Annotated in this window: 203 protein-coding genes, 1 other RNA gene and 2 other annotated features (1 of these 206 cut by a window edge); of the genes, 26 read left to right on the top strand and 178 right to left on the bottom strand. The window is 47.5% G+C overall.

Going from position 1 to position 230686, the window contains the following annotated elements:
* The 4 genes from PIL01S_RS12410 to lspA form a co-directional block, all read right to left on the bottom strand.
* A protein-coding gene (locus PIL01S_RS12410; protein ID WP_127537796.1) for a decaprenyl-phosphate phosphoribosyltransferase crosses the window boundary here: on the bottom strand, nt 1-545 show its 5' portion. 370 nt of this gene lie to the left of the window's left edge; the window shows 545 of its 915 coding nt (coding positions 1-545); it begins with the start codon at nt 543-545; its stop codon lies off the left edge, out of view.
* A gap of 182 nt (nt 546-727) precedes the next feature.
* A complete protein-coding gene (locus PIL01S_RS12405; RefSeq protein WP_110821237.1) occupies nt 728-1981 on the bottom strand; it encodes an LL-diaminopimelate aminotransferase in 1254 nt (417 codons plus the stop codon).
* Nucleotides 1982-2090: 109 nt separating this feature from the next.
* Nucleotides 2091-3008, bottom strand: a complete 918-nt coding sequence (locus PIL01S_RS12400; RefSeq protein WP_371859957.1) for an RluA family pseudouridine synthase — start codon at nt 3006-3008, stop codon at nt 2091-2093.
* Nucleotides 3009-3063: 55 nt separating this feature from the next.
* Nucleotides 3064-3558 carry a signal peptidase II gene (gene lspA / locus PIL01S_RS12395; protein WP_127537794.1) on the bottom strand — a complete coding sequence of 165 codons (495 nt, stop codon included), beginning with the start codon at nt 3556-3558 and terminating at the stop codon, nt 3064-3066.
* Nucleotides 3559-3777: 219 nt separating this feature from the next.
* On the opposite strand from lspA, the gene PIL01S_RS12390 reads away from it, so the two are divergent.
* Nucleotides 3778-4521 carry a TraR/DksA C4-type zinc finger protein gene (locus PIL01S_RS12390; RefSeq protein ID WP_127537793.1) on the top strand — a complete coding sequence of 248 codons (744 nt, stop codon included), beginning with the start codon at nt 3778-3780 and terminating at the stop codon, nt 4519-4521.
* 13 nt (nt 4522-4534) lie between these two features.
* Here PIL01S_RS12390 and PIL01S_RS12385 read toward each other — a convergent pair whose 3' ends face one another.
* The 37 genes from PIL01S_RS12385 to PIL01S_RS12205 form a co-directional block, all read right to left on the bottom strand.
* Nucleotides 4535-4885: a DUF5665 domain-containing protein gene (locus PIL01S_RS12385; RefSeq protein ID WP_127537792.1), complete on the bottom strand. Its 351-nt coding sequence runs from the start codon at nt 4883-4885 to the stop codon at nt 4535-4537.
* A gap of 227 nt (nt 4886-5112) precedes the next feature.
* Nucleotides 5113-8211: an isoleucine--tRNA ligase gene (gene ileS, locus PIL01S_RS12380; protein ID WP_127537791.1), complete on the bottom strand. Its 3099-nt coding sequence runs from the start codon at nt 8209-8211 to the stop codon at nt 5113-5115.
* 77 nt (nt 8212-8288) lie between these two features.
* Nucleotides 8289-8578, bottom strand: a binding site (T-box leader).
* 58 nt (nt 8579-8636) lie between these two features.
* Complete coding sequence (locus PIL01S_RS12375) at nt 8637-9146, bottom strand: DivIVA domain-containing protein (RefSeq protein ID WP_056696170.1); 510 nt, start codon at nt 9144-9146, stop codon at nt 8637-8639.
* 245 nt (nt 9147-9391) lie between these two features.
* Complete coding sequence (locus PIL01S_RS12370) at nt 9392-10174, bottom strand: YlmH family RNA-binding protein (protein WP_127537790.1); 783 nt, start codon at nt 10172-10174, stop codon at nt 9392-9394.
* Between the two features lie 19 nt (nt 10175-10193).
* The gene (locus tag PIL01S_RS12365) at nt 10194-10457 is read right to left on the bottom strand and encodes a YggT family protein (protein ID WP_227779725.1); all 264 of its coding nucleotides are present in this window, start codon (nt 10455-10457) and stop codon (nt 10194-10196) included.
* 7 nt (nt 10458-10464) lie between these two features.
* A complete protein-coding gene (locus PIL01S_RS12360; protein WP_095289991.1) occupies nt 10465-10932 on the bottom strand; it encodes a cell division protein SepF in 468 nt (155 codons plus the stop codon).
* Nucleotides 10923-11624, bottom strand: a complete 702-nt coding sequence (locus PIL01S_RS12355; RefSeq protein WP_127537789.1) for a YggS family pyridoxal phosphate-dependent enzyme — start codon at nt 11622-11624, stop codon at nt 10923-10925. Before PIL01S_RS12355 ends, PIL01S_RS12360 begins: the two co-directional genes overlap by 10 nt.
* Before the next feature lie 6 nt (nt 11625-11630).
* Complete coding sequence (gene pgeF / locus PIL01S_RS12350) at nt 11631-12530, bottom strand: peptidoglycan editing factor PgeF (RefSeq protein WP_127537788.1); 900 nt, start codon at nt 12528-12530, stop codon at nt 11631-11633.
* Nucleotides 12531-12581: 51 nt separating this feature from the next.
* Nucleotides 12582-12974: a YlmC/YmxH family sporulation protein gene (locus tag PIL01S_RS12345; protein WP_127537787.1), complete on the bottom strand. Its 393-nt coding sequence runs from the start codon at nt 12972-12974 to the stop codon at nt 12582-12584.
* Nucleotides 12975-13226: 252 nt separating this feature from the next.
* Complete coding sequence (sigG, locus tag PIL01S_RS12340) at nt 13227-14009, bottom strand: RNA polymerase sporulation sigma factor SigG (protein WP_095289985.1); 783 nt, start codon at nt 14007-14009, stop codon at nt 13227-13229.
* 111 nt (nt 14010-14120) lie between these two features.
* Nucleotides 14121-14843 carry an RNA polymerase sporulation sigma factor SigE gene (sigE, locus tag PIL01S_RS12335; protein WP_095289983.1) on the bottom strand — a complete coding sequence of 241 codons (723 nt, stop codon included), beginning with the start codon at nt 14841-14843 and terminating at the stop codon, nt 14121-14123.
* An 11-nt stretch (nt 14844-14854) separates the two neighbouring features.
* Nucleotides 14855-15835 (bottom strand): sigma-E processing peptidase SpoIIGA, encoded by a 981-nt coding sequence (gene spoIIGA / locus PIL01S_RS12330; RefSeq protein ID WP_127537983.1) that lies wholly within the window; start codon nt 15833-15835, stop codon nt 14855-14857.
* A 255-nt stretch (nt 15836-16090) separates the two neighbouring features.
* Nucleotides 16091-17203, bottom strand: coding sequence for a cell division protein FtsZ (gene ftsZ / locus PIL01S_RS12325; RefSeq protein WP_095359452.1), 1113 nt, complete (start codon nt 17201-17203; stop codon nt 16091-16093).
* A 148-nt stretch (nt 17204-17351) separates the two neighbouring features.
* A complete protein-coding gene (ftsA, locus tag PIL01S_RS12320; protein WP_127537786.1) occupies nt 17352-18632 on the bottom strand; it encodes a cell division protein FtsA in 1281 nt (426 codons plus the stop codon).
* 295 nt (nt 18633-18927) lie between these two features.
* Nucleotides 18928-19695, bottom strand: coding sequence for a cell division protein FtsQ/DivIB (locus PIL01S_RS12315; RefSeq protein ID WP_127537785.1), 768 nt, complete (start codon nt 19693-19695; stop codon nt 18928-18930).
* A 66-nt stretch (nt 19696-19761) separates the two neighbouring features.
* Nucleotides 19762-21045 carry a UDP-N-acetylglucosamine 1-carboxyvinyltransferase gene (murA, locus tag PIL01S_RS12310; RefSeq protein WP_095359454.1) on the bottom strand — a complete coding sequence of 428 codons (1284 nt, stop codon included), beginning with the start codon at nt 21043-21045 and terminating at the stop codon, nt 19762-19764.
* A gap of 17 nt (nt 21046-21062) precedes the next feature.
* Nucleotides 21063-21407, bottom strand: coding sequence for a hypothetical protein (locus PIL01S_RS12305; protein ID WP_127537784.1), 345 nt, complete (start codon nt 21405-21407; stop codon nt 21063-21065).
* 376 nt (nt 21408-21783) lie between these two features.
* Entirely contained in the window at nt 21784-22893 is a 1110-nt protein-coding gene (murG, locus tag PIL01S_RS12300; protein ID WP_127537783.1) for an undecaprenyldiphospho-muramoylpentapeptide beta-N-acetylglucosaminyltransferase, read from the bottom strand.
* Nucleotides 22894-22900: 7 nt separating this feature from the next.
* A complete protein-coding gene (spoVE, locus tag PIL01S_RS12295) occupies nt 22901-23998 on the bottom strand; it encodes a stage V sporulation protein E (RefSeq protein WP_127537782.1) in 1098 nt (365 codons plus the stop codon).
* 48 nt (nt 23999-24046) lie between these two features.
* The gene (gene murD / locus PIL01S_RS12290; protein ID WP_127537781.1) at nt 24047-25468 is read right to left on the bottom strand and encodes a UDP-N-acetylmuramoyl-L-alanine--D-glutamate ligase; all 1422 of its coding nucleotides are present in this window, start codon (nt 25466-25468) and stop codon (nt 24047-24049) included.
* Between the two features lie 3 nt (nt 25469-25471).
* Nucleotides 25472-26440, bottom strand: coding sequence for a phospho-N-acetylmuramoyl-pentapeptide-transferase (gene mraY, locus PIL01S_RS12285; RefSeq protein WP_095289967.1), 969 nt, complete (start codon nt 26438-26440; stop codon nt 25472-25474).
* Between the two features lie 21 nt (nt 26441-26461).
* Nucleotides 26462-27868, bottom strand: a complete 1407-nt coding sequence (locus PIL01S_RS12280; RefSeq protein WP_127537982.1) for a UDP-N-acetylmuramoyl-tripeptide--D-alanyl-D-alanine ligase — start codon at nt 27866-27868, stop codon at nt 26462-26464.
* Nucleotides 27868-29355 carry a UDP-N-acetylmuramoyl-L-alanyl-D-glutamate--2,6-diaminopimelate ligase gene (locus tag PIL01S_RS12275; RefSeq protein ID WP_127537780.1) on the bottom strand — a complete coding sequence of 496 codons (1488 nt, stop codon included), beginning with the start codon at nt 29353-29355 and terminating at the stop codon, nt 27868-27870. Before PIL01S_RS12275 ends, PIL01S_RS12280 begins: the two co-directional genes overlap by 1 nt.
* Before the next feature lie 124 nt (nt 29356-29479).
* A complete protein-coding gene (locus PIL01S_RS12270) occupies nt 29480-31444 on the bottom strand; it encodes a stage V sporulation protein D (RefSeq protein WP_127537779.1) in 1965 nt (654 codons plus the stop codon).
* A gap of 94 nt (nt 31445-31538) precedes the next feature.
* Complete coding sequence (locus tag PIL01S_RS12265; protein ID WP_127537778.1) at nt 31539-33851, bottom strand: penicillin-binding transpeptidase domain-containing protein; 2313 nt, start codon at nt 33849-33851, stop codon at nt 31539-31541.
* Between the two features lie 12 nt (nt 33852-33863).
* Nucleotides 33864-34292: a hypothetical protein gene (locus PIL01S_RS12260; protein ID WP_127537777.1), complete on the bottom strand. Its 429-nt coding sequence runs from the start codon at nt 34290-34292 to the stop codon at nt 33864-33866.
* A gap of 27 nt (nt 34293-34319) precedes the next feature.
* The gene (gene rsmH, locus PIL01S_RS12255; RefSeq protein WP_095289960.1) at nt 34320-35270 is read right to left on the bottom strand and encodes a 16S rRNA (cytosine(1402)-N(4))-methyltransferase RsmH; all 951 of its coding nucleotides are present in this window, start codon (nt 35268-35270) and stop codon (nt 34320-34322) included.
* An 18-nt stretch (nt 35271-35288) separates the two neighbouring features.
* The gene (mraZ, locus tag PIL01S_RS12250; RefSeq protein WP_017687291.1) at nt 35289-35726 is read right to left on the bottom strand and encodes a division/cell wall cluster transcriptional repressor MraZ; all 438 of its coding nucleotides are present in this window, start codon (nt 35724-35726) and stop codon (nt 35289-35291) included.
* Between the two features lie 273 nt (nt 35727-35999).
* Nucleotides 36000-37265: an adenosylhomocysteinase gene (locus PIL01S_RS12245; protein ID WP_095289956.1), complete on the bottom strand. Its 1266-nt coding sequence runs from the start codon at nt 37263-37265 to the stop codon at nt 36000-36002.
* A gap of 59 nt (nt 37266-37324) precedes the next feature.
* On the bottom strand, nt 37325-38956 hold the full coding sequence (gene bshC / locus PIL01S_RS12240; protein ID WP_127537776.1) for a bacillithiol biosynthesis cysteine-adding enzyme BshC: 1632 nt from the start codon (nt 38954-38956) through the stop codon (nt 37325-37327).
* A 153-nt stretch (nt 38957-39109) separates the two neighbouring features.
* Complete coding sequence (locus PIL01S_RS12235; protein WP_095289952.1) at nt 39110-40879, bottom strand: ABC transporter ATP-binding protein; 1770 nt, start codon at nt 40877-40879, stop codon at nt 39110-39112.
* A 17-nt stretch (nt 40880-40896) separates the two neighbouring features.
* Nucleotides 40897-41778: an ABC transporter permease gene (locus PIL01S_RS12230; protein ID WP_371859956.1), complete on the bottom strand. Its 882-nt coding sequence runs from the start codon at nt 41776-41778 to the stop codon at nt 40897-40899.
* 47 nt (nt 41779-41825) lie between these two features.
* Nucleotides 41826-42758, bottom strand: a complete 933-nt coding sequence (locus tag PIL01S_RS12225) for an ABC transporter permease (protein WP_095289949.1) — start codon at nt 42756-42758, stop codon at nt 41826-41828.
* A gap of 189 nt (nt 42759-42947) precedes the next feature.
* On the bottom strand, nt 42948-44648 hold the full coding sequence (locus PIL01S_RS12220; protein ID WP_127537775.1) for a peptide ABC transporter substrate-binding protein: 1701 nt from the start codon (nt 44646-44648) through the stop codon (nt 42948-42950).
* Between the two features lie 151 nt (nt 44649-44799).
* Nucleotides 44800-45174: a DUF3397 domain-containing protein gene (locus PIL01S_RS12215; RefSeq protein ID WP_127537774.1), complete on the bottom strand. Its 375-nt coding sequence runs from the start codon at nt 45172-45174 to the stop codon at nt 44800-44802.
* A complete protein-coding gene (locus PIL01S_RS12210) occupies nt 45174-46136 on the bottom strand; it encodes a ketopantoate reductase family protein (RefSeq protein ID WP_127537773.1) in 963 nt (320 codons plus the stop codon). Before PIL01S_RS12210 ends, PIL01S_RS12215 begins: the two co-directional genes overlap by 1 nt.
* 142 nt (nt 46137-46278) lie before the next feature.
* On the bottom strand, nt 46279-46929 hold the full coding sequence (locus tag PIL01S_RS12205) for an RsfA family transcriptional regulator (RefSeq protein ID WP_095359469.1): 651 nt from the start codon (nt 46927-46929) through the stop codon (nt 46279-46281).
* Between the two features lie 313 nt (nt 46930-47242).
* Between PIL01S_RS12205 and PIL01S_RS12200 the strand changes: the two genes are divergently transcribed.
* Both PIL01S_RS12200 and PIL01S_RS12195 read left to right on the top strand, forming a co-directional pair.
* Nucleotides 47243-47479, top strand: a complete 237-nt coding sequence (locus PIL01S_RS12200) for a DUF2626 domain-containing protein (protein ID WP_095289941.1) — start codon at nt 47243-47245, stop codon at nt 47477-47479.
* A 196-nt stretch (nt 47480-47675) separates the two neighbouring features.
* Nucleotides 47676-48755 carry a coiled-coil domain-containing protein gene (locus PIL01S_RS12195; protein ID WP_246058215.1) on the top strand — a complete coding sequence of 360 codons (1080 nt, stop codon included), beginning with the start codon at nt 47676-47678 and terminating at the stop codon, nt 48753-48755.
* Here the strand turns inward: PIL01S_RS12195 and PIL01S_RS12190 are convergent.
* The gene (locus PIL01S_RS12190) at nt 48747-50030 is read right to left on the bottom strand and encodes an extracellular solute-binding protein (protein WP_127537771.1); all 1284 of its coding nucleotides are present in this window, start codon (nt 50028-50030) and stop codon (nt 48747-48749) included. The genes PIL01S_RS12195 and PIL01S_RS12190 overlap by 9 nt on opposite strands.
* A gap of 224 nt (nt 50031-50254) precedes the next feature.
* Nucleotides 50255-51589: a PhoH family protein gene (locus PIL01S_RS12185; protein ID WP_095289936.1), complete on the bottom strand. Its 1335-nt coding sequence runs from the start codon at nt 51587-51589 to the stop codon at nt 50255-50257.
* A 240-nt stretch (nt 51590-51829) separates the two neighbouring features.
* Here PIL01S_RS12185 and PIL01S_RS12180 point away from each other — a divergent pair, with 240 nt between their 5' ends.
* Entirely contained in the window at nt 51830-52525 is a 696-nt protein-coding gene (locus PIL01S_RS12180; protein WP_127537770.1) for a YhcN/YlaJ family sporulation lipoprotein, read from the top strand.
* Between the two features lie 7 nt (nt 52526-52532).
* On the opposite strand, the gene PIL01S_RS12175 is transcribed toward PIL01S_RS12180, so the two are convergent.
* From PIL01S_RS12175 to PIL01S_RS12150, 6 genes are all read right to left on the bottom strand, one after another.
* Complete coding sequence (locus tag PIL01S_RS12175; protein WP_127537769.1) at nt 52533-52985, bottom strand: pyridoxamine 5'-phosphate oxidase family protein; 453 nt, start codon at nt 52983-52985, stop codon at nt 52533-52535.
* A gap of 93 nt (nt 52986-53078) precedes the next feature.
* Nucleotides 53079-54140: an LCP family protein gene (locus tag PIL01S_RS12170; protein ID WP_127537768.1), complete on the bottom strand. Its 1062-nt coding sequence runs from the start codon at nt 54138-54140 to the stop codon at nt 53079-53081.
* 91 nt (nt 54141-54231) lie between these two features.
* Nucleotides 54232-54528: a YlaH-like family protein gene (locus tag PIL01S_RS12165; protein WP_095289928.1), complete on the bottom strand. Its 297-nt coding sequence runs from the start codon at nt 54526-54528 to the stop codon at nt 54232-54234.
* 299 nt (nt 54529-54827) lie between these two features.
* Nucleotides 54828-56675, bottom strand: coding sequence for a translational GTPase TypA (gene typA / locus PIL01S_RS12160; protein WP_095289927.1), 1848 nt, complete (start codon nt 56673-56675; stop codon nt 54828-54830).
* A 178-nt stretch (nt 56676-56853) separates the two neighbouring features.
* Complete coding sequence (locus PIL01S_RS12155; RefSeq protein WP_127537767.1) at nt 56854-57348, bottom strand: hypothetical protein; 495 nt, start codon at nt 57346-57348, stop codon at nt 56854-56856.
* Nucleotides 57349-57644: 296 nt separating this feature from the next.
* Entirely contained in the window at nt 57645-58304 is a 660-nt protein-coding gene (locus PIL01S_RS12150; RefSeq protein WP_127537766.1) for a TerC family protein, read from the bottom strand.
* Nucleotides 58305-58409: 105 nt separating this feature from the next.
* Between PIL01S_RS12150 and PIL01S_RS12145 the strand changes: the two genes are divergently transcribed.
* The gene (locus tag PIL01S_RS12145; protein ID WP_095289922.1) at nt 58410-59108 is read left to right on the top strand and encodes a TerC family protein; all 699 of its coding nucleotides are present in this window, start codon (nt 58410-58412) and stop codon (nt 59106-59108) included.
* Nucleotides 59109-59219: 111 nt separating this feature from the next.
* On the opposite strand, the gene thiI is transcribed toward PIL01S_RS12145, so the two are convergent.
* From thiI to PIL01S_RS12115, 6 genes are all read right to left on the bottom strand, one after another.
* Entirely contained in the window at nt 59220-60461 is a 1242-nt protein-coding gene (gene thiI, locus PIL01S_RS12140; RefSeq protein WP_127537765.1) for a tRNA uracil 4-sulfurtransferase ThiI, read from the bottom strand.
* A gap of 6 nt (nt 60462-60467) precedes the next feature.
* Nucleotides 60468-61616 carry a cysteine desulfurase family protein gene (locus PIL01S_RS12135; RefSeq protein ID WP_127537764.1) on the bottom strand — a complete coding sequence of 383 codons (1149 nt, stop codon included), beginning with the start codon at nt 61614-61616 and terminating at the stop codon, nt 60468-60470.
* Nucleotides 61617-61776: 160 nt separating this feature from the next.
* The gene (locus PIL01S_RS12130) at nt 61777-62532 is read right to left on the bottom strand and encodes a lytic transglycosylase domain-containing protein (RefSeq protein ID WP_127537763.1); all 756 of its coding nucleotides are present in this window, start codon (nt 62530-62532) and stop codon (nt 61777-61779) included.
* A 225-nt stretch (nt 62533-62757) separates the two neighbouring features.
* On the bottom strand, nt 62758-63111 hold the full coding sequence (locus tag PIL01S_RS12125; RefSeq protein ID WP_127537981.1) for a hypothetical protein: 354 nt from the start codon (nt 63109-63111) through the stop codon (nt 62758-62760).
* A gap of 98 nt (nt 63112-63209) precedes the next feature.
* Complete coding sequence (locus PIL01S_RS12120; protein WP_095289916.1) at nt 63210-63428, bottom strand: DUF1540 domain-containing protein; 219 nt, start codon at nt 63426-63428, stop codon at nt 63210-63212.
* 165 nt (nt 63429-63593) lie between these two features.
* A complete protein-coding gene (locus tag PIL01S_RS12115; protein WP_095289915.1) occupies nt 63594-64100 on the bottom strand; it encodes a YpuI family protein in 507 nt (168 codons plus the stop codon).
* Between the two features lie 287 nt (nt 64101-64387).
* Here PIL01S_RS12115 and PIL01S_RS12110 point away from each other — a divergent pair, with 287 nt between their 5' ends.
* A complete protein-coding gene (locus tag PIL01S_RS12110) occupies nt 64388-66268 on the top strand; it encodes a S8 family peptidase (protein WP_127537762.1) in 1881 nt (626 codons plus the stop codon).
* A 115-nt stretch (nt 66269-66383) separates the two neighbouring features.
* Here PIL01S_RS12110 and PIL01S_RS12105 read toward each other — a convergent pair whose 3' ends face one another.
* Together PIL01S_RS12105 and pdxR are read right to left on the bottom strand one after the other, a co-directional pair.
* Nucleotides 66384-66641 carry a hypothetical protein gene (locus tag PIL01S_RS12105; RefSeq protein ID WP_127537761.1) on the bottom strand — a complete coding sequence of 86 codons (258 nt, stop codon included), beginning with the start codon at nt 66639-66641 and terminating at the stop codon, nt 66384-66386.
* Between the two features lie 85 nt (nt 66642-66726).
* Entirely contained in the window at nt 66727-68247 is a 1521-nt protein-coding gene (gene pdxR / locus PIL01S_RS12100) for a MocR-like pyridoxine biosynthesis transcription factor PdxR (RefSeq protein ID WP_127537760.1), read from the bottom strand.
* Nucleotides 68248-68356: 109 nt separating this feature from the next.
* Between pdxR and PIL01S_RS12095 the strand changes: the two genes are divergently transcribed.
* A complete protein-coding gene (locus PIL01S_RS12095) occupies nt 68357-69586 on the top strand; it encodes an aminotransferase-like domain-containing protein (protein WP_127537759.1) in 1230 nt (409 codons plus the stop codon).
* Between the two features lie 172 nt (nt 69587-69758).
* On the opposite strand, the gene rnpB is transcribed toward PIL01S_RS12095, so the two are convergent.
* From rnpB to PIL01S_RS11945, 31 genes are all read right to left on the bottom strand, one after another.
* Nucleotides 69759-70167: RNase P RNA component class A (gene rnpB, locus PIL01S_RS12090), an RNA gene on the bottom strand.
* Nucleotides 70168-70248: 81 nt separating this feature from the next.
* The gene (locus PIL01S_RS12085; RefSeq protein WP_127537758.1) at nt 70249-71364 is read right to left on the bottom strand and encodes a Nif3-like dinuclear metal center hexameric protein; all 1116 of its coding nucleotides are present in this window, start codon (nt 71362-71364) and stop codon (nt 70249-70251) included.
* Nucleotides 71340-72098 carry a tRNA (adenine(22)-N(1))-methyltransferase gene (locus PIL01S_RS12080; RefSeq protein WP_127537757.1) on the bottom strand — a complete coding sequence of 253 codons (759 nt, stop codon included), beginning with the start codon at nt 72096-72098 and terminating at the stop codon, nt 71340-71342. The genes PIL01S_RS12085 and PIL01S_RS12080 overlap by 25 nt, the downstream gene beginning before the upstream one ends.
* Nucleotides 72099-72281: 183 nt before the next feature.
* On the bottom strand, nt 72282-73421 hold the full coding sequence (gene rpoD / locus PIL01S_RS12075; RefSeq protein WP_095289908.1) for an RNA polymerase sigma factor RpoD: 1140 nt from the start codon (nt 73419-73421) through the stop codon (nt 72282-72284).
* Nucleotides 73422-73464: 43 nt separating this feature from the next.
* Complete coding sequence (gene dnaG / locus PIL01S_RS12070) at nt 73465-75285, bottom strand: DNA primase (protein ID WP_127537756.1); 1821 nt, start codon at nt 75283-75285, stop codon at nt 73465-73467.
* Between the two features lie 48 nt (nt 75286-75333).
* The gene (locus PIL01S_RS12065) at nt 75334-75801 is read right to left on the bottom strand and encodes a YaiI/YqxD family protein (protein WP_371859954.1); all 468 of its coding nucleotides are present in this window, start codon (nt 75799-75801) and stop codon (nt 75334-75336) included.
* Nucleotides 75802-76019: 218 nt separating this feature from the next.
* Complete coding sequence (gene glyS, locus PIL01S_RS12060; RefSeq protein ID WP_127537755.1) at nt 76020-78098, bottom strand: glycine--tRNA ligase subunit beta; 2079 nt, start codon at nt 78096-78098, stop codon at nt 76020-76022.
* Nucleotides 78091-78978 (bottom strand): glycine--tRNA ligase subunit alpha, encoded by an 888-nt coding sequence (glyQ, locus tag PIL01S_RS12055; protein ID WP_095289904.1) that lies wholly within the window; start codon nt 78976-78978, stop codon nt 78091-78093. Before glyQ ends, glyS begins: the two co-directional genes overlap by 8 nt.
* Before the next feature lie 223 nt (nt 78979-79201).
* The gene (locus PIL01S_RS29485; protein WP_164764225.1) at nt 79202-79342 is read right to left on the bottom strand and encodes a hypothetical protein; all 141 of its coding nucleotides are present in this window, start codon (nt 79340-79342) and stop codon (nt 79202-79204) included.
* Nucleotides 79343-79487: 145 nt separating this feature from the next.
* Nucleotides 79488-80240, bottom strand: coding sequence for a DNA repair protein RecO (gene recO / locus PIL01S_RS12050; protein WP_095359490.1), 753 nt, complete (start codon nt 80238-80240; stop codon nt 79488-79490).
* A gap of 33 nt (nt 80241-80273) precedes the next feature.
* Complete coding sequence (locus PIL01S_RS12045) at nt 80274-80414, bottom strand: YqzL family protein (protein WP_095359491.1); 141 nt, start codon at nt 80412-80414, stop codon at nt 80274-80276.
* A gap of 101 nt (nt 80415-80515) precedes the next feature.
* Entirely contained in the window at nt 80516-81418 is a 903-nt protein-coding gene (gene era / locus PIL01S_RS12040; RefSeq protein WP_095289897.1) for a GTPase Era, read from the bottom strand.
* Nucleotides 81419-81452: 34 nt separating this feature from the next.
* Entirely contained in the window at nt 81453-81866 is a 414-nt protein-coding gene (locus tag PIL01S_RS12035) for a cytidine deaminase (RefSeq protein ID WP_095359493.1), read from the bottom strand.
* Between the two features lie 58 nt (nt 81867-81924).
* Nucleotides 81925-82293 carry a diacylglycerol kinase family protein gene (locus tag PIL01S_RS12030; protein ID WP_095289893.1) on the bottom strand — a complete coding sequence of 123 codons (369 nt, stop codon included), beginning with the start codon at nt 82291-82293 and terminating at the stop codon, nt 81925-81927.
* Nucleotides 82293-82790, bottom strand: a complete 498-nt coding sequence (gene ybeY, locus PIL01S_RS12025; RefSeq protein ID WP_095289891.1) for an rRNA maturation RNase YbeY — start codon at nt 82788-82790, stop codon at nt 82293-82295. Before ybeY ends, PIL01S_RS12030 begins: the two co-directional genes overlap by 1 nt.
* Nucleotides 82791-82824: 34 nt before the next feature.
* Entirely contained in the window at nt 82825-85074 is a 2250-nt protein-coding gene (locus PIL01S_RS12020; protein WP_127537754.1) for an HD family phosphohydrolase, read from the bottom strand.
* A 15-nt stretch (nt 85075-85089) separates the two neighbouring features.
* Nucleotides 85090-86061: a PhoH family protein gene (locus PIL01S_RS12015; protein WP_095289887.1), complete on the bottom strand. Its 972-nt coding sequence runs from the start codon at nt 86059-86061 to the stop codon at nt 85090-85092.
* A 6-nt stretch (nt 86062-86067) separates the two neighbouring features.
* Nucleotides 86068-87261 carry a sporulation protein YqfD gene (gene yqfD / locus PIL01S_RS12010; RefSeq protein ID WP_127537753.1) on the bottom strand — a complete coding sequence of 398 codons (1194 nt, stop codon included), beginning with the start codon at nt 87259-87261 and terminating at the stop codon, nt 86068-86070.
* A complete protein-coding gene (gene yqfC / locus PIL01S_RS12005; protein WP_095289883.1) occupies nt 87258-87551 on the bottom strand; it encodes a sporulation protein YqfC in 294 nt (97 codons plus the stop codon). The genes yqfD and yqfC overlap by 4 nt, the downstream gene beginning before the upstream one ends.
* Before the next feature lie 174 nt (nt 87552-87725).
* Nucleotides 87726-88325 (bottom strand): hypothetical protein, encoded by a 600-nt coding sequence (locus PIL01S_RS12000; protein WP_127537752.1) that lies wholly within the window; start codon nt 88323-88325, stop codon nt 87726-87728.
* A gap of 13 nt (nt 88326-88338) precedes the next feature.
* Nucleotides 88339-89349 (bottom strand): flotillin-like protein FloA, encoded by a 1011-nt coding sequence (floA, locus tag PIL01S_RS11995; RefSeq protein WP_095359498.1) that lies wholly within the window; start codon nt 89347-89349, stop codon nt 88339-88341.
* Between the two features lie 161 nt (nt 89350-89510).
* Nucleotides 89511-90827 (bottom strand): NfeD family protein, encoded by a 1317-nt coding sequence (locus tag PIL01S_RS11990; protein WP_127537980.1) that lies wholly within the window; start codon nt 90825-90827, stop codon nt 89511-89513.
* Nucleotides 90828-91184: 357 nt separating this feature from the next.
* A complete protein-coding gene (locus tag PIL01S_RS11985) occupies nt 91185-91628 on the bottom strand; it encodes a GatB/YqeY domain-containing protein (protein WP_095289878.1) in 444 nt (147 codons plus the stop codon).
* A 15-nt stretch (nt 91629-91643) separates the two neighbouring features.
* Entirely contained in the window at nt 91644-91817 is a 174-nt protein-coding gene (gene rpsU, locus PIL01S_RS11980) for a 30S ribosomal protein S21 (protein ID WP_005547957.1), read from the bottom strand.
* A 174-nt stretch (nt 91818-91991) separates the two neighbouring features.
* A complete protein-coding gene (locus PIL01S_RS11975; RefSeq protein ID WP_095289876.1) occupies nt 91992-92354 on the bottom strand; it encodes a histidine triad nucleotide-binding protein in 363 nt (120 codons plus the stop codon).
* 277 nt (nt 92355-92631) lie between these two features.
* Nucleotides 92632-92985 carry a hypothetical protein gene (locus PIL01S_RS11970; protein WP_127537751.1) on the bottom strand — a complete coding sequence of 118 codons (354 nt, stop codon included), beginning with the start codon at nt 92983-92985 and terminating at the stop codon, nt 92632-92634.
* Between the two features lie 375 nt (nt 92986-93360).
* Entirely contained in the window at nt 93361-96780 is a 3420-nt protein-coding gene (locus PIL01S_RS11965) for an AAA family ATPase (RefSeq protein WP_127537750.1), read from the bottom strand.
* On the bottom strand, nt 96777-97961 hold the full coding sequence (locus PIL01S_RS11960; RefSeq protein WP_127537749.1) for an exonuclease SbcCD subunit D: 1185 nt from the start codon (nt 97959-97961) through the stop codon (nt 96777-96779). Before PIL01S_RS11960 ends, PIL01S_RS11965 begins: the two co-directional genes overlap by 4 nt.
* Nucleotides 97962-98167: 206 nt before the next feature.
* Complete coding sequence (gene addA, locus PIL01S_RS11955) at nt 98168-102430, bottom strand: helicase-exonuclease AddAB subunit AddA (protein ID WP_127537748.1); 4263 nt, start codon at nt 102428-102430, stop codon at nt 98168-98170.
* Nucleotides 102427-105930 (bottom strand): helicase-exonuclease AddAB subunit AddB, encoded by a 3504-nt coding sequence (addB, locus tag PIL01S_RS11950; RefSeq protein WP_127537747.1) that lies wholly within the window; start codon nt 105928-105930, stop codon nt 102427-102429. The genes addA and addB overlap by 4 nt, the downstream gene beginning before the upstream one ends.
* A 185-nt stretch (nt 105931-106115) precedes the next feature.
* Nucleotides 106116-107495: a class I SAM-dependent rRNA methyltransferase gene (locus PIL01S_RS11945; RefSeq protein WP_127537746.1), complete on the bottom strand. Its 1380-nt coding sequence runs from the start codon at nt 107493-107495 to the stop codon at nt 106116-106118.
* A gap of 493 nt (nt 107496-107988) precedes the next feature.
* Between PIL01S_RS11945 and PIL01S_RS11940 the strand changes: the two genes are divergently transcribed.
* A complete protein-coding gene (locus PIL01S_RS11940) occupies nt 107989-108990 on the top strand; it encodes a Na/Pi cotransporter family protein (RefSeq protein ID WP_127537745.1) in 1002 nt (333 codons plus the stop codon).
* 52 nt (nt 108991-109042) lie between these two features.
* Here the strand turns inward: PIL01S_RS11940 and PIL01S_RS11935 are convergent, their stop codons facing one another.
* The 18 genes from PIL01S_RS11935 to gpr all read right to left on the bottom strand — a co-directional run bounded on the left by PIL01S_RS11935 (nt 109043) and on the right by gpr (nt 126738).
* Nucleotides 109043-109477 (bottom strand): NUDIX hydrolase, encoded by a 435-nt coding sequence (locus PIL01S_RS11935; protein WP_127537744.1) that lies wholly within the window; start codon nt 109475-109477, stop codon nt 109043-109045.
* Between the two features lie 112 nt (nt 109478-109589).
* Nucleotides 109590-110936: a tRNA (N(6)-L-threonylcarbamoyladenosine(37)-C(2))-methylthiotransferase MtaB gene (gene mtaB, locus PIL01S_RS11930; protein ID WP_127537743.1), complete on the bottom strand. Its 1347-nt coding sequence runs from the start codon at nt 110934-110936 to the stop codon at nt 109590-109592.
* A 2-nt stretch (nt 110937-110938) separates the two neighbouring features.
* Nucleotides 110939-111703: an RsmE family RNA methyltransferase gene (locus tag PIL01S_RS11925; RefSeq protein ID WP_127537742.1), complete on the bottom strand. Its 765-nt coding sequence runs from the start codon at nt 111701-111703 to the stop codon at nt 110939-110941.
* 145 nt (nt 111704-111848) lie between these two features.
* Entirely contained in the window at nt 111849-112526 is a 678-nt protein-coding gene (locus PIL01S_RS11920) for a site-2 protease family protein (protein WP_127537741.1), read from the bottom strand.
* A gap of 3 nt (nt 112527-112529) precedes the next feature.
* Nucleotides 112530-113495, bottom strand: a complete 966-nt coding sequence (gene prmA, locus PIL01S_RS11915) for a 50S ribosomal protein L11 methyltransferase (protein ID WP_127537740.1) — start codon at nt 113493-113495, stop codon at nt 112530-112532.
* Nucleotides 113496-113657: 162 nt separating this feature from the next.
* Entirely contained in the window at nt 113658-114050 is a 393-nt protein-coding gene (locus PIL01S_RS11910; RefSeq protein ID WP_127537739.1) for a hypothetical protein, read from the bottom strand.
* Nucleotides 114043-114222, bottom strand: coding sequence for a YfhD family protein (locus PIL01S_RS11905; RefSeq protein WP_095289850.1), 180 nt, complete (start codon nt 114220-114222; stop codon nt 114043-114045). The genes PIL01S_RS11910 and PIL01S_RS11905 overlap by 8 nt, the downstream gene beginning before the upstream one ends.
* A 44-nt stretch (nt 114223-114266) precedes the next feature.
* Entirely contained in the window at nt 114267-114635 is a 369-nt protein-coding gene (locus PIL01S_RS11900; protein ID WP_127537738.1) for a hypothetical protein, read from the bottom strand.
* A 234-nt stretch (nt 114636-114869) separates the two neighbouring features.
* A complete protein-coding gene (dnaJ, locus tag PIL01S_RS11895; protein ID WP_095359516.1) occupies nt 114870-115991 on the bottom strand; it encodes a molecular chaperone DnaJ in 1122 nt (373 codons plus the stop codon).
* Between the two features lie 135 nt (nt 115992-116126).
* Nucleotides 116127-117965: a molecular chaperone DnaK gene (dnaK, locus tag PIL01S_RS11890; protein ID WP_095289845.1), complete on the bottom strand. Its 1839-nt coding sequence runs from the start codon at nt 117963-117965 to the stop codon at nt 116127-116129.
* 153 nt (nt 117966-118118) lie between these two features.
* Complete coding sequence (grpE, locus tag PIL01S_RS11885; RefSeq protein ID WP_127537737.1) at nt 118119-118697, bottom strand: nucleotide exchange factor GrpE; 579 nt, start codon at nt 118695-118697, stop codon at nt 118119-118121.
* Nucleotides 118698-118763: 66 nt separating this feature from the next.
* Nucleotides 118764-119795, bottom strand: a complete 1032-nt coding sequence (gene hrcA / locus PIL01S_RS11880) for a heat-inducible transcriptional repressor HrcA (RefSeq protein WP_127537736.1) — start codon at nt 119793-119795, stop codon at nt 118764-118766.
* A gap of 253 nt (nt 119796-120048) precedes the next feature.
* Nucleotides 120049-120519 carry an N-acetyltransferase gene (locus tag PIL01S_RS11875; RefSeq protein ID WP_095289839.1) on the bottom strand — a complete coding sequence of 157 codons (471 nt, stop codon included), beginning with the start codon at nt 120517-120519 and terminating at the stop codon, nt 120049-120051.
* Between the two features lie 117 nt (nt 120520-120636).
* Nucleotides 120637-121821, bottom strand: coding sequence for a radical SAM family heme chaperone HemW (hemW, locus tag PIL01S_RS11870; RefSeq protein WP_095289838.1), 1185 nt, complete (start codon nt 121819-121821; stop codon nt 120637-120639).
* 124 nt (nt 121822-121945) lie between these two features.
* Complete coding sequence (gene lepA, locus PIL01S_RS11865; protein ID WP_095289836.1) at nt 121946-123760, bottom strand: translation elongation factor 4; 1815 nt, start codon at nt 123758-123760, stop codon at nt 121946-121948.
* Between the two features lie 147 nt (nt 123761-123907).
* Nucleotides 123908-124261, bottom strand: a complete 354-nt coding sequence (locus tag PIL01S_RS11860) for a hypothetical protein (RefSeq protein WP_127537735.1) — start codon at nt 124259-124261, stop codon at nt 123908-123910.
* Between the two features lie 45 nt (nt 124262-124306).
* Complete coding sequence (locus PIL01S_RS11855; RefSeq protein ID WP_127537734.1) at nt 124307-125596, bottom strand: stage II sporulation protein P; 1290 nt, start codon at nt 125594-125596, stop codon at nt 124307-124309.
* Nucleotides 125597-125736: 140 nt separating this feature from the next.
* Nucleotides 125737-126738, bottom strand: coding sequence for a GPR endopeptidase (gene gpr, locus PIL01S_RS11850; protein WP_095289832.1), 1002 nt, complete (start codon nt 126736-126738; stop codon nt 125737-125739).
* A gap of 174 nt (nt 126739-126912) precedes the next feature.
* On the opposite strand from gpr, the gene rpsT reads away from it, so the two are divergent.
* Entirely contained in the window at nt 126913-127185 is a 273-nt protein-coding gene (gene rpsT / locus PIL01S_RS11845) for a 30S ribosomal protein S20 (RefSeq protein WP_024628504.1), read from the top strand.
* Nucleotides 127186-127350: 165 nt separating this feature from the next.
* Here the strand turns inward: rpsT and holA are convergent, their stop codons facing one another.
* From holA to PIL01S_RS11830, 3 genes are all read right to left on the bottom strand, one after another.
* Nucleotides 127351-128367 (bottom strand): DNA polymerase III subunit delta, encoded by a 1017-nt coding sequence (gene holA / locus PIL01S_RS11840; RefSeq protein WP_127537733.1) that lies wholly within the window; start codon nt 128365-128367, stop codon nt 127351-127353.
* A gap of 259 nt (nt 128368-128626) precedes the next feature.
* Nucleotides 128627-129898 carry a zf-HC2 domain-containing protein gene (locus PIL01S_RS11835; protein WP_127537732.1) on the bottom strand — a complete coding sequence of 424 codons (1272 nt, stop codon included), beginning with the start codon at nt 129896-129898 and terminating at the stop codon, nt 128627-128629.
* Nucleotides 129895-130443, bottom strand: a complete 549-nt coding sequence (locus tag PIL01S_RS11830) for an RNA polymerase sigma factor (protein ID WP_095289827.1) — start codon at nt 130441-130443, stop codon at nt 129895-129897. Before PIL01S_RS11830 ends, PIL01S_RS11835 begins: the two co-directional genes overlap by 4 nt.
* A 441-nt stretch (nt 130444-130884) precedes the next feature.
* Here PIL01S_RS11830 and PIL01S_RS11825 point away from each other — a divergent pair, with 441 nt between their 5' ends.
* A complete protein-coding gene (locus tag PIL01S_RS11825; RefSeq protein ID WP_127537731.1) occupies nt 130885-131187 on the top strand; it encodes a hypothetical protein in 303 nt (100 codons plus the stop codon).
* A gap of 73 nt (nt 131188-131260) precedes the next feature.
* Here the strand turns inward: PIL01S_RS11825 and PIL01S_RS11820 are convergent, their stop codons facing one another.
* From PIL01S_RS11820 to PIL01S_RS11805, 4 genes are all read right to left on the bottom strand, one after another.
* Nucleotides 131261-133291 (bottom strand): copper amine oxidase N-terminal domain-containing protein, encoded by a 2031-nt coding sequence (locus tag PIL01S_RS11820; RefSeq protein ID WP_127537730.1) that lies wholly within the window; start codon nt 133289-133291, stop codon nt 131261-131263.
* Between the two features lie 109 nt (nt 133292-133400).
* On the bottom strand, nt 133401-136217 hold the full coding sequence (locus PIL01S_RS11815) for a ComEC/Rec2 family competence protein (RefSeq protein WP_246058212.1): 2817 nt from the start codon (nt 136215-136217) through the stop codon (nt 133401-133403).
* 162 nt (nt 136218-136379) lie between these two features.
* Entirely contained in the window at nt 136380-136901 is a 522-nt protein-coding gene (locus tag PIL01S_RS11810) for a deoxycytidylate deaminase (protein WP_095289821.1), read from the bottom strand.
* A gap of 110 nt (nt 136902-137011) precedes the next feature.
* On the bottom strand, nt 137012-137596 hold the full coding sequence (locus PIL01S_RS11805) for a ComEA family DNA-binding protein (RefSeq protein ID WP_127537728.1): 585 nt from the start codon (nt 137594-137596) through the stop codon (nt 137012-137014).
* Between the two features lie 187 nt (nt 137597-137783).
* On the opposite strand from PIL01S_RS11805, the gene comER reads away from it, so the two are divergent.
* On the top strand, nt 137784-138629 hold the full coding sequence (gene comER, locus PIL01S_RS11800) for a late competence protein ComER (protein ID WP_095359528.1): 846 nt from the start codon (nt 137784-137786) through the stop codon (nt 138627-138629).
* Here comER and leuS read toward each other — a convergent pair.
* The 17 genes from leuS to spoVAC form a co-directional block, all read right to left on the bottom strand.
* Complete coding sequence (gene leuS / locus PIL01S_RS11795) at nt 138610-141054, bottom strand: leucine--tRNA ligase (RefSeq protein ID WP_127537727.1); 2445 nt, start codon at nt 141052-141054, stop codon at nt 138610-138612. The genes comER and leuS overlap by 20 nt on opposite strands.
* 71 nt (nt 141055-141125) lie before the next feature.
* Nucleotides 141126-141391: a binding site (T-box leader), on the bottom strand.
* A 95-nt stretch (nt 141392-141486) separates the two neighbouring features.
* Nucleotides 141487-142443 (bottom strand): phosphotransferase family protein, encoded by a 957-nt coding sequence (locus PIL01S_RS11790; protein WP_127537726.1) that lies wholly within the window; start codon nt 142441-142443, stop codon nt 141487-141489.
* Nucleotides 142444-142607: 164 nt separating this feature from the next.
* A complete protein-coding gene (locus PIL01S_RS11785) occupies nt 142608-143378 on the bottom strand; it encodes a class I SAM-dependent DNA methyltransferase (protein WP_127537725.1) in 771 nt (256 codons plus the stop codon).
* A 114-nt stretch (nt 143379-143492) separates the two neighbouring features.
* Nucleotides 143493-144398 (bottom strand): CvfB family protein, encoded by a 906-nt coding sequence (locus tag PIL01S_RS11780; protein WP_127537723.1) that lies wholly within the window; start codon nt 144396-144398, stop codon nt 143493-143495.
* Nucleotides 144395-144742 carry a ribosome silencing factor gene (rsfS, locus tag PIL01S_RS11775; RefSeq protein WP_095289811.1) on the bottom strand — a complete coding sequence of 116 codons (348 nt, stop codon included), beginning with the start codon at nt 144740-144742 and terminating at the stop codon, nt 144395-144397. The genes PIL01S_RS11780 and rsfS overlap by 4 nt, the downstream gene beginning before the upstream one ends.
* Before the next feature lie 17 nt (nt 144743-144759).
* Nucleotides 144760-145326, bottom strand: a complete 567-nt coding sequence (gene yqeK / locus PIL01S_RS11770; RefSeq protein ID WP_127537722.1) for a bis(5'-nucleosyl)-tetraphosphatase (symmetrical) YqeK — start codon at nt 145324-145326, stop codon at nt 144760-144762.
* Nucleotides 145310-145900 (bottom strand): nicotinate-nucleotide adenylyltransferase, encoded by a 591-nt coding sequence (locus PIL01S_RS11765; protein WP_095289808.1) that lies wholly within the window; start codon nt 145898-145900, stop codon nt 145310-145312. Before PIL01S_RS11765 ends, yqeK begins: the two co-directional genes overlap by 17 nt.
* A gap of 13 nt (nt 145901-145913) precedes the next feature.
* Nucleotides 145914-146204, bottom strand: coding sequence for a ribosome assembly RNA-binding protein YhbY (gene yhbY / locus PIL01S_RS11760; RefSeq protein WP_095289806.1), 291 nt, complete (start codon nt 146202-146204; stop codon nt 145914-145916).
* 84 nt (nt 146205-146288) lie between these two features.
* A complete protein-coding gene (gene aroE / locus PIL01S_RS11755) occupies nt 146289-147158 on the bottom strand; it encodes a shikimate dehydrogenase (protein WP_127537721.1) in 870 nt (289 codons plus the stop codon).
* Between the two features lie 41 nt (nt 147159-147199).
* Nucleotides 147200-148327 (bottom strand): ribosome biogenesis GTPase YqeH, encoded by a 1128-nt coding sequence (gene yqeH / locus PIL01S_RS11750; RefSeq protein ID WP_095289803.1) that lies wholly within the window; start codon nt 148325-148327, stop codon nt 147200-147202.
* The gene (locus PIL01S_RS11745; RefSeq protein WP_095359536.1) at nt 148324-148851 is read right to left on the bottom strand and encodes a YqeG family HAD IIIA-type phosphatase; all 528 of its coding nucleotides are present in this window, start codon (nt 148849-148851) and stop codon (nt 148324-148326) included. Before PIL01S_RS11745 ends, yqeH begins: the two co-directional genes overlap by 4 nt.
* 109 nt (nt 148852-148960) lie before the next feature.
* Nucleotides 148961-151174, bottom strand: a complete 2214-nt coding sequence (locus tag PIL01S_RS11740) for a transglutaminase TgpA family protein (protein ID WP_127537720.1) — start codon at nt 151172-151174, stop codon at nt 148961-148963.
* The gene (locus PIL01S_RS11735; protein ID WP_164764224.1) at nt 151171-152418 is read right to left on the bottom strand and encodes a DUF58 domain-containing protein; all 1248 of its coding nucleotides are present in this window, start codon (nt 152416-152418) and stop codon (nt 151171-151173) included. Before PIL01S_RS11735 ends, PIL01S_RS11740 begins: the two co-directional genes overlap by 4 nt.
* 3 nt (nt 152419-152421) lie before the next feature.
* The gene (locus PIL01S_RS11730; RefSeq protein ID WP_127537719.1) at nt 152422-153378 is read right to left on the bottom strand and encodes an AAA family ATPase; all 957 of its coding nucleotides are present in this window, start codon (nt 153376-153378) and stop codon (nt 152422-152424) included.
* Between the two features lie 208 nt (nt 153379-153586).
* Complete coding sequence (spoVAE, locus tag PIL01S_RS11725) at nt 153587-153937, bottom strand: stage V sporulation protein AE (RefSeq protein ID WP_095289795.1); 351 nt, start codon at nt 153935-153937, stop codon at nt 153587-153589.
* 3 nt (nt 153938-153940) lie between these two features.
* Nucleotides 153941-154957 (bottom strand): stage V sporulation protein AD, encoded by a 1017-nt coding sequence (spoVAD, locus tag PIL01S_RS11720; RefSeq protein WP_127537718.1) that lies wholly within the window; start codon nt 154955-154957, stop codon nt 153941-153943.
* A complete protein-coding gene (gene spoVAC / locus PIL01S_RS11715) occupies nt 154954-155460 on the bottom strand; it encodes a stage V sporulation protein AC (protein WP_127537717.1) in 507 nt (168 codons plus the stop codon). Before spoVAC ends, spoVAD begins: the two co-directional genes overlap by 4 nt.
* A 623-nt stretch (nt 155461-156083) precedes the next feature.
* On the opposite strand from spoVAC, the gene PIL01S_RS11710 reads away from it, so the two are divergent.
* Entirely contained in the window at nt 156084-157157 is a 1074-nt protein-coding gene (locus PIL01S_RS11710) for a M42 family metallopeptidase (RefSeq protein WP_127537716.1), read from the top strand.
* 187 nt (nt 157158-157344) lie between these two features.
* Nucleotides 157345-157662 (top strand): hypothetical protein, encoded by a 318-nt coding sequence (locus PIL01S_RS11705; RefSeq protein ID WP_127537715.1) that lies wholly within the window; start codon nt 157345-157347, stop codon nt 157660-157662.
* Nucleotides 157663-157990: 328 nt separating this feature from the next.
* Here the strand turns inward: PIL01S_RS11705 and PIL01S_RS11700 are convergent, their stop codons facing one another.
* The gene (locus PIL01S_RS11700; RefSeq protein ID WP_127537714.1) at nt 157991-158698 is read right to left on the bottom strand and encodes a metal-dependent hydrolase; all 708 of its coding nucleotides are present in this window, start codon (nt 158696-158698) and stop codon (nt 157991-157993) included.
* 312 nt (nt 158699-159010) lie between these two features.
* Between PIL01S_RS11700 and nirB the strand changes: the two genes are divergently transcribed.
* The 4 genes from nirB to PIL01S_RS11680 all read left to right on the top strand — a co-directional run bounded on the left by nirB (nt 159011) and on the right by PIL01S_RS11680 (nt 163583).
* A complete protein-coding gene (nirB, locus tag PIL01S_RS11695) occupies nt 159011-161440 on the top strand; it encodes a nitrite reductase large subunit NirB (RefSeq protein WP_127537713.1) in 2430 nt (809 codons plus the stop codon).
* 90 nt (nt 161441-161530) lie between these two features.
* Entirely contained in the window at nt 161531-161857 is a 327-nt protein-coding gene (nirD, locus tag PIL01S_RS11690; RefSeq protein ID WP_127537711.1) for a nitrite reductase small subunit NirD, read from the top strand.
* Between the two features lie 52 nt (nt 161858-161909).
* Complete coding sequence (locus tag PIL01S_RS11685) at nt 161910-162692, top strand: formate/nitrite transporter family protein (protein WP_127537710.1); 783 nt, start codon at nt 161910-161912, stop codon at nt 162690-162692.
* 261 nt (nt 162693-162953) lie between these two features.
* On the top strand, nt 162954-163583 hold the full coding sequence (locus PIL01S_RS11680; protein WP_127537709.1) for a YfbR-like 5'-deoxynucleotidase: 630 nt from the start codon (nt 162954-162956) through the stop codon (nt 163581-163583).
* 140 nt (nt 163584-163723) lie between these two features.
* On the opposite strand, the gene PIL01S_RS11675 is transcribed toward PIL01S_RS11680, so the two are convergent.
* From PIL01S_RS11675 to PIL01S_RS11660, 4 genes are read right to left on the bottom strand one after another with little or no spacing between them, the layout of a single operon-like run.
* Nucleotides 163724-165052: an MFS transporter gene (locus PIL01S_RS11675; RefSeq protein WP_127537708.1), complete on the bottom strand. Its 1329-nt coding sequence runs from the start codon at nt 165050-165052 to the stop codon at nt 163724-163726.
* 21 nt (nt 165053-165073) lie between these two features.
* Complete coding sequence (locus PIL01S_RS11670; RefSeq protein WP_127537707.1) at nt 165074-165709, bottom strand: TetR/AcrR family transcriptional regulator; 636 nt, start codon at nt 165707-165709, stop codon at nt 165074-165076.
* Nucleotides 165710-165765: 56 nt separating this feature from the next.
* Nucleotides 165766-166533 (bottom strand): ABC transporter ATP-binding protein, encoded by a 768-nt coding sequence (locus tag PIL01S_RS11665; protein WP_127537705.1) that lies wholly within the window; start codon nt 166531-166533, stop codon nt 165766-165768.
* Nucleotides 166534-166546: 13 nt separating this feature from the next.
* On the bottom strand, nt 166547-168880 hold the full coding sequence (locus PIL01S_RS11660; RefSeq protein WP_127537704.1) for an ABC transporter permease: 2334 nt from the start codon (nt 168878-168880) through the stop codon (nt 166547-166549).
* 413 nt (nt 168881-169293) lie between these two features.
* Here PIL01S_RS11660 and PIL01S_RS11655 point away from each other — a divergent pair, with 413 nt between their 5' ends.
* A complete protein-coding gene (locus PIL01S_RS11655) occupies nt 169294-169719 on the top strand; it encodes an Rrf2 family transcriptional regulator (RefSeq protein WP_127537703.1) in 426 nt (141 codons plus the stop codon).
* A 114-nt stretch (nt 169720-169833) separates the two neighbouring features.
* On the top strand, nt 169834-170691 hold the full coding sequence (locus PIL01S_RS11650) for an SDR family oxidoreductase (protein ID WP_127537702.1): 858 nt from the start codon (nt 169834-169836) through the stop codon (nt 170689-170691).
* 191 nt (nt 170692-170882) lie between these two features.
* Here PIL01S_RS11650 and PIL01S_RS11645 read toward each other — a convergent pair whose 3' ends face one another.
* The 24 genes from PIL01S_RS11645 to PIL01S_RS11530 all read right to left on the bottom strand — a co-directional run bounded on the left by PIL01S_RS11645 (nt 170883) and on the right by PIL01S_RS11530 (nt 202290).
* A complete protein-coding gene (locus PIL01S_RS11645) occupies nt 170883-171419 on the bottom strand; it encodes an RNA 2'-phosphotransferase (protein WP_127537701.1) in 537 nt (178 codons plus the stop codon).
* Between the two features lie 32 nt (nt 171420-171451).
* Nucleotides 171452-171892: an Imm48 family immunity protein gene (gene imm48, locus PIL01S_RS11640; protein ID WP_127537700.1), complete on the bottom strand. Its 441-nt coding sequence runs from the start codon at nt 171890-171892 to the stop codon at nt 171452-171454.
* Between the two features lie 129 nt (nt 171893-172021).
* Nucleotides 172022-173263, bottom strand: a complete 1242-nt coding sequence (locus PIL01S_RS11635) for a transcriptional regulator (protein WP_127537699.1) — start codon at nt 173261-173263, stop codon at nt 172022-172024.
* 180 nt (nt 173264-173443) lie between these two features.
* The gene (locus PIL01S_RS11630) at nt 173444-179119 is read right to left on the bottom strand and encodes a S8 family serine peptidase (protein ID WP_127537698.1); all 5676 of its coding nucleotides are present in this window, start codon (nt 179117-179119) and stop codon (nt 173444-173446) included.
* Between the two features lie 396 nt (nt 179120-179515).
* Complete coding sequence (locus PIL01S_RS11625) at nt 179516-180097, bottom strand: hypothetical protein (RefSeq protein WP_127537697.1); 582 nt, start codon at nt 180095-180097, stop codon at nt 179516-179518.
* Nucleotides 180098-180141: 44 nt separating this feature from the next.
* Nucleotides 180142-180459 (bottom strand): hypothetical protein, encoded by a 318-nt coding sequence (locus tag PIL01S_RS11620; protein ID WP_127537696.1) that lies wholly within the window; start codon nt 180457-180459, stop codon nt 180142-180144.
* Nucleotides 180460-181418: 959 nt separating this feature from the next.
* Nucleotides 181419-181907, bottom strand: coding sequence for an immunity protein YezG family protein (locus PIL01S_RS11615; RefSeq protein ID WP_127537978.1), 489 nt, complete (start codon nt 181905-181907; stop codon nt 181419-181421).
* 11 nt (nt 181908-181918) lie between these two features.
* Nucleotides 181919-185305, bottom strand: a complete 3387-nt coding sequence (locus PIL01S_RS11610) for a DNA/RNA non-specific endonuclease (protein ID WP_127537695.1) — start codon at nt 185303-185305, stop codon at nt 181919-181921.
* A gap of 2 nt (nt 185306-185307) precedes the next feature.
* Nucleotides 185308-185742 carry a DUF4280 domain-containing protein gene (locus PIL01S_RS11605; protein ID WP_127537694.1) on the bottom strand — a complete coding sequence of 145 codons (435 nt, stop codon included), beginning with the start codon at nt 185740-185742 and terminating at the stop codon, nt 185308-185310.
* Nucleotides 185743-185757: 15 nt separating this feature from the next.
* Complete coding sequence (locus PIL01S_RS11600; RefSeq protein WP_127537693.1) at nt 185758-186273, bottom strand: hypothetical protein; 516 nt, start codon at nt 186271-186273, stop codon at nt 185758-185760.
* Nucleotides 186273-187379, bottom strand: coding sequence for a pentapeptide repeat-containing protein (locus PIL01S_RS11595; RefSeq protein WP_127537692.1), 1107 nt, complete (start codon nt 187377-187379; stop codon nt 186273-186275). Before PIL01S_RS11595 ends, PIL01S_RS11600 begins: the two co-directional genes overlap by 1 nt.
* A 36-nt stretch (nt 187380-187415) precedes the next feature.
* A complete protein-coding gene (locus PIL01S_RS11590; RefSeq protein WP_127537691.1) occupies nt 187416-188831 on the bottom strand; it encodes a phage baseplate assembly protein V in 1416 nt (471 codons plus the stop codon).
* Nucleotides 188832-188853: 22 nt separating this feature from the next.
* On the bottom strand, nt 188854-189489 hold the full coding sequence (locus PIL01S_RS11585) for a hypothetical protein (RefSeq protein WP_127537690.1): 636 nt from the start codon (nt 189487-189489) through the stop codon (nt 188854-188856).
* Nucleotides 189490-189525: 36 nt separating this feature from the next.
* Entirely contained in the window at nt 189526-190299 is a 774-nt protein-coding gene (locus tag PIL01S_RS11580; protein WP_127537689.1) for a DNA and RNA helicase, read from the bottom strand.
* Between the two features lie 31 nt (nt 190300-190330).
* The gene (locus tag PIL01S_RS11575) at nt 190331-192982 is read right to left on the bottom strand and encodes an Hsp70 family protein (RefSeq protein WP_127537688.1); all 2652 of its coding nucleotides are present in this window, start codon (nt 192980-192982) and stop codon (nt 190331-190333) included.
* 32 nt (nt 192983-193014) lie between these two features.
* Complete coding sequence (locus PIL01S_RS11570; RefSeq protein ID WP_127537687.1) at nt 193015-193704, bottom strand: iron-dependent peroxidase; 690 nt, start codon at nt 193702-193704, stop codon at nt 193015-193017.
* A 7-nt stretch (nt 193705-193711) separates the two neighbouring features.
* Nucleotides 193712-195004: a normocyte-binding protein gene (locus PIL01S_RS11565; RefSeq protein WP_127537977.1), complete on the bottom strand. Its 1293-nt coding sequence runs from the start codon at nt 195002-195004 to the stop codon at nt 193712-193714.
* Nucleotides 195004-196917, bottom strand: coding sequence for a PP2C family protein-serine/threonine phosphatase (locus tag PIL01S_RS11560; protein ID WP_246058210.1), 1914 nt, complete (start codon nt 196915-196917; stop codon nt 195004-195006). The genes PIL01S_RS11565 and PIL01S_RS11560 overlap by 1 nt, the downstream gene beginning before the upstream one ends.
* Nucleotides 196883-197767 carry a PP2C family protein-serine/threonine phosphatase gene (locus PIL01S_RS11555; RefSeq protein WP_246058197.1) on the bottom strand — a complete coding sequence of 295 codons (885 nt, stop codon included), beginning with the start codon at nt 197765-197767 and terminating at the stop codon, nt 196883-196885. Before PIL01S_RS11555 ends, PIL01S_RS11560 begins: the two co-directional genes overlap by 35 nt.
* Nucleotides 197752-198285, bottom strand: coding sequence for an FHA domain-containing protein (locus PIL01S_RS11550; RefSeq protein ID WP_127537686.1), 534 nt, complete (start codon nt 198283-198285; stop codon nt 197752-197754). Before PIL01S_RS11550 ends, PIL01S_RS11555 begins: the two co-directional genes overlap by 16 nt.
* 43 nt (nt 198286-198328) lie before the next feature.
* A complete protein-coding gene (locus PIL01S_RS11545; RefSeq protein WP_127537685.1) occupies nt 198329-198880 on the bottom strand; it encodes an FHA domain-containing protein in 552 nt (183 codons plus the stop codon).
* Between the two features lie 42 nt (nt 198881-198922).
* Nucleotides 198923-199384, bottom strand: coding sequence for a J domain-containing protein (locus tag PIL01S_RS11540; protein ID WP_127537684.1), 462 nt, complete (start codon nt 199382-199384; stop codon nt 198923-198925).
* 126 nt (nt 199385-199510) lie between these two features.
* On the bottom strand, nt 199511-199936 hold the full coding sequence (locus tag PIL01S_RS11535) for a membrane-associated protease 1 (RefSeq protein ID WP_127537683.1): 426 nt from the start codon (nt 199934-199936) through the stop codon (nt 199511-199513).
* 185 nt (nt 199937-200121) lie between these two features.
* A complete protein-coding gene (locus PIL01S_RS11530; protein ID WP_127537682.1) occupies nt 200122-202290 on the bottom strand; it encodes a transcriptional regulator in 2169 nt (722 codons plus the stop codon).
* Nucleotides 202291-202869: 579 nt separating this feature from the next.
* Between PIL01S_RS11530 and PIL01S_RS11525 the strand changes: the two genes are divergently transcribed.
* Complete coding sequence (locus tag PIL01S_RS11525; protein ID WP_246058195.1) at nt 202870-204936, top strand: vWA domain-containing protein; 2067 nt, start codon at nt 202870-202872, stop codon at nt 204934-204936.
* A gap of 148 nt (nt 204937-205084) precedes the next feature.
* On the opposite strand, the gene PIL01S_RS11520 is transcribed toward PIL01S_RS11525, so the two are convergent.
* The 6 genes from PIL01S_RS11520 to PIL01S_RS11495 form a co-directional block, all read right to left on the bottom strand.
* The gene (locus PIL01S_RS11520) at nt 205085-206074 is read right to left on the bottom strand and encodes a serine/threonine protein kinase (protein WP_127537681.1); all 990 of its coding nucleotides are present in this window, start codon (nt 206072-206074) and stop codon (nt 205085-205087) included.
* Nucleotides 206075-206373: 299 nt separating this feature from the next.
* Nucleotides 206374-207243 carry an alpha/beta fold hydrolase gene (locus PIL01S_RS11515; protein ID WP_127537680.1) on the bottom strand — a complete coding sequence of 290 codons (870 nt, stop codon included), beginning with the start codon at nt 207241-207243 and terminating at the stop codon, nt 206374-206376.
* Nucleotides 207244-207444: 201 nt separating this feature from the next.
* Complete coding sequence (gene rnhA, locus PIL01S_RS11510; RefSeq protein ID WP_095289769.1) at nt 207445-208107, bottom strand: ribonuclease H; 663 nt, start codon at nt 208105-208107, stop codon at nt 207445-207447.
* A gap of 103 nt (nt 208108-208210) precedes the next feature.
* A complete protein-coding gene (locus tag PIL01S_RS11505) occupies nt 208211-208576 on the bottom strand; it encodes a hypothetical protein (RefSeq protein ID WP_127537679.1) in 366 nt (121 codons plus the stop codon).
* Nucleotides 208577-208849: 273 nt separating this feature from the next.
* Entirely contained in the window at nt 208850-209617 is a 768-nt protein-coding gene (locus tag PIL01S_RS11500; RefSeq protein WP_127537678.1) for an ABC transporter ATP-binding protein, read from the bottom strand.
* Nucleotides 209618-209620: 3 nt separating this feature from the next.
* Complete coding sequence (locus tag PIL01S_RS11495) at nt 209621-210730, bottom strand: FecCD family ABC transporter permease (protein WP_127537677.1); 1110 nt, start codon at nt 210728-210730, stop codon at nt 209621-209623.
* A 155-nt stretch (nt 210731-210885) separates the two neighbouring features.
* Between PIL01S_RS11495 and PIL01S_RS11490 the strand changes: the two genes are divergently transcribed.
* The gene (locus PIL01S_RS11490; protein WP_127537676.1) at nt 210886-211308 is read left to right on the top strand and encodes a MarR family winged helix-turn-helix transcriptional regulator; all 423 of its coding nucleotides are present in this window, start codon (nt 210886-210888) and stop codon (nt 211306-211308) included.
* Between the two features lie 53 nt (nt 211309-211361).
* Entirely contained in the window at nt 211362-212204 is an 843-nt protein-coding gene (locus PIL01S_RS11485) for an alpha/beta hydrolase (RefSeq protein ID WP_127537675.1), read from the top strand.
* A gap of 32 nt (nt 212205-212236) precedes the next feature.
* Here PIL01S_RS11485 and PIL01S_RS11480 read toward each other — a convergent pair whose 3' ends face one another.
* The 7 genes from PIL01S_RS11480 to PIL01S_RS11450 form a co-directional block, all read right to left on the bottom strand.
* A complete protein-coding gene (locus PIL01S_RS11480) occupies nt 212237-212830 on the bottom strand; it encodes a GNAT family N-acetyltransferase (protein ID WP_246058193.1) in 594 nt (197 codons plus the stop codon).
* Between the two features lie 271 nt (nt 212831-213101).
* Entirely contained in the window at nt 213102-214463 is a 1362-nt protein-coding gene (locus PIL01S_RS11475; protein ID WP_127537674.1) for an amino acid permease, read from the bottom strand.
* A gap of 164 nt (nt 214464-214627) precedes the next feature.
* Entirely contained in the window at nt 214628-215326 is a 699-nt protein-coding gene (gene sigK, locus PIL01S_RS11470) for an RNA polymerase sporulation sigma factor SigK (protein ID WP_095289757.1), read from the bottom strand.
* Between the two features lie 202 nt (nt 215327-215528).
* Nucleotides 215529-215708 (bottom strand): hypothetical protein, encoded by a 180-nt coding sequence (locus PIL01S_RS11465; protein ID WP_127537673.1) that lies wholly within the window; start codon nt 215706-215708, stop codon nt 215529-215531.
* Nucleotides 215709-215893: 185 nt separating this feature from the next.
* Nucleotides 215894-216802 (bottom strand): RCC1 domain-containing protein, encoded by a 909-nt coding sequence (locus PIL01S_RS11460; protein WP_127537672.1) that lies wholly within the window; start codon nt 216800-216802, stop codon nt 215894-215896.
* Nucleotides 216803-217234: 432 nt separating this feature from the next.
* Nucleotides 217235-218470, bottom strand: coding sequence for an MFS transporter (locus PIL01S_RS11455; RefSeq protein ID WP_127537671.1), 1236 nt, complete (start codon nt 218468-218470; stop codon nt 217235-217237).
* Nucleotides 218471-218531: 61 nt separating this feature from the next.
* Nucleotides 218532-219461 carry an ADP-ribosylglycohydrolase family protein gene (locus PIL01S_RS11450; RefSeq protein WP_127537670.1) on the bottom strand — a complete coding sequence of 310 codons (930 nt, stop codon included), beginning with the start codon at nt 219459-219461 and terminating at the stop codon, nt 218532-218534.
* Nucleotides 219462-219987: 526 nt separating this feature from the next.
* Between PIL01S_RS11450 and PIL01S_RS11445 the strand changes: the two genes are divergently transcribed.
* Together PIL01S_RS11445 and PIL01S_RS11440 are read left to right on the top strand one after the other, a co-directional pair.
* Entirely contained in the window at nt 219988-220656 is a 669-nt protein-coding gene (locus tag PIL01S_RS11445; RefSeq protein ID WP_127537669.1) for an HAD family hydrolase, read from the top strand.
* Between the two features lie 46 nt (nt 220657-220702).
* Nucleotides 220703-221875 carry a mannitol-1-phosphate 5-dehydrogenase gene (locus tag PIL01S_RS11440; protein WP_127537668.1) on the top strand — a complete coding sequence of 391 codons (1173 nt, stop codon included), beginning with the start codon at nt 220703-220705 and terminating at the stop codon, nt 221873-221875.
* A gap of 101 nt (nt 221876-221976) precedes the next feature.
* Here PIL01S_RS11440 and PIL01S_RS11435 read toward each other — a convergent pair whose 3' ends face one another.
* The 3 genes from PIL01S_RS11435 to PIL01S_RS11425 form a co-directional block, all read right to left on the bottom strand.
* Entirely contained in the window at nt 221977-222882 is a 906-nt protein-coding gene (locus PIL01S_RS11435; RefSeq protein ID WP_127537667.1) for a hypothetical protein, read from the bottom strand.
* Between the two features lie 131 nt (nt 222883-223013).
* Complete coding sequence (locus PIL01S_RS11430) at nt 223014-223667, bottom strand: YkyA family protein (protein WP_164764223.1); 654 nt, start codon at nt 223665-223667, stop codon at nt 223014-223016.
* Between the two features lie 39 nt (nt 223668-223706).
* Nucleotides 223707-224609 (bottom strand): polysaccharide deacetylase family protein, encoded by a 903-nt coding sequence (locus tag PIL01S_RS11425; protein ID WP_246058178.1) that lies wholly within the window; start codon nt 224607-224609, stop codon nt 223707-223709.
* A gap of 222 nt (nt 224610-224831) precedes the next feature.
* Here PIL01S_RS11425 and PIL01S_RS11420 point away from each other — a divergent pair, with 222 nt between their 5' ends.
* Both PIL01S_RS11420 and PIL01S_RS11415 read left to right on the top strand, forming a co-directional pair.
* A complete protein-coding gene (locus PIL01S_RS11420; protein WP_127537665.1) occupies nt 224832-225776 on the top strand; it encodes a DMT family transporter in 945 nt (314 codons plus the stop codon).
* Between the two features lie 98 nt (nt 225777-225874).
* Nucleotides 225875-226711 (top strand): sulfurtransferase, encoded by an 837-nt coding sequence (locus tag PIL01S_RS11415; RefSeq protein ID WP_127537664.1) that lies wholly within the window; start codon nt 225875-225877, stop codon nt 226709-226711.
* A 1008-nt stretch (nt 226712-227719) separates the two neighbouring features.
* Here PIL01S_RS11415 and PIL01S_RS11410 read toward each other — a convergent pair.
* Genes PIL01S_RS11410 through PIL01S_RS11400 form a run of 3 tightly spaced genes read right to left on the bottom strand, consistent with a single transcriptional unit; the run spans nt 227720 to nt 230585 of the window.
* Nucleotides 227720-228259, bottom strand: a complete 540-nt coding sequence (locus PIL01S_RS11410; RefSeq protein ID WP_246058176.1) for a DJ-1/PfpI family protein — start codon at nt 228257-228259, stop codon at nt 227720-227722.
* Between the two features lie 11 nt (nt 228260-228270).
* On the bottom strand, nt 228271-229455 hold the full coding sequence (locus tag PIL01S_RS11405) for a PqqD family protein (protein WP_127537663.1): 1185 nt from the start codon (nt 229453-229455) through the stop codon (nt 228271-228273).
* Nucleotides 229452-230585: a HesA/MoeB/ThiF family protein gene (locus PIL01S_RS11400; protein WP_127537662.1), complete on the bottom strand. Its 1134-nt coding sequence runs from the start codon at nt 230583-230585 to the stop codon at nt 229452-229454. Before PIL01S_RS11400 ends, PIL01S_RS11405 begins: the two co-directional genes overlap by 4 nt.
* Nucleotides 230586-230686: the final 101 nt, after the last annotated feature.

The following is a 230686-nucleotide window of genomic DNA, read 5'->3' as shown; positions in this document are numbered from 1 at the left end:
GTGCAGATCAGGAACCAGGGTGTAAAAGGTACATGAATCAATACACCTCCCGCTATGGCACGAAGAACGAATCCTGCTGCAATGGTCATCATGTCCACAATAACGAGATGTTTAAGCACTAAAGAGTAAGATACGTTCAACAGGAAATAAACAATGCATAGTCCACCAAAAAGCGGGTTCATCACAAAAGCAATGCCTACAGAAAGAATCAACAGGATTATGCCAAACAGCAGAGCGTAGGCAGGTTGAACCTGTCCAGAGGCAATTGGCCGGAACTGCTTCACCGGATGCTGTCGATCCCTGTCCCGATCCACGTAATCATTTAAAATATACACACAGCCTGCCACGAGGCTAAACAAAATAAAACCAAGCAATGTCGATAAAATGGTCTCTGTGCGAATTTCCTCAAAGGAAAACAATAACGCAGCAAATAACAGTAAATTTTTGGTCCACTGTTTCGGTCTCAGCAGCTTAAACAACCCTGTCATGGTGTTACCCGTTCCTGCTGTATGTGAGGACACCGTATTTGTTCTTGAAGTAAACAATTTCCATAACTCCCTTCCAAACCTACTTATGTATATAAAAATAACGTAAAGACTTAATCATAAGTTTGTTGGTTAATTTTGTAAAGGGATAAAACGGAATTTATTATAAAATTACGGACATAAAAAAAGAGACCGTCTCCGGTCTCTCGATTTATTTCATTCACTTGTATTGGTGAATTCCATTAGAATTCGAATTGTACGTCACTCAGACGACGTTTGATTTCAGCGATAACGCGTTTCTCTTCTTCTTCCCCTTTGGCTTCAAAGGTAACGGAGAAACGAACAAAGTTACCTGCATCATCCCAAGGTACAGAAGAAATCAATTTTTCACGAATCAGGAATTGGGAGAAGTCTTCCCCGGACTCGAAACGACGTCCGCCTACTACACCTTTTGGAGCTTCAACATACAGGAAGAAGGAACCTTTTGGTTTCTCCGCCTGGAAGCCCAGTTCATTCAGTGCAGCAACCAGCAGGTCATGACGACGGGAATATTTCTCTGCGATTTTCTCCGTAATTTCCGGATGGTTCAGACCGTAGGCAGCAGCCTTCTGAATCGCGATGAATTGACCCGAATCGTTGTTGTCCTTCACATCACTGAAAGCTTTAACCACGAGCGGATTCCCTGCAACAAAGCCAATTCTCCATCCTGTCATGTTGTAAGACTTGGACAAGGAGTGCAGCTCAACGCCTACATCCTTCGCTCCAGGTACGGACAGGAAGCTGAATGGTTTATTGCCGTCATACGTCAGTGCAGCATATGGAGCATCGTGAACAACAACTACGCTGTACTTTTTCGCCCATTCAATCACTTTAGTGAAGAATTCAACCGTAGCGCCAGCACCTGTCGGGTTGTTTGGATAGTTCAAATACAGCAATTTTGCGCGTTTTGCAATATCCTCAGGGATGGTTGTCAGATCAGGCAGGAAATTGTTTTCCTTCGTCAGCTGGATGTTGTAGACTTCTCCGCCCAGGTATTTGGTATGTGTACCCATAACCGGATAACCAGGAACCGTCATGATCGTTACATCACCTGGATTAATGAAGCACGAAGGCATCATTGCCAGAGCTGGCTTGGACCCAATGGAGTGCACAATTTCCGTTGCCGGATCAATGCCTTCAACATTGAATACATTTTTCAGGTAAGCGGCTGCCGCTTCCTTGAATTCAGGGATCCCGTTGTCGGCATAACCACGGTTCTCCGGTTTGGAAGCTTCTTGCGCCAGTGCAGCTACGATGCCTGCATCAGCCATCTCATCCGGTTCACCTACGCCAAGGTCGATCAGTTCAACATTTGGAAAATCTTTCTTTGCCGAAGCTTTGGCGCGTTTGATTTTCTCGAATTTATAGATGTTGGTGTCTTTACCATAGTTGGAGCCGCCAATACGGTCGGCAAAATTGGTTTGAATGTATGTTTCTTGATATTTATCGATACTCATACTCATGTTCATCTCCTCATTTGACGCAAATTTCTACAATCTAATATGAAGCATTTGCCCATGTTTAGCCATGGACAAATTATCCGAACATTTGTACTTTCCCGAGGGGTCAGCGGCTGCGCAGTGAAGCAAGGACATCTTCCATGTCTTGTGGAAGCGGAGCTGAGAATTCCATGTACTCGCCTGTTGCCGGATGAACAAAACCAAGAACCGCGGCATGCAATGCCTGTCCATTCATTTTGATCCCCTTGTTACGTCCATAGATTGGATCTCCCACAAGCGGATGACCAATAAACTTCATATGCACACGGATCTGATGCGTTCGACCTGTCTCCAGTTTCAGTTCAAGCAGCGTATAATCGTTAATTCTCTCCGTAACATTAAAATGCGTGACAGCATGTTTGCTGTTACGTTCGGTCACGGTATACATTTTACGATCATTCGTATCACGCCCAATAGGCGCATCGATCGTTCCCTGATCATGACTCAAATGACCATGAACAAGTGCGATATACCGGCGGTTTACACTGTGATCCTTCAACTGGGCAGCTAATGAGGCGTGAGCACGATCGTTTTTGGCAGCCATCAGCAGGCCTGACGTATCCTTATCAATCCGGTGCACGATTCCAGGACGTAGCTCTCCGTTAATGCCTGAAAGATCTTTACAGTGATACATGAGCGCATTCACAAGTGTACCTGATGTATGTCCCGGTGCCGGATGCACTACAAGACCACGTGGTTTGTTAATGACGATGACATCGCTGTCTTCATATACCACTTCAAGTGGAATATCTTCGGCAATGATCTCTACAGCTGTCGGTTCAGGAATCTGAAGTTCAATCCGATCACCCTCAGCCAATTTGGCATTAGACTTTACACCAGCTCCGTTTACGGTAACCAGACCATCTCCGATCCATAGTTGGACCTGAGAGCGGGAGACATTATCCATTGCTTCAGTAATATATTTGTCAACGCGTTCCTTCTTATGTTCAGCAGAAACAGTCCATTCCAATCGTTCATTAGTCATCAGGTCATCATCTTGTACAGACGTATCCCCAGTAGTTTGTTCTTCATTGTGCATTTTACTCATGATGTTCATTCCCTTCAATCTTCGCGGCTGCCTTCTCGCGCCGCCCCTCAAGAAACGTCTCCACAATAATCAGTGCAACACCGATACAGATGGCTGAATCGGCGATATTGAAAATCGGAAACGTATAACTGCCAAAATTAAGCTGCACAAAATCCACGACTTCACCCGTCAAAGCGCGATCCAGGAAATTCCCGATAGCTCCACCAAGCACCAGACTAAGTGCTACTGGCAGCAATTTATGCGGGGAGTTTTTCACTTTTTGCAAGTACCAGACCAAAGCAATCACCACGATCACGGTAACGACGATAAAGAACCAGCGTTGGTCCTGCAAAATACCAAAAGCTGCGCCTGAGTTGCGATGTGAAGTGATGACAAAGAAATTGCCTATAACCGGAATTTCTTCCCGAAGCTCCATTTGAGTCGCAATTAAATACTTTGTTCCCTGATCCACCAAAAATACGATAAAAGCGAGGATATAATACACCACGTTTGTTCGTCACTCCGTTCTTGTCTTTTCCAAACCATACCAGGCTTTACGCCAGACTTGTTCATTGTAGCACAGCTGTTTGGAAGTCGTCCACGACAGGCGTTTTCCCTTTCTTAATGGCAAAATCGATAACATTTCCCTTCTGTAATCAAGGGCTGATTGGCACATCCTAGAGCAGAGACCAAATTCGGATTCCAGACGGACAGAAAGGGGAAAACGATGGCACATCTTACTTCAGAACAAATCCAATCCTTGCGTTCCCAATTGATGGCTGAAAAACGTGGTATTGAACATCGGCTTGAGCAAAATGACCATTACGGCCTCAGCGGGTCCATGAGATTTCAAACGGGTGAATTATCTCCTATCGATAATCATCCCGGTGATGTAGCTACCGAAATGTATGACCGGGAGAAAGATATTTCCCTTTTGGAGCATGATGAATTCCAATTGGAGCGTATCGACTCTGCCCTGCATTCCATCGAAGAAGGCCATTACGGAACTTGCGCAGTTTGTCAGCAGCCCATTCCTTACGAGCGTATGCAAGCCGTTCCTTACACCAAGTATTGCAAAAAACATCAGCCTGAAACTGTAGTATCCGATAACCGCCCGGTGGAAGAAGAGTTCCTGGCTCCGGCCTTTGGACGTACGAGTCTCGATGAGCGCGATGATCAGAACGGCTTCGATGGTGAAGATGCATGGCAGATCGTTGAAAGTTGGGGCACATCGAACACACCAGCCATGGCTGAAGGTCGCGATATTGACAGTTACGATGTGATGGCCATTGAAGCTACAGATGAGGTTGAAGGCTGCGTCGAAGCTTATGAGAGCTTCGTAGCAACCGATATTTATGGTCATGACGTATCCATTGTTCGTAACAGACAATACCGGCAGTATTTGGAGAATCGTGAGGGTGAAGGCTTGCTCGAGATTGACAACGATTCTGATCCATATGACATGTACTAGACATGCTGCACCTCTAATAGGTGTTCAATTCAAGCTGACGCTGTACGATACGGACGATATCTGCAATATAATCTCCTACGATTGGCAGATTGAGGGCTCCCAGCACCTGTAACACATAAATGATGGTGGCCGCAAAAAAAGTAAAACCAATGGCGATCCCTACACCTCGTGCTGCGCCTGATAACAGGTTGAGTCCAATCAGTTTCCACGGCCGATTCAACAATTCCGTATATTGTGCAATACGTGAACGCTCAAGCTCGTTAGCGAGTCGGTTCGTCAGGGTATGGAGTTCCTCAATTTTGTCTTTATCGCTGCGTGGTGGATTGGATGGTGAAGCGGACGATGCCTGCTTGTCTTCATTCATGTGTTCGCTCAGTTCCTTTGGTATCATAGAGTAACTGCACAATAGAAATCATTGCCCATTTGCATAAAAACCAAACGAGCCAAGATACAGGGATTGTTCCCTGTGTCTAAGGCTCGTTTGTCTATACTCTATATCCTTTCCTAAATGGAATAGAGATACTCTACTTCATTGAGGATCCATTTGTAACTTAAGTTCAATCGATTCATCTGTATCGAAAAAGATTGGGGTTACACCTCGATATAAACGCCCATTGCTTTACCGCCAGCTTCAATGCGTTCCATACCTTCATGGGTACCAAATGTGACTTCAGTAACGAGTACATTCTCACGCAGGACCTCATCAAATGCCTCGATTGCAGCCTGGAGCTCAGGATCAACATCCAGTGTCAGGCGTACTCTCTTCTCAATCGGCAGATCCAATTTTTTACGTGTGTCTTGTACGGAACGTACAACTTCACGTACCCAGCCTTCCTGTTCCAATGCAGTTGTGATTTCGGTGTTGAGTGCTACCGTCAGACCGTACCCGGATGCCGAAGCAAAACCGGATTTGGCTTGTTTCTCCACCAGCAGTTCCTCACTTGTCACCTGCAGCTCTTCTCCTTCCGGAGAAACCACATTCAGCACACCTTCTGTCACCACTTTGCGTGTCTCCTCTGCTGACATGCCTTTGAAGAAGTTCTGCAGGAAGCCTACGTTCTTGCCGTATTTTTTCCCCGCTACTTTCAGATTGAGTTTCAATGTGAAATCAACGAATTCGGCATCGTTATGCTCCGTACGGATACCTTTGACATTGATCTCATCCTTGATGATCTCTTCATAGCTCGCCAGATCAAATCCTTTATCAAGCGAAACGATTAATTCGGACAGCGGCTGGCGATTCTTGATACCTGTTTCGTTACGCACGTTACGAGCGAGTTCAACCACTCGGCGAGCTGTCTCCATATCCTGTTCCAGCTCCAGATCGATCAACGCTTCATTTGCTGCCGGGTAGTCTTCCATATGAACACTTTCACCTGCAGTCAAGTTCAGATAGATATCTTCCGCAAGCATCGGTGTGAATGGCGCAACCAGCTTGGCTGTGGTCACAAGCACCTCTGTGAGTGTGCGATAAGCATCCAGTTTATCTTCGGTCAAGCCACTTCCCCAGAAACGGTCACGGGAACGACGGATGTACCAGTTGCTCAGCTCATCGACGAAGGCTTCAATCGCTTTGGATGAATTCAGATAGTCATTGACGGACAGCGCCTTCTCCACAACGATGATCAGACTGTTCAGTCTGGACAAGATCCAGCGATCCAACTTATGCGCTGAAGGCTTAAACGGATGTTCCTGTGGATCAAAACCATCAATGGTCGCATACAACGTCAGGAAGGCATGCGTGTTAACCAATGTATCCACCATTTTGGATTTCGCTTCGCCCACAATGCCTTTGGAGAAACGTTTGCTGTTCCACGGTGCACTGTCAGACAACAGGGCCCAACGGAACGCATCTGTACCATATTCTTCAATGACTTCCCATGGATCAATAACATTACCTTTGGATTTCGACATCTTCTGTCCGTTCTCATCCAATACGTGGCCTGTTGCCATAACCGCCTTGTAAGGTGCTTTGCCTGTCAAAAGAGTAGATACAGCCAGCAAGCTGTAGAACCAGCCACGTGTTTGGTCAATCCCTTCGCAGATCATATCCGCAGGGTATTGCTGTTCAAACGTTTCTTTATTTTCAAACGGATAGTGCTGCTGGGCAAATGGCATGGAACCACTGTCAAACCAGACATCAATCACTTCCGGAGTACGTTTCATTTCATATTTGCCACAGGAGCTGAGTACTTTGACTTCGTCTACGTATGGTTTATGCAGTTCCAGGTTCTCTGGTACATCTCCAACGGCACGTGCACGCAGCTCAGCGATGCTGTGCGGAGCGAACTGTTCGCCAGTTTCTTCACATACCCAGATGTTCAGTGGTGTTCCCCAGTAGCGATCACGGCTGATGTTCCAATCCACCAGATCCTCCAGGAATTTTCCGAAACGTCCTTCACGAACGTGTCCTGGGTACCATTCCACTTCACTGTTGTTTGCAATCAGTTGATCCTTGATCGCTGTGGTTTGGATAAACCAGCTGTCCATTGCATAGTAGAGAAGCGGTGTATCACAACGCCAGCAGAACGGGTAGCTGTGCTCATACTTCTCTTTGCTGAACAGGCGGCCTTTCTCGGACAGACTTCTCACGATGTCAATATCGCAATCCTTAACGAAGCGTCCCGCAAAATCCGTAACCTGTGCCACAAATTTACCTTCAAGGTCCACCATGTTGACAAAGCTGATGCCATTCTCGCGGCATACCCGGTAATCGTCCTCACCATGTGCTGGAGCCATGTGTACAATCCCTGTACCACTTGCATCCGTTACAAAGCTCGCACCCAGAATGACATTCGTTTTTTCAGCCTGCACGTAGTTGAATGGAGGATCATACGTTTTACCAACTAAATCAGAGCCTTTCAGTGCACCGATGACTTCATACTCGCCTTTCGAGTCCTTCATGACTTTTTCCACGAGATTGGTTGCCATGATGTACACTTCTTCGCCCTGGCGTACACGGGAGTAATCCATGTCCGGATTAACCGCGAGTGCAACGTGTGAAGGCAGTGTCCAAGGCGTAGTCGTCCAGGCAAGTACAAATTCGCCGCTGTCATCCAGCTTAAATTTGGCTGTGGCACTTAGGTCTTTGACATCCTTGTACCCTTGGGCCACTTCATGGGAACTCAGGGTAGTCTGACAAGATGGACAGTACGGACTCACACGATGTCCGCGGTAGAGAAGTCCTTTTTCATGAATCGTAGCAAGGATATTCCATACACTCTCAATGTAATTGTTGTCCAGCGTGATGTACGGGTTATCCATATCCGTCCAGTAAGCAATACCTTCTGTCAGATCACGCCATTGCTGTTCATATTCAAATACGCTCGCTTTACATTCATTGATGAATTTTTCCACGCCGTAATCTTCGATCTCCCACTTATGGGAAATGCCGAGCTTCTTCTGTACACCAAGCTCAACAGGCAATCCATGTGTATCCCAGCCAGCTTTACGAACCACACGGTAACCTTTCATCGTATTGTAACGTCCTACAAAGTCCTTAATAACGCGTCCAAGCACGTGACCGATATGCGGCTTGCCGTTTGCCGTCGGCGGTCCTTCATAAAACACGAAATTCGGTTTGCCTTCACGGTTCTCAATTGATTTCTTAAACGTATTTTCCGTTTTCCACTTGTTTAGCATGCGTAGTTCTCTAGCGCGTGCTTTTTCTTTGACATCCACTCTTTGCATCATGATCTTCCTTTCAATAATTGGATTGTGGACCGTCCACAATTCACATTTTTGGACACAAAAAAACCCCATCCCTGGAAAGGGACGAGGTTGTGCTCGCGTTACCACCCTAATTCTGTTCATCACAAACCATATCCAATCACATGGGTATGCTTTGTCATTAACAGCACTTGTGCCCCGCTTCACTACAGCAGGGTGCCGATATAACGTTCGGCTTACGGTTTCGCTTACGCACGGCCATTCATCACCGCTTCAGCGTCACTTCTCCGGGGAGATATTCGGCTATAACCCATCCATTGGCTTGCACCAAACGCCAACTCTCTGAGGGATGAGATCATAACGTACTTGAACCCGTCATGGAATCATTATTCATTATGAATATAGTTATAGCCTCTTTAGAGTCAAAAGTCAACCGGGCAGGCAGACTAATAAATTTCCTTCATTTCCCGTTCACGATCACGGACTTCCTGTTCGCGACTCTCCAGTGCTTCCCATCCATCCTGGGACAGCAGTTCGAGCTGTGCTTCAACAAGCGTACGGAAACGGGCCCGGTAGATCGAAGCCTGCTTTTTCAGTTCTTCCACTTCCAAAGCAATCTTGCGGGATTTCGCCAAGGACTCGTTCACGATCCGGTCAGCATTTTTCTCTGCTTCCTTCACAATGAGCTGTGCTTCCTTCTTCGCATTGTTCTTCACATCGTCGGCTGCTTCCTGCGCTATGATAATCGTTTTGCTGAGCGTCTCTTCAATTGTGGCAAAATGATCCAGTTTCTCCTGAACGGACAGCAACTGATTGCTCAGCTCTTTGTTCTCGCGAATGACGCCTTCGTAATCTTTGATGACTTGATCCAGGAATTCATTGACTTCATCCTCGTCATACCCGCGCAAGCGTCGGGAAAATTCCTTGTTATGTATGTCCAGCGGCGTTAATGGCATGCTGTCCACCTCCTGTTAAAGTTCCTTCCCGTTCCGAGAAGGTTTGCAGCACATGGGTATTACCCAAAGGGTCGTATGCAAGATGTCATATAGCAGCTTGAACGACTTGCACTTGCAGAATCGACGTTCTGATTCCAATACAGTTATATCGACTTTGCACTTCAATGTATATCGGAAACAGCGAATGTTTTTTACACCTTTATCTTAAACATTTCGACAAGAAAACGGGTTTTCCTGCAATGCCGCTAAGCAAATTTGCCGATTTTTACACGACAACGTCCCTTTTTGGTCATCCCATCCTGTTCCAGCACCTTGAAACGGCCAAAACCTTGAATAGAGACCACGTCCCCGGCTTTCAGAGCTTTGGACGGATCTTCCTCGACTTTCCAATTTACCCGGCATCGGCCCGCTTTGATGGGAACTAGCACTTTACTGCGACTCAGTCGGTACACATCCGCACAAATTCCGTCCAGACGCAAGGATGCAACAGTGATATCCATCGTCTCCAGTTTGCTCTCCGACCACTTCATCTGATGCAGAGGAAGAAGCTCTGTAAACACATGAACCCGATGAACCTGGTTCAATTGAAGCGATAAAAAAGCGCCGGTCTCCGCTGCCACCACGGTGTGGCATCCGTCATCCAGCACTTGGATATCTCCGATCTTGCCGCGTTTCAGTCCAAGCCCGAGCAAGGCTCCCATGTAGTCCCCGTGCTCCAGCTCTGTAATTTTCTGATCATCTGACGTGATGCTAAGCACCTGCATACCCATTTCTTCATCATCGAGATACCGATAATCTGGTGCAATCAGCGCACGTTTGCGTTCAGCTGCCTCGTAGCCTCCGTCCAGACGAATCTGGACGTCATTGCGACGATTGACAAGCGTTTGCAATATAAAGGCCTGTCTTGGGTCAAGAAAGTCCGTTAGCTTCATATCATGAAGCTTGCCAGCGCGTTCCACCCAATCCGAGGCTTTATCCACGAAGTCACGCTCATCATGGCTAAAATGTTCGTAAATTTCACCACTCATCTATGTTCACCCTACCCTATCAGAAGTAGCTGATGATCGAGAGCAAACCTGATCTCGCCAGTTGAAGAGTAATTAACGCAACGATTGGTGAGATGTCCAGCATGCCGAACAAAGGCGGAATGAAACGTCTGAAAGGACTCAGATAAGGTTCCACCAATTTGGCAAGCCACTCACCAATGACGCTCTCCCGCGCGTTCGGAAGCCACGACATCAATACATATCCAATAATCATGTAGAAATAAATCTCAAACAGATAAAACACGACGACTTGAAGTTGATACAAAAGCGGCTCACCTCATTCTGTTGTAATCTTGCTCGCTGTCAGCCAGTATTTCCGTAATTGCTCCTTGAATTTCAACGGTATCCGGCGTACAGAGAAAAATGTTGCCGCCAATTTTAGAAATGCCCCCGCCCAGTGCGTAAACTGTACCACTCAAAAAATCAATGACGCGCAGTGCCTGATCTTGGCGCACCCGCTGCAGGTTCACAACCACTGTACGATGTGAACGAAGATGGTCTGCAATTTCTTGAGCTTCGTCATAGGAACGCGGTTCATAAAGGACAACTTTAACATTTTTCTGGGAATGAATGCTCACAACATTATTCCCCCTTTGGTTTCTACGTTTATCTAGACTGGAGGTTTCAGCTTCCTGTTGTTCAGATTCAGCCTCCTCTTGTGCAGCCAAACGTTCGCGTTCCACAATCTCTTCCTCTTCTTGAAGACCAAGGAAATTCATGAATTTATTCATTACGCCCATCGTGAACCCTCCTCTTTTCCTACGAGAATTGATCCCAGCCGTACCCATGTTGCCCCTTCTTCAATCGCCACTTCAAAATCATTGGACATTCCCATCGATAGCTGAGTCAATGGTTCCGATGTCAGGGCTTGTCCATTCAAATGATCTCTCAGCTCACGCAGTCCACGAAATACGGGACGCGTAAGCTCCGGATCCTCTTCGTGGGGAGCCATGGTCATCAGACCGACGACCTTCAGGTTGCTGAAGCTGCTGATCTCACGCAGAAATGAACTCGCCTGTTCGGGTTGCAGCCCATATTTGCTCTCTTCACCCGAAATATTCACCTGCAAAAATGTTTCCACTTGTGTCCCCAGAGCAGCTGCCTTTTTGTCCAGCTCCTTAGCCAGAGACAAACGATCCAGTGAATGTATGTAGCGGAATTTGCCTATGACGTCTTTCACTTTGTTGGTCTGCAAGTGACCGATAAAATGCCATGTTCCTTGCTGACCAAATGCTTCCCACTTGGCTTGTGCATCCTGCCAGCGGTTCTCTCCAATATGCTCAAGGCCACTTTCCAGCACAGCGCCTGTCGTTTCAAGGGAGACGTACTTCGTGACCGCAATCACATTTACGTCCTCACGCTGGCGGCTACTGCGCTGGCATGCAGCTTCGATCTTCTGATTTACCTGTTGAATTCGCTCCTCCAATGACACAGAGGGTCACCTCTCTTCCAGCCCAATCCAGCTCGCCATTCTTCCGGTCGTTCCATTTTCCTTGCGATACGAGAAAAACAGTTCCGGGTGGCAGCTTGTACACCACGTTGTACATTCGATATGATCCGGCAATATTCCTGCTTTCATCATAATGTGTCGATTACATTCTTTCAAGTTTAACATCGTCTTTCCATTTCCAGACGAATGATATGCTCGGCCCTGCACAGAGTTGTTGTATTCATCATTACCCGGAGCAGATTCAAACCAAACCCGTACTTGCTGCATAACTGCCTCATCCACTTCATAACAGCAATCCCCAATGGAAGGGCCTATAGCTGTCCGGATATCCTGTGCCCGGCTACCATATTCCCGTTCCATGGTTTCAACCATTGACTGGGCAATGCCGGCAACAGTCCCTTTCCACCCCGCATGAGCAAGCCCCACGGCTTGGTGCACCGGGTCGTAGAAATATAGCGGAACACAATCCGCATAAAAGGAAGTAAGCAGCACACCAGGTACATTGGTGACCAAACCATCCGTGTCCTGCAGCGCTGACTGTCGATCCATCAGACCTCTACCTTGATCCTCAGCTTGTATAACAGCCACATGTTTGCCATGGACCTGTTCCCCACATGTCCAGGCGCTTACCGAGAAACCAAGCTTTTCGGCCACCAAACGACGATTTGCCAAAACGTCTGAAGGATCATCGCCAACATGATAAGCGCAGTTTAGAGTGGCATAGGGTTCACTGCCCACCCCTCCCTGTCTTGTGGTAAATCCTGCCGTCATTCGGCTGAAATGTTCTCTCCACGGCTCCACATATAATAACAACGGATCTGGGCTTCCATTCACCACTTGATCTTCAGTCCGTTCAAAAAATGGTTTATTCAGAACAAAGGGTTCCATCTTATCACCTCACAGCTTCCAGTGTACCAAATGAGCCACGTTCTGTCTTGATTATATCGTTCGACGCTGGCTTCGGTCCAATCGTTCCAGGCGTTCAACCCGCTCCATACGGCTGCTTTGTTGTTCATCATACATCTTTGCTTCGCGATCTCGCTCATCGTAGCTCGTTTCCCTGACTTCATCCAGTTTAACCAAAATAACATCCGAACCGATCTTAACAATGTTCCTCCAGGGAATAACCAGATCCGTTCCGCCCCCGAACAACCCCATGAACCGGCTGTAACCGGGTACCACGATGGCCTCGATTCGTCCCTGCTTGAGATCCAGTTCCAGATCACTAATCTGCCCCAGACGCTTGCCATCCGTGATGTTAATGACATCCTTTGTCTGAAAATCGGAGATCTTCATCCCTCTTTGTGCCGACTCACTTGCGTTTACTTTCATCTGTCGCTCGCCCCCCGCCTAGTCCGCTTATACCGTTCAACGTTTCTATACAATATATGTTTTATAGGCGAAAAATGTCCTGTTTTTCGGGGTATCCCTGAAATTAGTACAGCTTGATCTGAAACTGATCGTTCTATTTAAAGCCGCTCATTCGATCGCAGTTCTCTCCAGACCTAATCGTATGTCTTTAAAAATAGAAAAAGACGACCAACGGATTTCAACCGTTAGATCGTCCTTGTAAATGAAGTGATGTTACGTCTTCACATGTTTCTGCATCTGCTGTATAGCCGATTTTTCCAGACGGGATACCTGAGCTTGGGAAATTCCAATCTCGTCAGCAACTTCCATCTGTGTTTTGCCTTCAAAAAACCGCATGGACAGAATCATTTTCTCCCGCTGTCCGAGACGATGCATGGCCTCGCGCAGTGCGATTTCCTCAATCCACGACACATCCTTGTTTTTATCATCACTGATCTGATCCATCACATAGATTGGATCTCCACCATCATGATAGATGGGTTCGAATAGTGATACCGGATCTTGAATGGCATCCAGTGCAAAAACAACATCTTCCTTGGGCACATTCAATGCTTCGGAAATTTCGAATATGGTCGGTTCACGAGAATTTTTGTTGGTCAGACTGTCGCGAACCTGAAGCGCCTTATATGCGATGTCCCGTAATGATCGGGATACCCGGATCGGGTTATTGTCACGCAGATAACGACGGATCTCACCGATAATCATCGGTACTGCGTACGTTGAAAATTTGACATTCTGGGATAAATCAAAATTATCAATGGCTTTCATCAGGCCGATACAACCAACCTGGAACAGATCATCGACAAACTCCCCCCGATTGTTAAAGCGCTGAATGACACTGAGTACAAGCCGCAGGTTGCCATTCACTAATTTCTCTCTTGCTGAGCGATCATGGTGCTGCTGTAGGGAATGAAACAATTCCCGCATTTCTGTGTTGGTGAGGACAGGCAATTTTGCGGTGTCCACGCCACAAATCTCGACTTTGTTTCGGGTCATCGTGATTTACCTCCCAAGGAGAAACATTAATGTACATTATCTCCGGGGCAGGCTTTTTTATTCGTCCCTGGCATCCTTGCCATTAATACCCATTATACTAAAAGCACAAGATCAGACCATCTTATTAAACTCCTTGCGGAGTCTTTTAATGATTCTTTTTTCCAGACGAGAGATGTAGGATTGGGAGATTCCAAGCAAATCTGCAACATCTTTTTGTGTCTTTTCCTCCCCGTCCGTCAAGCCAAAGCGAAGCTCCATAATCATCCGCTCACGTTCGGTCAATTTTTCCAAGGCCTTGTGCAGAAGCTTCCGATCTACCTGCTCTTCAATATTTCGATAGATTGTATCGTTCTCGGTACCCAGAACATCCGATAATAATAGCTCGTTTCCATCCCAATCAATGTTGAGTGGTTCATCAAAAGAAACTTCTGTCCGAATTTTGCTGTTACGCCGCAAATACATCAATATTTCATTTTCAATGCATCGCGAGGCATAGGTCGCCAGCTTGATTTTCTTTTCCGGATCAAACGTATTGACAGCCTTGATGAGCCCGATGGCTCCAATGGAAACCAGATCCTCAATGTTAATCCCTGTGTTTTCGAACTTGCGAGCGATGTACACCACCAGGCGAAGGTTTCGTTCAATCAGCATGGCGCGAATTGCAGCATCCCCGGAAGAGAGCTTTTGCAGCAAAAATTCCTCTTCTTCCCGCGTCAATGGAGGCGGCAGGGCTTCACTGCCTCCAATATAATAGATCTCCTCACTCTTCAAACCAAGCAGAAATAACAGACGGTAATACTGCAGCTGCGCCACCAGTTTCCATTTCACAAGCATGTACGTTCCTCCTATACCACATTCAGCGGCTTTTCTGTTGCTCCCGCAGAGAGAGCCGTAGACTGCGCAGAGGCAGCGTCTTGCACAAGCTCAGGGTGAATGACCGCGCGGTACTTTCCTTCTGACGACAATACTCCGCCATCCAGCCCGATTAGTACTTTGGTTGTCTCGAAACTCATTTGATCCAATGTCACTCTCACCAGATCAGGCTTGATTGCCAGCATAAACGCCGTCCCCTTGTTGATCCCACGGTAGGGTACCAGTCTTAGTCGACCCTGCCAACGAAAATCCTCCTGGTCCAGCTCCATAATGAGGTTGTCCGGTGCTTCTTCCTTCAACCGGCCTTTCCAGGAAGCTGGCAGCATGTCTTGCCACAGTGAAACCTCCATCACCATAACCGGCAGACGGGAAAGAGGGTCCGTGAGTTGATTACCTGTATCGACAAGGCCTGTACAAGAAATAGTTACATCATCGATATAAACCTGCACTTGTCCCAGATAGGTTGTCATACGGTCTGATTTTCGCTTGGAACTTTGCACGGCTTTGAATAAAAACAGCACTGCAAAGAATACGATAAAAGTAAACCAGAAGGCGATCTTCAGATCAAAAGACATTCCGCCCGAGGCTGTATACCAAATTCCGTTAAACAGCTCGCCCGAACTCTGAAGCATGTAGTGTATACCTAAAATGCCTCCGGCAGCGACGAAGTTAATGACATAGAAGGTACCCAGATTCCTCATAAACACCTGGAGGCCCTTAAAACCAAAAGCGATAAACAACATCACGAGTGACAAACCAAACTTGATCAAAAAGGTAAACATAAAATCAAACTCCGGCACAAACATCATGACGACATAGAGGGCGCCCACAATGGAAGACAGCAGCCATCTCCACCAAACCAGCTTCGTTTTGCGCATCCAGGCTGTGAGTCCGATGAGTGCACCGTCAATACACAGGTTTGTCAAAAAAATAAGATCAACATAAACGACCAACTCTTCACCTGCCTCGTACCAAATATCGGTATAGCGTTGTTCCGATATTCTATGAGCATACACACAAGTATAAGGAGCTTCCTGTTCAAAGTCTGTCTAATCATGGGGGTGTCGTCTCAACTTTTTTTGTCGTAATTCCTCGTGACCCTTGTTCAGAATTTGTTCATTTCTGTTTGATATGCTGTAGATAGAAAAACAGAAAAACCCGGTTTCTCCATAAGGAGAACCGGGTTTGAAGTTAAATATGAGTGCTGCTTAGTCGTTATTGTTATTGCGTGAACGATTGCGCAAAAATGTCGGAATATCCAGCTGATCACTGCTCGGCTGATTCCCGAACGGGCGAAGATTAGGCGAGCGATTTTCAGCAGGCTCACTCGTTGGTGTCGGTTTGCGTCCTGGTGGTGGTGAGACAGGCTTGTCTTCAAAACCAGTAGCAATAACCGTAACCTTGATTTCTTCTTTCAGATTTTCATCAATGATGGCACCGAAGATCATGTTCACTTCCGGATCGGATGCAGACGTAACGATCTCGGCTGCTTCATTCACTTCATAAAGTGACAGGTTGATGCCACCTGTGATGTTCATGATAACCCCGCGTGCACCTTCGATGGATGTTTCCAGCAATGGGCTCATAATCGCTTTGCGAGCAGCCTCAGCCGCACGATTTTCACCTGTTGCTTCTCCGATTCCCATCAAAGCAGATCCACGTTCAGTCATAATGGTTTTTACGTCTGCAAAGTCAAGGTTGATCAGACCCGGTACAGCGATCAGATCCGAGATACCTTGTACCGCTTGACGCAGTACATTATCTGCTTGACGGAACGCCTCAAGCATCGGCGTCTTTTTATCTACGATTTCAAGCAAGCGGTCGTTCGGAATGACAATCAGCGTATCCACTTTTTCCTTGAGAGCTTCAATCCCTTGCTCTGCATGGCTGGAACGTTTGCGTCCTTCAAAGGTAAATGGACGTGTAACCACACCTACGGTAAGCGCACCGCACTCTTTGGCAATCTCAGCGATGACTGGAGCTGCACCTGTACCTGTACCACCGCCCATACCGGCAGTTACAAATACCATGTCCGCACCTTTCAATGTGTTCATGATCAAATCGCGAGATTCTTCGGCTGCTTTTTTACCTACATCCGGGTTGGCACCTGCGCCAAGACCACGGGTCAGTTTATCACCGATTTGCAATTTATGTTCGGATTTCGCCAGATGCAACGCTTGAGCATCCGTGTTCACCGTTATAAATTCTACACCTTGTACACCATTTTCGATCATACGGTTGACTGCATTGCTTCCGCCGCCGCCTACACCGATGACTTTTATTTGAGCCAAGCTCTCCATCTCGAAATCAAATTCCAACATATTATTCCATCTCCCCCTCAATGTGCATGGATGGCCCGTCCAATTTTTGATTGAACCGAATCAATTTCATATATCGACGAACGAAGGCGTATATATTAATACCAGCGCATTCAGACGGCTTCTAGAAGTATGAAATAGATTCAACCTGTTATATAAATTCGCTGAACATATTTTTCAGCCGTTCGAACAAACCCGGTTTTTGCTCCGATTCCGGAGACGCACTCGGCTTAACACGGTTGGTCGGTTTCTTGTTGTTATTATTATTGTTGCTGCCACCGCCGCTGCTTACCGATGGACGAATGCGCAAACTGCGAATTACACTGTGCAAAATACCGACGCCGCTTGTGTAGCCCGGGTCGCGAACACCGATGTAATCCGGAACGGCAATTCGTACCGATGCAGCAAGCTCATGCTGAGCTACTTGCAGAACACCTGGCATGGAGACGGTCCCTCCCGTTAGTATATAACCTCCGGGAAGCTCCGTGTAACCGAGGCGCTTCACTTCTTGGGAAATCATCTGGAATATTTCCTGAACACGCGGTTCGATAATCGCAGCAAGGTCCTCCTGCGAGAATTCCTTGTCCACATTGCTGCCGATTCGCGTGACTTTGAACATGACGTCAGCCGCAGCATCATCAAGCCATGCGCAGCCATATTTCAGCTTCACCTTTTCGGCTTGATCAGTTAAGGTACGCAATCCATACGCAATATCGTTGGTAACAAATTCTCCACCGATCGGCAGGGTTGACGTTGCAACAAGACTGTCTTCTTCAAAGACAGCGATGGTTGTTGCACCTGCTCCAATATCAACAAGAACAGATCCCATCGTTTTTTCGTCTTTAGATAAAGCAAGCTGACCTGCTCCAAGTGACATGAGCACCAGATCGCTTACCTTCAGACCCGCTTTTTCCACGCAGCGCAAAAGATTATGTATCGCGGTTTTTGCACCCGTTATGATTGTTGCCTCAACTTCCAGTCGAACTCCAATCATACCCCGGGGATCCTGTATGCCCTCCAAGCCGTCTACAACGTACTGCTTGGCGACAACATCAATAATTTCCCGTTCCGGCGGAACCGCAATCACCTCGGCTGCTTTCAACACCCGTTCCATGTCTTCTTCTCCGATTTCACGATCCTCGTTAGACACCGCCACGACGCCGTGACTGCTCATCAGTCCGATATGATTACCTGAGATTCCAACATATACTTCGGATATTTGAATACCTACCATACGTTCAGCATGATCCACTGCATTGCGGATCGACTGCACCGTTTGATCGATATCTACGATTACACCTTTGCGAATTCCCTCCGAGTCGGCAGATCCAACTCCAATAATATTAAAGGTTCCATTATTAATTTCCCCAATAATAGCGCGAATTTTGGATGTACCGATGTCCAAACTAACAATGATGTCATTGTTGCTCAAGTCTGTGGCACCTCCTGACTCCAATAGTAAAATACGTTCGGGTTTAAACACTCTTAAAACATATTCAACACACGTTAGGCTTTCCCTCTTTTTTCTACAATTTTTTTGGGTGCCAAGATCTGGTTGCGAGACATAAAACCTTGAAGAAAAAAGAAGGAGACAACTTATGTGCCATAAGTTCAAGTGTATCATTTTTTCTCCGTCTCAGAAAGAACAACTTTCACGGATGAAACAGGGTCAAACCCCGACCCTGCTTGGACTTTTCATTAACTGTCATACGTGATTGGCAAGAGGATCAGGGCGTTGCACCTGGCTCTTCACCATCTTCAGGGTCATCTGCGATAAAAGGCACGTACGTGTCTGCCTCAAGCATCGTGATTTTCCCTGGCCGCTCCGTCTCAATAACCTGATTCAGGTACTCCACCTTATCCGGCAGCTTGGAGATCGTGGTAATCACTTCAAACTGTGATTTGGTATAAAGCCGGATCTGATCCGGGAACGAAGGCGTAGGGTTAGGAATAATCTCCGATATATCCGTTGTCAATTCGTTTGGAATTTTGGCAAGCGTCTCACTCAATTGTTCTTTGAGCGGATCGTCTGCTTTCCACTGGGTCAGAATGGGCTTCTCCACAGCAACTCCGATATTGGCCGGAACATTCAAGCTTGTCCCACTGGCCAGGATCGCCTGGAGGGTACCATCCGCACCCAGTTCGTAAGCAACCGTCGGATACTCCTGAACCTTGATATGAACGATCCCCGGAAACTGTTTATCCACTGTCACATTCGCTACCGCTTTGAACGTCTTCAAACGCTCAATGACCTCAGCGGAGCTTGTCCCAAAAAACTGATCGCCTTCCTTCAAACCACTTTTCTCCAGCAGTTCGGAAGTTGTCGTGTATACATTACCCGTAATCTCAATGCTCGAAATCCGGCTCATGGAAGAGCGGAAGAACAGCACGGCAAGCAATACAATAAAAAGAAGTAACAGAATAAGAACAAGTTTACGACTTGTGTTTCCTTTAGGCCGATTCTTCTTCAGAACCGGAATTTGACTTTTAGGCATAGGTCGCGCTCCACAAAGCCTTCGGTCCCCTCCCACAGCATTCTAAAGAAGGGGACTCAAAGGACGTTAATTGGCAAAATCCAGCTGTTTCGAAACGGGGGACTGTCGCTCAACCGAAGCTCCAAGGCTCTGGAACAACTTCTCGATGCGGTCGTACCCTCTGTCAATATGATGCACTTGCTCAACAACCGTTTTCCCCTGGGCAGCAAGGCCAGCAATAACCAGAGCTGCACCTGCACGCAGGTCGGTTGCTTCAACTGTAGCTCCGTACAAACGCGGGACTCCTCGGATAAAGGCTGCATTCAGATCGACCGAAATATCTGCACCCATGACGTTAAGCTCATCCACGTGCTTGAAGCGTCCCTCAAATACCGTCTCCTTCATTACACTGAACCCATCAGCCAAACTGAGTAAGACCATGATTTGTGACTGCAGGTCAGTCGGAAACGAAGGGTACGGTGATGTTACAATGCGATCCACGGATTTGGGACGGCTCATACAGCTCACCGTCATTATATCATTGCAGACCGTGATTTGAACACCAGTGCGCTTCAACACATGTATAAGGGAAGTAAGGTGTGCCGGGTTGCAATGTGTCAGGGTAACATTGCCTCTAGTCGCTGCTGCTGCAATCATGACGGTGCCGGCCACGATCCGATCAGGTATGATCTCGTAGGAACAAGGCTTCAGTTTCTCCACACCGTTAATCGTAATTGTATCGGTGCCGGCTCCAATTATACTTGCACCCATCGCGTTGAGAAAATGCTGCAAGTCCTGAATCTCAGGTTCTCTGGCTGCATTGAATATCGTTGTTGTGCCCTCAGCCGTAACGGCTGCCATCATGATATTTTCCGTGGCACCCACACTTGGGAAGTCCAGATGAATATCCGTCCCAACCAGCTTACGGCCCCGGCAGATAATCTGTTGATCAAGCTCTTCAATTGATGCTCCGAGCGCTTCCAGGCCCCGGAGGTGAAGATCAATCTTGCGTTCTCCGATGGCACAACCACCTGGCTGGTATACGGATACTTGCCCAAACTTAGCCAGCAATGGCCCCATCAAGAAAATGGAAGAGCGCATCTGTTTCATCAGATCCTCAGGTACATCATATGACCGGATAGACGATGTATCAATCGTCACTGTTCCCTGTTCATGCCGACACGTGCATCCAAGCCGTTCCAGGATATACAGCATTACTTCAATGTCCAGCAAGTGTGGAACGTTGTGCAGCGTGACTTCTCCATCTGCCAACAAACTTGCAGCCATGATTGGTAAAGCGGCATTTTTTGCTCCATGGATGCGTATGGATCCTGAGAGGGGTTTCCCGCCTTCAATCACCAATTTGTCCAATGTATCACCTCCGGGGTTTACCGCTCACCCACTGGAAAGACTTCCGGTACCAGGTTATACCGTTTTGAGATGATATAGTTGCTCTGAATTTGCTGCATAAGGGTGATAACGTCCTCTGCTGTAGCTTGACTGGACTGACAATCAAATTGGCATGCAAGATGGATACCTGTAGGCCTCCCGTGTTTACCCTTTGGCTCTGCTGTTTGAAACAGCCGGGCCGCTCGGTCACTGGGCGGATTTCGGAATACGCTGCCCTCGTACGCATATGCAGTGGCAAAACGTCTATGATTTTGGGCAAGCACAATCACTTCCGAAACGACTTTGCGCTCATTATGCCAAACTAAATATACAGCTTCTGGCACAACACCTCTCCGTTAATGCAGCACAGAGTGGCCATACGCAAATTCCCTGTCCTCCTTGCTGTAACGTACCCATTCCCCTGTCTCCAGCACAATCTCAGCGGATTGAAATATACGTGACACATCCGATCCATAAGCACCAGCGTTAAATGTACACAACTTCTGCCCGCAGGGCCCACTTCTTTTGGTACTAACCACAATCACCTTTGATAGTATGGATTGCTTCCGCCGTTATGCATATCATGCTGCTCAACATCCATGGAAGTATCCCCTGCTATACGACAAAAACCGTGATGCGGCGCCTTGGAACGATTGTCACAATTTATACGGTATCTTATGTCAGTCCTGCCTTGTGTGTGACAATCGCCCAGAACACACTTTACCTGCGTACAGCAAGCCTTTGAATCTCCTTCACCAGCACCTCGGCTGCATCTGGCTTGCCAAGTTCCCGAGACGCAGCGGCCATGCGTTTGCGGGCCGCTTCATCATTCATGATGCGGGCAATGGCCTCATATAACGCATTTCCCGACAGATCCTTCTCCAGCATCGTGACAGAAGCTCCGCCACCTTCCAGTGTACGCGCATTCGCTTCCTGATGATTATTCGTCACGTTAGGTGACGGTATCAGAATGGACGGAATGCCAAGCGATGTAATTTCGGCGAGGAATGACGCTCCTGCACGATTCACAATCAATGAGGTACAAGCGAGAACCTCCGGCATATTATGCACATAAGGAAGCACATGCAAGTGGTTTGGCATCGTTCCAAGTGAACTGCGTATCGCTTCCCGTGTTTCGTCAAAATACGATTCACCAGTTACATAAACGACGTGTACATCGTCCAGCTTCTCCAGCATGGGAGCCATGTCCACCATCGCTTTATTGATGGCCTTTGCCCCGCGGCTGCCACCAACAACCAGCACAACCCGGCTGTCCATTGGCACGCCCAGTGTGGCAAATCCTCGATCACGGCTGGCCTTGGCAACCGTGGTTGCCCTCGGATTACCCGTGTACACTACTCTTTTGGCTCCCGAGAAGGCCTTCTCGGAACCTTCGAAGCTAACTGCAACGGTATCCACGTAACGAGTAAGGAACTTGTTGGTTAAGCCGGGGATTGCATTTTGTTCATGAATGACACTTGGAATCCCTAGTTTGGCAGCTGCATAAACCACAGGTCCACATACATAGCCGCCTGTCCCGATCACCACATCAGGTTTGAATTCCTTCAGCATTTTCTTCGATTTCCGGACGCCCTGAATAAATCGCATAACCGTCTTCAGATTGTCCACGGACAACTTCCGTCGAAATCCTGTAATATCAATGGATTGAAAAGGAATGTTCTCCTGTGGCACTAACTTGCTCTCCAGTCCACGGGTTCCTCCAATATATAAAAATGTCGAGTCGGGATTCTCCGCCTCACATTGTCTTGCTATGGCAACGGCCGGATAGATATGTCCACCGGTACCGCCGCCGCTTAGTACGACTCGCATCGCATAGTCACCTCGCATAACGTGATAAGTTTAACAGTATCCCTAGTGCCGTCAGCATCAAAGTCAGAGATGATCCGCCATAACTGATCAGCGGTAGGGTTATTCCGGTAACGGGCATGAGCCCGATGACTACGCCGATATTGATGATGACTTGTACAGCCACCATGCCGATAATGCCTACACCCAGCAAACTGCCAAAAGCATCCGGCACTGTCATCGCTACTCGCATACCTCTCCAGACCAGTACCAGGAAGAGTAGAAGTACAATAAGTCCGCCAATAAACCCGAGCTCTTCAGCCAATATGGAAAAAATGAAATCCGTTTGCGGTTCGGGCACATAGCTGTATTTTTGCCGGCTCATCCCAAGGCCCAGACCTGCCAGGCCCCCCGGTCCGATTGCATATAACGATTGGATGATTTGATAGCCGGCACCCAGCGGATCGGACCATGGGTCGAGAAAAGCCGTTATTCGTTTCAACCGGTAAGGAGCCGCCGCAATCAATGCGGCAAACCCAGCAACGCCCCCAAGGGCAAGCAGCAGCAAATGTTTCATTCTTGCGCCTGCCGTAAAAATAATCAGCATGGATGCCCCCATCATGACCGTGCCTGTCCCCAAATCGGGCTGCAGCATAATAATGCCGAAGGCGAGACCTATCAATCCAAGCGGGGGCAACAATCCGGTTGTGAATGTTTTAATTTTCCCCGGTTCTTTGCTCAGCCAGTGGGCCAAAAACAAAATCATGCCCAGCTTCATGAATTCAGAGGGCTGAATGCCAAACGATCCAATGCCGAGCCAGCTTCGTGCTCCGCCGCGGACCACGCCGATCCCGGGAATTAACACCGCAATCAGCATAATAAAACAGGCGATCAATATCGGTTTAGCATATTTCCGCCAGACCCGGTAATCCACATTGGCTGTGACAAACATGGCAGCCAGTCCGAGTCCAGCAAATAACAACTGTCTTTTGACAAAATAAAATGAATCGCCATAGTCATGAAAAGCAAGCACCGAGCCCGCACTATAGACCATAATAATGCCGATGGCAAGCAATGCCACAATACAAATCAGGAGCCAGATATCCGGCGCCGGTCGCGTCTGTTTCATCAGGAGGCCACCCCTTGCATGGAAGTAGGGGCTTTTCCACCCCCCTACTTACAAGTTATGCGCCGCCTCTTTAAAAATGCGTCCCCGCTCCTCATAAGAAGCAAACATGTCCCAACTTGCACACGCCGGTGAGAGCAAGACTATATCACCAGGCGCTGCAAGCCGCGACGCTTCCTGTACTGCAGCGGTTAACGTCTGGGCAGCATCATCCTCATTATCGACGACCTTAATTTGCTTTAATCCCGCCAGTTCCGCGACCTTGGCGATTTTCTCACGTGTTTCGCCGAGAGCCACAACCGCTTTTACCCGTTCCTGGAACAAGGGGAGCAGCTCCATCATGTCTGAACCCCGATCCAGTCCTCCGGCGATCAGCACGACCGGATCCTTGAAGGAGTTCAACGCCATGACGGTTGCCTTCGAATTGGTAGCCTTGGAATTGTTGTAGTACTTGGCGCCATTGTGCTCCAGCACATACTCCAAACGGTGTTCAACCCCTTTGAATTCGGACAGGGGTTCCTCAAGCACAGCCGGATCGGCACCTGCCGCTACTGCAATGGCTACCGCAGCCAGCGCATTCCCAACATTAAATTGTCCTGGTATTCCAATGTTTTCAACGTCTATAACGATGTGATAGTTTCCTTGACCGTCGGCATATACCACCTGGCGTTTCACATCATCCTCTTCTCCATCCACGTAAGGAGGATCGGCGTATACGCCCGCTTCCAGCTTCTCAGTCATGGAGAACGGAAGCAGCCTGCTTTTAATATAAGGAACCAATTCCCGGCATACGGGATCATCCCAGTTCAGCACGGCTACGTCATCCGCAAGCTGATTGGCAAAGATTTTAGCTTTGGAAGCGATATAGTCATCCATATCCCCGTGATAATCCAGATGCGTTTCTGTAACATTAAGCAGACTCGCAATCCGTGGACGGAAATGAACAGTTCCCTTAAGCTGGAAACTACTAAGTTCAACGACCATCCAGTTATCGGCCGTAGCTTGTTCTGCCGCCTCGCTGAGCGGTGTACCGATATTGCCGGCCACAATCGGGTTCAAGCCTGCATGCTCCAGCATGTTGCCAACCCATGTGGTTGTCGTTGTTTTCCCGTTGGAACCTGTAATCCCAATCATCGGTGCTGCACAGAGGTGGTAAGCCACTTCCACTTCCGTTACAACCTCAATTCCGAGGGAAAGAGCCTGCTGTACTGGTGGCGCCTGATAAGGGATGCCCGGGTTTTTAACCACAAGCTTCACACCCTCATGAATCAGATCATCGGGATGGCCCCCGCATACAACAGAAATTCCCAAAGCCTCCAATTCGGATGCTTCGGGACACTGTTCCCTCTCTTTTTTATCATTCACTGTGACTTTCGCTCCCGCACGGTCCAGCACCTTGGCAACTTGCACGCCACTCTTTGCCAGTCCGAGCACAACAACCTGTTGACCGCGATATGATTCAGGATGGTTCATGATTTACAACCCCTTGTTGAGATAAAGTCCGAGCGCAGCCAAAATAGCACCAACTGCCCAAAAAGTAATAACAACCCGCCATTCCGACCATCCGCTTAATTCAAAGTGGTGGTGAATAGGACTCATTTTGAATACACGCTTGCCCCGGGTCTTGAACGATACCACTTGAATAATAACGGATAGAATCTCGATGACGAACACACCACCAATGATTACAAAAAGAAGCTCCGTCTTCGTAACAATGGCAACGGCACCAATGGCACCACCAATACCTAGTGAGCCCGTGTCTCCCATAAACACTTTGGCCGGATGCGCATTGTATACAAGAAAACCAAGCACAGCACCAATCATGGCTGCTGCACATACCGCTGCCGGCATAGACGTCGCCTGCATCGCTACAATTGCAAACGCCCCAAACGCAATAGCGCTGATACCAGACAGTAGACCATCCAGTCCATCCGTAAAGTTAACGGCATTGGTGATCGCGAGCATCATGAACACGACAAACGGATAATAGAACCACCCCGTCCAGTCGAAGGAGACGGATGTTCCAGGGATCGAGATCGCTGTGCTGTGCCCATTTTGAATGAGCAAGAAACACATCACGGCGCTGAAAAACAGCTGTCCCAGCATTTTTTGTCTGGCGGTCAGTCCCAGAGAACGTTTGAATACAATCTTGATGTAGTCATCCAGGAAGCCGATCAGGCCAAAACCGAGCGTAGCCACGAGCAGCACATAGAAATCCGTATTTTTGACTGCTGAAAACTTCAAAAAGGCTAATGTAAATGCAAGCAGGATCACAACCCCGCCCATCGTCGGCGTCCCGCTCTTTTTCAGATGGCTCTGCGGCCCGTCTTCCCGAACCTGCTGTCCGAATTTCATTCGGCGAAGTAATGGAATCAATAGCGGTGCAGCAATCACCGCCAAAATAAATGAAACGCCGATTGTTAACAGTAATACCTGAAAATCCATGGGTTCACCCCTCTAGTCTACTCAATTCTGTAATGATGCTATTTTTAGTGATTCGACCACGTCCTCCAGCTTCATGCCCCGGGAGGCCTTGAACAAAACGACGTCTCTGGGATGCAATTTTTCCAGCAGGTAACGGGTCATCTCTTCCTTGTTTTCAAATGCATGTACGGCTTCTGCCGGCATGTGCAGTTTTGCACCCTCTGCTATATTCACCGATAACGGTCCATAGGTTAGCACCATGTCCATTTTCCCAGGCGTAATATACTCTCCGATACCACGGTGAAGCTCCTCTTCCTGAGGTCCAAGTTCCAACATATCTCCAAGTACGGCTACTCGAGAGCGATAACCTTTGAGTCCATCCAACACATCAATAGCTGCTTTCATCGACGTTGGACTTGCATTGTAGGCATCATTAAGCATCGTTAGTCCGCTGACTCCTTGAATAACCTCAATACGCATGCCCGTCAGTTTCAAGCTGGATAACCCGGAGGCAATCTGTTCGGCTGTTACACCAAAGTGACGTGCAACTGCAAGTGCAGCCAGACAGTTAACGACATTGTGTGTACCCAGCAGAGGAAGCGTAAGTGCTTGTTCCCCCAACTGTTTTGTCGTGAAAACAACACCGTTCTGCGCATTCATGAGTCCTGTCGGGTAATCATCATTGTCTGTCTGAAGTCCAAATGTAAATCGTTTCATTCCCTCGGGCTGCTTCGTTTCCGCTTCAGCCAGAACCTGCTTAATCAACGGCTCGTCTCCGTTATAAATTAACAGGCCACCTGGTTTCATGCCTGCAGCAATTTCGGCTTTTGCTCTGGCAATCTCCAGCCTGGAGCCAAGCTGCAGCAGATGGGATTCACCAATATTCGTAATGATGGCGATATCCGGCTGAGTAATCAAAGACAATACCTCGATTTCTCTGCGGCCGCTCATGCCCATTTCCAGAATCACAATCTCGGTATCTTGTTCCATGCTTAGCACCGTAAGTGGAAGTCCGATATGATTGTTGAAGTTTCCCTGCGTCTTATGCACCTTGAATTTGGTAGAGAGAATGGCATCCACAATGTCCTTGGTTGTTGTTTTGCCATTGCTGCCGGTAATGCCCACCACGGAAGTTTGGCTCTCGGCCAGATAGGCAGATGCAAGCCCCTGCAGGGCTGCCAGCGTGTCTTCAACGACGATGACTGCTCCTCCCTGCGGGGGAACACCATGGTCATTCTGCCATAACGCCCCTGCGGCTCCCTTTTCTAAACAAGCTTGCACAAATTCGTGTCCGTCAAACCTCTCGCCGACAAGCGGGATAAACAAACTGCCTTCTACTGGCTTGCGTGAATCCGTAAATACACCTTCAACGCGGATGTCACCGTAAGCAGTGTAGTCGTTTAGTGTTCCTCCGCACATTTCGGCCAATTGCGCTAATGTTCTTTTTATCAATTGGATTTGCCCCTTATCGCCTCTTTGGCTATGATCCGATCATCGAAATCCGTTTTGGTTGTTCCGATAATTTGATAGGTCTCATGACCCTTGCCCGCAATCAATACTACATCGGCTGGGCTTGCCATTTCAATAGCTTCATGTATTGCCTGACGACGATCTACGACCATGAGATAACGATCAGATGGTACGCCTTCTTCTACCAGACCTACTTCAATATCTTTGAGAATCAGATCCGGATCCTCTGTACGTGGATTGTCAGAAGTTACAAATACAATGTCACTATACTTCGCTGCAATTTTCCCCATTAATGGACGTTTGGTCCGATCCCGGTCTCCCCCACATCCGAATACACAGATGACTCGACCTTCGGCAAACTCTTTTACCGTTCGCAATACGTTTTCCAAGCCGTCTGGTGTATGAGCGTAGTCCACAATAACAGCAAATGACTGACCTTCGTCTACGGCTTCAACACGTCCATCCACACCAGGAACCGTCTCAAGACTGCGTTTAATCTCTTCCAAGGGTACTCCTTCAACAAGTGCAGCAGAGATAGCTGCCATGGCGTTATATACGTTGAATTTCCCTACCATGCGCAAGTTAATGTCTGTACTGCCTGCGAATGTATCCACATGGAATGATGTACCCTGCGATGTAATCGAGATGTTGGATGCCCGTACATCAGCATTATCTTCCATGCCATATGTAATGACTTCAGCTGCAGTCACTGATTTGAAATAATTGGCCGATGGATCGTCAGCGTTAATGACCGCAAATTTGCGACGGGAGGCGTCCTCTGCAAACTCGTTGCCAAGTCTTGCAAAGAACAGGCCTTTTGCTGCGCGGTACTCTTCCATGGAATTATGATAGTCCAGATGATCTTGAGTCAAGTTGGTGAATACCGCAGTACGGAAATTGGTTCCTTTTACACGTCCCTGCTCCAGCGCATGTGAGGAGACCTCCATAACGCAGCAGTCCGTCCCCGCTTGAACCATATCATACAGACTGCGCTGCAGATCGAGTGCTTCTGGTGTAGTTCCCGACATTGGATAGGTCCGCCCGTCGTAACGCATTTGAATGGTACCAATCAAACCTGTCTTCTGTCCATGATCACTCATGATCTTTTCAATCAGATAGGTGGTGGTTGTCTTTCCGTTCGTTCCCGTTACACCAATCATATTCATCTTATGGCTTGGTGAGTCAAAGAAAGAGTCTGCAAGGACTGCCATTGCAAAACGACTGTCTTTGACCAGCAGCTGCGGTACAGGTAGTTCCAGTTGTCGTTCCACGACCAGTGCTACCGCTCCGGCATTCACAGCTTTTTCCGCATAATCATGTCCATCTACCGTATGTCCCGGAAGACAGATAAACAGATCTCCCGGTTGAACCTGGCGGGAATCTGTCTGTAAGTTTTGGCATTCTGTATTAGGCTCGCCAATCAGGCGTGCAGTTGTCAGCTTCGATGCAAATTGTTTTAAAAGCACATGAATAACCTCACTTCTCCAAGTTTACTTCTGCTCAAGGCATTTCTTTTTATTAATATCGTCCATATAGCCATTTAATGAAACGCAACTTTTTGAATTTTGTTGCGCTAGGACCTGGAGCCGGTTAAGGCTCCTGTCCTGCTTCCCCTGTATGATCGTGTGCTTCTTTCAGCACATCACTCATATAGATTCGTATGGTAGAGCCCTGCTCCACCCTTGCTCCTGGCTTCGGAGCCTGGTTAATTACGTACTTCCCACTGCCGGACTTAGCCAGCATAAAGTTCATGTTGAGATCTTCATACAGATCTTCTACCGTTGCACCTGTGAGATCGGGAACCGTAACAATTTTGGTTTCGCCATACTTGTATTCTTTCGCAACCTGATCCTTGCGCACAGGAACATTCATATAGTGCAGCGAGTCTTCAAGAATATTCTGTACAATCGGAGCTGCAACGACACCCCCGAACTGAATCCCTTTTGGATTATCGACAGCCGTGTACACTACGATCTGTGGATCATCTGCCGGAGCAAAGCCAATAAAGGATACAATATGCTCGGTAGAGGAATAACGTCCGTTAATAACCTTCTGGGCTGTACCTGTTTTGCCGCCTACCCGATATCCGTCGATGAACGCCGGTCTTCCTGTGCCTTTTGCAACAACACTTTCCAAAGCCTCACGAACCTGCTTGGATGTGTCTTCCGAAATGACCTGCCGCACAAGTTCTGGCTTGACTTCTTCCATCACTTCACCCGTTTCGGGATGAACCCACGCTTTGGTTACATAAGGTTTGTAGAGCTTGCCTCCATTGATGGCAGCCGAGACGGCCGCCACTTGCTGAATGGGGGTGACCGAAACGCCTTGCCCAAAGGCTGTTGTCGCAAGCTCCACAGGACCCACTCGGGACAGCTTGAACAAAATACCACTTGCCTCGCCGCTAAGATCAATACCTGTTTTGGTTCCAAATCCAAAGTTTTTGATGTAAGAAAACAAGGACTCTTTACCCAGCTTTTGACCTAGAGCGACAAACCCGGGATTGCAGGAGTTTTCCACGACTTGCAGGAAGGTTTGACTCCCATGGCCGCCTTTTTTCCAGCAGCGCAGCCGGGCACCTCCAACCTCAACATATCCTGGATCAAAGAACTGATCCTGCTGCAGATTCACCTTCTTCTCTTCCAATGCTGCCGCCAAAGTAATGATTTTAAAAGTTGAACCCGGTTCGTATGTCATCCATATCGGTAAATTCCGGTTATAGATTTCAGACGGATACTGCTGGTAATCCGCTGGTTCATACCCTGGTCTGCTGGCCATGCCGAGGACTTCACCCGTCTTCGGGTTCATGGCGATAGCCAGAGCGGAGTTCGCCTGGAATTTGACCATGGCCTGATCCAGTTCCCTTTCCATAATGGATTGGATCGATTTGTCGATCGTCAGCTCCAGGTTAAGACCATCTCTTGGTTCCACATACTTCTCAGATGAGCCCGGCATAAGCCTTCCGGCCGCATCGGACAAGTAGGACACACTGCCATTTAAACCGGTCAACTTCTCATCATACCTTTTTTCGACCCCGGTCAATCCTTGGTTATCAATCCCCGTAAAACCAAGAATGTGAGCAGCCAGATCATCATAAGGATAGAATCGTTTATTATCCTCTGCAACAACGATACCCGGAAGCTTCAAATCACGAATGCGCTGAGCTTTCTCCATCGTAATTTTGCGGCCGCCGGGTTGTAGTCGTACAATCAGTTCTCTTTTCTTGATGGTTGCCAGCACTTTCTCTTCAGTCATTCCAAGTAAAGGGGCTAGTGCCTTCGCTGTAGTCTCCGCTTCCTTGACTTGAGCCGGAATCGCCATAATCGTCGGTGTAGTTACATTATAGGCAAGAGAGGTACCATTGCGATCCAAGATCTCTCCCCGTTTGGCTGAGTATGGAATGTTCCGCCGCCAGGACTCTTCCGCTTTCGCAGACAATTCCGGGCCTTTCCCGAGTTGTACATAAGCAAGCCTGATCACCAGGGCCGAAAATAACAATACCAAAATGAGCAAACTCCATAACAGCCTGCGCCGTAAATTTACACTTGAACCCTTCACGAAAAGATCCCCCCACTCGTCCCAAAATCATGACCTCGTTCATTCATGAATATTCGGGACAACCGGGGGTTAGAACAAGCTATAAATTCAATGGTTATGGGAGCACCGGATCAATCGCGGCACCAGAAGACGAGTCCGTCTCATTGGTTGGAGCCTCGGTTCCATCCGAGTTCCCCGTTTCTTCTGTCTTGCTGGACTCTTCTGCTGTCCCCTCTTCCTCCAATGCAGCATCTGAAGACTCAGGATCTTCATCCGCTATGCCGGTTACTGCGGCCTTGGCAGTCTGCAATGTGAGCTGTATGGTCCGCTGTTCCCCGGAGACCTGCTCCTTTTGACTCACGACATAACCCTCACCCTTGACAATTACTCCCACTTTCATGAGTGAAAGAACTTCCATGGCATCCCGAAGCGATTCGCCTGTGAGATCAGGAACTTTCATACTGCTGCTGTCTTCCGTAAGCAGATAGATTCGCTGACCTGGGTTCATTAATTCGCCTGCCGCAGGGTACTGGCGAATAACACTCTCGCCCTTCCCTAGGGTCTCGTAAGCAATTCCTGCGTTTAGAAGCTGGCTTCTAGCCTGTTTGGCTGTTTTCCCAGTCAAGTCAGGAGTCTTCGTCTGAACGACGGTAGCTGCCTTTTTGTCCGTGGTCTTTGTCGTATCTTTCGGAACACCCATGTATTGCAGGGTCTGACTGACAATCTTTTTGAATACAGGAGCTGCTGCAGCACCACCACCAATGTTGGTTCCACTCGGTTGGTCAATGACGACTAGCATCGCAATTTTGGGATTGTTAACAGGGGCAAATCCGATAAACGAAACGACATCTTTGGTTTTACTATATTCCCCGTTCACCCATTTTCTTGCTGTTCCCGTTTTACCAGCAACCCGGTATCCTTCTATATAGGCCTTGCGCCCAGTACCGATCTGCTGGTCTGCTACAACCTGTTCCAAATAGCCACTTACCAGTTTTGCAGATTCCTTGGAGATGACCTGGCGGACCTCTTTTGGCTTGGTCACTTCAGTTGTTCCGTCATTTGGATTGATGATTTCCTTCACCAGATGTGGAACCATCAGTTTTCCGCCGTTGGCAATGGCCGAGATGGCAGCCACCTGCTGAATCGGGGTTACTTGAACCAAACCGTGACCATAGGCTGCTGTTGCAATTTCGGACTTATAAACCAATGGTTTGATCGGTGAGGCCGACTCGCTCGGCAGATCAATTCCCGTTTTTTGGCCGAATCCGAATTCGTCTATGTAATGACGCAAACGTTCGCCGCCAAGCATGTTGTAACCGAGATTAACAAAGGCAACGTTACTTGAACGTTTGACGCCTTCGAGATAGGAAATCGTACCATAAGTGTGGCCATTATCACTGATTGAATATCCGCCAATATTAATTCGTTTTGATTCAAACGTCGCGTTTGGATCAAACAGCTTCTCTTCTACAGCACCAGCCAATGTAACAATCTTAAATGTTGAGCCTGGTTCGTAGATGGACTGTGTTGCATGATTGATGAAATCTTTTTGATCCGGGGTTTCCCAGTACGTATTGGGATTAAAATTCGGCCAGTTCGCCATGCCCAATATTTCCATCGTGTTTGGATCTGCTGCAATGACGGTCATACTGAGCGGATTATACTGAGCAACTGCTTCCTTAATGGCATCTTCAATGTAAAATTGAATGGTATCATCAATCGTCAGCTTCAGGTTATTTCCGTTTTGAGGTGGAAGATAGTTATCCTGAGAATCAGGAAGCTTGATGCCTTTGGCATCCTTTTGGTAGTTCAGGTAACCATCAGTGCCCGTCAGTTCTTCATCATACGAAACTTCAAGCCCGTTTACAGCTTTACCGTCACGACTCATGTAACCCAGAAGATGCGATGCAAGCGTCTCTTCGGGGTAAAACCGCTTCGATTCCTGTGCCATTACGATGGCGTTCTGAGCTTTGTATTCTTCCTTCAGTTCTTCCCTCAGCGCGGTTACTTTAGCTGCCAGTTCCGGGCTGATTTTGTAACCCTCACTTCGCACCTCGCGCTGTTTGTAAAATTTCCCTTTTTTATCTTTGGCAGTCACCAAAGCACGCATTTCACTTTCATTCTTGCCAAGTATTGCTGCGAGCTTGGTCGTAACGACATCTTCAATCCCAAGTTCATTGATCATCTCGGGATTGACCGATACCGTATATGCCGGTGCATCTGTTGCCAGAATGTTGCCGTTCCGATCCGTAATAGACCCCCGGCTTGCCTTAATCGTCTGCTCACGTTCCACCAGCTCGGAGGCATATCCTTGCCAGGTACTGCTGTTTACCACTTGAATAAAAAAGATTCGGGTTATCAGTACAAGAAAAAAGAGGGTAATACATCCCCCTATAAGCAGCGTGCGCATCTTTATTCTTTTTACCATCGGTACACCTCTTTACTTACTTGCTGTATCCGAAGACGACTCTGTATCCAGTGAGCTCGTTACACCTGTTGAACGAGGCACGATTATAACGTCTTTGCCGGACGCTTCTACATAGCCAAGTTTGCGTGCATTTTCAATAACCAAATTGTTCAGTCTTTCCTTTTCAACCTGCAGGTCTGCGATGGTTTTCTCCGCTTTTCTTGTCTCGGACAACGTTGATTGAGCCTGTTTGTTCAGATCATAGATATGAGCATAACGCCACATCAGTGCACCACCGATAACGATACAGACGATCAATGTCATCAGATACAAGAATTTCTCTCGTGCAGGAAGACCCGTACGACGAGTCACCACTTTGGTGGTTTCCTTGTACCTCTGCTGCGTCACACGTTCTTGGGTTGCTTTTTCTTTCACTGCAAGGTTACCACGTGTATATGCCATACAAAGACTCTCTCCTTCGCTCTTGGTTTACAGTTTCTCGGCTACGCGCAGTTTAGCTGAACGTGCACGGGAGTTCTCGGCCAGTTCCGTATCCGTCGGAATCAGCGGTTTTCTGTTGACTAAACGCAGTACACCTTTACCGCCGCACACGCATAACGGAAAGTCAGGCGGGCACGTACACTTCTCCAGATAACTGCTGAATATTTGCTTGCAAATCCGATCCTCAAGCGAGTGAAAGGTAATAACAGATACACGTCCACCTGGTGCAAGACACCGAACCGCCTGATGCAATGCTTCTTCAAACGCACCCAGTTCATCATTAACTGCAATCCGCAAAGCCTGAAAACTGCGCTTCGCCGGATGTCCACCTGTACGGCGAGCAGCAGCCGGGATGCCTTCCTTGATCAATTCCACTAGCTCTCCTGTGGTCTCGATAACAGCCTGGCTTCGTTTTTCCACAATGACGCGGGCAATTCTTCTTGAAAACTTTTCTTCACCATAACGATATAAAATTCGGGCAATCTCCTCTTCAGGCCATTCGTTGACAATCTCTTTGGCTGTCAGAAATGCATCCTGATCCATCCTCATGTCCAGCGGAGCATCGTGATTGTAACTAAATCCACGTTCTCCTTCATCGAATTGAGGTGATGACACACCCAAATCGTACAAAATGCCATCCACCTGCGGCACGCCGTCCTTCATTGGCACATCCAGTTCTTTCAGAACCTGCTCCAGATCACGGAAATTCGTTTTCACAAGCGTGATGCGATCTCCATACGAAGCAAGCTTCTCGCGCGCATTATCCAATGCCCAATCGTCCTGATCCAGTGCGATAAGCCTTCCCCCTGGACCGAGCTTGGAAGCAATGACGGAACTATGTCCTCCTCCACCTAAAGTGCAGTCCACGTATATACCGTCCTGCTTGATGTTTAATCCCTCTGTTGCCTCTTCTTTGAGTACGGTTATGTGGTGAAACAACCTGCACCCCTCCTGACTTTATAGATCAAAATTAAAATCGACTAGCTTTTCGGCAATGTCGTTGAATGCTTCCTCGGATTGATTGAAATAACTCTCCCATATGCCTTTGCTCCAGATCTCCACCCGGTTCGACACGCCAAGAACAACACAATCCTTGTCCAATTTGGCATATTCCCGTAAATTGCCCGGTAAATTTACCCTACCCTGTTTGTCCAATTCACATTCGGTAGCACCCGAGAAAAAAAACCGGGTAAACGCACGTGCATCCGACTTCATCAAAGGCAGTGCTTTGAGCTTCTGTTCCATGACCCCCCACTCCTCCATAGGGTACACGAAAAGACATTGGTCCAAACCCCGTGTGACAACGAAAGACGGTCCCAGAGATTCGCGGAATTTGGCCGGAATAATAACCCGACCTTTGTCATCAATGCTATGTTGGAACTCCCCCATAAACATTGGCCCACTCACTCCTCACCCGTTTCTCCCACTTTGCCCCACTTTCCACCACCTAAGCATAATAGATTCGCACTAAAAAATCAAAACCCTTCTTGCTTACTTGATTTTTTTCAATTTGCTTCATAAGAAAAACGCCTTTGATCCTCTTGCTCAGGATCAAAGGCGTTTCCCCGCTACCGGTTATTCTACTTGCAATCGCTAATGAGCCATATCATCAATACACTATTTTAAACCCTTTGAATCAGTTCATCAGCTTGTAATTATTGGGTGCCCCTAAAACTTCCAGCTGTCCAGATATTTTTCCTGTTCAGCTGACAATGAATCAATAGAGATATTCAGGCTCTCCAGTTTGTAGCTGGCAACTTGCTGGTCAATTTCATAAGGTACGTTAACAACAGTTTTACCCAATGCAGCGTAATTCTCGCTAACATAACGCAATCCCAAAGCCTGCAATGCAAACGTCGTGTCCATAATCTCAGCAGGGTGGCCATCAGCTGCACCCAGATTCACGAGACGTCCTTCTGCAAGAAGATACATTTTACGTCCATCTTTGAAACGATACTCTTCAATATTGCGACGCACAGTGCGGATGGACTCTGAACGTTTGGCAAGCTCGGGTTTATTTACTTCCACATCGAAATGCCCTGCATTGCTCAAAATCGCTCCGTCTTTCATCACGTCATAATGTTCACCTGTGATCACGTCTTTGTTGCCGGTAACAGCGATGAAGAAATCGCCCAATTTGGCTGCTTCCACCATCGTCATGACACGGAAACCGTCCATATGCGCTTCAACCGCTTTGATTGGATCAATTTCAGTTACAATGACATTGGCGCCAAGACCTTTGGCACGCATCGCGACACCTTTACCACACCAGCCGTATCCTGCTACAACCACATTTTTACCAGCTACCACCAGGTTGGTTGTACGGATAATGCCATCAAAGGCTGATTGGCCTGTGCCATAACGGTTGTCGAACAGGTATTTGCAATAAGCGTCATTAACTGCAACCATCGGGAACTGCAGTTGTCCTTCTTTCGCCAAAGCTTTCAGACGGATAATACCTGTTGTCGTTTCCTCTGCGCCCCCACGAATCGTTGCCGCAAGGTCAGGACGTTCGGAAGCGATAATGGTTGCAAAGTCGCCGCCGTCATCAATAATCAGGTCGGGTTTAACTTCCAATGCACGAAGCTGGAGCTGCTTGAACTCTTCTGGCCCCGGATTGTATTTGGCATACACTGTAACACCATCTTCTACAAGAGCCGCACATACATCATCTTGAGTTGACAGCGGGTTACTGTGTGTAATGGTCACTTCTGCGCCGCCAGCTTGAATGACTTTTGCCAGGTAAGCTGTTTTGGCTTCAAGGTGAAGGCAAATGGCAACCTTTAATCCTTTGAAAGGAAGATCCTGTTCAAATTGGCGACGAATGCGGTTCAATACAGGCATATGTGCTTCAACCCAGTCAATTTTCAAGTGTCCTTCTGAAGCGAGTCCCATATCTTTAACAATACTGTTTTGCAGTGCAGGTGTAGTCATGCCCATCCTCCTCGTTTATCTGTGTTTCTTCTATTATAAAGGTCTGCTGAACCACACAGTTAGAGTTCAATCACTTGATGTTGACCCCGGAATTCACGTCCGCTCTCAATGAGCTCCTGAATCCACTTGGTTCCATAACGGTTCAAGTAGTAGAGCGCATTGTGCACTCGTTCCTGTGGTTTGTTCATAGGAAAGAGCGAGTTCTGTATGCCGTTCCAATGTCTGAGGCCAACCTCATGTTTATCAGCGATCGCCTTCTGTGTTTGCTTTTGCAGATATTGCATCTGTTCGTTAATCTTTTTCAGATTCGTATCACCGATCCGATCCAGTCCAGCGTGAATTTGCGCAAGTTGATCAAGCAATGGACGATAAAGCTCAGCAAAGGATTGCTGGACTTGCTCAAATTGCTCCTCGACCTGGAACGTTTCCTGTCCTGCGAGCCACTTCTCTCTTTTTTCTTCCATATGATATTGCACATCTTGGAAAGAGAGCTGGTACTGATTCATGTGCTTGTGATGGACATCCTCCAAAATGGTGAAGGACAACCTCGGCAGCAAGATGGGCATTTGCAGACCAAACTGGCGGAATGCGGTTCTGGTCAGTCCCCAGTAAGCAATCTCACCTTGCCCCAATATCACCGCAGCTACAGGCAGCACGGAATCCTGCATTAACGGGCGGGTGAGTACATTATTACTGAATCGCTCGGGATGTTCCCTCAGCTCCTGAAGCAATCGTTCTTCTGTAAACGACACTAGCCCTTTTCGATCCGTGTACAAACCATCCTTCAGGAACAGGAGCAACCGGGTTTCATCATGAATATAAAACAAATTTGCTCCGTCTTCAGCGACTTCTGCCGGCATTGGGTAGCCCGCTTCCTGTACCTTCGAAGCACCCTGCAAATAAGCTTCACGCAATGAACCATTCTCACGAATCAATCGTTCGAATACAGGGCGTTCCAGTTCTCTTAATCCGGAATCCGCAGCATCCATTAGGACCAGTCCAGTACTGCCAAACAATGCCGACACCATTCTCGCAAAAGCATCACTAAGATTCGAGCTGGACTGATGGATCGAGACGAGCATCTCCATTAATCCTGGTTTATGTACAGTATCCGGCAGAAGATGCTCCACCTGCTCGATTACGTTCATCCATTGTTCCGTCTCAATCGTGACCCCGCTCACCGAATTTCGGCCATCGAACCGCCCATGCAGCTTGACCTTGGTCATTTCGCCCTTGTGACCGGGCAAATAGGTGTGATTCACTTCGTCCCAGTCATGGTCTTCACCAGCGATCCAAAATACGGGAACGACCGGACGCTGGAGCTTGGCTTCAGCTTCACGGGCAGCTGCAACGACACTCGCAGCTTTGTAGATGACAAATAACGGCCCTGTCAACAAGCCGCTCTGCTGCCCACCAGTAACTACAAACGTACCTTTCTCGGCCAAACGTGCAATAGAATGATGTACAGCTTCGTGATCATTCAAACGTTTGTTATATATACGTAAATACTCTACCAGGTTCTCGCGATCCACACGTGTGTTCTCCGATTGATCCAGCCACTCGGCACGCGCATGAAGTCCGGACTCCCAGTGTATGTCATACTCATAAAGGCCCCGCGCAGCATCACGTGAGCAGATATAATCTTCTGCAAGTTGTGTTCCGCTGCGGAGTGCCTCGGTAATACCTTTCATGAGGTCTGCCTCCTATTCTGCTTCAAAGAGCCTTTCTTGATTGTACCGAACTACAGGCCACTTCGTCAAAAGAAAGTCGCCTAAAAAATCAAAAAACCGCCGAACAAGCCGGCGGTTTAATAACATCAATAAGTCCAAACGGAATATAATTCCTTAAACGTATGGTTCGGAAACCCAGTGACCTTTGGAAATCTCAATCAATTGAGCATTCTCCAAGTTATACGGATCGTTTACAGGACCAGTTGCTCCATTTTGGATTGGTCCAGACTGTTCGTCCGGCAGCAAAATGCGGCGTTTGTTTGCTTCCACTTCCGGATCAGGTACAGGAATAGCAGATAGCAATGTTTTGGTGTAAGGGTGAACAGGGTTAGAGTAAAGCTCTTCACTCTCTGCCAGCTCAACCACTTTACCCATATACATAACAGCAACGCGGTCACTGATATGCTTAACCATCGACAAGTCATGCGCAATGAAGAGGTAAGTCAGACCAAGACGCTGTTGAAGCTCTTCGAGCAACTTAACCACTTGAGCTTGGATGGATACATCAAGTGCTGACAAAGGCTCGTCACAGATGATGAATTTAGGATCCACTGCAAGCGCACGGGCAATACCGATACGTTGTCTTTGACCACCGGAGAATTCATGCGGATAACGAAGCGCGTGGCTTGGATTCAAGCCTACGAGATCCAGCAACTCCTCTACACGTTTCTTCCGCTCTTTACCGCTGGAAGCCAGCCCATGGATATCCAGTGATTCTCCGATAATATCCATAACGTTGAAACGTGGATTCAGTGATGCATATGGATCCTGGAAAATCATTTGCATGTCTTTACGCATTTCTTTCATTTTGCGTGGAGACAGCTTATAGATATCCGTTCCGTTAAAGTTTACATTTCCGCCCGTTGGCTCATAAAGGCGAAGAATCGTGCGTCCTGTTGTGGATTTACCACATCCGGATTCACCTACAACCCCAAGGGTTTCGCCTTCAAAAATATCAAAGCTGACATCATTAACCGCTTTGAGAATGTTTCCTTTACCCAAATTGAAGTACTGTTTCAAGTTCTTTACTTCAACTAGCGGCTTGTTGGCACCTTTGATAATACCAACTGGAGTCGGTTTTTCTTTCTTAGGCTCGTCCAAACGAGGCAAGGCGTTCAACAATTTGATCGTATATGGATGCTTAGGATTGCTGAAAATTTCAGCTGTCGTTCCCGTTTCCACAACTTCGCCTTCCTTCATAACGACAACCCGATCACACATACCGGCTACAACACCAAGGTCATGGGTAATAAGCATGATGGAAGTTCCCAGCTTTTGCTGCATATCCTTCATAACGTCCAGGATTTGTGCCTGAATCGTTACGTCGAGTGCAGTTGTCGGCTCATCCGCAATCAGAAGGGATGGACGGCATGCCAGGGCAATAGCGATCATTGCACGCTGACGCATACCACCGGAAAATTGGTGTGGATAGTGATTCATGCGGATTGCCGCATTTTTGATACCCACGAGCTCCAACATTTCCAGAGCGCGTTTCTCCGCTTCTTTTTTGGACATGTTTTGGTGTTTGCGAAGCACTTCGGTAATTTGTTTACCGACTTTAATTGTAGGATTCAATGAAGTCATTGGATCCTGGAAGATCATCCCGATATCTTTACCACGGATAGCTTCCATTTGTTTATCTGTTTTTCCAAGCAGGCTCTGCCCGTGAAAAGTAATCTCTCCACTTTTGACCTTCGAAGGCGGGGAGGGAATCAACTTCATGATGGTTTGGGCGGTAACACTCTTACCACTACCGGATTCACCAACAATCCCCAGCGTCTCTCCTTTGCCAAGTTCAAAACTCACATTTTTAACGGCATCAAATTCACCAGAACGTGTTGTAAATGACACGCTTAGGTCTTTGACTGTTAAGATTGGCTCCATAATCCCACCTCCTATTTCTATTTACGTAATTTCGGATCGAGTGCGTCACGCAGACCGTCTCCGAGCAAGTTAAATGCAAGCATTGTAAGTACCATCAGACCTGCAGGGAACCACATCCGCCAAGGATACAGCGTCCAGCCTGTCAATGCGTCATTGATCATCGAACCCAAGGAAGATTTCGGTGCAGATACACCCAATCCGAGGAAGCTCAAGAACGCTTCAGCAAAGATGGCATTTGGAATGGATAGAGTCAGCGTTACGAGAATTGGTCCTACTGCATTCGGCAGTAAGTGGCGGAACAATTGACGTCCTGTGCTTGCTCCCATGGACCGCGCTGCAAGAATAAAGTCTCTGTTTTTCAATTGCATAATCTCACCACGTACAATCCAGGACATGCTGATCCAGCCTGTGATCGTAAGGGCAATGATGATCGTCGTAAGACTTGGTTCCAAAACAACGAGCAACAAGATTACAACGAGCATGTAAGGCAGGGAATAGAGAATCTCGGAGAACTTGTTCATGATACCATCAACACGTCCACCGTAGAAGCCCATAATCGCTCCGTAGATTACCCCGATGACAAGGTCAATCAAGGCAGCGGCCAGACCTACAGTAAGGGATACACGTGCACCTACCCAGGTTCTTACCCATACGTCACGACCGAGCTCGTCCGTTCCGAACCAGTGCTCCGCACTTGGCGCTGCATTGGCGTTAAGCAAATCATTAGAATAATAATTATAACTTGTGAATAACGAAGTTGGACCAATCAAAGAGAAAATGACAACAAGAACCAGAATGCCCAAACTGATCATCGCGGCCTTGTTGGTTGCAAGTCTGTACATGGCGTCTTTCCATAACGATACACTTTCTTGCGATTTCACCGCTGCCTGACTATCCAGGGCAGTGTTCGCCGTTTCTTTATTGTTATTGTTCGTGCCAGACAACGTTATGCCCCCTTCCGGCTTTCCAGCTTAATTCTAGGATCAATCAGCACATATGCGATATCTGTAAGGAAACGTGCCAACATCAGGAGGATACCATAGAAAATCGTAATCCCCATGATCATTGTATAATCCCGGTTCGTAATACTCTCTACGAATACTTTACCAATTCCCCCGATGTTAAAGATTTGCTCAATAACGACGGAACCCGTGATGATGTTAGCTGTCATCGGACCTACATAAGTTACAACGGGAAGAATACCGTTACGAATAACGTGTTTAAACATGATTGCAGGCCATTTCAGACCTTTGGCTTTTGCTGTCTTAATGTAATCCGCGTGCAGTACTTCGAGCATGCTGGAACGCGTCAAACGTGCGATAAAGGCAATCGGGGATGCAGACAATGCCGCAACCGGAAGTACATAGTCAAGCGGTCCGTCGAATCCCATAACGTTAAACCAACCCAGTTTGAAGGCGAAAACGTATTGAAGCAGGGATGCGAGCAAGAAGCTCGGTACCGCGATACCAATTACCGCGAGGATCATCGTGACATCATCTATCAGCTTACGATGGTAAACCGCAGCGATAAGTCCTAGCAAAACCCCAACAACGACAGAGATCACAATAGCGAAGATCCCCAGTTTCAGAGATGCTGTAAACGTTTGAGTGATCATGTCGGTTACTTCTTGATTCAGATATTTCATCGAAACACCAAAATCACCTTTGAGAATTCCACCCATATACTTCAGGTATTGTTCATACATCGGTTTGTCCAGCCCATACTTCTCTTCCAGTAGTGCCCGAATTTCAGGCGATACTTTTTTCTCGGATGTAAAAGGGTCACCCGGAATGGCCTTCATCAGGAAGAAGGTTGCTGATGCGAGTATGAAAAGCGATAGCAGCATAAATAGCAATTTTTTCAGCACGTACTTAACCAACCCTTGCACACCTCCAAAAACAATATTTTGTATACAAATCGATTGTAGAATTAGACATGAATAAAGTCCAATCCATTTATCGGAAATTTCAAGAATTATAAGGAAAATCGGTGCACATACAAAAAAATCGGGATATATATGGAATTCCACATATATATCCCGAAGTATTCATATAGACTTCAGAACAACTTATTTCTCTTCCAGATATGCACGAGTGAAGTCAATTGCTCCACTGAAATCAAGTTGTACGCCTTTCAGGTAAGGCTTAGTCAAAGATACGTTAGTGTAGTAGTAAATCGGCATTACGCCCATTTCATCTTGAATCAGGATTTTCTCAGCATCAGCAAATGCAGCCATACGTGCAGCTGGATCAGCAGATTTTACAGTGTCTTTAACATCTTTGTCGTACTGTTCGTTGCTGAATTTGGAATCATTGTTTGTGTTTCCAGTAGTCCACATTTCCAAGAAGTTGTACGGATCGTTGTAGTCTGCAGACCAGCCTGCACGAGCTACTTGGAAGTTTTGGTTTTGACGGTTCTCAAGGAATACGCCCCACTCTTGGTTTTCCGTTTTCACGTCAACACCAAGGTTTTTCTTCCACATGTCAGCAACAGCAAGCGCGATTTTCGCGTGAGCATCACTAGTGTTGTAGATCAATGTAACAGCTGGCAAAGTTGTGTAGCCTTCTTCTTTCATACCTTCAGCAAGCAATTTTTTAGCTTCTTCAACATTTTCAGTGAAGTAGTCGTCTTTGTGCTCATCACGGAATTCGCCGTTTTCACCGCGGATACCTGGAGGTACAAAGCCGTAAGCTGGAACTTGTCCACCTTGTGTAACTTTGTCAACGATCAGTTGACGTTCGATCGACATTGCAAAAGCCTTACGGATTTTAGCATTGTTGAATGGAGCTTCATTAACGTTGAACTGGTAGTAGTAAGTACTTGCAATACCAGTTGCTTTGAACTCATCCGGCAATTCCGCTTTTACAGAAGGAATTTGGTCGGTTGGAATTTCACCGTTAGGTGCACCAGTGTAATCCAGTTGTCCGGATTTATAAGCTTGCAGCTCGGAAGCACTGCTGCTTGTCAGGGACATATTGATTTCAGACAATTTGATGTCAGAAGCTGCGTGGTAGCCTTCGTTTTTCTTAACTACGATTTTTTGACCTTTAGCGTATTGATCCATAGTGAATGGTCCGTTAACGATCATGTTTTTGTAGTCTGTGAAGAATTTATCATTTGTGTCAGCAGATTGGTGTACTGGGTAGTACGTGTAGAATGCTGTCAGACCCAAGAAGTAAGGAGTTGGGTTTTCCAACGTTACTTCCAGTGTGTGCTCATCAGTAGCTTTTACACCCACTTGGGAGAAATCTGTGATTTTAGTACCTTTGTATGTTTCGTCTTTGCTGAGGTTGTAACCTTCAGCACCTTTGATGTAGTACAATTGGTAAGCGTACGGGGAAGCCGTTTCCGGTTTCAATGCACGTTCCCAAGAGCGAACGAAGTCTTCTGCAGTGATTGCATCACCGTTGCTCCATTTAGCATCCGGGTTCAGGTTGAACACATATTTCAAACCATCTTCGGAAATTGTCCAGTCTTTTGCAACGCCTGGTGCTTCTTTACCATCAGCATCGATGCGTACAAGACCTTCATACAAGAATTTCAGAACAGTGTTGGTTTGGCTGTCTTTTGCCTGAGCCGGGTCCAACGTAGGAGGTTCAGCTGTCAGGTTAATTTTCAGCACTTGATCTTTTGCGAGACCGCTTTCCTCGCCTGCAGAGCCAGTTCCCGTGTTACTTGTTGTGCCTTCATTTTTCGATCCGCACGCTGCAAGTACGGTACCGAACGCCAGAATCAGCGTCAAAAGGACTAATAGACTTTTCCTTTTCATCTAACACTTTCCCCCTAAATTGATGTGGTTTATGTTTATAGATTATACAACCACCGGTCAAAAAAATCTACATTACTTTTTCAGAAAGTAATGTTTTTTTCAGTTTTCGACAAAATCGACACATTTTTGGGCCGTTTTGCGTTATGTAACCTTACATCTGTTTCATTAAGTATCTAAATAAGCCAAATATAGTAAACAAGACATACCCAAAACTCATCATTACAAAGGCCATGCGCCAAACGGCCCGGAACATTCGACCCCCATCGACCTTTCCTTTCAGCCTATTTTGAGCCCCTCCAATCAATCCAAGTGCAATTAGTATGAGTATCATGGTTAAATAAAATCCAAAATTCGAATCAAATGTTAAGTTGAATAACGCCGAAACCGAGAAAATCAGAAAAACCGTGGTGACATCCATTGCGGTGCGAAGTGAAGCTCGTTTATCCTTTTTCCACCCATACATGGCCCAGTACACAATAAGAAACGGAAAAAACGGTAGTATGCTCAGCACAATAAAAAAACCCATTAACTCACTCCTTCCGGCCTAATTCCTTCGATCAGATGAAGCATTAATTCATGCTGTGGAGCAGTCAATCCACACCGATGCGCCAGTTGTACCATTTGCCCACTGATGGATTCCACTTCGGTACGCCGTCCTTGCATAACATCTGTGAGCATCGAGGATGTATTCGAAGCCGTCGATCGACAAACGGATAGAATTTCCTCCCACATGTCGGTACCCACCATAATATCGCTCGCCTTGTAAATGGCTAAAGCTTCATCATATAAACGGCGCATGACCTTTAAGCGATAATCATTCTGAAGCAATTCTCCATTGGGTATTCTCCATATCGCGGTGAGTGGATTAATGACAGCATTGATCAGAAGCTTCCTGTATATCAGCTTATCGATTTGATTCGACGCTGTACAGTTAAATCCTGCCTGCTGCAATAGTGCCTCCAACCGAACTTCTTCCAGATTCCCTGAGGTGTCTTTCTCTATTTCTTTCGTATGTACATCTCTACCAAACCAGGTTTGTCCCTCACCAGCCCGTATGACCCCATACTGCACCCTCTTGGCACCTTCTGTAGTTACTGCCCGGTATATGCTGGACAGCGGCAGGGCAGCTTGTATCTTCTCTATATGACCCATCCCGTTCTGGAAGCAGACAATGTTAAGGATATAATCTTTCATCGTCTCCATGATATGAATAACATCATCTATACTTGTCTGCTTAACCATGAGGAGAAGCCAATCACCAGGTTGATCATGCCAGTGAGCAGACCATTCGGTTATTGGATAGGCCTGAATATGTTGAGGAAGCAATTTAGTCTTCTTCCCTTGCTCTGTAATCGTTAGTCCGCGTACACGCAGTTCTTCCGCTTGTTCAGGCGTCCTTGTCCAAAACCGCACAGAATAACCTCCAGCCTGAAGCTTTCCTCCATATAAAAGACCAAGTGAGCCAGCTCCTACAATGTCGATCACCATGAGACATCCCTCTTCCACTCTCAATAATTACATCTATATATAATAGAACAAATATTTCAAACAAAAAACCCGTCTTACCTGCCGTTTGTAACGGAGATGTGACGGGCCTGATCAAATATCGTCATTCTTGCAACTTGATCCGTTATTCAATTCGTTCCAGATTGCCGTTGGCATCCATTTTGAAACGAGTTTTTAGTTCCTCATCTTCTTCAGCCAGAAAAGCAAGCCTGCGTGCACGATCCATGATCTGAATCAATGCCTTGTAATCATCATTTACGACACGGTAATCGGTTTGTACTTCATTCACTTGTTTGGATAAACGGTCATTCTCACAACGAAGCTCATGGAGTTCATCTTCTTTTTCACGAAGTTCCTTTTCGAGCATTTTGAGTTGACGCCCATTTTCCTGAACATTACCTTTCCACTGGCGCAAAAAGCGAATTACTGCATCAATGGATAAGGAGTCTTCTGAAACGCCATCGGCCTTGTACAGGTTTTCTTCCGTATCAAGCGTAGATAGAGCTGCGACCTGTGGTCCAAGCAAAGCCGGCTGTTTTCGGAGATAACTTCTCTTTTGACGCTGTGCCTTCGCATTGCTGATGGCAGACTCATACTTTTTACGCACACAGCTGTTCCAGCGAAAACCGCAAGCGGCAGATGTTCTGCCTATTTTTTCGCCCACTTCCTCGAAGGCCGCGAGTTGTGTGCTGCCTTCCCGAATATGCCGCAAAGTCACCTCAGCCAAGATCAAATCGTCCTCTGTACTCCAAGCATCCTGTCTCACTGCAGTCATGCTATAATACCCTCCTAACAACATCCTAAAATAACCGTCCTCATTACCGGTTTCCCGGTTTGTGAATTAGGTATAAAAGCTGCTTCATTCATTCTTATGCCTCTCATAGAGTTCATAGAATTGATTTCATACTAAAATGTATGTCCATATTTGCGAGCACTCATACCTTACATATGGAAAAGGTGACCTATTTGCTCACGGATTCGATAAAAAAGAATTCGCTTTCATATCCAATTCTGTTTACACCTTTTTCCTTTCCCGGTATAATGTTGTGTAGACAATCTATGATCGTACATAGAGAGGAGGACTAACCGTGGCACGCATGTTTCGGGTACTCGGGTTCTTCACGCTAACGATTGGCCTGATGGCTTTTGCGGGAGATTTGGTCGAGATGGCTTTGCTTTTTTTCCTGCAGACTGCGTTTTTCGTCATTTTGGGGTATTTAAAATTCACCGAAAGAACGTACATATTGCTCTTCTGGGGTTATATGATCGTTACTTTCACAGGGTTCAGCTACTGGACTGTGTTCCAAATGGGGTTGCCGCTTTAATCCGCCAACAGCATCAAAGCGATTCGGCCATAAGCCGTTTCGCTTTTTTGTTTTTTCTTTATGCTTGTCTGATTAATGGGTTGTTTTCAGAGTTATGTAACCACTAAGGATATTTCAAGATTTCATTTCATATATTGTCTGGAAGACAGAAGCCTGTACAATGAATATTGTACTTGAAGGAAAGGAGAATGATACGGTGAACCGTCGATATAGCATTTGTGCCCTAATCCTATGCACACTACTATTTGGTCAAGCTACATTGGCATATGCCTATGGAGAACCTTCACCTGAGGAAACACGTGAAATTTTGGAGAAGAGTCTGTCCATCGTGGAAATCGATCACGAAATTGAACGTATTGCCGTAAGGCAGAAGGATCTCAATCAACAGCAGGAAGAATTGAATGTTCAGCTCCAGGAACAGGAAGATCAAATACATATTCAGCAAGATCGGGCAGGTGCTGTGGTAAGGTCGTATTACACCGGAGAACGAGACAGCCTTCTCATGACGGTCCTGGGGGCCAGATCGTTCAAAGACTTGTTTATCTTATTTGACTACTACCAAATTATTATTGGCAGAGATCAGGCAGTGCTAAGCAAATATCAGGACCGTTATCGCAGCATGCAGGAAACTTCAACGAAAATAAGTCAGACCATGGCTGAGTTGGACGAACTAAAGACCAATTTGGTAAGACAGCGAGAGCGTGTGGTTGCATTGCAGAAGGAAGTAGACGGACAAGTTTCGGCAAGTGGAAACCCGGCAGCCATTCAGAAGTTAATGGAGGAATTGACCATTTATTGGGAAAATGTGGGCATTTATGAGGTCAAACGTTATTTCAGAGCACTAGCAACAGCCATGCAAAATCTCCCTCAGTTTATACAAGAACAGAATGGCGGAATTTCCACAACCGGAACAGCCTATACCATTCAAATTGGACAAGACGATCTGAATCAATTCCTGCGTGAACAGAACCCGATCTTCGAGGATTTTGCCTTTCAGTTTGACGAGGACCGAATTACAGCCTCCGGACAGCGTGATCAGTTACAACTCAGTATTGAGGGTCATTATACTGTAGAAAATGAACCTCAGAATTCTATCCGTTTTCATGTAGATAAACTTGTTTTCAACCAATTGGAACTACCCGATACGACAAGACGTATGCTTGAAAAGGAATTTGATCTTGGTTTCTACCCGCAGAAAATTCTGTCCTTCGTGAAAGCTACAGATGTATCGACAAGCAAAGGGGTACTTGAAGTTAAACTCGCCATATCATTTTGATGATTGCTGCATTTTTAAAATGTCATTCACATACTGATTCGCAGAAATCACTCCCTGAAGAAACTGTTGAACTTTCTTATTATATTGTAATACCAGCTCCGGGTTATCCATCACAGGGGTTTCAGATGTTTTGGCCACAAACCATTCCTGACCATTACCACTCATTATTTGCCCTTCGACTGAAAGCTTTTGGGACTCTGTGTTCAATTGCTGCTGTTGACCAGGCAAATAATGAGCTTGCTGGTACCAGTCTGATTGCACGGAATTGGAGGTCATGCCCTCAATCCATCGACTGGCCTGCTCTGCTTCATGTGAACCCGACGTAATCACGAAACTTCTGGATGTTACAGGTGCAAGGGGTTTAAACATGATCCGATTCGGTAGACGTTCTTCAGTTAATGCCAGATCATTGTTCACCAGTTGGGAAAAAGGGGTCACCACCATTAACGCTTCTTCCTGCATGTCTTTATCAGCAAAATCCGGGTTGGTATTTTGGACCTGAATATAAGGCTGAACCCAGTTCAGCACCTGCAGCGCCTGTTCATTTCCCCCAGCTGTATGCGACTCCGTTGCCGTTTTCAACGTACTCGGAGCGACTCCAGACCCAAACTCATTTAACCAAGCATCTGCTGCATAAGCATCATCGATGTTGATCGCAAGTAACTTCTGGCTTTTATTCTCCATTTTATTAATAACCCTAGTCCACTCATCCAGGTTTTGTGGTAACCGTTCCAATCCTGCATTAGCAAGAGATTTGGACCGTGATGCGAGTACGTAAGGGTCGAAATCAAATGGCATTCCCCATTGATAACCATTCCATTCTGTCTTTTCCCGTAATAGAGATACCGAGTCACCAATCGACTTCGACAACGTTGTTGCATTTAAAGGGTACAGATGCCCTCTTTTGGCGTAACCCTGAATTTCCTCACTATTAAGCAGGATTACATCCCCGCTGTCCCCTACAGCAAGCTCGTTATCCAGTACCTTCTTATATGTATCCGAGGGCAGATTCCGTAGATTGATTTTCACCACCCGCGCGGCAGCAACTTGTTTTGCGATTGCCGAGAACACCTGAAACTCACTTTCAGACATCGAAACAACAATTTCAACCGGCGCCTGTTGATTCTCACTACGGGTTACAGCATTGGGAAAGGCATCATTCTCCTGATCTTGATCCTGGTTCTGTTGTACTCCTCTAAAATCAAAGCTTGGAGACAGGATCGTCAATGAAAGCAGCAGCACTGCAAATAAAACAACCTGATGTCTACGCTTCATTAACTCTCCTCCTCGCTCCCTATATTTTTCCTGTAAAATTTATTGTAACAAAAAAGTAGTACTCCTGTCCTATCCTGCCAAAAAACATATTTTTGAGATTTTGCATACTAAGAGAATACATAGGTCTGTGCAATAACTCTTTTTAAATATTTCAGCAAAAAAAAGACCGGCTCCAATGAGCCGATCTTTTTCTATATTTTCCCGGGAAATATATCCGCTTAAACTTATAACAAATCCGCCGCCAATTGAGCCAGTTTGGAACGCTCCCCTTTTTCAAGCATAATATGTCCACTAATGCCCTCTTGTTTGAATCGTTCCACAACATAGGTCAGACCATTGCTCGCGGAATCCAGATACGGATGATCGATTTGCTCAGGGTCACCCATCAGTATTATTTTACTGCCTTCACCTACACGCGAAACGATGGTTTTTACTTCATGACGTGATAGGTTCTGGGCTTCATCCACAATAATAAATTGACCAGGTATGGAACGTCCGCGAATATACGTTAATGCTTCCACCTGTATACTGCCTAGTCCCATCAAAATTTTATCGATATCTCCAGCCTTTTTTGTATCGAACAAAAACTCTAGATTATCATATATAGGCTGCATCCACGGTCTCAGCTTCTCTTCCTTTTCCCCTGGCAGATAACCGATATCCTTCCCCATGGGAACCACTGGCCTCGCAATCAATAACTTTTTATATTTATGGTCATCCTCCACCTTAAGAAGGCCTGCAGCGAGAGCCAGCAAGGTTTTACCTGTGCCTGCTTTGCCCGTAATGGTCACGAGTGGTATATCGTCATTCAGAAGTAATTCCAGCGCCATACGCTGCTGAGCATTTCGAGCACTAATCCCCCATACGTTATCATTGCTTAGGAACAGAGGCTCAAGTTTGGTTCCCTCCGTGTTTACCTTTAGCAGCGCTGATTTGTTGGTACCCATTTCATCCTTAAGAATCACAAATTCATTAGGATACAGCTTATAGGACAACTGCAATGGTTTAATTGGCAGAAAACGATATGTGTAAAACTCATCGATTACCGACGGGTGAACTTTCAAGGCTGTATAGCCTGGATATAGTTCACTGAGCCCTGCAGTCCGATCGGACAAGTAATCTTGAGTGAACAGACCGAGTACATCTGCTTTGATACGTACAAGTACATCTTTGCTTACCAACACAACCTGCCGTTCCACAACCTCTTTCTCATTTTCTTCAATTTGATAATTTAGCGCAACCGCCAAGATTCGGTTATCATTGGTGATTTCACCGAACATTTCTTGTACCCTTACAAAACTACGATGATTCAATTCGACCTTCAGGTTACCTCCATTGGCGAGAGGAACTCCACTGTGCAGGTGACCCAGTTCACGCAGACCATCAAGCAATCTCGAAACATTTCGGGCATTGCGGCCAATCTCATCAGCATTTCTTTTTTTGGAGTCAATTTCCTCCAGTACAACCGCGGGAATGATTACCTCATGTTCCTCGAAGGCAAAAATGGCATTGGGGTCATGCAGAAGCACGTTGGTATCCAATACAAAAATCTTTTTCATTCAATCCCCTCCAAAGCGGCGTCGTTAAAGGCATGGTTTGGAACGTGAACTCGGGAATGGCGGATTAGATCATAGGTTTTCCATGCACTAGCAGTCCTTTTTTTCCCATTCCCGAGTTCATCTGTGATCGTGTGATCTTTCAGCAGCGGCATGGACAATCATGCTCCCATACATAAATGTATTCGTCTCGGACAAAATAATTGCAACATTCTGAAAAACTCCAAGAAAGGATGAACATTTATGAGATATTGGGTTTGTACGCTGCTTCTGATCTTTATACTTACAGGCTGCAACAACACTACACGCAATGCCTCTCAAGAGCAGCAAGGAACTCATGCGAGGGGGTACGGAGGGAATGTTACAACACGGCAAGATCAACAAAACGGATCCCACATGCTCTATACAGAGGATGACCGAATGAATCCTTCACGCCTTGACCGTTTCAATGAGAATACGGGTGAAGTTCATGAACTGAACGTTGCCGATGATAACAAGACAGGCCGCATGACCAATGAAAATCGAATTACCCATCTCAAGGCACTTGCCAAGCAAGTGGAAGGTGTCAAAGACGCCAATTGCGTCATTCTCGGAAATACAGCGGTCGTTGGCATTGATGTCGATGGCGAACTGGAACGTGCTCGTGTTGGAACGATTAAATATTCCGTTGCAGAAGCTTTGCGCAAAGATCCAGAAGGTGTTGATTCGATCGTCACCGCTGATGCGGATGTTACCGAACGGATCAGGGAGATTGGAGAGCATATCCGCCAAGGACATCCCATATCCGGATTTGCTTCTGAACTCGCTGATATGGTGGGACGAATTATTCCACAGCTCCCGAAAGACGTCAAGGTCCGTCAAAACCCAGATGAGCAGGCTCCTGAAGAGCAGCAAATGCAGCAGCATTCTACCGACAAAAAGCAACAAAAAGCCCAGTGATTTCTCACTAGGCTTTTTTCATGGCAGCAAAAACCTGCTCATCTAATTTCTCAGCAGCACGCTGATCGTATATTTTGACATATTGAGGCATAGAAGATAGCTGGGCTCCATAAAACAGGGCATTTCTGACCGCTTCAATGGAGATGTCGAAACAGCACATATTAAAGGGTACATCCTGCAATGGGTCCTGTCGAACAGAAGCACGTCCATTGATCGCATAAACCGTTTCTTCTCCAAATACCGTAACAGTAATCAACGGATTTTGTTTCATATTATTCACAAGACGTGAACGATGATCCAAAGCGACCCGAAGCGTGGACGCATTCTCCGCATAGACCCAGGAGATTGCGGTGGATGTCGGGCCTCCAGATTCAATGTCTACCGTATTCAGGAGTACGAACGTTTCGTTCTTGAATTGCTGCAAAAGAGATTCTGTCAATTGTGTGACGGCTTCGGACATTAAACCAGCCCTCCCTAACCTTCTTTATGCAATTCTTGATACTATGAATGATGTTATTATAACATACCCGGAAACTTGCTTCCAATCCCCCAGCTACTCTGCCGCCGGAGTAGCTGTTACTTTGCCTGAGAGCGTGTCCTGCAAGGCTTGCTTCGCATTGGCCAGCTCCGTCTCATTCACATAAACATAAGGGCTTCTCCAGTCCCCGGTTACAGGCGTATAGTGCACATCCGATTTGGAAATGTTCCAATACGTAGAAATAAAGTTTTTCATCTGTTCGGATTCCACGTCGGTTGTCATATTGTCATCAATCGCACCAATGACTTTGCTAATCTTCGTCACACCACCAAGTGACTTCATCTGATCCAGCATGGAGTTCAGTACCTGGTTTTGACGCTTATTACGGTCAAAGTCATTGGACTCATCCGTTTTGGGATCACAGTTGGATTTGCGGTAGCGCACAAAATCGAGTGCTTGCTTGCCGTCCAGATGCTGATCACCCGCAATCAGATTAATATCTGTATTGTCGACCGTATCCCGGTAACACATATTTTTGTCTACCGTCACATCCACACCACCCACGGCATCAACGGCATCGCGGAATGCCTGGAAGTTAAGCACCGTTGTGTAATTGATATCGACGTCAAAATACTTGCCCATCATTTCTTTCATCTGATCCTCAGCATTCTTACCCGAGGTCTTCTCCTGGGCTTTAAACTTAGGATAGTATGAATTCAGTTTGTTTGCCTTGTACCCTTCAAGTTCAATCCGCGTATCACGCGGCAAGGAAACAATTGTGGCCGTTTTGGTATCCGGGTTCATGGCTGCTACCATGACAACATCGGACAGATACGTTCCGGTTTCAGAACGGTTATCTGTACCCAACAGCAGCATGGTAATGGGCTTAGTCTTGGCCGACATCCCTGGAGGCACTGGTTTATCAATGCCGGTGTCCGCCACCTGATTGTATACCCAGTAGAGATATCCCCCACCTACAATGATGGCAATCACCAAAAGGCTCAAAACGAATTTGGCAAATGTGCGCCCCCGCTTTTTCTTTTTTGGTGGCTTACCTTTACTGTTGCTAGACCCTGAAGCTCCGGATTTGGCTGGTGCCTGTCTACGCGGAGGCAGTCCGTTCGAATTCGAGTTCATATCTTCAACACCTTTATCACATCTGTTTTGGTCCAAATAAAAGACAACCGCTTTCCCGAAGGAAAACGGATGGACTGTACAGAGACAGATTTTATGAATTTCTGGCGGCAGCTTCCGCCTTTTTCTTTTGACGACCTTCGATGAAATAGCGCACTCGCACTAACAGCATCAAACCGACGGCTACCAGCAAACATTGAATAATTGGGAGCTTGTCGATCTGAAAAATAAGAAGCATGAATGTGCCCATCGCCATCAATAGATAAAGAAAGATTTCCTTAACGAGCGGCAATTTCTGACGTACCCGAAACACCTTATTATATACGTAAGTAATCAGCACAAAGATGACGATGTAGGCTACGATCGGGTGTGATGCGAACCATGCTTGCATGCACAGTCAGCTCCTTTCGTGATCATGCTTGTATAAGTTATCTGGTTGATGGAACAACACGTAATTGGGAATTCAAACGAGCATTAGTGACCGTTTTGGGTTCGGATCGTTCTTTCGATCGCTGTTATCTCCAGATTTTTTGAACCATTTTTCAAATGGGAAAATCCGGAGATAAATGCGAACGCTTTGCTTCTTTAGAATCGATTCCGTTCCCTCCACTACTTTAGCTCTACAAGCTCTCATTACTTGCCGGGCCCATCAAACGTTAACTTATACATACTATTTTTTGTTAGTTATGATTAAGCGTTATTTTGAGCCATTTTGCGTTGTTTCTCTGCACGCTCACGCTCGGATTTGTTCAGGATCTTCTTACGAAGACGAATAGATTTCGGTGTAATCTCACAATATTCATCTTCATTCAGATATTCAAGCGCCTGTTCCAACGAGAAGATAATCGGAGTTTTAATTTTAACCGTATCATCTTTACCAGAAGAACGAACGTTAGTCAGTTGTTTTTCTTTGCAGATGTTGACAACGATATCATTGTCACGCGTATGCTCCCCAACGATCATACCTTCGTAAATTTCTGTTCCTGGCTCAAGGAAGAGCGTACCACGATCCTCAACACCCATCATTCCATAGAACGTAGATGTACCCGTTTCAGTTGAGATCAGTACACCTTGGTGACGTCCACCCACTTGACCGGATACGACTGGAGCGTAGCTGTCAAATGCATGGTTCATTACGCCATAACCACGAGTCAATGTCAAGAAGTTGGTGCTGTATCCAATCAGACCACGTGCAGGAATCAGGAACTCCAGACGTACTTGTCCGCTACCCGTGTTGACCATGTTAACCATCTCTGCTTTACGTGCGCCCAGGCTCTCCATGACGGAACCCATGCTTTCTTCAGGGATATCAATCAACAAGCGCTCAAGAGGTTCCATTTTCTTACCGTCAATTTCTTTGACGATAACTTCCGGTTTGGATACTTGAAGCTCATATCCTTCACGACGCATATTTTCAATCAGGATACCGAGGTGAAGCTCACCACGTCCGGATACGATAAATGCATCTGGGCTCTCTGTTTCTTCAACACGCAGGGATACGTCAGTTTCCAATTCCTTCAACAAACGCTCACGCAGTTTACGGGAAGTTACCCATTTACCTTCACGGCCTGCGAATGGACTGTTGTTTACGAGGAATGTCATTTGCAGTGTTGGCTCGTCAATTTTCAGAACTGGCAAAGCTTCAGGGTTGTTCGGGTCAGCAATTGTTTCACCGATGTTGATATCCTTAATACCCGCGATCGCAACGATGTCACCTGCGCCAGCTTCCTCTGTCTCAACACGTTTCAGACCTTGGAAACCAAACAGTTTCTCGATACGAGCTGTTTTGCTTTTGCCATCACGCATAATAACAGTAACGGATTGGCCTTGACGAATCACACCGCGGTTTACACGACCGATAGCGATACGTCCGAGGTATTCATTATAGTCCATCAGCGTAACGAGGAATTGCAGTGGCTCTTCAACGTTCTCTGTTGGATGAGGGATATGACTTACAATGGTATCGTAGATCGCCATCATGTTGTCATCTTGTTTGGCAGGGTCGTCTTCCATGCTGGATGTTCCGTTCAATGCGGAAGCATATACAACAGGGAATTCAAGCTGCTCATCGCTGGCACCCAGTTCGATAAACAGGTCAAGTACTTCATCAATAACCTCAGCCGGACGAGCCGCTGGACGGTCAATTTTGTTTACAATAACGATTGGAGTCAGGTTGTGCTCCAGTGCTTTACGAAGTACGAACTTCGTTTGTGGCATACAGCCCTCATAAGCATCGACAACGAGCAATACGCCGTCAACCATTTTCATGATACGTTCTACTTCACCACCGAAGTCGGCGTGTCCTGGTGTATCTACAATGTTGATCAGGTAATCTTTATAAGTTATAGCCGTGTTTTTGGCCAAAATCGTAATACCGCGTTCACGCTCCAAATCGTTGGAGTCCATTGCGCGCTCCTGTACCGTTTCGTGATCACGGAAAGTACCGGATTGCTGGAGCAACTTGTCGACTAGCGTTGTTTTCCCGTGGTCGACGTGGGCAATAATCGCAATATTGCGAATGTGTTCTCTTGAATGCATGGTTTGTATCCATATCCTTTCCAATTTCAATTCTTATCTACTAAACTTCCCGCATTTCTGCAGGTTACTCACCCAAAATAAGCGTCGGTGATATCCCGACGCATGTCTTTATCCCTTTTATTATAGTTGATCATAGCTAAAAATCAAGATATTTCGCTTGGAGCAAGGTCGGGCAATGTTACCAGCCCTTCCTCCCGCGCCCGCGTCCAAGCAGCAACCAGACTCCGCCCAAAATCAAAAGGATCGCCAGCACATAAACAATTCCGGTATGAAGCAGGGTGAATCCGAATAAGACAATGGACAAAGCACCGATGCCCCATGCTGCAGGAAGCACAAACTCTGGTTTATAGCGTTCAGCAAGTCCGTACTCGAGTAAACCAACGGCAATGCCCAGCAAGAATGCCGGCCAGAGGCTGCTCATCAGCCCTCCGCCCCATGTGTTCGTAATTCCGAACAAAATACCATACACCGTTAATATCCCTGCGGGAACAAGTGACCATGTAGGAGTAACTCTTGCATAGTACAGGGCGTGTAGAGCGATTCCCGGCAGCAATAGAAGCAAAGGCCAGAAATGACGTCCAATAAAGCCAAACACCCCAAGTTTGCCAAGCAAAATAAGGATACCTGCTGCCACGATAAATATGCCGATCGCTTGTTCATTTCTCATCTTCATCTGCAATCACCTCTTAATATCAATTAGGCTATGTAGGTTATAAGCTTCAACGAATTCGCTGTTTCATGATGACCAGCTTTGGTAGACCTGCCTCTAGTGTAGCCCATGTTTTTGCAAAAAACTATACTTGATGTCGCATTTCGTCACTGCTCTTTTTATGTATTACCCTAAAGGTATTGATCCGTCGCTTGTTCCTCAATGTTCACTACATGAGACGATTTCATTCAACAAAAAAACCGCCCTCGGCAGACGGTTGTCTCTCCACTCTATTTTTCTGCTGCATACCCAGAACGAAATTACGCATTTCGTCTGACAAATTTGTGTGCTCCCCCAACCGCTATGACCAGACCAGCCATCGCCACAGGTAACAGGGTGTGGGCTTCCGCTGTCAAGCTGCCAAGCCACTGACCCAGCTTCGGGTCACTCATCACCATTTCACCTGCCGTAAATGCCAGGATGCCTGATCCCGCGAATACCAGAATCGGGAATCGTTTCAACAAACCGACAATTAAGCCGCTTCCCCACACCACAATGGGAATGCTGATGGCTATTCCGATGACGATAAGTGCCAAGTCTCCATCGGCCAATGCCGCTATGGCAAGCACATTGTCCAGACTCATTACAAAATCGGCAATCAAAATGGTCTGAACTGCTTTCCAAGTCGTGGAAGCCTCCCGAATATGTACTTCGTCTTCGTTTTGAAGCAGCAGCTTCACGGCAATCCAGAACAGTAATATCCCGCCCGCAGCCTGTATAAAAGGAATTCCTAGCATTAACACCGCTGCAAAAGTTAGCACACACCTTAGTATAACTGCACCAAAAGCCCCCCACCATACCGCTTGCTTACGCTGCTTCTCCGGCAAATCCTTACTCGCAAGCGCGATGACTACCGCATTATCTCCACTCAAAACCAGATTGATCATTAGGATTTCAGTCACCAGCCACAATGTATCCATGTTTCTCCTCCCCCCACTCTTACTTGTATGTCAAAGTTGTCCATGCTATTCTTAACGATTGAACAAGCTTTTTTAGGTTCGGACATATAGAGGGAGTGACAGCATATGGAGCTTTTTAGCGCTGTTTTTTGGCTTGCTTTGGTGAAAATTGTATTTATTGATCTCATGCTGGCTGGCGATAACGCAATCGTTATCGGCCTTGCTGCACGTAATTTGCACCCTTCAGTGCAGAAAAAAGCGATTCTCTACGGGACAGCGGGTGCGCTAGTGATTCGGATTGTAGCCACAGTGGTTGTACTCTGGCTGCTTAAGGTGCCTTGGCTGCTGCTTGTAGGTGGCGTTTTGCTGATCTGGATTGCTTATAAACTATTGGCTGACCAAGGTGAAGAACATAGTGATATTAAGGCAGGCAGCTCCTTATGGGTTGCCGTTCGCACCATCGTCATTGCAGATGCTGCCATGGGACTGGACAATGTCATTGCAGTGGCTGGCGCGGCTGAACAGCATCTGGTACTGGTTATCATCGGATTGTTGATCAGTGTACCGATCATCGTATGGGGAAGCACCCTGTTCATCAAGTTAATCAATCACTTCCCATGGATTATATATCTGGGGGCCATTGTACTCGGTTATACCGCATCCCACATGATTACAGAGGAACGCCGGCTTGTGCCGTTTTTCACCGAGCATCCTGCCCTTCGCATTCTGTTTATCGTGCTGGTCGTTGCAGGCGTGGTATTCGCAGGATACCGCAAACGCTCCAGCAGTAGACAAGGTGGAGAGCACCAGCGATCCTATTCGTAAAATAAAGATACACAAAAAAAGGACCAGCCGATTTCCCATCGGCTGGTCCTTTTTTCCATCTCAGGTAACATAGTCCTTATTATGTAATTCCACCAGTTCAATGGAATAGAATCAGAACCAGTCTTCCTTGATTTCATTCCCCGTGTTCTCACTCGTTGCAGGAGCTGCTTCCCCAGCATGCAGAACGATGGTTTCCGTCTGAGCGACAGCTTCATCTATCCATTCCGGCAGATGGCTCATTGTTGCTTCAATTTTGTCCACAATGCGAAGATTCGGATTCGTTGTAGGTGATTTGGGCACGAACAGCGTGCAACAATCCTCGTAAGGCAGAATCGATATATCATATGTTCCAATCTGTTTGGACAATGTAATAATTTCCTGCTTGTCCATCATGACGAGGGGACGCAAAAGCGGAAGTTCTGTTGCACGTCCGATGACATTCATACTTGGCAGCGTCTGGCTTGCAACTTGACCAAGGCTATCCCCGGTAATTAATGCAAGTGCCCGCTCACGTTCAGCGAGCTTGGTTGCAATTCGCAGCATGGAACGGCGCATCAGGGTGATGATCAGATTATCCTGGCCCAGCTGAGTGAATGCCGTTTGGATCTCCGTAAAAGGAACCAGGTGCAGTTTGATGGTACCTGCATGATCAGCCAAAGCACGAGCCAGATCGATCACCTTTTCCTTGGCACGCTGGCTGGTGAACGGATAACTGTAAAAGTGTACACATTCCACTTCCAGTCCACGACGCATGGAAGACCATGCCGCAACAGGGCTATCAATTCCACCGGACAGCAGTGCCATCGCTTTGCCGTTGGTACCCAGAGGGAACCCGCCGACAGCAGGAATCACTTCATTGAAGATATAGGTCCCCTGATCCCGAATCTCCACTCGCAGTTCAATGTCCGGATGACGTACATCCACACGAAGCTGTTGGAACTTTCTCAATATCGGGGAACCCACCATGTGGTTCATTTCGTGTGAAGAATGAGGATACTCTTTCCACACCCTGCGGGTATTCACTTTGAACGTCGTACCTTCCTTGAACTCGTTTTCTCTCTCATCCATGAAAGCTACAGCCGTTTCCACGATATCCTCAAGCACAGAAGGAGTTACTTTAACCGGACTGATGGACATTACCCCAAAAACCCGTTTCAGTACGGCAATCAGTTCGGTATGGGAATGCCCCCCGAGATCCACATACAACCGACCAAATTCCTTGCGCAAGCTTGCGCCTGGATATGGCTTGAGCAGGGCCCTCACCTGAGTAATAATGGTTTTTTCGAAACGTGAACGATTTTTGCCTTTTAACATAAACTCTCCAAAACGGAGAAGCAGCATATCATATTTCATTTGACTTTACATCCGCCTTTCCAACGGGCGCAGCTGCGCCACCATCTGATGCAGCGCTTGTTCCAGCAAGGCCACATCCTCTTCTGTATGTTCGTTACCTAGACTAATCCGCAATCCTCCTGATGCGCTCGCGGCATCTCTTCCCATCGCAAGAAGGACTCTGCTGGGCTCTGCAGAGCGGGAAGAGCATGCTGATTGTGTAGAAACGATGATCCCAAGCTGCTCCAGCGTATGGAGCGCAACTTCAGCCTTCATCCCCGGATAGGAAAAGTGGATAATATGGGGAGCTCCATCCTGTCGGCTGTTCAGTTTAAGTTCAGGAATGGTTTCAATGGTTTCCATAATCCGATCTCTCAGCACTGTGGCACGTTCAGCAAACTCCAACTGCCGTTCTGCCGCAAGACGCATCGCTTTTGCCATACCTACAAGCAAGGGAACATTCTCTGTTCCTGCTCTCATGCCCTGCTCCTGCGAACCACCAGACAGCAGTGGGGTAAGTTCCACTCCACTTCGTACATATAGGAGTCCCGCTCCTTTCGGACCACGGATTTTGTGAGCAGATAAACTGTACAGATCAGCTCCCCACGAAGCGGGCTTTGCTTCCAGTTTGCCAAACCCCTGTACCCCATCCACGTGAAAAAGCACGCGCGGTGCGGCACTTTTCAAACGGCTGCCTATCTCTGCAACGGGATGGATGATCCCTGTTTCATTGTTTACATGCATCAGGCTGACAAGAACCGTGTCCGGTCTTAATGCATCCATCACCTGCTGAGTGCTTACACGGCCATCCGAATCCACGGGCAGCCAGGTTACTTCCCAGCCCCACTGCTGCAGCTGCAAAAAACTCTCATATACTGAAGCATGTTCGGTAGCCGTCGTAATGAGATGTTTTCCCCGTGTCTGATACCTAAGTGCCGCTCCTTTTATGGCGAGGTTGTTGCTCTCCGTTGCCCCGGAAGTAAACACGATCTCTTCGGGCTTAACACCAAGTGCTGCTGCGCAGCCGGAGCGTGCACGCCTCAGCAGTTGATCCGCTCGTTCTCCGTACCCATGAATGGATGACGGGTTGCCAAAATGTGCCTCCATAATTTCAGCCATCGTTCGAACCACGTCTGAATCAGGAGGAGTTGTTGCTGCATAATCAAAATATTTCAAATGAGGTCAGACCTCCTTCAGATGTTCTCTAAACCTACAGTGAGCATTGTAACACGATCCCGCCCCAACACAAAAAGACCAATCAGGAACAGGCTGGCTTCCCAGGCATGCTCCCGAATTGATCTCCTCCTGAACTCGCTGTAAAACAATATCTTTGACGCTATACCGTATATTTTGTCTGTGCTTTCTCCACTTTGGAAATATACGCCTGTGTCTCCGCAGGCAACTGGTTAAGTACACTCATCAGTTCACTGTCGTTTGACACACCCAAACGGGAAACGCGCCCTGGCCCAGCATTATAAGCGGCGAGCGCCATCTTCACCTCGCCACCAAAACGCTGAAGCTGAAGGGAGAGATATTTGGTTCCAGCATCAATGCTCTGAGCAGGATCAAAGGCATTCGTAACACCGAGACCAGCTGCAGTCCCATCCATTAATTGCATTAATCCCTTGGCACCTGCGGATGATACCACGTTCGGATTGAATCCGGATTCCGTGTCAATGACAGCCTTGATCAGAGATTCAGGTACTCCATACTTGACACTTGCCGCTGCTATCAGAGATTCAAAATCGGTTGGCACGGATCCCTTGGTATCAGCATTTACAGTACTGGTATGTGTAGACAAAGATACATTCTCACTGCTGCTGGAAGAATTCACACTTGCATCCGTATTATACAAACTGCCCAGTTGTAACCACAACAAGCCGTCACTGGATCTTTTGGAGATGCCCATAGACGTTGAAGAAGATGAATCGCTGCTGTTCGAAGCGTTTGTACTCGAACTCAACAGCCCGTCCATCATATCGGCGAAGTCTGACGATGAACCCGCAGTTTCACCTGATACATTTGTTTGATTGGCAACATTGGACAATTGAAGTTCCAGTAACTGCCGCGACCCGTTTGGATCAATCTGCATCTGTTTTCCCACTCCCGTATAAATAAACGTATATTATGCCTATATTCTACATCGTTTTACAAAAATCTGCCATGGTTTTCAGAAAAATATCCCATTTATTCTTCTGTTTGCGTAAACGCGAAAAACCTTCACCCATAACCCGAATTTACGGGAAGGGAGAAGGTTGAGATATGCCCTATTCAGTTCAAAATTGCTGGCTAAATCACGTATTTCGTCAACAAGAATTTAACGGGCAAATGGAATCATGAAGAAATAACTGATCGTAGCGAGTGCTCCCAGTCCAATGGACCAAGCTCCGGCCGTTTTACGCCCGTTTACATAAGCGTAATAACCAAGCACGGCTGCAGCCGGACCAAGTACGATAGACCACATAAATAAGGACGCAATCCCGCAAGCAAGTCCAATATAACCAGAGACCTTACCGGTTGATTCCATAACGCGGTCAGCTTCATGCTTTTCCGGGGCTGCAGCAGCATGTTCCGTGCGTTCTGTACGGACGGACGCCGGAGGTGCTACCTCTGCACCATACTCCTCGCGATGTTCACGTCGCGGATAATCGACACGCTCACGTTTTTTCACATTGGCGGGAGTGGCAGTTTTGGAACGATGGAATGGATAATCCTCTTTATTATCATTCTTCACTTCAAAGCACCTCCATAATAATTAGGGATGACTGCTCATTTGGGTTTGAATGTGTGACAGCATGTTGCCGAAGAAGTACGCGCATGATCCTGATGATCCGAATCAAACGTCTCTCCAGCAAATTCTTCATGCAAACGACGGGTAGCGTGTTGATCGATGTCAATCATGATGGCATCGGCGTGGCAGAAATTGTTTTCTCCCCAGAAATGACAGTTGGACACACTGCATTTGACAATTGGCTTGTCTTGGCTCATATATTTATCACCTCGACATCTATTGTCTCCCCAGTGTAAATCGGCTATTCTCTGGCGAGATGTCAGATGATGACATGAATTTAGCCACTCTTATCTTGTCTGAGAACGCCAAAAAACCGCCATTGCTGGCGGTTTCATCCATTTTATAAATTGGGTACAGCTGAACTATGCGTGATTGCGTTGATTCTGCATCCGGCGCTGGGTCAAATAGTCACTTTCATAAAAGGCCAGATCATCGCGCAGTTCTTCATACGTTTTGGAAACTTCAAGAATAACATCGCGTACTGCACGAACTGGCTTGTCACGGAAGCGAATGGCATCCTGACCTGTGTACGCATATCTTCCGTCTTCGGAATAGCATTCATTTTTGGGATAGAAAAAGCTGTTTACGCATTGATGATAGGTATTATAGAGAGCCTTTTCGGCAAAATCGACATCAAAATTGGCACGACGCAGCACAACGCCAAGTTTTTCGTAAGAAACTTCAGAAAAAACAAGCAAATGACGGAGATCCGAAAGAAATCCTTTGTAGAAGGTTGTCGATTCCTCAGTCTGGTTCTGATCCAGTTCAGGCAAGGCATTTTCATTCAAAAATTGTTCGATCCGATCGATAGCAGGTTTTAACTTTTCCCTAGTTGACTCACAAGTTTTCTGTACATTGGCTGCTGACATAAAGGTAGCTCCCCCTTAAATAAGTCCTTACATATAGGTCGGCCACGGTGGTTGTCCCCTGACCTTGAATTCTCAGCTACTATCCTACCATAAAAAGATGACGAGCGGTATCCCTTAATCATCCTTTACATAACCGCCACGATCCTTACCCATTAAGCGAAGTCAGCTCCGTTTTCACCTGCATAAAAATAACCGCTTTTCCTAACGATAGAACTATGCCAAGGACAACGATGAATACAGGAAACTCATGACTGCTGTCCAAAATACAAGAGGAGGTTATATTCCCCATGTCCAGACCTAAATGGATAAACTGGGCCATTGCCGCCGGTGCAGGAGCGCTTGCACTGACCCTGCTGCTTCCGACATCCAACCGTCCTGCACCTGAGCCGAGTGCCATGCCCGATGCTCCTCATGAGGAACATGCGAACAAACAGCGTTTAAAAGTCCAGGATGTGAAAGCGACAGATTTGTTGACACGTATGGATGCCAAGCAGCATCTCCGCTTAATGCTCGAGAAGAGCGCCGCTATGAATGAAGCCGAGTTCGGTCGATATGTTCAGGATTTACAGCGTACACACGATCATATTCGTTCCATTGATGTGCTGGATACCAAAGGCTCCGTCAATAAACATTTTGCTAAAGAATCTGGTAAAGGAAGCAAAGTGGAACAGCAAAAACTGGAGCACTCCCTTAACCTTGCGAAAAAAGCGGTAATGAAACGCCAAAGCTTCGAATCTTCCTCATTTCCTCTAGGCAAAGAAAAATATTTCGTAATGGGCCTGCCCTCCAAGGATGGGAACAAAGCGGTTGTTGCACTCTTTAGCCAAAGCGTCTTGAATGCGGTGGAGCAACACCAGCGCAAAAATCTGCGCATGATTCCTTACCCGCGTGAGGGCAAATTCAAAATCGAATCCGTACACCCAGATACCCTTAACGAAGTCACGGTAAAAACAGGTCATGATAATGCCAATGCCAGCCATTTTTATGAAAATGAAATCGTTATTCGTTTCCGACAGGAGCCGGGTGAACGGGATATGCGGATCATCAAATCCGATTTGCGTACCCAATCTGCGCGTAAGCTGGGATACACTTATGTTTTTCGTTCAGAACACATGAACTACGAGCAGCTGCATTCCTATTTTGAACACAAATGGAATCCGCTGTATATGGAACCCCACTACATGTATTTAACCAATGAAGCCGCACCTGAACAAACCGATACGGATGTAACGATTCCCAATGATATTTTGTTCACAGATTATCAGTGGAATCTCCCCGCTATTGAAACCAATCGGGGCTGGAATATTTCGAAGGGGAAAGAAGACGTTATTGTTGCCGTAGTGGATACCGGAGTGGACCTGAATCATCCGGACCTGAAGGGCAAGCTGCTGGAGGGTTATAACGTCGTTGATCCGAAGAGCAAGCCACTTGACGATGTGGGCCATGGTACACATGTAGCCGGAATCATTGGCGCTATTGTCAATAACAGCGAAGGCGTGGCGGGGATGAGTTGGTATAACAAGGTTCTTCCCGTTAAGGTACTGGACAATTCAGGTTCAGGAACCACGTATGCCGTGGCCGAAGGCATCATTTGGGCTGCGGACCATGGTGCCAAGGTCATCAACATGAGTCTGGGCAATTATGCAGATGCCCAATTTCTCCATGATGCCATCAAATATGCCTTCGATCGCGATATTGTCCTGATTGCTGCAACCGGGAATGATAACACTGAACGGCCTGGATATCCTGCCGCTTATCCCGAGGTGTTCGCAGTTTCGGCTACCGATCCAGATATGAATAAGGCTTCGTATTCCAACTACGGCGATTATGTGGATGTAATGGCGCCTGGCACCAGCATCGCTAGCACGTATCCCAATAATCAATATGCCGCCCTATCCGGAACGTCAATGGCCAGCCCCCATGTCGCTGCACTTGCTGGATTAATTCGTTCGTTGAATCCGGATCTGACCAATACGGAAGTCATGGACCTGATGCGTCAAAGTGTCATCGACCTTGGTGACCCGGGTCACGACAAGTATTATGGTTATGGTCAGGTCGATGTCTACAAGGCCCTTCAGTCCGCTTCAAGCAGCAGTGCACCCTTACAGTTCTGGCCTCAGCATGTTAGGCAGCAGATGGATAACACGATGAAAAAATATACGAAGTAGCCTTTTGTGGATTGAGACCCCAATTTGCTTCGTGTACAAAAATAAAAGCAGCTGCGCCCCGGGGCGTATGCTGCTTTTTGAGCTGTTCTCTATTTCCCCGGGGCACCCGCTGCGACTAGCGTTTGCGGGACGATGTGCGGGCTTTGCCGGATTTTTTCACGGATTTTTTCTTGCTGTTATAGCTGGATACATAGCAAGGATCTTCTTCTTTGACAACGACAGGATACAAATGGTGATGAACTGGCACACAGTGCGTTTTTTTGATGACTTCAATCGGGTGGATGACAGGTACGATCTGCGGAACGTAGTAATCCTCAACAACCTGGATCGGGTCACATACAATCGGGCAAAGCGGTGGACAGTAATGGTTCATTTAAAACCAACTCCCTTTCAAGTGATACTATAACGTATTGCACTAGGACGAAAGTGGATTGGATGTATGTCCTTGTTCCAAAAAATTAAATGAGCGGGAGCCTGTCCGCTGCTGTTCCCCCCTGCGTAGGCATGACCCTCTGAATAACACCGCACAACACACGAAGCCCTTCACACAACCCCTTCAGATTCGTTACCGTAAAGCAGATTCGCAGACTTGCCGTATCCGTCTCACCTACATAACAAGCAGATCCCGGCAGAAAAGAAACGCCTGCAGCCAGAGACTGACGGTGGAGCTCCCGCATATCCAGACCATCTGGCAGCTGAAGCCACAGGTTTAACCCACCTTCAGGCAAGACCCAGTACATACCAGGTACACGGTATTCCTCCAGAACATCGGATGCTGCCTGGAGTCTCGCGTACAGCTCTTCGCGTAATCGGACGATATAGGAGCTATACTGATGCTGAATGAAGGATTGAATTGCCTTTTGTGTAAGTAAAGGACTGCCCAGATCTGCCGTGGATTTGGCTGCGACCAAACGGGTCAGCACACTCCCTTCAGCGATGGCGCAGGCTACGCGGCAACCTGGAGACAGCACCTTGCTGAAGCTTTTGATATAAACGACATGGCCTGTAGCATCCATCGATTTAATGGACGCAGGAGGAGAATCGCGGAAATACAGATCGGCGAATGGATCATCCTCCAAAATGAGACAGTGATAACTCTGAGCCAGATTCAACAACTGGGCCCGTCTTCTGGCACTCATCGTTACTCCTGTCGGATTGTGGTATGTAGGGATGGTATAGATCAACTTTGGTGGGTACGTGTCGCAGAGGCGTGTCAACAGATCAATACGCATGCCTTCACCGTCCATTGGCACGGTAATGATTTTGGCTCCCCTGCTCGTAAATACATCAATTGCGCCCGTGTATGTAGGAGCCTCCATGTAGACCACATCTCCGGGGCCAACGAAGGTGCGGGCAACTAAGTCGATTCCCTGCTGTGTCCCACTTGTAATTAGCATTCGCTCTGGAGCGACTTGCAGGCCCCTTTCGGCAAAATGGCCTGCAAATGTCTGGCGAAGTTCCCGGTCCCCCTGAAAAGAGCCATACGCTGCCATGCGTTCAGGGTGGTCGGAGGACAGCCTGTAGGCACTATTAATAATTTCAGTCGTTGGCAGCAGCTCGGGCTGGATGGCTGACATATGCAGTTCATACTGAACCTGAGGAGAAGCATCAAAATGGCGCCAAAGCTGCGCACGCGGCAAATAATCCACAAGTGCCATCTGCCAGTTCCACGGGGTATTATTATCGTGATTTCGCTCGGCTTGCTGTTTTTTATCTGTATCTTCCGTTTGATCCATCTCCTGGGCCCCGCGTACATAGCACCCTTTTCCCTGTGAACAGGTTATCAGTTGAATGGCCTCCAGTTCAGCATACGCCTTAGACACGGTAACAAGACTTACTCCCAGGTCCGCGGTCATTTTACGTACAGACGGCAATCGTGTTCCAGGCTCAATCAATCCAGAACGGATCCGATCTGCAATTGTAAGCGCGATCTGAATATATAACTTGGTACTGCTTCCCCGTTTCAATTCAATGTGCATCTGCCCGCTCCCCCAACTGTTATCATCCACATTTTACTGTTATATCGCATTCCGGCTATTATAGTTTATAATATCAGTATAACAGTGAATAACAGGAGATGAGAACACTATGAGTATCCCTTGGTCCAAAATGGCTTTAAACACCCCGTCCTCTGTCGTTCGCGACATGCTTCAGGCTGCACAGGCGCCTGGAATGATATCCCTTGCCGGAGGTTTGCCAGCACAGTCATCATTCCCGGTTGAGGCTATACGTGACGCATATCAACAGGTGTTTATGAGCGGTGCAGCTGCCCTTCAATATGCAGAAACGGAAGGATACAGACCGCTGCGCGCCAAAATTGCCGAGCGTCTGGAATCCAAGGGCATTCCCGCTTCCCCCGATCATATGCTCCTGACTACAGGATCACAGCAATCCATAGATCTGGTCTGCCGTATTCTGCTTGATCCAGGTGACAGCGTACTGGTTGAATCACCAACCTACCTGGCTGCTCTTCAAGTTATCCATTCCTATCAGGCCGAATCCCATGGAGTAGCTTGTGATGAAGAAGGCATGCTCCCTGAATCCCTTGAAGAACAGTTAAAACAGCATCAGCCTAAACTGGTATACATTAATCCAACGTTCTCCAATCCTTCAGGCAAAGTGTGGAGTCGCACCAGAAGACAGCAGGCCGTTGACCTATGTCGCAAATACGGAGTGCTCATTCTGGAGGACGATCCCTATGGCGAAATCCGTTTCAATCCGGAACAACTGGATGCGCCTTCGCTCGTCGAACTGGATGCAGCGTCCTACGATGGACCATCCAACGTCATCTATACGAGCACATTCTCCAAAACCGTAGCTCCAGGACTTCGTACGGGTTGGATTCTTGCTTCAGCAGATATTGTTAAGATCGCTGCACGAGCGAAACAGGGAGCCGATCTGCATTCCAGCAGCATCGACCAGCGAGCTCTTCATGCCTTACTCGAAACGTTTGATCTTGATGGGCATATTCGCAGCATTTCCAAGGACTACGCCAAACGAATGAATAACATGACTTCCCTCATGAAAAAGAAAGCTTGGGAAGGAATCACTTGGAATTCTCCGCAGGGCGGCATGTTCCTGTGGCTCGAACTGCCTGAAGCGATGGCAGCCAGCAATTTGTTTACTTACGGTATTCAGGAAAAAGTGTGCATTGTACCTGGTGATTCCTTCTATGCCGGAACTCCTGAACTGAACCGGATGCGTATCAACTTCACGCATACAGACCCTGAGCAGCTTCCTGAAGCCGTTGAACGTATGGACCGAGCTATCCAGCGCTGGCATGCTGCTGTACAATCTGATACGGCGCTTACACTGTAATAAACTGTCATTAACTGTATTATGACTAGTATCCACTCAGAACTTAATGCGTAAAAAAATAAGGCGGCAGATCCGAGAATATCGGGTTCTGTCGCCTTATTGATGTTTTAATTTTTTAGAAGAAAAGTACAATTAAATGTGAGTAAATCGTTTCAATACATGTTGTTGCAGTTTGGAAAGCTTACCGTAAGCCGGGTTCTGTGCTCTTCGTGGTTCAAACGGGAACTACCCTCCCACCACAAGCGACAATCATCTATCTAGGCCATACATTGCTGCACAGCTCAAGCGACCAACCTAGACACACCTCGGGCTAAGGCTGCCTCCTCCGAAGAGTCGGCTGTGTCCCATTAGGTCTTGCTCCAGATGGGGTTTACCAGGAACGAAGTCACCAGCGTTCCTCGGGGTCTCTTACACCTCGGTTCCATCCTTGCCTGTACCGGAAAATCCGGCCATCGGCGGTCCATTTCTGTGGCACTATCCTTCAACTCGCGCTGACTGGACGTTATCCAGCATCCTGCCCTGTGGAGCCCGGACTTTCCTCTCGTGGCAACAAGGCCACCAGCGATTGTCTGTCAAGCTTTCCGAACAACATTACATAGTATACAGGCATTTGAGTTTACAAACAAGCTTAATATTACTGGAAACGGGTGATCCCGACATAACTACATAAACTGGAATACTTCCGTATTGACCTCCGAAGCCGTCACTTGCGTCTCATACCGCTTGTCTGTCAATCGCGAACGCAGCCAGTCCGCTGTTTTAGGTTTCATGATCTTCTCGGCATTATGCCCAGCATCTATAATGCACATGCCAGCCATCAGCGCATCATGAGCGGTGTGATAATCAATATCTCCCGTTATGATGACATCGGCCCCTTTGAAACGCGCGGTCAGGGTATAACGGCTTCCCGAACCGCCAAGGACTGCCGCTTTTTTGATCTGCCGGTTCAGATCCCCTACTACACGAACGTATGGCACGTTTAATTGGGCCTTCACGACTTCTACCAGCTCACCCAGTGTCTTTGGTTCCTTGAGGGGTCCCAGACGCCCCAGACCGAGTGTACGGCCTTTTAAATCCATTGCATACAGGTCATAGGCCACTTCTTCATAGGGGTGAGCCTTCAGCATGGCCTGTACAACTTTGCTCCGCAGGCTCTGCGGTACAATGGTCTCAATACGCATCTCTTCCACACGCTCCAGCTGGCCCTGTTCACCAATAAAAGGCTGTGTTCCCTCTCCTGGTACAAAGGTTCCTGTTCCTTCGGTATTGAAGCTGCATTTGCTGTATTGGCCAATACTTCCGGCTCCAGCTTCCAGAATGGCCTGAAGCACCTGTTCATGATGCGTGCGCGGGACGAATACAGCCAGCTTGTACAGATGGTCTGTATGTACATCTTCCAGTGACTCTTTACTCTCAATGCCAATCGCTTCAGCCATCCAATCATTCATGCCGCCTTCGGCCACATCCAGATTCGTGTGACTGATATATACGGCAATATCATGCTTGATCAGCTTCTCATACAATTTGCCCATCGGTGTATCCGTATTGAACGATTTTACCGGCCGGAAAATAATAGCATGGTGTGCAATAATGAGATTGGCACCGATTCGAATAGCTTCCTCTACAACTTCATCCGTCACATCAAGAGCAATAAGAACGTGATTTATCTCTTTTTGCAAACTGCCCAGCTGCAGTCCAATCCGATCATCGGGTACAGCGAGGTGTTTGGGAGCCAGCTGCTCCATCAATTGAATTACCGTTTGACCTTTGGCAAACATTCGAGCACCTCCTTCAGGTTTGCAATCAGACGTTCCACCTCAGCAGCCTTTTCACGGGAAGAGTCCTGGTCCGATTTTGAGATGGACTGCACAACACCCCTAAGCTTAACGATCTCACTTTCCCATTTCGCAAAAAATACGTCTGTGGGTCTGTCCACCAGATATGGACCCATACGCAGCAATAGATCTTGTGTAAGAACGACTCCACCTTCAAGCGGACGGGCGAGGTACACTTCCTCATTCGCAATTGGACTGGATGCCTGCGGCATGGCTGTAATAATCTCATAGATCTTTCCATCTTCCTCAAGCAATCGCTCTGCCACAACCACCCATTGATGATCCAGCAGCCAGCGTCTGAGGATGTCCTCACCCACATTAGGTTGAAGGATAAGCATCTTCACTTCTTCCAGTTTGGAAAGGCCGCGGTCCAGTATGGAAGCAATCAATGCTCCACCCATTCCCGCAATCGTAATGACATCTACCTCTCCTGCAGAGACGACTTCAAGCCCGTCTCCACGACGAACGGTAATTTGCTCCTGCAGCCCTGCATCACTTACCTGTTTGCGCGCGGCCTCGTAGGGTCCCGGGTTAACTTCTCCGGCCACAGCACTTGCAGCCTTCCCACTGCGAACGGCAGCCACGGGCAGCAGTGCATGATCTGAGCCTATATCGGCTATACGACTGCCCTCGGGAATTTGATCATGTATTTGTTGTAATCGATTCGAAAGTTTCATGAAGCACCTGCACATTCATTTAATTTATTGATTTGCATTGGACAACGAAAAGCGATAAAATGAAATCCAATCAAACATTTCAAGGATTAATTACCAAAACCAAGCAATTAAGACATTCCATTTAAAAATAAAGGAGACCTCGCCGCCGCCTAAGCGGCTTGCGAAAAGTCTCCCGTAGTTCTGTTATTCGAGGAAATCCTTAAGCCGTTTGCTGCGGCTTGGGTGGCGCAGTTTGCGAAGAGCCTTAGCTTCGATCTGACGAATACGCTCACGCGTAACTCCAAAGACCTTGCCCACTTCTTCCAGCGTTCTCGTCCGTCCGTCGTCCAGACCAAAACGAAGGCGAAGTACATTCTCTTCACGCTCTGTCAACGTATCCAGTACGTCTTCAAGCTGTTCTTTCAGCAATTCATAGGCAGCAGCATCTGCTGGAGCCAAAGCCTCCTGATCCTCGATAAAATCGCCCAGATGGGAATCATCCTCTTCACCAATCGGTGTTTCGAGGGAAACCGGTTCCTGTGCAATCTTCGTGATCTCACGCACTTTCTCCACACTCAGATCCATTTCAGCTGCAATTTCTTCTGGCGTTGGTTCGCGTCCAAGTTCTTGCAACAACTGACGGGATACCCGGATCAGTTTATTTATCGTTTCGACCATGTGCACCGGAATACGAATGGTACGTGCCTGATCGGCTATCGCACGTGTGATGGCTTGACGAATCCACCAAGTCGCATAGGTACTGAACTTATACCCTTTTTTGTGGTCAAACTTCTCTACGGCCTTAATCAGACCCATATTTCCTTCCTGAATCAGGTCAAGGAACAGCATGCCGCGTCCCACATATCGCTTGGCGATACTGACAACGAGCCTAAGGTTGGCTTCTGCCAGTCGGCGCTTCGCTTCTTCATCCCCGTTTTCAATCCGTTTAGCGAGCTCCACTTCATCATCCGCGGACAGCAAAGGTACACGACCAATTTCCTTCAGATACATCCGGACTGGGTCATTGATTTTGATACCCGGAGGCAAGCTCAGATCATCATCAAAGTGGAACTCATCGTCTCCCTCTCTGCTGTTGTTTTCTGAGTCATCATTAGGACGAAGCGTAACCTCTTCATCATTTTCGTTTACCACGTCGATACCCAGATCACTTAATTGTTCGTAAAACTCATCCATTTGCTCAGCATCCTGCTCAAACGGGGAGAGTTTCTCAATAATTTCCTTGTAGTTCAATGAAGCTCTTTTTTTGCCTGATTCAATCAGTTGATCCTTAACCTGATCCAGCGTCAATTCTGTTTCTAGTTCAGTATGCTGATCATTCGCCATAACTCGACTCCCTCCTCCCTAGAAACATCCAACACACGGACATTTACTGTCTCTCTAGGGCAATCATTTCAATTGCGATTTGTGCCGCTCGTACAAAATCACCTGCACGCTCTGCAGCAATCATTTCTTCCTTTTTTAGATCGTACTCTTTTTTGCGCGGATATTTCAGCACTTCCCTGATACAATCATCGAGTATCTGAACGTTCCATTCACCCGGGCCATCCATCATTGAGATTGAGCTGACGGTTTTCTCCAATCGATCATCATGCAATGAGGACATAAAACGGCTTGTATCCGGCGATTTGCCTTGCGCATAATAGGCATATAGATAAGCAGCAATAGCTGCATGATCATCCAAGTTAAAAGCTTCACCAAGATGCTCATTCACATACTGTGCAGCCTCGTCATCCTGAAGCATCCAGGCAAGCAATTTGCGCTCAGCAGCATGGTAAGCCGGCAACAGATTGGGTGTAGGCACCTGCCTATTTTGTTGCCTACCATTATTCCACCTTTTCGGGTTATTATCCCCATACTGCTCGTTATTTTTCATGGACTGGCGCTCTTCATTACACTCCTGCTTCAGTGTCTCAAATGATACATCCACTTCAGCAGCCAGTTCACGCAAATACACTTCGCGTTCCGTAGGGGAAGATAAAGGCGCGATTAGCTTTACCGCTTCCTTGGAATAGGCGATCAGACCGCCGCCTTCTAGCAGTATATGGTTTTTTTTAAGGTTTATAAGCTTAAATTTTGTTGTGGTCACAGCACCCTCTACAATCTGGTTGCGAAACCGTTCACCACCGTACTTCCGAATAAAATCATCCGGATCAAGTCCTTCGGGTATAAGAGCCACCTTAACCTGCAGCCCGGCTTCTTCCAGAATGGGGAAGTTCTTAAGTGCAGCGGCCTGCCCTGCTCGGTCACCGTCATAACAGATAATGACTTCGTCGCACATGCCCTTGAGCATAAGCGCCTGATTCTCGGTCAGCGCTGTACCCATGGCCGCTACTCCGTTCTGGATCTCTTGATCCCAAGCGGAGATCACGTCGCCGTAGCCTTCAAACAAAATAGCTTGTCTTTGTTTGCGAATTGCATTTTTGGCCTGATGCAGATTGTAGAGAACTCGGCTTTTGTTGAATAACCGGGTTTCCGGTGAATTTAGGTACTTCGGCTGCCCGTCTCCCAAAATGCGGCCTGCAAATGCAATCGGTTTGCCGCTTCTGCCATTAATCGGGAACATAACCCTGTCTCGGAAGCGGTCCACATAGCCCTGACCTTCACTCCGCTGCGACAGAAGACCGCCCTTTTCCATCTCTTCAAGTGGGAAGTTGCGCTTCTCCAGAAATTGCACCAACGTGTCCCAACGATTCGGCGCATATCCAATCTGGAACTGGTCAATCAGCTTGTCGCTAAAGCCCCGCGAGCGTAAATACTCCATGGCTGCTTTTCCATGCTCTGTATTTTTCAATAAGAAATGATACAGCTTTGCAGTTAGCTCATACGCCTCCAGCAGACGTTCGGTCTCCGGATTTACATGAGCGGATTCACGCCCTTGCCAGTCCCCCATCGAGATGTGACTTTCTTCCGCCATCGTCTTGACAGCCTCGGGAAAGGATAACCCTTCGATTTCCATCCTGAATTTGATGGCATTTCCACCCGTGCCGCAACCGTAGCAGTAGAAAATTTGTTTCTCTGGTGTAACTGTAAACGAAGGCGTCTTCTCGGAATGAAAAGGGCAGAGGCCTTTCATGTATTTCCCCTGCTTGGTCAGATGCACAAATCGGCTCACCGTATCGACAATATCATGCTGCTGTAACACCGATTCAATAATGCTTTCGGGTATACCGCCTTGTCCGGTACTCATCTCTGGCCACCTTCATCTCTTTCAGCACGTAAATATAATTCGCTAAACTTACACATTCTCCTGCAAATCTTTCAAAAGTTTTGTCAGTTTATGTTGAAAAATTTCCCGATCCTGCTCTGTGAAAGGCTTTGGACCCTTCCCATAATGCCCTCTTTTCCGTGCTTTGGCAGCAGTATGCCGGGAATCGAGCATAAAATCAATGTCACGATCATTAAATTCGCGACCACGAAATGATAAAACATAACAACGTTTGCCAAGCGCGAGTGCTGCCAGTCCATAATCCTGTGTAATGACGATATCACAGGGCTTGATATGGTTGGCGATGTACAGATCCGCGCTCTGATCACTGCGGTCCACCTGCACGGTACGCACCCCTTCTCCTCCCTGAAGCAAATGATCAAAGGAAGATACTAACAATACGGGGATATCAAAACGGCGGGCCGTTTCTGCAATCTCGGCTTTCACCGGACAAGCATCTCCGTCCACAACAATCTGGCGTACATTCAACTCACTCAACCTCAGGATCACCCGGCTTCATAAAATAGCTGCATATTGTTATATACGACTTCCGCCAGCGAAATTCCTTCTGACCAGTCAAGGTAAATCAAAGGCTAAAATACGGAACGGCTGTTAAAAATAAAATTTCACAACCTGTTCCGTATATTTATACCCTCATATATCCTTCTTTAATACTGAATTTGAAGTGTATGCTCTAACCCGTCAGTGCCGGGATATTATACTAACACCAATTTGGAGAAATCGGCAAATCCTTTCAAGTCACGATCGATAGCTGCGAGCAGAGCCAAGCGATTGGCACGGACTGCTTCATCTTCGGCCATAACCATTACGGAATCGAAGAATGATGTTATGGCTTCCTTCCAAGCTGATGCAATCGCCAGCGCTTCCGCTGCATCGTGCTGCGACAAGGCTTTGAGATATTCCTCATTGGTTCTATTCCAAGCTTCATGCAGCTGCTTCTCTCCCTCTTCGGTAAACAGTTCAGGATGAACAGAAGCATTCGACGCTTTGGCAGCTAGGTTACCCACCCGGTTGAAAGATTCCACTGTTGTTTTGAACGCATCACCGGTTTGAACAGCAGCCATCAAGGCCTCGCCTTTTGGAACAATGGCACTAATATCATCGAATCCGGCAGAGATCACGGCATCAACTACATCATAACGAACGGTCTCGGACAACAGTTTTTTCACACGAAGACCGAAGAAGTCCTGCAAATCTTTACGAACCTCTTCATCTGCACGTTTCAAAAGGTTCATCTGAGCATGTACCTGAAGCGCAACCCCGAACACATCCGAGAGAGTCAGTGGAAGCTGATGATCCAGCAAGATTTGTACAATACCCGCGGCCTGACGACGAAGTGCATATGGATCCTGGGATCCAGTCGGGATGATATTGATGGAGAAACAGCCCACGATGGTATCCATTTTATCTGCAGCACTTACAATCGCACCTACGAGTGAAGCAGGAGATTGGTCTCCGGCAAAGCGCGGCTGATAGTGTTCAAATACCGCTTTGGCCACTTCTTCCTTCTCGCCTGCCTTGCGAGCGTAATCCTCACCCATGACACCTTGCAATTCAGGGAATTCACCAACCATCAGTGTAACCAGGTCAAACTTGCAGATATCTGCAGAGCGGCTCACCGATTCGGCAACGTCAGCAGAAACCTGCAGCTTGGATGCGAGACCGTCCGCAATTTTGCGAATGCGACGCACCTTGTCACCAACGGTACCCAGCTCCTCTTGAAAGACAATGCTCTCCAGTTTGGACAATGCGTCCTTAATCTCGAGCTTCTGGTCTTCTTCGTAGAAGAACTTGGCGTCGGAAAGGCGGGCACGCAGTACTTTTTCGTTACCTTTGGCGATGACATCAAGTGAATCACTGCCACCGTTACGAACGGTTACAAAGTAAGGCAGCAATTGTCCTGCACTATCCAGTACAGGGAAGTAACGCTGATGCTCACGCATCGAAGTAATCAATACTTCCTGAGGGATATTGAGGAATGAAGGATCGAACGTTCCGAACAATACGGTTGGCGTTTCCACCAAAAACAGTACTTCCTCCAGCAAATCTTCCTTGATGGCAATATCCCAATTTTTCTCAGCAGCCAGTGCCTGAATCTGGGAAACAATCATTTGCTCCCGTTCCTTGATATCTGCAATAACATGTTCGGAACGCAGCAATTCGACGTATGAAGCAGGATTCGTAATCACGATCTCCTTACCAAGGAAACGATGTCCCCGAGTTACATTCCCGGATTTCACACCTGCAACTTCAATATCAATAACCTCGCTACCAAGCAGAGCGACAATCCAGCGAATCGGGCGGACAAATTTAAAATCATATGAAGCCCAGCGCATGAATTTAGGGAATGTCATGGCGTGCAGAATCGACAGCAATCCTTCACCGATTACAGATGAAGTCTCTACACCTTTGCTGCTCTTGGTTGCATAGATGTATTCGACTCCGCCGAGTTCCTTAAACGTAAACTGATCCGGATCAACACCTTGACTGCGTGCAAATCCGAGTGCTGCTTTGCTCCAGTTGCCGCTCTCGTCAAGTGCAATTTTACGGGAAGGACCTTTCACTTCTTCTTCTACATCCTCTTGCTTCTCGGCAACATTCTGAATCATGACAGCCAAGCGACGTGGTGTAGCATAAGCGTTTACCTCACCATGTGTTATGCGGGACGCATCCAGCCATTTCACAATACGATCCTGCAGCTGTTCTATCGCTGTGCGCAAGAAACGTGCAGGTACTTCTTCCAGACCAATTTCAAACAACAGATCCTTAGACATGCTCGGCTCCCCCTTTCTTGATCAGCGGGAAGCCAAGCTTCTCGCGCTCTTCCACATATGTTGCAGCCACTTGCCGTGCCAGATTCCGGACACGCGTAATGTAACCGGTACGTTCTGTAACACTGATTGCTCCACGAGCATCCAGCAGGTTAAACGTATGGGAACATTTCAGCACATAGTCATATGCGGGAAATACCAGATTCTGTGCCATAGCCTTATTCGCTTCTTCTTCATGCATGTTGAAGAGGGTAAACAGCATCTTCACATCGGATACTTCAAACGTATATTTGGAGTGTTCAAACTCAGGCTGCAGGAATACATCACCATAGGTAATTCCCTCTACCCATTCCAGATCAAACACATTTTCTTTTTCCTGAATGTAAGAAGCTAGGCGCTCCATACCATACGTAATTTCGACAGCTACCGGGTTCGTCTCAATTCCACCGACTTGCTGGAAGTATGTAAACTGTGTGATTTCCATACCATCGAGCCAGACTTCCCAGCCGAGACCTGCGCAGCCCAGAGAAGGATTCTCCCAGTTGTCTTCAACAAAACGAATATCATGTTTAAGTGGATCAATGCCCAAACGTTTGAGACTTTCCAGGTAAATTTCCTGAATGTTGTCTGGTGAAGGCTTAATAATGACTTGGAACTGATGGTGCTGATACAGACGGTTCGGGTTTTCTCCGTAACGTCCGTCGGAAGGACGACGGGAAGGCTCTACATAAGCTACTTTCCAAGGCTCTGGTCCAAGTGAACGCAAAAAGGTCATCGGGTTCATGGTACCTGCTCCTTTTTCCGTATCATATGGCTGGACAATAATACAGTTGTGCTCGGCCCAGAATTGTTGCAGCGTGAGAATCATCTGCTGAAAATTCATAATCATGCTCCTTTTCAATGAGTTTATTGGCAAGCTGAAAAAACTTCCGATTTGCACAAGCGTCGATCGAAGCCCGACTTAGAACGGACAAAACGCGTTTTGCGAGAGATTCCCGGAATCTATCCACCAGCCTTGCCGGAAAATAATTCCACAATCAAAAAAAGCCCTCGCCCTACGCCTGTTGTCCAGACGTAGGGACGAGAGCTACTCCCGCGGTTCCACCCTACTTGGCTTGTGTACAAAACAGGATAACCTGTTCACGCAAGCCCACTTTTCCGTGTCCATTCATGCTCCCGAGTGCCATTTCACAGACCGATTCAACCCGGCTTGCACCATCCCAGGCTCGCTCAATTATCGTAGTCAAGACCGTTTGGCCTATCTACGAGAATAATAAATCAGGTCCCCTACTCTCTCGTTCAATGCATGTCTCCAAAAGAGAAATTATAGTCCATAATAAATAAAAAAGAGTGCAAAGTCAAGTGAATCTTGTCATACCCAGAAAACACACCTTAAATCCCGTATTTCTCCATCTGATCGAGAAAAGAACGGGATTTTAAATTGAGACCCAGCTGGTGATCCATGAAGGCTCTCATGATCTTCTTCATTTCATCTCTAGTAGCCTCACTGACGGATATGTTGCCCAGTCGCTGCAAATCCAGCTGTGCAAATAACCGCAGTAACCTTAGAGCTTTGGGACTTACAGACAACGCGGGTGGATCAAAGTGTTTACAGGCTCTGCACAGCACACCACCGAGCCTTGGACTTACAAACAACTGTTCATCCGGCCGTTCCTGGCCGCATGAAATGCATTCATCAAGCGACGGGCCGTAGCCCGCCGATTGTAATATTTTCATCTCATAGAGACTGGTAATGACGCTGGGGTCCTTCTCTTCCTTTAACGCCTGAAGACAAGCCTTAAGCTGCTTGAACCAGAAAGCACCTGTTTCCTCATCCTGCAGGACCCGATCCAGCAGTTCACATGCATAGGATGCATAAGCTGCTTTAACCAAATCTTCCCGCAGCTCATGATATGACTCCATGATTTCGCCCGCATTTAGTGTCCCCAGGCCCGTGTTACGGAAATATACGTATTGACCGTACGTAAACGGCTGCACCAGCGCAGCATGTCGGCTTTTGGGCTTTTTGGCACCACGGACGAGTACGCCTACTTTTCCACCACTTTCGGTGCAAAGCGTAATAATTTTGTTTCCCTCGCCGTAGTCCATGCTGCGGATGACAATCCCTTCCACCCTGTATAGCATGCCTCGTCACCTAACCATTCCCGAATCAGCCAATTAACCCTCGGCTTCTTCATCTTCTATCACTTCCCCTGCAGTATCAGACTCCTGTCCTGTTGGCGCACAAGCCTCGGTATACAACAAATAGGACTCCACATCCCCCGTCATTGCAAAAACCTTCCACGAAAAATCTCGCATCAGAATTTCATCCTCTCTTCGGAAATGACGTCTGCATCTACCAGTTAGGATGGAGTCTTGCAAGGTAAACTATGTGTTGCAATTAATGGATACTTGTTCGATTAAACGTCACGGTGGAAGCCGAGATCACGTAGAACGCGGTCCTGATTTCTCCAATCCTTTTTCACCTTAACCCACAGATCCATAAAGATTTTCGAACCGAGCAGGTTCTGAATATCCGTACGCGCACGTTTACCAACTTCTTTTAACAACGCTCCCTGTTTACCAATGATAATCCCTTTTTGAGAGTCACGCTCTACAAAAATAACGGCCGAAATGTATACTACCCCGTTGTCCTGAACCTTCATATCCTCGATGGTTACAGCAATGGAATGTGGGACTTCTTCCCGGGTCATTTGCAGAATCTTCTCCCGAATCAGCTCCGCACAAACGAACTGTTCCGGGTGGTCTGTAACCTGATCTTCCGGGTAGTATTGCGGTCCTTCCGGCAAATACTTGCCGATCTGATCGAGCAGTGTACTTACATTGCTGCCGAGCTTGGCAGAGACCGGTACGATTTCTGCGAAATCATGCAGCTTGCGATACTCCTCAATAAGCGGCAGCAGCGCTTCCGGTTCAATTTTATCAATTTTGTTCATCACCAAAATGACAGGAGTCCGAACATTTTTCAGTTGTTCTGCGATGTAACGGTCACCACCGCCCATTCCTTCGGAAGCGTCAATCAGGAACAGAGCTGCTTCCACTTCCCCGAGTGTATTCAAGGCAGTCTGGTTCATATAGTCACCCAGCTTGGATTGCCGTTTGTGAATACCCGGTGTGTCCAAAAAGACAACTTGCTTGTCTTCGGATGTGTAAACGCCGTGTATTTTATTACGAGTGGTTTGTGGCTTGTCTGACATAATGGCTATTTTTTGGCCAATAACCTGGTTCATCAAAGTCGATTTACCAACGTTAGGACGTCCAACAATAGCTACAAAACCCGATTTAAATGCTTTTTTCTTCATATGTTCCTCCTCAGGCGCCTAGGCCTGGAATAGTTTATTTTTTGGCAAAATCCAAATCTGACGGACCAAAAGCCCAAGGCAGCAGCTCGGCAACCGTCGTTTCCTGCAGGTCACCATTCAAGTTGCCCATGATGACTTTCATATCCGGCTCACACAGCTCAACCATAACCTGGCGACACACGCCACATGGCGCGATTGGACCTTCCGTATCTCCTACAACGGCAATGGCCTTGAAACTGCGAGGCTGCTGCCCCCCTGCGATCGCACTGAAAAGTGCTGTTCGCTCCGCGCAGTTGCTTGGTGTATAGGCAGCATTCTCAATATTGCATCCATGATGCACATTGCCTTCGCTATCGAGCAGAGCTGCTCCTACGCCAAAATGGGAATAAGGTGTGTACGCTTTGGCACGTGCCTTAATGGCTTCTTGCATGAGCTGTTGATTATCCATAATCCAAATCTCTCCCTCAGGTTATCACTAAAATAAACTTCTTGTTATAGCAGGCTTATCAGAAACCAAGCCAATGTAAAACCGGTTTGAAGAACACCATACATCCGATGACTACAGCGAACACCGCCGCCAGCAAAACTGCGCCAGCCGCGGTGTCTTTCGCCGCTTTTGCAAGCGGATGAATATGCGGATGTGCCAGATCTACCGCTGCCTCTACAGCCGTATTCATTAATTCGGTCACCAGCACCAGAAAGATGGCTGTCAGCACAAACATCCAGTCTGTCCTCGAAATCCCGAAGATAAATCCTGCCGAACACATGATGACGGCTACTCCCGAATGAACCCTTACATTTCGCTGTGTCCGAAAACCGTATACGATTCCTTCTGCCGCATTGCGGAACACCAGACTCCAGGAGCGCCTTTTCATTATCGTGTCAACCCGGCCTGGGCGAGTACAGCTTCCTGTTTGCCCATCATTTCGGCTTCACTTGCTTCGTCCTGATGATCATATCCGAGCAGGTGCAGGAAACCGTGCACAAACAGGAAACCCAGCTCACGTTCAAATGAATGCCCGTATTCTTCACTTTGCAGGATCGTACGAGGAACGGAGATAATGATGTCACCGAGAACATCTGGCATCTCCTCCATCTCTTCATCCTCATCCAGTTCGTAGATGATGTCCAGTTCCTCATCCATGGTTTCATTCATGGCAAATGACAGCACATCTGTCGGACGATCGATTCCGCGGTAATCGCGGTTCAGCTCATGAATCTGAGCATCATCCACAAATGTGAGAGCAACTTCTCCATCGGCCACGCCTTCAGCTTCTCCTGCCAGGTTCAGCAATTGCTCCAGCATTGCAATCATCTGTTCAGTAATTTCTTTATCCTGTTGATCATTATTCCATGCCAGGTTAAGACTCATTCTTTCATAACTCCTGTCTGCTCATATTAGTAAGTCAACCTGCTTCAGGTGAGGTCGGCTTCGGTTTTTTGATCTCTTCCGGGTATTCAATCCGGGAGTGGAAAATTCCCATTACCGTCTCTTTCAAGGTCTTTGCTACGATATCCAATTCACGCATGGTGAGATCACAATCGTTAAACTGATGATCATCGAGACGCCCCTTGATAATCTTCTCAATCATGGATTCCACTTGTTCCACAGTCGGTTTGCGTAGGGATCGAACTGCTGCTTCAACGCTGTCTGCTATCCCCACGATAGCCGATTCCTTGGATTGGGCTTTTGGACCTGGATAACGGAAATCTTCTTCTGTAAAGTCAGGCTCCACTCCCGCTTCCTCGGCTTGACGCAGCGCTTTGTGATAGAAGTAATGGAGGAAGGTTGTCCCGTGATGCTGCTCCGCAATATCCCGGATCGGTTTCGGGAGCTTGTAATCCTTCTGCATTTCCACACCGTCCCGTGCGTGCGCAACGATAATTGATTTGCTCAATTTGGGATCAATGGAATCATGAGGGTTCTCCATATTGTTCTGATTTTCAATGAAATATATCGGTCTCTTGGTCTTGCCAATATCATGGTAATACGAACCTACTCGGCAGAGCAGACCATTCGCTCCAATAGCCTCGGCCGCGGCCTCCGACAGGTTTCCTACCATGACACTGTGATGATATGTGCCCGGTGTTTCCGTCAGCAGTTTTCGCAATAACGGGTGGTTCGGGTTGGACAGCTCCACCAGCTTCAGTGCTGATAGTATACCAAACGATGTTTCGAAAAACGGCATAAGCCCAATAACGAGAATCGCTGTTAATACACCACCTGCAAAAGCAAATCCAACGCCGTACAGCGTTGTAGTACGGTTCCAATCCCCCGTATCAATCAATGACAGTGTAAAGACGGCAATTGAACCAAACAGGCAGACCATGATGGCCCCCTTTAAGATGGTGGATCGCTGGCTTGCCCGGTATGTCGCGAATATAGCAACAAAAGACACCAGCACCGCAAAGAAGCCAAGCTCAAAATCAAAAATCTGACCTTGATGTGTATTCAGGATGATGCTTGACAACATGCCAATGATGATCGAGCAAACGAAAGCAAGCGATGTATCCAGCAATAAGGCAATTAACATCGCGCCCACTGCAACTGGTGCAAGGAAGCCGACATATGACTTGTCTGCTGTCTGGATGAATGCCGTTACATGCATAAGCACAATCGTAATAATGAAAATGAGTACAAGCATCAGCAGCTGTGCATTATTATATTTGAAATGCGTTCCGCTGAATTGCTGAATATACATCAGAATTGCTGCCGACAGCAGACAAGACAGCATGAGAAGACCCAGCTGCGGCCAGTAGTTCACTTCGTTTTTCAACAAATCATTTTCATCAAGAAGCGCGTACATTTCGGGGGTTATCATTTCGCCCTTGGCAACCAGTGTATCACCTTGCTTGATATAGACGGTCTGTGTATTTTCACGAGCCTGTACCTTGGCTTCCTTAGTCCCCTCTTCATCATAGAAACGGTTGGACATTACTACAAGGCGGGCGAGCTCTTGAACAACCTCACGCTGCGTACGCTTACTAAGGGAACTTACACTTACCATTTCGGCAACTTTTGCCCTTGCTGTCGTAGCATCACTGATCTGATCCGTCATCAATCTGGACACGATATCCCGTCCAACGGACTTCATCTCCTGGATATCCTCCGAGGTCAAGCGAGATATCTTGATATAGGTTTCTTCCGGAATTCGGTAGCTTTGCTCCTGCACCACGTTTCTGATCTCTTCCAAAAGAGTTTCGGAATATGTACCCGCTTTCCGATTGTTATTGATAAAGTTGGACACAAAATCCTTCTGCCGCTGCGGAATCTCATCACGATAGATATCAATCTTGTCCTGACTGGAAATCTGGTCATCCTGATTCAAACGGTCAATACGGTCCAGCAGGGTGGTCATCAAATTTTCGTTTCGCAGCTGCACAATTTGATAGATCGGCTGTACACGCTCAGCAGCTTCTTCCTGAGCTTTCAGCGTTGCCTTCGTGTTTGGAATCTGCATGGGCGCAGCAATATCCACTTCGCTTCGTGTGCCTTCCTGAATGTCATACCGCTCGGGAAGCAGCTTGGAGGCCAGACTGAAGTAGAAGAGAATCACCAGAAACAAAAACAGAAGATAGCGTGCCCACACGCTATACTTCCATCCTGTGGTTCTATTCTGAAAAGATTTGCCTTTTGACAGTTCCTTCGAGGTCACTTTAGACAATCCCTTCTATTCTTGATTTTCTGCGGCGTGGTTGTATGCAACGATAATTTTTTGGACGAGGGAATGACGTACAACATCTTGCTCGGCAAAATAGACAAATCCAATTTCTTCAACTTCGCTGAGTATCGTTTTTGCTTCCACCAGTCCAGACTTTTTGCCGCGAGGTAAATCAATTTGCGTTACGTCTCCGGTAATGACCATTTTGGAACCAAAACCAAGACGGGTCAAAAACATCTTCATCTGTTCCGGCGTCGTATTCTGGGCTTCGTCCAAAATAATGAACGAGTCATCGAGTGTACGCCCCCTCATATATGCCAGTGGCGCAATTTCGATCAAACCGCGCTCCAGTGCCTTGGCCGTTTGCTCTTGTCCCATTACGTCATACAAGGCGTCGTACAAAGGCCGCAGATAAGGGTCAACCTTTTCCTGCAGGTCTCCAGGCAAGAAGCCCAGGCTCTCGCCCGCTTCGACAGCAGGCCGTGTAAGCACGATGCGCTTGACGCTGCCTTCCTTGAGTGCTGCAACCGCCAGTACAACGGCCAGATAGGTTTTACCCGTACCGGCTGGACCGATGCCGAATACAACATCACGTTTTTTAATTGTCGTAACATAGTGCTTCTGTCCAATGGTTTTAACACGAATCGGTTTGCCACGGTAAGTCGTCGTAATTTCACCCTTGAACAGATCAAGCAGCTGGTCTGCACGCAGATCCTTGGCCAGTTCAATGGCATAGCTGACGTCTCGTTCGGTTAGCACATACCCGTTTCGCACCAATTGCAGTAACACATCGAATAATTGTTCCAGCGATTCCACATTCTTTGTATTGCCGTGAATCACAATTTCCGCTTCGCGTGAAGCGATCTGGGCGGGAATCTCGGATTCAATCAGTTTCAGAAAAATATCTTGGGGTCCAAAAAGAGATTGACCCTCTCCCGCACTCTGGAGGGAGATTCGTATGCTGCGTGTTTGTTCTGACAAATAGCCTCATTCTCCTTGACTATGGACTAACGGAAGTTCTTCCGCAATGCTTTCTTCCACTTCAAATAATACTTTCATATAAACTTTACCATTCTCTTTCTTCTCATGCAAAATTTTTTCACTTAAAATTTTCGTTCCTTTGCCATTTTTGGCGATAATATCGTTTCTGGCTCCCTCCAGCCCTTTCGTTCGGGCCCACTCCACCGTCTTTTGTTCCTCTTGCTGGGTGGTCTCCATATCGGTCTCAGTCAACCATCCCATCGGAAGCGTGAAGGATCGCCACGTCAGCGGCTTATGATCACTCGCCGTATTGAAGGAACTGAAAGGCGTCTTCCCATATCCCCAGAGCTGAACAGCCCAATCCCCAAGCACAACATAAAAACGTTCCTTACTCTCTCCTGTCATGGTATTATGCTTCTGCACGAGAGGCACTTCCACCTCATATTCACGCCATACGAGTCCACGAACCTCGCCTTTGGCCACAACATTCTCCGTATTCTCTTCATCACCCAAAATACCCGATATTAATACCTGACCTTTCTTAACACGCGTATCCTTCTGTACGACAGGACGCCCCTGTTCTGCATATATCTGAGTAACGACTGCATCCGATTTGCTCACCAAGTGCCTTGGATTCAGCAGCGGTTCACGCTGAGGCTGTGCAGACTCTACAACCTGAATGGTAATGGTTGTCCCCTCTTTGCTCACGCCGATCCAGGTTACGTCGGGAAGTGCCAAAGCCAGCTGTCTGGAAAGCTTGTCCTGACTCTGGAGCCTGAACCCCCACTGGAAAGGATATATCCCTTCTTTTTTGGCTGCAGCAAGCACCACATCGGTGGGGATCTTCACATTCCCCTTCACCTCAACATTCCAGACCATTGATGATAATGCAAACATGGCAATCACGAAAAGCACCATACCCCCAAGGAAGAACTTTCTTTTCATTAATCTGGCCATAAAAAAAGGAATCCCGCTGCGTTCCGTCACCTTCACCCTGCAGCCTGTCCGCTTCAACAAAGGACGCAGCCTAAAAAAATGCGGCAGCAGAATATTCATCTCTGCCTTGCGTCCATCATGGGCACGCAGGTTCCACACTTCCAGTCCCTGCTCTGCCACCATGTTGATCAGCGCTTCGATGTCTCCCCCAGTGACCGTTATTCGGACTGCACCTCGCAGTTTGTACAGACTGGGCTGTTTCATCCGTTTCCCTCCGCTCCATTCATATGTATATCCAGAATTGTTCCTTCCACCGCCACTTCATCCGGCAAAATATTGCGAATCATCAGATCAACGCCTTTAATCTCGAGCTGACCCTGGGTCAATGCCAGAACAATGCGATTCGGCGTAAAATGGATCACACCGCGATGATTTTCGATATACAATTGCTTGCTGCCGATCAGGGTTAACCGTGGCATATCATAAAGCACGTCCTGCGGCAAATCCAGCACCTCACTGGTCCATCTGCGCAGCTTGCGGCTGATCCGGGTCATACGAAGGTCTTCCCCCTTCCTCTACAGTTCAACTTATGCGGAGAAACATGATTTTATGAAAACTACAGCTTCTGTTAGATCATTAATTCTTTAAAAAGGAGCACAACAAAAAAAGCCGTCTCTGGCATATTGCTCACCAGAGACGGCTCTATTCCCGTCCAATAGCTTGACTTGCTACAGTTTCCCTCGCGTACCGAACGGTTGCTTGGAACGGGGAGAACCCAGTACTTCTGCCCATAATACACCCGTGCGAATATCCGCCGGTCGGAGCGGAGACGCTCCCGATTCATCGGTGCTGGACTCATCCCAGCCGGAGTCAGACACAACGGGTCTATTTGCAGAAGAAATGCGATTCAATCGCTCTTCAATCAAGCGCTGCTGTTGTTCCATTCCTCTCATCTGTTCCTCTAGTGAATTTTCCATGGCGCTCATAGAGCCCTCACTTCTGTAGTCACTTGCGGGGCGAGAAGATGCAGCAGGTTCCGAATAAGGCTGATCATAACGATCTTCATATTGCTCTTCGTCATATCGATCGTCATACTGTTCATCATAACGGGGATCTGCTGGTCCGGAAGACTGCTGTGGAGATGAGTTGTCTCTCGAGCGATCATCCCGTTCTGAATTACCGCTGCCTCCAAATGTAGGCATCCCGTTGCCAGGACGCTTTTTGTTCGGATCAGCCGATTTGGCGGCTTTTCCCAAGAAAGAGAAGAGCGCAAAACCGATGACGGCCACTATATACAGATTATCAAAAATCCATTCAAATAGGCCCATATGCACTCACCGCCTATCTTCCGTTTTTGGAATCACCCTGATCATTGGAATTCGAACCTTCACCAGGTTTTCCCAAAGTATTGCGCATTTGAGTATCAGCCTCAATATTTTTCAGGTTCATGTAGTCCATAACCCCGATTTTACCGCTACGAAGTGCTTCGGACATCGCCAAAGGTACTTGGGATTCAGATTCAACCACACGCGCTCTCATTTCCACTACTCGTGCCTTCATCTCTTGCTCTTGGGCTACAGCCATTGCGCGACGTTCTTCCGCTTTCGCCTGAGCGATGCGTTTGTCAGCCTCAGCCTGCTCGGTTTGCAGGAACGCACCAATGTTCTTACCTACATCCACGTCCGCAATATCGATGGACAGGATTTCAAAAGCTGTACCGGCGTCCAGACCTTTGGACAATACAGTACGGGAGATCAGATCCGGATTTTCCAGAACGTCTTTGTGGGAATTCGAGGAACCGTTTGTACTTACGATACCTTCACCGACACGGGCAATGATCGTCTCTTCACCGGCACCACCGACGAGACGGTCGATATTGGCCCGAACTGTAACCCGTGCTCTAACCTTAACTTCAATACCATCTTTGGCTACCGCAGATACAATTGGTGTCTCGATGACACGCGGATTAACACTCATTTGTACAGCCTGCAATACATCACGACCTGCGAGGTCAATCGCTGCAGCACGTTCGAATTCCAGTGGAATGTTTGCACGCTGAGCAGCAATCAGAGCGTTTACTACACGGTCAACGTTACCACCCGCCAGGAAGTGACTCTCCAGTTGGTTCATTGAAAGCTGAAGACCGGCTTTGGTTGCTTTAATCATTGGATTTACGATTCGGCTAGGTGTTACACGTCTGAGTCTCATCGCTACTAGTGTAATAATTCCGACACGTACACCGGATGCAATGGCCGAGATCCAGAGCATTACTGGGAAAAAGCTGAAGAATACGCTCAATACGATAATGGCAACTACCGCAACGAGCAAAACCGTAATCAAGGTTGGTTCCATAGTCAAAATTCCTCCATTTGCACTTTAATTTTGTAAAAAATCATCTTAAAAGATTAAAAGATTATGCTGCTAATTTTAGAAAAACACCATTCGGCAAGCAGCACTGCCTTATGGTTATGTACACTGCCGAAGCCCATCAGAACTCCGGCAAAACAAGCGTCTTACACTGGCAAAGCTTGTTGGACCACAATCCGGGTGCCTTCGGCTTTAACCACAATAATCGGTGTATCAACTGGAATAAAGTCCCCGTCCGAAACCACATCGACCCGTTCCCCATTAAATATTGCTGTTCCAGAAGGACGAAGTGGAGTCAGGCTGATCCCTTGGAGACCAATCAGTTCTTTACGTTCTGTGGCAGATGAATAACCTCGATCGGCAGACAATCTGTCACTGAGTATAAATCGATTCCATATGCCTCTGTCTTTAAACAGTATCACCACGATGGCTATAACCACCAGCGCTGCTCCGAAAGCAATTCCCAGTGATACAAATGCATCACTTGTGTCATAAGCCGCACGCACGACACCAGCAACAAGCGCAATGGATCCCAGTATGCCCAGGATACCAAAGCTTGGAATGAACATCTCCAGAATCATCATGATGAGTCCAACCGTAAACAGCACCCATGTCTCTGCTCCTGCAAATCCAGCAATGTAGTTCCCTGAGAAATAGAGGACAAAACAAACAATCCCCACAATACCAGGCACTCCGAATCCGGGCACAATCAGTTCAATGATTACACCTGCAATTCCCAGGAACAAAAGAATAGTCATCACCACAGGATTCGTCAGAAAAGAAGATATGTTCTCTGCTGCAGTTCTCTCCACAGTAAATACATCGTCCTGACCATAACCCAGCCATGCTGCTGCCTCTTCCGGAGTTGAGCTGATGTGGTCCGCATATCCCACTTTCAGCGCCTCCTCGGCTGATAAGGCAATAATTTCACCCTTTTGCTTCGTTTTGTTGATCTTCGGCATCTCCACAACCATGTTGACATCTGTCATTCCGGCAGCAATATTGCCATCACGGCCGCCTTGTTCAGCCGCTCCCTGCATTTTGCTCTTCCAGAATGCAACCAGCTTCGGATCATCCACATGCTTACCCGTGCTGTCCACCATCGCTGCCGCACCAATCATACTTCCTGGCGACATTACGATCTTATCTGCATTCAAGGCCAGAAAACTTCCAGCCGAAGCAGCATCTCCGCGGACAAAAGCAACGGTCTGAACAGGACTTTCCTTAATCAGGGTACCCAGCTCTTCCGCCGTATCGACCCGTCCTCCCGGTGTATTGATATCGAGAACAATCAGGCCAGCATTCATCGATTCAGCTTCCTTGAAGCCACGCTCCATAAACTTGCCTAGCCCCTGCTCGATTGGTTTATCAACCGGAATAATATATACGGCGCCGCTCTTTTCAGCTGCATGTGCAGACGGCGATCCAACCCACAGAGGAAGCAGCAACGTTAGCAGCATCATGAGCAACAATGGCCCCGCAAGCCTCTTCCGGCGCTTTCCCTTCACAATAATCCCCCCTTTTCCATTATTGTTATACTGTCCAGCTTATGGTATTTATTACGTACAATGCAACATTTCGTTTCAAAATCTTAAAATTATATTTGAAAGCCAGAGGAATTGCAAGATATTAAATCTAATTTTATGTATAATAACCATTTTAAAGTAAATTTTTTGTCTGTTTTGAAAATTGTACTGTTTCTTTATCCTTTACATCGAATTCTCCCATGCTAAATCTAATGAAGTCTGAAGTGTACATTCAGTACCATGTAAACAGGAAAAAACACCCCCTGACAAGTCAGGAGGTGTTCATTGATTGCTTTATTGCAGAAATTGTTGAACTGCTTGATTAACCAGTTTGCCGTCCGCTTTGCCTTTAACTTTCGGCATAAGGGCCGCCATGACTTTCCCCATCTCGGCTTTCGAAGAAGCACCGGTTTCCTGGATGGTCTGCTGTACAATAACTTTAATTTCTTCTTCGGTAAGCTGTGCGGGAAGGTACTGACCAATTATATCAATTTCCGCTTTTGCATTTGCCGCGAGTTCTTCACGGCCCGCTTTGTCAAATTCTTGGAGGGCATCTTTGCGCTGTTTGATTTCACGACTCAGGATATCAAGCACTTCGTTGTCATCCAAAGTTCTTTTCAAATCTATTTCAAGATTCTTGATCGTCGAACGAATCAACCGAATGGTGGAGAGCTTGAACTTGTCCTTGCTCTTCATCGCTTGCTTCATATCTTCGTTCAATCGTTCGCTAAGATTCATGTTGTTCAAATCCTCCTAAAACTTTCTCTTACGAGCAGCCTCGGACTTTTTCTTGCGCTTTACGCTTGGCTTCTCATAATGCTTACGTTTCTTCACCTCAGCCAAGACGCCATCTTTAGCGATGGAACGTTTAAAGCGACGAAGTGCAGCATCAATAGTCTCGTTTTTGCGAACTTTAGTTTCAGACACCAGTTTTCCCTCCCTCCGACCAGACCGTCCAAGAGCAATAACACGGTTCATCACCTTTCATTATAGGCGAAAGGTAATAAAGGTGTCAACCTTAACGTAATGATCACTTTATTTATGCGAATCACAGTGCTTCTTTTTTCTCCACCCAACAGGAGATGTAGAGCACAGGATCCATTATGATTTGTGCGAATCCGATAGGCTTGTCAGCGCACCGAGTCTGGTGCCTCCAAGCAGATGATAGTGCAGATGATGGACGGTTTGTTCCCCATCTTTGCCGCAGTTATTAATCAAACGATAACCGGACTCATCGACCCCAAGGCGTTTCGCTGCTTCCTGTGCTGCCAGATGAACCTCACCAATCAGTGCTATATCATCTGCTGTCACATCATTCATGGAAGCAATATGTTTTTTCGGAATAACGAGGACATGTGTCGGTGCAGCGGGCTGGATGTCGTGAAAGACAACCACATGTTCATTCTCCAAAACTTTATTGGAGGGAATGCTGCCCTCTACAATTTTGCAAAACAAGCAATCCATTGTTCATACCCTCCTTTGATTTGAAGATTTATGTATGCCTCTCTATCATACCGTAAGTAAAAAGTGACGTCCAATCTATACATGAAAAATAGTTAAACTCAATAAGCTACCCCTACGCTAGCATGCCATTTAACACCCCGTACAATTCTCATTCTCTATTCATTGATGAACAGCACAAAAAAAGACCTTTCTACATCCAGGTAGGCAGCAGCTTGTTGCCAGGATGAGAATGGTCCTTATGGTTGTTTAAAATCCTAATCTGACATTCAGTCCTTCATTAATAGTATGGCAGCAGTGTTAAAGCAGTCAGCCCGATCAAGGGAAGCACCAGTCTGTTAAAACGTCTGCGACCGTAACCATAGTATGGATAGGGATATGGATATGGATACGGGTAACCGTACCCCGGATAATATCCACGAGCATGAGATGCGGGATAACCTGCTCCCGGCATCGCATTTGGTCCCCAATTTGCATGATGCGCGGCTTCAGGACCAACAGGCACTGCCAAATAAATCATGTCGTCATCCACATTTTCCATAATACCGTCATAATGACTTCCATCCTTCATCTGTACACATACATAACGATGAATGTGTTCCTTACAGATCTTCTTCGCTTCCAACTTCTCCACTTCAGTACGCCTCCCTTATCGTGCTTCATCACCCTTTCATGGTATTCAGATCTGGGCGAATTGACACTAAAGGAACAGGGCAAAAAAAAAGAAGCACCCCATGAGCGGATTTCGAATGAAATCAGCTGCCGCGGACGTCTGACCGGGAAGCTTCCTGATCAAACGTCCGCCGGGGTACTTTACATAAGGTATGTCGGCTTGACTGTAGTATAACAGCTGGTTGAACCTGTATCTGTGAGGTAACTCACTCCAATTCACAAGATTCAATTTAAATATCCTCTTATTTTACAGTGGAAGCAAGTCAATACCGATTCTCCTGCTGTTAAAGTCAGAAAGCTTTATTAGCTTTCGGAGCAGGCAAAGAAAATCTGTATATCAGAGACTCTCCAATACTACCCGTGAACCGCCTCCAGCTTCACTCGCAGGAATAACAACCAGCTTGCGCGGCAGACGAGCCCGCAGTTCCGGTACGTGGCTGATAACCCCGACGGCCAAACGGTCATCATGCAATTTCTCAAGCGATGTAATGACCGTATCCAGCAGATCCGGGTCCAATGTTCCAAATCCTTCATCCAGGAAGAAGAATTGAAGCGGGTACTGGCCGCGCAGCTGAATCTGTGCGGACAAGGCGAGTGCCAGGGACAACGAGGTCAAGAAGGTCTCTCCACCAGATAAAGTGGATACCGGACGCTTAACTCCACCGTTGGCATCATCGCAGATGACAAATCCACCGCCCGAATCCACCTCGAGTGAATAGCGCTGCTTCGTAAGAAAACGCAAACGCTGTGACGCAGCTTGGCTAACCTGCATGAGCTGCTCTTCTGCAATATACTCTACAAATGCATTGCCTCTGAAGGCTGCCTGCAGTTTGCTGAGCTGCTCCCCGTGATGACTCACTTCTACCCGTTTGTTCTCCAATTCGGTCCAGCGAACGTGACGCTGCTGAACATCTTCCAGATCCCGTTCTGCACGAGCCTTCGCACTTAGCGCAGCTTCATCCTCAGCACGTCGTAACTTCAGACGTTCTGTGCAGGCTAACCACTGCTCTTCGGACACTTCTGCTCCACCCAGCTTTTGCTCCAGTTCACGCAGCTGGGAAACCAGCTCACGTTCCCTTTCACGATGATGCTGAATCTCTGCTGCCAGTCGCTCAGCCTCGTCTGCAGGAATCGCTGCCTCCAGAACGGCTTGTTCAGAGTCAAATGGAGATTGATCAAGCAATTGCTGCCAGCGTGCCTGCGCCTGTTCCAGATGCTCCGATGCTGAAGTCAGGGCCTGTCTGGCCATGACGTCTTTCTTGGCAGACTCCTGTTTCAGGTTGTCCGCTTCCTTGAAGCGCCGGGCCGAGTCGGCTGCTGCTTTTCGCAGCCCATCCAGCTGTGACTGCGTGACAGCGATGAGCTCTTCTACACGTTGTTCGCCCACCCACTGGCGCAGTCGTTCTTCCTTCTCGGCCAGCTGTTTACGGTTTCCCTGCCACTCGGTTTGCCACTGGATCAGCTGTTTGTCCAGTTCAACCAGCTTTTGTTGGAGGGACTGTACGGACTGTTCCTTTTCTTCCAAAAACGTGACACTCTTGTTCAGCCGTTCCTTGATGTCTTCGGCACGTGCATCGCGTTCCTGCATCGCCTGATGAAGGGCGACAGCCTCCTCTGGGGCGATGCCGGGCAGTTCTGCGGCCCAGCGGCCTTGCAATGCCGCCGCTGCTGCCTCGCTTTCGGCCAGCTTGCGCTCCGCCTGGACGAGACCGGCACGGCCGGCCTCCTGCGCGGCTGCCGCCTCCATGCGGCGCTGCTGCGCACCCACAGCCGCCTGCTGCAACGCGGCGGCTTGCGTCTGCACTTGCGTCGCGGCGTCAGCCAGCGCACGCGCGGTCTCGCGCAGCGCAGCGGCACGCGCCGCCCAGTCCGCAGGTGAGTGCCCGTGTACGGGCGAACCTGCGGGCTCTTGCTCCGCTGCCGCAGGCGCGGCCTCGGCTGCGGCCGGTGCTTCGCCGGCCGCGGCGCCAAGCTGCGTCAGCAGGCTGCGACGTTCGTGCAGCTGCTGGCGCAGCCCGAAGCGCAGCTCCTGCAGCTCTGCCTGCAGGCTGCGCAGCAATTCCAGGTCCGCATCGCCTGCGTGCGGACCTTCTCCCGGCGGCGCAGCCGGGAGCGGGTGGTGTGCGGAGCCGCACACCGGGCATGGCTCGCCGTCACGCAGCTCGGCGCGCAAGGCGGAGGAGAGCCGGTGCAGCTCCTGCTCGCGCATCGAGCCGCGCAGCTGCTCCTCCGCGCCGGCCAGCAGGCTTTGTTCACGGCCGATGTCCTGCTCACAAGCAAGCATGGCCTCCAGACCCGCCGACGCCTGTTCAATCAACAGCTTCCGCTGTTCTTTCAAGCGTTCCTCTTCGCCTATCGCTGCCTGAAGTTTGCTTTCTGCCAGGCTGGCAGACTGCTTGTACGTCTCCATCTCAGCCTGGTTCTGACGTAGCTGCTCTGCTGCCGTATCCAGCCGATGCCGAAGCTCCAGCGCAGCTTGCAGTTGTCTTCGCTCCTCTGACTTGACTTCATTTGGCTTCAGACTTTCCTGCAATTCTTCCCGCCGTTTTCGTCCACGCTGCTGCAGTTCTTTTTCCTTCTCCAGCTGCTGGCCATGAACTTCCTGCTCAGCCTGTCCTTTCTCCAGAAGCTGCTTCAAACGTGCGCTGTCCTCCAGAAGACTGTCTCGTTCCCGCTGCAGCTCTTTGGCCTGTTCCAACTGCTCCAGCCGAAGCAGCAGCTTGGGTTCGCCCTCAGCCAGCTGTACACGTGTCGTTTCGGCCTTTTCTGCTTCAAGCACAGATAATCGTTCGTGTTCCACGGCTTGTTCATGTGCAGCAGAAGCTGCAGTTTGTCGCAGCTTCTGCTGGGTAACTGCATCCCGCATCGTCTGAAGCGCGGGCAGTATGGCATCTGCTGAGCTTGACTGTTTCAAGCGCTGCTCCCCGGTTTCGATTTGCGGTTCGAGAGCTTTGAGCTTATGTTGTTCATCCAGACGCTTCTGGCGTTCATGACTTAATTCACGTATTTTACCCAGCTGTTCCGCTTCCTTCGCAGCTTCATCCAGTGTCTGACGGGAAAGCTCCGCATGCTTCACGGCCTCCTGCAGAAGACGTTTGGTTTCTTCCAGCGTTTCTTGACTTGCATTGCCAAGACCCTGCTGCTCTGCCAAGAGCGCTTGATGAACCATATCGTTATCCTTCACGCGCCGGCTAAGCTTAATGGCAAGCTGATCCCCGTACTTTTCCAAATGAAACAGCCGCTGCAGCATCTGGCGTCGTTCACTGCCTTTCAGCGATAGAAACTCAGCGAATTTCCCTTGAGGAAGCACTACAGCCCGCGTAAAATCATCCATTTTGAGCCCGATCACTTCTTCCACACAGCGGTTCACATCAGCTAGCTTGTCAGCGAGCACCTGTTCCTCTCCATTTACGGTCTCAATAAATTTACTGATCGTATTGCTTACCGATATTTCGTTATTTCGCTTAAAACGCCGTTCCACCCGAAATCTTCGCGCTCCTTCAGCTGACGACAGTTCGAAGGTAAAAGCGACTGCGAGGGCATCCTCAGCATGATTCATAATCCCCTGAGTTCCGTTAACTGCCCGCTCGACCTTTCCGTACATGGCAAGAGTAATGGCATCCAGCAGGGAAGACTTTCCGCTGCCCGTTGGGCCGAAAATTCCGAATAATCCGGTTTCCGTCAGTACCGTAAAATCAATCTCCTGAGCTTCACGGTAACTTTGCAATCCGGCCACTTTTAATAAAATCGGCTTCATCTTCCTTCGACCTCCTCACGCACACCTGGCTCGTCCTCGTCCACCAATTCAAGGAACAGCTGTACCAGACTGTCCTCCGGCTGTGCCCCGCCCGTCTGACGCTGATAGAACTTGCGGAACAATTCATGCACAGGCAGCTCGGAACGCTGCTCCAGCAATCCGGCAGCGGCCATCTCCGGATACACCGGACGGATATGAATAATGCCATCATGTGACTTGCGCAGCTGCTGGATCTCTTTGAGTGACATGGCATCGTCCAGCCACACTTCCATATCAATGAATGCTTGGGCGTCTCTTCCCTCTTCCAACCAGCGATACACCTCGGCCAGACCTCCGCGTGCCTTCCAGCGCACAAGGGGGCGTCCACAGGACAACAGCACTTCTTCTACATTCGGAGTTCCGCCTGGCGCCAAATCCACCATCGTTACAGATTTGCTCTGTCCTGCTTCCGAGAAGCTGTAGGCCAGCGGCGATCCGCTATACCGGATCACGCCGTCCCCTTTCACAGCCTGAGCGCGATGAAGGTGTCCAAGTGCTGTATATTGGGCACCGATCGATAGTGAAGAGGGATCTACGGTGTAAGCCCCGCCCACCTGAATTGGGCGCTCCGAATCGCTTTCAACCCCGCCCAGCACATATATGTGACTCATCGCCAAATTCACCGTATCCGGACCAAATGAGTTAGCCAGACGCTGCATGAGCATGCCAACCCGGCGGCTATAAGCTTGACGAAGCACATTTTCATCACCATCCGTGGTGAGAACTTCATTAAGCCTTGCCTCTGAAGGATAGGGCAGTGCAGCAATTTGGGCAGTCTCGCCTGTTCTAGGCGCATGAATAGTCACTGCTTCCGCCGTTGGCATACCCACAAGTGTAATCCCCTGTCTGTTTACAAGTGGTGTCACAGAGGCTACCCGTTCCGGCTGATCATGGTTACCTGCAATGACTACCAGTGGTCTCCCCCGCTCGGTAAGCCTGGCTGCCGCCTCGTAAAACAGCTGCTCTGCCGAAGCAGGCGGATTGACCGAGTCATACACGTCGCCAGCCATCAACACTGCATCAGCCTGCTGCTCATCTGCCAGTCTAACAAGTTCATCGACGAATTCTTCCTGCTCACGCAGCCTGCTTCTTCCTTCCAACGTTTTTCCCAAATGCCAGTCCCCGGTGTGCAAAATACGCATATTCCGTTCATCCCCTCTCCCTACAAAAACATAATCATAAGAGCGCCTAGTCCCAAATATTGGCATCTCATTCCTGAATGTCACTATCCAATGCGGAAACAAAGGGGACACCATCGTTTCTAAGAAACCGATTCGTCCCCTTCGTGACTTTCATCGTCAATCGCAAGCACATATAACGAATATATCTTCCGTTTCAAGCTGCTCCATTAAAGTTCTACAGCATGTCCACCATCAAAGAAGTACAGCCACTTCCGATCTACCTTGCGTCCCAAAATATCTTCAATCGCCCGGCCATACAGCTCCAGCTGAAAACGATAGTTTCTGGTCAGTTCGTTTAATCCTCCGCGATGTTCCAGCACCCGGTCCGTTTTGTAATCCAGCAGCGTAAGCTCACCGTCCACCTCGTAGAGACAATCAATGATCCCCTGTACAAGTACGGTTTCATTCTCCAACGAGGCCTGTAGTCCGCTGTCTTCATCCAGGGATTGCATTCCCGCATTCGATGACAGATGCTGCACCCATTCGGCGGGAGAATGCTCTGCTGGAAGTCCATAGATAAAAGGAATCTCCCGTTTTACCCAGTCAGCTCGCAGCAGCTCCGTGCCTGGTTCCGTCTGAAAGAATTGAGCCAAATGTTCAGGTTCAATCACTTCTGCCTGATAAGGCAGCAAAATCTGAAGTGTGGTCAGTCTTGCAAGCGTCTGTTCCACAATCGCGGCATCCACATTCGTTCCATCCAAAGGTAAATGCTGCATCAACGTATGATACACGGTCCCGCGCTCAGCCCCCGTCAACTGTTTCTCTTCCATAAACTTCGGGCGGCGCAAATGCAATTTGAAGGAATGCTCACTCGTGACATCCGTCCGGCCATGCTGTGTCTCACTGACCTTATGTTCGGACTGCGGGTTTTTGAGAACCTCCGCATCATTCATTTGTCTTTCTAGTTCCTCCATCACTTGGAGAGGTTGATGGTCCTGTATCGCAAGCATTGTCTTTAACTCTGAGACGGACGTGCTCGCAGCCACCTGGGTTGCCGCTTCATATGGATACGTCCATGATAGGCGCCGCTCTACGCTTTGCATCCATTCGGTTTCCATTCCGACCCCATCAACCTTCACATCATCTCGTGATGGCTCATCTGGTAAATCTCGATCCATCTCGCCATGGATTGTGGAGGGATGTAAAATCACCGGTTTCACAGCTTGTAGAGCTTTCATTCGTTCTTGGCGAGCTTCTGCCAATTCGTCTTCCTCACCATGTTTTGAATCCACAAATGTCTCCCTGGATACCCAGTCGGCAGACATGACGGAAATGCTCCAGCGTGATTCATCATCCATCAGACAAGCAGCATAGGAGCCTTGTACACCAGCCAGTGCGCGTAATGAAGCCGCCGACGGATGACGAATTAGAGACGGTCCGATCCAATCCAGATAGCTTCGTCCTGCCGCGAGCAGGTAATCCGGCAGAATCAGTTCCGAACTGTCTTTGATCTGTGACCAGGCGGCTGCCTTTTTGGCAGCATCCTTAACTGTCCCAACCAGAATCATTTTCTCCTTGGGCCGAGTCAGGGCGACATACAGTACCCGCATCTCCTCAGCCAGCAGCTCAAACTGGGCTCTGCGTCGAATGGCGAGATTAGCCAGTGTGGGATAAGCCACCCTATTTTCCCGATCCACAAATCTTGGACCGAATCCAAGCTCCTTGTGCATCAAGAACGGTGCATTCAGATCCTGCTGGTTGAACATTTTGGAGATGCCAGCCACAAATACAACCGGAAACTCCAAGCCTTTACTCCGGTGAATGGTCATGATTCGGACCGCATTGTCCTGTTCGCCCGATCCCGCCACTGTTCCCAGATCCCCACCATTCTCACGAAGTCTGGAGACATAGGTCAAAAAGCGGAACAACCCCCGATTCGACGTCGATTCTTCATATTGTCGTGCACGGTCATACAGGGCTTTCAGGTTGCTTTGACGCTGTATACCTCCCGGAAGACCACCTACCCAGTCCAAATAGCCAGTCTCCCTGTATATACGCCAAATGAGTTCACTTAGGCTGCCTTGACGTGCCTCAAGCCTCCATTGCTCCAGCTGGCCCATAAAATGAATTAATTTCTGCTTTAAATCCTTCCCTGCATTGGCTGAGTGCTCTCCTGGATCATGATAACCATCCTTTTTGCTATCCTCATTCAGAGATTGCTGCTCAGATACCACTGACTCTGCTGTAACAGCAGCCTCTTGCTGGACCTGTTCCAGTTCTGACCAGATTTCCGGCCATTGCATCTGTACTGCAAACTTATGATCATTGGTCACTTGCCCGATCTGAGCAGCAGATACAACTGCGTCATAGAAAGACTGCCTTTTATCCCCCAGACGGATTTGTGCCAAATCCTCTTCATTTAAGCCCACAATCGGTGAACGAAGGACTGAAGCGAGCGGAATATCCTGTCTTGGGTTGTCCACGATCTGAAGCAGGGATAACATGATCTCCACTTCCGTTGCCTGAAAATAACCCTTGCTCTGCTCCCCTCCGGCCGGAATTCCCTGCTGCCTGAATTCTTCGATCATTAACGGAGCCCACATCAAGGCAGAGCGCAGCAGGATGACAATGTCGCCGTAACGGGCAGGACGCATTGTTTTTAACGCCTTATCATACACATTCAGCGCAGGCTGATCGGTATCGCCAACGATCTCCCGAATGCGCCGAGCCATAGCCCTTGCTTCCAGTTGAGCCGTTTCCAGTTCGGCACTTTCCAGTTCAGCCGACGCCAGGTGATCTCCATTTTCATCTACACTCTCACCCAGATCCGGGCCTCCCCCTTGTCGGTCAATCAGAAGCAGTTCCGGTGTATAAGCCTCATCTCCCTCGGTTTCTGGTGGAAACGAAGCTCCATAGGCAAGCTGGGCCCGTTCGTCATAAGCGATCTCAGCTACACCCTCATTCATGAGCTGCCGGAACAGCATATTTACCGAATGAACCACTTCAGCACGACTGCGGAAGTTTCGTGCCAGGTCAATGCGTCTGCCTGCACGCGGCGTGCTTGCTTCTCCTTCATCACTTTGGGTGCGAGAGTCGTATTGACGGTATTTATTCAGAAATAGTCCAGGTTCAGCCAAGCGGAAACGGTAAATACTCTGTTTCACATCTCCTACCATAAAGCGATTACCTGGATTCTCCCTGGAAATTAGCTTTACGATATCTTCCTGAACGGTATTGGTATCCTGATATTCATCCAGCAGCACTTCATCGAAACGCGCTCTGTATTCCATTGCTGCATCTGAAGGCATGGAGAGCTCTGGCGTGGAATCCTCATGACGCAAAATGTGAAGACAATAATGTTCCAGATCGCTAAAATCAACCTGCCCACGTTCTTGTTTGGCCAGCTTGTAACGTTCGCCGAACTCACTTACAAGTTTGGACAGTTCCTGCATGAGCGGAGCAGCCTGCTCCAGCTCCTGCCAAAAGGAAAATGCACTCCGGCCAAAGAGCGAGCCTTTCAGATCGGTGATTGCCTTTTTTGCAGCCTCCCGAAGTTCCTTCACTTGTTCCTGCAGCGCCGGATCGGTTTGATCCTTTTTGCAGGGCTTCAACTTGCCAAAAGCTGCGGGCTGAAATACTTCAGGCAGTCTCTCCCATGGCATAACCTCCACGGCAGACAGGAGCTCCTCCACCATGGCCAGATCTTCCTTTAAGGTATCCGCATACGGTTTTGGCCCTTCCGGCTGCAACGCAATGCCAATGCCTTGACGCAAGAGCCCCGCTGCACCGCTCAGGGTAAGTGCGGCATCACGTAAAATGCTCTGTACCCATGCTGAATGACCAAGGGCCTCTACGCTTTCAACTTGAAATGCAGACGCCATTTCCGCGAGCCAGTGATCCGGCCAGGAGTGACTGCGCGAGAAATCATACAGGCGCTGCACAAGCCGGTGCATGGCATCATCGTTCCGTTCACCGCTGAACCAGTCCACAAGCTCACGGAATGTGCTGCCTTCGCCTTCTTCCCCGTATTTATCTTCAAACAGCTCTTCCAGGAGCTCCTGACGCAGCATTTCGCCTTCATTCTCGTTCAATATTCGAAAAGCCGGGTTAAGCGGAATTTGCTGATAGTAACGGCGGATGACTTCCATACAAAATGAATGCAGCGTTGTGATTGAAGCTCGCCCAAGCAGCGATAACTGTTTGCGCAGATGCTCTTCCTCAGGTTCTTCCTCGAGTGCACGTTCAAGTGCTTCCCGAATACGCTGCTTCATCTCAGCAGCAGCCGCCTTCGTAAAGGTAGCCACCAACAATCGATCCACACTGAAACCACGAGAAGAATCAGCTATTTTACGAATAATCCGTTCGACCAACACAGCTGTTTTACCCGATCCCGCTGCTGCAGCAACGAGAATGTCTTCACCACTCTGGGAAATTGCACTCCACTGGTCATCGCTCCAGAAGCTGCCTTCCGGTTTTGGCATATTCGTCATGACGTCTCCCCTCCCTTGTTGTGTGACAGCATGTCCCAGATTTGCTGTTTGCCCGGTTTGGACAACAGATTATATTCATTGCCTTCAATATTCTCATCAAATTGACAAACAGGTTTAAACGGACAGAATGTGCATGCAACCTCCTGCTGAATGCGATAAGGCTCTATGGCCACATCCCCATCCGTAATGCGGGTCCCGATCTCCCGGATATTGCCTCGAACAGATGCGAGCAGCGTGTCCCACTGGTCTGGCGTAGCTACCGCTGCGCTGCTATAGAAGCTGCCGTCCGCCTTGAGTGCAACAGGAATGATGGCCGAGTAGCCTTTATCCAGCGTGTTATCCATCTGAGCAATGGCATCACGATCTGCCAGAAGCAGGCCCTTCATTTTGAATCGTTTCAGCAATTCCTGTCCCGCCTGTTCTGAGGTCATGCCGTTCGCAGATTGCAGCAATGGGTTATGCACATGGAAATACAATGTTCCCCCAGGCATCGCCGTTTCTCCCAGCCACTCTTCGGCAGCACTAAGCAGTACTTCCAGATACGTAAGCATCTGCAGGGACAGTCCGTAGTACACTTCATGCAATTTGAGATCCGTCTGGCTTGATTTATAGTCAATTACCCGAAGCAAAAGTCCATTTTCTCCCTCGGCCACATCAACCCGGTCAATCCGGCCCACAATCTCCATCACACACCCGTTCTCCAGTTCGAAACGAAGAGGCGGCAAGGGTTTGCCAGGCCCAAAGTCCAGCTCAAGACCAATAGGTTCAAAACTTCCCCGTCTGGATTGCTCACCCAAAATGACCGAAGCCCGGCTTACAATATCCTTCAGTTTGCGGAAAATGTAGCCGTAACGCTTCGTGCTCAACAGAATCTCGCCCTGAAGCTGCGGGGCGATCTGATCCACCGTTTGCTCCGCTTCCTTGCGGCATTGTTCCGGAGAGAGGCTGCCCCAGCTGCGGTTCTCTTCACGCAGTCGTATCGCCAGCTGACTCAGGGCAGCATGGAACAGCTGCCCAATGTCCGGAGCTTGAAGACGATATAACTGACGCTCTTTCAACCGTAATCCGTGCGAGGCAAAATGGGAGAATGGACATGCCACGAATCGTTCCATTCGCGAAACGCTTGTCCGCACCTCCGTGCCATACAATCGGCGGCTTGTCGAAGTGCGCAGTGGCAATGCACGATTGCGATAAAAAATGGAGCCCAGCAATCGCTCCAGCTGAGGTCTGAGGCTCTCATTGGTGCAGTGCCAGTTGTAGACCGACCACCAGAGTTCAGGAATCTCTTCACCCCTGCGCCATCTGCGCAGCTGCCCAATCAGAACCGACAGACTCTGCTCTGGATGAATAACGTAAGGCCAGTGAGCTTCTTCCAAACCCGTTACTGGCGGCTGTGCAAGAAGCGGCGTTTCATTCAATCCGAACATCTTTCGTACATGTCTCATGATTTCCGAAGGCAAAAGCGTTTTGCCCTCATCATCAGCCACAGGGTAACTCAACCACAACTGCTTACTTGGAGCAGTCAAGGCGGTATAGATCAGGAAACGCTCGTCCAGCATTCGTCTTGTCGTGCCAGGCCCGAGACCCATACCTCTTTCGGTCAACAGCTCCCGTTCCTGCTCCGTTAACACGCCATCTTCCTGCGGGACAGCCGGAAGTTCACCGTCCACGGCACCCAGGATGAATACATATTGGATATCCTGCAGCCGCGTCCGGTCCATGGAACCGAGCAGCACCTGATCCAGCGCCGGCGGTACAAGTCCTAGCTTCAGCTCAGTCAACCCCGTCTCCATCAGGCCCGCAAACAGATCGATGTCCAGTCGTTCCGTTCCCATCATATCCACCATCTGGTCCAGCAGATCCAGGACAGCTCCCCACATCTGACGATGTTCCCGCGAACGCTCCGGGTCGCCCTGAGCTGCTGCCTCAGCAGACATCATTTCCAGCTTCCAGGGAATTTCTGCGTCTTCGAGCAGTCCATATAGTGCAGCACACTGTTCTCTTGCCGTCTTGGCCTTGATCATGCGTTTCTCAAACGCAGCCATCGGATCCGTAATGACCGTTCGGCATTTTTCCATGAGCGACAGCATTTGTTCCCGCCCTCGGCTTCGGCCGTCCTGTCCATTGTCTTCCAGAGACAGACTCGGGACGTATTTCCAAGGCTTGCCGTCGGTCCAGCGGTATCCGTGAATCCCACACGCGAGTATATAATTTTCGAGCTGGTCCATATCTTCACGAGTGATGGAACCATCACGAGGAAGCAGCAGATCCGTTTTGACACAGCGAAATACATCTTCGTAACGCCAGCGGCGACGAACGACATCAATTGCAGAACGAATAAATTCGGAGAGCGGATGATGAAGCTCACTTCTTCTGCGATCCAGGAAAACGGGCACGTCATAGTCCCTAAAGAGTGGCTCGGCAATATCGGCATAGGCTTCGAGCTGACGAACGAGTACGGCCATGTCCCGATAACGCACGCCTTCCTCCTGGGCCAATCTGCGCATTTCCCGCAGTGCACCTTCCATCTCAGCCCTGCGATTTTCGGCTGCGTATAACTTCACGCCCGCATCGCGGCCATCACTTTTCCAACGAACCCTTCGGTCGAAACCAGATTCCAGATGGGCCAAGCCAGGGCTGTGCTCATACCTTGGCAAAACAGCCGGCTGCAGCACTGTCGTTTCGCTCAAGACTCCCAAATCATCTGCCATACCTTTGAGACGCGCATATGCACTCGCTGTTGGATGGAACAGATCTAATTCGCTGGGCAGCGCCCCGTGATCATATGGCCGGTCCAGGGTCAACGTAATGGTTACTGAAGAGGACTGGAGCATCAGTCTTCCAATTACGCTCATTTCCTGTGGTGTAAAGCCCTGAAAACCGTCAATCCAGATTTGTGCATCCTGAAGAAGCTCACTCTCTGCCAAACGTTCGTTCAGTTCTGTCAGCGTGTCTTCATCATCGATGTAGAGTTCCGTTAGTTCCTGTTCATAATCTCGATATATAAGAAGCAAATCATGTAACTTATCACCCAGGATCGGCGCTGAAGAAGATGTATTCCAATTAGAAAGACCTTCTTCCAATAAGCCGGGATCTAGTTCATAACGCTTAAACTCACTGTACAAATCATTCAAATGCCCTATAAAGCCCAATTGATTGCCCGAAGCGCCAAAAAGCTTCAACTCTTCCTTGCGCCGCTGTAGTACTTTATAAAGCAGCATCTTTTTCCCCTCGGCTCCGATTGGAATCCGCGCAGACCCTCCCGCTTCCTGCATGATACGATAGGCTAGTCGGCGAAAACCCAATACTTCTGCACGCATGGTGCCTTTGATCGCGCCAGAAGAAACCAGAGCCTGCTCGGTGCGAAACGAGCTTTGTTCCGGAACCAACCATATAAGTGGTTTGCCTTGAGGTTCCTTTTGAAGCAAAGACGTAATTTCCCGGGTAATCAGCGTCGTCTTGCCGCTGCCTGCCCGGCCAATAATAAAGCGTACAGACATGTCTAATCCTCCAAACCATCACGAACAAGATTTTAATTCCCAGTATAACATATCTGACCTGGTTCGGAACATACGTTTGCCACAATCCGGTAAAGACAGGATGGTTTCCTGTAACACGAAACAAGCCCACAGCTTATTACACCGTGGACTTGTTTCTTAACGTCAACTTTTAACAAAATGACAGATCAGTTTGTTTTGCTGCGCACTTCAAAAATGGCAAATTTCAAGTAATGCCCTTCATCCACACCCAAAATTTGCGGGTGATCCTTGCCGGCAGCTTTCCATTCAATCAGGCGCAGTACCTTGCCTGCATCTTCGGCAGCATCCGCAATCGTTTCCAGGAAGAGATCGGGACGCATATGATACGAACAGCTCGCTGTGACCAAATACCCACCTTCATTCACAAGCTTCATGCCATGCAGGTTAATATCCTTGTATCCACGGCAGGCGCCTTTGACTGCTGATTTGGTTTTGGCAAAGGCAGGTGGGTCAAGAATGACCACATCAAATGTTTTCCCGCCGCCAGCTGCAAGCGCTTTGGAGGTATCCACTTTCTGTTCGGCAGCCCGCGCACGTACGGAACGCTCTTCTACTCCCTTGACCTGTTCACGTAAATACTGGAAGGCGTCAGCGACAACAAATTCTACCCGATCCGTAAAACCATTCAATTCTACATTGGTGCGGGCACTTTCAATAGCATGCTCTGAAATATCCAGGCATGTGACTTTTTTGGCTCCATATTTGCAAGCATTCAGCGTGAAGCTGCCCGTGTGCGAGAAGCACTCCAGCACAGTAGCCCCATCCCAATAGGGGAAGGTTACCACTTTACCACTTTTATTTACAGGCAGCAGCTGGTGGCTTCCCTCTTGTTCCACTTCCTGCAACGTAATTCCGCTTTTATAGCCCCAGCCCTTCATAAGCGGTTCAATTGCCGCCCGATTCTCGCGCTGGTCGAAGAAATAGCCTGTTTTCTGGCCTTCCACGATATCCACTTTAATAAGCAAGCCATTCTCGGTTACCGTCACATGACGTGGGCACTCCCCGTACAGCGGTCCTTTGGTCTGCTCGAGTCCTTCCAGCTCCCGAATCGGCACATCACTACGCTCATAGATTCCTTCCGGCTGCATCACTTCAATCAGAGCCTGTACGATGGCTTCACGGCAATGATCCATTCCCAAGGTAAGCAACTGTACAACGAGAACACTGCCAAAACGGTCCACGATCAGACCCGGCAGAAAATCAGCTTCTCCATAAACGAGGCGATACGCCTCTCCATCCTGGATAAAACGTTCCCGGTGACGCAGGCAGTCGCTGAAGCGAGCGGCAAAAAAGGCGGTGTCCATCTGCTCAAACTCTAGCGGTTGATATGAAACGACTCTGACAGTAATCTGTGAAGCCGGGTTATAGTATCCTGTCGCCAGATAACGACCTTGATGATTCAATACGTTGACCAGATCTCCCGGTTCGGGGTTACCGTCAATAGAGGCTATTTCGTTGTTATATATCCATGGATGTGCATGTTCAAGCCGCTTTTTGCGACTGCGTTCCAGTGTAACCGATGGCAAAGTAAATCCACTTCCTTTGTAGTTAGTTAGTTGAAAAGATAGGTTTGGTGCAAATGGAGACCGCTGCGGGGACGGATTGGTCTTCCGATCGCTGTTATCCCTGGATTTTTTTTGATTCCCTTTTTACAAAGGGAAAATCCAGGGATAAACGCGAACGCTTCGCTTCCTCTGATCCAATTCCGTCCCCTCCGCTCCGTTTGCACGAATCACCGTATCTCTTGAATGGTGAGGTGAATAGGTTAAAACCCAATCCTAAATTACGAAAATGGCAAAGTACATGTTGCCGCTACTTGAACGGATTGGCCCTCCGATCGCTGTTATCCCTGGATTTTTCTGATTCCCTTTCTACAAAGGGAAATCCAGGGATAAACGCGAACGTTTCGTTTCTTCTGATCCAATTCAGTTCGCACCAATGATCTCCGGCTGTCATGGTTGTCCTCTCTTATTCATAAGATGAGATAACGACTAGGCACGGAAGGAATGATGAAACGAGATGTTCAGAGATGTTGTGCTGCCGCTCATATATGGGCTAATTATCTTTTTTGGTGGAATGAAACTGATGGAAACGGCCTTGCAGCGAATGGCTGGGCCAATGCTGGCCGGGTGGCTTAACCGAGCTACTTCGGCTCCATGGAAAGGCATGGCTTTCAGTGCAGGAGCCACGGCAATACTACAGAGCAGTACCGCCGTTACGGTGCTCACCATTGGTCTCGCGAATGCAAGATTAATTACCTATGGTCGCACACTAGGCATTATTCTGGGCACGAACATCGGTACATGTCTGACAACCGAGTTGATTGGGTTACAGATTGGACGTGCTGCCCTGCCCTTGCTAGTCATCTCTCTTACAGGTTGGGCTGTCTTTGTTGTTCTTAGTGAACGCAATCAAGCAGCCCCCGAACACACCCGAAGATTCCTAATTAACTCACAATACAGCTTTCTTGCAGCTGCCGGTTTTGCTTTGGTGATGACCGGCATTCAAGTCATGCAATCCATCGCCGTCCCCCTGCGCAGCATGGGCGTGTTCCAGTGGTTTTTGGATCGCTCGGCTGACAGCCTGTGGTGGGGGTTTCTGGCTGGTGCCTGCCTTACAGCTCTCATTCATAGCAGCGCAGCTGTCATCAGCATGGCGATTACGCTGGCGGCTACTGGAGTGCTGCCTGTGGAGATCGGTATTGCCATCGTGATCGGGTCCAATGTCGGGACTTGTGTCACGGCTGTCATTGCAGCTGCTGGCGGAGCGTCTGCGGGCAAATTCGTTGCAGCCTCCCATGTTGTATTGAACATTGCGGGAGCCTTGCTTTTTATGCCGCTGATCGGGTTGCTGCATGCAGCTTCAGCTTGGCTGTCAGCGGACTACGGGGCACAGATTGCGCATGCCCAGACCCTTTTTAACATCATCAGCTCACTGCTTGCATTACCCCTGTGCTATCTGCCAATCTGGCACAAAAAACCACCTGCCTCCGCTCCATCAGCGAAATCGCCCGCGGCATGATGCTTGGCTCCTCTACTTGGAAAAAAACCAAGCATCGCCCTACGGCAAAGCACTATACGTTAATGCCCAGCTTGTTCAGTGCCACGCGCAAAATGTTATCGTTGTTGTCGTAACCGTTCTGCTGCTGTCTTGACCAGGCCTCTTCTGGTGCGTACCAATCGACTCCCTTGATCTCTTCGATCTGCGGCTGCAGGTTTCCGCTCTCTGCTTCAACCAGATAATAGTGAACTTCCTTGTCTACCGGACCAAATTCAACGTGCTGATATGTGTAGGCAATGATATCGACAGGCTCCACAATTCGGCCGACCATGCCTGTCTCTTCCAAAATCTCGCGCAAGGCGGTTTCCTCTACCGTTTCCCCTGCTTCCATCTTGCCTTTGGCAAGTGTTGTTTTGCCATAACGATCAACAATAAGCTGAATTTGAAGACTGCCGTCTTCCCCTTTACGATAGACTACACCGCCTGCGGATATTTCCTTTTTGTTCATTCTGGTTTCCCCCGTTCACAGATATGTCTTGCCTTTAGTTGAAAAACAAGGACCTCATCTCCCCGGGTACGCTCCCCAAGGAAATGAAATCCTTGTTTTACTGACGCCTCGATTACATCGCTGCGGACTTCAGATTATCTTCCAGTACACGAACCAGCGTAGCCTGGCTTTCGTTTACACCCGCTTCGGTCACTTTGACGCGGCACACTTTACCGATCATGTCCGTAGAGCCATCGAATACGAGCTGAATGTAGTTATCGCTATAACCATGCAATTTCCCGCTGCCTTCACGGCCTTTGGCTTCACCTTCCGGAATGACATCCAGAACCTGACCTACAAATTTCTGTGCATAAGCCAGCTGCATTTGTTCAGACAGGTCGATCAGTTCATGCACACGGGCATTTTTGACTTCTTCATCCACCTGATCTTCCATTCGGGCAGCCGGTGTTCCTGTACGTTTGGAGTACGGGAATACGTGCATCTCCGAGAAACCGATTTTTTTCATCAATTCATAGCCGTTACGGAACATTTCGTCTGTCTCACCCGGGAAACCAACGATAACGTCCGTTGTAATAGCAACATCCGGCATCGCTTCACGAATACGAAGCATTTTGTTGTAAAATTCTTCGGTTGTATACTTGCGGCGCATCCGCTTCAATACGGTGTCATCACCCGCTTGCAGCGGGATATGGAAGTGACGTACCAGCTTGTCCGAACGCTTAATGACATCCAGCATCCGATCATCGATCTGGCTCGCTTCAATGGAACTGATACGAATCCGTTCAAGGCCTTCCACTTTATCCAGATCCCACAGCAGATCAGTCAGATCGTAGTTCTCCATATCGTCACCATATCCACCGGTGTGAATGCCTGTCAGCACAATTTCCTTATAACCGGCATGTACAAGCTGGTGAGCTTGCTGAACTATGCTGTTTGCTTCCCGGCTGCGGGAGAGCCCGCGTGACCATGGAATGATGCAGAACGTGCAGAAGTTGTTGCAACCGTCCTGAATTTTCAGAAATGCACGCGTACGATCCGCGAAGTCCGGCACATCCATCTCCTCAAACACACGAGTTTTCATAATGTTCCGTACGGCATTGACTGGCTGACGGGACTCCTGAATTTCGCGAACATAAGGTAAGATTTTATCCCGGTCCTGCGTTCCGATGACGAGATCCACTCCAGGAATGTCGAGAATCTCTGCTGGCGAAGTTTGGGCGTAACAGCCCGTAACTGCCACAATCGCATCCGGGTTGCGACGAATGGCACGACGGATGATTTGACGGCTCTTTTTGTCCCCGGTATTCGTTACCGTACATGTATTAATCAGATATACATCTGCTGTCTGTTCATCGAAGTCCACTTGTTCGTAACCTTCATTTTTGAACAATTGCCAGATCGCCTCTGTATCATAAAAGTTAACTTTGCAGCCCAAGGTGTAAAACGCCACGGATGGCATAATTACATTCCCCCCATTTCTCCGGATTCATATAAAACACAAGTCAGCGCTGCCATCCCTGCGGTCTCGGCACGTAATATTCGCTTGCCCAGCCCAACGGATACCGCGCCTGCCTGATCAGCTTCCAGCGTTTCTCTTTCGGAGAACCCGCCTTCAGGTCCAACCACAATCAACACGTCTGCAGCCGCATCAGGTGCGAGCTGTTCAATAAACGGCTTCAGCGCATCGCGCAGCTGCTTGCCGTTCTCCTTTTCATAACAATAACATACCAAACTGTAGCCCTCAAAAGAAGACAGCAGCCCTTTCCAGGAAAGTGGCTGCTCGACGGATGGAATGCGATTCCGATGACTTTGTTCAGCGGCTTCCTTGGCAATTTTGCGCCACCGCTCCAACCGTTTGCCTTCTTTCTTGGCATCATATTGGACAATCGTCCGTTCCGAGAGGAAAGGTACAAAGGCTACCGCTCCGATTTCGGTACACCTCTGAATAACCGTCTCCATCTTGTCACCCTTCGGCAAGCTCTGGGCCACCGTTACGCGAATACGGGCTTCATGGTCCATTTTCAGAGATTCCACGATATTTGCCGTTACCTGGCCAGCTTCGATACTCTCAATCTCCACTAAAGCCTCACGACTCTGTCCATCACTGACAATCAGTTTATCTCCAGGCTTGCCACGCATCACTTTACCGATATGGCGCGCATCATCTCCCAGAATGATAACAGAATGCTCTGTAAGCTGTTCTGCAGATACAAAATAACGCTGCATGGGTTTATCCACCTATTCTTTCCTGTTATGACTGGCATTCACCCTGCCGTGCGGCAGGCGTGAATCCAATCGCCACAGATGATCATACAACTTTTATGTCCTTCTGACCAGCATTTCAGTCCAAAAAACCTTGAATCCAACCTTATCAAAAGAAGCCCAAAATCAAATACGAGAAATCCACATACATGTTATATGCCAACTGGTATAAAGGTTGGATGGTTACTCTTTGCAAAGGAGGAATGATCAGAATTAGTAGAAAGATGAAAATGGACCATTGCTCCACTCCTTGAAGCTTGCGACTGATGGACGGTGGCAAAATATCTTCAAGAATTCGATATCCATCCAGAGGTGGTAGCGGGATCATGTTAAACAAAAACAGGAAAAAGTTCGTCAGGTTAAACATGTAAAAGAACGTGGAAATCGCCGTGAACAGCCGTTCATTCTCAATCCCGCCCATGACGCCAGAACCAACCAGCGAAGCGTATATAATCGTTCCGACAACAGCTAGCAGCAAATTACTGAGCGGTCCAGCGAACGATACAATGACACCCATTAATCTTGGTTTGTCAAAATTCGCACGGTTGACCGGAACAGGGCGCGCCCAACCGAACCCGGCAATGACAAGCAGCAGTACACCAAACAAGTCAAAATGCACTACTGGATTAAGGGTGACCCGACCCAGCAGCTTGGCGGTCGGATCCCCAAATTTATTGGCAAAGTACGCATGGGCAAACTCATGTACAGTGAAAGCAATCAGAATGGTCAGCAGGAAAAACGGAAGCTGATCAATGGGGTAACGAAAGAACGAATTTAGAAAGTCCATTCGTTACCTCTTTCTGGCAACATAAGCCAGCCAGTCCTCATCACGGTGGACCGCACTAATTTCAAAACCGGAAGCAACGAGTGCATCATGCACGACCTGCTCTTTGTTTTTCCAGATCCCTGAAGCAATATAGACACCGCCTGGTTCCAGTGCATTGTATACATCATCAATAAACAGCATAATAATCTCGGCCAAAATATTGGCTACGATCACTTTCACAGGCAGCTGAACACCTAATGCAGGATCTTGGCTTCCAAGAACAGATAGGAGATCACTCTCTTTAACCGTAACTTGCTCCTCCAGGCCGTTCAGATGCACGTTCTCCTTCGCACTCGAAACTGCAACCGGATCAAGATCCAGTGCCAGAACATGCTTTGCACCCAGCTGAATGGCACCGATCGCCAAAATACCTGAGCCTGTACCCACATCAATGACTTCCTCGCCGCCCTGGATCACCGTTTCCAGCGTCCGCAAGCATAGGGATGTTGTCGGATGTGTACCTGTACCAAAAGCCATACCCGGATCCAGCTCGATGATCTTCTCTTCCGGACTTTCTGGTGTGTAGTCTTCCCATGTCGGTTTGATCGTCAAACGATCGGATACGCGGACCGGCTTGAAGTACTGTTTCCATGCGTTAGCCCAGTCATCTTCATCTACCGTACGAACCTCATACCGGATCTCACCCGCATCAATATCAAATTCGGAGAGCTGCTCAATTCTCGGGTTAACCTCGGCTTTAAGGGCTTCCATGTCCGTACCTTCCGAGAAATACCCTTTAATCACAGCTAGACCTTCCGGAATATCATTCAAAGGCAGCTCATACCACTGGCCATATGACGTATCACGTTCTTTATTTAGTGTGCCAGATTCTTCGATCGAGACCCCTCCAGCACCTGCTTCATGCAAAAAATTCGAGATCATTTCCACAGCTTCTTCTGTGGTATGTATTGTTAGTTCATGCCATAACATACTTGATTTTTCCTCCTCATTTTTCAAACATCCCAATCATTGTACTACACAAGGGAGCAGGAGCACAAAACCGTTCCTGAGATTTAAAGCAAAAAAACAGGACACCCGCAGCTAACTGCTCGGATATCCTGTTTCAAATTATGCTAAAAAAAGGGAGAACCTTCAGCAAAAACGCCCACCATTCTGGGTAATCATCTCTGCCGCCTGAGGGAGATAGTCGCTTGGTAATGAAACGGTCAGTAGGATCTCTTGCCCAGAAGGAGCGGATGCACGTTGTTCTTTCATATCCGTGACCTCGCCATTGGACAACATCTCAGGTTCATCACTGATGAGTGCAAGCACATTCAGTTCGCCACTGAATCCCCCTGTTATAGCTGTAGGTGCTTCATCCATATGCTCCTGCGGTTCTGTGTCTCTTGCAAGCGACTCGCTCGCAAGGCTCTCGATGCTCAACTGATTCGGATGCAGCAATGCCAGAGCCCTTCGTGCAGATTCGGCTTCAGACCAGCTGGTGAATACCGCCTCGATGGTTACAGCCGAGCGTTCTTCATTCATGAAGCTCCCGTCCCTGACGACGATCAGCCGCTTCACTGCGCCGGAGTGCCTCTACGTCATCATGGTCCGCGACCTCAGCACTGAATTCCACATCTTCGTTTTTAGCGGATTGCATCCGTTTCATCTTTTCCGTTTTTGTCAAAATCTTGCCTGGGCGTTCGTGTTCAGCCATCGTTATAATCCTCCCTCAAAATAAGTAAGTTAGTCCGCTTATTTCTAGATCATTCCACCAGCTTGTTCAATAATGGATAACGCTCGGTGATGAACCTCTTCGTCAACCACAACTGTTAACAATACATCTCTGCCGGTAGGACCTTCTTGTCCACCATCACTCATGCCACTTGCAGAGGGATCTGCTGCGGCCATGATTCCCGCTGTTGCATTCGTACCAAGCGCACCAGGTACCCATGATGAGAAGCTGCCGGAAACTCCTGGAGTATAGGAAGCGCCACTGGGTCCAATACCTGCGTAACGGCTGAAACGATTAATGGACAGGTCTTCCACACGCAAGGCTTCCAACTTTTTGGCTGCCCCCTCGGCCTGCTCCGGACTATGAAAATAGGCCAAAATGTTTTTTTCGGTCATTCGGTTCACCTACTTCCCAATATTGCGCATACAGTTATGCATGATCGTTCTCGCCTTGCTATCTTTCCGCAGTATTGCTCATATTATGCAGAAATCTCCCATGTGGGACACCTATATGGGTAGCTAATGTCATGTAATGATGGAGCAGCACTCAAGCTTGAATCTTATGTAATGAAAAAAGGACACCACGGCATTAATCGCTGTAGTGTCCTAACATATGTTATATGTCGATTCTCAATCTCCGCGGAAAGCCCGTTTCACCCGGTCAAAGAAGGATTGTTCATGTTCATGGGTTTGCTCTCCATCCAGTGCAGCGATTTGACGAAGCAGATCTTTCTGCTCATCATTCAGCTTGCTTGGTGTGACTACAACCACTTTTACATGTTGATCCCCTTGGCCCATGCCGCGCAAGCGTGGAACCCCTTTGCCTTTAAGACGGAAATACGTTCCGGTTTGTGTACCCGCTGGAATTTTCAACTTCACTTTTTCAGTCAACGTTGGAATCTCAATCTCGTCACCCAATGCTGCCTGAGCAAATGTAAGCGGAATTTCACAGTAGATATCATCGCCTTCACGCTCAAAGAAATCATGTGATTTCACACGAATGACGATATACAGGTCTCCTGCTGGTCCACCTCGCAGACCACCTTCACCTTCACCAGTCATGCGCAGTTGAGCGCCGTCATCCACACCTGCTGGGATGCGAACGTGAATTTTGCGCTGCTTGCGGACTTTACCACTGCCGCTGCATGTTGTACATTTTTCTTCAATGATTTGACCAGAACCATTACAGTTCGAACAAGCACGACGATTGACCATGCGGCCAAACGGTGTATTTTGCACGACTTCCTGTTGACCGCTACCTTGGCAGACCGAACAAGTCTTCGGCTTTGTACCCGGTTTGGCACCTGAACCATGACATGTATCACAGCTTTCGGTACGCGGAATGGTAATGTCGGTTTCTTTGCCGAACACCGCTTCCTTGAATTCAATGGTCATGGTGTACTGCAGATCATTTCCCCGCTGCGGAGCATTCGGATCACGTCGTCCGCCGCCACCGCCAAAGAACATATCGAAGATGTCGCCAAATCCGCCGCCGCCGAAATCACCGCCACCGCCGAATCCACCCTGATTCGGATCGATATGACCATACTGATCATACTGAGCCCGCTTCTGGCTGTCGCTGACTACATCATAAGCTTCTTTTACTTCCTTAAACTTGGCTTCCGCATCTGCTGCCTTGTTTACGTCAGGGTGATACTGACGGGCAAGCTTACGGTAGGCCTTTTTGATTTCCTCGTCGCTTGCATTTTTGCCAACGCCGAGTACCTCATAATAATCTCGTTTTTCAGCCACTCTTCCACCCCCATAACATTCACCTTATCGCACATCGTGACAAAAGGAAAGTCAAAGCACGGAAGACCCGGCTATGACTTTCCCCTCGATCCGAACGTCACCGATGATTAATTCACGAAAAACCGTGAATTAGTTTTATTTTTTATCTTCATCCACGACTTCGTAATCAGCGTCTACGACGTTGTCACGTTTAGCGGAACCTTGTTGCTCTTCAGCACCTTGAGCTGCTTGCTCTTGTGCCTGTGCTTGCTCATACAGTTTAACGGACAGTTGTTGAACGATCTCTGTCAGTTCTTCTGTAGCTGCTTTGATATCTTCCAGGTTGTCGGAAGCCAGCACGCCTTGCAGTTTTTCTTTTGCCGCATTGGCTTTTTCAACTTCGCCAGCATCTGCTTTTTCGCCAAGATCTTTGATCGTTTTGTCCACAGAGTAGATCAGTTGATCTGCGCTGTTTTTCGCTTCAACGAGCTCTTTGCGTTTTTTATCTTCTTCAGCGTGCAGCTCAGCATCTTTCATCATTTGTTCAACTTCAGCATCGCTCAGACCGCTGGAAGAAGTAATCGTGATTTTTTGCGTTTTGTTCGTACCTTTGTCTGTTGCAGATACGTTAACGATACCGTTGGCATCAATATCGAAGCTAACTTCGATTTGCGGAACACCACGTGGAGCTGGTGGAATATCTCCCAGCATGAAGCGTCCGAGCGTTTTGTTGCCAGCTGCCATTTCGCGTTCCCCTTGCAGGACATGGATCTCAACGCTTGGTTGGTTGTCTGCATATGTGGAGAACACTTGGGACTTGGATGTAGGGATCGTTGTGTTGCGCTCGATCATTTTGGTAAATACGCCACCTGCAGTTTCGATACCCAGGGACAGTGGAGTTACGTCGAGCAATACGACGTCTTTTACGTCACCTGTCAGTACGCCCGCTTGTACAGCTGCACCCAAAGCTACAACTTCATCCGGGTTAACGCCTTTGTGAGGCTCTTTACCAGTCAGTTTCTTGATCGCTTCCTGTACTGCAGGAATACGCGTGGAACCACCAACCAGAACGATTTTGTCGATATCATTAGCAGTCATGCCAGCATCGCTCAGTGCACGGCGAGTTGGTTCAAGCGTACGCTCAACCAGACCAGCAGAGATTTCTTCAAATTTCGCACGGCTCAGGTTCAACTCCAAGTGCTGAGGAACGCCGTCAGCTACAGTGATGAACGGCAGGGAAATTGTTGTAGTCAATACACCGGAAAGCTCTTTTTTCGCTTTTTCGGCTGCATCTTTCAAACGTTGAACCGCTGCTTTATCTTTGCTAAGGTCAATACCTTGATCTTTTTTGAATTCACTTACGAGATAATCGATGATGACTTGGTCAAAGTCATCGCCACCCAGTTGGTTGTCACCACTAGTCGCTTTAACTTCGAAGAAGCCGTCACCCAGTTCAAGGATGGATACGTCGAATGTACCGCCACCCAAGTCATATACGAGAATCGTTTGGTCTTCGGATTTCTCCATACCGTATGCCAAAGCTGCTGCAGTTGGCTCGTTGACGATACGCAGAACTTCCAAACCTGCGATTTTACCTGCATCTTTGGTTGCTTGACGTTGGCTGTCATTGAAGTAAGCCGGTACCGTGATAACCGCTTGTGTTACCGTTTGGCCAAGGTAAGCTTCAGCATCGGATTTCAATTTTTGCAGGATGATGGCAGAGATCTCTTGTGGAGAATAGTCTTTGCTATCGATTGTTTCTTTGTGGGAAGTACCCATGTGGCGTTTGATCGAGATGATCGTACGATCCGGATTCGTGATCGCTTGGCGTTTAGCTGTTTCACCAACAACGCGCTCTCCATCTTTTTTGAAACCCACTACGGATGGGGTTGTACGTGCGCCTTCCGGGTTAGGGATAACGACTGCCTCGCCGCCCTCCATTACCGCTACGCAAGAGTTGGTTGTTCCTAAGTCAATACCGATTACTTTGCTCATCGGAAAATTTCCTCCCTCAACTATTTAAAATGGATCAGCCTGATCCTTATTTGCAGTTCTTCCTTATCGTGCTCTATGTGTGTATACCTTTATATTAAACCTCGTCACAGCTTACATCCCCATGGAGCAAGACCCATTATTCTGTAACCAAAATTATGAGCTGACTTTAACCATGGCTGGACGAAGTACTTTATCCTTCAGCATATAGCCTTTTTGGACTTCCTCCACAACGGTACCTTCTTCATACTCGTCGCTCTCCACTTGCATAATGGCTTGGTGGAATTCAGGATTAAACGGCTGTCCAACCGTGTCCATTGCAGTCAGACCTTCATTGTTCAGCACCGTTTCCAGCTGGCGGAAGATCATTTGGATGCCTTTGGAGAAAGATTCGGACTCCGTACCTTCCGGCACAGTAGCCATGGCACGTTCGAAGTTGTCAATAACCGGCACCAGTTCGGTGACCAACTTCATTGAAGCATACTTCGCCAGTTCCTCTTTTTCCTTTTGAGTACGGCGACGGAAGTTATCAAAATCAGCTTGAGCACGGACAAAGCGCTGCTGTGTTTCCTCAACCTCTGCCTTCAAACGTCCGAGCTCATCTTGCCCCTGATCTGCCATCTCCTCAGCCTGCGCTTCTGCAGCTCCTGCTTCGTTAACAGGTTCCTGGCTCTCGGCCGCTGTCGTTTCCTGCTGTTCCTGTTCTTCTGCTGCGAATGATTGCTCCTCTTTCAAGATGTTCACCTCCTTATACTAATGAATTCGTTCAATCCCGTATCCTTATGGCTTGCGGCATAGTTCCTATTTGAAGCGATGCGTTAGCATAGCCGTTAAATCACGAGATAATGTATTTAAAATATGAATGACACGTGCATAATCCATCCGTGTGGGTCCCAGTATCCCGATTGATCCCAGAGCTTCTCCATCCAATGAATAGGATGCAGTAATCAAACTGCAGTTGGCGAAGGCTTCATGATCATTCTCGGTGCCGATACGCACCTGAATACCTGGTCCACCCGGTACAGGCATCATTAATTTCATGAGTGTTGGTGTCTCATCCAGCAGGTCAAGAATATCTTTTACCTTTTCGACATCTTTGAATTCCGGTTGGGTTAACATATTCGTTGCACCACTAAGGAAAAGACGGTTATCATGTTCGTTGTCAAAAGCACTGTTTAGCACCTGCATAACTTCCTCGTAGCGTGAAATATGCCGTTCCATCTCTTGCCCCAGCTCGGTGTAGAGGCGGGATTTCAGCTTGTAGATTGGCACTCCAACCAGTTTGGCGTTAAGCAAGTTAACCACTTTCTCCATCTCGGCTACCGAGATCTCCGGAGGAATTTGAACAGTCTTATTCTCCACTTGACCCGTGTTAGTCACAATAATAGCCACGGCCGTATTTTCATTTAGCGGAAGCAGTTGAAAATGGCGCAGCGATGTGTGAAACACTTCGGGTCCAAGCAGGATTGAAGTATAATTGGTCATGTGCGACAAGATGACTGATGCATGCTGAATCACTTGCTCCATGACATTCAGTTTTTCGGCAAAGAATGATTTTAGATCATCCAGCTCTTGCGGCTCCACCTGATTCCATGGAACCAAATGATCGACATAATATCGATAGCCTTTATGCGAAGGGATACGGCCTGCCGAGGTATGCGGCTGTTCCAGAAAACCCATATCTTCGAGATCCGCCATTTCATTACGGATCGTAGCCGGACTGTATCCAACATCTCCCCTTTTGGAAATGCTTCGGGACCCTACGGGCTCAGCTGAACGGATATAGTCATCCACTATAGCGTTCAGAATCATACGTTGACGCTCTGTTAACATGGTGAGTATTCCCTCCTTCTGACTGTACCGTCCCATGTCGTTAGCACTCCGGTTAGATGAGTGCTAAGCGGTAATACAAAAATACCAAACTGACGTGAAGATTGTCAAGTCAGTTTGATGAGTGCACTCATCTATTTATAGTATAGACTATTCCTAGCCAGTCATAACAGTGTCAGTCACTTATTGCTATAAAAGAAAAGGACCCTGCTCAGACGAAATTTACATTCTTCCGAAGCATGTGGTCCTTCATATTTTATGCAGATACATTCAATTCCTTCAGCACCGCGATCTCATCACAGCAGTCCTGCTTGCTGCAATGAACACAGTCTGTCCACACTTTTTCCGGGAATATCTCCTTGTTCACCACGGCAAACCCATTTTTGAGGAAAAAGGAGACTTCATATGTCAGGGCCATGACCTTGGGGATTTGCTGCTTCTCAGCTTCCTCCACCAAACGGTCCAGCAGCAAGGAACCAATACCCATGCCTTTGTGTCCTTCAGAGATGCCAAGTGATCTGACTTCCACCAGATCATTACCGAGACGGCACAGCGAGCCGCAGCCCACCACCTCACCGTTTACTTCGGCTACAACAAAGTGTTCCAGCTGCCGATGCAGTACTTCCCTTGATCGCGGAAGCATGATCCCACGTTCAGCATATCCCTTAATCATTTCAAACAATGGTTCAACATCTTCCGGCACGGCTTTTCTGCATATCGCCGACATCCCGCTCTCCTCCTATACAAGCTTTCCAGAGGAAAGCTGACTTCGTAGTTGTTATCCATAACACGCTCTGTAAAATCAATATGAATAAATATACAACAGAGTGTATGGAATTTCAAGCTACGAATTCAGCGATATCGACCCGATAAACTCGGCAAAAACGTCATTCCCGAACAGAATCCCCTGTTCACTGAGCCGGAAGCCGTCTGACGTCCGTTCAAGCAGTCCTGCATTCAGCATTTTGCCAAGCGGCTTAGCAAACACGTCTTCCATGGATTCTCCAAACTGTTCACTGAACCGCGAAGCAGATGCACCCTCCAGCATTCGAAGACCAACCATTAGATAATCTTCCATGGCTTCCGCACGGCTGATCTCAAAATGGTCCAGGCGAGGCAGTCCTGCGCGGGAAGCTTCGACATAAGGATTTATACCTTTAATATTCATATGACGCTCACGGCCCACGTATCCATGCGCTCCAGCTCCAAGACCATAATAGTCCTCATTACGCCAGTACGTAATGTTGTGTCTGCTCTCAAATCCGGGTTTGGCAAAGTTACTGATCTCGTATTGGCCATATCCCGCTTCTTTCATTCGCTTCATTAATAGAAGATACATCTGCAGCTCATCATCCTCATGAGGGAGCGGCAGTTGATTTTTTTGATACAACGTATGGAACAGCGTATTCTCTTCCACTTTCAAGCTGTAAATGGAATAGTGAGGCAAACCCAGTTCAAGCGCCTTATCAATACTCTCATTCAGCATTTCCACGGTTTGATTAGGCAAGCCAAACATCAGGTCGATGGACAGATTAGTCAATCCTGCCTTGCGGGCATTCTCCAGACTGCGGTATACATCGTCCGTATTATGAATCCGTCCAATGCCTGTCAGCAGGTCATTTTGAAAAGCCTGTACGCCGAAGCTGACGCGGTTCACTCCGCCTTCTTTCATCACGGCAAGCTTCTCTGCATCTGTCGTCCCCGGGTTAGCTTCCATCGAAAATTCAATATCGTCCGCCCAATTCGGGAAATATGTTTTAACCGACCGCAGGAACACGGCCATTTCGTCCGGCTTCAGAGCCGTTGGTGTGCCACCGCCAACAAAAATGGTTTTGATCTCTCCTGGCGGATTGGCTTTGACGGTATGTTCCATCTCTCGCTCCAATGCCTCAAGGTACTGCATTACAGGCTGGTCCTTCAGTACATAGGAGTTAAAATCACAATAGAAGCATTTATTTGTGCAAAAGGGAATGTGAAGGTACACCGCTTGGGGTGCACCTGTTTTCCGGCTGTGTGCTGCCAATGTCATGGCAAGTCCCCCTCTATTTGAAAAAAGGAAAGCCATCCGGCTTCCCTTTCAGCTTGGTTTATTTAGTATTCTGCAATTCACTTTTGATACACACAACTGTGTGCTGTACCCAAAATTGAATTGTTTAGTCATCAATTTTCAGCACCGCCATGAACGCTTCCTGCGGTACCTCAACGTTACCGACCTGCTTCATCCGCTTCTTACCTTCCTTCTGCTTCTCCAGCAGTTTCCGTTTCCGCGAGATGTCACCGCCGTAACACTTGGCGAGTACGTTTTTACGCATGGCTTTTACGGTTTCACGTGCAACGACCTTTGTACCTACGGATGCCTGAATCGGCACCTCGAACATTTGCCGTGGAATCAGCTCACGCAGCTTCTCACAGATAATGCGGCCGCGGTTGTATGCACGATCACGGTGAACGATGAAGGACAGGGCATCGACCTGTTCACCATTAAGCAGGATGTCCATCTTCACCAGATTGGACTGACGATAACCGGACAGTTCGTAATCAAAGGATGCATATCCTTTTGTACTTGATTTCAACTGATCGAAGAAATCATATACAATCTCGGACAACGGGATCTCATAGGTAATGGTAACCCGAGTTGTATCGAGATATTCCATATTCACGTATTCGCCGCGTTTGTTTTGACAAAGTTCCATAATGGTACCTACATAATCATTCGGTACGATAATGGAAGCTTTTACGTACGGTTCCTCAACATAATCAATTCTTCCCACCTCAGGATAGTTGGATGGGTTGTCGATATGCAGGACTTCACCATTAGTCAATGTGACGTGATAGATTACGCTTGGTGCCGTCGTAATCAGCGGAATGTTGAACTCGCGCTCAATCCGTTCCTGAATAACATCCATATGAAGCAATCCCAGGAATCCGCAGCGGAATCCAAATCCGAGTGCACTTGAAGTCTCCGGTTCGAAGCTGAGGGATGCATCGTTCAGCTGCAATTTCTCCAGCGCTTCACGCAGATCCACATAATCGGAAGTCTCAATTGGGTAGAGACCGCAATAAACCATGGGATTGATTTTACGGTAACCCGGCAAAGGTTCTGGTGTTGGATTTTTCGCATCGGTTACGGTATCCCCGACTTGGGTGTCACCTACATGACGGATACCTGCAACGACGAAACCAACATCGCCGACGTTCAGCTCGTCCACAATGGTCATGCGTGGTTTGAACGCACCCACTTCAATAACCTCGAACGATTTTCCTGTTGCCATCATTTTGATTTTGGAACCCGACTTAATTTTGCCGTCAATGACACGGATATATACAATTACGCCTTTGTACGGGTCATAGTGCGAGTCGAAAATCAGCGCTTTCAGCGGTTGGTCAGGATCACCCTGCGGTGCAGGCACGCTCTGTACCACCTGCTCCAGGATTTCTTTGATCCCGATGCCTGCTTTGGCCGAAGCGAGTACCGCGTTGCTAGTGTCCAAACCAATGACATCTTCCACTTCCTGCTTCACCCGATCCGGATCTGCACTTGGAAGGTCGATTTTGTTGATGACTGGTAAGATCTCAAGATCATTGTCCAATGCCAGATACACGTTTGCCAGCGTCTGCGCTTCAATTCCCTGAGCCGCATCCACAACGAGAAGAGCGCCTTCACATGCAGCAAGGCTGCGAGATACTTCATAAGTGAAGTCTACGTGTCCAGGCGTATCAATCAGATTGAGCAAATATTCTTCACCATCGTCGGCTTTGTAGTTCAGGGCAACAGCCTGCAGCTTGATCGTAATACCACGTTCGCGTTCAAGCTCCATTTGGTCCAGTACCTGCTCCTGCATTTCCCGAGTGGTGAGCGCACCTGTGTACTCCAAGATCCGGTCCGCAAGCGTTGATTTGCCGTGATCTATATGTGCAATAATTGAAAAGTTACGAATTTTACGTTGTCTTGCCCGAATGTCAGTCATTCCTTACCCCCAGAAACAGCCTAGTGTCAATCACTTCATTATAACAGTTGATGCAGGGTGCATCAATCCCGCGTTGTCTCAACTTTATAATAATCATCCCGTTTTGTGAATCTCCAGGGGTTTATTTTACCTATACCGAGCAGCTTTTTATTCAGCAACCCCGCTAAACAAGGAAACTACCCACTTAATACCATTATGAGACAGATTTTGGAGCAGTCCGGCGGTTTTATCTGCAAGCACATCCACGGGTGCTTTGTTCTGTTCCGCCCCAAGCACTTGACTCGGCGTTTGTACAGGAACAATCGGTGTCTCTTTTTCTTCCTGTTGCACGGGAACAGCAGGCTCCAATTCGGCAGCGGGTTCTGGCTCTGTTTTGACTACGGCTGGCACCTCTGGAATGTTACCCACCTGAAAGTTACTTCCTGCCAGCTGCATCCCCAGCAGAACTCCTAATAACATGAGTACAATGACCGTTAGCATTTTTTTGCCGAATTTGGACACATGCTTCCCCTCCAATCAGGTTACATTTTGAAATAAGCAACTACATTAACTACCCTGTGACTTGGTCCCCGTACTGGCTTTATCCACGTTCTGATCTTCCCAATATACTTCGGCAATCATGTCTGCAAGGACTTGTGAAGTCCGCTTGAGTTCAGCGCCTGTATTGTCGATCCCTCCGATTTCAATCAAAATGCTGTTGGGTGAGAGGGTTTGATTATACTCGCCATTATTTGCTCCGCCGCCATCCTTGCCCCAGACGCCTCTGGAGACACCAGGATACTTTGCTTCAAGTTTCTTGTGTATTTTTGCAGCGAAAGCTTCATTTTGTTGCCAGTTCGGATTCTCATGCCCAATGATGAAATATACTTTGGCATATCCCTTACCATCAATGGTTGTCGTTGTTTTGTTGTGACGCTGGGAATCCCGGTGAATATCAATGAGATAGGTTAAATCATCATTTTCGGCAAGGGCTGCCTTTACCGTCTGACGTGAATATTTATAGGAATAGTTCCAGTTGTAATCCTTCACTTTGGTCGGATAATCGTCCTTTGCATGCTCCACTCCAACACCAAGCTTTTGCAAACTGTCAGAAAGGTACGTCCCTACCTGAAAAACGTTACCTGTTGCTTTTCCGGAGGAAGGGTTATCACTCTTCGTGCCAAGCAGCGGATTGTATCCTTCACGGGGATGGGAATGATAGATCAGCACGGCTTTTTTACCCGTTGTAGCTTCACCTTCCTGACCACCGTTCTTCGGCGGCGGATCTTCTTTTACTTCTCCGCCCTCAGGCTCGTCCGTTTCGGAATTGTTCGGGTCATCCTGACCTGGTGGAATATGCAGTTCGCCACCTGTTTTGCCTCCTCCAGCAGATGCCGTATCCGTCAGCCCTGGTCCTGGTTGATAGTCTTCAGGTGCTTCGGCCTTCTCGTTTCCTGAACCCGGCCGGAGCAAAACCGGTTGATTGCTGCCCATGCCTGGCATCTCTCTTGCAATCAGGCTTTTGGGGTCCTGTGGATTAACATTCGTAAGAAGTTGAAATACAAACGTAGTCAAGTTTTCGCCAGAGAATGCGGAAGTCTGCTCCTTCTGGGTTAGGTGGGGCATCTCCATGCCGAGCATATCCACAAAAAAGCGGCTGGATACGCTACTTGCGAAACCTTTCATGGAAGAAACCGGCGAGTTGTTCAACCTTTTCTCTGCCATGCCCCCCAGACCGAGTACAACAAAAAACAGAGCGGATATAATCATAAGCAGCAGCAACGTACGGCCCATGGCCAGCACGTGCAGACATCTTTTTTTCCACTTTCCGATATTCCAGGCCAATATTTTGTTCATTCTTCTGTCTCCTTCCCTGCTGGACAACTCTTATACTTCAACTCTATGAGCCTGCAAGATTTGATAGAACAGAAAATAGAAGAAAGACAAAAAAAGAAAGTCCGATAGATTCGGACTTCCTGCCTGTGATGGTTTACTGATTAATGAGTATACGCCGCAACGTTATCCGGATTCACCGCGTCATGCAGGGCAGCATTCAGGCCTGTCGCAATAACGTTGGCAATTCCCTCGATGAATTCATCAATTTCCTTTGGAGTAACAATCAAATCGTGTCCGAGTGGCTCCAACACCTCTTTCACCAAACTTAAACGATCCTGCTCACCGATATCGTCCAGCATGCCCATAATCTGCTTCGTTTGATCCGTCTCTTGACGGAAGTGTGCACTCATCATTTCAATGACATTATTTACTATAGTAGAAGCATAGCACACGGTTGGTACACCAATGGCAATACATGGAACACCCATAATCTCTTTGGTAAGTCCGCGCCGTTTGTTGCCGATACCTGAACCAGGATGAATCCCGATATCAGCCACTTGAATGGTGGTGTTGACACGTTCAAGTGAACGAGAGGCCAGTGCATCAATGGCAATAATGGCATCCGGTTTGGTCCGATCCACAATCCCCTGTACAATATCGCTCGACTCAATTCCTGTAGTACCAAGCACACCAGGGGCGATGGCACTAACTTCACGATATCCTGGAGCCACCTGATCCGGTACCAATTCAAAGTACTGACGGGTTACCATCAAGTTCTCGACCACCAGTGGACCAAGCGAATCAGGAGTTACGTGCAAATTACCGAGACCTACAATAAGCACTTTGGATGTTTTGTTAACCCCAGCCTTGGTCAGAAAATCCTCCATCTCCCGCGTAAACTCCGCTGCCACGCGTTCCTGAAGTTCGGTGTCCCCGTTACGTAGTGACGGGACTTCCAGTGTGACGTAATGACCTTTGACACGTCCGATGGTCTTTGCGGCAGCATCGTTCAGCACATCAATCCGTGTGATGGTAATACCGTCTTTTTCTTCTACGTCTTCCCGCAGCCCGGGAATCGTTTGTTTCTTTGAACCCTGAGCCATCTCCTTTGAGTCGATTGCCAAGTCAGTGCGAACGGTATAGTTCTGTAAATCAAGCGTCATCTGTTCCTGCCTCCCTTACCGCATTTGAGCATATTGTGTGGGGAAAAGGGGTTCTTTATGCAATACCGAGAACACTATAGGAATATTTGTTGCATTTTACATGCTAGCGTGCTAGAATATTTTAAGTTGTGAAACGTTTGTATTCATGCGAATGCCTTACAGGAGGTGAATGTAATGCCAAACATCAAATCCGCTGTTAAACGCGTAAAAACGAGCGACAAGCGCCGCGCACTCAACGCTTCCCAGAAATCCGCACTCCGTACAGCTGTTAAAGCTGCTGATGCTGCTCTGGTAAGCAACGAAGTTGATACTGCAAAAGCTGCGATTCAAGCTGCTTCCAAAAAGCTGGACAAGGCTGTAACTAAAGGTCTGGTTCATAAAAATGCTGCAGCACGCAAAAAGTCTCGCTTGGCGAAAAAACTGAACGCTCTTTCCGCACAAGCGTAAGAAGCGTTACTTATACGATCCAATGGAAAAATCCTGAACAGCACCGTGCTTTCAGGATTTTTTAGTATCTGGTCTAATAAGTATATGAATAAAGAACCCGTATCCGGTGATCTATCCGGATACGGGTTCTTTATTGCGAATCAATTCTATCTTACGGTGCAGTCATTATGCCCCAAGTCTAAGCAAGAACAACTCCAAACCAAGCACCTTATCGACTGCACCTGTCTTCATCTGGTAATCCAGCTCGCTAAGATGACTCAGAATGTTTCTGAGCCGTTCCGGTTGAAACTTGCGAGCCTGCTCTCCGGCAATTTTAACGGCATATGGATGCAAACCAAGCTGGCTGGCAATTTGCTGCTGCGAATAACTTTGCTGCCCAAGCTCTTTCACTTGTATCATGATTCGGAACTGACGAGCGATCAGGGCTGCAATTTTAATGGGCTCTTCACGCTGTTTCAGCAGTTCATAGAATAGCCCCAGCGCTTTCTCCAAGCGCAAGTTAGCTAGTTCCTCCACCAAAGCAAATACATTCTGCTCCGTACTGCGCGCTACCAATGACTCAATGTGCGCACGGCGGATGGTTCCTCCGTTACCCGCGTACAGACACAGCTTGTCTACTTCAGCAGACAGAGTCTGCAAACCTGTCCCTGCATAACTCACAAGTGTATCGGCAGCCCCTGCTTCAAAGGACACATCCCGTTGCTTCGCAAGCTTCACGATCCAATTCAGTAGTTCTTCTCCGCTAAGTGGAGCGAAAGCCAGAACAACTGCCTGTTTCTTAACTGCCTTTACTAACTTCTTACGCTCATCCAGTTTCTCTCCCTGCGCGAGGAAAACAATGGTACTGTAATCAGCCGGATTATCCATATAGGTAAGCAGACGATCCACCTGGTGATCAATTTTGGACTCTTTACCTGCCGTAAACAAGCTTGCATCCCTTACAATAATTAATTTCCGAGGAACCAAAAAGGGAACCGTCTCCGCTTCCTCAATAACCACCTCTACAGGTGTTTCGGACAGATCATAAGGAATAATCGCAAAATCCCGATGCTCTTCCTCGATGACCTGTTCTTTTAACATATCCGTAAATTGCTGTATCTGGTATTTCTCCGTTCCGTACAGCACATATATCGGAGCCGTCTCCCCATTGCGTATCGCCTTTGTTGCACTTTTCACATCCATCACGGTGCCCCCTATCCCTACTATCCTACCAGAAAACTGGACAGACAACAAAGGGGCCTTCATCCTTAATAACGAATGAAGGCCCCCTGGTCCTACATCTATATAAACGAGGACACCAGCGATTCTAGAAATGGCTGGGCCCCGGTCATACGACGTCAGTTGTTACAACTGAGATAGGACGTTATTGATACGTTCAGTATATTCTTGCCAAGCTTGAAATGTTCTGCTGATTCGAGAGAGTAGGCTCACATTCTCCGAATTATTTGGTGGAAGTTCCAGCCGAGGCTGAAGGTACAGTAAATGAATTCTTTACTGTGGTTCCATCCTTGTCTGTCTCATAGTTAAACGAGGTACTGTCGCTGGACCAGCCGGCTGTCTTCAATGTACCTTCCAGATTGCGCTGTTCCACCAGATTCAGAACGTCTGAATCCGCAGCTGATTTGGAATACACACTTAATTGATTATTGATCAGCATGACCACATAAGATCCATCCGGTGAACTCCATTCCTTCGACGTCATGGTAGAGGTTACCCCCTGATCCGGTGCCACAAATTCTTTACTGCCATTCGGCGCCGCAGCTCCTGAATCGGTACCGGAAGATTGATTATCTTCAGTCGGTTCCTTCATTTCTACCTCAGGCGCGATTCCCTGTGTGTTGTATGATTCTGGATCTCTACCGTCACTTGTTTCTGTTGATTCTTTTTCATTCTCATCTGCAGGAGGTACCGCAGCTGTACTTGAATCCTGATTTTTGGGCTGCGTATCCTGTCCTTGATCCGGACTCTTCTGACTATTTGAAGCATCAGGAGTGGTATTTCGAGCTTCGGTACTTTTATCCGTTTCGGACGTTGTGCCTGACTGGTTTGACGTTTGGTTATCCTTCACCTCGGGCTCTGGAGACTGCTCTGATTCATTTTCATCAGGAACAATCTCTGGATCCATCTTTTCTGACATGGAAGACTTCTTCTCAGTATCATCCACGAATGGACCGTTATTGCTATCAGGCGGTAAGGATTCGTCATTCTCCAGCTCCCGACTTAGCGCATTTTGATCGATCGCCCCTGCTTCCTGAGTGCTGCCCGAACTCATCATCATAGACTCGGCATTCTCCACCTTTTCAGGTTCGTAACCAAAGATCGCAACTCCCAGCACGACTGCCGCCGCAGCCGCACCCATGGACATCCGGCCCACCATGGAATTAAGCCACTTCTGCTTCGGTTTGCGCTCACTTGAACGTTGTAAATTCTCGAATGCAGCAGGGACAGGAGTCATTTCCTGTATTGTACTGCTTTGTTCCCTCCGCGCTTCGTCAATTGCATCCAATTGAGGCATAATGGCATCAACCAAACTGAATTTCGGGGTCACCTGCGGCAAATCTTCTAATTCTCTGGAAAGAGCTCTAAGCAAACTAAAATTCTCGGCGCACTCCGGGCATTGGGCCACGTGCTGTAGCATCTGCGCAGTTTCCGCGTCGCCCAGATCATGATCCAGATACCGGTGCATCCATTCCACCACCTCTTCGCATTTCATCCTGTCACACCACCTTTCTGATACTCCTGAAGTAAATTTTGCAATTGCTGTCTGGCTCTGAATAAATATGATTTGACTGTATTCAGCGGAAGATCAAGACAATCCGCAATTTCGTTATACGATAAATCCTGCAAATATCTGAGTACGATTACCGTTCGATGATGCTCTGGAAGCTTGTTGATCGCATCCTGAATATCTTTGGCAACATACGTGGACATGACTTCAAACTCCACATCCTGATTATCCTGAAATACCATCTCATGCTCGTCAATGGAGACCGAGGGCTTGGTTCTTCTGAATTTATCAATACAGATATTCGTTACGATGCGCTGCACCCATGTTTTGAATTGGGCTTTTTCTTCATAGGAATTAATTTTCGTATAGATTCGGATCAATGCTTCCTGAGCAGCGTCCAAAGCATCCTGTTCATTATTTAAGATGTAATATGCGGTTCGGTATACATGCTGTTCTATGTCCCGCAATAGGGTAATTAGAGCGTCGCGATCGCCCGATTGAGCGGCTCTGATGAGTTCCGGCTCTACCACAAAGGATCCCCCTCTCCCTGCAACCTTACAGACGTGTTCATCAATAAAATTGTTGCAAAGTTAAGTATTTTTTTAGACAGAAAAGGTAAAACAATGGAACATTCACACTTGTTATCGCTTACTAAGCTCAGCATAATTCTAGAATACGGTACTAGATGTGAATATTACCACAACAAAATAACGGCTTATGTAGTATGAAGGGCCGCTGAAACTTATCTTAGAATAACAGAAATTGCATACTGAGTCACCACGCCGCTTCAACCAGCCATTCCATTACTTACACGACTCAATTCAATTGCAATGGCATACATTATAGATAAGCGCGTGAAAGTTTTCAAAAATAAAAAAAGTCGAAATTTGTCCAAATTTAAGCTCTTTTTAATGCAATTTTCATGAAAATAGTGTATTGTAAATTTACATTCATAATACGAGGTGATGAGCATGACAGCTCTTGCGAAAATTCAATTATTAAAGGAACAAATGCCGAAGGAATATCAAAGCATTTCTCATTTTGTGGAACATGCACTGCAATCCATTGATACTCTGGTTGAGGAACACCGGAAATACACCGCTGCACAGGCGTTATACGGCGATAAAATCGTCGGATCGGAAGAACGTCTGTACAGAGAAACTGTACTTGATGTCAGAGAGCAGCTTCTCCTCACACTGGAAAAAACAGTGGAAGACCTTTTGCACAAAGGTGACAAACATTGGCACAAACATTTTAAGGACGGCGTTGAATAATTCTTTTCATTAATAAATGGCCCGTTTCGGCTATACTCCAACTGGGAGGCTAGCCGAAACGGGCTTTTTTGCATTAATAAATACTAATCAGTTTTCCATTGATAAAGCTCAAGGCACGCAATAAATTCGGCCCAGCATAGACCCACACTTCTATTTTCCCCTTTGAACCCATTTCTTGGGTGATGCTCGTGGGATCTCCCCAAGCTAAACCTGCTTGTGTCGTCGTCATACCGAGAGCGACTTCACCCGCAATAATCTTCTTCCATGTGGACTGCGACCATTTGTATTTTTGGTAAGGGTCATAAGGGAAGAATTGATCCGCATCAGACAGCATTTCCGTGACCTGGCTGGCAGTGCCTCCGGCATAAGCAACAACCGTTTTACCTTTCGCGTTACGAAATACTACAGAGTAGCTCTTATCTCCAGAATCATACTTATCCATCTTGATATCCGTTATTGTTACTTTGCTGAAACGTTGCCCCAGCTCGGTGGTACTATTAATCCAATACGATTTTCCAATCAATCGACTAAGACTTCCAAGTTCTTTTTTCTTGATAAGAGCGGATGTATCCTTCGATTCAATAAAAATGGATGACTTACCGACCAGAATCTCTGCCTGTTTTAGCTCCCCATCCCATCGAACTTTAATCCCTGCAGTCTGGCTCAAGAGGCTTGCTGGAAATACCGTCTGTCCTCCAATGGTTTGAACTTTCCCTTTTAACTTGAGATCTTTATTGTTAAATTGTGCAGTTGCACTTCCCTTTTGCAGAGTGATCTTGTCATCTCCAAATTGAATCACAAAAGACGAGCCTTTCACATCGACTTTGGCACCTAACGTCTTAAACACTGACTGAACTGGCAAATATATGGTGCCATTTAATAGCGTAGCTCCTGTCAGCTTTTGCTGTACTCCAACATCCAACTGAATACTTGAAGTCAGGTCTTCTATTGTGACTGTTACTTTGGTCGTTCCAATCCCTGTAACCTTAAGTTTGCCGTCACTCTGAATTTTAGCAACTTGAGGATGTTCCAACGTTATTTCCGCGGGCAGCGGCTGACGCTTGGTTTTAAAACCGTTGCTATATGTCTGCTGAACCGAAAGTTCAATTTCATCTCCAATACCAGCTTCTTTTGCCGATGCAGTTAATGTTACTTTAGTTAATGAAGGGACTTGGAGTGGTACCATCTGTCCTTCATTATAGACAAACCAAGAGCCATCCTGTAATCGTGCATATAATTCATCCAGCTCATACGAATATATAAGCTGATCGACATTCATTAGCCCCGGCAATTGTTCAGACTTATATTTAGCCGTACGATCGTAGCTCCATACCGTGCCATCTTTCTTCACCGTTAGTAGTTTATGTGTACTCCCTTGCCAGATTAGGGATTGAACGTCACTCGCGACCTGTAACTGCTCCTCTTCATACATCATGTTAACAATAACCACGGATCCGTCGCTCTTCAGAACAGCAGCATATGCACTATTGGTGGCAACGGCTTTTCCATCCGCTACATTCCCTACTTTGCGAACAATGTTACGATAATCCGCATAATAAACGTCTCCCGACGAAGATAATGCCCCGTATGAATAATTACGATCCACTGGATAAGGACCGACGTCGATAATGGATTCCAAGCCTTTAATCTGCTTTCCATCGTCGTGGAGTGTTCCATCCCGTAGAAGTATCAAACCATTTCCATACACCTTTTCTACTCCATTGTATTGATTTACCTCAGGTTTCTGCGGGTTGTCCACATCCCAACGATAGACTTGCCCATCCGTAGTCCAGCCATATAGGGAATGAGAATCACCTTTGGAGATGCCAACCAGGTTTCGATTTTGCGTCCAGACTCCACTGGTCAAGCCCTTGGACCAAACTGTACCATTGTCGAGTAGATAATGGTTACGATCCAGCACGGAAATGATCGAGCTGCTTGTAGTGGATGCTGCTGCCGCAGGAGACTGACCGGGCAGCAAGCTGGAAAAGATAACTCCAATACACAACATCAATGTTATTCTGAGCCACCTGGCTCTGATATGCTGGTTTACTCCGTCGTTCTTTCGTGTTGTTTCTTCGTAGCCTATTGCTTCGTATCCCATTGCTTCTTATCCCCTTCTTATTATGTATCTCGGTATCGCTGGTGCCCAATAAAACAGGGACTAATCATTATTCGGGAAAAATAACCATTATCCTGCACTGTGCAAAAATTCATAATTCATCCATAATCAATTTTTGACGTACGTCAATCTTGCCGTCCTTTATTCTCATCTGAATTTCGCCCATCTGATCTGTTCGGTAAATCTGCGAACCCACAGCTTCCAGTCGTTCGAGCACACCCGGGTTGGGATGTCCATATGTATTGTCAGCTCCTGCGGAGATGACTGCTGATTGGGCATTCCAATACTGCAGCCATGCCTCGGTCGACGAAGTCTTGCTGCCGTGATGCGCCACCTTCAACACATCGACTGCCGCTCGAGTGGCGGAAGACAAAGAGAACGAATCTCGCTCTTGTTTGAATGAAGCTGCAAGAGATCCGTCTTGTATCATATATAATAGATTCTGTTCTGCAGCCGCATCCATATCTCCTGTGAATAACAGGGAAGCCCCCGCCATATCCAACAGAAATACAACCGAATCATGATTCTGGTGTTCAGACACAGGCAGTCTGCCTCCTTCATTCAGTGAATGATCCAGATCCGGTGATATGAAATGAAGCATGGTCTCTGCATCAGGTGCATATGACATTCCTTGTTGAATAGCATATAAAGGGATATGTCGTTCTACAGCTGTATCCAGCAGCTTTTCGAAATTGTCTTTGCCACTTGTTGTGCCGTTAAACATGAAGCGCTCAACCGGAATCTGCTCAAGCACGGCCTGCAAGCCTCCAGCGTGATCCTGATCGGCATGCGTCAGAATGACCGCATCCAGTCGGTGAATACCACGTTTTTTCAATAAAGGTACAACCACTTTAGCCCCCACTTCGTAGGGATCTCGCCGAATTTTCCAGGAATCCTGATTGCCAAAATGAACTGTACCACCGCCATCCACCAAAATATGTTTACCTCCAGGCGTAGTGATTAGTGTGCTATCCCCCTGGCCAATATCCAGAAACTGAACGACCGCAGTCCCGGGAGGCTGTGGAGTCCGGTAAGCCCAGCCCAACCCGGCAACAAGAATCAGAATCAGCAAACCACACATCCCTTTATTAAGCAAACTCATCCGTTCACTTCCATAGTAGCCTGCGCCTCGTGCCGTAAACGCACTTGTATATTCCGGCCATGCAATGCTTGCACTGAGTGTAGCCATTGATCCAGAGTTATCGCTCCGAACCTGATCACCCCTACCTTGGTTTTCCTTCGGGGTAACGATCACACCAAGCTGAACCGCTTCAACCATACGACGTTCCCGAGAAGCATGAATCAATGGTACCGTGTCTCCTTCAACGTTCAAGGTATGCTTCATCTCTCCTTTTCCCCGATGAAGAAGGTACAAAAGTACATATAAAACCGCATAATATGCCGCAATCCATAATAGAGAAGGTGTAGCCCAGATGAGTACAAAACCCGGCAGGCTGTTCATCCATTCCACGCTCACAAATGTCAGTTTGTTGAGTAACATTGCAACCCAGGCAAGAGGTTTGGCCAAAGGCATCCATAGGAATGACAATAGAAGTGCGACCGTCCCAAGCGGCAGTACAACAGCGCTAATTAAAGATACAAGCAGAAAATTGGCTACGAAGGAAAGCAGCGAAAACTGGTTGAAATATAAAATAGTAACTGGAAAAGAAATAAGCTGTGCGGTTACCGTCACTGAAGCTGTCGCTGCAATGGCTTTGGGCCATCCGTTAAATAAACGATTTATAAGAGGCATATAAATCATCAGCCCTGCAGTCACGAGAAAAGACAGTTGAAAGCTCACGCTGAGCAAGAAATAGGGATTCCACCACATCATCATCAAGGCAGCTGCACTGATCATCTGCAGTCCATCCCTGGCCAGCCCTCGCCTGGCCATATACAAACCAATCATGGACATAATCCCTGCACGAATTACGGAAGGTGAACCTCCAGATAACAGAACATAGGCAGGGATTAACAACAAGGCGATGGTAAGTGATGTTTCGCGTGTCAACCTCAGCCACGACATCAGAAGTAATAGCGACGCTACATACACCGCAACATGTGTACCCGAGATAGCCAGTATATGCGTAAGTCCAAGTTGTGAAAACTGACCATACGTATCGGGATCGATGTCACTTGCCATACCGATAATAAGCCCTTTCATGTACCCTGTATGTGGTTCGGGAAACAGTCTGTCTACAGCAGAACCCAATTGTTTTCTCACCAGGTCATTCCAGCGGAGTATATTGAACTGCCCAACCCCTTCAGGAGAGGTGGTTGTTACCGAACTGGCTCCCTTCACTTTGAATAACCAGTGGATGTACTGTGTCTTTAGATAATTCCGATAATCAAAACCGCCGAAATTCCTCGCTTCTCCAGGCAGCGCCAGGGAACCCGTCAACGTGATTGCATCTCCTCGTCGCCATTCTGCCGCCACCTGCTGTTCTTCCTCTTCAGCCAATCGCACCTGCACCATCAGGCGTTCTTTTTTGGCAGGCAGCTGAAGAATCTCTGAATCTGTCCCGGATTGGCCCTCTCCTAGCGGTTCAATGGAAACAAGCAGAATCTGAAAGTCTGCCCGGTCGCCGTCAATCCGAACGTCTGAATCCAAGGTTGCATGAAGCGTAGCAGCGTACCCGTCCAACTCCTCAACTGCCATCTGAGTAACCTCGGGCAAACTGCTAACATTCCGAGCCTCGTTCCACTCCCAGTGCACAGCACCACCTATTAGCGACGCAATTAACAACAACGCGGACCATCCGCGCAACCCAATCCATCCAAGCAGAAATGGCAAACAGGCAATAGCACCTAGCATCCCCCAAAAGAGTGTCCATCCTGTCAACGCACATGCCAGCCCGCTGCCGCATAACCAACAGACGGTGAACACTACCAAAGGTCTACCCTTCACTAACTTATTCCTCCCTCCGCCATAAATAAATGAACGCAAAGAACCCCCGGCAGCTGAACCAGCTAAACCGGGGGTTCTTCCCCATTAATACACTGAGCACTATCCTTTTTTTAAAAGAGATTCTGCCTGTGTTTTCGAATATTCATTCGCATTAGAACATCTTCAATCACTAATCGTCATCATGGTTTCACGCGGCGGTTGGTAATTCTCCAACCTGCGGAACGTTATTCCCTTCTGAGCCATCATGCGTGTCACTTTGCCTGTATCCTTGGGATAAGGTCGGTGAAAAACAATTTCCGTGATGCCGCTGTTCGCCAGCATATTGGAGCACGTCCAGCAAGGTTCATCCGTCACGTACACGGAAGAACCTTCACGGTCATTCCGATCGGTGAACAAAAGCAGATTTTGCTCCGCATGTATCGTCCGTATACACCGCTGCTTTTTAATCATTTCCTCCTGACCATCCGTTACCACCAGCTCATACTCTTCAGAAATCATGCATCCGGCTTCGGAACAGTCGGGAACGCCCATGGGTGCACCGTTATACGCTGTTCCAAGCAATTTTTTACCTTGAACCAGCACGGCCCCCACATGGCGCCGCGAACAGCGGGAACGGGTTGAGACCATATAAGCGATGTCCATGAAATAAGTATCCCAATCTTTGCGTACGTCTGCTGTACTCATGTTCGTTTCCTCTCCCGTTCGTTAGTAAGTTACAAATTGTGCACTGCATATTTTGTTACTTAACATAAGAAAACTTTGGTTTACTGCTCGTAATCATTTTATTACAGCCATTATCGGATCTGAACATAGGGGGCCATTTTCTCCAACATTTTCATCCCAATTCCCTTGACCTTTGTCAGATCACTCACTTTGGTAAATGGACCATGGGCATTTCGATAGTCGATGATGGCCTGGGCTTTTTTCTCCCCTATGCCCGGAAGCTCCGTAAGTTTGGAAGCAGGTGCAGTATTAACATCAATTTTACCATTATCGATATCCTGTACCGGCTGAGCAGTTTGGATATTTTCTTGTCCAGCTTCCGCAGCAGGTGCCGCTGCCGTTGACGAAGCAACCTCTGGTTCGTTTGACGCGCTATTTGAACCGGCCTCTTCAACGACAGGTTTTGCCTGTTCAGTTTCCTTCGAATCAGCGCCATCAACAGCCTTCTTTGCGTTATCATCCGTAGTAACCTTTGCTTCGCCTTGACCCAAAACAGCCGACTGCACAGCAGAGGGATCCTGCTCTTTCGTCGGCGTCTCGGTGCCGAGCTGCATGGGTTCCCAGCCAGAAGGCGGCTGTTCACTTTTGCCCGACCATAATATGAATATACTTCCTATCACCGCAGCAGCAATGGCTACTCCCTGTTTCCATTTCATGATTCCCACACCTCTCCCTGTCTTCAAAATAAATATTCTGAACACGGGCGGTGCTTCCGAACCGTTAAATGTTGCTGGTAAAATCGAAGCTTTGCTTTTTTCATGTCATGTCATACAAGTCCTGGTGCATAGACTAGAAGGAACGAACTGCGCCAGTACCGTAAAGCATGAAAGGAGGCCTGAAACAATGAAGGTTGGATTTATCGGAACCGGCAGCATGGGAAGCCTGCTGATCTATGCCTTGATTCAATCCGGAGCACTCGAGCCCCGGCAGATCGCCGCAAGCAATCGGACCCCTTCCAAAGTGCGTCAGTTATCCCTCCGTTATCCCGGTCTGCATGAATCACAGAGCAATCGGGAAACTGTCATCCGAAGCAACATCATATTTCTATGCGTGAAACCACTCGAATTCAAGCATGTTATTGACGACATTCTGCCTGTTGTAAATTCCAATCATATCATCGTCTCGATTACGAGTCCCGTGCAGCTGCGCCATCTGGAATCTTCACTTCCTTGCAAAGTCTCCAAGATCATCCCCAGCGTTACACACCAGGTCGGCAGCGGAGCATCCCTGTGCATTCATGGCGAACGCATGACCCCTGAAGACCGATCCGTTCTGGAGGGACTTCTCAGTCACTTCAGCAGACCTTACCAAGTCGATGAAGCCTGCACGCGGATCACATCCGACTTTTCCAGCTGCGGACCTGCATTCATATCCTTCTTTCTGGAACAATGGATCGAGAGTGCCGTCAAACTAACAGGGATCAAACGCGCAGACGCCTGCGCTCTTGCAGGTGAAATGCTCCTCGGAACAGGCAAGCTGCTGACGGAAGGAGGATATACACCCCAAGAGCTCCAGGCTCGCGTTGCCGTTCCCGGTGGCATTACCGCCCAGGCACTTGCTTTAATGAAAAACAGTCTGGACGGTGTTTTTGACAGCCTTATCCATACAACCCACGACAAGTATGAAGAAGACTTGTTAAAGCTGGATGAAGTATTTAGAGCCGGTGAAATTAACCGGCAACAATATTAACAAGTTTGCCTGGAACGGCAATGACCTTGCGAATGGTCTTGCCTTCCAGAGCCTGTTTGACAGGCGCCAGTTCCATTGTAAAGTCTTGCATGCCCTGTGCATCGAGATCTTTGGCAATCGTTGCACGGGTTACGATTTTGCCGTTGACCTGTACAACAATCTCCACTTCAGCATCTACTGTCATGGATTCATCATACTCCGGCCAAGCTACGTAGGAGATGCCTCCTTCGTGTCCAAGACGGCTCCACAATTCTTCCGCCATGTGCGGTGCCAGTGGGGACAAGAGCTGTACGAAGTTTTCCATCGCTTCACGTGGCAATGTATCAGCTTTGTAAGCATCGTTGATGAAGATCATCAACTGGCTGATCGCTGTGTTGAAACGCAGATGTTCCAGATCATCCGTAACTTTTTTGATCGTTTTGTGAGCTGTGCGTTTGAATTCTTCCGTTCCGCCATCCACAGTGATCTTGTCATTGATTGCTCCAGTATCCTCGTTGATGAAGAGACGCCATACGCGTGACAGGAAGCGGTACATGCCCTCTACCCCGTTAGCATTCCACGGTTTGGTAGCTTCCAGTGGTCCCATAAACATCTCATAGAGACGCAATGTATCGGCTCCGAATTCATTCACAATTTCATCCGGATTAATGACATTACCACGGGATTTACTCATTTTCTCGTTATTGGTTCCCAGAATCATACCCTGGTTCACCAGTTTGTGGAATGGCTCCTTGGTATTCACCACGCCCAGATCATACAACACTTTGTGCCAGAAACGAGCATACAGCAGGTGAAGCACGGCATGCTCGGCTCCCCCGATATACAGGTCAACCGGCAACCACTGCTGCTGTTTCTCCTGGGAGATCAGCTCTTTGTCGTTGTGTGGATCGATAAAGCGCAGATAGTACCAGCAGCTTCCCGCCCATTGTGGCATCGTATTGGTCTCGCGGCGGGCTTTCATTCCCGTTTCTGGGTCCACCGTATTTACCCAATCCGTTACGTTCGCCAGTGGAGATTCCCCAGTACCTGAAGGTTTGATCTGGTCGATATCCGGCAGCAGCAAAGGAAGTTGATCTTCCGGTACCGTCTTCATCGTTCCATCTTCCAGGTGCAGAATTGGAATCGGCTCACCCCAGTAACGCTGACGACTGAACAACCAATCGCGCAGGCGATACGTTGTTTTTCCTTGCCCCTTACCATTTTCTTCCAACCATGCGATCATTTTCGCAATCGCTTCTTCGTTATTCAGCCCGTTCAGGAAGTCGGAGTTCACATGCGGTCCGTCGCCGGCATACGCCTCTTGTGTTACGTCCCCACCCTGGATAACTTCAATGATGTCCAGACCGAACTGCTTCGCAAATTCCCAGTCCCGACCATCATGACCTGGAACTGCCATAACCGCTCCTGTACCGTATCCTGCGAGCACATAATCCGCAATCCAGATAGGCAGTTTTGCACCATTAACCGGATTGATCGCGTAGGCACCAGTGAATACGCCTGTTTTTTCTTTGGCCAGATCCGTACGTTCCAGATCACTCTTGCGAGCGGCCTGCTCCTGGTAAGCCTTAATGGCTTCACGCTGTTCCGCTGTCGTAATTGCATCGACCAATTCATGCTCAGGTGCAAGAACGGCGAAGCTTGCACCGAACAGGGTATCCGCACGTGTTGTAAACACTTTAATAACTTCTTCACTGCCCTCAATGGCAAATACAACTTCTGCACCTGTGGATTTGCCAATCCAGTTGCGCTGCATATCCTTGATGCTCTCAGACCAATCCAGCTCTTCCAGATCTTCCAGCAAGCGCTCAGCATATTCCGTAATTTTCAGTACCCATTGACGCATCGGTTTGCGCACAACCGGATGACCACCGCGCTCACTTTTGCCATCGATAACCTCTTCGTTAGCCAGTACCGTACCCAGCGCTTCACACCAGTTAACCGGCACTTCATCTACATATGCCAGGCCTTTTTTATACAGCTGGATGAAGATCCATTGTGTCCATTTATAGTATTCAGGGTCTGTTGTGCTGATCTCACGATCCCAGTCGTACGAGAAACCAAGGGACTTGATTTGACGACGGAAATTGTCGATGTTGCGGAATGTAATTTCCCGCGGGTGCTCGCCCGTGTCCAGAGCGTGCTGCTCAGCAGGCAAGCCGAAAGCATCCCAGCCCATCGGATGCAGCACATTATAACCACGCATACGTTTGAAACGGGAAACGATGTCTGTTGCCGTATACCCTTCCGGGTGACCTACGTGCAGACCTGAACCGGATGGATAGGGGAACATATCGAGTGCATAAAACTTCGGTTTACCCGGGTCTTCACCTGTTTTAAACGTTTTGTTCTCATCCCAATACTGCTGCCAACTTTTCTCCATAACCTGCGGCTGATAGCCGTGCTTCGGCTGGTGATTTTCACTCATCTATTGTTCCTCCTCTTGGTTATTCACTTTTATTGCAACAAAAAAACCTCAGCATCCATAGCGTTTGCAGCGCTAGGGACGAGAGGTTGAATTCCCGTGGTACCACCCTAGTTAGCGGACGAACGTGCTTCGTCATCCACTCCCTTTGGACCTGTAACGGCGGTTAACCGATGCGGATTTCCATTCCTGAACGAAATGCCAAACATTCAAGCACAGGATGGTGTAATCACCGCATTTCTCCAAGGCGAGTTCGTGAAATACTGTCAATCGGCTTGCACCAACCGCCGACTCTCTGTCATGTACAGGACCCACTACTGTTCCTTATCATCGAAATATGTATACAATATCGGGACCATTATATAAAAAAGCAAGACTAAAGTCAATATTGCTTGGTTTTTTGACTATAGATAATGCTGCTCTTCCCCATTCGGCCTAGGACAAACGAAATCGCTCGATTCCTTCTTCCAAGTTATTAATTGCCCACTGAATGTGTTCCTTGTTATCATATTGTCGATATTCGCATTCAATCCACAGGATCAGATCAAAATACAGATCGTACAAGCTTCTCCGTTTTCGTTCACTCTCCGTTGTGATGACCCTACCATAACCCTTTACAAACCCTGGTGTATAATTAAAATGACTGAAGTAGTGCTCCATCAGGGGATCCGCCCAAAGGCAACGCTCAAAATCAATAATGGCTGTAATCTGCCCCTGTTCCACAAACACATTGCCATCCCACAGATCCCAGTGAATGAGTACCGGCTCGTTGACATCACTCAGCACATCCGATTTCTCTCTTATCAATTGCGCAAGCTCATCATAATCCATAGGAAGTTTTACACCAGCCTCTCTTCCGTCGGTGAGCAGATCATCCATCAGACTCAAGAATGCTTCCTTCCAGGTGTTATACTTTGGTTTCTTTTCTGAAAAATAGCCAAACTTTTCACCTTTGATCTCGTTGATCCGGCGATTGAATGCACCAAGCTGCTCTTCGATCTCTGCCTGCTCTGCTGCACTATACTGATCCTTGACCTTGTTATAAGGCGTGCCAGGCATATATTCCATCATAAAGTACTCCGCCGGAGCAAGACTGCATGTTGTATCACACGCCAATACACGGGGGACCGGTACATCTCGAAGCTCTCCCACGAGACGCAGTGCCTGAACTTCTGCCATCAGGAGATCCTGCTCACAACGCAATGGTTTACCAACCTTTGAAGGAGCGATTTTGAGCACCACCTCTTGCCCGTTGCCGAGCGAGATATAATAAGCATGGTTGGCCCATCCGTCAATCATTTCCCTGTATTCCTGGATGCCTGTATTAAAATATTGCTTGGCAATTGCATTCAGCTGTTCTGAAGTCAGCCTGGTTTTGTATGTACTTTCCATTCTGCACCACCTTTTTATCAATACGAATTCTAATCATTAAGATCTTGTAATCGTTTTCCATTCTTGTCCATTATGGCTCTCTTCACCCTTGCTGACAATGCATTTCATCATAAAAACAGAAAAAAACCGCCCTCACTGTTGCAAGGACGGTCCCTATCTGCAATCTACTTCACCGCGACGTAAAATAGCCGCTGCGCGCCTTCTCCAGCTTCTTTCCATGTGAAATCAGCATATACACGGACATTCCTGAATCCAGCTTTGGTCAGTTCCAGCTTCATCCAGTCCGGATCGTATGCACGCTGAATGTGAACCTCTTCAAACCGCTGGTACATGTCCTTGCCGCCGTCATCCACCCGGGAGAAAATGCTGAGATGATGCTCAATCTCACACCGTTCAAGATCCATGTCGCAGGTCCAGATATAGGATACGGAGCGTTCATCCAGGACAAAAGGCTGCTCTTCTTCATAGCGGATCAAGGTGTCTGGATGGTGTACATCAAACAGGAATGTCCCTTCCGGCTTCAGCATCTCGTAGGTACGCTGGAACGTACGAATGACATCTTCCTTTTCCAGCAAATAATTAATGCAGTCACAGAAGGAGATTACTGAATCTACCGGTTCGGGTACTCTCCAATCCCGCATATCCTGCTGAACCCAGCGGACACTGCCTTCACGATACAATCGATGACCTTGAGGGGTTCCCTCCATTTTGCTTCGCGCTACAGATAACATATCCGCAGACAGATCAATGCCGGTCACTTCAAACCCCGAGTTGACCAGCGGGATCGTAATGGACCCTGTTCCACATCCAAGCTCGGCTACGCTCTTGGGCATGCCGTGCTGCTCCCAAGCTGTTCTTGCAAACCTTATCCAGTCCGGATAAGGCATATCTTCCATTAATTCATCGTACACATAAGCAAATTTACGGTAAGACATGTCAGGCACCGCACTTTCAATTTCATTTTCCGATTCCAAAAGAAAAAGCAGGGGCGCGTCCGGAGTTCACCCAGCCTTGCCCTGCCTTCCTTCGTTCCAATATGTCGTTAACGATTACTTGTTTTCACTTGAATCTTTGGGAGCTGACTCCGTCAAATACGTCCAGTTTTCCTTCTGCGTCACCAGTCCGTCTTTCATCAGCTTGCCCAAAGCACGCTTAAAAGCAGATTTGCTGATTCCAAAGCGCTGCTTGATGATATCCGGTGGAGTGGCATCCGAATAAGGCATACCGCCCGTAGGGCGCTCTTTCATAAACGCCAGAAGTTTGTCCGCATCTTCGTTACGGCCTACCTCTTTGCGAGGGGACATGGCCAGGTTAACACGCCCGTCTTCACGAACCAGCGTTACCCGACACTTCACCTTTTCACCCAGCCGCAGCATTCTGTTGCGCTCAGATGAATGAATCATGCCGATAGCACCGAAGCCAAGTACCCCGCCTTCTACAAGCACAAAAGTACCCATCTGCAAAGGTTTGTACACCGTTGCTTCCACCCATTCGTTCAACCATGATGTTGGAGCGTGGAATGACAAGGGAGCAAGCTCACGTTCCCCGGCCAATTTGGCACGAAGACGCCCCTGCTTGTCATGTTCCATAATAACAAAAACTTCATCGCCCACGTGTGGACGTAGTTCTTCCAATTCGGGCAATTCACGGATAGGGAGCAGCAGCTGCCGTCCAAGTCCCATCTCAAGGAAACAGCCAAGGCGTGGGTGTATATCTGCCACAACCAGTCGGGCCATTTCGCCGAGAGTGAGATATGGTTTTTTCATGGTTGCTGCCAAGCGGTCCTCTGTATCAAAGAACAAAAAGACTTCGAGCGTCTCCCCGATTTTGACATCCCGTGTGAGTTCCGTATAGTGAAGCAGTACATCTTCCGATCCTGTCGTCAAAAAGTAGCCAAAAGGCGATACTTCCCGATCGACGGGCAGGGAGACGACCGTGCCTGCAATCAAACTCATACCGTTTCCACCACTTTGGCGTCAGACCATAGCCGTTCAATGTTGTAATATTCGCGCTCATCACGATGGAAAATATGCACAACCACGTCGCCCATATCCATCAGCACCCAACGTGCGGAATCCATGCCCTCGATTCCTTTAATGTTAACGCCAGCTGCATGTGCCTGTTTGCGAATTTCTGTTGCGATGGACTGAACCTGTGTATCGGAATTACCGTGACAGATTACGAAATAGTCTGCAACCAGAGAGATGCCTTTCAGGTCCAGTGCTACAATGTTCGATGCCTTTTTATCGTCAGCGGCGGTTACCGCCATATTCATAAGTTCTTTCGATGATACTGTCATGAACCAACCTCCATATTTTATAAGTGTGCAATCAGATCATTCCGCGACAACATCGTCAGCGGATAAATGACGCGGCGCTGCGAGATCAGCAAGCTGATCGTGGAATCAAAACCGGCAATCAGTCCCTCTTCCAAGCTGCGCTCTGCCTGCTCACGAATGTGATCTACGCCTGGGAAATCTCTTCCCGGTTCAATATAGTCAGCAAGACATACGACCTTATCGAGCAGACTCATACCTACACGCCCGGAAGTATGCCAGCGGATTGCGTTAATGATTTCCGGATCATCAACACCATAATCGCGCTGTGCCACAAAAGCACCTACTTCAGAGTGCCAGAGCTGCTTGTCATGCTGTAAAAGTTCTTCGTTCAATCCGTTTTCACGGATGACCGCTTCCATCTCGGATACAGGCCAGTACTTGGCTACGTCATGCAGTATGGCTGCGAGGTCTGCTTTGACAGGATCCGCCCCATACTTCTCTGCCAACTGGACGGCCTTTTCCATTACGCCAAGCGTATGCTTCCAGCGCTTCTCCGGCATCTGACCGGAAACGGCCTTAATTAATTCTTCACGGCTTAGCCCCATATAAACCGCTCCTTACAATATATTGATGAACTGCATCAGGGATCATGAACCGTACCGAATGCCCCTTAGCAAGTCTCCTGCGAACAGCCGTGGATGAAATGTCCACCAGGGGCATCTCCGCCAGCAGCACGCTGTCCTGCAGTTCCTCCGGCAGGTCATCCAGATGCAGCTGAAATCCTGGCCGCCCCACACCAATAAAGGTTAATTTGGCAGCCAGTTCTTCAATCTGTTCCCACTTCGGAAGATAGTTCACCATGTCCGCTCCGATAATGAAATAAAATTCATGCTCCGGATAACGGCGCCACAGTTCCTTCATCGTATCGATCGTATAGGACACCCCGCCGAGTTCCATTTCGATGCCCAGCACTTCATACTGCTCCACACCTTGTACCGCAGCCTCAGTCATATCCAGGCGCTGCTGTCCCGAAGCTCCAGCTCCGCGTTTATGGGGCGGAACATGGGAAGGCATAAACCAGATCTCATCTAGGGCATGTGAATCTCTTGCAGCTTCGGCAGCAAGCAGATGTCCCATGTGGATCGGATCAAACGTCCCGCCCATGATGCCAATCTTCACCTGTGTCACCGTCCTAAGGAAGTTCGATTTGTTTGTTGTCGCGTGATTCCTTGTACAGGATGATGGTGCTTCCGATAATCTGCACCAGTTCGCTGCCGGTTTCCCGAGCCACTTCTTCAGCGATTTCGTTTTTGTCATCCAGACAGTTGTTCAACACTTGCACTTTCATCAGTTCACGTTTCTCGATTGCCTCTTCGATGTGACGGAACAGATGATCATTGGTGCCCCCTTTGCCGATCTGAAATACAGGGGTCAGATGATGTGCTTGTGAGCGCAAAAAGCGCTTTTGTTTACCGTTTAACATAATTACTCCATAACTCCTTATGCCCGGCAGGCACTGAAACAGCGTTTTTCGTCTGTCTGTTGCCTGACCGTTCAATGATATTTTTCACTTATTAAAACTATCCAATACAGCGCGTCTCATGGTCTCAACTGGCGCAGGAATGCCGAGCCAGTGTTCAAATGCGACCGCGCCCTGATACACAAACATACCTAGGCCGCCGTGCACAACGCATCCACGCAAACGTGCTTCTCGCAGCAAGCGTGTCTCCAGCGGATTATAGATTAAATCACTCACGGCCGCACCTTCCCGAATCAACTCCGGATTCACAGGTACATCATCGATATGCGGATGCATGCCTGCCGCCGTAGTGTTGATCACGATATCAGCCGAGGCTAACACAGCTGCAGCCTCTTCCATGCCGCTGCCAGTAATGTTACCCAATCCGTGCCTTCTCAAATCGGAGGCAAGAGCCTCTGCTCTCTCTGCTGTACGATTCAGGATGCTAATCCGTTCCGGCTTCTCCAGTGCCAGAGCATAGATGGCGCCTCTTGCAGCGCCTCCTGCCCCAAGAACTGCAATCTTCTTGCCTGCGAGTTCCGGCACTGCTTCTTCCTTCAACGAACGAACATAACCAATACCATCGGTATTGTACCCAGTCAGTTTACCATTATCGTTGACGATCGTGTTTACAGCACCAATCAGCCGTGCACTTTCATCAATGACATCGAGGTATTTCATCACTTCTTCTTTGTGAGGTATTGTTACATTAACACCCCGGTACCCCAAGGCAACAATACCTTTAACGGCTGCTTCCAGCTGCTCTGGACGAACATGAAGCGGCATATACAATCCGTTCACACCCGCTGTCACAAGAGCCGCATTATGCATGGCAGGTGACTTGGAATGACCAATCGGATCTCCAAAAACTCCGAGCAAAACAGGAAGTGAAGTATAGGTATTCTTTTGTTCTGGCATGCGTCTGCCCCCGATCTATAGAGAATCAATTTGCCGTATAACTAGATCAAAGATGGACGAACCAGCACTCGAATACCTTTTGGTGCATGTACAGCGACAAGCGCCCCATTCTCACCATTGACCTTGATCCAGCCCAGACCGGATATGAACACATCGGACTGGCTGCCGCGTTTGATACGGAACTCATGCCGAGTCCATTCAGGCATGTCCGCTGCATCCTCCCGGCTTGGCGGGGACAGCAGTTCTCCGGCGTGGTCACGATACAGATCATCTGCACGCTCCAGCTTCGTCCGGTGAATATCGATTGCATTGCTTGTATAACAAGTGAAGGACTGACGATCACCTTCAATGAAATCAAAACGAGCCATGGCACCAAAGAACAGCGTCTGTCCGGCATTTAATTGATACACGGCCGGTTTAAGCGGCTTGTCCGGCATGATGGCTGCCAGATCTTTGCGTGATACGATCTCACTGAAACGCCATGGATACACGATTCCCGGCGTATCAATAATAAATTTGCCATCATCCAATGGAATGTTAACCATATCCAGCGTCGTTCCCGGATAACGGGAGGTTGTCAGTTCCTGCTCCAAATCGCTGTAGTCGCGGATCAGACGGTTAATCAATGTCGATTTACCCACATTGGTACCGCCGACCACGTATACGTCACGATCCTCGCGATAGGTACCAACAAGCTCCAGCAGGCGATCAAATCCCTGATTTTGCTTGGCGCTGCAGAGCACGATATCCACCGTACGCAAACCTTGCTCCTTAGCCTGCTTCTGTACCCAGTTACGAACCTTGTTCCAGTTGGTTACCTTAGGGAGCAGGTCCGTTTTGTTAACAGCCAGCAGAACCGGATTGTTCCCTACAAAACGCTGCAGACCGGAAATGATGCTGCCGTCAAAGTCAAACAGATCAACGATATGGATGACAAGTGCATCCTTATCCCCGATTTTGCTGAGAAGAGCCAGGAATTCGTCCTGATCAACCGTGACGGATGATGACTCATTGTAGTTTTTGATCCGGAAACAACGCTGACATATGACCGGTTCACGATCCAGCGCTTTCTCCGGAATGAATCCCGGTTTGTCCGGATTTTCCGTTTGCAGATGCACTCCGCATCCACTGCATCTTACGGCAGGATTGCCGTTATGCGTTTCTGTCATTTCTTCTTTTCCTCCTCAAGCCATAAGCCTTTCTTGCGCAAACTGGTTAGAGCAATCCGTTCCACGCGACGATTGAAGCGGGTCATGAAACCTTCATCACCGATGGAAATGGGCAGTACCAAGACCGTATAAAGTCCCAGTCGGTTTCCTCCATATACATCCGTAAGCATCTGATCGCCTACAACAATCGTTTTTTCTGGAGTAAGCTCCATCATCTTCATTGCTCTACGAAACGGTGCATTCGATGGTTTGCGTGCACTATGCACAAACTGGATATCCAGCGGAGTCGCAAACAAAGATACACGGTTCAAATTGTTATTGGACACGATCATCAGCTTGAAACCCGCCTCTTTCACACGCGCAAACCATTCAATCAGTTCCGGCGTGGCATCAGGAGCTTTGGCACCGACAAGCGTATTATCCAGATCAGTTATAATTCCACGGTAGCCTTGAGCGTACAGCTCTTCCAGATTTATGTCAAAAACCGTGTCTACTCGCAGCTTGGGCATTAACATTTTAAACAAAGAAGTCACCTCAGTTTCATACGACACACTATATCACAAATCCGTCTTTCCTGAAAATGCATACAGTGCCTGATGGTATGCGAAAAAGGAAAAACGGGACGGGCATCCTCTATGCCCGTTCCGCTTTGAGTTCCTTGCGCAGCTTCGAGGCTGTCTCATAGACTGCCTTCCAATCGTCCGAAGTAACAGAAGCCGGGCTATAACGCGTGCGTTCAAACAACGCCAGCAGTTCTTGCAGCGTTGCTGCCGCAGCCGGTTTGGCCTGACTCCATCGGTTGACAGACTCGCGCAGGGTCTCGTCTCCGCTTCGGGTCAATCCTTTTCGTTTCACATAGCGAATCCAGCGTTCCGTCTCTGCAACAACTTTCTGCTCGGGGGTAAGTGGTCCCCCAGTGCGCAGACGCAGCAGCCAGAAACGGAGTGAGAAGCGATTCCGCCAGAACATATAAGCAACCCATAGAGCAAGTACAGCCACCGCTGCCCAGATCACAAACGCGGGAATGCCGGATGCTGCTTGTTCAGGTGCAGGTACTTGCTCTTCTTCTACAACCTGTTCTTCTTCTGGTTGTTCTTCAGGCTCGTCTACCGGCTGTACATCAGGCTGTTCCGTCAACAGAGGCATATCGAAGCCAGGTGTCGCTTCAACCGGAATCCATCCGTATTCACCAAAATACACCTCAGCCCAGGAATGGGCATCTGCATTGGTCACGGTATACGTGGTCTCAATCTCAGAACCAGGCTGGCGTGGAGCCTGCATGTCGGAATTAAGAGACATTTGGCCAGGGGCATATCCTTTTACCCAGCGGGCAGGAATACCTTCCGAACGTGCCATCATGACGAGTGCTGTAGAGAAATAATCACAGTACCCCTCACGGATGTCAAACAAAAATCCTTCAACAAAGTCATTGCTCACTTTTCGGGATAAATCGGGATTGTTAGTGTAATTAAAGTTTTGTTGTAAGTAGTCTTGCAGTAATGCCACTTTTTCATACGGCGTATTTGCCGCAGCCGTTATTTCGGCCGCAAGCTCTGTTACCCGGTCCGGGAAACGGGATGGCATTTGCAGGTACATGTCATCTGCAGGATTGCTTCCATATAGATCATCAAACGTCTTGGTACGGAGCTCATCTTCCACGATGACTGGTGCTTCGGATACAACCGTATACGTTTTAGGGAATTGCGGCTGCTGCCGATCTGTGACAATGTGCAGCTCTGCCTGATTTGCATTCCACAGCATCCGACCTGAATCGTTCTCGCCATTGACCGAACTTACCTCAGTTATGGAATATGCACCAAAGAGGATTGGATACACACTATCGTTCAGCATGGTTACCTTTTGTGTAACTTGCTTGGTGTTTACGTTACCCGCATCCTCATTCTCCAGCGCTTGTCCAATTTCCACATCTTCCGTGGACACCCGTCTGCGGTCATCCCACCCTGTACCGGTGTACTCTTCCCGGGTTTCACCCCGCCAGTAACTCCGTTCATTGGTCGTTACCGACATGACTGGTGTGTAGTCAAAGTTGAATCCACCACCCAGCTGGTTATCTTCACGGCTGTATCCGGACTCTGTGGAACTTGGAATATCCAGCGTCCCGTTGCCGGTCTGGCTGGTAGAGCTTCCGGTATAGTTACGCCATGCCGTATAAGGATCTGTCAGCGTAGGCGGTACTTCGGGCATGTTAACACTCGCTACAATAATCAGAGAAAAAATAATTGCGATGTTGGCGAGTATTTTGTACGGATAACGGAGCAATCGTTTCCAGCCCTGTGGGTAGTTCAATTGGAAGTTGCGGAAGTGCTGGCAAACGAGCCACCCCATCCCGGCAAACATGACCCAAGCCACTTCAATCCAGAGTGGAATCTGGGTGAAGGAATCCAGAATACCCATCGAAACGATGTTCACACCCAGAAAAACAAGAATACGGCGTGTTGTCGTTACCAGACGAAGAGCAGCTTCGAGCATGACCCATGCGCATAGGGAGAACCAGATGTACGGGGTCAAATGCAGCAGAAATTGCTCCGTGCGATCGCTCAGTGTACCGTAAGGAATGTAGACAGAGTAATCAATGAGCGTTTTATGCAAAATATAAATAAGAACAATGGCCTTGATGATGTTACGGTATATCGTTTTGAAAGGTAAAATAATCTCCAGCACACTGACCGCAGCCAGCGTCCATAATACCAATGATGTCGTCTCGGTGTACCAGGATTCCTGTGTAAACGAAATCCACTGCATCCCAATCAGGAAAATCCAGAGCAGCGACGCTGCATGGTACCAGGATCTTTTCCCCATCGACTGTTCTCTACTATTCGTACTCATACAGAACCTCCCCCCATAACCGTTGGAAGTTCCTGCAGATGGGAAACAACAAAGGATCTCGTGCCTCTTCCTCGCAGCATGGCGGCCCATTCGGCACTCTGACGTGAATCCTTGGTATCAAGGATAATATGACACGGAGTCATCCCGCGAGTATCAGCCCACCGCAGCAGTTCCAGTACTTTTTCATCCTTCTGGGGAGATATGACTACAAAATAAGCGCCCTGCGGCAGCTGACGAGCAAGCTTCTCAATACCGGGCAGCAGCCTTTTATCCTGACCATCATTCTGAACATCCACCAGATGATGCATCATCTTCTGCCGATCCATCAGGCTTTCGCTTGGAGGAAGCAGCGTCGTTTGGTCAGATAGCGTCATCAGCCCCATACCCATCCGTTCTCTCGTACCATACTCCAATAACGATGCCGCAGTGGAAACCGCCAGCTCAAATGTTTCCCCCTGCTCGTAACTGCTCGCCAGAGCGTCAAGTATTAAGATGGTTTTGGGTACCGATTCATGTTCGAACTCCTTGGATTTCCATGTTCCTGTCTTGGCTGTAGCATTCCAGTGAATGCGGGACAGCCTGTCGCCATACACGTAATCACGAACACCGTTAATTTGAGTTGTTTCCCTACGGGAACGCGTCTGCGCGGTCTGTGGACCAGACAGTCGTGATTTACGATCGTACAGCTGCCAGTACGGTATGAATACAGTACGAGGCAGCACCCTAAACTCGCCTTTGGCCTTGAATGTACCACGATGCTCAATCAGGCCAAAGATATCCTCGCTTGCACATTCCGTTTCGGAAAACGCATATTTGCCGCGCTCCAGCGGCGGAGTCTGGAAAGACAGCTCTCCATTTCCCCGCATGTTCGGAATCAGGCTCTCCCTGAAGGACCAGGATTCCCCATTATGACGATGCAGCATTTCACGGACAACCACGTAAGGCAGTGGCAAAAATCCGGGAATGGTCAGCCTGAGCTTCACCTGAACCTGGTCACCGGCATGCAGCAGCTCTTCATGGTCCTGACCCGATGATAGCATTCGTACACCGCGTGCACGTCTTACTCCACTGAATCCGGCAATGGCAAGATACAGACAAAGGAGGGTTACCATCGAAAGCAGCATGATGGATGTTTTCCCGCCCTGGAATAATACATAGGCCAAGCAGCAAATCCACACCATCGCGATACTCCATACGCGGGGGTGGCGCATTCCTCTTCTGACATTACTCAAAAGCGGCTTCATGAATTATTTCCCCATGGAGACGGGCACACGAACCTGCTGAAGTACAGAATTCAGTACGGCTTCAGAGCTCATGCTGTCCAGTCTCGCTTCAGGACGCAGTACAATCCGATGGGAAAGGACATACGGGGCCATCGTTTTTACGTCATCCGGGAGCACATAATCACGTTCCTGCAGGAAGGCAAACGCCTTCACCGCCATCATGAATGAAATGGCTGCACGCGGGCTGGCCCCCAGCAGCACGGACGGATGCGAACGTGTATTGCGAACGACGTCAAGCAGATAGTCCATGACCGGATCACCGATAAAGACTTCCTTGATCTCCTGCTGAATCGCCGATATCTGGTCCATGTGAGTTACGGACTCCAGCCGGTCCACGGGCTGTCCTGACTGATGCTGCTTCAGTAATGTCCTCTCGATATCCTTGTCGGGATAACCCAGACTTATTTTCAGCATAAACCGGTCGAGCTGTGCTTCCGGCAGTGTATACGTTCCCTCAAAATCGATTGGATTCTGGGTAGCACAGAGCATGAACGGGTGCGGCAGATCATAGGTATCGCCATCTACCGTTACACTGCGTTCTTCCATCACTTCCAACAGAGCTGACTGGGTTTTCGTTGTTGCCCTGTTGATCTCATCCGCCAGAAGTATGTTGGTCATGACCGGTCCCGGACGGAAATAAAAGCGCTCGTCACGCGGGTGGAATACGGATACACCTGTAATATCACTTGGCAAAATATCTGGATTACATTGAATGCGGCGGTATTCTCCGCGCATGGATTTCGATAATGCTTTGATCAACTGTGTCTTGCCTGTTCCGGGTACGTCTTCGATCAGAACGTGTCCGCCTGCAAGCAAAGCTGTGAGCAAAAGTTGAATTTCAAAGGATTTCCCCATTATGCAAGATTCTAGATTAGAACGAACTGCTGAAATGATTTGGATCGACTCTTTGCGCACAGGCATGTGGTCTAACCTCCTAAAAAAGCATACAGATTTCCTTTTATTGTACATGAACAACGGGCGCGAGTACACTCGAAGAGAATCACAATTTGTTTCCAGCCGTCAGATTGGCCGCCATTCTCGCATGATTGCGACAAAAAGCCCCGGATGTTAAACATCCGGAGCCTTTTAGTGTATACATATATGGCTAAAACCATTGGACTGCGCCTTGTCAGCCTTTCGGCCGAACCACCAGCGCGGCGAGAAAGGAGAAGATAATCGCCGCTGATATCCCTGCAGCCGTCAGGTCGAATATCCCGGTAATAACCCCGATCCACCCCACCTTTTCAAGCTCGGTCAATGCCCCGTGCACGAGTGAATTGCCAAAACTCGTAATGGGGATGGATGCTCCAGCTCCTGCAAATTTAACCAGCGGATCATACCATCCGAGCGCATCCGCAACCGCCCCTGCCACAACGAGCGTACTCATCGTGTGAGCCGGCGTCAGCTTGACGCCATCCATCAGCAGCTGACCGACCACACAGATCAGTCCGCCAACAATAAATGCCCATAAAAATTGCATCGTTTATCCCTCCTTTTCAATGGCTACGGCGTGTGCAATACACGGGATGCTCTCGCCCTGCTGATAGGAAATCGGTGACAACAGTGCACCCGTGGCCACAACCAGTACCCGTTTGAGATCGCCTTTTTGCATCCGATTCAAAATATGTCCATACGTCACAGTCGCTGAACAGCCGCAGCCGCTGCCGCCTGCTACAACGAATGGCTGCTTCTCCCGATCATAAATCATGAGTCCACAGTCATTAAACGTCGTTTGTTCCATGGGGATGCCTTCCTTTTGCAACAGTTCCTTCGTGATGGGGAGTCCAACCGAAGCCAAATCGCCAGTGACGATAAGATCGTAATACCCTGGTTCAAGCCCTGTATCCCGGAAATGAGACACGATGGTATCTGCCGCTGCCGGGGCCATGGCTGCCCCCATGTTAAACGGATCCTTGATTCCAAGATCCATGACCCGTCCAATCGTTGCCCGCGTGACAACTGGGCCTTCCCCTGAGCGGGAGACTACGCCGCAACCAGATCCGGTCACGGTGTACTGTGCATAAGGAGGTTTCTGGGATCCATACTCGGTCGGGTAGCGGAACTGCTTCTCCACTGTGCAGTTATGGCTGACCGTACCGGCGAGGACATAATCACCTCCACCTGAATCAACAATTAGGGATGCTAATGCCAGGCTCTCCATGGAGGTCGAACAAGCCCCAAACACACCGAGGTAAGGAGCTCCCAGTTTCCGAGCCGAAAAGGAACTGCTGATGATCTGGTTGAGGAGATCGCCACCAATGAAAAACTGCAGTTCTTCCTTTGTGATGTTTGCATTGATGAGTGCCAGCTGTGTAGCTTGTTCAAGCAGCTTGCGCTCCCCTTTTTCCCATGTTTTCTCGCCAATCTCCAGATTGTCATAGACGTAATCGAAATCGGCGGACAGTGGTCCAGCTCCCTCCTCTGGCCCAACAACCGCAGCCCTGCCGATAATTCGAGGGCGATTCTCAAACTCCCAGGTTTGGCGTCCGACAAGCTTCATAGATGCCCACCTCCTAATCCAAGGAAGGCGTAAATGATACCTATAATAAAGGCAGCCACGACGCCGAATACGATAACCGATCCGGCTAGCTTAAACATGTTGGCTCCAACGCCAAGGACAAGTCCCTCCGCACGGTGCTCCAATGCTGCTGAGCACATCGAGTTGGCAAAGCCGGTAACCGGGACCGCTGTTCCTGCTCCGGCCCACTGGGCGATTTTATCGTAGACCCCAAGGCAGGTGAGGATAACCGAGATCAGGATCATGACCGCAACCGTAGGACTGGCCGCTTCCTTGGAAGTCATATCGAAACCTGCCTTGAATGCTTCCTGGATAGCCTGTCCAATGATGCAAATGAATCCCCCGACAAAGAAAGCCTTAATGCAATTCGCAAGGATCGGACGAGCGGGCTCATGCTTTTTGGCTACTTTCTTGTAATCCTGTTCGCTGATGGACAGGGATGATGATTTTTTTCCGTTATCGGATCCTTTGGTTTGAGCTGGCAAGATTCAGAACCTCCTTAGAAATCGAATAGGTCGCACAGCTTGTCGCTGCATCTCGTGTGGAATCCTATGTTCATTGTTTGTTAATCGTGGGAAGGTTATGTATCCGGCGAATTGCATCAATTGTTTCCAGTTGGGGAGAGAACGGTTTAGCAGCTTAAATTCAATACGCCGGATTAGAGAGAAGTTGAGCTAATCGCACAACAGTCAGGTGTGAATTATTTCCCTATAAATAAAGAAGTACGATGACGAGCAAAATAAAAAGGACGATAAAAAGGATATCTTCATTGCCTTCATGAGGTGGCTTCATCTGGTGTCCCAACTCCTTCCTGTCGTCAAGCAAACGAATAAAAATCCCGGATTATGGGATCGCAGGAGTGTCTCAACTCATGCATATTCAATCATGCTGTGAAAAGCGTGAGGGAAAAGCCCAATCCAAAAGAAGACTTCACATTCATTGTACTAACGATGAATCCGATACGTGACACAGACATGGACAATTAGGTGCGCAAGGTTCATACTATAATGTGACCAGTGGTTAATAATGTCCTTTATGAATGGAGGGCAACAGTCTGCAGCCGTTCTGTCAAGACTGTCATACATACAAGCAGAGGAGTTGTCGACACATGAATGAAAAAACAATGGAGATGTTTCGTACGTTAACGGAATTCCCTTCCGCTTCCGGATTCGAGCGCGAGCTTCGTGGATGGATGAAGGAGCAGCTCTCCCAATATACAGAGGAATTTGTGCAGGATCGTCTGGGAAGTCTTTTCGGTGTACTTCGCGGTGAAGAATCAGGCCCGAAAGTTATGGTAGCCGGACACTTTGATGAAGTGGGCTTCATGACAACAGGCATTACGGAAACGGGCATGGTTAAATTCCGACCGCTTGGTGGATGGTGGAGTCAGGCTGTCCTGTCTCAGCGCCTACAGATTATCACTCCGGATCGCCGTATTACGGGCGTTGTAGGTTCTACGCCTACTCACTTGCTGGATGAGTCCCAACGGAGCAAACCGGTTGATCTGAATCACATGTACCTGGATATTGGTGCGGATAACCGTGCGGAAGCCGAATCTTGGGGGATTCACCCAGGCATGCAAATCGTGCCGATCTGTGAATTTACACCCCTGGCGAACCCGAAAAAAATTATGGCAAAAGCCTGGGATAACCGCTACGGAGTCGGACTTGCCCTTGAGCTCGTTGAAGCACTCCACCAAGAGAAGCTTCCAAACACGCTGTATTGCGGTGCAACAGTTCAGGAGGAATTGGGGCTTCGCGGTGCGCGTACAGCTGCCAATCTGATTGAACCAGACATCTTCTTCGCCCTGGACTGCAGTGCAGCCAATGACATGACAGGTGACAAACAGTCCTTTGGACACATTGGGCAAGGTGCTCTGCTTCGTATTTTCGATCCAGGCATGTTCACTCACCGCGGCATGGTGGAATATGTGCAGGATACCGCTTCTTCGAACCAGATCAAGATGCAATACTTTATCTCACCTGGTGGCACGGATGCAGGACAAGTTCATCTGAGCGGAATTGGCGTACCTTCAACCGTCATTGGGATCTGTGCCCGTTACATCCATACCTCATCTTCCATCATTCACACCGATGACTATGATGCTGCCAAGGCACTGCTTGTCAAATTGGTGAAGGGTTTGGATCGTACGACCATGAACACTATTATTGAAAACGCGTAATGCTCAGCGAGTGATAGAATTGAAAAACTCTGGTTGATCTCTCTCCAGATAAAGAGGCATTCCGACTTTGGTTGGAGTGTCTCTTTTTTTTGCGTAAAAATAGATTAATAGTTCGAACATTACAGGAAATAACACATAAGATACAACAACGAAAGAGAACAAAACACCAAGCAGTGGGGGTCCTGTTATGGCAGTGGGAAGGAATGGAAAATCGAATAAAGGATCCAAAAAAACCAATGCCGCAAACTCCCTTCTCAATGGCAATCTTAAAGGTAAGAACCTGGAACTCATCGTTGCAGCATTGCTTGTTAGCGGTAAATTAAGAGTTGATGCTGTCACCTTGTTTCGTGAGGCCACTCTGGTCGTAGAGCTGGTTGGACAGTATAAAACACTAACAAACATTAACCCTTCGAATGCCGATAAACTGGTCCAATTTCTTGACGAGATGGGCGATGTGACTCTGGATGATGTGATGCGAGCTTTCCAAAAAAGAATGAATTCCTAAATGAATGGAATGAAATGAGGCTGGGATGATGTCTGACTTTGACGGAACTGGATTTGCAGAGCTATTAATTGTAGTTATCCTTGTTGTGTTATTTGTATTTGGCTCTTCGGATATTGATGAGCTTACCGATTCCCCATCCTCTTCCTGAACCTTGCTCCCAATTGTGGTTTAGCCCCTTGAACTCTATACACATGGTAAGGTTTAGTACAGGATTCGGAGAGCCAATAAAAAACGCCAGTCCTCTATTCTGGACTGGCGTTTTTGAATTCATGCTGATGTCGTCATGCTACATAATCCGATAAATAACCTCGATGCCTATTACTCAGAGTTACAGAAATAACGGCGAAAATGCGATCCATGCCAAAATAAGCGTTAGCACAATACATACATTCTCGACCACGGCTCCATGTTTGGTCCCCGTGCTCATCAAATTCGCTCTGATCCTCCACTTGAGTGGCGGAAGCGGACGAATCCCGCGATTCGTCAACGAGTCTGCAAGCAGATGCATGGCATAGGCTACTCCTCCGGCAACCCAAATCTCCGGTCCCTGCTCATGCGTTGTGCTGTACAGCAGTCCTCCCCAAACTGCAGTTCCATAGAGCGTATGGGTTAAACCTCTGTGGGTCAGCGTAGTACATAACATGAGCAGACTCCCTGCAATCAGGTTCCATGGTGCGAGGGCGTGACCGTAGAATACAAGGCCCAGTCCGATGGCGAACATCAACACTTTGCGGAGCGAACGCGATGGCAGGAAAGATACCAGCCCGACCAAAATGGCCAGCAGCAGATTCCAAGGCTTCGCCTGCACATAAAAATACACAAATACGGCTGTAGGCAGCAAAATGGTTTGCAGCAGCCTGATCAGACTATTGGGCAGCGCCTTGGATACCAATAAGGAATTCGGCTCATCAATGTCCGGCAGCAGCGAGCCAATGAGCGCAACCGTAACAGCCGGTGCCGTGACTTGCACACCCATCAGCTGCAGTACTGAAAGTGAAACGCCTGTTCCAATAATCAGGTGGGATCTTCCCATCATGATGCGAAAACTTCCTTTCGAAGAAATAGGGAACATCATATCCCATTCTCGATGTTACAACGAAAACAAAAAGAGAACAATAGTTCGTATTTCTTATTTTAAAGTAGCGTCTGGACCTCAATACCTTCCATTCTTCAAGCTCCAATAAAAAAACAGTTTCCGTGACCGGGCTCACACTTTTTAATTTGTGCTACTTATCTCTTTCTTAGTGAAATAAATCACATTAAGTGTTAGCAATCCACGCTATGATTCAAATATAAACCACTAAAAATGTTGATAATGTCCAGTGTTAAACCAAGGAGGCTTACACACATGAACGGAAACAGAGAAAAACTTGTCGTGATCGGTAACGGTATGGCCGGAATTAGTACAGTTGAACAGATTTTGAAATTAACTTCACGTTATGATATTACGGTCTTCGGCACGGAGCCCTATCCCAACTATAACCGAATCATGTTGTCCTATGTTCTGGAGGGCAGCAAAACCATTGATGATATCGTGCTGAATGATCTGCACTGGTATGAAGACAATGGCATTACGCTTCATACCGGTACAACCGTGTCCCGTATCGATGCAGATACCCGGGAAGTCGTTACAAATGAAGGCACACGGGTGCCCTACGACAAAGTCATTATCGCTACAGGTTCCAGCTCCTTTATCCTGCCAGTTCCGGGTCATGATAAAGAAGGCGTTGTTGGATTTCGGGACATTGCCGATTGCAATATGATGCTCGAAGCAGCAAAGCAATATAAAAAAGCGGCTGTTATTGGGGGAGGTCTTCTCGGACTGGAAGCAGCCAAAGGTCTGGTACAGCTCGGTATGGACGTCACCGTAGTTCATCTCATGCAAGACTTGATGGAACGCCAGCTCGATCCTCAAGCTTCAGCCATGCTAAAAGCGGAACTGGAGCGTCAGGGCATTCGTTTCAGGATGGGCGCACAGACAGCTGAATTGATCGGCGGGGAACGTGTGGAAGGCCTCCGATTTGCCGATGATACCGTACTGGATGCAGACTTTGTCGTTATGGCTGTAGGCATTAAACCGAATACGATTGTAGCCCGCGAAAGCGGCATGGAAGTTAACCGCGGGATCATCGTGGATGACTACATGCAGACCTCACTCGAAGGTGTATATTCTGTCGGGGAATGTACCGAACACCGGGGAGTATGCTACGGCCTCGTTGCCCCATTATTCGAACAAGGCATGATTCTCGCCAAGCATATCTGCGGCGTGGAAACTGCTCCGTATGAAGGCTCTGTCGTATCTACCAAATTAAAAATCTCAGGTGTGGACGTCTTCTCCACAGGCGAATTTCTCGATAGTCCTGACCATACGGTGATCAGCCATAAAGATGACTGGAAACGGACCTACAAAAAAATTCTGCTGCGGGACAACATCATGGTCGGTGCCGTGCTCTTTGGAGATGTGACGGATTCTGCTGAATTGCAGAAGTTAATCAAACAGAAAACCGAGATGACGGATGAGCTGTATGCCTCACTGATGGGTACGGGCTGTGGTGGTCACAACAAAGCTGCTTCTATTGAAACGATGGCTGAGGACGAAATCGTATGTGGATGTAATGGTGTAACCAAAGGAACGATTGTCGATGCCATTACGAATCAAGGTCTGAGCAGCGTTGATGAGATCAAAGCCTGCACAGGCGCAACCCGTTCATGCGGCGGATGCAAACCGGTAGTAGAACAAATTTTACAATATGTACTGGGAGATGGCTTCACAAGCGGCGCCAAACAGGGCATCTGTGGATGCACCTCGCTCAGCCGGGATGAAATTGTAGCCGAGATCAAGCAAAAAGGATTGCAGACGACCAAAGAAGTGATGAATGTCCTGGGCTGGAGCCAGCCTGAAGGCTGTTCCAAATGCCGTCCAGCAATTAACTACTACCTCGGCATGATTGCACCGGATACGCATGAAGACGAGAAGGAATCCCGGTTTGTCAATGAACGTATGAACGCCAATATTCAGAAAGACGGTACGTATACGGTAGTACCGCGCATGTACGGCGGCGTAACCACGCCAGAAGAACTGAAACGCATTGCGGACATTTCGGTCAAATACGATGTAAAAGCCGTCAAGGTTACCGGGGGACAACGTCTTGATCTGATCGGGGTCAAAAAAGAGGATCTGCCGCAGGTATGGGCGGAGCTGGATATGCCTTCCGGTTATGCTTACGCCAAATCGCTGCGTACGGTCAAAACATGCGTCGGTTCCCAGTTCTGTCGCTTCGGTACCCAGGATTCCATGGCGATGGGTGCCCTGCTAGAACGCAAATTCGAGCGTCTTGATCTGCCTGCCAAATTCAAGATGGCGGTTAACGGTTGCCCTCGGAACTGTGCGGAATCATGTACGAAAGATATCGGTATCGTAGGTAACGATGGAGGCTGGGAGTTGTTTATTGGCGGTAATGGTGGTATCAAGGCCAGACTGGCAGACTCCTTATGCAAAGTAAAAACAGATGCAGAACTCATCGAACTCTGCGGTGCAATTATTCAATACTATCGGGAAACAGGCAACTATCTGGAGCGCACCTCGGAATGGGTAGAACGGATGGGGCTTGAGCAGATTCGTTCGGTTGTGGTGGATAATACGGAGGAACGCAAAGCACTGATGGAACGCATTGAATTTGCTCTGAACCATGTGGAAGATCCATGGGAAAAAGTATTGCGCAACGAAGAAGGCCAGACCAAACTGTTCCAGAGAATTGAAGTTTCGGCTCTCCCTTAAGTTTTAATCCTTAAAATAATAACGTTCTTTACTGGATCAATATGATATTCAATTTGCAGGTGAACCTGCCATAGAAAAGGAGCAGTCCAAATGACAACCAAACAATCAGGCACCTACTTTCCGGCGGGAGAGATTGAAGAGTTTCTCCCTCGCATCGGGAGAGTGGTAGAAATTGAAGGCCGACAGCTGGCTGTCTTCCGCGCCTCCGACGGTACCGTATTCGCTGCCGATAACCATAACCCCCACCCCAAGGGTGGGCCGCTCGCCGAAGGCATCGTATCTGGACATTATCTCTATGATCCGCTGTACGATTGGAAAATTGACTTAAGTACGGGTGAAGTGCAGGCACCAGATCAGGGACAGGTTCAGATGTTTCCGGTGAAACTCGAGTACGGACAGGTCTGGATTGCTGTATAGCTAGCTCCATGAGCAGGAACGAGATAGATGCACAATAATGGAGGAGACCAGGATGTATACACCAGGTGTTGAAGGAATTATTGAAGCTGCCGTTAAAAAACGGGATCAGATGAATGCTAGCTTGCCGCGTTACATGGTGGCTGCCTTAATGGCAGGGGCTTACGTTGGGCTTGGAATTATTCTGATCTTTAGTATCGGTGCACCGCTGCTTGCAGCCAAGTCACCCTTGCAAATGATGCTGATGGGCATGTCCTTCGGGCTCGCCCTCACGCTCGTCATTTTTGCAGGCTCGGAATTGTTCACAGGCAACAACATGTTTTTTACCATGAGTACGCTGGCAGGCCGGACCAAAGTTCGGGAAACCTTGAAAAACTGGGGACTTGTTTTTCTCGGCAATCTGATCGGGGCCATTCTGCTCAGTCTGCTTATTGTAGGCAGTGGTTTGTTTAAAACCGCTGGACCGGAGCACTTACTGTTTGCCGTATCGGCCAAAAAGATGGCTGCACCCGTTACCGAATTGTTCTTCCGCGGTATTCTCTGTAACTGGCTCGTCTGTCTGGCCATCTGGATGGCGGCCCGTTCCAAAGAGGATATTGCCAAACTGGTACTAATCTGGTGGTGTCTGTACGCGTTTATCGCCAGCGGGTATGAGCACAGTGTCGCCAACATGACGCTCTTATCCCTGTCCTGGCTGCTGCCCAACCATCCCGATACGATCACGCTTGCAGGTTGGCTGCACAATATGATTCCCGTCACGCTGGGTAATATCATTGGTGGTGCGTTGTTTGTCGGTATGGCGTATTGGTTTATTTCCCCGGTTCGAAAGAAAGCCTGATCGGACCTCGTACACATTTTCCTTCATCGTGAATCATTAAAAGTCTAAAAAAGCCACCATGAATCAGCTGAATAAAAGTTCAGTCGACATGGTGGTTTTTTGGTTTTGTCCGTGGATATCCCTTTTGTCTCTTTATCCCCATGCTTATGTCTTTCACTTTCATGGTTTATTTTTACCTTTCTCGCATACATCGTTAATCCGTGGTTAACATAATTAAAGTATAGTCGGATCATACTCAACCAACAAAGGATGATAGCTTAGATGGGAATTCATACGTACTTTAGGTCACTGAACGATCTTGAACGCATCATTCGAACGCCTGGCAAGTTCAAGTTCGAAGAACACTGTGTTTCTGCCCATTCCTGGAAAGTAGTACAGTATGCCAAGACACTGGCCGATATTGAAGAACTTCACGGAGTAAGCATCGATTGGAAAAAGTTATACGAAATCACCAGCAGCCATGACTATGGTGAAATCTTCATCGGTGATATCAAGACACCCGTCAAACATTACTCGTTGGAACTGCGTTCCATGCTGCTCCATGTGGAAGAAGCGATGGTAGAGCATTTTATTAATGAAAATTTCCCTGAGGAATTTAAGGACATTTTCCGCAGGCAGCTGCGAGAAGGCAAAGATGATTCCGTAGAAGGTCTGATTCTTGAAGTGGCGGATAAAATGGACCAGGTATATGAAGCCTTTGCGGAACTGCAGCGTGGCAATACGGAGAAAGAATTCATCGTCATGTACCGCTATGCACTGATCAAAATCAAAAATATCGACCTTCACTGTGTACGTTATTTCTTAGACAACATTCTGCCTGATATGATTGAAGAAGGCATTCGCTCCCCGTTCGATATCCGCAAAATCACCGAAGAAGCTTTGTCCCAATAATCAGCGCTGGCCATCTTGGTCCATCTGATCCAGGGACATGGCTTCTTTTCGTTGTTGTTGTTACCGATAAATGCTGCACATCGTACTTCCCACAGTAACAGCACATTATGCGGATAAGGCTCTCCTTGTTCATCTTTCAATTAATCATGTGTCACCCCGCCAACTTCTGAGCGAGTTGCACGATCTGAACTTTCCTCAAGTGACTTAATCAGTTTTAAACGGGACGTAACTATGGCGAGCAGAATAACAAACAGGCCGGCGATGATGAACAGCAAGGCAATTCCTCTCCCCGGTCCAATTCCAATAATTTGACCAACTGAAGATGCCAGTACTCCGCCTTCCATCATCAGCGGATTAAACACGTGGTCAGCCAGAAATCCGGCCAAACTATACGCAATGATGAACCCGAGCTGTGACAGGATACCAATGATCCCCCATACTCTTCCCTGCTTCTCGTTGGCAATGTTGTTACGCACCAACACATCTGCGCTCATGTTAACAAACGGCAGCGAGGACAGGAACAGAAAGCCCGCGAAGATAATAAAATAGATGTTGGTCGATATCCCGAGAAGCGAGAAGGACAGCCCGCACATGATTAACCCCATAACAAGTACACTTGCATACTTCTTCGTCATCGTGAATACCCCGATGCACAAGCTGCTGATCAGCATGCCAATGGCGCTAACGGACTGAAAAGTCCCCAGTGTTTTCGCATCCGTGAAGGACAAGAGCATTGGACCAATCAGCGTCTCCAGGAATCCCAGATAGAAGGTCACCAAGGAAATAATAATGACCAGCAGCAGTACTCCCTTATTCGTTACAACTTCCTTCCACCCCTCCTGAATATCGGTCATCCAGTTTGTGTCTTCTTTATTCTCCCGCTCTACCTTCATGCTCTTCCGAATGACCAGCACGGCCAGAATGGCAATCAAGAAAGTAGCGATATTAATGGTCAGGATCACTTCGATCGTTGTGATGCTGAGCAGGATTCCCGCAATAATCGGTGAAAACAAAAATTTGGAGGATTCAGCCAGCTGCACGAGTCCGCTCCCTTTGGAGAATTGTTCCTTATCGAGCAAGTCCGTGGCAGAAGCCTTGTATGCCGGACTTTGCAGCGCCGAAAAAACAGAACTGAACGATACCCCCACGTAAATATGCCATAACTGAATATCACCCGTGAGCATGATCGCCAGGATAAAAATCGGACCGGCTGCAGAACCCAAATCACCGATAATCATCATCGTCCGGCGATCGAATCGATCAGCCAGTACACCTCCAATGGGCCTGAGCAGGATGTTAGGCAGAAACGTAAACAGGGTAATCAGGGCAACACTTGTTGCCGTATTGGTCTTCTCGAAGGCATACACACCCAGTGAGAAAGCCGTAAGACCAATCCCGATCATGGAGACAAGCTGACCGGCCCATACAACCAGAAACTTTCTGAAGGATGTTTGAACCGTGTGTTCCATTGATGCCGCCCCTCTCTCCTCTTAGGCTTGATGCGGAAAATACAGACGGGTAACGTAGGCGAAGCTTCCTTCTTTCGCCCCCAGGACACGTTCCACGATCTGAGAGAATGCCTCAACTTTTTTTTGAAGCTCTTCTTCCTTCCATTGAAAAATGCCCTGATCCAGTAAAAACTGTGAGGATACCAGTAAAAACTCAATTGATTCCTTCGGGTTAGGTGTATGAAACACGCCTTCCTGAATGCCTTGCTCCACCACTTCGGCCAAAATGGGACTTAACCGAATGACCGTCTCCACCAGACTCTTTTGGTGCATTTCCACATTTTGCACATGGTGCAATTGCTCAATCAGCCCCAGCTTTTTGTCATCAGGCTCATTCTGCGCCATAACAATGTGAAAAATCTTGTCATGGGCATCCAATTTTGGATCAGACACCACACGTCTCGCTGCTTCCTCCCCTTTCAGAATAAAACGCATGACGATGGCGTTCATTACCTCTTCCTTGGACTGGAAATAATAATAAAATGTACCCTTGGCAATGTTACATGCCTGGAGGATATCCATAACCGTTGCTTTGGTATAACCTTTTGTCACAAACAGAACCTCTGCTGCATCCAATATTTCATTTCGGCGTTCTTCCGGATTTTTGATTAATCTCATATGCTGTCCTCCGATACGACCGACTGTCGGTCTATTCTAGTCGTGAAGTTTCAGAATTAGAACCCCATTTCAGTTAACCACTGTGAAAGATGGCTTTCGCGGTTCTTCAGATCCTGACGTTCTCTTGCATACTTGCCGATATTTTTATCGGCCACCAATTTACCATCCATCATAAACAACACCCGTTCCGATCTAACAGCCACTTTGACATCATGAGTTACGAGCAGGATGGTGGTACCTGTGGCATTAATATCCCCCAAAATATCCATAATCTCGTGTGTGGATTTGGAATTTAGCGCTCCTGTTGGCTCATCTCCGAACAGAATATCCGGATTATTGATCAACGCGCGGCAAATGGCGATCCGCTGCAGCTGCCCTCCCGAGGCTTGAGTGATATTATGCTGGGCCAGCCCGTCAATTCCCATCTTTTTCATGAGTGACATTGCTCGTGCATTAATCGCATCTCTGCTGCTGTTCTTGGCGAGATACGCCGAAAGTACAATGTTGTCGAGCAGATTCAGATTCTTGAGCAGATGAATGTTCTGAAAAATGAAGCCCATCTTGTTTAATCGAAGACTCGCCAGATCGCTTTCTTGAAATGCCGATATTTTTTTGCCATTGAAGTAGACACTACCAGCACTGATCTGGTCCATGCCGCTAACGTTGTATAGCAACGTAGACTTGCCTGAGCCGGACGGTCCCATAATAGATACGAACTCTCCTTTTTTGAGTTGGAGATTGATATCTTTTAGAATGCTGTGTTCTTCATTCTCACCGATGGCTACAGATTTATTCACATCTTTAGCTTCAAGTATGGTTGTCATGGTTAATCCGCCCCTATTCTGTGATCATTTTGGATATGCTAGTTTCCTTGATCGACTGGATGCTGATCCATGCCGTCAGTACAATGGTTCCTGCAAGCAACAACGGACACAGAATATACGCCTGTACCGGGTTAATTACGAACGAAATATTTGAAGCACCAAACGTTGACATAATGGCGCTAACGAGCAAAGGTCCAAGCGTATTGGACAGTATCGTTCCTGCAGCAACTCCTACTATCAATATGACAAGTGACATTACGACATATTTCAGCTTGATCTTGGACAAAGCAAAACCGAGACTTCTCAAAACAGCGATATCGTTACTGTCTTTGGCTACGAGCATTTGAAGGAAAAGTGAGGTAATGAGTATCGAAATGAATACCCCGATGGCTAAAGCCAGCACTGTGACCAATTTCAATTGTTGAATGGTTCCTCCGAGCGTCTGATCCAGGTATCCCTGCAGATCTGTTACTTTGGCTGGAGAGTAAGATGTCTCATATTCAGCAATTTTGGCAGCCATCTGACTACGATCTTTCAAATCCAGGCTGACTACATACCACAGAACACTATCCTTGTTGTAAGGCAACAACGTTTTCGCCGTTTTTCCGCCATTTGTTACGTCCTGATAAATGCCACTGACCGTCATTACCTGATTCCTTCCATTCACCAGCAAAGTAAGCTGTTCTCCCGTCTTCAGCCCGAGCTCGCTGCTGTTCGCATCGGATAGTGCAATTTCATTGGTGGTTGCCGGGGCATTACCGTTGACATAAGACAATGGAAAAATGCTGAAATCCCCAGTTTCCACGCTCAGATTGTCATAACTGCCTTCCGCATTTCGAACCTTGAACTGACTTGTTACCAGTGGAGAATATGTTTTAATGTCTTCATCTGTTTTGATCTGGTTTATCAAGTTGTTATAGCGCTGCTCTACATCATCCGTGTGCCTTAAATCAATTCGAATATCGCTTTGACCTACACCCATGTAGGAAATAAAACTCGGTGCCTTCAAGGTATTGAGGAAATTGATTGGCACAATCATAATGAACGAGCTGACAACAAAGACGAACAGTAACAAACGGAACATCCTGACGCGTTGAACTACATCCTTCAGTCCCAGAAAGACGGGTACAGAAGACCAACGATTACGGGACAGATTGAGACGATTGCGAATAATTTGATTGTCTCCCAGGCTTCCCGTTCGGAGTGCCTCCACCGCAGAGATGGAACGAAACCGCCGCAGCACCGTCCGGCAGAACAGAACCACCATGGCAAAAATCAACCCGCTAGCGAGTAAAGGTACCGCAAAATGCAACAAAGTTGCAGGCGCCTTTCCCAAGTACAACAAGATATTAGACACAAAAAGTCTGTTCACACCCAGTGATATAACATATCCAAGCAGGGAAGCTAACCCGGCCATAAACACATACTTCATGAGATACAGTTTCTTAATGTCCTTCTCCGCGATTCCAATGGCTTTCATGACACTAATCTCACGATAATCTTCTTCTATGGTAGCCAGCATTGTGAACCGGATACAGAGCATCGCAATCAGAATCAGCACTAGGCTGACCAGAATGATAACGGCGGCTATAACACCATCAGTCATGGCATTCAGTAACTGGAACAGGCCATACGTCACGACTGGACCAGCGTTAGGAAGTCCTGCATTCTGATAAGCTTGAGTGAATTCTCCTATCCGTCCGGGTTCCTTCAATCGAAACTCGATCAAATATTCCATCTCCCCAACACCCTGCTTCAATTCCTCTAGGGCTGCTGGACTCACAATAAAACGTTTGGAATGAATGACGGAGGGATTCATCTGGGCATCCCGGACAAAATCAACAATGGTATAGGAACGTTTGAATGAACCGTTATCAATTCGTACCTGTTCTCCTATCCTTAATTTGTTCTGCCGCATGTAATACACAGGAACTGCAATCTCGCCATCGTTTACCTGTATCATTTCACTATTCAGATTAAGTAAATAATCAAAATCCTGATTCTGAGTAACAAAATCAATGTCCATTACGCTATTTTTCTCAGATTCTGCTCCAAGAAACAGATTCGCACCGTCAATATTGACCATCTCTACAATCTGATGCTGCTCGACATTAGGATCAGCCTCAGCCCAAGAGATCACTTTGGCTTGATCCAATTCTCCAGCATGCATCTGTACAAAGTGAGGAGTCTTGGATTCGGAGAACAGATATTGAATGGAACTTGTTAATTCCATAATCATCCTGGACCCCGATGACACCAGTAAGGCAGCTAGCAGTACAAAAATAAACAATGAAGCCGTGATCCCTTTCTTTCTCTTGATATCATTTCTCAACATTCGTAACAGCATGAATAACGTGGCTCCTCTCATTCACGATTCATTTCTATTGATCTGGAGTCAGATGCTGGAAGTATTGAAACTGATCTAAAAACATTGAATGTAAGATGTTAGACGAAATGGATGTCATCCACTTGGAATTAACATATGTATTTCATCTGAAGTACAGCATATCCACCTCCCTTCTAAAGGTTATCCCAAACAATGCACTGCGGTTCACAACGATTGATCTAGCCAGATTATACAATCCTCTTTTTATTTGTCAATTAAAACATATTTTTCTATTTCTCTTTTGTCGTAATCATTGACGATCCTATGTAAGCAGTATTTATAACCTTCTGTATTTTATTTTTGAAAAGGAATAAAAATAGAATTGACAACGCCCTTATTTGTAACTATTATAGTTACAATGGTGGTGATCATCCATGAAACAAATCAGCAGCCGCTTTTCCATTGCTGTTCACACACTGTCCTTAATTGCTGTTGCACCTAATGAGTGTACCGGGGATTTTATTGCTTCCAGCGTAAATACAAATCCCGTGATTATCCGGCGGATCATGTCTAAGCTGAAACAGGCCCGTTTGATCGAGGTTAGACCGGGCGTCGGCGGGGCTTCCTTATTAAAGGACCCGGCAGACATCACCCTACTGGATGTATACCGGGCACTTGAAGTAGTCCAGGATGGGGAGCTATTCAACTTTCATAAACATCCGAATCCGGATTGTCCCGTGGGCAGCATGATCGAACGTACCTTACGTGCCGAGCTCATTGAGGCCCAGACAGCGATGGAACAGCGCTTGAACCGCGTAACGATACAGCAGATGATGGATCAGGTTCATGTCTCTGAATAAAAGAAGCTCATCATGAGCTTTTTTTAACCCTTTGGTTGTAATCACATCTGTTATAACGGACTTGATTACATCCAAACTTTTTTCAAAATACTTAAACCATTGGAGGAATATCTCATGAAAATTTTGGTTACTGGCGCAACAGGTCATTTGGGTTCACTGGTCGTAGAAGCTTTGTTAAAAACGGTATCCGCCGGGGATCTGGCTGTAAGTGTACGAAACCCGGAGAAAGCGGAAGCACTGCGTGCTCAAGGCGTCGACGTTCGTCATGGTGATTTCGATCAACCGGGTACACTTGCCACAGCTTTCGCTGGTGTGGATCGCCTGCTGCTCATCTCCACAGATGGCGACAATGAGACACGTATCCGCCAACATCAAGCTGCGGTTAATGCTGCCAAGAGTGCAGGTGTTGGATTTATCGCGTATACCAGCGTGGTAAATGCCGAGAATAACACCCTTTCGCTGGCTGAAGTGCACCGTGCCACAGAACAGGCGATCCGCGAATCCGGCATTTCCTACTCCTTCCTGCGTAACAACTGGTATCTGGAAAATGAAGCAGGCAGCGTACAAGCTGCTACCCAAGGTGCCCCATGGGTTCATGCAACCAACGACAGTCAAGTAGGCTGGGCTACGCGCAGTGATTATGCACATGCAGCCGCAGCAGTGCTTACAGGTGAGGGACATGAGAATTCAGTATATGAGTTGTCTGGTAAACTCCGCACGCAAGCTGAACTTGCAGCCATCGTTGGCGAAGTGCTCGGACAGGACATCAATGTACAAAACGTGGACGATGCTACTTATGCCGACATCATGAAAGGTGCAGGTCTGCCTGACTTTGTGGTCTCCATGCTGGTTGATATGCAAGGTGCCATCCGTGAAGGCGCACTGGCTGTAGAGAGCGACACCTTGGAGAAACTGCTTGGCCGTCCGGCTCAACCATTGAGCGAAGGCGTTAAGGCGATTCTGGGCAAATAAAACGTCTTCAAATCCATATCCGCTATTTGAACGAAATTCTATTAGCTGGATAACCAAAAGGGACACACCAACAAATGTTGATGTGCCCCTTTTTCTGTAACATGTGCTTATATTGTATGGATCATCCGGATCATTGGATACATAACAGAATAACAAAATATACTCTATTGGACTCGCGGGCACTTTTCTTGTCAGCGACCGATATAGCGTGCAGGTATATGGTCAGCGAGCCAGATATTTTCGTTACCATGGTAAAAGAGGATACCATCTTTGGCTGCCTGCGCGGCATTAATTTTCATGATTACGGGCTGATCATCACGTCTGCGTCCTACCTGTTCGGCCGTATTCATATCTGAGGACAAGTGCACATACTGCCGCTGCCGTGGCTGCAATCCCTGCTCCATAATCGAAGCCACCGCGCGAGCCGGTGTACCATGATAAAGCGTTACCGGCGGCTCCGCAGGGATTTTGGATATCTTCTGCGGAGTGGAATGACCATATAGCGCCCGGATGCGGCCGGAACGGATTTCATGTCTCTTTTTCTCCGAGGCCTGAATCATCTGCTCCAGGTCCGCTTCCGTTACTTCTTTCCACTGCGGACTTTCATGTAGTGCTACGAGTAATTGCGAGATCTCCACCCAGCCCTCTTCATCCAGCTCCAGCTCATATTCCCAGGGGGCATGCCGCAGAGCATAAGAGAGCTCTTTGCTTAGTTTCATCAAATCCATCACGATCATCTCCCGAATCTAGTAACTCTCTTCTACCTCTCCGGTTGTACCGCAGTCAAAATCTCCTGAATATTGCGTGCCAGTCCTTCATCATCTTCCTGGTTAAATTGACGGTGGCCGTCAATCCCACGATGAATAATCGTGTTCATTACTGGATGCGCCTCCCGGTCCGAGGCCACCCGAATTAGATCGTCGGCAAAGTCCACTGCTTGCTGTTCACTGTAGTTAAATGGCTTGATCAACATCCGAATACTCAGTGCGTGAGCCTGGGGCTCTGCTAGTTGATCCCGATGAGTAATGCCGTATACGGCCCCAAAGCCGAATGCAGCGATCACCTGCCGCTCCAGCTCAGTTGTCTGTTCCAAAGGCGTACCAATCAATTCACAAATCCTGCCCACCATCTGCTCAAGCTCCGAGGCAGCCGCTGCCAGAATGACGTCATTAATATCTTCTGCGTTAATAAAATCAGTCATATTGTAGTTCTCCATTTCTCAGCCATATTTAATCCATTCTCTTAGACTCCCTGACCCCATTGTATCGGAGTTACGGTATTCGTTTCAAATCCCCTGTCTATCGAAGCTTCTCTCATTCTTGCATTACCCTTATATAAGCGAAGTCGATTGCGTTTCGAAACGATTTTTTGCGAGCTCCAGTGCCTTATCCTTTTCACCATGATTCATATAATATTTAAACAATATCTCCTCATAACGTTCGGCGAGATATTGGGAACCAAGCTCACGATAGTAAGGAAGAACTCTATCTTCTATCATTTCATAATACGCTTCCTCCTGGCCTTGCAAAATAACACATTGGAGTTCCAATTCCATATAACTTGCGTCTCCCGTAAGATCAGATCGATGCAGGGCTTCCAGAGATATATTTAATAGCTTGTTTGCAGGAATGAGATTACCCAGTCTATTCGCTTCTACGTAATTATTAAGCACCATCAGGTAGAGCGGTTGTTTCTCCGGAATGATATCCAGCGCCTGATTGTACCAATAGGCAGCCTCCTCATACTGCTTTCGCCGGTTATATTCGTAACCCAGATTGTTCAGCAGCTTGGCTTTTCGGTCAGGAAGACCGCAATCATCACATATCCGAATGAGATTCTCATATCTTCTTTTAGTCTCAGGAAAATCATGATACTCTCGGGAATTGAGCTGAACCAGCATAATGGTTTCGGTATCAATGATCCGAACCATATTGAGCGTTTTCCGAAAATGCTGGATAGCCTTCTCGGCGTAATAGTAAGACGTAATATTCGAATAGATCGAGTGATAGGCCAGGGACAAATGATAAAAGTATTCATGATTCGTATATTTCGATTGGTCAATAGAGGTTAACGTCTGGATGGATTTGGTATAATGCCCTGTTAGGAAATAGTAAATCCCCATCAGGTGGTGATAAAAATAATGCTCGTACGAATGCTCCAATTCATCCGGAATCTCGACTTTGTCTATAAGTCTTTCTGCCTCATCTATATTATTTAAAAATAAATAAAATCGGATCCGCAGCAAATCACAGGATAGACGCAAGTCTGGTATACCTGCTAGCGGTTCTTCTTCCAGCTTGTCTTTTAGACGAATAGCTTCGGCCGTTCTCTGCATAATAATGGCCTCTTGCCATGAATCCAGCAGATCCTTCATTTGATGATATCTGGTTACTTCCCTTACCATATCAATATGGAGTCGCTCACAGAGCATGTCCATAATCTCCTGTGAGTACTCTGTCATTCCCCGTTCAATTTTGCTCAGATGTGTGACTGAACAGATCCCTTTCACCAGTTCGCCTTGAGTTCGTCTATGTTTCTCCCGGTAAAATTTAATAATCTTCCCTTCAACCATCACTACACCTCGTTTTGTCCATCGTTTATTCCTAATTATAGGGATCGAATGTGGACTGTACCAGTTATATATTGGAGTCTGGTGTACCTGGGAGGAGAATTTTGGGAGAATCGCAAGGTGCAGTCATGACAAAATAAGAGGCCCCCCTAATGCTGGAGGAACCTCTTATATTTGTACTTCTTATTTCAGCAACGAAAGTAAATTGTGAACCGTTTGGGCCGTTTCGGCACGTGTAGCACTATCTTGAGGTTTGAATTTCCCACCAGTAGAACCTTTCATTACACCAAGCTCAGCCGCTTTAGCCACAGCTTCTTTTGCCCAAGATGCAATGTTTGCTTCATCCGTATAACCGGCATCAGCTGACTGGGTATCATTTGTTTGGGATTGGTATTCGTATGCTCTCATCATAAGCACGGCCATTTCTTGACGTGAAATGGTTTGAGTCGGAGCAAATGTATCACTAGATACTCCCTGAACCAAACCTGCTTGATAAGCAGCAGCAACGCTATCCACATACCAGGCATCCTTGCTTACATCACCAAATGGCAATTCATTACCTTTTGCCTCTAAGCCAAGGGTTCTTACGATTAAGGCAGCGAATTCGGCACGAGTTGTTTGACCTTGCGGATCAAACGCAGTCTCTGTTTTACCTGTCAGCACATGTTTCGCTGCAAGAGACTTGATTGCTTCGCTTGCCCAATGCGTTGGTGCCACGTCTTCGAAGGATTTATCGTAGACGAACGGTGCATACGTGCCCAAATCGGACAATTGGGAAGTAACGCTACCCTTCTCTTCGTCTACGATCCCACCTGCGTAATCCCATTGATTCGCAGTTGAATGTTCAGTGTACATGCCAATCAGATCGCTGTTTAGCTTTCTGTCGTAATGGAGTGTCAGCGTAACATCTTCAGAAAGTGAGGACAAAGATAGCTTCTCACTGGAAACCTGGAGATACAGTTCAATTTCGTAAGCAGCACCTGCGGTTGTCCACGTCAGACCTTGTTTCGCCGCTGGTAATTTCACATCTTTTTTGTTTATATCCAAGATGATTTTGCCATCAGCTGCACCAGGGCCACCTTTGGTTTGCAGTTCTTTCAATACGCCAGAAGGAATGGTGAGCGATAGCACACCTTGCTGAGATATTGTGAGTGAATTCGCACCCAACAAATCCCCGGCATTGACAGGCAGCTCAATCTTCTTACCGACCGTCATCTCCACATTCGCGGTACCGTTTGCCGCAGATTGCAAATCTTTTTCCGTAATGACCTGATTTTGGCTTGATTCTGATTCTGTAGATGGTGCAGGTGTTGGGACAGGTGCAGGCGTCGTAGAAGATCCGCCGCCACCGCTATTTCCCGAACCGCCCCCATTATTACCAGAACCACCATTGTTCATTTCCTGAATTTTATTGAGGAAGTACCCTAAGTCTTTGTCCCCAATTTGCAAGACAGGCTGCTTGGTAGAATAGTTAGCCGTCATTCCAAAGTTATTCGTAATATAACTCACTTCGGTGTCTCCTACATAACCATCCTGGTCAATATCAGCAGTTTCATCCGAAGTACGATAATATTTCGTTACAAGCTCCATATCATAGATATCGATGGCTCCATCTCCATTAATATCTCCTGCATACGTATAATCAGACGAATTCAGTTGATTGATACCGTAGTATTCGCCATCAATCGTCTTGCTCAGAACCACTGCCAGCCTGGAAGGTAAATGGCCCGGAACTCGTGTGTAGATGGTCGTCACTTCTCCTGTTGCCGGAATCCCATCGATCAGGAACTCACCATATTTTTGCAAAGTCCCCTCATATTTCTCACCGGAAGCCGTCTCCGCATAAACTTCAATGCCCATTGCCGAATAGTCATTTGCAAAATCCAGATACTCTCCATCGACCATAAAAGCTTCGGGACGTAGATAACCATATGTTCTTGAAGATTTGGAAATCACTTCATAGCTGTCTGTGTTAAACGCGGCTAATGTCAATTTCTCTTCGTTCTCTTTCATGCCAACCGTCGTGTATTTCACTTCAAGAAATGGTACGTCGCTTTTCTTAAAATAGAATTCATCCTTCGGAACATCAAAGACAACATGGAACAAATCAAGATTCCCTGTGATTCCTTCAAAGGATCCACCTGAGATGGATGCCTCAAAGCTAATTTCTCTTGGGCTCACTACAGGATCACTGAATTTCACTTCAGCACCTGTGGCATCCAGTAATGCCTGCAGCTCAGGCGTTGGCTCAATCCGGTTAAATTGTTTATAGTCATACATCGACTCCAGGGTAAACGAAATACCGTTTAACTTCTCCACATTGTTCAATTGAATAGTCTGGGTAATCGTATCTCCTTTACGCACTTGTTCTTTGTCATATTTACTAGTCACATAAGGTTTGCCTTCGGAAATAAAGCCATAGCGGTGGTCCTTGACGGGATTGGCCGCTGTACCCACATCCATTCCAAAGAGTCGAAGTTCGTAACCATTATCATATTCTTCTTTGGTAATACCAAATGATATATTTCCTTCTTTGGAAACAGGCAAGTCACCGGAATAGAAGGGACTGCCATTCTCGTAGAAAATGACACGGTTGGAAGATTGATCATATTCCGTGATCCCATTATCAACAAAGGTTTGGACTGTTGAATCGATAGCTGTGCCATCATACCAGACGCCCTGTCCACCCTCCCTTTCCGTCAACATACTATCATTGAGCTCGTATACGCCAGGCTCTATACCCAAATCAATCTCTGGGGCTGTATTATCGACAACTACCAATCTTTCGTATGAATACTGCTTGGAGTCCGAATCGTTCCCGATGAATTCAAGTGTGTAGCTGCCCTCAGGCACAAATCGTGCAACGTTGGAAATCTCCCCGTTTTCAATCGGAAATGCATAACCTCTAAACACATTCAGGATCAGATATTCCACTCCCGGAAGCAGGGACTGCGAATTCAAGGTACCTACAAACCCGATTTCTTCGCCGGTTTCGCGATCCTTCAGCAATACATCCACAGAATCAATGGGACTGCCCAAAAGAATGGCACTCAGTGTCATCCGGTTCAGGAACTGATGGAATGGGGTATCGTTTGTAACGGATGGTGGAATCATCTCCACCGAAGTAATCCCCTTTTCGCTAATACGAATGGAGAATGGGATCTGAATATGATCCGCAGCATTTTCCGTATCCAGATATACATATCCTTCATAACGGCCGCTCGGCGTGTCCTGTGGTATATCCACTGAAACAGTCATCTCTTCTGTACTTCCGCCACTTACAGTAATCGATTCTGGAAGATCTACATTTAAATTCATATCGTTTAACAGCTTGATGGAAGTGTTATACGTTTTGGCAAGGTCCCCTTTATTCTCTATTTTAACTGTCCGGCTGTCAGATACGATTCCCTGGCCGTCTTCTTCCAAGTATGCACTATCAAATACGATCGAACCTGTAATTTCATCAATAAGGATGGATTCGTCATTCGAGAAGTGAATCGTTTTATCCTGAACTTTGGCAAATACGGAAGTGTGGACTGCCCGGTAAGGATCTACTCGGCCTGCACCTACTTCATACACGGAATAATTCCCGTTCAGATCGACAGCTGTATTCATTAGAGCAGTCTTCACATCAAAAGGTGTGTATTCTTCATGTGCCTGAAGCATTAGTGCAGCAATACCCGCCATATGCGGCGTTGCCATGGAAGTACCCGAAATTCGTGCATAGGCAATATTATAATTCTCACCCGTATGATCATTCACAAATACAGGATAGGTTGAAAAAACAGCTACGCCCGGGGCTACGATATCGGGTTTAATGTCATCATTCACGGACGCTGGACCTCGGGAACTGAAATCCGCCAGTTTATTTCCTTCCGTAACGGTTTGGCCCGCTGCGCCAAAGGTGACCGTCACGCCATTCAACTCTTTTAGCTTTTCTCCAAGCTCTCTCATCATTTGGAACGTAGGAATATACCCGTTCATTTCACCCAAATAATTGGGGATTGTTCCTTCAACATTATTATAAATGATTGCTGCTGCCGCCCCTGCCTTTCTTGCATTGACGATCTTGGCATCGAGTGCAATATCACCCCGCGCAATTAGGGCCACTTTGCCTTGTACATCAATACCTTCAAAATCAAAAGCATTACCAAGCCCCGCATAAACAAGTTCGTAGGTTTTGCCTTCAAGCGTAGTCAGATCGTCAGTAAAATCTTTACCAAACAGAGGTAACTCCTCAGTATAAGTTGAAGCAGGCGCTTCTTCTCCTACTGCTGGAACTTCTTCTACTACAGGTGTTCCTTCTGCTGCTGGTGGAGTTTCTACATCCACTTCAGGTGCATTTTCTTCTGCCGATGTTTCTTCATCTACTGCAGGTGTTTCTTCTACTACAGGTGGAGTTTCTACTGGTATCTCTTCTTCTGTTGCGGATGCTTGTACATCTGCAGCAGATGGTTCATCTGCTGCTGGTGGCGCTTCTTCTGCAGTAGGCGCTTCTGGTTCAGCTGTATTTTCGCCCGACTCTCCTGCACCTGGATCACCATACACATCCATAGTCACGGTAGCGGTAGGAAGAGTTAACGGAACATCGGAAGCACCAATCGTAATGGCCAGCGCGCTCGCTCCCGGTGTACCTAACGTACCTTCACTGGGTCCATCATTACCAGCCGCAACCATACTCACCACACCTTGCAGCATCGCATTATTCAGTGCAATGGAGGCCGGATCCAATGGATCATTCGTTGCAGCACCGAGAGAGAGATTAATCACATCCAGTTCATCTTCAATGGCCTTGTCAATCCCGGCAATAATGCCACTCATCTCACCACTTCCACCAGGGCCAAGTACACGGTACACATATAAGTCTACATCTGGAGCAACACCTTTTACAGCATACCCCACGTCATTTTTGGCCTGCCCTGCAATGGTTCCCGATACGTGTGTACCATGGGAAGTATAATATTCTTCTGCTAAAACACCCTGTTCCTTGTAGCCCGAATTTTCCCAATCTTCATATGTCGTCTCCATCGGGTCCGCATCGTTATCGACAAAGTCCCAGCCCTTAACCGTAGCCGGATCCACTTGTTTTGGATCTTCTCCCTCATGAGCGCGATACCCTTTATACGCCCCTGTTAAATCCGGATGATTATAATCAATTCCGGTGTCCAGTACACCCACTTTGATTCCCTTACCAGTGATACCCTCTTCATGAAGTTTGTCGATGCCGAGATATGGCACACTATCAGCCATTCGAGGCTGCATTCCGGGTGCAGATGCAAATTCACTCGATGTGTCTGTCTCTGGCAGATCAAGTGTCACTTCCTGGTCAGCCCATACTTTTTTCACTACCCCTGATTTCATCAAATCTTCTACGGCTACACCAGGGACTGTTAACGCAACGCCATTTAGCGCTGTCTCGTACTCCTGGGTAATCCGGATCGAGGCAGCATCATATGATAGCCCTCTCTTCTGCTGCAAAGACTTAATGTGCTGCTTGAATTGCTGGTGATTTTGTTTCACCTTGCTCGTAGCCGTAAGCTCAGACATCTTCTCATTGTTTACTGCAGCCCGTTTCAAGGCAACCGCAGCGGGTTCACTTTTGAACTGCACAATCACGTTTACCAAATCGCTACTTTTGGTATTCACCTTGGGATCGATCACTTCACCGTCCATCACTTGAAGCTGGTTCAAAGCTTGTCTTTCTTCTGGCGTCAGTGATTGCAAAATGGACTTAGCGCTCTCACTATGCTGTAGAGGGCCATAGGCCGGCGCTGCGTAAGCTGGCATGGAGAACATGGAAGACAACATGACTCCTGCTGCTAAAACACCGGATAACCATCGGGCTGATTTTCGTTTCATTTTATACCTCCTGCGGTTTGCAATAGATTAGGATTATCGTATTCCGCAGCGTATGGAATGTAAATTGGGGTAATTGAGTATGTTAATAGATTGAATCGATCTGATATTCTTCTAAAAAATTTACATATAAATAGACCGAATTATCTAATTTAGAGACTTTGCTTTACAAAACCAGGCTGACACCTTTATATTTGCAACTTCTTTTAACAAACAAGTATCTCTAGACCTAAAAACACTTGCGAAAATGAAGAGTATTTTGAATACAAATTTACTTTTTATGCTATTTTTTATGGGATTCACTTCAAAATTTCTGAATAAAAACGTACAAAATCTCACATCAATATTCCAAGCAGAACGAGATATGTGAGCTTATTTGACTTCTCATACTCCAATTCTTCAAATTGTTTTTTTTAATATGTAAAACAAATAAGCCAGACCATCTGACCATAATCGACCTCTTTTATGTAACGATTTAGAATTAATTAGGTTATACTTTTCAAGGATTCGTCTTTGGTGTCGTGCTATTTTTCGGCGTTGTCGTTGCATTAGTTCATTCGTTTTCGAAGAAGGTGTACTTTCCGAATTTTGTTTCGGTTTCGACGGGTTCTCCCCAGGTTTAGAGGTCGATCCTGTTTCACTGTTTGCTGCCTTACCGCCTCCAGAAGCAGCCTCGCCCGTTTTGTTCTTCTTGTTATTGCTCCAATGACTTCCTCCACCAGACACGATTCCGATCTTCTGACTGTCTTCCCAATACTTTTGGACAAATGTCTTCACTTTGGGCACGATGGACGAAGACGGGCTAGTATTCACTTCGGGCGACGTTGGTCCACTTGCCTGCGGGATGGACCGTCTCAGGCCTACAGAGCCGCCTGCTGAACCTCCCTTACCCTTAAAATTAAATTCCGTATCCAGGCCTTTTTGCATCGCGTCATGTTGGTAATATCCATCCCATAGTTCAGCAAAGGCTTCATCGCTCATGGGGGCCTTTAGTCTCCATGACAGATACTTCATTTCATCAAGGCTTAGCCCTTGTGCCTTCCAATAGTCATAACTCCCCAGTTCCTCGACCGTAATATGCGGCCTGCCGATGTCGAAGGTATATTTACAAAATGGGGCCCTACGAAAAGAATATCGTATTCTTCAGGGTTTTCCATCACTTTGTTGAAATAATCCAGCGATTCTTTCAGTTCCTGATCCGCGTGGTGTTTCGCCCACTTCTCCCAAGTATATGCTGGAATTTCATAATACGTCGTGCTGATTTCCTGATGCTGCTGATGCAACTTCTTGACCAAATCGAGAGGCGTTGTCGCGGTAGACAGTTCTTTGGCAGCAGTCAACACTTTACCAAGCAGTTTCCACTTTGCTTCGTTCTCCTGCTGTTGGAGCTCAGTGAAACCTTTAGTAAGTCAGTCCAGCAAACTCAGCGCCGATGGCTGCCGCTTCCCCGATTTCAGGCATCATATACAGCCGCTATGACCTTCGGCGACGTAGAATGTCGCTAAAGGGATAGGGGCAAGAAGATTGCGGTTTGATCCGCAGACCGGGGAACCCCTGGATCTCATTTTCCAGCATCATTAGATATGTAGTCATGAGCAACCCGGATTCAGGGCGGGACACCGCTTGGGTTACCGTTTATTCCTTCCGGTCAGGCTGCTTCACTTTGCCATCCAAAGCAGAAGTTTCAGAACTCTCCATCGTATAGATGAATGCCTCGGATTCCCATTCGAGAGTTGTAAAAATTTATTTTGGTTTGTCCCCGCTGTTCTTAGTCTGTGGGCTGTTAAGAATCATATTCTCTCTATGCTGAGTAACGCATATTCTATGAAAAGAAGACTCATCCCCCATGTTGATTAAGTTGGAATGAGCCTTGAAAGTCTTAAAATGAATACATAGTATTTTAGTAAGTCTTGAATCTTCAAATTTAATTCGTATATCACCGTGTCCTCCCTAGAATTTTATCGGTTAAACCCAGGGGTTTTTCCAATTTCTATATCTAGGGGGTGCACTGCACTCATGGTTCGGTTGGAAAGAACTTTATTAAGCTCATTTATAGTTGTGAGTAAATTTGAAACGCAAGAAAACTAAGAAACAAAAAAACAGGTCAATTACGGTGGTATCTGACCATAATCAACCTGTTTAATGTAACTAAAAAGTAGCTTTCAGAATATAAAATTAGAGCATTTACTGGAATGGAGAAATCTTCAGACGTTTATTACATGAGTTAGATCATATGGACTCAATCATCTGACTCATTTGACAGTAACTTTAAAGCTCATACTCCCACTCATTATAATGGGTTTTATATTGGATTATCGGGATACTCTTCTAGATACCTATCTATTAGTTGTCTGCTTTTTTCATCCTCTGGTATGTTACCCAAATATTTATATTCCCAAATAAGTAGCTGGTCATCAAAGCTATAATTCGTATCAAACCAATTTGTATAATCATAATGAATCTTGAATTTCCCATTCCTATCAATAGATAATGTGAAGGAATACCAAAGTTCTTGTTCATTATCTATAAAATTCTTTCTTAGTTTTTCACTCAGTTCAAATAGAACTCTGCTTTTGATTTTATATTGATCTTTATAATCATGATAATAAAGAGGGATTTCTAAACTATATTTAAAATTTTCCACATCCTCAGGTGTGTTATAAAAAAAGTATGTCCCGCCCCCTGTTTCAGAAATTTGTGCATAGTAATGAAATTTTTCCCATTCTTCCGGGATCATTTCATTAACTGTTTCAGCTATTTGATTATATATTTGATTCATCTCTTTTTCCATGCTCAACGAAATCAACCTCCAGCTTGATTTTTAATAGTTTTTTGTACTGGCCTATTTCCTTCAATTTGATAAGTTACTTCAAAGGAATCTGGTCTCATTGAAGTACCTGAATAAACTGGTTCAATTTTTACAGTAACTTTTTTCGGAGGTATCTCTCTCAACGCATCCGCCCATTTAGACTCCATATTGTACCATTCCCCGCCAGAACGGTTAATTTGGCTATTTTGTGGAACTAGGTTGTCAATATCCTTTGGTCCTTTAAACTGTGCCCCTACTAAGTGCCCACCATCATCATCAGGTAACCGACCTTGCCCTTTCCCTACCGTCCTCTGGGCATATTCACTACGGTCTCCTTTACCAAGCACAAGTGCTCCTTCACATTCAATAATACGCCCTTGACTGTCCGTACGATAAGTATAACCATCTGGTGATGTGTATTCTATATTTGGTTTTAAAACTTTTTTTCTATTCTTTCTTGTAAAATGATCACCATACTTAACTGTTTCATGGACTATTGGTGGCGGTTTAGCACCTTCTCCCGTCCCCTCAGTGCCTTCCGGATCATCCTTCGGTTTGTTTGTATTCGGATTCTCCTGCGACTTCTCCGGTTCGGATGATTTAGGCGGTTTCGTATCGGCTTGCGGTTTACCTTCGTCCTTTTTCTTCGATGTAGACGGCTTCCAGGAATTCACTTCATTCGGCGTTTCATTTTTTTCTGATTTCGTCTTCGATGTCGTGCTATTTTTCGGCGTTGTCGTTGCATCAGGTTCATTCGTTTTCGAAGAAGGTGTACTATCCGAATTTGGTTTCGGTTTCGACGGGTTCTCTACAGGTTTAGAGGTCGATCCCGTCCCACTGTTTGCTGTCTTACCACCTCCAGAAGCAGCCTCGCCCGTTTTGTTCTTCTTGTTATTGCTCCAATGACTTCCTCCACCAGACACGATCCCCATCTTCTGACTGTCTTCCCAATACTTTCGGACAAATGTCTTCACTTTGGGCACTATGGACGAAGACGGGCTCGTGCTCACTTTGGGCGTCGTTGGTCCACTTGCCTGCGGGATGGACCGTCTCAGGCCTACAGAGCCGCCTGCTGAACCTCCCTTGCCCTTAAAATTAAATTCCGTATCCAGGCCTTTTTGCATCGCGTCATGTTGGTAATATCCATCCCATAGTTCAGCAAAGGCTTCATCGCTCATGGGGGCCTTTAGTCTCCATGACAGATACTTCATTTCATCAAGGCTTAGCCCTTGTGCCTTCCAATAATCATAACTCCCCAGTTCCTCGACCGTAATATGCGGCCTGCCGATGTCGAAGGTAATATTGGCAAAATGGGGCCCTACGAAAAGAATATCGTATTCCTCAGGGTTTTCCATCACTTTGTTGAAATAATCCAGCGAATCTTTCAGTTCCTGATCCGCGTGTTGTTTCGCCCACTTCTCCCGAGTATATGCTGGAATTTCATAATACATCGTGCTGATTTCCTGATGCTGCTGATGCAACTTCTTGACCAAATCGAGGGGCGAAGTCGCAGTAGACAGTTCTTTGGCGGCGGTCAACACTTTACCAAGCAGTTTCCACTTTGCTTCGTTCTCCTGCTGTTGTAGCTCAGCGAAACCTTTAGTAAGTCGGTCCAGCAAATTCAATGCCGATGGCTTGAAGGAGCCCAGCTTCGGCACACTCGCGATTAGACCTGTGGCCACGGCAGCGATACCAACGCCGATAGCTGTCTGAGCAGCGATACCTCCTAGCGCCCCCATGACCGGAATCATGGCGGTGATCGCCAAGGCTGCTCCAACCATGGACCCATCCTTCGGGTTTGTCGTCGATGCCCGGGTCTTTGCTGCCGCCTCGGCAGCGGCAGCCTGAGCCGCTTCATATTCCTCAATCGGCATCAGTGGCGGCTCCGGCTCTGGCGGCAGGTCCGCCACATGGACGGGCGCTTTGTTGCTGCCCTCCTGTTGCAGCAGGCCAGATCGTACGTTGGCCTCCCCATCCAGAATGAAGCTGCCGCCCCCGCCAAGCAGCCAGATCGCTTCCGATGCCGTGGCTTCGATCTGTCCGGCCGCGAGCACGATGTTACTACCCTGAATGGACAGATTTCCCGGACTTTCCAATACCACGCCCTGATCGTTCAAGGTAATCGTCATCCCTGATCCGGCTTGCAGCGTGACCTCTTCGGGCGACATGCCGATCAAGGCTCCGGCAGGATGACCCCACACCTTATGATCCGTTCCTCCGTTAGCGGAACGCTTGCCTTCAGGAACGGAATGGCGAATGTACGCTCCGGATTCCCGGCTACCCGGAAAATAGAGCTCAACCGTATCCCCGATCTCCGGCATCATGTATAGTCCGCTATGCCCTTCCGCAGCATAGGCTGGCGCGACCGGGTATGGACAGGCAGCTCCTTGCGTCATCGGGCCCTTGTCCATTGGCAATTCGATCTGAACGTGGTCATGAATGACGCGGACCACCTCGCCATACAGCGATAACCCAATCAGGTCTGACAGGTCGCATCTTGGCACGCGAATCTGTTCCTCGGGTACCATGCGATAGGTCGTCATGAGCAGCCCGGATTCCAGGCGCGAATGGGCATACACCACGGTCAGTTCCCTGCCATCCGGCAATTCGACCTTGTCTCCGAGCGCATAGGTATCTGCACTTTCCATCGTATACTGTAATACGCCTTGTGTGCCCTTCGGTCCATGGTTGAGATATCGATCTTCCGTTCCGGAGCCACGCCAGTCGATTCCGCCCAGCTCTTTACGCACCTGATAGGGCTGGTCTTGCGGCCACTTCCACAGCTTGCCCGTGGGCAAACCGATAAACAGCTTGGGTGACGCCGCCGTGATCTCAGGGACCAACACCGTGCCGAATCGCGAGGCAAGCCGCCGCAGGAACATCCAATCGGTCTCTTTATATTGTAGAACAAGTCCGCTCAATGCGGTATTCCCGGTAACCTGATCTATGACATCCGAGTATCGGTAGGATTTCATGATGAACTCAATCAGTTCCTTGAACGTCCAGCCCCTGTTTTGAAAGGCTCGTTCCTCGATCCGGATATCCATTTGATACGAGTTGGACAAGGCTTCAAGCTCAAATCGATAGATCCCTCCTGACAAATGAACCGTGAGGGAGGTCATGACGCCATGGAAGAGCCTCCTCACCGATCTGCCGGTTTCATCGACTTGCCTGAGCACGATCGGTTCCCCTTCAGCCTGAACCTGAAGAATGCCTGGCCCATTCTCTTCCGGAAGAATGCCGCTAACATAGAGCTTCGCATGCTCGTTCACCTGGCGGGTAATTTGCACGTTTTCCAGCCACTGTGCACGATAAGGCCAATATAGGCGAAGTTGCTCATATCCGATACGATCCGATTTCTTCTCCTTGAATTCACTCATCGTCAAAAGTCCAACTGCTGACCGTCATCCTCGATGACGATATCTCCGCCATACAGACACTTGTGGGTACAGTGACTAAGCAGTGCAGCCTTCCCTTCCACTTTGGTATCTCCCTTCCCGTGAAGCCAGGGCATGGTCAGTACGGGAACGCATGGGGCTTTCTTGACCCCATAAATGTCTACCATCGTACTGGCCGCCACTGCCGGATTCAATGGATTGGAACAGTTGCCGAACGATCCGATATGAATTCCCGGAACATAATCCTCAACCGTCATTTGTGCCTTGCCTTTGATATATACACCATGACTGAATGGAATCTTCAATCTTGTACGTTGCGTCCCGCAGTTGCATTTAAGGATCGCACCTGCAACGACATAGCCTTTCGAGGCTTCTCCAGCCGTACGAATCTGGGCCTCCTGATCTTGACTTTGCGCCATCGTAACCTCCCCTTTCTAATTTGTTTGCTCCAAGTCCAACGGAATCAATTGCACACCTGTAACATCCCGCCGCAGAATGCTTTCGGCCAACGCAAGATTGACGATGATCACGGTTTCGCGCAGCTCCATCAATTGGAACAGGGGCACCTCCGGGAAGTCTCGCTTCAGCACGATCCGCTCCAGACTTCCATCCATGCGCCAACGGGTATGGGGAGATAACACGTTTGCCAGCGCAGGCGGATGAATGACCCAGTACGTCTCCTGGGTCATTCGTTCCTTGTCCGTTAATACGGCAGCTCTTCGCTTGAGCCGTGGCTGATACAGCATGAGTATTTCAAGCAATCGATCCGAAACCAATGGAACCGGCTGTTCCAAATAATCCGTATAATCCACATGGAATCCGCTTCGCACATAAAGGTTAATGGCGGTATGTTCACTGCCCGAATCATGAAAAGCCTGATTCCAGGCCCTGCGTTGCAGTTCTCCGACAGGCTCTGTCTCTACGCGGTGTATCCATCTGGGGTCGGCCATTAGACGAAAGTATCGGATAACCCTCGCCTCCTCTCGGCATCGTCAAAAATCGCACCCTCCACATCAGCACCCTCCCATAACGTATCGGTCAGATTGGCTCCACGGAATATGGCTCCCCGAAGGCGTGCCCCTCGGAAGTCGGCCCCCGAAAGGTTTGCATTCTCGAAGTTAAGCGCATCATAACTTGGCCCCTGAGCAAGTCCTTCCGGATGCCCCACCTCCCCCATTACACCCCTGAAAACGGCTCTTTCCAACGAACAGCCGCTGAAATCTGCCCCATATAGAATGCTTCCGGTGAAATCGGCGTGCTCCAGACCACAGTTGTGCCAACGCGTCCCCACCAGGACACAGCGCTGAAAATCGGTTGAATGCATATCAATACGATCGAATCGGCTGTAACGAAAATCCAGATCGCTGCATTCCATTCCGCTCATATCCAGTCCCTGAAAGTGCGCGTACATGACCTCCAGACCGTCGCTTTCTTCCAATGCCTCGCCAATCTCCTCAATGCTCCTGTTCCGCCTGTCGAGGCGGAACACGCACTCGCTGGCATCCAGATATTCTCCCATGCGCACTTCGAATACCTGTTCCAGATTCATAAGCGAATCCCATTCGAAGTCCTCCAGCGCGCGACAGCTACGGCGCATGAAATACACGAGATAACGATTCACCAACGCCGCTTCCCTTAGCATGATTCGATCCAGTTCCACCGTTGTCACGGTTCCTTGATAGTTGGGGAGTTCTTCTCTTAATCCATCCAGCATCCGTTCAAGACACCCATAGGCCCAGTTGGCCGAATAGAACGCCCGAATGGGTGTACGGTCCAGTAACCACGAAGCATCGCAAGCTTCGACCAGAACATTCATGGCCCCTCCAAGCAGTTCTGTTCGCAGCACGGAATATTGAATATAAGCGATCTTCCCTTTTGCTCCCCGCTTTTGGGCATCGCCGACTTCCTGAAGCAAAAGTCTGAAATGATCCATGAACTCGGCTGCCAATTCCGCATACCTTGTATGCAGCATATGCTGCAAATCATCCATAAGCCTGGCCCGTGCAGGTTCCACCTGATGGGTATAAAAATGCAACAGAGATTCCTTGCGATCCACCTGAACTCCGCCTCCTTCCCTTCATGTCATGCCACTCTAGTTGGCTTTCACTTCCGATCCGCTCATTTTTGCCTGTCCATCCAATTTGAACGTTCCTCCTCCACCTTCGAGCAGCAATTGCGAATCGGCAGACAACGTTATTTTCTTCCCGGCTTTGAGCGAGATGCTGCCCCCGGCAGACATCCGAACCTGCTGGCTTCCCGTGATCTGGATGCCTTCGTCCCCGCTGAGCCGAATGAATACCTCGCCCTCTTTGCTGCTAATGGAGATGGAATCTGGAGTCAGTCTGATTTCTTTGCCATAAGGCGTACGGAAAATTTTATGATCCGGCCTGTTCAATTGATTCGTTCCTGTTACCTGGTTATCCAGACGAGGGGCTCCTGTCGCATAGGCCTCTTCTTCATTTTGCGTTGGAAAGTAGACAGCCACCGGATCACCCACTTCCGGCATGACATACCAACCTGTCTTCCCCTCTGCAATGTACGGCGACTGATACAGCAGCCACAACGCTTCCTCTGCCTCCTGTTGTTCATCACAGTCCAGATGCACTCTGACATGACCGCCATGCACGGAAAGGATGCGACCAAGCAATGAGCTTCCGGCAATCAACGGATTGTTATATGTCTTTTGTCGTAGTCCTCTGTGAAGGCTAAGTACATATTGGTGTTTCACGATTCCGCCCACAAGCTCGGTATATGCCTCAGTCACGTATAGGCTTCTGCCCCGGAAGTTAATGTGGTGTCCAAGCTCCATGACCTGGTCGGTCTCGATTTCGTATACAATGAAGTCCGACTCGTTGACCTTCAACGAATCGTTTTCCGTAAAGTACATGAATGGCGTCATGTTTTTACGGACCGTATAACGTGTATTGTCCAGGTCGATTGAATTCCCGTGCTCGAGGACGCCAAAATAAAATTTGGGGCTGTCAAACTGGGCGGCAGGCATCAAGCTGGTGTGAAAGCGTGAAGCAAGCCTCCTGAGAAATGCCCAATCCGTTTCTTGGTATTGCACGGCAACCTTGCCAATCTTGGCCCCGCCCGTTCCCTCATCAATAACATCAAGTCCCGGATAATCCTCATCCAGTTCCTTTAACAATTCGGGCAACGTCATTTTGACATTTTGAAATGTACGCGTTCGTTTTGTAATGTCCATCCGGTACGTATGCGAGATGGCCTCCACTTGGAGCGTATACACGTCTCTGACAACCTGCACTTCAACAGATAGCGGAATGCCTTTGAACAACGGGCTCTTATTGCCATCCTCATCTTTTTGCCACACTTCAATCGGTGTATCCCGATCCGTAACATCGACATAGCGATCCTTCCATTCCTCGGACACTATGCCCTTGAACACGAGCCGGGTGTGCTCATTCATCTTTTTGCGGATCGTCAGCTCTTGCAAATGCAGCAGTTCATACGGTTCAATAATCAGATTCTCATAAGTCAGACTCATGTTCCCCACTCTCCTTTCAGCCTCAAAGGATCGCAAGCGAGTTCAGAATCGTCTCGCCAGGCTCCAGCCAATCCTTTTTTTCTTCATCCGTGCAATTAAATCCGTATACAAGAACGGACTGGTCCAAAATCGCAAAACCGATATGGTTGTAAATCTGATTATTCAACCCCTGAACGGAAAACTGGCAGTAGCCCGTGACTTGTCCCGTTTCTGTAATGCGAACACCGTGCTTGTCCCATTGTCTAACAGGCTGCGTTCCGCGAACGACATTGGCCATCGTTTCGGTAAAGGAAGTCAGCTCCTCTTCCGAAATTCGATGCTCCAGCCTGTTGAACGTAAAATTGACCGTGCCCGAGTCGTTGGTATAAATCCATTCCGGCCGATGAGACGAGGGATACTTCATGCTCGCTTCCTTTTCCGAGATCAAACGCAACAAACGCGGAAGAGAGACTGCTACTCTGCCGTCGTACAGCTCTGTTCGTTTCAGAAACACGCTTTCTTTTCCAATGCGGAGCATCGTTGGCATCTCTGCCGAATCAACTGCCTGGGATTTATATGCAACTGTAACCTCCTCTTCTACTGCACCATTCTGATCCTCCTCTTCATTCCCACGATGGCTATATAATATGGGAATCACTTTGCGATCGAGATATTCCATATGAAGAACACACTTCCTTTCCTTGTGCTGAAGTCATCAATCCACAATCATTCGATGTGGCCCACCCACCGGGTGACCCGAACGCCCCGCTCCCCGGCTTGCATTAGCCAAAATGCGATCCAGATATCGATGAATCTGCGCATTATCATATTCCCGGTACTCCAGCCCCAGTCGGCTCGCAATGTGATGCAGGATGACGCTGCGCGCAACCGTTCCTTCATTGAGACACATCATGGCAAAGATCAGATCCTGAGGGTCCGAGGTTCCCGTTCGAAGCAGCCTTTCTGCATAATCTTTTAAGATAATCGGAGATAGCGTGCTGGCCCCTTCTGCCGCATAAGGGACATGAATGACATGCAAGGTATTGAACTCGGTTGCCAAATCGGCAAAAGTCTGGTAATCCCGCCGCAGCCTTGCCCCTTCCTTCAGCTTGAACCGGGCCAGTTCCAATTCGCCCGGTGCGCATGTTGTCTCTTCATCCAAAAGCAGTTCCGAATGGCCTATGGTCATGTCACTCACGGTCTCCTCCGCGGTAAACCGAAGCTTCAGCACATTGACCCTTCCCGTAGCTTGGTATGCCAGTTCCGTAGGCTCTGTCAGCATATAAAGCCTTCCTTTATGCAGCACCATCCCAGGAGCAACAACCAGCTTGTCCGGGAACACGTCTACCTCTGCACCTACAAGAATGCCATCTGCATAACCGCGATAGTACAGTTCGATGTAGTCTCTGGGGAAATCGCGTAGTCCCTCCAACATGGATGTTTTCAGAATTCTTCCCTTGTTAAAATGCGGATACGAATATGTGAACATGAGCGTTGTTCCCCCTTTCTGCTCGTGATCCTCACTTCATTCCGTCAAAGAAGTCCAGTTCCGACAAGTCTGTTTCAAACGGAAGCAACTTCTGCGATCCCAGATACAGCCGTTCATTTCTGCGAGCTACAGGCAACACATGGAAACCCCAATGACGATCATCCGGAAAGACAAAAAACTTCGTCTCTCCATTCACGATGGAATCCGTATCATCTTGCGGAATTTTATCTCCATATCGATCTCGAATGTCTTCGTAGAGCACCTCTTTATAGAAATCCGGGCGGTTCGCATATACGAATTTTCGTCTCAGCTGGCCATCGCTTCCGCTAAGATACAACTCCACTTCTGCCGTCTCGAATGGACGGGAAATGCTGCCCGGAATGCCATCACTCCGATCCAGACTGCTGATCAGCATTTTTTCACGTCCATTATGCGTGTAGGCACTTACGGTATACGGAATTACAGCGGCATCATGCGTGATGTCGGCTTGAACGCTTCCCGTTTTGCGCGCACTCAGATAACGAATCGCCCCTCGAAGGCAGGCAAGTTTAAGATCAGGCACACGCCCTTCCGCAGGTTTTTGCCGAAACTCAATGCTTCTGCCTGGAACAAACTCTTTCAATGCTTCCCGAAATACATCAATCCGGCAGGACTGACCTGTCAACTTGATAATCGAGTACTGGTTCATCCGCCCTTGCCGATAGAAATCATCCAAAAACTTGCGAACCACTTCATAGATATCGGCCTTAATCAGCTGGGTAATTTCCTTGATATTGAAAACCACATCGGGGAACTCATATTCATCCTTCAACTCCCCATTCCGTTCTACCGAGAGGAACCAACGCTCCATGGTGGTGATCTGCAGATCACTGTCACCATCGCCCTCCATCTCCGAGTGGAATCGGTTACGCAAGATGCCGGTTTTGCGGAAAAATTGCTGCTTCATCTCTTCTGCGATTTCCCATAGAAAGTAGAAGTTGCCTCTTACCCGCAAATACTCATCCCGTGAACGATTCTCTCGACACGCAAACGCAGTCGGAATGATGTGTTCTGCCTCCTCATAGCGTTGCTCCAGCTTCTGATAAACGGACTTCACACCCTCTTCGTCCACCTGACGGAACACATCCGCACCAGGTGCCTCGATTAGACTATCAATATCCGTCACCTGACGGCGTCCGCTATAGTAGTCGGCGAATACAATTTTCATGAATTGCATAATACGATAGGTAATGTTGTGACCTCCGAAGTTCGTATCCCCATTTTCGTAGGTCGTATGGATATCGAGCTTGTACGCCATATGTCCATCCTCGATCGTAAAGGCACAGGAAGACAAATCGGTCGTTCCACCGCCACAATCAATCACGAGTGCATGGTACGTCTGCCCTTCCATGAAAGCACCACGTTCCATGCCGTCAGCAAGGGTGTTATAGAGCACAGCCATTCCCTCATCCAGCGCATACGTCTGCTCAATCCGATAATCCGGAAGCATCTCTCCGAACATCTGCAAAAACTGTGTTTTCATCTTCACGGGACTCGTAAAATGCACATGGCGAAACTTGCACTTGAACTGATGCTCTGCCGTTCGGATGATGTAATTCATGTACGCACGCAGCAGATCCATACGAGAAACCATGGCTGCATTGCCATGAACATCGACGATTTCTTCCATTTTGTTGTAATTGTTCACCCAGCGCTTCATGCTGCGGAAGACACTCGCTCGGCTGCTGTACCCTCCCCGACGCATGCTTCGCAGCGCTTCATAGCCGAACTCGTAACGAATGTTCGCTGGATCCGAGCACTCAGCCACACCGATGGCCGTAGGCAGGACTTCAATCCAGTCCGTATCTTTGTATGAAGGATCGGGAAAAGAAACGTAGTTGATGGCATCCATACGCACTCGTCCATTCAGCAAATCCTGGCTGCTCGGAGCCTGAATATAACCGTTATGCAAATAGGCGCCTGCCGTCGTATTGGAGGTGCCAAAATCAATCGCAAGCACTGCTTCTGTCGGTTCAAGTTCCCGGATGTCCAGATCGGCCAGTGGAATTTGAGTATATTGAATATGAACCGGTGGAAGCGGTCCGCTGGCATAATAGGTCTGATATAAATATTCCGAGTCGCGTTTACGGAAAAAGAGAAGACTGTACTGTCTGTTTCCCGATCTCTTCCAGGTTGACCCACTTCCTGCTGTCAAATAGAAGGTTCCCGTTACGGATTCGTCCTTAACTAGGTTGAAGATACCACACAGCTCCATGCTCTCATTGACTAAGAGTACGTTGGATTCGGTTAATCCACCAGGTGCGGTGACCACATAACGATCCAGCTTGTCCACGTTCAATCCTTCGTATAGAATCAGTCGCGCAGGCACACTAATGCCTCCATCACTGCTCATGGGAGCCGTCATATGACGAGAAATGGCCTTCTGTATACGCTCGAATCCGCCTTCAACAGACTGATCAATCCACAATACATCGTCCGCTCCCAAAAATTTTAAAATAATCCGAATTAGTTCTTCCCGCTCCGTCCGAGACCCCAATCCCTCAACCAAGCGCTCCTTGTAACAAATGTTCCGTAATTGAAATGTAGTCATGTCCATCAACTCTTCACGCGTATAACGCATGGTCCCTCTGGCCCGTTCCCTACCCGTGGCGTCAGGATACAATCGATATGAATAGCCGTTCATCTATGCTTCCTCCTTACAACTGCTGGTGCTGCTTAATATAAGGCAATACCGTCCTGTACCATCGTATAGTCCACATCCAGAATGCCAAAATGATGCCCCCAGTAGATCTCCGTGTCGAAACGAACCGGCAGAAAGAGTTCAAGAATCAGTTCCAGCTTCTCCTTCGCTTCCGTCTGTTCAGCCTGACCAATATACAAGAGCAGCTCATCCTTCTCCTCGCAATTGGCATAAAGGGTTGAACGCGGGAACATTCGGACAAGGGTATCCCTTAGCAGATGAACAGCTTCCCCCGTATCATAAAGACGAAGCATATTGCAGGCGATCACCTCCTGTTCCTCCCGTCCGAACAGTTCCAGTCGGCGCCGAATCCGTTCCCCGTATACACCTGAATGCATGTCTTTCAAAATGAAGCGAATATAATACTCCCTCTTGTTCATCCCCTGCATCAAATCCATATCCGCCAGAAAATGAATGACCAGATCAAAGAGAGCCTCCCGCAACTCCACGTGCTCTTCGTTATTGATATCGAACAGATCCCGAAAAATATCAAAAAAACGATAATACGGATTGACTTCAATCGTGCGTTCCACTCCTGAAGCGTTTAGGTTCGCATGACTGAGTTCCATATAGGGCGAATATACACGTGCAGGCACAAAGGTTACGTCGCGCAAATCGGTTCCATTCCGTTTGGCCCGAATAATCAGATCCCATATATAATTCATGCTGCGCTCACATCCATTCCCCTTCGCAGCGGTATTCAGGGAATGCTAACTGGATTTCTGCTACCAGAAAACTCAGCAAATCATCCAGAAAAATAGCCTGTTCTGGCTGAATTCCGTGTTTGCTGAACCTTAAGATCATTCGGTGTTTATCTGCCTCAACACGGACATGATCGCTAACAAATCCATTAAGCGGGTACGTGATGCCCAAGGCGGGCCCAGGCGCTACCACCTGCACCTCTTCCAGTTCCAATCCCTCTGCTGCCTGGAAAGCATGAACCATGCGGGCAATCTCCCCTTTGGATCGCACAGAGCGTCCTTCCTGACGCGCATATTTACCGGCAAACCCTTCCCGTTTGTTGTTGGAAAACAGCGGAAATTCCATTCTACCGATTCGGGTTGCAACGGGGCCGGCTATTTTCAGTACCGTCCATGAATCGGATTTTTCCAGCGGAGATACGATGGTGATATCTTCTTCCGATCTTTTGATATACCGAATATGCGATTCGTCTCCATCAACCAAATATCCGTGCTCAGTCCCTGTTTTACGGAGCGGCAACACATGTTCATAATTGATGCGGTCCGAAGCCGGGACAGGGAATCCACCTGTTTTCATATCAAGCTTCTGAATATTCCAAAGGGGGATCATATTCGTTCTTTTATATGACTCAAACTCCTCCAAATGGATTGAAAGTTCTTTGACCACATGCTGTTTGTCCCATTCATCTCCGTCACCCGCTCCGACCAGAATACAGTCAACGAACTTGAATACATACGGCGCATTAACCGATTTCCAGGCAAGGCTGTTTTTGCGAAATACCTGGTACAGTTCTTCAATTTTGGAGATATACGCCGTACTCGGTTTCAACCGAACCGTTATGGCATGTCTACCTTCACTCGTTACGATCTCCCCGCGAAATGTCCGATTACTTTTCAGTAGAGATTGGAGTTCCTGTTGCCCACATTCTATGTAGAATGTGAACAATTTCATCTCTTCCTGACGCGCCAGCGCCTCTGAAGCCTCACTTAAATATACGGTCTGTGGTTCAGCATCCTCAGGAATGATCGGGTACAGAAATTCATGAATGGGGTCCAGATCTTCCCGCGCGCATAATGTGACATATACATCATGACGTTCCTCCTGCGGCAATACCTCATCGAAAACTCGTTGCTCAATCTGTTTGTTCAGCGTCTCCTGATACTCCACAAGATTAAGAAAAACGCCTGTCATGAGATCTTTGAGCATGCGGCGTTGTTCCAGATCCTCCATCTTGTTAAGACGGTCACGAATCATGTCTTTCATCATGAATCTCCTCCTTCCGCTGATTCCTGCTCATTCGCTTCAGCCTCGGTGGTTTCGGTGCTTCCGTTAGCCTTCGATGTCGAGTTGTTGCTCGTATTGTTTGTTTTTCCTGAGGAAGAAGTGCCGGAGTCATCCACAGCTCCACTTCCGGCCGAGGTGACATTTCCAGCGGAAGAACTGTTATCCGCCGAATTGCCTCCATTCAGTCCTCCCACATTACCAGTCAAGTCTGAGGTCAAACCTGATGAATCAACTGATCCCAACCCTGCTGCATCCTGAGTAAGATCCGCTGCAGGTACAGGGGGATTCAGTTTCTCATCCAGTTTGTTAATCTTCCGCTCCATGGCCAGCACGCGTTCCAGCATATCGATCTCCTGGTAAATTTCCTGCGCTGAAGCGTAGGCATCCATCGCTCCACTGTAGTCTCCGGCTTCATTGAAGCGGTCGCCCTTCTGTTCCAGCGTATCCGCCTGAAGCTGACGGGATTGCCGCTTGATGTCCGCCCGTTTAGTCTCGGCCGCCTCCAGCTTGGTAGCAATTTCCTTCAGCGCGTCCTTGTATGCCGTCTCCGTGGCAGCTGTTCTGGCCCTTTTATACAAAATAATTGCTCCACTGTAGTCCCCGTTCTGGAGTTTCAGATCCCCCTCCGTAATCCAGTCTTGCACTTGCTGGAAGGTGGTCATCTGCTCCAAACGTTCCTGAATCACTTCCCGGTCGAACATGCTGTAGGGCTCCGATAATTCAAGCGCCTTGGTGTAACTCGCTGTTGCCTTGGTGATGTCTCCTTCTTTCAGATGAGCTTCTCCATCAACCAGCGTCTGGGCAGCAGCCATCTTCGCGGTCAGCAGCTTTTTATGTATAGGGTCCTTGATTTTGATGGAATTATTGCGCGCCAAGCTGTAGTCCGAGACCGCCTTGGCATACTCTTGTTCCTTGACGTACTGGTCTGCGGTCTGTTCATATTGCAGCATATCTACGGCCAATTCGGCTTTTTTGGCTGCACTTTTCACCGCGTAGAATATGCCAGCTCCACCAAAAATCAGGAGCATAGCCAGCATGATGGCAATCCGCTTAATCCACTTCTTACGGTTCTTGGGCTCTTCATGAAAAATCTTGTTCACGTATATGGCTGCAGCACTATAATTCTCGATACGGGCACGCTGCTTGCTAAGCATCACTTCTTCAAGCGTATCCGCCAGCGTCTGCGGGTCATTGGCACCTTCAACCGCATCGATCATCTCGGCATCCTGAACCCCTTCCCATAATCCAGGGGTGCAAAGAACAAGCACATCACCATCGGCCAGCTTGATCTTATCCGATACATACGGTCTGATCATGCCAGGTTTGCCCGCGTATTCATTCAGATTGCCGCGTTCATCATGCTGATCCACCCGATCCTCTGCAATCTGGCCTTCGGCTGCCAGCTGGGCAGCAACGCTGTGGTCCTTGCTTTTTAATGCAAGCCGATTTCCACGAAAATGATACAACCGGCTGTGTCCGGCAGATGCCCACACCATCCGTGTATAATCTGTCACAACAATGACGAATCCCGCTTTGAGTCTGACTCGGCGGCTTTCATACTGAAGCCACTCATGTGCAATCTTGATATACTCTGTTAGTCTACGTTTGGACATGGTTGGTTTTTCCAAAAAGGATTCCAGAATGGTCTGCACTGTGATCTGTGCGCTATTCACTTCCGTATCCGTATCCAAACCATCTGCCATGACATAACAAGCCCAGTCTTCGAGCTCGACGCAGCCATAGAAATCCCGATTTTTCAGGAAAGACCCTGCTTCTGAGACAAAAGCCGTCTTAAAATCACTATTCTCCTTCCTCATCCGTCTCCCCATTTCCCGTCCCTGTGCGCTGCCTGATCCGTTACCATCCTTGCTCCAAAATGATAATCGTGGCATTATCCTGATGCACGAGCTGTTTTTCTTCAATCAAATCAATAATGGCCTGGGCTGCATCAAATGGTGATATATCTTTCGCGAGAATCGTCTCCAGTTCCATCTCAGTGAGTGAGTTGTATACCCCGTCACTGCATAACACAATCTTGTCCGCCGGCTGCAGTGCAAACGGCTCGTCCGCGATTTCCATTTGTTTGAAATGGTCATACCCCAAATAGTTGACCAGCCTTTTGCGCTGCGGATTGTCCAGCGCTTCCTGTTCTGATATCTCTCCGGACATATACTGTTCCTCGAGCTGGCTCTCCAGCGTATGTTTATGATTAATCGGAAGCAGTTCTCCCTTACGAAACACGGCCAAAATGCTGTCCCCTACCGCACCCCAGTACAGATCCCTGCCCTTGATCATGGCAGATACCAACGTTGTTCCTCCGGGCACACCAAGCAAATTGCGGAGAATGGCCTGATTCGCTGCATGGGCGGACGCATCCCAGAACTCTTCCGGGTCAGGAAACCGCTCCAACTCTTCAAACTCCCGAATAAACGTTTCCACTGCAGTCGTGCTGGAAACTTTCCCACCGGATAAACCACTGATACCATCGGCCAGTACGGCAAGTACACCATATGGCTCCACGGCACAGGCAAAATAATCGTCCTGTTCGCTGCGGGCACCGATCGTCTGTCCATTCCCGATCTGAATCCCAGTAGTTGCCCTATCGTTACGCTGCCTTACCGGAATCCGGCTCCGGACAAATAACAGCAATCCGATCGACAAACAGCCTGCCATAATAACCCAATAAGGGGTCAGCTCTTTGTCGTTCCACAAGATCATGAAGGTACTCACTGCTGCTCCCATTCAAAGTGCACACCGCACAATGGAATGAAGATAAATTTGCTGCGGCCCAATTGAATCACGTCGTAGGCAGCCAGTTCCACCGGTGAGTAGACTGCTTCATTGTTGTGATACGCGAGGCCGGAAGCATCGCCAGGCAGCAAATAGAAATTTCGTTTTTTGGGATCGTATACAATGACCGCGTGATTACGCCGGGAAATCGTGTTATCTCCTAGAATGCGAACATGCATCTCTTCCGAGCGTCCAATAAAGTTTTTTTCAGCCATAATCCGATAATCCTGGCCCATTTGCGGACCTTCGATGCACACCATCCAACCGGTTACCGGTTCAATTCCTGTCGTTTCTCCCAGATATGGCATCGTTTTGTCATCCTCTGCTGTACGAGGTGCGCGTGGGATTGCACCCGTTGGTTCACTATTGCCGGAAGCCGGCGATTCAACGGCCAGATTGCAATATGGACACGTATTTCCGTGCCGCCTTGTACTGAACATATGTCCGTTTCCACATCTTGTCAGACTCATTTCGTTTCATTCCCCCGTAAGCTTGTATGATGGTACTCCAACTTTATTTCACCAAAATTCGGGTATTGGCAATATAGATTAAGTCCCCTGCCTCGATCAGGCTGGGTTCCTCGATTTCCAATTTGGATGCTCGGCTCTGATTCCCCTTGCGTACGCCTACACCACTGGCCGAGTCAATATCTTCGATAAACCATTGGCCTGAAGCGTTGTTCAGTACCGCATGCTGCGAGCTGATAAGAGAAGCATACGGGGTATCGGACAGATCAATGTCCGCCTCGCTGTTTTTCGAACTTTTTCCGATCAGGACGCTAGTTTCGCCCTGAATATACCATTCCTTCACACTTGTACCGTCGTCGTCCAGCAAGACGAGCTTCACAACGCGTGAAGACAACTTCTTCTTTTCAGCCTTGGTTGCTGGCATGTATTTGAAATATAGATAGGCTCCTCCAGAGAGGACCACGATAATTCCGGTAACCCACTGGGCACTCATATCCCGGTTAATGATAAATATGTAATACAGCACGGCTAACGAAATCATGGCGACGCATGCGTCAAGCCCCATCGTCAATACCGACCTTCCTCGTCTCACTTCCATAACCTCCGCCTGAACCGGCACGATCCACTACGGGCTACCGGCCTACTTTTTTCGAACTCCGAAATATCGATCAAACATGGCGGACATATCCATTCCTTTATTGGGATCGGCTTTACCACCATTTGGACTTTCCTTGCCTTTGGGGCGATAGCCAAAAAATTGTTCAAACTGTTCCTGCATTTGTGATGAATCCGACCATATCTTTTCGGCATTCATACCACCCGATTTCGCCTGACTGCTCTTTTCCCGCGCAGTACCGGATGCCGCTCCCTTCGTCTGACCTGCATTTCCTGCAGAATGGGGTTGCTGATCGTATGCTGCCCTAAGTTCGGGATTCCCGAGTGTACTGTATGCCTCATGGACTTGCTTAAACCGAGCTTCTGCCTGTGCATCTCCCCCATTGACATCCGGGTGGAATTTCTTCGCCAATTGACGATAAGCCTTCTTGATCTGCTCCGGAGAAGCATCCCGGCTCACCCCAAGCACGGCATAATAATCTTTCATCGTATTGGTTCCTGCCTCCCTGCCGTTTTCGGGCATAAATAAAGATTAAGGGGCACCAAGGCCCCTTAACATGACAGAGTTGCTAGAGGCCAATCATATCTGGCCCTTAACATCCATTGCTTCCGTTTATACCGGGAAGCCGCCTTCGATTTTAGTGAATTCGGTTTTGTCCTTTTTCTGTTTGATGAACAGGCTGAATTCACCTACACCTTCGGTATCGCCGAAACGCTCAGTGTAATCCACAACAAATGCGTTAGGCATGTAAACTTTACGTACCACTTGATCAGCTGCAATAACTTCCAGTGTTACTTTACGATAGCAGTCTGCTTTTTCAGCAGGAACAAGAGACCACAAAGCAAGTTTCATGGTATCGTCTGCATTGTCGCCGTCAGTTGCGGTAATAATTTTGCCGCTGATGCGGAGTGTTGCACCCACGTCAGTGGATCTTGCATTGGAATCATCTGGAGTATCTGTGTCATATACAACAGTGCGGATATTATCCATTCCCAATTCGATTGTTTCTGCGCCTTCTACTTTCAGTACAAAACCCATTAATAAAAACCTCCTTAAGATTAGGAAAAAATGTGTCCGGCATGCTCTCCGTCTTGGGAGAGGTACCGGAATATATGTATAAAGGTCAGCCGCTGGGGCTGCCTCCAACACCAAAGTAAATTGTTCGTAATACGTTGTTTAATGAATTATATTTAAACATTTAAACTTGTAATTGCTATAGGTGCTTACACTTTCACGGGACTGGTGCCTTTGGTAATCATAACCTCCAGGTTTTTCACGTTTCCGTTAAATATCAGGTCAATGTGGCACATATTGCTCTTCTCATCGATGATAAAGCTCATATCATCGCCTTCTTGAATGATCGAATTGATCGACCCTCGGGTTCCCAGCCACCGGCTCTTCTGACTGCTCGGATTGTTGCTGAAGAATTTGACGATATTTTCATGCTTGAAATCACCGGTTTGGAAACGGAGCAAGCGCTCGATGTAAGTACTGACTAGTGTTTTGTACAGGGAATCGAAACCATCTTCGGACATGGCCATGCTTCTCGCTTTGTACACGGTAATCCGCTTGATGTCACTATCCTGGATTTGGGCATTTTCCGACGAGAAAATAAATCCAAAGTTTTTCCGGTTGATCGAATCCTTGATTGTGTTCGTAAATCCGGAAATTTCTTTGGTCATCGTCGTAACCACACGCAGGCTGTTGTCTCCTGCCTCAATGTCAAAACGTACTCCCGGATAATCACGGTTCACGCTTTTGAAAGCCCCTCTCAGGTATTCCGGACACTGATACGCAGCGACAATACCCGCAGATACATATGACGCGCCCACATACACGCCTTCAATCCACAATTTCAGGATATCTTCCTTCTCCTTGGAAAGTTCCACACCATTCTCTGTCTGGAGCATACGGCTGTCGATGATGACACCGGATTTCTCCTTCGGAATAATTGTGAAATTCGGAGCACTCGGAATCGCGAATTCGCTGTATTCCTTGCGGGTCAATACCGAACATTTATCGATATATTTATCAATGCCTGCAGTGGCCATGCTGCTGAATGTGGTCTCTTCCCCGGACTCAAAGCTGAAGAATACCTGCACTTTATAATCCTTAACGACTTGCAAGAGCATAGTCAGAGATTCCATGCTGTTCCCGTCTTGTTTAACCACTTTCTCATTACCGCGGAAGCGGGCACGGCTGACCTGCACTTGACCCGTGTTTTCCAGTTCTACGGAAGGAACAATACCGAACCAGATCGTGTCGGTAAAATCATTCTTCGCATTGACTGTATTGAGGTATGTCTCCAGCCGCGGAATGTTACTGCTCTTGACAAGCATATCCAGCTTGGCATTGGCAATCAGCATGGAAGGTAGCATGCCTTTGTTTTTGGTCGCATACTGGTCAAAGAACATTTTGACACCCAGAATTTTCTCAACCAACGGTTTTACGGTTTTCACAAAATCATCCTTGGCGTTTTTGTAAAACTCCAGGTATGTATTGTAATTCTGTACTTCAACCGCAGTATCTACCTCCGTCTGAACCGCTGGAAGCGGGCAGAAGGTTCGTACAACCAGATCCTGTACATACGGCGAAGGCGCCTCGGAAAGTGAGTCATAATCTTCAGCAAACACCTGAGTCAGATCGGTACTTGTCGCTTCATCTAGTAGCATTAACTCGTTGTTATCACTCTTAGGAGCTTCAATGATTTTCAATTCTCCGCTCTCACCAATGGTGAGCTGTCCAACCTGAATGGCTTCCGAGGAAGTTTCCTCCTGTGCACGGCCAAGTAACAGACGGGTTTTGATATCTTCAATGGCAAGTGGCAGCATCGCCATGACATTGTTGTAATTCCGGCTTGCATCTTCAAACATGACATTCAGTTTATCCCCGATATCCAGCTTCTTCGGGTCACCGTCATCCAGCTTTTCATGCTGGCCATACATGTAATGAATTTCCTTACGTACCTGCCGTATATCATCCATAACCTTTTTCGGAGAGATCATGTCCAGGAGATTTTCAAACTTGAAATCCACGTTGGTAATGCCCTGACTGCGTTTGGTATCGATCAGGGTGAACAGCATTCTAAGAAAGTCATTGCTATGATCGATTTTGATCTCCGAGATCGCTTCGTCCGGAATACCTTCAGGCTTCTTAAGCGTATACATGACTTTCTGATTGACCGCATTGAAAAAGGAATACACGCTCGGTGAGAACTTATCCAGGAACTCGTCAAAACTGCGAACAAGCAGGTGTTCGTTAATCTCCTTGATCTTGTCATCACTCAAACTGTCGATGCCTTTTACGTCACCAACAATTGTGATCAAATCCATCTTCTCGGGATTGATCTCTTCAAAAAGCATCGTTCGATTCGTTTGATTAATAATGTCCATTCAGGCAACATCCGCCAGGATAATGCTTAATTGGGCGAATGCTTTCCCCCCTCCATCAATTTTTAACACTCCGCACGTCTCTATCCGCCTTTGGTCTTAATCTGATAGAATCAGCACCATCAGAAATAACACGATCGATAGAACGAGCTGTTAACACAGAGCTGGATCTTATGTACCAGATTATGCCGTTTTGTTTGGAGATTTATGGAATTTATCTTAATCAGCATTGATATGTTTTGTCAATATTCCCCACTATAGGTCTAAAAGCTCATTTTATAACCTCCTATAAACCTATCGAACTAATTTTTGGAATTCGCTTCATTTACTTACGATCCATGCCGATGATATAGAATATCCTATAATTTGGATGATGTGCAATGATTTAAAATCAGTGCATCTTTCCCCCTATTCAAGAGTAAAAAGACATAACGCATGCGGTGTTGCATTATTATTCGTTCAGTAAAACTACGCATAACGGCGTTGTATCGTGTAGTAAATGAAGATTCAGAAATAGTTTTTAGTTTGACCACACATAAAAGCTTGCCATGTTTAAACCAGAAAGGAGTATTGTAGCCTCACATGATATTAATTAAATTTAAAAAAATGCTGCTTATCCTATTGTTGATTAGTGTTTCACTTCCAGCATGGGACATTGCAGATGTGTACGCTGAATCATCTGTCAAGACCCACGCGTATGAAGGGCTCGATGCCATGTTTGTCCTGGATGTTAGCTATTCCACGAATGAGACCGACAAAGATCGCATTGCCGAAGAAGTTATACATATGTTTATGGACATGAGTAGTGGACCCAAGACACGGTTGGGATTCGTAGCTTATAACGACAAGATCACTTCTTCCGTACCACTGACGGATATTTCATCCTCCGGGGCTCGCAATAATCTGCGTAACCGGGTTGATGGTCTGAAACGCTCCGGATACACCGATCTTGGACTCGGTCTCCGGCGGGGTGCCAGTCTGCTTGCCCAATCCCAGTCCGACACACGCAAGCCGTTTATGATTTTGCTCTCGGACGGGGAAACGGATTTGCGGGGATCGACGAGCAGAACACCTGCTGACTCTTCCAAAGATGTGGATAAAGTCATTGAAATGGCACAACAAGCAGGTTATCCGATCTATACTGTTGGATTAAATCGGGATGGTACGGTTAACCCTGCGGAGTTGGAACGGATTGCACAGGAAACGGGTGGTGCTTCATTTATCACGGGAAGTGCGGATGATTTACCTGAGATTTTCAACCGTATTTTTGCAGATCAGATTCAATCCGTTCTTGTATCTGTTGCAGCAGTGACTGCAACCGGGGCAATGCAAGAGGTAACCGTGGATATCCCTAACTCAAGTATGGCGGATGCCAATATTGTCATGCTCTCTGATCATGCCGTTTCGGAGGCACAACTCTATTATCAATCCAGCAATGTCAGCTTCATCCGGTCAGATAAATATGCTCTGATGAAAATCATTCGTCCGGTCAAAGGGCAGTTCAAATTGAAATTCAAGGGACGTAGCGGTGATCTGGTCAAAATCAACCTGCTTGGCAATTACAACGTATCTGCGGTTGCTAACATGGCAACTGAGCAGCCAGTCAAGGGAAAGAGCATCACATTTGAAGCTGCTCTCTATGATCAGGCCGTGGAACCCAAACCGATTCAGGACTTGAATGTGTATAATGGACTGGAAGCGGAGCTCATTGTAACCCCGTCTGACGGACAATCGGAACGCATCCCTTTGACCAATACGGGCAGCGGTTTTACGGGGAAATACACTTTTCCCAAGTCGGATCTATACACGTGGGGACTCCGGATCGACGGTCCGGACTTTTATCGGGAGATTACTCCTGTTGAAGTAGACATTACGAACCAAGCTCCTGTAGCGACAGGAGAGTCCATCGTGTTATCCAAAGACGATAGCACTACCGATGTTGACCTGAGCAACTATTTTAAGGATGCTAACAACGATCCACTAACTTATGTTCTGGAAGAAGATGGGGAGATACGCAAACTCGGAGACGCCATCATTGAAGGCAACCTGTTGCGATGGTCTTCGCTTCACACCGGGAGTTCAAGCATTAAAGTGACAGCAACGGATTCTGAAGGCGCAAGCACCACTACAGATATTTCGTTGCGAATTCATTCTTTACGTGAAAAGGTACTCATGTATACGGGGCTGGGCCTGCTTGCAGCTGGAGGCATATTCGCACTGTATTGGTTCGTGCTTAAACCAAAACCAGTATTCCGTGGCAGACTGGAAGGTTACTTTCTGGCTACAGCGAACGGGGAAGACATCCCGGTGACACATTGGCCACTTACTTCCTTGGATCGCCGAAAAGTGAGTCTAAGTGAACTGTTCGATCGGATGGACATTGGGGTAAAAGTTCCGGAGTCAGGACGAATCTGGCTGGAGGCCGGGAAGAAAGAAACGTTATTGGTGCGGCATGACACGAACTGCACGGTTGTCCGCGGCAGAACACCAGTAAAGCGTAAACACACGGAAGCTTTGGAGTACAATGAGAAGTTGTATATTACGTTTGAAGATGGAGTCACGGAAATTGAAATTCGTTACAAAGCCATTAAACCGAGTACGAATATCTATGTAGGACAACGACAAGATTCACAACAGCCAACTGGCTAAACTGTCGGGTCTGAATTTTCTTCTGCAATTATGAAGTTTAACAAAATCAAAGGAATAAGCCAGGCCTCCCTTACTCGGGAGGCCTGGCTTATTTCCGTTCTAGCTTTTTAGCTCCAGCATCAGAACCTGGATGCAGCCCAACGCTTAATCACGCCGTCTCATGCTTTTTGCCCGGATCCAGATCATAGACCTGAGTATGTTCATTCTCTACTAGTGTCCATTCCAACGTGCCTGGTTTGCGTAATTTCCACATCAGAGCCTGAACCCGCAAAGATCTTCTGACCCAGGCGAGCGAGGCACAGCGTTTCTCGGAGCGGACCGTCAGGCCCCAGTGAATGACACGTGCCAGCCAAGGATTCACATAGGTGTTGTGGCTGCGGACAGATGGTAATTCATCCTGAAACAACCGCTGCTTCACGTCCAATGGAGGCTGCCCGCATGTCCAGTAATGCAGTAGAGCTGACAGACTATAGATATCTGACATCGGCCCCTGGATGGATTTTTCCGAATAAAATTCAAGCGGCGAATATCCCGAAGATGTGAAAATGGCCTGTTTATCCCCAGATTGCATCGGCCAGCGGGCAGCCGAACCGAAATCCAGCAGCATCGGCGTCCCGTCCTCCATAATCATAATGTTGGAAGGTTTCACATCCCTATGAAGAATGCCTTGCTTATGAATGTAGTCCAATGTGTCGACCAGGGGAAGCAGGGTACCTTGAATAAATGCAGGGTCCAGTGCATGATCGTTTTCATGCAAAAACTCGTTCAGCGTAACCCCGCTGCAGTATTCCGTAATCAGATACCCTGTGCCATTTTCTTCGAAATGATCTATATATGGAATAATATGAGGATGACTCAGACCCGACAACAATTCTCCTTCTACCATGAAAGAAGCAAGCAGCTCCTGATACTGCCCGCCGAATCCACGCGAAGAACAGTACACTCCCCGCTTGTCCGAATGCCGCGAAGCCAGCCTCTGCGGGAAAAATTCCTTAATGGCGATCTTCGCCCCTGTATTTTTGTCTCTTCCAGCATATACAATAGCCAGCTCGCTGCTGGCGAGTACCTGTCTTACCTGATATGTATCATTTAGAATGACATTGCGCTGCAGTGCCATTTTGTAATTGTCTTTTCTCATAACAGACCCTCTTTTCAACCTTGTCGATCGGAAGACTTGCCGCATGTTGCATTACTCTGTCCCAATCAGCAGACGTTTCATCGCCAACCATCTATATAAACCAATCATAGCAATTTGAAACACACTTATGTGGAAATAATAAAATAAATTACGATACCCTACTCCATACTAGTCTATACCTGATAGAATTTCAAAATCTTAGTTAAATCTTAAACTATTTATCTCATCATGTTATCGACAGATAGGGCGGATTCGTTTAATGGACTTGAAACCTTTGATCCGCCCGTGCCTGTGCTATATTAATAGTTTTGTTGTAAAAACTGGCGAATCTCCTCGTTCATCTGAATGAGCACATCCTGTGAAGGAAAATGCCCCGTGTCGTACTTGACGGCTTGGACATTCGGGATAATTTTCTGAGCTCGTTCAATAACTTTGTCCCCAGGGAAAAAGACATCCTTCTCTCCGACCAGTAGCAGCGTTGGCGACGTATAGTTCACCAGCTCTTCCCGTTCCGTAAGCTTAGGGTTATCCTGCTCCATGCTGACGTATTTGAAAATTTTGCCCATGATATTTTTATCCATTTCCTTCATGCAGTTGCATGACATGGTGCCTGTAATTTTTTGCAAAGAAGATGGCGAAGAAGTCATCCGGTATTTCACAAGTGGAAGAACAATGTCCTGAGCTGTTTTAAATTTCGAACCCACAGCCAGTCCCGCAGGCGATACCAAAACGGAACATGCAATACGCTCCGGAATATAGGTAGCCAGTCTAAGGATAATTCCACCGCCAAAAGAAGGCCCGATAAACGCACTTTTTTCAATCTTGTAGTGGTCCAGCAGGTCGGAAACCCACAAGGCCAAACTGTCAAACCTCGCCGAGATTCGTGTCTCTTCACTGTAACCGGGGTGACCGATCGTATCGGGAGCAATAATTCGGTAATCCTTGAATAAGGAAGAAAACCAGGATAACGTCATCGGATTCACACAGTTTCCGCCTTGGAGAATGAACAGCGGTTTCCCGTTCTCCGGCCCCGTCAGCAATACATGGGTTTGTCCAAAACGTGTCTCCACATATTCCCGCTCAACGCCCTCGCCCAGATTTTCCAGATAGGCTTCATAATCCTCCAGAATACTGTTCTTGCCTTCTTCACTTCTATAAATGGAACTCATGTCTGCCTCCTGCAATGTGTACTCTACCCTATAATTTGACGAAAAAGGGATGGACCAAAAAGATAAAGAGGGCCTGCAGATGACAGGCTCCTCCATATGTGTAACTTATCATATTCAGATGATTATAGAATGGAAACTGGAAATTGTAAATATCGTTTCTAATAGACTACATATAATGGAACATACGTACAGGATTTTTGCTTATTTTCGCCCGTAATCCGCCTTGATTTCGCCCCACTGTTTCGTCTGCCATTTCAACACTTTATTGCTGTACGTATTCGTACGCAGCCATTGCTCCGCACGGTCTATCATGAGCCAGATCTCCTCCGTTGAGTTATCCCGAGCTAGCGTGGTGGATACTTTCTTTTGCTTCAGCCACTTCATGGCATTCACCGAGTCGGTATACACGGTCTTGTTGCTTCCTTCTTTTTTGAGATGCGCCAAGGCATGGACGATAGCCAAAAACTCACCCAAGTTATTCGTTCCCTTGGAAATCGGTCCTACGGAGAAAATAATCTCTCCCGTGCGCGTATCCACACCTTTATATTCTACAGGTCCCGGATTTCCGCGTGTGCCCACGTCAACCGAAATACTGTCATAGTCCACTTCCTCCGATGTCTCCATCCCAGCGCTTCTGCCGCTGCTGACCGATTTGCTTTTGGAAGAACCACCTGCTCCACTCGAGCCCGTCCCCCAGTTCCCTTTCCACCCGGCACGATATGCTTCTTCGGCTGCTGATCTGGATTCGTATGATTTATATTTTGCTCCGGTAAAATGATCCGTCTGTGCTTTGCATTCCGCCCACGTGTTATACACACCTGGTTTCTTGCCTTCCCAGACGACATAGTATTTCTGTTTTGCCATCGTTACCCGCTCCTTCGTTTGCTGCAATCAATACCCTATTGTAAACGAAAGGAAGGGGTGAATGAAAGCACTCGATAGACAATCGTTCAGTTCACCGTCACCCTTATTTCCAGCTCCGCACCATGTCCAGGGCTACGACCAGAAGCTTTCTTTCATTATGTCTGATTTGTTGCTCAATGACTTGCTCACATGTAAGTATTTGATCGTCGGATAGCTTATCCTTTAGCTGCTCCAACAGCATAAATGATTGTGCACACACTTCCAGACTGGTATCACCAATAAACGGAATGATGTGCTCTATATGTAATATGTAATCCAAACGTTCAAGAGCGTATAAGAATGTTCCCCTGCTTCCTGATGTTCTGGGGTCCATGATAGCATGAATCAAAGGCTCGACGGCTCTATCATCTGGTATCGCCTCTTCGGAATCTTCTTGGGAAAGAAGTTCCTGTATTATCTTCGTATGCATCGTACGTTGTATCACTCCTCGTTTGTTAGCAGAAAGGAACCTCCTTAATAACATCGGTCGTTTTCCACATTTGGAACGTAGTATAATGGTCCTTTTGTTTTTGGGACTATTTTCCCCACCGTCAGCGAATCACCAATTAACTGTATAATTCATCCATTCTCGCTGCTCCACAAAAAAGACCGTTTCTGCCAGCAACACAACATTGCTCTTGCAGAATACGGTCTGTTATTCTCGACTCATCTGTGGATCTACTCTAGTTTTATTTTTTTTGCATTAACGTGTACTTAGATAGGCTATACCCAATCCACCCGTAACCGGGTTTTCGTAAATTTCGCAATCTACCTCAAACACTTCCCCAATCATCTCACGTGTCAAAATATCTGCAGGCTTACCGTGAACCACGATCTGTCCCCGCTTGACCACATACAGGTAATCACAATATTCTGCTGCCAGTTCGAGATCATGGAGTGCTGCCAGTATGCCAATGTCCAACCCACGGACAATATTGAGAATTTGGAGCTGGTATTTGATGTCCAGATGATTGGTCGGCTCGTCCAAAATGAGAAATTCAGGCTGCTGCGCCAGTACACGGGCCAGGATGACACGCTGCTTCTCTCCACCGGACAAAGACACATAATTGCGATCCGCATGTCCGGACAGATGTACCTTTTCAAGCGCCTGCTCCACAATCTGGGCATCCTGCTGATTATCGGTTTCCAGCAGCTTTTTGTGTGGTGTCCGGCCCATCATGACCATCTCACGCACCGTAAAATCAAAGCTTAGTTCGTTGAACTGCCCCACAACACCCATATGCCGGGATACGATCTTCGGACTGGATTTCAAAATGTCCTTATCGCCGAGTAATACGCTTCCCTGCTGTGGCTTGATCACTTTGTAGATGCTCTTGAGCAGCGTTGACTTGCCGCAACCGTTCGGTCCAATGATTCCAACAAATTGCTTGTCGTTTACCTGTAACGAAATGTTTCGGATGATGTCCGTATTCAGCACTGATATGGATACATTTTCTACGTTCAGTTTCATGGTTTATTTTCCTCCAAAACCGTAGCCTTTTTTGACCAGCATATACATAAACATCGGTGCACCAATCATGGCCGTAATAATTCCAATCGGCAGTTCAACGCTGGATATCAGAGATCTTGCGATAACATCCGTCCAAATGAGGAAAATGGCCCCGAATAATACCGACACGGGCATGACTTTGCGATGGTCTGAGCCAACCATACCTCTTACGATATGCGGAATAATGAGTCCCACAAAACCGATCATCCCGCAGCTCGAGACCATAACCCCCGTTACAAGTGCCGTTAAGAGCATGTACAATCTGCGATATACACTTAGATTAATGCCCAGCGTCACAGCCGCTTCATCCCCGAGCAGCATCGTATTAAGCACACGGGACTGCAGCAGGAAGAACAGAATCGCTACCAGAACAACAATACTGATTAACGGGAGCTTGTTCCAGCCCGAAGCTGCCAGGCTGCCCATCGTCCAGAATGTGACGGTTCGGATGCCTTCTGCATTGTTTGCAAAGTAAATAATAAAGTTCGAGAACGCACTGCATAGTGCGTTAATGACCATCCCGGCAAGTACCAGCTTGACGGATGTCATTTTGCCCCGGATCCCTGCAAGTGTAAGTACCAGCAAGGATGCACCCATGGCACCAGCAAAGGCCCAAAAGGCCACACCCGTTTGACCTAACCAGCTAATGGAACCGAATCCGATCAAAATCGCAAACGTTGCTCCGAGTGAAGCTCCTGAGGATATACCTAGTATGTAAGGATCAGCGAGTGGATTCTGCACAGCAGCCTGCATGACGGCACCACAGAGCGCCAGACCTGCCCCGATAAACATGGCCATTAATACGCGCGGAAAACGAATTTGCCAGATGATATCGGTAAAGGAACCCAATTCAATTGGCGCAGCTCCAAGCTGAAAGCCCGTTATTTTGTAGAGAAGAATCCGATAGGACTCGGCCAGCGGAATATGCACCTGACCTATGGATACCGCTATCCCCACCGATACAAGCATGAATACCACAAGTGCTGCAAGAAGTAATGCGAAACCGGTTTTGCTGTGAATCAAAGACTTGGGTTTACCCACGTGCTGCGTCTGCATCTGAACTGTTTGTGCCATTTCTTCCCCCATCACTTCCACGAAAATGTAAGATCAAAAAACTTAGCTATGTACAACGCTTTTGATCGGATTATAATTGAGAATGATTATCTTTGTCAATTTTAAAACATAACTACCCTCTTGACAATGGTTTGATATAAAACTATATTGGAATTATGAAAACAAGAGATGCCATATCACTTATATCCAAAATTAAAGAGAGTTCCAATCGTTTTATTGTATCCGAGATGACCAAGCATGGGGTTCAGGATATTGCGACTTCGCATGGCGATATTATCTATGCTCTGTATCACCGGCCTCAAATGACCATGGCGGAGATCGCCAAAAAAATTGGCAAGGACAAATCTACCGTCACAGCACTTGTCGACAAGCTGGTTCGCATGGGATACGTCATCAAGGAGAGAAGTGACGAAGATACGCGCGTTGTTCATGTAGCACTGACATCTAAAGGCCAGGATCTCAAGCCCGTTTTTGAAGAGATCTCCCAGAACCTGCTGAATGTCTTTTACGCGGATATCACAGAAACAGAGAAAGAGGAACTGCTTCGGATTTTGATGAAGATTCACAGCAACTTCTAATTTTTTTTGGATGAATAGTTTGATATAAAACTAAATTGAAGGAGGAATTATACATGAAGGACTACACCAAGTCCCTGCCTGACCATACCGTACAATACATTGGGGAACAGGATTTGTATCTGGAGATCTTTGAGGGAGATGAAATTCAAGGGAGAAGTAATCACAGACCCCCTCTCCTATTCGTTCACGGTGCCTATACAGGCAGCTGGATGTGGAGTAAATACATCCCTCATTTCGTTCAACAGGGCTGGACCTGTTATGTGATGAATCTGAGAAGTCACTACAAGAGCAGGGTGCAGGACATGACCCGGGTGACCTTTGAGGATTACCTGGAGGATATTCAGGAAATCATTACCGAGTGCGGGGAGCCGCCTATCCTCATCGGATTCAGCATGGGTGGCATTCTTAGTCAAAAGCTTGCAGAAAGCTCTCCCCTGCGCGGGTTGGTCGTGATCGATTCCAGTCTGAGCCAGGAGGTTCTTCGCTCCGTGCCATATGCTGAAGTGGATCGCATAACGCCTGGTCTCGTCGTGCCTGCACCCGTTCATCATGAGCTGACCAGCATAGATGAATCGGCAGAGGACATTGCTTTTCAGCGCAAATATTTGGCCATGGAATCATCGCAGGCCTTCAGCACATTCTCCGCGTTCTTTGGTGGTGAGGACGTGGTATCCATTAATGGTGAGTCCATTACATGTCCTAGTCTTGTTATCAAAGCCGTATCCAGTGAGGAAGAGGAGCAGCGAGGCAGATTAACCGCAGAGCAGCTTCGTGCGGAATATGCCGGACTATGGCACACGACACATACCGGTTTGCTCGTAGGTCAGAGGTATATTGAAGCAGTCGAGATTATCCTGGATTGGCTTCAGCGGAGAAAGAGTGATTTCTCCAGTTAACATTGGCGAAATATCGTTCGCCGCATTAGTGATTATGTATATGTTTTGGATAATAAATACAAAAGTTTCTCTTTTACATCTGCCCATTCACTGTCTATGATGCTGTAAAAAATATTATCATGAACCGAACCGTCCGCCTTTATTCTATGCTTACGGAATATGCCTTCTTTCTTGGCTCCGATTCGTTCAATGGCTCGTTGCGATCGGACATTTTGTCCACTTACGGAGAACTGCACCCGCATTAAATTCAGTTCTTCAAAGCAATATTGCAGCAAAAGATATTTACACTCTGTATTTACTCCCGTCCGCCAATAGTCAGGTGCAAGCCAGGTCCATCCTATCTCAGCATTTCGGTTCCCAATGTCAAGATCGCCTATTCGGGTAGTTCCGATGATGTCTCCTGTCGCTTGGTCCACAATAGTGAAGGGAAGCTGTGATCCCTTCTCTTTATTGTCCAGTGCAAGCGTCAGTACTTGATCAAGTTCTTCAGGTGTATGGATTGTTCGCCAAGTGAATTCCCACACTTCTGGAGTGAATAAGACACGAATTAATTCCACCTTGTGGCTGTTTTCCATAGGTACAAGAGTTACCCTTTTCCCTTCAAGAACAACATCTTTTTCTTGCATGATCACTGTCCACCTCCATCTAGTTTATATAAAACATATTACAGATTAATGTGCTATCGGTACATATTCCTTTTGGTGCAAAACGTTTTTTACTGGGCAGCCGAAGGTGCTTCTGCATCCGCTTCAATTTCAAAATATGGATAATAACTTCATTCAGATGAGAAATGGTCACTTTAAAAACATAAAAAACCGCCCATCAAGGATGGACAGTTTTCGTTTTTACTTCTTCCAGAGTACACGGTATCTCATCCGCATTGAAACCGTTAGCGCTTTAACCTTGCGTTGTGGTTGCACTTCTTTTCTTAAACAGATAGATCCCTGCCATGAGAATAAACCACACCGGAGTAACAAACAGCGCCACCCGTGTATCCTCTGCCAATGCCAGAACAACCAGCACAAACACGAGGAAAGCCAAAATCAAGTAGTTGGAAAATGGATAAAGCGGCAGCTTGAAGTGATTCCGGCTAGCGATCTCCGGCTGGGTACGGCGGTATTTCAGGTGACAGATCACCATAATGCCCCAGACAAAGATAAAACAAACGGTCGAAACACTTGTGATCAGTGTAAACACGCCCTCTGGCATGACATAATTCAGAATAATGGCAACCAGAATAACCAGCGTGGAGAAAAAGAGTGCATTGGAAGGCACCTTTCGGCCATTCAGGCGGGCAAGGGATTCCGGCGCATTCCGATCCTTTGCCATGGAGAAGACCATACGGCTTGTACTGAAAATGGCACTATTGCACGCTGAAGCTGCGGATGTCAGCACCACGAAATTCACGATCCCGGCGGCTGTCGCAATACCTACGGCTGCAAACACCTGCACAAAGGGACTTTCACTCGGCACAATTGCGTTCCATGGGTAGATGCTCATGATAATCAGCAGTGCACCAACATAAAAGAGCAGCACACGGATGGGAATCTGGTTAATGGCTCTGGGAATAACTTTCTCCGGGTTCTCCGTTTCCCCCGCTGTCAGTCCGACCAGTTCCATACCTACAAAAGCAAACACCACCATCTGGAACGAAATGATGAAGCCATGCATGCCATTCGGGAACCATCCCCCATGACTCCACAGATTGGTAAAGCTTGCTGTCCCCTGATCTGTGGTAAAACCTTTAAATATCATATATAGACCTACAACAATAAGGGCCAGAATGGCAATTACTTTGATTAAAGCAAACCAAAATTCCATCTCGCCGAACAGCTTCACTGTTGCCAGATTCATGATTAATAAAATGACCAGTGCAATTAAACCAGGCATCCATTGCGGTACATTCGGAAACCAAAACTGCGTATACATGCCAACAGCCGTAATGTCGGCCATAGCGATGGAAATCCAGCAGAACCAGTAGGTCCAGCCTGTAATAAACGCCGCCATATTTCCCAGGTAATCACGCACAAAATCCACAAAGGAGTGATACTGCAGGTTGCTTAACAACAGTTCCCCCAATGCACGCATGATCAAAAACAAAACCATACCTGTGATGATATACGCCAGCAGGATCGACGGTCCTGTCAGTTGAATCGTCTTGCCCGCTCCCAGAAAGAGGCCTGTCCCAATCGCACCTCCAATCGCCATAAGCTGGACATGCCTGTTTTTTAATCCCCGTGTTAATGTTTCTTGCTGCATGGTAAACCACCACTCTCTTTCTGCACATGCTCTCTAGGTTGCTGAAACTTGTATACAACACATCATATAATAATCTGACCAGAATACATATCCTTCATTTATGATTTTTTTCATGCCAAAGAGGCCACCTCTCCTAACAAGGCGCCCTCTAGTTTGGGTCATCGTTATTTTTGCTTATAGAACTCATGATACAGCTTCATTAGCGCCCGCTTCTCGATCCGTGAGACATACGAACGGGAGATGCCGAGTTCCTTGGCAATTTCGCGCTGAGTCCGTTCTTCCCCGCCAGCCTCCAGGCCGAATCGGCCAATGACGACTTCCTTCTCCCGGTCATCGAGAATGTCGAGGTTGCGATAAATTTTACTTTTTTCAATCTTAAGCTGCACCTTGTCTACGACATCATCTGCTTCGGTTCCAAGGATATCAATTAACGTAATTTCGTTGCCCTCTTTGTCCGTTCCAATGGGATCATGAAGGGAAACGTCTTTGCGTGTTTTCTTCAGGGACCGCAGGTGCATTAGTATTTCATTCTCTATACAGCGGGCCGCAAATGTGGCGAGTTTGGTTCCTTTGCCTTGCTGAAAGCTTTCGATGGCCTTGATCAAGCCGATGGTTCCGATCGAGATCAGATCTTCCAGATCTTCACCCGTATTGTCGAACTTCTTGACGATATGCGCAACAAGGCGCAGATTGTGTTCAATGAGCAAGTTGCGGGAGTGGGCGTTGCCTTCAGCCATGAGGCGCAGGTGCTTGGCTTCTTCGTCCTCAGCCAGCGGCTGGGGAAACGCATTATTTTTGACATACGAGACGAGCAGCGTTAACTCCTTGATGAACAGGGCAATTGCGGTAAACAATCCGGGCACAGATGACACCTCCTGCAGTTTTACAACGATCTGGCCTGAGCACGTGAAGGAACAGGGTCGATCTATTGTATGTAGGCGGGGGCCCAGAAGTGCACGTACACTTCAAAAAGGGAACGTTTCCTTGATGATTTAATGGATCTTTATAATGGAGAACGCTACTGCTTTATGCTTGCCTGTGTCAGTCTATCCTTTCGCATGAGTATTACGTACTCACTTCAACAATGGAGCCAACCTTCTGTAGGAGCAGAAATTCTTTTTGTACACTCTCGATAAAGTACTTTTTCTCTCCCAATATCACAACATCACTCTCGGCTAATGGAACATCGCTTTTGAAATAGATAAAGTTATCTGCGCCTCTGAATGCGCCTTTATAGTAGTACAAACGGTCACCTTCTCTTGGAAATAATGATATTAATGATTATTAAGCTTCTGGATCTAAGTCCAGCCATCAAAGAGTCATTGGGAAATTTAAAGTAAGGACTCCAGTCAAGACATCATTTCCAATATCCATTTTAACTGCCTTATAACATTTCAAAAACCACTAACGAAAGATAACGTTAGCGGTTTTTACTTCGTTAAAATATTTCCCGGCATTCGAATGCCGCGCCAGCCACTTACATCACATTGTCCATATGTATTATCACCGACAGCAACCAACGTACCGTCTGATTTAAGCCCTACGGTATGGGCACAACCTGCCGCTACGGCAACAATATCGCGCCAGTCACTTACATTACACTGGCCATACGTATTCCAGCCTGCAGCGGTAACCGTACCGTCTGCTTTCAGGCCAATGGTATGATTACTTCCCACCTCTATCGCCACCATCCCGTGCCAGCTGCCTACATCGCATTGACCATGTTTATTGCTACCCACGGCCATTACTGTACCGTCTGATTGCAGACCAGTGGAATGGAGATAACCCGCAGCGACCATTACAACATTACGCCAGCCACTGACTTCACATTGGCGATATCGGTTATTCCCTACAGCTAGCACTGTTCCGTCTGCTTTCAGACCGAGGGTATGCCAATCTCCTGCAGTTACTGCCACTATATCATTCCAACTACTTACCTGGCATTGACCTTCTTGATGCCGACCCACGGCAACCACCGTACCATCCGACTGAAGACCGATGGTGTGGCGCCAACCTGCCGCAATGGCTACAATATCGTGCCAATCGGTTACCTCGCACTGGCCATCCTTATTCCACCCCACGGCCGACACAGTGCGATCCGATTTCAGTGCGATGGTGTGGACATTGCCTGTATTTGTCGCCATATGTACATTACCCGCTGCGACCGCAATGATATCCCGCCAGCCGCCGACTTCACATTGGCCCATTTTATTATCACCAACAGCCATCACCAGACCGTCAGATGTAAGCCCAACGGTATGACGGCGTCCCGCCGCTATCGGATCTTTGGGCCACTTTTTCACCTGTAACCTCGCTTTATTCAGCGAATGATATTCCATGTTACCGCACTCCTTGAGGGAAGTTTCCTTCGGCAGCCATTTCTAAACTAGCTTACTTGGAGTTACTCCTCTTTTTGTCTGAAACACATCTTACCAATAAGAAGTCCTGTGCCCGAGGAACAAATCAAATATCCAAAGAACAAAAAAACCAAGAAAACATCATGAAGATCTTCAGGAATCTGAAGTACACCTTCAAACCAAGCCAAACGAAAAGGATACAGAAGTGCTACCCAGATGATCAGCAAGACAAGAATAAAATTAATGATTTTCCTCACTGTAATGATCCTTTCAAGCCTGTATGGTGTCCGTTATGTTATACCAATAATACTTCAATCAGGATGGTTTGTCTTTTTCTAGTTAAAACTGCAAAGAAGCCTCCACTCCACATTACGCGGAGCAGAGGCCGTATCCTTCCATTCTTCCTGCCTAGACTCAGCTGAGCGGCGCAGGCTCCACAACGTCCGGGATTTCCGGCAAACGCTGTTTGCGTTCCATCCCCAGACTGATCACAAGCCCAAGCAAACCCAGAGTCGCAATGACTGCTGCGTACAATGGTACGGAAATAAGTCCCGTATGCGTAATCGCAAACCCGCCAATATAGGCTCCACCTGCATTCCCCAGGTTAAACGCGGAGTGGCTCGATGTGGTCGCAAGCAGCGGTGCTTCGCGAGTCATATTCATTATACGAATCTGCAGACCCGGCATAATCCCGAACGCCGCAACACCCCAGCAGAAGATTGTAATGACCGCCAAATATGGATTCTCCAGCGTCAAAGTGAGTGCAGCCAAAAGTACAGCCAGCACGCCGAAGTTGACCATCAGGGACGGCATCAGTTTCCAGTCGGCCAGGCGTCCACCCAGCATGTTCCCGAGCGTCACACCAACCCCGAACAGTACCAGTATCCACGTTACACTCTGCTCCGCAAAACCGCTGATATCCACTAACATGGGTGTAATATACGTAAATACCGCGAAGAGGCTTCCACAGCCCATGGCACCAATGAGCAATATTAATAGTACCTGAGGACGAACAAGATTACGGAACTGCTGTCCCAGGTTCGCCGGCTCCCCTTGCGAAATAACCGGAATGAATCGAATGATGCCGATCAATGAGATGATGCCCAAAATGGTGATGGCTCCAAACGAGGATCTCCATCCAAGCTGTTGGCCGATAAATGTACCGAAGGGTACCCCAATGATATTCGCAATTGTAAGTCCTGCAAGCACAACGGACACCGCACCCGCCCTTCTCTCCGGTGCAACCAGACGAGTTGCCATGAGCGACCCTACACCAAGAAACGTACCGTGTGCAAATGCCGTCAAAATGCGTGCCGAAATTAGCAAGCCATACGTTGGTGCAATGACGGATAGTGCATTACCGATGATAAAAATGCACATCAGCAGGACCAGCAGTTTTTTCTGCGGTATCTTATGGGTAAACACGGTCAGAATGGGTGCGCCAACCGCGACACCCAGGGCATAGCCCGTAATCAACTGCCCTGCTTGAGGAATGCTCACATGCAGATCAGCAGCCACATTTGGCAGCAATCCCATAATGATAAATTCGGTCATTCCAATGGCGAATGCTCCTACCGTCAGGCATAGAAGGGATAACGGAAATGCCCCTCCTTTTCCCGATTTTGAAACACGTCGTTCTGTCTTGTTCATATGATGTTCTCTTCTCCTGTCCATCTTCTGTATCTTTTTTTGGTTATTCCTTGTTACGATTTCAGGACGACATTTGGGCTGCTTTTAGCCACATTGCCTCGTTCAAGGCCTCGAACGTTTCCAGCATCGCAAGCTTATTCCGCCAATGTGCCGGGATGCCGCTCTGACCATAATAAGCACCAGCAATCTGTCCGTACACCGCACCGGTTGTATCTGCATCATCACCGAGGTTAACGGCTAACAGTGCACCTTCTTCAAATGTGGAAGATTTATGGAACGCCCACAATGCGGCTTCCAGCGAGCGGACGACATAGCCGCTCCCCTGAATTTCAGGTGGTTCCTTATCACGGTAAGATCCACGCACAACCTCTTCAATGGCTGGGGTAAAAGAAGACTCACTCCTCCACCGTAGGCACGTTTCGGGCAGCAGCATGGTGTGTTTGTCTGCTCCGCGCAGCCCTGCAACCAGAATAGCCGCAAGCACCTCGCAAGCTTCCAGGCTTTCCGTTGCTGCGTGTGTCGTGCGGGAGCTCAGCTTCGCATAATGCACAGCATCCTGCGGATGGTTGGCATACACCATAGCGACTGGCGCAAGCCGCATAATTGATCCGTTACCTGCCGTCATTGGATCGACAGATCCGCTGTAAGGCTCTCCGGTCTTCCTGAACCTTTCCAGCGCATTTCGCGTAGCCCCGCCGATATCAAAGCATGTTCCGGTACTGCTCATGTAGCCGACCTCATACCAATTCGTGTATCTGCGCATCTGATCCGCCGGATCAAAATGTTCTTTTCTCACTAGACTTTCAGCCAAACATAGCGCCATCGAAGTATCATCCGTCCACTGTCCGGGAGCTAGGCCGAACACACCACCCCCCACAATATCGGTTACAGGCTCAAATGTGCCTGGGCTGCTAAACTCCACTGTCGTTCCCAGTGCATCTCCTGCCGCCAGTCCAATCAAGCTTCCATTGAAGCGATCCTTATCCAGCATCGCCGGTCCCTCCTCTGCGTCCTTATTTCCAACATATCTCTTCCATTCTCCCACAGGGGCTGTTCTGTCGTAAAGAATTTTAAAAAGATGCAGCATGGCTTCTTCGAATCGTACAAATGTCCATAGGCTTTCTTCTATTATAAATGTGTCGAAAAAAGGAGAACGCTTGTTATCACTCCTTATCTCAAAAAAAAGTTTATTTTTTTACAACGGAGAAAACCGTTTTTTCAGTACACCGCTTACATGCATAGGTCATAACGCTTTGCCTCGTTCGCCACTTTCTGAAAACACGTCATTTATGTGCAAATTTTCAATGTAAACTATCATGACGCGCTTGACCCCTTACTTTGTCCCATGTTACGGTTTTATTAGCTTCAACGCATCGTTTTTTCCAAATTTATATTACTGGACATGTAACTGCGTTAACTAATCTACCGCAAACAAAAGTAATACAGGAAAAATTTGATTTTCATTTTCTTTCCTGACTACATCCCAAAACAAATTCTGAAACAGGAGGAACAAATTTATGATTAAGGCACTGGTTTTTGATTTCGATGGAACGATTATTGATACGGAGACAGCATGGTATATTGCTTTTCGTGATGCCTACAAGGAACACGGCGTGAACTTGACCCTGGAGATGTATTCGCAATGCATCGGTACCAGTCTGAAAACATTCAATCCCTATGAGTACCTCATCACAGATTTGAATCTTCCGATCGATCGGGAAGCGTTCAGGGAATCGGTTCAGCTGCAGCATGCTGCATTAATGAACAAGGAGCAGGTAAGACCAGGCATCCAGAATTACCTCGAAGCAGCACGCGAGGCTGGATTAAAACTGGCCGTTGCCTCAAGCTCCAAACGGGAGTGGGTCGAACAGCACTTGGAACAACTGAAACTGAAGGATTACTTCGAAGTGATTCGAACAGCCGACGATGTGGCCCATGTGAAGCCTGACCCGGAATTATATAACCAAGCCCTTGAAGCGCTTGGAGTAACTGCAGACGAAGCCGTAGCGATTGAGGATTCACCTAACGGCGCACGTGCAGCTGCTGCAGCTGGTATTCACTGTGTCGTAATCTCGAATACCATAACAGGAACTCTGAATTTCGATATGCCTCACCAACGGCTGTCATGCCTGACCGACCTCGAATTTAATGATTTGATCTCGAAACCACTCGTCACTACCGTCTAGGTCTGCACGAATTTCGCATTTCAAATTTTAAAGGGGGAGTTCACACATGAAAGCTGTACATTTTGGAGCGGGCAATATAGGCCGCGGTTTTATCGGTCATATGTTGTCCGCTTCCGATTATGAAGTCTGCTTTGTCGCACGTAACCCGAAGAAGATCTCCATGCTGCAAAAAAGGAAAGAGTATCCCATTACACTGGCTAATGCAGATCAGGACACAACCATGGTCAGCAACGTCACGGCCATTCATGTGGGCGAACAGGATCGCCTGGCTGAGCAGATTGCATCGGCTGATCTCATTACGACAGCGGTCGGTGTATCTGCACTTGAGGATATCGCCGAACCCATCGCCAAAGGCATATATCTCCGCATGAAAAACAATAATCAGGCCCCTCTCCATATCATCGCTTGCGAGAATGCCATCGGAGGCAGCACCCGCCTGAAGAAACGGGTATATCCGTTTCTGGATGAACAGACCCGTACCAAAGCCAACCGCTATATCTCGTTCCCCAATGCAGCAGTTGACCGGATTGTTCCGGTGCAAGACCATAAGGATCCACTGCAGGTCACCGTTGAACCTTTTTATGAATGGGTCGTTCACCGTCCGGCGCTGCTGGATGGATTCAAGGAGATTAAAGGCGTACACTACGTCGACTCCCTTGAGCCTTACATTGAGCGCAAAATGTTTACCGTGAATACGGGTCACTGTGTGGCTGCATACTTCGGATATCTCGAAGGATTCAAGACGATTAAGCAAGTCATGAGTAACGCAACACTGCATGCCAAGGTTAAACAGGTCATGGAGGAAACGGGAGCCATGCTTGTGAGAAAACACGGGTTTAATCCTCAAAAACACAGCCAATATATCCATACCATTCTCGAACGCTTTGCCAACCCCAACCTGACAGATCAGGTTACCCGGGTCGGACGTTCACCCCTTCGCAAGCTATCGCCTTATGATCGGCTTGTTCGCCCAGCGATGCAGGCCAGCGAATTCGGAATTGAAATTCCCCATCTTACTTCCGCTATGGCTGCCGCAATGCTCTTCGATCACGAGCAGGACGAGGAAGCCATGAAGCTCCAACACATGATTCGTGAAGATGGCATCTCCGCCTTCATTCGTGAACGCATGGGAATTCCCGACGAACACCTCATTCATCAGCATGTTGTCGCCCGATACGAGGAACTCAAAGGGCACAAGGGATCGACCATTTTAACCTGACACCTCGGGTAAGACGGTTGGTTATGCACAACTGAATAGAGACGGCAAAAAAAGCCGGGAGGAACCCATGCCCAAGCATTGTTCCTTCCGGCTCTTTCATGTTATTTTGTAATGTTTGCTTCATTCATAATGGAATTCAGGGATACATACGCCATCGGCAGGAATCCCTCAGATGGTTCACCCACAGGTGCATCAATGTGGAAAATGAAGCCATTGCCGTCCAGTTCTTTTACAATGAAATACTCCGACTTTTTATCGTTTTGAGACATCATATATAGTCTTGCATCCTTCATTGGGCCATTGCTGAGCTCTTCCTTGCTCAGTTCCTTGACCTCTCCGGTTTCGCTCAGCTCTTCCTTGGCATCCATCTTCAGCGCATCCAGACTGAAGTCTGTAGGAAGCTTCTCGATCTCCACTTTGTAGTCAGGATCAATCTTCATCGTCAATTCGTCGTCCTCTGCATCAAAGGCCATGGGTTCAAACACATAAAGCGAGTACCCCTCACCTTGAGCAAGTTCAGCTGGACGTTTCTCCGTCATGCCTTCCACCGTTACTTCCAGCTCTGTTGCTTTGGGACGATCGGATGTCACGTTATTGCCTGCATTGGAACTGTTCGGTTCATCCCCTTCGATCTTCGCGATTTCTGTGAGCACCAGCTGCTTGGTTGTATTGTCGCCGCTCTCAATCGTTCTCTCTACATATTTAAATTGTACTGAATCTTCATCATCAATGTCATCGAAGGATTTCTGCACATTCTCTTCCACCTGGAAAGCCATTGGAACCTCCTTGACACGGATCTCTACCGTGTGAGGATCTGCCCAGCCCGTCAATATACCCTCTGCTTCGATCACCGCACTGTCATTCGGCTGCTGCTCCGGTGCTGGCGTCTGTTCCCCTGTATTATTGGTGGGTGGCTGAACTGCAGGACTGCTGTTACCACAGGCCACAAGTGAGAATCCCATGAGTAAAACGAGTAGTGATGCACTAAGATTCATTGTATTTCGCATATGAACACCTCCGTTAGCTTATACGCAATGATGCTTGTCCATGTTGCTTCATTCTGCATACTAGTACTTACACGGCTGGTCGCTAGCTCAATCAGATAGATAAATAGAATAAGCGGAAGTCGGGCACATCTCTAACTCGCTCGTTCCATTTGAACAAGCTTGGCGTTGGCACCGTTAAACACTTTTGTCTGCTTGTTGAATTGCTTTCTGATCTCGGCAAGCTGCGCATATTGGATGTTGCGTTCCCGGATTGCGCGTTTGATTTTGACCAGATTCGGTTCTGCGCTGCCCCTCATTAATGAATAGAGCACTTCATCGGCATCCAGACTTTGCTGATACGAGGTTACAAATTCCTCAAATGTCTGGGCTCTTACTTCATACTGGTCCAGAACGGTTTGTGCCTGGGTCAGCGTCTCTTCTTTTTCAAAAGACAAGCGTCCCAGGGAATCCCGTACAGCTGGAGTTTGCTCCCGCGTCTGATTCATCAAGGTTTCCGCCTGCTCCAGCAGTTTTCTCCGCTCAGCTATATGCTCTTCTGCCTGATCCAGCAGTGACTCTAGGTCACTGTTTTTGTTTTTCCCCTTATTCAAAATCGACGTGTACAATTGCATTTCCTCCCGTTCATGACGGGCAAGCTCCTTCAGATTCTGAGCCATCTCCTGATCATTCCGGATCAATTCGTTCACCTGGTTCGCAGCCGGCTCCTGCGGCTGGCCGCAGGCACTGGTGAGCACCGCCAGCGTCAGGCCAACGGCAGCCAGTGCTGATTTTTTCCACGTACGCACTCGTTCGTCTCCTCTCTGCATTTGTATTATCGTCTCTAATTACAAGCGGGTATCTCCGCTAAAATTGGCAGTCCAATGTGCATTCGGGTCATAGACCTCGAATTCATAACCCCGATCTTCAAGCAATTTCAGAATTCGCGGCAAAGCCTGCACCGTCTGCTCCCGCTCATGCATCAGGATCACTTCCTTGTCCCGGTGCACACTTTTTCTGACACGCGCCACAATTTTGTCCGGTTGACCCGGAAGGTTCCAATCCAGAGAGTCTGTTGTCCAATCCCACATTTTGAAACCAGCCGCGGCAATGTCGCTCCTGAAGGATTCACCGATCTGCGGACTGCTGCCGTAAGGAGCGCGAATCAGATGCGGAGTAAAGCCAATCAGATCCTGAACCATCTTCTGCTCCTTCTTGAATTCCTTCACAAAATTCGCGGAGCTTCCGCTTTTGTACAGGGTGTTATAGTTATGTGTCATACTGTGGAGCCCCGGATAGCTCCCCTCCTGGACCAGTCGCTCTACCGCGGACTTATGCTGATTCAACTGACGGCCAATCATGAAAAAGGTTGCCTTAGCCTCATGTTCTTTCAAAATATCCAGCAGTTGTTCCGTATATTCACTTGGTCCATCATCAAACGTTATGTATGCCAGTTTTCGAACCTGTCCCTGAAACCGTGCAGGCTCTTCCTTCACATCCGGTGTCATTTCAATCATACCCAGCTTGGTTGGCTGTTCAATAGCAGCTACCCGGGGCGGGGCTACATAGCCCTTAATCCAGTGGGTCATTCCAATGAATGCATATGTTAAACCAGTAATGATCAGTGCAAGCAGCATCAGGGCTGCACTCAATCTTCCGTACCGGATTCGTCTTCGTTTGTGTGTCTTCGTTCGGCTGGTTCTGCTCGCAATGCCGCTGTTTTCTCCTGCTGTCTGTTGTTGAACTCTCACTTTCCATGCCACTTCCTTAATTTCCCGATTATTGGTATATTATATCGTTTCATGTCTCTATATAGAAGATTAATAGAAAAGCGGCATGGGTGAATGACAGAATAGTTACAAGCCCGGTTACAATCTGCTTATCTATTTTCCTTTCATCGCTTTTCGAACAGCTGCGTTCTCCTGTATAATGAATTGATTTACGCCATTTGACTTCAAGAAGGAGCTACATCCATGACAAGCTTGTTTCGTGCCGGCAGATCTATTGAACTTCTGTTCGTTGTCGGCATTATTGCTATCTCGTTTTCTTCCATTTTCGTGCGCTGGTCCAGTGCAGATGTGGCTGTTATCGCCATGTATCGGCTGTTTCTCACCAATCTGCTGATGCTTCCGTTTGTCTGGAAATACCGGCATGAGATGATGCGCCTGAACTTCAGGCAGTGGGGGCTGCTGCTTGCATCGGGTGTGATGCTGGCACTTCATTTCCTGCTGTGGATGGGATCGCTCAGACTTACGAGTGTGGCCAGCTCCACGGTCATTCTCGCACTTGAGCCCATATTAATTCTCGCGGGTTCCGTCTGGCTGTTCAAAGCCAAGATTAACCGCATGATGATTATCGGCATGGGCATCGCCCTGCTTGGGTCCATAGCGATCGGGGCTGGAGACTTCCAATTGGCCGGAACGGCACTGCAAGGCGATCTATTATCTTTGCTGGGAACGATTGCGGTAGCCATCCATATGCTGCTTGGTCAATTTCTGCGTTCCGGACTAAGTGCCTTCTCTTATAACTTCTGGGTATTTTTCGTCGCCGCCTGTACGCTGGCGGTATATAATTTGGCCATGGGGCATCCGTTCGGGGGTTATGCCGCTTCGGAGTGGGGGATTTTCCTGCTGCTCGCTGTCGTGCCGACGATCTTTGGACACTATCTGTTTAACTGGCTGCTTCAGTATATGAATGCCACAACGGTATCCATGGGCGTGCTCGGTGAACCCGTATTCTCCTCACTGCTGGCCTGGATGCTGCTTGGTGAATCTCTCAGTGCCATGCAGATGATTGCCGGCGTTGTCATTATCTTTGGGGTATGGATTTTCATTCGGTATGGCAAAACCAAACCGGAACCCATACCCGCTGACGCACCTGTCGGCGGTCAAGGACCTGCTGAACCTACGGCGGTGTAATCTATCCGAAGGATATGACATGGCAAAAAGAACGATTGGAGTCTGATATTATAGACTTCAATCGGAATCCAATACTCTTCATAAGGCGGTGTATTTTCATGAAAAACATTGTATCCATGCGCTGGCTGCTCGCCAGAATGTACGAACCCGATGTAGTCATTGCCGACTGCAGATTCCTGCTCGGTCAACCGGATGCAGGAAGACAAGCTTATGAGGCTGGCCATATTCCAGGTGCCGTTTATCTCGATCTCGAACAGGATCTATCCTCTCCTGTGTCAGCCCATGGCGGACGTCATCCGCTCCCTGACCCGGCAGAACTGGTAAAACGTCTTTCGAAAGCAGGAATCGGTTCAAATGCTCGTATTGTTGCCTACGATGATCAGGGCGGTATGAATGCCTCAAGATTATGGTGGCTGCTCCGCTACCTGGGTCATGAACAGGTGTACGTGATGGACGAAGGCTTCTCTGCTTGGCAAAACGCCAAGTTCCCAGTAACCACGGATGTGCCCGTGCGGATTCCGTCCACGTTTGAAGCAAACGTGCAGCCGAGCATGCTCGCCACTGTGCAGGATGCACAGCACGCATCGGCCAATAGCTCAGCCGTGCTGATCGATTCACGCGATGCCCGCCGCTATGCGGGGCTGGAGGAACCGATTGATGCCAAGGCTGGACATATTCCGGGGGCGGTGAATTATTTTTGGAAAGACGTGCTTGGTGCAGATGGACGCTGGTCTGACGTGAGTACATTGGAGGAACGTTTCGGGAAGCTGGCGAAGGACGAGCCCATCATCGTGTACTGCGGCTCCGGTGTCTCGGCCTGCCCGAACGTGATTGCACTGGAGGAAGCCGGATGTACCAATGTGAAGCTGTACGCCGGAAGCTGGAGCGACTGGATTAGTTATGAGGAGAATGCAGTGAAAACTGTGGACGAGTAAAGGCAAAGTGCCCGCCTACGGGTCGGGTTCTTTATATTTGGACTATAATGTTGTAAAGTTCATGATGTACCGCTGATGTTAAAACAGTGTACGATGCAGTTGTGAAATTAATCGGAGCTTCTTCTGCCTACACAGGCTATGAATTGAAGAACATCACCAAATAAGTAAGAGTTACGACGCTGACGGTTATGCTTCCGTTAGTTACATGGTTCCGCAAAGTTCTGGTGGAGGTAGCAAATATCACTTTCAATGCGAGTAGCACCGCCTCGCTCAAATTGGCTACTGACTTGTTGAAAGCTGCTTGAGTACTTGTAACGGATAGCTTCATAAGCAAAATTGTCTGCAGCCGTGGAATCTCGTGATTCTTCCAAATACGACGTATGGTGGCTACAAAGTTACCATCGCGCCACATGCAACAGCTATGACACTGTAGTACTCCGATTCTCCAAGTAATATCATCAAGAGCCTACACATTGTGTGGGCTCTTGATGATACGTATCCACTAAAAAGCCCCTCGTGATTTCCCCATCGTAGGGACTTTTCACCTGCTTGCATAACTATAAAAACCAATCCTCACAGGACGGTTAAATAATTGACACAAAAATATCATCCGATTTTCAATGGAAATAAAAGGATTGATTCGTTATGTCACTACAACAAATTTTATTGAAGCCTCCCAAAACAACGATATTGTAAAAGTGCTATTCTCATAAAAACTTATGAAAACGAAATGTTCCAAGAGCCATCATTCATCTTTGAATACGTGGCTCTTGGAGATGAACAAATACTTCAATTAATGTTAGACAATGGTCTAATCAAGTATATGCAATTTTTAAGGAATCAGACTGATACACCTGTGTTGGCAACTTGATAAAAACGTAAAGTAAGTATTTTTCCTGGATTATGGTGCAGATCCGAAGCAATTAAATTTATGGTTAAACACCACTAATGACTGAATCAAGAGTTCAAAGTGATCAATGATAGATAACAATGTTTATTTTTTAGGGACTAATTGCTCTCGAAATATTTAAAATATCTAACTGTTTCATTATAGTCCTCTTCGTCGGAATAAATATTCAACATTTTCCCTAACTCAATCGCAAAATCTACATATCCGTTAGCTTTTGCAGTTATTATGTTCCGACTAACTTTATATGTTTCGGCATTGTTTGTACGATTGCTAGTAAACTCTCTTGCTTCTAAGACCCCTGCTTGCTTAACAACTTCGACTCCTGAACATATAGCACCAATATACTTCTGGTTAATGTCTAGCCCCTTAATAAGTGAAGTAAGCTGCTGATTCCCTTCTATTGCGCTAATATCTCCTCCTGGAATAAGCAGTACTTCTACATCGTCACAATTAATTTCTTTTATATTCTGATGGGGTTTAACAGTAAAACCTTCGTAAGAATTGACCATCTCGGAACTTAAACCCACTGTAATGATTTCCCCCTGAGTTTTCATTAAATAGGTTGCCAACATTATTTCAAAATTTACAAATCCATCGTAGATTAAGACATGAGTATTAATGTTTACACCTGCTTTCATTTATTTTAAGTTCAAACTGCTTTTTTTAACTCTTTAGAACGGTTGAATGCACCCACAATCCATAGAGCCAAATTAAAGAAAGCCAAGGCTATCACGATTGTCCCATCCCAAAAGTACAAGGAATGCCAAGAATTATTTACTAAATTGGTAACAGCTTTAGAGACCGCTATCAGAAAACCTGGAATAGAAAAGAATGAAAAGAGTAATATTGCTGAAAATATCCCTAGCAAATAAATAAATGAAAATATTCTTGAGAGAGTTTGTTCATTTTGTCTCAATTTACTCCATTCTATACGAGCATTTTTACTATAAATTTTTCTCAAATAAAGAATTGCTTGTCCCAACAGATTCGAAGAATTTGTAATAGTAATTAAAACATAATAGAGATCAGTTCTGAAGAAAATGAGAAGATGCCATAAAAACTTATATATTTGTATGAGGACTATCAATCTCATGTATCCTACAATTATTGAATCTTGTTGATAGATGTACTGGCATACAAGTGCAAGCAAAAGAATCACTGAATCCCACGCCATACCCGCAAGAAACGGCAAATATCTTTTTTTCCTTTCAATCGACCACAATGAGTTCATATTCGCTTCAATAACCATCCAAAACCATCTTATACTTATTTTAAAATTGACCGGTACCCCAAGTGATGATGCTGCAAAATAATGGGCAGATTCATGCAGAATCGTTAGACTCCATGATATTAGAAATAGAATAAGCAAACTTAAACCAACTGACTCATTGAAAATAAAATAATCTTGATAAGACGGAAGGAGTGCAGGATTAAACGTAAAAATAATTATAGATGCAACAAAAGAAATTAAATAAACAAAAACTGTAAATTTGTTAAAGAGCAATCTACCAACCTTTACTCTTCCCCCCCTTTCATCCTTACTAGCCTTAAGAGTAACCAAGACTTCATCATTAAATTTATGAATTAGATTTAACTCTAATAAAGTTTCCACAAAATCAATTATATCTACATCAACATCGTGATTCTTTTTTAATAAATTAGATATTTCATCCAGTGTATTTATACCATCCATTAGTTCTATAGCTAGAACACCTTCAATGGGGATTCGAATATAAATACTTTGTTCTGGGTCACCAATTGTATACTCCTCTCCGTCTTTTTGTACCGTCAAGTGATTAGCACAGATCTTCGATGTCAAATTGATAGAAATCATATATGTACCTCACTGTTAGCAATATCAATCAATTTTTCAAGACTTACTAGTTCTTTGCAGTTCCCTTTAACACCACAAGTTGGACATTCATCAAGTTTTGACCAACTTTCTGTTTTTAGGATATCCATTATAGCCGTATCATACACATGAGTTGTTGACGGGAGCATACTCTGTGTGTAATTTGTTAGTAATTTTAATACTTCAGCCGACAAAAAACCCGAAAGTAATGCAACATGAGGTGCAATTGCAGAGTTAGTTTCTTCATATCTAGTTTCATAAAGGGCCCTTAATTGGTGTTCAAAGTGCTTGTCTACCCTCAAACTTCTTATTAAAAAACAATCGTAACATCCATAATCGGGCAATATAGTTTCCCAAATAATTTTTGTATTGCTAATTCCTCCTTGAACAATCGGTACTTTATGATGAACACACGCTGCATTTACCCACCTACTCGCAACAATTCCCGGTGAATCTATTCCATTTATAACCAAATCACTTCCACTAATAATATCTAATATATCATCTGGAGAGGTTACTTTTAAGTTATGAACATTTACTGTAATGTCTTTATTTATTTGTTTTAGTCTCTTCTCTGTTTCAATGGATTTGAAACTTCCTATACTGTCCTCCGTGTAAAGAAATTGCCGGTTTAAATTACTTAGTTCTACTGTATCATAATCTACACCTATTACCTGGCCAACACCTAAACCGACTAATGAAGCAGCGGTGAGACTTGCACCACCTAATCCTAAAACTACTACTTTTGATTTTTTCAACTTAGATTGGTAACTATATTTCCCTTGTTTTAAATCACTAAAGTTGGAAAAAAAGGTTAAATTAGCTCTGTATCTGTTTAATTCCGATAATGTTAATCCTTCTGTACTGATATCAAAATCCTCAATTACTCCAATGCTATCAAGTGCCTCAAGTCCATCTATTACCTCACTCTTTGAAAGATCACATTTTGATATCAAATCATCTAGAGTATTTTCTCCATTTAACATCATTATAAATCTGAAAATAACCCCATCCTTATCTTCAATTTCAAATACTTCTCTTTCAAATCCTAATCTAATATTATCGCCTGATCTTACTATTGGATTCATTACATTTTTGAATTTTGGACGCATAGAATTATTTCTCCTTTATTAACAGGGCCGCTGCATTGCAGCGGCCCTGTTATTTAGTAATACATTGCTTATTAGTTGTGGTGGTTGATCAGCGGTACCAG

This window comes from Paenibacillus illinoisensis NBRC 15959 (genome assembly GCF_004000925.1).
GTDB lineage: Bacteria > Bacillota > Bacilli > Paenibacillales > Paenibacillaceae > Paenibacillus > Paenibacillus illinoisensis.
Note: the sequence above shows the minus strand (reverse complement) of the source record. Positions and strands in the feature narration are given on the sequence as shown.

Coding starts and splice junctions, on each gene's coding strand:
- PIL01S_RS12405 (WP_110821237.1), bottom strand. CDS start 1,981: ATGAGTATCGATAAATATCAAGAAACATACATTCAAACCAATTTTGCC.
- PIL01S_RS12400 (WP_371859957.1), bottom strand. CDS start 3,008: ATGACTAATGAACGATTGGAATGGACTGTTTCTGCTGAACATAAGAAG.
- PIL01S_RS12390 (WP_127537793.1), top strand. CDS start 3,778: ATGGCACATCTTACTTCAGAACAAATCCAATCCTTGCGTTCCCAATTG.
- PIL01S_RS12385 (WP_127537792.1), bottom strand. CDS start 4,885: ATGAATGAAGACAAGCAGGCATCGTCCGCTTCACCATCCAATCCACCA.
- ileS (WP_127537791.1), bottom strand. CDS start 8,211: ATGCAAAGAGTGGATGTCAAAGAAAAAGCACGCGCTAGAGAACTACGC.
- PIL01S_RS12375 (WP_056696170.1), bottom strand. CDS start 9,146: ATGCCATTAACGCCGCTGGACATACATAACAAGGAATTTTCCCGACGC.
- PIL01S_RS12370 (WP_127537790.1), bottom strand. CDS start 10,174: ATGAGTGGTGAAATTTACGAACATTTTAGCCATGATGAGCGTGACTTC.
- PIL01S_RS12360 (WP_095289991.1), bottom strand. CDS start 10,932: ATGGGCGTAATGAATAAATTCATGAATTTCCTTGGTCTTCAAGAAGAG.
- pgeF (WP_127537788.1), bottom strand. CDS start 12,530: ATGGAACCCTTTGTTCTGAATAAACCATTTTTTGAACGGACTGAAGAT.
- PIL01S_RS12345 (WP_127537787.1), bottom strand. CDS start 12,974: ATGAAAGTAAACGCAAGTGAGTCGGCACAAAGAGGGATGAAGATCTCC.
- sigG (WP_095289985.1), bottom strand. CDS start 14,009: ATGACCCGAAACAAAGTCGAGATTTGTGGCGTGGACACCGCAAAATTG.
- sigE (WP_095289983.1), bottom strand. CDS start 14,843: ATGCTTGTGAAATGGAAACTGGTGGCGCAGCTGCAGTATTACCGTCTG.
- ftsZ (WP_095359452.1), bottom strand. CDS start 17,203: ATGTTGGAATTTGATTTCGAGATGGAGAGCTTGGCTCAAATAAAAGTC.
- PIL01S_RS12315 (WP_127537785.1), bottom strand. CDS start 19,695: ATGCCTAAAAGTCAAATTCCGGTTCTGAAGAAGAATCGGCCTAAAGGA.
- murG (WP_127537783.1), bottom strand. CDS start 22,893: ATGCGAGTCGTACTAAGCGGCGGCGGTACCGGTGGACATATCTATCCG.
- spoVE (WP_127537782.1), bottom strand. CDS start 23,998: ATGAAACAGACGCGACCGGCGCCGGATATCTGGCTCCTGATTTGTATT.
- murD (WP_127537781.1), bottom strand. CDS start 25,468: ATGAACCATCCTGAATCATATCGCGGTCAACAGGTTGTTGTGCTCGGA.
- mraY (WP_095289967.1), bottom strand. CDS start 26,440: ATGGATTTTCAGGTATTACTGTTAACAATCGGCGTTTCATTTATTTTG.
- PIL01S_RS12265 (WP_127537778.1), bottom strand. CDS start 33,851: ATGGTAAAAAGAATAAAGATGCGCACGCTGCTTATAGGGGGATGTATT.
- PIL01S_RS12260 (WP_127537777.1), bottom strand. CDS start 34,292: ATGGCATATACACGTGGTAACCTTGCAGTGAAAGAAAAAGCAACCCAA.
- mraZ (WP_017687291.1), bottom strand. CDS start 35,726: ATGTTTATGGGGGAGTTCCAACATAGCATTGATGACAAAGGTCGGGTT.
- PIL01S_RS12245 (WP_095289956.1), bottom strand. CDS start 37,265: ATGACTACACCTGCACTGCAAAACAGTATTGTTAAAGATATGGGACTC.
- bshC (WP_127537776.1), bottom strand. CDS start 38,956: ATGAAAGGTATTACCGAGGCACTCCGCAGCGGAACACAACTTGCAGAA.
- PIL01S_RS12235 (WP_095289952.1), bottom strand. CDS start 40,879: ATGGAGCCAATCTTAACAGTCAAAGACCTAAGCGTGTCATTTACAACA.
- PIL01S_RS12220 (WP_127537775.1), bottom strand. CDS start 44,648: ATGAAAAGGAAAAGTCTATTAGTCCTTTTGACGCTGATTCTGGCGTTC.
- PIL01S_RS12215 (WP_127537774.1), bottom strand. CDS start 45,174: ATGGGTTTTTTTATTGTGCTGAGCATACTACCGTTTTTTCCGTTTCTT.
- PIL01S_RS12210 (WP_127537773.1), bottom strand. CDS start 46,136: ATGGTGATCGACATTGTAGGAGCTGGCTCACTTGGTCTTTTATATGGA.
- PIL01S_RS12205 (WP_095359469.1), bottom strand. CDS start 46,929: ATGACTGCAGTGAGACAGGATGCTTGGAGTACAGAGGACGATTTGATC.
- PIL01S_RS12190 (WP_127537771.1), bottom strand. CDS start 50,030: ATGAAGCGTAGACATCAGGTTGTTTTATTTGCAGTGCTGCTGCTTTCA.
- PIL01S_RS12185 (WP_095289936.1), bottom strand. CDS start 51,589: ATGAAAAAGATTTTTGTATTGGATACCAACGTGCTTCTGCATGACCCC.
- PIL01S_RS12180 (WP_127537770.1), top strand. CDS start 51,830: ATGAGATATTGGGTTTGTACGCTGCTTCTGATCTTTATACTTACAGGC.
- PIL01S_RS12175 (WP_127537769.1), bottom strand. CDS start 52,985: ATGTCCGAAGCCGTCACACAATTGACAGAATCTCTTTTGCAGCAATTC.
- PIL01S_RS12170 (WP_127537768.1), bottom strand. CDS start 54,140: ATGAACTCGAATTCGAACGGACTGCCTCCGCGTAGACAGGCACCAGCC.
- PIL01S_RS12165 (WP_095289928.1), bottom strand. CDS start 54,528: ATGCAAGCATGGTTCGCATCACACCCGATCGTAGCCTACATCGTCATC.
- typA (WP_095289927.1), bottom strand. CDS start 56,675: ATGCATTCAAGAGAACACATTCGCAATATTGCGATTATTGCCCACGTC.
- PIL01S_RS12155 (WP_127537767.1), bottom strand. CDS start 57,348: ATGAAGATGAGAAATGAACAAGCGATCGGCATATTTATCGTGGCAGCA.
- PIL01S_RS12150 (WP_127537766.1), bottom strand. CDS start 58,304: ATGGATACATTGTGGCTGGTGACTGAAATCCTAATGATCAATCTGGTT.
- PIL01S_RS12145 (WP_095289922.1), top strand. CDS start 58,410: ATGGAGCTTTTTAGCGCTGTTTTTTGGCTTGCTTTGGTGAAAATTGTA.
- thiI (WP_127537765.1), bottom strand. CDS start 60,461: ATGAAATATGATATGCTGCTTCTCCGTTTTGGAGAGTTTATGTTAAAA.
- PIL01S_RS12130 (WP_127537763.1), bottom strand. CDS start 62,532: ATGCAGATTGATCCAAACGGGTCGCGGCAGTTACTGGAACTTCAATTG.
- PIL01S_RS12120 (WP_095289916.1), bottom strand. CDS start 63,428: ATGAGCCAAGACAAGCCAATTGTCAAATGCAGTGTGTCCAACTGTCAT.
- PIL01S_RS12115 (WP_095289915.1), bottom strand. CDS start 64,100: ATGTCAGCAGCCAATGTACAGAAAACTTGTGAGTCAACTAGGGAAAAG.
- PIL01S_RS12110 (WP_127537762.1), top strand. CDS start 64,388: ATGTCCAGACCTAAATGGATAAACTGGGCCATTGCCGCCGGTGCAGGA.
- PIL01S_RS12105 (WP_127537761.1), bottom strand. CDS start 66,641: ATGAACCATTACTGTCCACCGCTTTGCCCGATTGTATGTGACCCGATC.
- pdxR (WP_127537760.1), bottom strand. CDS start 68,247: ATGCACATTGAATTGAAACGGGGAAGCAGTACCAAGTTATATATTCAG.
- PIL01S_RS12095 (WP_127537759.1), top strand. CDS start 68,357: ATGAGTATCCCTTGGTCCAAAATGGCTTTAAACACCCCGTCCTCTGTC.
- PIL01S_RS12085 (WP_127537758.1), bottom strand. CDS start 71,364: ATGTTTGCCAAAGGTCAAACGGTAATTCAATTGATGGAGCAGCTGGCT.
- PIL01S_RS12080 (WP_127537757.1), bottom strand. CDS start 72,098: ATGAAACTTTCGAATCGATTACAACAAATACATGATCAAATTCCCGAG.
- rpoD (WP_095289908.1), bottom strand. CDS start 73,421: ATGGCGAATGATCAGCATACTGAACTAGAAACAGAATTGACGCTGGAT.
- dnaG (WP_127537756.1), bottom strand. CDS start 75,285: ATGAGTACCGGACAAGGCGGTATACCCGAAAGCATTATTGAATCGGTG.
- glyS (WP_127537755.1), bottom strand. CDS start 78,098: ATGTCTAAGGATCTGTTGTTTGAAATTGGTCTGGAAGAAGTACCTGCA.
- glyQ (WP_095289904.1), bottom strand. CDS start 78,978: ATGAATTTTCAGCAGATGATTCTCACGCTGCAACAATTCTGGGCCGAG.
- recO (WP_095359490.1), bottom strand. CDS start 80,240: ATGCTATACAGGGTGGAAGGGATTGTCATCCGCAGCATGGACTACGGC.
- PIL01S_RS12045 (WP_095359491.1), bottom strand. CDS start 80,414: ATGCGAGATTTTTCGTGGAAGGTTTTTGCAATGACGGGGGATGTGGAG.
- era (WP_095289897.1), bottom strand. CDS start 81,418: ATGAAGAAAAAAGCATTTAAATCGGGTTTTGTAGCTATTGTTGGACGT.
- PIL01S_RS12035 (WP_095359493.1), bottom strand. CDS start 81,866: ATGGATAATCAACAGCTCATGCAAGAAGCCATTAAGGCACGTGCCAAA.
- PIL01S_RS12030 (WP_095289893.1), bottom strand. CDS start 82,293: ATGAAAAGGCGCTCCTGGAGTCTGGTGTTCCGCAATGCGGCAGAAGGA.
- ybeY (WP_095289891.1), bottom strand. CDS start 82,790: ATGAGTCTTAACCTGGCATGGAATAATGATCAACAGGATAAAGAAATT.
- yqfD (WP_127537753.1), bottom strand. CDS start 87,261: ATGAAACAGCCCAGTCTGTACAAACTGCGAGGTGCAGTCCGAATAACG.
- yqfC (WP_095289883.1), bottom strand. CDS start 87,551: ATGACCCGGATCAGCCGCAAGCTGCGCAGATGGACCAGTGAGGTGCTG.
- PIL01S_RS12000 (WP_127537752.1), bottom strand. CDS start 88,325: ATGGGCCTATTTGAATGGATTTTTGATAATCTGTATATAGTGGCCGTC.
- floA (WP_095359498.1), bottom strand. CDS start 89,349: ATGGAACCAACCTTGATTACGGTTTTGCTCGTTGCGGTAGTTGCCATT.
- PIL01S_RS11990 (WP_127537980.1), bottom strand. CDS start 90,827: ATGATGCTGCTAACGTTGCTGCTTCCTCTGTGGGTTGGATCGCCGTCT.
- PIL01S_RS11985 (WP_095289878.1), bottom strand. CDS start 91,628: ATGAATCTTAGCGAACGATTGAACGAAGATATGAAGCAAGCGATGAAG.
- PIL01S_RS11975 (WP_095289876.1), bottom strand. CDS start 92,354: ATGGATTGCTTGTTTTGCAAAATTGTAGAGGGCAGCATTCCCTCCAAT.
- PIL01S_RS11965 (WP_127537750.1), bottom strand. CDS start 96,780: ATGAAGCCGATTTTATTAAAAGTGGCCGGATTGCAAAGTTACCGTGAA.
- PIL01S_RS11960 (WP_127537749.1), bottom strand. CDS start 97,961: ATGCGTATTTTGCACACCGGGGACTGGCATTTGGGAAAAACGTTGGAA.
- addA (WP_127537748.1), bottom strand. CDS start 102,430: ATGACGAATATGCCAAAACCGGAAGGCAGCTTCTGGAGCGATGACCAG.
- addB (WP_127537747.1), bottom strand. CDS start 105,930: ATGTCTGTACGCTTTATTATTGGCCGGGCAGGCAGCGGCAAGACGACG.
- PIL01S_RS11940 (WP_127537745.1), top strand. CDS start 107,989: ATGTTCAGAGATGTTGTGCTGCCGCTCATATATGGGCTAATTATCTTT.
- PIL01S_RS11935 (WP_127537744.1), bottom strand. CDS start 109,477: ATGAACAAAAAGGAAATATCCGCAGGCGGTGTAGTCTATCGTAAAGGG.
- mtaB (WP_127537743.1), bottom strand. CDS start 110,936: ATGCCATCCGTGGCGTTTTACACCTTGGGCTGCAAAGTTAACTTTTAT.
- PIL01S_RS11925 (WP_127537742.1), bottom strand. CDS start 111,703: ATGCAGCGTTATTTTGTATCTGCAGAACAGCTTACAGAGCATTCTGTT.
- PIL01S_RS11920 (WP_127537741.1), bottom strand. CDS start 112,526: ATGGACTTTCTAAATTCGTTCTTTCGTTACCCCATTGATCAGCTTCCG.
- prmA (WP_127537740.1), bottom strand. CDS start 113,495: ATGTTATGGCATGAACTAACAATACATACCACAGAAGAAGCTGTGGAA.
- PIL01S_RS11910 (WP_127537739.1), bottom strand. CDS start 114,050: ATGAATGAAGAACGCTCGGCTGTAACCATCGAGGCGGTATTCACCAGC.
- PIL01S_RS11905 (WP_095289850.1), bottom strand. CDS start 114,222: ATGGCTGAACACGAACGCCCAGGCAAGATTTTGACAAAAACGGAAAAG.
- PIL01S_RS11900 (WP_127537738.1), bottom strand. CDS start 114,635: ATGACCGAAAAAAACATTTTGGCCTATTTTCATAGTCCGGAGCAGGCC.
- dnaK (WP_095289845.1), bottom strand. CDS start 117,965: ATGAGCAAAGTAATCGGTATTGACTTAGGAACAACCAACTCTTGCGTA.
- hrcA (WP_127537736.1), bottom strand. CDS start 119,795: ATGTTAACAGAGCGTCAACGTATGATTCTGAACGCTATAGTGGATGAC.
- PIL01S_RS11875 (WP_095289839.1), bottom strand. CDS start 120,519: ATGTCGGCGATATGCAGAAAAGCCGTGCCGGAAGATGTTGAACCATTG.
- hemW (WP_095289838.1), bottom strand. CDS start 121,821: ATGACATTGGCAGCACACAGCCGGAAAACAGGTGCACCCCAAGCGGTG.
- lepA (WP_095289836.1), bottom strand. CDS start 123,760: ATGACTGACATTCGGGCAAGACAACGTAAAATTCGTAACTTTTCAATT.
- PIL01S_RS11855 (WP_127537734.1), bottom strand. CDS start 125,596: ATGAACAAAATATTGGCCTGGAATATCGGAAAGTGGAAAAAAAGATGT.
- gpr (WP_095289832.1), bottom strand. CDS start 126,738: ATGACGCTTGATTTACAGAACTATACCGTTCGCACTGACTTGGCAATC.
- rpsT (WP_024628504.1), top strand. CDS start 126,913: ATGCCAAACATCAAATCCGCTGTTAAACGCGTAAAAACGAGCGACAAG.
- holA (WP_127537733.1), bottom strand. CDS start 128,367: ATGGATGTGAAAAGTGCAACAAAGGCGATACGCAATGGGGAGACGGCT.
- PIL01S_RS11835 (WP_127537732.1), bottom strand. CDS start 129,898: ATGAAATGCGAAGAGGTGGTGGAATGGATGCACCGGTATCTGGATCAT.
- PIL01S_RS11825 (WP_127537731.1), top strand. CDS start 130,885: ATGACAGCTCTTGCGAAAATTCAATTATTAAAGGAACAAATGCCGAAG.
- PIL01S_RS11820 (WP_127537730.1), bottom strand. CDS start 133,291: ATGGGATACGAAGCAATAGGCTACGAAGAAACAACACGAAAGAACGAC.
- PIL01S_RS11810 (WP_095289821.1), bottom strand. CDS start 136,901: ATGAGTACAGCAGACGTACGCAAAGATTGGGATACTTATTTCATGGAC.
- PIL01S_RS11805 (WP_127537728.1), bottom strand. CDS start 137,596: ATGAAATGGAAACAGGGAGTAGCCATTGCTGCTGCGGTGATAGGAAGT.
- comER (WP_095359528.1), top strand. CDS start 137,784: ATGAAGGTTGGATTTATCGGAACCGGCAGCATGGGAAGCCTGCTGATC.
- leuS (WP_127537727.1), bottom strand. CDS start 141,054: ATGAGTGAAAATCACCAGCCGAAGCACGGCTATCAGCCGCAGGTTATG.
- PIL01S_RS11790 (WP_127537726.1), bottom strand. CDS start 142,443: ATGGAAAGTACATACAAAACCAGGCTGACTTCAGAACAGCTGAATGCA.
- PIL01S_RS11785 (WP_127537725.1), bottom strand. CDS start 143,378: ATGTCTTACCGTAAATTTGCTTATGTGTACGATGAATTAATGGAAGAT.
- PIL01S_RS11780 (WP_127537723.1), bottom strand. CDS start 144,398: ATGAGTTTGATTGCAGGCACGGTCGTCTCCCTGCCCGTCGATCGGGAA.
- rsfS (WP_095289811.1), bottom strand. CDS start 144,742: ATGACAGTATCATCGAAAGAACTTATGAATATGGCGGTAACCGCCGCT.
- yqeK (WP_127537722.1), bottom strand. CDS start 145,326: ATGGGGCTAAGCCGTGAAGAATTAATTAAGGCCGTTTCCGGTCAGATG.
- yhbY (WP_095289806.1), bottom strand. CDS start 146,204: ATGTTAAACGGTAAACAAAAGCGCTTTTTGCGCTCACAAGCACATCAT.
- aroE (WP_127537721.1), bottom strand. CDS start 147,158: ATGCCAGAACAAAAGAATACCTATACTTCACTTCCTGTTTTGCTCGGA.
- yqeH (WP_095289803.1), bottom strand. CDS start 148,327: ATGACAGAAACGCATAACGGCAATCCTGCCGTAAGATGCAGTGGATGC.
- PIL01S_RS11740 (WP_127537720.1), bottom strand. CDS start 151,174: ATGAGTACGAATAGTAGAGAACAGTCGATGGGGAAAAGATCCTGGTAC.
- PIL01S_RS11735 (WP_164764224.1), bottom strand. CDS start 152,418: ATGAAGCCGCTTTTGAGTAATGTCAGAAGAGGAATGCGCCACCCCCGC.
- PIL01S_RS11730 (WP_127537719.1), bottom strand. CDS start 153,378: ATGCCTGTGCGCAAAGAGTCGATCCAAATCATTTCAGCAGTTCGTTCT.
- spoVAE (WP_095289795.1), bottom strand. CDS start 153,937: ATGCAATTTTTATGGGCATTTATTGTTGGCGGACTGATCTGTGTGGTC.
- spoVAD (WP_127537718.1), bottom strand. CDS start 154,957: ATGAAGCTTGTCGGACGCCAAACCTGGGAGTTTGAGAATCGCCCTCGA.
- PIL01S_RS11710 (WP_127537716.1), top strand. CDS start 156,084: ATGAATGAAAAAACAATGGAGATGTTTCGTACGTTAACGGAATTCCCT.
- PIL01S_RS11705 (WP_127537715.1), top strand. CDS start 157,345: ATGGCAGTGGGAAGGAATGGAAAATCGAATAAAGGATCCAAAAAAACC.
- PIL01S_RS11700 (WP_127537714.1), bottom strand. CDS start 158,698: ATGATGGGAAGATCCCACCTGATTATTGGAACAGGCGTTTCACTTTCA.
- nirB (WP_127537713.1), top strand. CDS start 159,011: ATGAACGGAAACAGAGAAAAACTTGTCGTGATCGGTAACGGTATGGCC.
- nirD (WP_127537711.1), top strand. CDS start 161,531: ATGACAACCAAACAATCAGGCACCTACTTTCCGGCGGGAGAGATTGAA.
- PIL01S_RS11685 (WP_127537710.1), top strand. CDS start 161,910: ATGTATACACCAGGTGTTGAAGGAATTATTGAAGCTGCCGTTAAAAAA.
- PIL01S_RS11680 (WP_127537709.1), top strand. CDS start 162,954: ATGGGAATTCATACGTACTTTAGGTCACTGAACGATCTTGAACGCATC.
- PIL01S_RS11675 (WP_127537708.1), bottom strand. CDS start 165,052: ATGGAACACACGGTTCAAACATCCTTCAGAAAGTTTCTGGTTGTATGG.
- PIL01S_RS11670 (WP_127537707.1), bottom strand. CDS start 165,709: ATGAGATTAATCAAAAATCCGGAAGAACGCCGAAATGAAATATTGGAT.
- PIL01S_RS11665 (WP_127537705.1), bottom strand. CDS start 166,533: ATGACAACCATACTTGAAGCTAAAGATGTGAATAAATCTGTAGCCATC.
- PIL01S_RS11660 (WP_127537704.1), bottom strand. CDS start 168,880: ATGCTGTTACGAATGTTGAGAAATGATATCAAGAGAAAGAAAGGGATC.
- PIL01S_RS11655 (WP_127537703.1), top strand. CDS start 169,294: ATGAAACAAATCAGCAGCCGCTTTTCCATTGCTGTTCACACACTGTCC.
- PIL01S_RS11650 (WP_127537702.1), top strand. CDS start 169,834: ATGAAAATTTTGGTTACTGGCGCAACAGGTCATTTGGGTTCACTGGTC.
- PIL01S_RS11645 (WP_127537701.1), bottom strand. CDS start 171,419: ATGGATTTGATGAAACTAAGCAAAGAGCTCTCTTATGCTCTGCGGCAT.
- imm48 (WP_127537700.1), bottom strand. CDS start 171,892: ATGACTGATTTTATTAACGCAGAAGATATTAATGACGTCATTCTGGCA.
- PIL01S_RS11635 (WP_127537699.1), bottom strand. CDS start 173,263: ATGGTTGAAGGGAAGATTATTAAATTTTACCGGGAGAAACATAGACGA.
- PIL01S_RS11630 (WP_127537698.1), bottom strand. CDS start 179,119: ATGAAACGAAAATCAGCCCGATGGTTATCCGGTGTTTTAGCAGCAGGA.
- PIL01S_RS11625 (WP_127537697.1), bottom strand. CDS start 180,097: ATGAGCGATGAAGCCTTTGCTGAACTATGGGATGGATATTACCAACAT.
- PIL01S_RS11615 (WP_127537978.1), bottom strand. CDS start 181,907: ATGGAAAAAGAGATGAATCAAATATATAATCAAATAGCTGAAACAGTT.
- PIL01S_RS11610 (WP_127537695.1), bottom strand. CDS start 185,305: ATGAGTGAATTCAAGGAGAAGAAATCGGATCGTATCGGATATGAGCAA.
- PIL01S_RS11605 (WP_127537694.1), bottom strand. CDS start 185,742: ATGGCGCAAAGTCAAGATCAGGAGGCCCAGATTCGTACGGCTGGAGAA.
- PIL01S_RS11600 (WP_127537693.1), bottom strand. CDS start 186,273: ATGGCCGACCCCAGATGGATACACCGCGTAGAGACAGAGCCTGTCGGA.
- PIL01S_RS11590 (WP_127537691.1), bottom strand. CDS start 188,831: ATGAGTCTGACTTATGAGAATCTGATTATTGAACCGTATGAACTGCTG.
- PIL01S_RS11585 (WP_127537690.1), bottom strand. CDS start 189,489: ATGGAATATCTCGATCGCAAAGTGATTCCCATATTATATAGCCATCGT.
- PIL01S_RS11580 (WP_127537689.1), bottom strand. CDS start 190,299: ATGTTCACATATTCGTATCCGCATTTTAACAAGGGAAGAATTCTGAAA.
- PIL01S_RS11575 (WP_127537688.1), bottom strand. CDS start 192,982: ATGAACGGCTATTCATATCGATTGTATCCTGACGCCACGGGTAGGGAA.
- PIL01S_RS11570 (WP_127537687.1), bottom strand. CDS start 193,704: ATGAATTATATATGGGATCTGATTATTCGGGCCAAACGGAATGGAACC.
- PIL01S_RS11565 (WP_127537977.1), bottom strand. CDS start 195,004: ATGAAAGACATGATTCGTGACCGTCTTAACAAGATGGAGGATCTGGAA.
- PIL01S_RS11560 (WP_246058210.1), bottom strand. CDS start 196,917: ATGCCACGATTATCATTTTGGAGCAAGGATGGTAACGGATCAGGCAGC.
- PIL01S_RS11555 (WP_246058197.1), bottom strand. CDS start 197,767: ATGGGAGCAGCAGTGAGTACCTTCATGATCTTGTGGAACGACAAAGAG.
- PIL01S_RS11550 (WP_127537686.1), bottom strand. CDS start 198,285: ATGAGTCTGACAAGATGTGGAAACGGACATATGTTCAGTACAAGGCGG.
- PIL01S_RS11545 (WP_127537685.1), bottom strand. CDS start 198,880: ATGGAAGTGAGACGAGGAAGGTCGGTATTGACGATGGGGCTTGACGCA.
- PIL01S_RS11540 (WP_127537684.1), bottom strand. CDS start 199,384: ATGAAAGATTATTATGCCGTGCTTGGGGTGAGCCGGGATGCTTCTCCG.
- PIL01S_RS11535 (WP_127537683.1), bottom strand. CDS start 199,936: ATGGGTTTTGTACTGAAAGTAGAAGGCGCAGAAACAATCGAATTGGGA.
- PIL01S_RS11530 (WP_127537682.1), bottom strand. CDS start 202,290: ATGGACATTATTAATCAAACGAATCGAACGATGCTTTTTGAAGAGATC.
- PIL01S_RS11525 (WP_246058195.1), top strand. CDS start 202,870: ATGATATTAATTAAATTTAAAAAAATGCTGCTTATCCTATTGTTGATT.
- PIL01S_RS11520 (WP_127537681.1), bottom strand. CDS start 206,074: ATGAGAAAAGACAATTACAAAATGGCACTGCAGCGCAATGTCATTCTA.
- PIL01S_RS11515 (WP_127537680.1), bottom strand. CDS start 207,243: ATGAGTTCCATTTATAGAAGTGAAGAAGGCAAGAACAGTATTCTGGAG.
- rnhA (WP_095289769.1), bottom strand. CDS start 208,107: ATGGCAAAACAGAAATACTATGTCGTCTGGGAAGGCAAGAAACCAGGT.
- PIL01S_RS11505 (WP_127537679.1), bottom strand. CDS start 208,576: ATGCATACGAAGATAATACAGGAACTTCTTTCCCAAGAAGATTCCGAA.
- PIL01S_RS11500 (WP_127537678.1), bottom strand. CDS start 209,617: ATGAAACTGAACGTAGAAAATGTATCCATATCAGTGCTGAATACGGAC.
- PIL01S_RS11495 (WP_127537677.1), bottom strand. CDS start 210,730: ATGGCACAAACAGTTCAGATGCAGACGCAGCACGTGGGTAAACCCAAG.
- PIL01S_RS11490 (WP_127537676.1), top strand. CDS start 210,886: ATGAAAACAAGAGATGCCATATCACTTATATCCAAAATTAAAGAGAGT.
- PIL01S_RS11485 (WP_127537675.1), top strand. CDS start 211,362: ATGAAGGACTACACCAAGTCCCTGCCTGACCATACCGTACAATACATT.
- PIL01S_RS11480 (WP_246058193.1), bottom strand. CDS start 212,830: ATGCAAGAAAAAGATGTTGTTCTTGAAGGGAAAAGGGTAACTCTTGTA.
- PIL01S_RS11475 (WP_127537674.1), bottom strand. CDS start 214,463: ATGCAGCAAGAAACATTAACACGGGGATTAAAAAACAGGCATGTCCAG.
- PIL01S_RS11460 (WP_127537672.1), bottom strand. CDS start 216,802: ATGGAATATCATTCGCTGAATAAAGCGAGGTTACAGGTGAAAAAGTGG.
- PIL01S_RS11455 (WP_127537671.1), bottom strand. CDS start 218,470: ATGAACAAGACAGAACGACGTGTTTCAAAATCGGGAAAAGGAGGGGCA.
- PIL01S_RS11450 (WP_127537670.1), bottom strand. CDS start 219,461: ATGCTGGATAAGGATCGCTTCAATGGAAGCTTGATTGGACTGGCGGCA.
- PIL01S_RS11445 (WP_127537669.1), top strand. CDS start 219,988: ATGATTAAGGCACTGGTTTTTGATTTCGATGGAACGATTATTGATACG.
- PIL01S_RS11440 (WP_127537668.1), top strand. CDS start 220,703: ATGAAAGCTGTACATTTTGGAGCGGGCAATATAGGCCGCGGTTTTATC.
- PIL01S_RS11435 (WP_127537667.1), bottom strand. CDS start 222,882: ATGCGAAATACAATGAATCTTAGTGCATCACTACTCGTTTTACTCATG.
- PIL01S_RS11420 (WP_127537665.1), top strand. CDS start 224,832: ATGACAAGCTTGTTTCGTGCCGGCAGATCTATTGAACTTCTGTTCGTT.
- PIL01S_RS11415 (WP_127537664.1), top strand. CDS start 225,875: ATGAAAAACATTGTATCCATGCGCTGGCTGCTCGCCAGAATGTACGAA.
- PIL01S_RS11410 (WP_246058176.1), bottom strand. CDS start 228,259: ATGAAAGCAGGTGTAAACATTAATACTCATGTCTTAATCTACGATGGA.
- PIL01S_RS11405 (WP_127537663.1), bottom strand. CDS start 229,455: ATGATTTCTATCAATTTGACATCGAAGATCTGTGCTAATCACTTGACG.
- PIL01S_RS11400 (WP_127537662.1), bottom strand. CDS start 230,585: ATGCGTCCAAAATTCAAAAATGTAATGAATCCAATAGTAAGATCAGGC.